The following is a 230,686-nucleotide window of genomic DNA, read 5'->3' as shown; positions in this document are numbered from 1 at the left end:
TAATAACTGGTATAATGATACTATACCAATTCGTTTTAGTAAAACTAATATCAATTATTATATCTCAGATTTAACTCCCTATTATGCCTGTGACTGCAAGCAAATTGCAGTTAAACAACATTGATTTTTTAGTGAGACTATTCACACAATATCAAGTACTTGTTCCGGCATTGATTGTCAGTGTTAGTTTCTTTTTCTCATGCACTAAGGAAAAGACACCAACACCAGTAATTTCGCAACCGACAAAATGGGAAAAGATTGCAGGACATTATAAGGCTTATGACACTACAGGAGTGTATTTGTATGATATGGATTTGGTTCATATCCACAATGACGCAACAAATAGAACAAGTTGTTTTCAAGTCATTTTTTTTGATTTAAATCGTGAAAAACAGTCAAAACTTGTCTGATTGTTCGCTTACACAATTATTTCCAGAATTTACATAATTCACAGATATGTTTGAGAAATCCTGCTGAAATTCTATCTTGCAACCGATTTAGGTGGTTAGGTTAGGTTGATTAGTGAATGGAGTAATGACGCCTGTCTTACTCCATTCGCATTTTATGGAGGTGATTTTTTGGATGAATGAGTCATAACCTATTTGATTTTTCGCCTAAAAAAACACTTGATTTTCAGTTGTTTCAAACGAACTTTTTTCTTAAATTAAATAAGAAAAGCACTGCTTTTGATTTAAAACAAGCTCAGTGCGGTTTTCAAATGATTTGAGTATGAATGAAAATTACCTCCATTTTCTTTGGAAGAACAAGCGGCTTCCATTAACAAACCTGCTTACTACGGACGGTGAAAAAGTGGAAATCCTGCACGTCGGAATACACAACCTGGATTCGGGGCCTGATTTTTTCAACGGGAAGATCGTTTTGAATGAAATCACGCATTCCGGGAATATTGAACTGCATGTGAAGTCTTCGGATTGGAACCTGCATGGCCACCAATTTGATAAAGCTTATTCCAATGTAATCCTTCACGTGGTTTATGAGCACGACCAATTGATTTTTGTGGAAGGAATTCCGCTTCCGACGGTGGAATTGAAATCCCTGATCGATTGGGATCATTTCAACTGGTTTACCAATTATTATAAAAGAACGGCTTCCATTCTGTGCGAACCGTTTTTAAAGGAAATCCCGGAAGTGGTTGTGATCAATCAACTCGAACGGGCGGTTTTTCAGCGGATGGACCGGAAAATGATGGAACTGGAACAATTGTATCAAACCACCACGATGTCTTTTAAAGAAGTGTTGTTCCATACGATTTCGAAAGCATTCGGAATGAAGGTCAACCAGCTCCCTTTCCAGGAACTGGCGGTGGGGATTCCCTTTGACAAGTTTCTGAAAGCCACGCAAAAGCAAAAAATGGCCATTGCATTCGGAGTCGGCGGATTTTTGGATGAAGAAAAACCAGTTGCTTATCACCGGGAGTTGAAGCAGGAATGGGATTTTCAGCGCTACCGGCTCAAATTGTCGGCCCGGAATGCCCACAGCTGGAAGTTCAAAGGCTGCAGGCCCGGCGGTTTTCCGACTCAACGCCTGGCGCAATTCGTAACTTTTGTGCATGAAATGAACTGGGATTCGGAGATCTGGTACCTTCCTGCAAACGGATTGCTTTCCATGCTGCAAACCCAATTGATGAAACCAGCCCATGAATACTGGTCGACGCATTTTGATTTCGGGAAGGAGAAAAAGACTGCTTCAACGTTGAGTATTGCTACTGCCAATACCATCATTACCAACAGCGTGGTTCCGTTTTTGTGGTGGTTGTCGCACCGCCTGGCTGATAATGCTTACAGGAATAAGGCCTTTGAAATCCTGGAATTGCTTCCTGCTGAAAAGAATGAGAAAATCACTACCTGGAAAAACCTGGGGATCAAACCTGCCAATGCATTGGAGTCGCAGGGCTTGATTGAGCTTACCAATGAGTTTTGTCTGAAAAAGAAATGTTTGGATTGTGTGATCGGAAACACGATACTTAAAAGGTCACATGTAAAGAATGTAAAATGGTAAAAGTAAAAAGGGGAATGGTTTAAATATTGGCTTTTTATCCATTTTACATCTGCCTTTTAACTTCCAAAAGAATTGTGTAATTTTGAGTAAGGAATAACAGATGAAAAGAACCCTTCAAAAAATAGCTTTTTTCTTTGAGATGCGCTCCTTCGGAGTGTGCTCCTGGTGGGCAACCAAATTGGGAATACAGACCAATAAAGTACGTTTGGGTTTCATCTATGCAACGTGCATCGGGTTGGGTTCTCCATTGATTCCTTATCTCATTATGGCCTGGATTTTAGAGCACAAACATTATTTCGGTTTCAGAAGATCGAAACGTGCGTCTATTTGGGAATTATAAGCTTTGACTTTCATGAAACTATTGATTACCGGCTCAAATGGTTTGTTGGGACAGAAAATTGTTAAACGCTGTGTGAAGCACGGTATTCCATTCGTTGCCACTTCGAAGGGCCCGAACCGGAACCCGGAATGCCCGGAAAGCAGTTATTTCAATATTGATCTGCTTCAAACCGATGCCGTAAACCAATTGGTAATCGATCAGAAACCTACGGCAATCATTCACACTGCGGCTTTAACCAATGTTGATTATTGCGAATTGCACCCCGAAGAATGCCACCAGGTGAACGTGGTTTCCACCAAGGTGCTCTTTGATGCAGCAAAAAATGTGCAGGCACATTTCCAACTATTGTCCACCGATTTTGTATTCGACGGAAAAAATGGTCCGTATAAAGAAGAAGATGCCGTAAATCCGTTGAGTATTTATGCACAATCAAAAGCAGATGCCGAGCATTTGCTGCTGGAAGACCCGGATAAATCTGACAACTGGTCGATTGTCCGAACAATTATTGTTTACGGAACCGGCTACGGATTGTCGCGCTCCAATATGATTTTATGGGCTTTGGAAGCGCTTCCGAAGGGAGAAGTGATGAAACTGGTCAACGATCAGTTCCGTGCCCCAACCTGGGCAGATGATCTGGCTTATGGCTGCGTGGAGATTGTGAGACGCAATCAGCGCGGAATATTCCATCTTTCAGGACCGGAAACCAGGGCAATTAACGAGATTGTGGAAGAAGTAGGCAAGGCTCTGGAACTGGAAAACCTGAATATCGAAACCATTTCCTCCGATACTTTGAACCAGGCTGCGAAGAGGCCCCCGAGAACCGGGTTTGACCTTTCAAAAGCCCGAAAATTACTGGATTACCACCCTATGGATATCCGGGAAACCATACCGCTCCTTCAGCAAGATTTAATCCACTACCGCTAAAAACAAAAAAATGACCCACTATTCAAAATCTACTAAACGCGGAATTATCATTTTCACGCTACTGCTGCTTACCATTTTTGTGGCCCCGGACCTGATCCAGTATTTCAGGCCAAAACCGGAAATCAGCATCGAACAATGGTCAAACACCGAAAAGCAGGTAACGGAGAAACTGAGCCGGGAAACGAATGCCGGCTACCGGAAAAGCTGGAAGAAAAAACATTTTTCGCGGCCTTTGGCGAAATTCAACCCGAATGACTATACCCTGGAGGATTGGATGGCATTGGGACTTTCCGAAAAGCAAAGCGCCGTTGTGCTCAAATTTACTGCCCAAAAGATCTATTCGAACGAGGAACTGAAGCGGGTATTCGTGATATCGGATGAACTCTATGAGTTGATCAAAGATTCTACTTTTTATCCCGAACGGCCTAAAAACCTGGACCGTCAAACAGAATATAAACTGGAGCAGAAACTGGTTTCAGTGGAGATTAACCGCGCTGACCTGGACGAGTTGCTGAAGGCAAGGGATATTTCCACTTTTGATGCGAAACAGATTATTAAGACACGGGACAATTTCGGTGGATTTTATTCATTGAGTCAACTGAGTGAAGTCTGGCAGGCAACGCCCGAGAAAATTGCGGTTTGGGAAAAGTACATCCGGATCGATCCCGAAAATATCCGGAAGATTAATATCAATACAGCAAGTGCGAAGGAATTATCCTTTCATCCTTATATCTCCTGGAATCTTGCAAATTCTCTGGTAAAAATGCGTGCTCAAAACGGGTTTTACAAAGAAATCCGCGAGATTAAGAAATCGGTTTTGATGACAGACGAATTGTATGAAAAACTGAAGTATTATTTGGTGGTTGATTGAAAGCAATTTAATTTTTTTCCACTGGCCGTTTCCAACTAAACCGAAAAAGGAGTATCTGATTCAACAGAATTGTCAGTTCTTCCGGATATTTCTTGGAATTTGGCAAATTCTCCGTAAAATTGCGGGCTCAAAACAATGGCATTAATTGATATTTGAATGATGATAGCAGAAAAAATCAAAGGTGTAATAAGGGATGTGGTGGATTTTCCAAAAGAGGGAATCGTATTTAAGGACATTACTCCGATTATGCTGGATCCGGCTTTGTCCAAAGAAATAGTCGCACATTTGGTATCAATGTACAAGGACCAGAAGCTGGATAAGATTGCCGGTATTGAAAGCCGCGGTTTTTTATTCGGATATCCGTTGGCCATGGAATTGGGAATTCCTTTTGTTTTGATCCGTAAAACCGGGAAATTGCCTTATCACAAAATCAGTCATTCCTACGATTTGGAATACGGTTCGGCTACCATTGAAATGCACGTGGATGCAGTGCAGGAAGGGGAGCGCGTACTGATCCACGATGATTTGCTTGCTACAGGTGGATCTGCTTCTGCAGCAGCAGAACTGATTCAGAAGTGCGGGGGGGAAGTTGCCGGATTTAATTTCCTTGTAGGTTTAAATTTTCTAAATGGTAACGAAAAATTGAAGGAGTACTCTGATAATATTACTACTTTAGTGGCCTATTAATTAATCGAAATAAAAAAAATTAACGGATACACCCCAAAAACTGTTAATCATGAACTTTGAACTAAACGAAAATCAACGAATGATCACGCAAATGGTGCGTGATTTTGCAGAAAGAGAAATCCGCCCGAACATGAACCAGTGGGATGCCGATGAGTATTTCCCGGTAGAGACCATGAAAAAAATGGGGGAACTTGGACTACTTGGGATTTACATCCCGGAACAATACGGCGGAAGCGGTTTTTCCTACCTGGAATATGCAACAGCATTGATGGAACTGGGAAAAGTTTGCGGCGGAATCGGATTGAGTGTTGCTGCGCATAACTCTTTGTGTACAGGACACATTTATTACCACGGAAACGAAGAACAAAAGAAAAAATACCTTCCGAAACTAACTTCAGGAGAATTTATCGGTGCATGGGGATTGACCGAACCCAATACAGGTTCTGATGCCATGCGCATGAAATGTACTGCGGTGAAAGACGGAGATCATTGGGTAATCAACGGTGCTAAAAACTGGATCACACATGGTTTATCCGGAGATTTGGCGGTTGTATTGATCCGTACGGGTGAATTATTGGATTCAAACGGAATTACCGCATTTATCATTGAAAAAGGTACTCCGGGATTCTCGGCTGTGAAGATCAAAGATAAATTGGGGGTTCGTGCTTCAGAAACTGCTGAATTGATCTTTGACAATGTTCGTGTACACGAATCACAGGTAATCGGTGAAGTTGGACAAGGATTCAAGCAAGCGATGCATATTTTGGACGGAGGCCGTATTTCAATCGCGGCACTTTCCTGCGGAATTGCGCGTGGGGCTTACGAAGCTTCCGTGAAATACGCGAAAGAACGTGAGCAGTTCGGGCAACCGATCGGTAAGTTCCAGGCAATCGGTTTCAAATTGGCTGATATGGCGACGGAAGTGGAAGCTGCTGAATTGTTGACATTCCAGGCTGCTGATTACAAGAACAGAAACCAGAAAATGACCACTCAGGGAGCCTTTGCAAAATACTTCGCTTCAGAAGTATCTGTTAAATGCGGAAACGAAGCGGTTCAGATCATGGGTGGTTACGGATTTACAAAGGAATATCCTGCTGAGAAATTCCTGCGTGATGCGAAATTGATGACCATCGGTGAAGGAACTTCCGAGATCCAGAAATTGGTGATTTCAAGAGAAATATTGAAATAGTTCAAAAGTTCAAATTGATCCATTTATCAGTTGAAACTTTTTGAACTTCTTTGGACCTTTTGAACGGTAAAATTGCTTTCAGGAGATAAATTGAAGTTTTCAACAATTATTTTTTGAAAGAAGGTTGTTTTAAAGGAAAAATTTATATCTTTGCGCTCCCTATCAGCGGATGGGTATTAAAAAAGCTAACAATAGAATTTAAATAGAATATGTTAATCATTCCAGTTAAAGAAGGCGAGAACATCGAAAGAGCGCTTAAGAAGTACAAGAAAAAATACGACAAAACGAACGTAATGAAAGAATTGCGTCGTCGTAAGGAGTTCGTTAAACCATCTGTTGTTGATCGCCAGGCGAACATCCGTGCAGCTTATGCTCAAAAAATGAAATCTCAGGAGGCTTAATTAAAAGTATCCTTTATGATATTGAACCCCGACAATTATCGTCGGGGTTTTTTTGTACCTTGTAGTTTCGATATGTCTTACAAAGATTCCTTTATTCATTACCTGCAGGTCGAGAAGCGTTACTCGAAACACACGATTGTGGCTTACGAAGAGGACCTGGATCAATTCACGGTATTTGCGGAGTTGTCGAAATCGTCGGATTGGAAGGAGGTGAATCACCAATTGGTCCGTGCCTGGATTGTGAATCTCCTGGAAAGCGGTCAAAGCAACCGCACGGTTTCGCGGAAGCTCTCCTGTCTGCGTTCGTTTTTCAAGTGGCTGATGGCGAACGGGAAGGTGGAACAGAATCCCATGCTGCGCATTCGCGGTCCCAAAGTGGAGAAACGGCTTCCTCAATTTGTGAAACAGACGGAGATTGAAGACGAGCGTATAGAACGGTTATTTTCTTCCGATTTCGAAGGTGTTCGCGACCGGTTGATGCTGGAGATGTTTTACCAGACCGGGATTCGTTTGAGCGAACTGATCGAACTGAAAAGTAAGGACGTTACGAGTTCCAGTATTAAGGTACTGGGAAAAAGAAATAAGGAGCGCATCATCCCGATAGGCAGTGATCTGTTTGAAATCATCCGGTCTTACGAGAAGCTCAAACCTGCCGGGCCTGATAGTTCTCTTTATTTATTCGTTAAGAAAGACGGACGGAAATTGTACTCTGAATTCGTTTATCGAAAGGTGAAAACTTATTTGAACAGCATCACTGTTTCGGAAAAGAAAAGTCCGCATATCCTGCGTCACACCTTTGCGACCCACATGCTGAATAACGGAGCTGGTTTGGAGACGTTGAAAGAATTGTTGGGGCATGCCGGTTTGGCGGCTACGCAGGTTTATACGCATAATTCATTTGCACAGATCAACACGATTTATACGCATGCACATCCGCGTGGAAAGAAGAAATAGGCCGGCGATTTACCGGGATGCCACCAAATAATGTTATTTCCGAATGAAAGATTGTCTAAAGTTTGGTTATCGGAAAATTAATACATATCTTGGAAGTGTAACGAATACACAAAAAGAGTCCTTACATCCTACGTCGCATATTTACCAGGCATGTTGAAAAACGGATCAGGACTTGAGGCTCTTAGAAAGGCTGAAGGCTGAATTTTGAGTTGAAGTGTTTTTGTTCGTGTAAATAAACTCGATATATTCACATGCCCATCCACGTGGGCGCAAAAAGTAAAAGTCATGGACGTTAAAGTGCATTCTATCCATTTTAAAGCGGATCAAAAACTCATTGATTTTATTAATGACAAAGTGGAAAAGCTTCAGGTTTTTTTCGACCACATCATTGTTGGGGAAGTTTTTTTACGGTTGGATAAGAATTCGGAACAGGAAAATAAGATAGCAGAAGTGAAAATATTGATGCCCGGAAAGGAATTATTTGCCAAGAAACAATGCAAATCTTTTGAAGAAGCGGCAGATTTGTGTGTAGATGCCTTGCGCACACAGGTAAAAAAATACAAAGGAAAATTAGCGAATTAGTAATTGGAAATGAAACATTTAGATAAGCGGCTCAAAAGGCCGCTTATTTTTTTTTAATTTTTTTTCATCGAAACGCTTGCAGTTGTTTATTTCTTTACTACATTTGCAAACCCAAACGGGAAAACACTTTAAGAATCGTTCTTTAAAATCGTAATAAAAAACCAAACTTTAATGCCGGTGTAGCTCAGCTGGCTAGAGCAGCTGATTTGTAATCAGCAGGTCGGGGGTTCGAGTCCCTCCACCGGCTCGCATTAAAGGATGGGAGTGTCGCATAGTGGCTATTGCAGCAGACTGTAAATCTGTCACCTCACGGTATCGCTGGTTCGAGTCCAGCCACTCCCACGACAAGGAAATAATAATTATAAGCGGGAGTAGCTCAGTTGGTAGAGCGTCAGCCTTCCAAGCTGAGGGTCGCGAGTTCGAATCTCGTCTCCCGCTCAAATTACGATTCAAGAGAATAGGCCGGTGTAGCTCAGGGGTAGAGCGCTTCCTTGGTAAGGAAGAGGCCACGAGTTCAAATCTCGTCATTGGCTCTGCAGGGATTCACTCATTTGGATTATGGGTGAAATTTTGTATTGTAAGAAAAAGGTTTATTAACTACGTAACAAATAAAAACAAATGGCTAAGGAAAGTTTTAATCGTTCCAAACCGCACGTAAACATTGGTACTATTGGTCACGTTGACCACGGTAAAACTACGTTGACTGCGGCTATTTCAAGCGTATTGGCTGCTAAAGGATTAGCTGCCGTTCGTGATTTCTCTTCAATTGATAACGCACCGGAAGAAAAAGAGCGTGGTATTACTATTAACACGTCACACATCGAGTACGAAACAGCTAACCGTCACTACGCACACGTTGACTGTCCAGGTCACGCGGATTACGTAAAGAACATGGTTACTGGAGCTGCGCAGATGGACGGAGCGATCCTTGTAGTTGCTGCTACTGACGGACCGATGCCACAAACTCGCGAGCACATCCTATTAGGAAAACAAGTTGGTGTTCCTCGTTTGGTTGTATTCATGAACAAAGTGGATATGGTTGACGATGCTGAGTTGTTAGAGCTAGTAGAAATGGAAGTTCGTGAATTGTTGTCTTTCTACGATTACGACGGTGACAATGCACCGGTTATCCAGGGATCTGCACTAGGTGCATTGAACGGTGAGCCAGAGTGGGTTGCTAAAGTTGATGAGTTGATGGATGCAGTTGATAGCTACATCGAACTACCTCCTCGTGATGTTGATAAGCCATTCTTGATGCCGGTTGAAGACGTATTTACGATTACAGGTCGTGGTACAGTAGCAACAGGACGTATCGAAACTGGAGTTATTAACTCCGGAGATCCGGTTGAGATCTTAGGTATGGGTGAAGAGAAATTGACTTCTACTGTAACTGGGGTTGAAATGTTCCGTAAGATCTTGGATCGCGGAGAAGCTGGTGACAACGTTGGTCTTTTATTACGTGGTATTGAGAAGTCTCAAATCAAGCGTGGAATGGTAATCTGTAAGCCAGGTTCTGTTAAGCCACATGCTGATTTCAAAGCTGAGATCTACGTATTGAAGAAAGAAGAAGGTGGTCGTCACACTCCATTCCATAACAAATACCGTCCTCAGTTCTACTTCCGTACAACTGACGTAACTGGAGAGATTTTCTTGACAGACGGACGTGAGATGGTTATGCCAGGTGATAACGTAACAATCAATGTTAAGTTGATCGTGCCTGTAGCAATGGACAAAGGTCTACGTTTCGCTATCCGTGAGGGTGGTCGTACAGTAGGTGCTGGTCAGGTTACTGAAATCATCGCTTAATTCGCGATAACATATGAATTGAAAGGGGAGGTCAACTCCCCTTTTTATACGGGCGTAGCTCAGCTGGTAGAGTAGTGGTCTCCAAAACCATTGGTCGTGGGTTCGAATCCTACCGCCCGTGCAAAACAAAATAAATTGACCATGTCAAAGTTTAGAAATTATTTTAGCGAAACCATTACTGAGATGACTCAGAATGTGACGTGGCCGACGTGGAAAGAATTGCAGAGCAATGCACTGATTGTAGTGGTTGCGTCTGTAATTTTTGCATTGTTGGTATTCGCCATGGACAACATCTTTGGTATTACCGGTACTCCTACTTCTACCTGGAAGGGAGTTGTTGGATTTATCTATTCTTTCTTTTAATTAGAAAAATGGGAGATATTAAAAAACGTTGGTACGTAGTGCGTGCAGTGAGTGGAAAAGAGAAAAAGGTAAAAGAATACCTGGATCTGGAGATTTCCCGTTTAAAGCTGGACGATTATGTATCTCAGGTATTGATTCCGACTGAGAAAGTTTTTCAGATCCGTAACGGAAAGAAAATCTCGAAGGAAAAAGCGTATTTACCAGGATATGTATTGATCGAAGCGGCATTGATCGGTGAGGTTCCTCACGTGATCAAGGGAATTCCGAATGTAATCGGGTTCCTGGGTGCTGAAAAAGGAGGTGATCCTCAACCGATGCGTTTGTCCGAAGTAAATCGAATTTTAGGTAAGGTAGACGAATTATCCGAAACAGAAGAGGAAGTAAAAATCCCATTCGTTATCGGAGAGTCTGTGAAAGTGATCGACGGACCATTCAACAATTTCTCCGGAGTTATTGACGAGATCAATGAAGAGAAGAAGAAATTGAAAGTAATGGTTAAGATCTTCGGTCGCAAGAACCTTCTTGAGCTTAGCTACATGCAAGTAGAAAAAGAAGGGTAAACATGTATTAACCGCAGCAGTGGGATTATTGATTAAAGCTTCCCTTTAACGCCCACGTTACGACTGCATAATTTAAATAAACAATGGCTAAAGAAGTAGCAGCATTGATCAAATTACAGATCAAAGGTGGTCAAGCCAATCCAGCTCCTCCGGTTGGTCCTGCACTAGGTGCGAAAGGGGTCAACATTATGGAATTCTGCAAGCAGTATAATGCTCGTACGCAGGATAAGCCAGGAAAGGTTTTACCATGTGTGATTACTGTGTACAGTGACAAATCATTTGATTTCGTCATCAAAACTCCTCCAGCAGCTGTGCAAATTATCGAAAGCGCTAAGTTGAAAAAAGGTTCTTCTGAGCCTAACAAGAGCAAAGTTGGTACCATGACATGGGATCAAATTCGCGTTATCGCTGAAGATAAAATGCCGGATATGAATTGTTTTACTGTTGATTCAGCTATGTCTATGGTAGCTGGTACAGCACGTAGTATGGGTGTAACTGTTAAAGGAGGTGAAGCTCCTGCAACTAAATAATCGCAAGCATCATGGGAAGAATTTCTAAAAAAAGAAAAGAGGTTTTAGCAAAGTATGATTTGACTAAAACTTACACCTTGGTAGAAGCGTGTGATTTAGTGAAGAACATTACAACTACTAAGTTCGATGCATCAGTAGATATTTCAGTACGCCTGGGAGTAGATCCACGTAAAGCGAACCAGATGGTTCGTGGTACTGTTGCATTGCCTCACGGAACTGGTAAGGACGTACGAGTATTGGTACTTTGTACTCCTGACAAGGAAGCTGAAGCAAAAGCAGCTGGTGCTGAATTCGTTGGATTGGATGAATTCATTGACAAAATCAAAGGTGGTTGGACAGACATCGACGTAATTATTACAATGCCTTCAGTAATGGGTAAAGTAGGTGCATTAGGACGTATCCTGGGACCTCGCGGTTTAATGCCGAACCCTAAAACAGGTACTGTAACAATGGAAGTTGGTAAAGCTGTTGAAGAAGTGAAAGCAGGTAAAATTGATTTCAAAGTTGACAAATTCGGTAACATTCATACATCTGTTGGGAAAGCAAGCTTCGAAGGAGCTAAGATCCGTGACAATGCACATGAATTGATCCAACAGTTGATCAAATTGAAACCATCTGCTGCAAAAGGTACTTACATTAAAAGTATCTACATCAGCTCTACAATGTCTCCAAGTATCCAGGTTGATGCTAAGTCTGTTGTAGCTTAAAATCTTGAAGTATGAATAAAGATCAAAAAGCACAGTACATTGAAGATCTTGCTCAAGATTTATCGAAAGCAAATATCTTCTATCTTGCAGATACAGCAGCTCTTACAGTAGAAACAATTAACCAGTTACGCCGTCGTTGTTTTCAGCAAGGTATCGAACTACGTGTAGTTAAGAACACTTTGTTGGCTAAGGCAATGGCTAAGGTTGAAGGTAGAAATTACGATAACTTGGCATCCGTGTTGAGTGGTCCGACATCTATCATGTTCTCTGAAGTAGGAAACGCTCCTGCAAAATTGATTAAAGATTTCCGCAAAAAGAATGATAAGCCAATCCTGAAAGGAGCTTATATTGAAGAAGCAGTATTTATTGGTGATAACCAATTGGATGCGCTGGAAGCAATCAAGTCTCGTGAAGAATTGATCGGTGATATCATCGGATTACTACAAAGCCCGGCGAAAAATGTTATTTCCGGTCTTACAGGTGGTGGTTCCAAAATTGCCGGAATCCTTAAAACGCTCGAAGAAAGAGCATAATGCTGAATAAGCAGAATTAAACAAAATTATTTAAGAACCTTTTTTAAAAATTAATAAAAATGGCTGATTTAAAACAAATCGCAGAAACGCTAGTAAACTTGACAGTTAAAGAAGTAAACGAACTAGCTACAATCTTGAAAGACGAATACGGTATTGAGCCTGCAGCTGCTGCTCCGGTTATGATGGCTGGTGGTGCTGCTGGTGGTGGTGAAGCTGCTGCTGAAAAAACTGAATTCGACGTAATCCTGAAATCAGGTGGTGCTAACAAACTTGCAGTAGTTAAGTTGGTTAAAGAACTTACTGGTAACGGATTGAAAGAATCTAAAGACATCGTTGACGGAGCTCCTGCTACTTTGAAAGAAGCAGTTTCTAAAGACGAGGCTGAAGGTCTTAAGAAAGCATTGGAAGAAGCTGGTGCTGAAGTAGAGATCAAGTAATTAGTTACAAAATTTTGCAGGAAAGGTGTCCCGACGAAATGTCGGGATGCCTTAACCTGTTTTCCGGCGTTTAGCCAAATTTTAAAGTCCTTTTCTCATTAAATTTATTTCGCCTTGGCAACAACAAGCAATACATCAACGAGAATTAATTTTGCTTCCAGCAAAAATCAGTTCGCTTATCCGGATTTTCTGGATATTCAGCTTAAATCCTTCCAGGAGTTCTTCCAATTGGAAACAACACCTGAGAATCGTGAAAGTGAAGGATTGTTCAAGGTATTTGCGGAGAATTTCCCAATTACTGACACACGAAATCAATTCGTGTTGGAGTTCCTTGATTATTTCATCGACCCACCCCGTTACACTATTGATGAGTGTATCGAAAGAGGTTTAACTTACAGCGTTCCGCTAAAGGCTAAACTAAAATTATATTGTACAGACCCTGAGCACGAAGATTTCGAAACAATCGTGCAGGATGTATACTTAGGTACAATTCCATACATGACTCCAAAAGGTTCTTTCGTAATCAATGGTGCCGAGCGTGTAATTGTTTCCCAGTTGCACCGTTCACCAGGGGTATTCTTCGGTCAGAGCCGTCACGCTAACGGTACTAAATTGTACTCTGCGCGTGTGATTCCTTTCAAGGGATCCTGGATCGAATTCGCAACGGATATCAACAGCGTAATGTATGCTTACATCGACCGTAAGAAGAAATTGCCTGTGACAACTCTTTTCCGTGCGATCGGATATGAAACAGATAAAGATATTCTAGAAATATTCGGATTAGCTGACGAAGTGAAAGCTAATAAGGCTAATTTGAAAAAATGCGTTGGTAGACGACTGGCTGCTCGTGTATTGAAGTCTTGGATTGAGGACTTTGGAGACGAAGATACAGGAGAAGTAGTATCTATCGAACGTAACGAGGTAATCCTTGACCGTGAAACCGTATTGGAAGATCACCACATTGATGAGATCATTGATGCAGGTGTGAAAACAGTTATTTTCCACAAAGAGGATGCTAACACAGCTGATTATACGATTATCTACAACACGCTTCAGAAAGATACTTCCAACTCGGAGAAAGAAGCAGTTGAGCACATCTACCGTCAGTTGCGTAATGCTGAACCACCTGATTATGAAACTGCAAAAGGAGTATTCGAGAAATTGTTCTTCTCCGATGCACGTTACGACTTAGGTGAAGTAGGTCGTTACAGAATGAATAAGAAGTTGAACATCGATAACTCGGAAGAGTCTCGTGTGTTGACTAAAAATGATATTCTTTCGATCATCAAGTACCTGATCGAATTGATCAACTCCAAGGCGGATGTGGATGATATTGACCACTTGTCAAATCGTCGCGTTCGTACGGTAGGTGAACAATTGTACGCTCAGTTTGGTGTTGGTTTGGCTCGTATGGCCCGTACAATTCGTGAACGTATGAACGTTCGTGATAACGAGGTCTTTACTCCGATCGACTTGATCAACGCGAAGACTTTGTCTTCCGTAATCAACTCGTTCTTCGGAACAAACCAGTTGTCTCAGTTTATGGATCAGACCAACCCGCTTTCCGAGGTAACTCACAAGCGTCGTTTGTCTGCACTAGGACCAGGTGGACTTTCCCGTGAAAGAGCAGGGTTCGAGGTTCGTGACGTTCACTATACGCACTACGGTCGTTTGTGTACGATTGAGACACCGGAAGGACCGAACATCGGTTTGATCTCTTCTTTGTGTGTATTCGCGAAGGTGAACAAACTTGGTTTCATCGAAACTCCTTACCGTTCGGTTGTAAACGGTAAAGTAGATATTTCTTCCGAGCCGATTTATTTATCAGCTGAAGAAGAAGATGCAAAAATGATCGCTCAGGCGAACGCGAAAGTGGACGAAAAAGGAAATTTCCTTTCAGAGGTTGTAAAAGCCCGTTACGAAGGAGACTTCCCGGTTGTTCCACCGACAGATTTGAACCTGATGGACGTTGGAGCTAACCAGATTGCATCGATTGCGGCATCATCCATTCCGTTCCTGGAGCATGATGATGCGAACCGTGCCTTGATGGGATCCAACATGCAGCGCCAGGCTGTTCCGTTGTTGAAACCACAGTCTCCGGTAGTTGGTACAGGAATCGAGCAATTAGTTGCTCGCGATTCCCGTGTATTGATCAACGCTGAGGGAACAGGAACAGTAGAGTACGTGGATGCAAACGAAATCGTGATCCGTTACGATTGGTCTGCTGATGACAAATTAGTAAGCTTTGATAGTGAAGTGACTCGTTACTCATTAACAAAATTCCAGAAAACAAACCAAAGTACAACAATCAACCTGAAGCCGATTGTTCGCAAAGGGGACCGCATTGAGAAAGGACAGGTTCTATGTGAAGGATACGCGACACAAGGAGGAGAGTTGGCATTGGGGCAAAACCTGAAAGTTGCATTCATGCCTTGGAAAGGGTATAACTTTGAGGATGCAATCGTTATTTCTGAGCGTGTTGTTCGTGACGATATCTTTACTTCAATCCATATTGACGAATACTCATTGGAGGTTCGTGATACAAAACGAGGAATGGAAGAATTAACTTCCGATATTCCGAACGTTTCTGAAGAAGCAACAAAAGATTTGGATGAGAACGGTTTGATCCGCATTGGTGCTGAGATCAAAGAAGGTGACATCCTGATCGGTAAGATTACTCCGAAAGGTGAAACGGATCCTTCTCCGGAAGAGAAGTTATTACGTGCAATCTTCGGTGATAAAGCGGGTGACGTGAAAGATGCTTCTTTGAAAGCTGGTCCGTCTCTTCGTGGTGTTGTTATTGAGAAAAAATTGTTCTCCCGTGCGATCAAAGATCGTAAGTCTAAAGCTCAGGACAAGCCGGTATTGGAAGTTCTGGATACAGAATACGACAAGGATTACGCAGAGTTGAAAGAAAAATTAGCTGATAAATTGATGACCGTTTTGGGTGAGAATAAATCAGCTGGTGTATTCAACAACTTCAAAGAAGAGATCATTAAGAAAGGAACGAAGTTCACTCACAAGAATTTGTTGATGATCGATTATACGATCGTGAATCCTACAAACTGGACAACTGATTCACACGTGAATGCATTGATTAGTCGTTTGTTGCACAACTTTACGATTAAAGCAAACGATTTGCTTGGAATCTACAAACGTAAGAAATTCCATATTTCAGTTGGAGATGAGCTACCTGCAGGTATCGTGAAAATGGCGAAAGTTTATGTTGCCCAGAAACGTAAGTTGAAAGTGGGTGATAAGATGGCTGGTCGTCACGGTAACAAAGGGATCGTTGCAAACATCGTTCGTGCTGAAGACATGCCGTTCTTAGAGGATGGAACACCGGTAGATATCGTATTGAATCCACTGGGGGTACCTTCCCGTATGAACCTGGGTCAGATTTACGAAACAGTACTTGGTTGGGCCGGAGAAAAATTGGGGGTGAAATTCGCTACTCCGATTTTCGATGGTGCTAAACCGGAAGAAATCAATGAATGGACAGATAAAGCGGGAGTTCCGCGTTCAGGTAAAACTTACCTGTACGACGGAGGTACCGGAGACCGTTTCCATCAGCCGGCAACAGTGGGTGTGATTTACATGTTGAAATTATCTCACATGGTTGACGACAAAATGCACGCGCGTTCAATCGGACCATACTCATTAATTACACAACAGCCATTGGGTGGTAAAGCCCAATTCGGAGGTCAGCGTTTTGGTGAGATGGAGGTTTGGGCTCTTGAAGCATTCGGAGCGGCTAATATCCTGCAGGAGATCCTGACAGTGAAATCCGATGACGTGATGGGTCGTGCGAAAGCGTACGAAGCGATCGTTAAAGGTGATAACATTCCGGAGCCGGGAATTCCAGAATCATTCAACGTATTGTTGCATGAATTGAGAGGTCTTGGATTGAATGTATCAATGGATTAAGATCTGGTTAGGAAACAAATTGTCAAATTGAATTAAAGAAAGTTATAACATGGCTTACAGAAAAGAAACACCGAAAAAACAAAGTAGCTTCAACAAGATTACGATCTCGTTGGCTTCTCCTGAGGTGATCCGCGATCAGTCAAGCGGTGAGGTACTCAAGCCTGAAACAATTAACTATCGTACCTATAAACCGGAAAGAGACGGATTGTTCTGTGAACGTATCTTCGGACCGGTAAAAGATTACGAATGTCATTGTGGTAAGTACAAGCGTATCCGATACAAAGGAATCGTTTGTGACCGTTGTGGTGTTGAGGTTACCGAGAAAAAGGTACGTCGTGAGCGTATGGGGCACATCTCTTTGGTGGTTCCTGTAGCACACATCTGGTATTTCCGTTCATTGCCGAACAAAATCGGTTATTTGTTAGGATTGCCAACAAAAAAATTGGATCAGATCATCTATTACGAGCGTTACGTAGTTATTCAGGCTGGTATCGCGAATAACCTGGATGGAACTTCCCTTTCCGAAAAAGATTTCTTAACGGAAGAAGAATACCTGGACATTTTGGATACACTTCCAAGAGAGAACCAGTATCTGGAAGATACAGATCCGAACAAATTCATCGCTAAGATGGGTGCTGAGGCATTGTATGACTTGTTGCGTAAATTGGATTTGGAAAGCCTTTCCTACCAGTTGCGTCACCAGGCAAATACAGAAACGTCTGTTCAACGTAAGCACGAAGCTCTGAAAAGACTTCAGGTTGTTGAAGCAATGCGTGAGTCTCAGACACGTATCGAGAACCGCCCGGAGTGGATGATCGTCAAAGTGGTTCCGGTTATTCCACCGGAATTGCGTCCGTTGGTTCCATTGGATGGTGGCCGTTTCGCAACATCGGATTTGAACGACCTTTACCGTCGTGTAATTATCCGTAACAACCGTTTGAAGCGTTTGATCGAGATCAAAGCTCCGGAAGTTATCTTGCGTAACGAGAAGCGTATGTTGCAGGAGGCTGTTGACTCTTTGTTCGACAACTCCCGTAAAGCTTCTGCGGTTAAAACAGAATCAAACCGTCCGTTGAAATCCCTTTCCGATTCCTTGAAAGGAAAACAAGGGCGTTTCCGTCAAAACTTATTGGGAAAACGTGTTGACTATTCTGCACGTTCCGTAATTGTTGTTGGGCCGGATTTGAAATTACACGAGTGTGGTTTGCCGAAAGACATGGCAGCGGAACTTTACAAACCGTTTATCATCCGCAAGATGATCGAGCGTGGTATCGTGAAGACGGTTAAATCTGCAAAGAAAATCGTTGACCGCAAAGAGCCTGTAGTTTGGGATATCTTAGAAAACGTATTGAAAGGACACCCGGTATTATTAAACCGTGCTCCTACGCTTCACCGTTTGGGTATCCAGGCATTCCAGCCGAAATTGATCGAAGGAAAAGCAATTCGTTTGCACCCGTTGGTAACTACGGCATTCAACGCCGATTTCGACGGTGACCAGATGGCAGTTCACTTACCATTGGGTAACGCTGCAATTTTGGAAGCACAATTGTTGATGCTTGCTTCTCACAACATTTTGAACCCTGCGAACGGAGCACCGATTGCGGTACCTTCCCAGGATATGGTCTTGGGTCTTTACTACATCACGAAAAAGCGTGTAAGTACAGAAGACCATAAGGTGAAAGGTGAGAATGGAATTTTCTACTCTCCGGAAGAAGTAATCATCGCGCACAACGAAGGAAAACTGGATCTTCACGCTCCGATCAAAGTAAAATCTTACGATTTGAACGAAGAAGGAATTCCAACACTTCAAATGATTGATACAACTTGCGGACGCGTATTGTTCAACGAGGTAGTTCCTCGCGAAGTAGGTTTCCTGAACGATGTATTGACGAAGAAAGCGCTTCGTGATATTATCGGTCACGTATTGAAAATCTGTGGAACGGCTAAAACAGCTAAGTTCCTGGATGATATCAAAGAATTGGGTTACGGTATGGCATTCCGCGGTGGATTGTCGTTCAACCTGGATCACATTATCATCCCGAAAGAAAAAGAAACACTGGTTGCGAAAGCTGAAACAGACGTGAAAGAGGTAATGGCCAACTATAACATGGGTCTTATCACGAATAACGAGCGTTACAACCAGATCATTGATATTTGGACGCATACCAACATCCGTTTGACGAATACGTTGATGGATCAGTTGAAGAATGACGATCAGGGATTCAACTCCATCTACATGATGTTTGACTCCGGAGCCCGTGGTTCGAAAGAACAGATCCGTCAGTTGTCCGGTATGCGTGGATTGATGGCGAAACCTCAAAAATCAGGAGCTTCTGCACAGGAAATTATCGAGAACCCGATCCTTTCCAACTTTAAAGAAGGTCTTTCGATTTTGGAGTACTTTATCTCTACTCACGGTGCGCGTAAAGGTTTGGCCGATACGGCATTGAAAACGGCGGATGCGGGTTACCTGACTCGTCGTTTGGTGGACGTTGCACAAGACGTTGTTATTAACGCAGTGGATTGTGGAACATTGAGAGGTTTGGTTGCGACTTCATTGAAGAAAAATGATGAGATCGTTGAGCCGTTGATCGATCGTATTTTAGGAAGAACATCTGTTCACGATATCTACAACCCTGAAACGGAGCAATTGATTGTTGCTGCAGGTGAGTTGATCTCTGAAACAGTTGCTGATGAAATCGAGAAAGCAGGTATTGAAGAGGTTGAGATCCGTTCGGTATTGACTTGTGAAATGCGTCGCGGAGTTTGTTCCAAGTGTTACGGACGTAACCTGGCAACTCACCGCCCTGCACAAGACGGAGATGCTGTTGGTGTAGTTGCTGCTCAGTCAATCGGTGAGCCGGGAACACAGTTAACACTACGTACATTCCACGTGGGGGGTACTGCATCCAACATTACGGATGAATCTGATTTGAAAGCAAAATCTGCAGGTAAGTTGGAAATCGACGAATTACGTACAATTACACGTAAAGGTTCCGATGGAACAACTAAGACGATCGTAGTTGGTCGTTCGGCAGAATTGAAAATTACTGATCCGAAAACCGGAGTTGCTTTGATGACTTCAAATATCCCTTACGGTGCCGAGTTATTGATTGACAATAACACGAACGTGAAAAAAGGGGATGTGATCTGTAAATGGGACCAGTATAACGCGGTGATCATTTCAGAGGTAGCAGGTAAAGTAGTATTTGAAAATATTATTGATGGGGTTACTTACCGTGAAGAAGTCGATGAGCAAACAGGATTTACTGAAAAAGTGATCATCGAATCCCGCGATAAGAAGAAAAACCCTGCGATCCACATTATCGATCCTAAGACGAAAGAAGTATTGCGTGAGTACAACATTCCGGTTGATTCCCATATTTCTGTAAACGAAGGAGATAAGATCGAAGAAGGTGTGATCCTTGTGAAGATTCCTCGTGTTGCTGGTAAGACAGGGGATATCACCGGAGGTCTTCCTCGTGTAACGGAATTATTCGAAGCACGTAACCCTTCCAACCCGGCTGTGGTTTCTGAAATCGACGGTATCGTTGAATTCGGTAAGATCAAGCGTGGTAACCGTGAGATCCAGGTGACTTCCAAGGCAGGTGACGTTCGTAAGTATTTGGTGCCGCTTTCCAAGCACATCTTAGTACAGGAGAACGATTTCACACGTGCAGGACAACCTTTATCAGACGGTGCAATTACACCGAACGATATCCTGAACATTCAGGGTCCGACGAAAGTACAAGAGTACATCGTAAATGAAATCCAGGAGGTTTACCGTCTACAAGGGGTAAAAATCAACGATAAGCATTTCGAAGTAATCGTTCGTCAGATGATGTTGAAAGTGGAGATCGTAGATGCAGGAGATACACGATTCCTGGAAGGACAATCTGTTCACAAGGCAGACTTCATGGAAGAGAATGACTCTATCTACGGAATGAAAGTAGTAGTTGACGCAGGTGATTCTACCACATTGAAAGCAGGTCAGATTGTTTCCGCACGTAAATTACGTGATGAGAACTCTCAGTTGAAGCGTGCTGACAAGCAGTTGGTTGAATCCCGTGATGCAGTTCCTGCAACTTCAACTCCATTGTTACAGGGTATTACACGTGCGTCATTGCAGACACAATCGTTCATCTCAGCTGCTTCCTTCCAGGAAACGACGAAAGTATTGAACGAGGCTGCAATCTCCGGAAAAGAAGATCACTTGTTAGGTTTGAAAGAAAACGTAATTGTTGGTCACTTGATCCCGGCTGGTACAGGTGTACGCCGCTTCCAGAAAGTACTTGTTGCAAACAAGGAAGAAATGGATGCAATCTCTTAAGATTTGATTATCTCATAAATAAAAATCCCCCTGACAGTATCTCAGGGGGATTTTTTTTCCAACCATTTGTACTTTTAGGTATTAGATGGTAAACATCTAAATCGATTTTGTATGAAGAAAATTTTATTTTTTGCATTCAGCATGTTATGTTGCTCATTCCTGGATGCTCAGACCATCAATTACCAGCCGCTGCACGGGGACTACACACAATATGTGTATCAGCATCAACATTGGGACGGAAGTCAAAATGTAGAAAACTTTCATAAGACAATCTGGTCCGGAGATACACTCATTGGAGGGCAGCATTATGTGCGCATTTTCCAGTTTGGCGTTTATGCCGGAGGAGTCAGAGAAGATATCCCTAATCAGAGACGTTTTTTTATTGACCTGAACAACCAGGAAAAGGAAATAACCATAAGCCCGTTTCTAACTACCGGGGCATTATTGACAGACAGTTCCGTTTTTTTGAATGCGTTTAGGAGTTATATACCTTTTATAGATGACTATTGTAATACCTGTGATACCTTGCAGGTAACGGCGGTAGACAGTATTCTTGAAGCAAACGGAACATACAGCGCAACCTATCATCTGGAAGTGCTGCCACAGCCAAATATTTCTTTTGATTACAATACGTACGAAGGATTAATAAACGTCAACGGATTTGAAGCCGGCGAACACCAGATTTGTTACCGTGAAGACGGAGAGCAAACTCCTCCGGGACAGGAAACCCCCTGGACAATTATGTGCGATTTGGGAATCAATGAGGCGCATTTGCTTCAGATTGAGTTGTTTCCGAATCCGGTGTCCGAATCGTTTAATCTTTCCGGAGATTTGGGGTTGATAACTGATCTGGCCATTTATAATATTAGCGGAATATTCATCAAACAAATTCCTTTGTCCGGGATAAATGCAGCGATCTCCATCAGTGATTTGAAAAGCGGAATCTATTTGCTTTCAGCGAATGGGAATCAAAAGGTGCTGAGATTCCAAAAAATGTAATTTAAATAAACAGAAATCCCGGATATTGAGTTCGGGATTTTTTATTTTTAGATACATGTAATCTCAAAATACATTGCGTTATGAATGATCTTTTGAAGAAAATAGCAGGTATTGCTTTCGTTGGTTTCCTTTTTTCGAATACGTGTTGTGCTCAAATCGAACAAGCCAGGCATTCCGGTTCTGGTGCAAAAACAGCAGTTGCCAAAGATGACATTACCTGTTTTTACATGATTGACCGGGTTTACACGGATCCACGAAATCCCGACAGGAGAACGGTAGTCGGTGGACTGAATTTTTTCCAGGTAGAAGAGGGGAAGATCAGTGTGGCAGCCCGAACTCCTAAGACTTCCTTCTTTTTCAATGGAACAGTGGATAGTTTGGAAACAGTGGTTGTTGATGGTGTGTCGACTATTCGTGTGCATGCTACGAACAGTTTCAACAGCCCGACGGTTTACCCTTATGTTTTTGAAATATCGCAACCGGAAGGCGGGCCGGTATCCATTTATGCCCGCCGGATGCGAAGTACAAGTTTCCAGTATTTCTTTGAAGTGCATAAAGCAAGCGCCAGGGAAATTGAAGAAACCCGTGCAAATGCTACGAAACAAAAATAAAAAAACCGATTCAGTGACCGGTTTCTTGCATATTATTCGGCAGACTTGCCTTTTTTAAAGGTGTAGTACAATCCGATTGAAAAACGACTGGCTAAAGTACTTGCATTAAATCCCAAATCCCGGAAAACAGAGCCACCATAATGCATTTCATTATATCCGAGAACATTCATAGATCCGAATACGGAGAATCGGGGAGACAAATCGTAGAAAAATCCGGCGGTTAAACTGGCATTCAACGTTTGCTGGTTGTAACTATCGTTCGGAAAAACAATGTACCCGTTTTCCGGACCCCAATAGGTAGCGGTACTTGATCTGCCGGCATTGTAGGAAACTCCGATCCCTAAAAACGGCTTGAAGTTATTTTTCCCGAATAAGTACCGTGAATGGATGCTTCCTCCCAAACCATACGATTTGGTTTTTGTCTGGTCTTTGTTGGAAACGGAGGAGCCAGCATAGCCAATTCCAAACCCCAATTGAATATGATCCGTTAAAAAAGTTCCAACTTCCGGGGAAACATTCCAGGTAGCTCTTTTTTGAGACAAACCTCCGTTTGTGGTATTTCCCATAGAAGCACCTGCACTTCCTCCCAGATACCAGGATCCTTTTTGTCCGTAAACGGTTGTGCCTAAGATCAAGGCACCGATTAAGGTGATTTTTTTCATAAAAATTGTTTGTCGATGTGGGCCAAAATTAGAAACATTCCGTTTGTTCGCTGAGAGATTAGCATTTATTGGGAAATAAAAAAGGAGCTCCGTAAAGAACTCCTTTCAAAATCAATAGATTGGATATTACTGAGAAATAATCGGTTTCAAACCTCTCAATCCCATATCTGTCGGATAATCTCCTGCTCCCGGTTCGTATTTCCCATCTGTGTTGGCATCGTACCACTCAAAACTTTTGTTGGTGGAAAGAGACATCGTACAAATGATATCCTGTGTTTCGTTTCCTGTAATGGTAAAAGGCGTATCAAAATTACCCGTTACTACGCATGAACCTGCCGGTACCGGAGATGTTGCCGATAATGGATTCGGAACTGTTGTTGCCGTTGCCTGGCCCTGAACTACGATTCCCAGGTTTTCAAATGCCCAGTAACCTTGTAATTTATTCCCGTTGATGTTCACAGTTGTGTTCCATACTTTGTAGTTGGTAATATATGTGTTGAAACCTACGAAAGAAGCCAGACGTCCGTTGTAATCAGCACCGTTGTAGCGGTAATCAAGCGAATAGTTCTGGTAAGTCAAAGACATACGCACCCAATTATAAGTATCCGGAGAAATGTTCTTCAAAGGAATTTTCATGAAAACTTCGTTGTCTCCTTTGATAATCGCTTTGCTGAAATCAACCGCGTTGGCTCCGCCTGCTGTTGTTTCCGCTCCGTGGTACAGGATTTCACCTGCTCCCAATTGGGTGTACATATTTTGAGCAAATTCAATGTAGTGTGCACTCATTCCGTAAAATACCGGCGACTGGGCAGCATGATCCGCAGGAATCGTTGCCGGGTTTCCGAAATTATCCAGGCGAGGTGCCAGGGAATCAAAATGCAATTTTACGATTAAGTAAGGACCTGTTTCAGTCTCTTCTTCAGGATACGTACAACTTCCGTCATCGGAATTTGCATTGGCGTTGTAGTTCGTTGCGTTGGCATCCGTACAGCCTTTTTTCTTACATCCTACTGAGATTGCTGCAAGCAGGACAAATAGAAGCGTTAGTTTTTTCATGTTTAGTGTTTTCGAGAGACAAAAATAGGCAAAATAAAAGACTTGTTTCGGAATATAACGCATCCGGGATCACCTGGTTACTTCCGGTTGATCATATAAACGGCCGCGATACCCAGCAACCCGCCGATAATCGTATGGATTTCCAGCTTTTCGCCCAGGATGGCAAAAGAAAACAGCGCAGCACTGAAAGGTACAATAAAGATAAAACTGCTGGCCTTTTCAGCCCCGATTTTAGAAGTCGCGAAAAAGTATGTGGTGGTAGCCAGCGTCACCGTAATGACACTTGAGAAAAGCACATTTCCCCAGAAACGCATATCCGTTTCCTGGATTAATTGACCGATTTCTGTAAAGTTTACGAAAGGAACCAGGCAAGCCAGTGTTACCACGTACATCCACCAGGTGAAAGCGAAGGGAGAACCGTATTTCGCAGATTTCGATGTAAATTTGCTCATAACTGCCCAAATCAGGGCACTTAGCAGGAAGTAAAGATTGCCGGGTGTGGCAAAGATATCGTCATTTCCCCAAACTTTTAAAAGGCTTAACCCGGCTGTTATCCCGAACAATAATCCGATGAATTCATTCCTGGTGGGCCTTTTCCAGTCGATGAGCATGCCCAGTCCGTAAGCCATTACCGGGTTCAAAGTAGTTACCAAAATTCCGCCTGCTCCCGGGCTACCGTTCTTTAATCCGGCCAGGAAGGTGTAATTGTAAGTTGCCATAAGAATTCCGGCACAAACCATAAAAGGAATTCCTTTCCGGGAAATGATAAATTTCGTTTTTAAGGGAATTAACAGAAGCAACAGGCTGACGATAACAAAAGCGTAACGAAAAACACCCAAGGCAACAGGACTTCCGAAGGAGGTTAATACCTTATTTGCCGGCCAGCTGATTCCCCAAATGATCATACTGCAAACCATCAGGATGGTCAGTAGCGATTGAGAACTCTGTTTTTCTTCCATGGCGCAAAATTAATCAATATTCAACGACTTCCGATTGATGAATCCGGGACTTTTTTGCAGGAACAGTGGATTCTTGGAACATCATCCTGCCACATGCTTCACAGTCTCATTTTGGTTCTCCCTGCGATTCTGGTTCTCATTCTCGCTCTGTTTCTCATTCTGTTTTCGTATTTTCGTCGCATGGAAAAGAACGACAATCAGATCAACATTGAGCTAAACGAAGAATTGGCAGAAGGTGTTTATTCCAATTTGGCAATTATCACGCATTCACAATCCGAATTTGTGGTGGATTTTATTCAAATGATGCCGGGAATGCCGAAAGCAAAAGTGCGCTCAAGAGTAGTGATGTCTCCGCAGAATGCAAAACGCTTGATGCGTGCATTGGCTGAGAATGTCCAAAAATATGAGCAGGTGAACGGAGTCATTAATGACATTGATACACCTCCGTTTCCACCCATGAATTTTGGCGGAACAACAAACCAGGCTTAAATTAAACGAGGAAACTTTGCGTTTACGAATACCCGGTAATACGAACTATATTGTCACTTTTGGAACGGAATTTCTGATTTTGTTCCTGGGGTTTATGGTTTTTCGCCTGGCAAATGCGAACCTGGAAGATACCGGATTCAGCGAGTATACGCTGATTCGCAGATCCATCTCTTTTTTGCAGCCGCTTTTAATGATCGGCCTGGGAGTAGCCATTCCACGTTACGTCAGCCTGGAACCGGGAAGAAGTTCCTTATTGCCCTCCGGTTTGATCTGGATGTTCCTGTCGATTTTACTTATTTGCACAGGCCTCTGGATTGGTAAATCTTACGTTTCCCGGTTGTTCTTCGGTTCGGAAAATTATACCCACTACATTCTTCCCATTGCCGTGATGCTTTCGCTTTACGGGCTACATGCCATTATTTATGGCTTTCTGAGGGGAATGTTCAAAGTATTCCAGGCTAATTTCGTCCAGTTGATCAACGTGGGGCTGATACCCGCATTTTCCGTTTATTTTACCGATAATGTCAACGACTTGCTGTTCTGGAACATCGTGCTACTGACGGGATCGCTGGTAATTTTTATTGCCTACCACATGATCCGGATGAAAATCCGCTTTACAAAAGAACAGTTCATTGCAGACAGCAAATTGCTGCTGGTTTATGGATTGCCGCGTGTTTTGGGAGATTTTGCGCTGTTAGGCTTGCTAACATTGCCCACTTTCCTGATTCTGAATATTGAGAAAAATGTATTGGTGGGTGGCGATGTGGCTTATTCGCTCACGCTGTTGAACCTTGCAGGAGCAGCTTTCGGACCTTTGGGACTGATCTTGCTTCCTGAAATCGTGAGTGCCATGCGGACACAAAACCTGAAACTGATTCGCAGGCGCTTTTTCGTATCTACGGCGCTGTGTTTGGGATTAACCCTGTTGGGAGTAGCGGTTTTTTACCTGTTTTCAGAAACGATCCTCTGGATCCTGCTCGGGAAAGACTACCGCCCTTCGATTATTCCGGTTTCTAAAATTGTGTTGCTTTCAGCATTCGGATATTGTTTGTACATCGTTTTGAGAAGCTTCCTGGACGCCATGAAAGTAAAAGCCAGCAATGCCATTAACCTGCTGATTTGCCTGGGAGTTTACGGAATCCTGATCGGGATCGGGAAATACATGGGCCTTGATTTTACCTATTATCTTTTTTCCTTTGCAGGAGTTATGACCTTGCTGGGATTGATCACCTTTATCGAAACATATCAATCAATCAAAAAATTATGACCGCCTTATTAATCTTACTTCTTGTCTCCGTGGCCATCGGCTTTGTCCAGGTTCGAATATGGAGAATTTATAAAAACCTCACTTTTCCCATCGTCACAGCAGTACTTTACTTCTGGTCATTGATGGGAGCCTGGTTGTTTGTCTTTGACCGTCTCACCGGATTCGGGAAAGATATCGGGTTTGCCTATTACTATTTGCTCGACAAAATGTTCATGGTAAACCTCGACGGCACTTACAACCTGGTAATCATCAGCTACGGAGCTTTTATTTTAATCTTCCAGGGTTTTGTATACCTCGGAATTAAACGATTGAAACGGAAATTTCCGGAAAGCCCGGATGCGGAAACCCATTCCGGAAAGCCATTTACAGCTTCCCAGGTTCCGTTTTTGCTGATCGCACTGGTATCCATGATGGGTTCCCTGTTTTTTGTAAAAGACGTGTTGATCAGTGCTATGCTGCTCCATGAATCGATCTATTCGAATGTGCGTGCGGGAGGCGTTCCGCTTTACAGCCTGCACCAGTATTTCAACTGGATCATGGTGTTCTCATTTGCCTGGTACCTGGCGCTTTATTACCGCAAAGACAAAGAAATTGCGGTAGTCAAAAAGCCGGGTGTAGTGTTTTGGTTCTGCTTTTTGCTGATGGTCAGTTACCTTTCAATCATCGGTACACGTCATGAATTGTTTTTGGGAGGATTATTTTTCATTTTGTATGTTTCCTACCCTTTCAAATCAATCCGCAAGAACAAATTGTTTTACGGCGTCTTTTTCGTCGTTTTCTTTTTTGTGCTTGCTTTGAACGACCCGATGCGCGGGATGGCTTCCAACCTGATGGAAAAAATAGGGGTTACTGCCATGGTGAATTCCCCCGAAAACCAAAAACTAGCAAATATTTATTCGAGTGACCGCACGTATTTCCTGCACCGAGATCCTGAAAAATCGAAACGGATTATTGAATCGTATAAATACCGCGATACCACCTTTGTTGCAAAAGGAGATACCATTGTGATGAAGCAGATGGAATTCATGGCCCAGACCAAAAAACACCCGGACAAGATTATCTATCACGGGAAGATTTACCGCATCAACAACCAGTTTGTGTCCTACGGATATAAAAAATTGGGGATGGGAGAGCGAATCCTGAAAGCGGGAACCAATATTTTGTTTTCCAATGAACTGTTTGCCGGCCATTTTTCCATGTACGGAATTTACAGTCACCACGTAAGCCCTTCTTATGGAATCGCATTGAGAAACCTGGTTGGAAGTGAAAAGCAGGATACGTATCATTATTATGCGAATCAGCTGCATCTTCCGGATGACCAGGGATTCACGATTAACCACATTTCGTCCTGGTACCTGAATTTCGGGTATTTCGGGTTTGTTTTGGGTGCATTCTTTTTGGCGATTTGTTACCTTGTACCTGTTTACCTGATGCATTCGTTTAAAAAGAAACGCAAACAGGTATTCTTTGTACTGACAGCCTTGTTGGGAATGGTGGCATATATGCCGTTGATTATTCGTTCGGACCTGTTGGTGTTTGAAGGAATGATCAAGCAGGTAATCATTGTTCCGGCTTTGATATGGCTGGCAGTAGTTATTTACGGACGTTTGTTCCAGCGAAAAAAACAACAGGATGCAGGGTAAGGAAAAAATACTGATCACCGGGGCAAGCGGGTTTATCGGGAAAAGTTTGTTGAAAAAGATAGATTTTGACCGGTATGATGTGGCCATTTTGACGCGAAATCCGCAAAAATTCGGACCCGGAGAACGATTTCGCGTAGTGGAAGGAGATCTTTCTGACCAGGAATCGCTGAATCGTGCACTTTCCGGTATAACAGTATTGATTAACCTGGCGGCAGAAGTCAGAAATCCCGACAAACTCGAAGAAACAAACATCGGAGGAACCGAACGGCTGATTGCAGCAATCCGCGAAGCCGGAACGGTAAAACAGGTGATTCACTTAAGCAGTGTTGGTGTGGTGGGAATGAACTACAGCCTGGATCCAACGGTTGTGAATGAACAATTCCCGGCGCATCCCAAAAATGAATACGAACGTACGAAGCTGATTTCCGAGAAACTATTTCTGTCTTTTTTCAAGGAAACTCCCGGTTTGCACTGGTCAGTATTAAGACCGACGAATGTGTTCGGAGCTTTCCATCCTTTTGATGCGCTTTTGAACCTCATGCAACATGTACGCAACGGAAAAAGAATCCTGTATACCCGCAGTGCGAAGGTGAATTACGTGTACGTGGAAGACTTGACAGCATTTATTTTAAACCGGCTTGAAGCAACCGGAAATGGTATTTACAACGTGGGGAATTCCATGGATTTGAAAGCTTTCCTGGATGATATCGCCCATGAATTGGGAACTTCTCTGAACGCAACCCGCTTACCGAAATGGGCCGTAAAACTGTTTGTTGGTCTAAAAATCCGTAAATTGGATTCCGTAAGTAATGAAGTTGTTTATTCGGATAAGGCTCTCCGGGCTCATTTTCAATATCCTTTCGGCGTGAAAGAAGGAATCCGCCAAACAATTGACTATTACAAACATTTAAATAAGCTTTGATGAGAATTTGCTACTTTGCAGATAGTGAAAGTATTCATACGGAACGATGGTGTAAACATTTCCAGTCGCTCGGTCATGACATACATTTGATTACCTACAAATCCAAACAGATTGAAGGAATCAAAACTTATTCTGTAAATATGGGTACACTGGATGTTTCCGGGGGAAACTGGCGGGTTTTGCTTCGTTTCCGACAAGTTCGCAAATTACTCAAAGAGATCAAACCGGATGTTTTTCACGCACTGTACGCTACCAGTTACGGAATTACCGGGGCACTGTGCGGTTTTCATCCTTACATTATTTCGTCATTAGGCTCTGACATCCTGATCAGTCCAAAAAACTCACGGATTTACAGAATACTCCTGAAGTTTGCATTTAAGCGGGCAGATCTCATCATGGTAATGGCAGATCACATGATTCCGCCGGCTAAGGAGCTTGGAGCGAAAGAAAGTAAGATTGTGGCACTTCCGTTCGGAATTGATCAGCAAATTTTTAATTCGGAGAACCGGAGCGTACCGGAAGATGAATTTGTAATTACCTGCACGCGCAATTTCGAACCGATCTATAACATGCCGCATTTGCTGAAAGCATTGCAAAAAGTAGTGGCTGAAATTCCCAATATCCGGGTAAACCTGATTGGTTCCGGAAGTCAGAAAGAAGAACTGATGCGCATGACCGAAGAATTTGGACTGGCATCACGGGTTCATTTCCTGGGGAAAATTCCACAACGTGAAATAGCAGATTATCTGAATAAGAGCCACGTATTCGTGAGTTTGTCGCTTTCCGACGGGAACAATATTTCACTCAACGAAGCCATGGCTTGCGGCACCTGGAACATAGTCACCGACATTCCTGCCAATCACCAGTGGATTAAAGACGGGGAGAACGGTTTCTTCGTCCAGATCGATGATGTGGATGGTTTGGCGAATCTGATTGTGAGAAGCAGGAACGAATATCACGAGTTGATGGAAAAAGCAGTTGTTTTGAACGATCAGTTACTTCGTGAAAAAGGAATCTGGCAGATCAACATGCAGAAAGCAGAAAAATGGTATCTTCAACTCATCAATGATTAAAGTTGCAATAATAGGTGGTGGCGGACATGCCCGTGTTTTGTCGGAGGTTATTTCACATAATCCCGAATTGCGTTTGGTGGGCTGTTTTGATGATTCACTGGAACGCGGTACTGAGTTGTGGGACGGTGTCAAAGTGTTGGGCGCTGTTAACGAACTTGGAAAAATTCCCGATCCGGTAGATGCATATATTATAGGAATAGGGAACAACGCGGTCCGGAAAAAGATTGTCGGTCAATACCCGGATCTGAACTGGATAAGTTTGGTGCATCCGCGTGCGATCATCAGTCCGAGTGCTGAGATCGGGAAAGGTTCGGTAGTTTTGGCCGGAGCAGTTGTCAGTACAAATGCGAAGATAGGAACCCAGGTCATTGTGAATGCAAACGTGACGGTGGATCACGATACCAAAATCGGTGATTACGTGCATTTATCCATCGGAAGCCTGGTTGGAAGCAACAGCATCATTGAAGAATCCTGCCTGATCGGGATCGGTCAGATCGTTCCATCATTTTCGACCATCACCGAATGAAAAAGCTCATTCCGACTCTCGAAAAAGCGCAGAACTGGTTTCCGGCACTGCTGATATTCATTTTTTGCTTTGCCCCGAAACCGTCTTCGATCGTCATCATCCTGTGGTTGATCAATAACCTGGTTTTATGGTCGCAAAAAGCCGTGAAGTTTCAATGGAACAAGATCTTTTCTGCTATCACCGGCTTGTACCTGATATTCGTTATCGGATCATTCTTCACACACGATCCGGGTATTGCAGGTGGAATTTTGAGTAAAAAACTATCCTTACTTGTTTTCCCGTTGATATTCGCCTTGCAGAATCCAAGGTCGTTTGACCTAAAACCGTTTGTAGTTGCATTTCTCGCCGGATTAATCGTCGTTATCACACTTGGCTTTGTACACAGTTATCAATTCTACCTCGAAACAGAGTACCTGAACGGAAGTTTTACCGGTTCGGTCTTTTCCTACATTCACCATCCGACTTATTTGGCGGTATTGCTGACCATGTCAATTTTCTTTTTCAGGATCGCCATCTGGGAACAATGGAAAGGATTCAATACCTGGACGCTGCTGGTTTGGATCGCATTTATCAGCTTCATCCAGTTCATCATTTTTTCATTTGCCGGCGTATTGTTCCATTTTGCGGTTTTGGCTTACCTGGTGGTGAGCTACCTGAAGAAAAAACTTCCCGCAATGGCGTTTTTGGTTGTTTTGGCCATCATTGCATCGCTTCCGTTTGTAGCTTATTTCGGGGTAACGCGCGTAAAGGATGAAGTGAATAACACCCTGACGGATTTGAAAATCTACTTGTCCGATCCCGACCATATTTACGAGCAAGCCAAGCTGGCACCTCACGGAAACAACATCCGCATTTTGATGTGGACGACTTCCTTTCAGCAGTTTTCCGAACACCCGATGGGAACCGGAACCGGGAATTTTGACGAAGTTATGGGTGCGCGTTTGCGGGCGAAAGGATTGGACGAAATAGCCAAAGTCGAATACAATTCACACAACCAGTTCCTTCAGCTTGCCGTAGAAGTAGGAATTTTCGGCTTGCTTTGTTTTGTGATGCTTTTGTTCCTGGTTTTCCGCATGGGAATCCGTTACCGGAACGAACTCCTCGTCTGGATAGGTTTGAACCTCGTTTTTAACGGCTTCTTTGAATCGATGCTTCAGCAGCAAAGTGGTATTGTTTTTTACGTACTCACGATTTGTATCGGGATACTTTTGGTCCGTAAAAAACACCCTTTAAGAACCGCGTCCTAAGCCGGAAATAATAATTTCTGCACACATCTTATCCTAAAAATGTTGTAGAATTGGTTTTACCTGCTATTTTTGTACAAACGCTTATTGGATGACGTCTGAGTTGAAATCTTTAATTGAACAAATTGGCGCGAAATCTCGTCAGTTACACCAATCATTGGTGACTGAAAGAGAACGCGTTCGTTCCATGACGGATGAAATCAATCGTTTGAATGCTGAGATTTCTGAGTATCAAAACCAGAAAAAAGCCATGGAGGATGAGCTCCAAAGCTTAAAATCAGAATTGGACCAAGCGCGTGAACAAGTTCAGGCACAACCTGTTTCAACCAATGGAGTTGAAATCGATGTGCTTGTGAAGGAGATTGATTTCTGCATTCAACAATTAAAAATAGCGAATGAGTAAGGTGTCTTTGAAAGTAGTGGTTGCCGGTCGTACGTACCCTTTAACTGTCCAGGAAACGGAAGTTGAAAAGGTGCAGCGTGCTGCTGACGATATCAATAAAGCGATCAAACAACTACAGGACAACTTTGCTGTGCGCGATATGCAAGACTTATTGGCGATGACCGCCTTACAATTGTCTACCAGAGGAAGTAAAGCACCGGCAGCCGCAGGTAGTGCTCCTCAAGCTGATTTCTCTGAAGCAACTGCTGCATTGAAAGCACTTTCTGATGATTTGGATGCATTGAATTAATTGTCCCATCCGCCCGGCGGATCAGGATACGCAAGTCTTTTTCTCACTTGTTTACGTGATGTCTCCGTAAGCAGTGGGATTTTTTTATTTAAGAACTATGGTAAATTTAATTATTGGAGCATTGATCGGGTTAATAGGAGGTGGTGTCGCTACCTTCATTATCCAGAATACGATGCTTAAAAAAAGAAAAGAACAAATCTTGAAAGAGGCTGATCTGGAAGGAGAAGCAATGAAAAAAGAGAAAATTCTTCAGGCAAAAGAGCGCTTTCTGAAATTGAAAGAAGAGCATGAAGAAAACGTGAAAGAACGTGAAAGACGTATGCAGTCTACTGAAGACAGAGTGAAAAGCAAAGAAAAATCGCTGACTCAGAAAATCGAAGAAGTTTCCCGCAAGGAAAAAGATACCGATCGCATGCAGGCAGAATTGGCAAGCAAGATCGAAGCAAACGAAATCCGTCACCAGGAATTGGACAAAATGCACCAGAAACGGGTGGCTGAGCTGACAAAGATCACCGGAATGTCGATCGAGGAAGCGAAGAACTTATTGATGGAATCCCTGAAAGACGAAGCGCGTACTTCCGCAATGGCGCACATCAAGGAAATCACCGAAGAAGCAAAATTGAATGCGAACCGTGAAGCAAAACGGATCGTGATTCAGACCATTCAGCGAGTAGCTTCCGAGCAGGCCGTTGAAAATGCCGTTTCGGTATTCAACATTGATTCGGATGAGGTAAAAGGACGTATCATCGGTCGCGAAGGTCGGAATATCCGCGCGTTGGAAGCAGCTACCGGAGTGGAGATCATTGTAGACGATACACCGGAAGCAATCATCCTTTCCTGTTTCGACCCGGTTCGAAGAGAGATCGCCCGTTTGGCATTGCACCAATTGGTTTCCGACGGACGTATTCACCCTGCACGTATCGAAGAAGTAGTGGCGAAGACCAAGAAATCGCTGGAAGAAGAAATCGCTGAAACAGGAAGAAGAACCTGCATCGATTTGGGAATCCACGGATTGCACCCGGAATTGATCCGCATGGTTGGGCGTATGAAATACCGTTCCTCTTACGGACAGAACTTGTTGCAGCACAGCCGTGAAGTAGCGAACTTGTGTGCGATCATGGCTTCCGAGCTGGGATTGAATGTAAAAGTGGCGAAACGCGCAGGATTGTTACACGATATCGGTAAAGTTCCGGATGAAGAACCGGAATTGCCGCACGCGATCCTGGGTATGAAGCTGGCAGAAAAATACGGCGAAAAACCGGATGTATTGAATGCTATCGGAGCTCACCACGACGAAATTGAAATGACATCTTTGATCTCACCGATTGTTCAGATTTGTGACTCCATTTCCGGAGCACGTCCGGGAGCACGTCGTGAGGTGGTTGAATCATACATCAAGCGAATCAAAGACCTGGAGAATCTGGCCTTGTCTTATGACGGAGTCAATTCCGCTTATGCAATCCAGGCAGGCCGCGAGTTGCGTGTATTGGTTGAAAGTGAAAAAGTAACCGATTTGCGTGCGGATGAATTATCCTTTGCGATTTCTCAGAAAATTCAAACGGAAATGACTTATCCGGGACAGGTAAAAGTGACCGTGATCCGTGAAAAACGTTCCGTGAACTACGCGAAGTAAGATGGATCAAGCTCAGTTGATATCTGATCGATTAAAAAATAAAACCATTTTGGTGACCGGCGGTGCCGGCTTCATCGGTTCAAATTTAACAGAGGCCCTATTGAAAATAGGAGCCTCTGTTATTGTTTTGGATAACCTGGAAACAGGCCTTCAATCAAATATTGACCGGTTGTCCCACTACGAAAATTACCGTTTCGTAAAGGGAGATATTTGCAATCCGGATGACTACCGCGATTTGCTGAAAGAAGTAGATGCAATCTCCAACCAGGCCGCTTTGGGTTCTGTGCCGAGATCCATCGAATTTCCTTTGAACACGCATCGCGTAAATGCCACGGGTTTTTTGACCATTTTGCACGAAGCGAAACAGGCAAACGTAAAACGCTTTGTCTACGCCAGTTCGTCTTCTGTTTATGGAGATTCCCTGGCTTCACCCAAACACGAAGGACAGGAGGGAAAAGTACTTTCGCCTTATGCAGCTACGAAGCAATTAAACGAAGAATACGGACAGGTTTACCACCAATTGCATGGAATGGAAACAATCGGGTTGCGTTATTTCAACGTATTCGGACCGTTCCAGAACCCGAATGGTGTTTATGCAGCAGCTATTCCCAGGTTTTTGGATAAAATGCTCAAGGGTGGAGAAATCGTGGTAAACGGAGACGGAGAGCAATCACGCGATTTTACCTACGTGAAAAACGCCATTCATGCAAACCTGCTTTCCCTGATCTCTGAAAACGAAGAAGCATTCGGGAAAGTTTACAACGTAGCCTGTGGCCGGAGTTTGACACTGAATACAGTTATCAACAGTTTGCAGGAAGGATTGAAAAGCCTGGGGACCACTCCGCAAAATACATTAACTTATGGTCCGCCGAGAAAAGGAGACATCAAAGATTCATTGGCATCAACTGCCCGGATGGAGCAATATTTGGATTATAAACCCGTATATACCTTTGAAGAAGGAATCAACGAATACCTTCGTCATGTATTGCAATGCCATTGAAAGCGCTCAAATCTGACTTTGTAAAATCAGTACTTACGTTGATGACAGGTACTGCAATTGCGCAGTTGATCGCTTACCTCATTTACCCGTTTCTGACACGTATTTATTCTACCGCCGATATGGGCGAATTGGGAGTATATACCCGTTTGGTGGCTTTTATTGCGGCCATTGCAACTGCCCGTTATGAAGCAACCTTACCGGTAGCCAAACAGGACAATCACGCATTTTCATTGTACAGGCTTTCCTTCCGGATTTCGCTGGTTGTTCTGACAGCGGTTTTTGCCATCGGTTTGATCTATTATTTCCTGAAACCCTACAACTTTTCGAACTATATTTTCCTGTTGGTTTCAGTTTTGAGCGCTTATGTAAGCGTTTGGATCAACCTGGGTACCAGTTGGTCGGTTCGTAAAAAGCTTTTCAAACAGATCTCGGTCCAGCGCATGGTGAATTCGGTTTCCGTAAACTCCTTCCGCCTGATTTTCGGGGTGTTGAACTGGGGAGCATTCGGGTTGATATTCGGAACGTTGCTCGGCTCGTTTTTGTCCACATTTGCTTTCATCAAAACATTTTTGACCAATAAGAAAAGTCACGCTTCTACTGCCGATTTGAGAAGAATGCGCGTATTGGCCAAAGAATACAAAACGTATCCGACTATTTACCTGCCGCACGTTTTGCTCGATTTGGCGGTTGACCTGGCATTGGCAACGCTTATCGTGGAGTTTTACGGCAAATCAACATTCGGTTCTTACAGTTATGCTTATTTGATGCTGAAACTGCCGTTGGGCTTGTTCGGACAATCACTTGGCCAGGTTTTCTTCAACAAGAGTTCCGAACTATTCCATAAAGGTCAGTCTTTGTATCCCTTAACACTTAAAACGCTTCGAACCCTGTTCTTTCTTTCGATTGTGCCGTTTACGGTGCTTTTCTTCTTCGGAAGCGAGTTATTCGGGTTTGTTTTCGGGGAAAGATGGATAGAAGCGGGAAGAATTGCTGAGATTTTATCCCCGGCTTTGATGCTGAATTTCCTGGTTTCGCCGATTTCCTCTTTGTCGCTTGTGTTATCGAAGCAAAAGCTCATGTTTGGTTTCGGATTGGCGGTGGCATTTTTCCAATTGTTCAATTTCGGGGTACTCCCGATCCTGTTGAACGTATTGGATAAACTCCGGTTTACGGATCGCGGTTTTGATTCATTCCACTGGATTTTGGGCTTCAATTCCGTATTGTTGTCGATCGTTTATGTGGTAATCATTTTGCTCTTTTTACGATTGACCAAAAGGAGTATCCGCAAACGGCATAAAATGTATATTTGACAGGAAAGTTCAAAGATGTTCAAATGTTTCAGCCAGGCTGATTCAAATGTTCAAATAGAACCCTTTAAACTTTTTGAACTCTTTGAACAATGATTAAACTTAGGGATGGTAGTAATTGTAGATTATGGTCTGGGAAATTTGGGTTCGATAAAGAACATGCTTCAGTTTATCGGGTTCGATGCAGTGATTTCAAGCGACCGGGAAACGATTTCCGGAGCTACGAAATTAATCCTTCCGGGAGTAGGGTCTTTTGATCAGGGAATGACCAATCTGCATGAAAAAGAATTGGTTTCCGTTTTGAATCAGCGGGTGTTGATAGACCGGGTTCCTATTCTTGGCATTTGTTTGGGAATGCAGCTGTTCGGACTGAAAAGCGAAGAAGGAAGTTTGCCCGGTTTGTCCTGGATTGGGCAGGAAAGCAAAAAGTTTCGCCCGGATAATCACCAGGCATTTCCGGTTCCGCACCTGGGTTGGGAATACGTTTCGGGCACAAATGTCCAAAGCAGGCTTCTAACCGGATTGGACGACGAAACGAAATTCTATTTTGCGCATTCTTATTACGTGAGCTGTGAAAACCGCGATGAAGTAATCCTGGAAGCAAACTACATTCATCCTTTTGATGCATCGGTGGAGAAAGGAAACATTGCGGGAGTTCAGTTTCATCCCGAAAAAAGCCACAAATACGGCATGCAGTTATTAACCAATTTTGTTACTCACTTCTGATGGCATTACCAAGATGTATCCCGGTACTTTTGCTTCAAAACGGAGCGCTGGTTAAAACCGTTCAGTTCCGCAACCCGAAATACATCGGCGATCCCCTGAATGCCATTCGCATTTTCAATGAAAAAGAAGTAGACGAACTGGTTTTCCTGGATTTGGATGCTTCCGTGAAAGGAACTCCGGTACAAATTCGCTTACTGGAAGAAATTTCCGGGGAATGTTTCATGCCTTTATCTTACGGAGGAGGAATAAAAACCATAGAAGATATCCGGCAGATCATACAGATTGGGATTGAAAAAGTGATTATAGGAACAGAGGCCGTGGAGAACCCGCAATTCGTGAAACAAGCCGTGACAGAATTCGGAAGTTCCAGCATTTGTGTTTCCCTGGACGTGCAGAAAAACAATTCGGGTGAATACCGTTTGTATACCCGTTCGGCTACCAAATTAATCGACCTGGACCCGCTTGAATATGCACAAAAGCTGGAGCAACTGGGAGTTGGTGAATTATTGATCCATTCCATTGACCGGGAAGGAACGCGAAGCGGCTATGATCTGGAATTGATAAAAGCGATTCGCCGGGCGGTTAAGATTCCGGTAGTTGTAAGTGGAGGTGCCGGAAACCTGGAAGATCTTTGCCGGGGAGTGGAAGCCGGAGCTTCTGCAGTAGCTGCCGGAACCATGTTCGTTTTTCATGGAAAACACGATGCGGTACTCATTTCTTACCCAGATCAGGCTGCTTTAAAAAGAATTTATTCCAGTATTCAACGGAAATAGCTTATTTTGTCACCGATGGGAAAATTAAAAATTGTCACGGTATTGGGAGCCCGGCCTCAATTCATTAAAGCTGCGGTCGTGTCTTCTGCATTTCGTGAACATTTTGAAGAAATTTTGGTACACACAGGTCAGCATTACGACCCCAACATGTCGGATGTTTTCTTTGAAGAACTCCATATTCCCAATCCGAAATACCATTTGAATATCGGTTCCGGTCCTCACGGAGAAATGACCGGTGCTATGCTTACAGCGATTGAAAAAGTACTGGAAACGGAAAAACCGGATTTTGTACTGGTTTACGGAGATACCAATTCTACACTGGCAGGTGCTTTGGCGGCTTCCAAGATGCTGATCCCGGTGATACATGTGGAAGCTGGCCTGAGAAGTTTCAATAAAGCCATGCCCGAAGAACAAAACCGCATCTTAACCGATCATCTTTCGGAACTGTTGTTTGCTCCTACGCAGACCGCGGTAAAAAACCTGCACCGCGAAGGAATCCATCAGGGAGTTCACCTGGTTGGTGATGTAATGTATGACGGAATCCTGCATTTCCGGGAAATTGCCCGGCAAAAAAGCAGTATCCTGGCTGATTTGGGACTTGCTGAAAAAGAATACATTCTTTGTACGATCCATCGTGCGGAAAATACCAACGATCCCGAACGCTTGAAATCCATTGTAAGCGGATTGAATGCCGTTCTTGAAAAGATCGTGCTTCCGCTTCACCCGCGGACACAAAAATACCTGCAATCTTACGGGATCCGGCTTGCAGACCATATTCAGGTCATTGATCCGCTCGGTTACCTGGATATCGTGATGCTGGAATCGGCTGCTAAAAAGATTGTAACAGATAGCGGCGGAATCCAGAAGGAAGCTTTTTTCCTCGGTATTCCCTGCATTACCCTGAGAGAAGAAACCGAATGGGTGGAAACCGTTGAAAATGGCTGGAATACGCTGGTTGGTGCCGATGAACAAAAAATAGTAGGAGCCATCACGGGCTTTAATCCGGCCGAAGAAAGAAGCGACTATTTCGGAACAGGAAATGCAGCGGCTGAAATGGTGGCTGTTATTCGTAATACACTAAAGAATTGAAATGAATAGGATCAAATTGTCTGTCATTATTCCGTGCAGGAATGAAAGTATCTATATCGAAGAATGTATCCATGCGATTTATGCATCACACATCTCCGAGCAGGTGCAAATTTCGGTTTTTATAGTCGATGGAATGTCTGACGACGGAACGCGTGAAAAGATCCGTTCGCTTCAGGCAACCTATGAAACCCTGCAATTGATCGATAACCAGAAACAATTGACTCCTTACGCGTTTAATCTGGGGATTTATGCAGACATGACAGCCGATTACATTCAAATTGTAGGAGCAAGGCATATTCTGAGCCCGAATTACCTGAGCGAGTGCCTGCACCAATTGCAGACAGACCCTGCAACGTGGTGTGTAGGCGGAAAAATCGTCAATCAATACATCAATAAAACCGGAGAACACATCGCGAAAGCCATGTCGACCAGTTTCGGAATGGGGCTTGGAAATTTCCGGACATTGAACGAATCCGGTTATACCGACACGGTTACCAGCCCGATGTACCCGATGTGGGTATTTGAGAAAATCGGGTATTTCGACGAAGAATTGGTTCGCAACCAGGACGATGATTTCAATTACCGGGTTTCAAAGAATGGCGGCAAGATTTTCTTCCATGCCGGGATTTACCTGAAATACTACGTGCGCGGAAACCTGCGTCAGTTGTGGAAACAGTTTATGCAATACGGCTACTGGAAAGTATATGTCAACAAGAAACACAAAGCAGTTACAACACTTCGTCAATTGGTTCCGCCTTTGTTTGTGTTGTTTTTGATCCTGCTGCCGTTTTCCTTTCTGATCCACACTATTCTCGGGTTGATCGGACTGGGATTCCTGGTGCTTTATGTGATACTTGATTTGCTGGTAACTTCACGCATCTCAGAGAATGTTTCGGAGTTCAATAAGATCCTGGTCATTTTTCCCATCCTGCATATCAGTTATGGTTGGGGCTATCTGAAAGGAATAGCAGCGTTTTTAATTGCCAATAAGAAGCCCGGCGACAAGTACAAAAAAATGTCCCGATAAAAACTATTTTTTACCTTTGAATTATAAATTTTCCAAATGATTCCATTTTCACCGCCCCGTATCGATCAACGAGTAATTGATGAGGTAACAAGTGCCCTGACTTCAGGCTGGATTACAACCGGTCCGAGAACGAAATTATTCGAGAAGCAACTGACCGAATATTGCGGAAACAAATGTACGGTTGCCGTTTCTTCCTGGACAGCAGGAATGGAAGTGGTATTGCGCTGGTGGGGGATCGGCCCGGGAGATGAAGTGATTATTCCGGCAATTACCTATTGTGCTTCGGCAAATGTGATTATACACACAGGAGCAAAACCGGTGATGGTGGATATCAACCCGGATGATTTCAATATTTCGGTAGAAGCTATCCGGAAAGCCATTACTCCGAGAACCAAAGCGATTATGCCGGTGGATATTGCAGGTTTCCCGTGTGATTACAACGCAATCTATGAAATCGTTAATGATCCGCAAATCAAAAGCATGTTCCAGCCGAATTCTGATTTTCAGAAGCAATTGGGAAGAATCCTGGTTGCAGCGGATGCCGCACATTCCTTCGGAGCGACTTATGGCGGGAAACGTTCGGGTGCAATAGCGGATGTAAGCTGTTTTTCCTTTCATGCCGTAAAGAATCTGACCACCGCAGAAGGAGGAAGCATGTCAATCAATTTACCGGATGGTTTTGATCACGATGCTATCTACAAAGATTTATGTGTAAAGATCCTTCACGGACAAAATAAAGATGCTTTGGCAAAAGCACAGAAGGGCAATTGGCGTTACGACGTGACAGAACCCGGTTTTAAATGCAATATGACGGATATCCAGGCGGCCATCGGTTTGGTGGAACTGGACCGTTTCCAGGAAAACCTGGATAGAAGAAAAGCAATTTGCCTGGCGTATAATGAAGGTTTGAAAAACGAATCCTGGGCACTTTTGCCGAAGATGAAAGACGAAAAGCGCGAAACATGCTATCACTTGTACCAGTTGCGTATCGGAGGTGCTTCGGAAGCACAGCGGGATGCAATCATGCAGGCGATCTTTGACCAGGATGTTTCCGTCAATGTCCATTTTCAGCCGCTGCCGGTTTTGACAGCCTATAAAAGCCGTGGGTATAAAATGGAAGATTACCCGGAAGCATGGGATAAATATTCAAATGAAATTACCTTGCCTGTTTACTTCGATTTGACAGACGAACAAGTACAGATCGTGATCCGGGCCGTTAAAAATGCCGTAAAACAGGTGATGGGATAATGAAACGTTTGTTCGACATACTCGTTTCGTTCATTGTTTTAATGATCTTTCTTCCGTTTGGCATCCTGATTTCCATCGCGATTATTTGTGAAAGCAGAGGAGGTGTGTTTTACAGGCAGCAGCGTGTCGGAAAGAATGGCGTTCCGTTTCGCTTGTGGAAATTCCGTACAATGCGCGTGAATGCCGATAAATTGGGAAAGTTGACGGTGGGTATGCGCGATCCGAGAATTACCCGCGTGGGTTATTTTATCCGTAAATCCAAACTGGACGAATTTCCGCAGTTCATCAATGTGCTGTCGGGAGAAATGAGTATCGTGGGCCCGCGCCCCGAAGTACAGGAGTACGTGGATCTGTATACACCCGAACAACGCGAAGTTCTTTCGGTAAAGCCCGGAATTACGGATTATGCCTCGTTGGAATATTTCAAAGAAAACGAATTGCTGGGGAAATCCGAAAACCCGAGAGAAACATATATCCACGAGATCATGCCAGCCAAAATCGCATTGAATAAAAAATACATTGCCAATCCGACCCTGAGCCAGGATATTAAAATCATGTGGCAGACGTTTTTGAAAATGGTAAAATAAATGTTCAAATGTTCAAATGCCGCTGCCGCGGCAGATTCAAATGTTCAAATGGAATTCTTTAAACTTTTTGAACTCCTTTGAACGTTACTTCTTAAACACCAGGTAAACCGCGATCAAAATCAATAGGAAAGCCACAGCATGGTTCCATTTCAGGGATTCGTCCTTGAAAAAGACCAATGAGAAAACCATGAAAATGACCAGAGAAGCTACTTCCTGGATTATTTTTAATTGAATGAGCGAAAAAGGTCCGCCGTTGCCCTGGTATCCCAGTTTATTGGCAGGAACCATAAAAATATACTCGAACAAGGCAATTCCCCAGCTGATCAAAATGGTTGTGGCAAATACCCAAAAACCGGTTTTCTTCGCATCCGGATTATCTCTCAAATGGCCATACCAGGCGTATGTCATGAAGGAATTGGAAATAAGCAGCAATACAATGGTAAGAAGTGCTCTCATGATTCTTTTTTCCTGCAAATGTAAAAAAAACAGTGGGCGTCCCGTACGTACGGGACGCCCACTGTGGAATATGTTTAATTCTTATAAACGTTTTTCTTTTCAATGCGTCCGTCAGCGCTTTCGATATACACAAATATCCAGCCTTGGGGAAGGTCGTGCAATGAAAAGCACCAATTCGGCATGGCGCGATTTTTCAATACCCGGCCGTTCAGGTCTATCAATGTAATGTCTTTGATTTCAAGGGAAGAAGTAACCATCAACAGATCACTGGTCGGATTCGGATAAACTTTCAGGTCCCACGCAGGTAATTGGTTTTCTTCCGGAGGATCACTTGTTTGTGCCGATAGGGAGCTGGAAAAAAGGAGAAGCCCGCCTAGTAAAACGAAGGTTTTCATGGTATTTTGGATTTAACCTTATAATCGGGCGGAATAGTAAACGTTACACCAATGGAAAATTTAATTCGGTGCCTTAGACTCCGCTCAGTCACCTGAATACTGACTTTCTATTGTGAAAAGGTTACTGGGCGTAGCTGAAGTAATCTTTTTCAATTACTTTTAAGTATGGTAAAACCAATCAAACTCTCGGAAGCAAATGCCGATTTTTTCGATCGCGTATATCAGGTCGTCAAATTAATCCCGAAAGGAAGAGCGACCTCTTACGGTGCGATTGCGAAGTATTTGGGAGCAAAAAGCGGGAGCCGGATGGTAGGTTGGGCCATGAATGCTGCTCATGGGAAAGATGTCCCTGCTCAGCGTGTGGTTAACCGAAACGGGCAATTAACAGGTAAAATGCATTTCGAAACACCAACAGCCATGGAGGAATTGCTCCTGAAAGATGGAATTGAAGTGAAGGACGACCAAATTGTCAATTGGAAAGAAGTCTTTTGGGACCCGATGACAGAATTACAAATCGATTAAGGGAATTTTGAAATGAGTTGCTGATCGTCGCTTACCTTGATTTCGCAATCGCTTCGGTAGTCGGCAATCTGTTCATTGAACAGTTCCTCGTTTCCGGAAAGGTGCGCGCGGAAAGAAAGTTCCTTTTGAATCGATTCCAGCGCATTGTAACTGTAAGACACAGTTTCCATTTCTCCCATTTGGTTTAATAAGCTCCGTTCCTTCTCAACTAATTTTTTCGCGTACTGAACCTGGCGCTCATATTCCGACTGACATGAACTCATTAACGCAAGAAGTGAAAGGACTTGTAGTAGATTTTTCCATTTCATAAATCAAAGGTACATACAAACCATTCATTAAAAAAATCTGTTGTTTTCCCGGAATCGTTAAATATTCATTTTTTCTGATAGAATATTCAAATTAATAACCTGGGTATTCTATTTTACACTCAAGAATCCTGATTACATTTGTAAGACATGATTTTGGTAACCGGTTCAACGGGACTTCTTGGATCACACGTAGTGGTCGAATTGCTTCATAAAGGATATGAGGTGAGAGCGCTGTTCCGGGAAGAAGCCCGGAAGGAAGTGGTTTATAAATTACTGGATTTCTATTATCCGCACGAAAAAGAAACCTTGCTTCAAAAGCTACATTGGTTTCAGGGCGATGTTCTGGATTTGGCTGATGTAGAAGATTCTCTGATCGGGATTTCCAAAGTTGTTCATTGTGCGGCCCTTGTTTCTTTTCATCGCAGGGATTTTAATTTGCTTTTCAAAGTGAACAGACGCGGAACGGCCAATATGGTCAATTTTGCCCTGGCTGCGGAAGTGAACCAATTCATTCATGTTTCTTCTACAGCAGCTGTGGGAAGTGATTCTCAGTTTGCCGACGGGTTAAAGCGCGAAAGTAACTTGTGGAATCCCAATGATGAGGTGAGCGGTTATTCACTTTCCAAATTCAGTGCGGAAAAAGAAGTCTGGAGGGCAAATGAAGAAGGATTGCGCGTTTCGATCGTAAATCCGAGTGTGATGTTTGGCCCGGGATCGTGGGAAGAAAGTTCGCTGAAGATTTTCCGCACGCTCCATAAAGGATTGAAATACTATACGAATGGTTCCAATGCGTTTGTAGATGTGCGCGATGTGACGAAACTCATCCTGAAACTGATCGAGACAGAAAAAACAGGAGAACGCTACCTGGTAACAGGTTTCAATCTGAAATTCAAAGAATTGTTCGACCGGATTTGCAAACAACTGGGAGTGAAAGCACCCTCCAAATTGGCGGGGCCCTTCTTGACAGGACTGGCCTGGCGTTTGTCGGTAATTCTCGGAAGAATCCGGGGAAAAAGGCCAACGATTACCCGTGAAAGTGCAAGAAGCTCACAAAACAATTCCAAATTCTCCAATGAGAAACTATTGCGGGATTTTCCGGATTTCGAATTCACAGACCTGGAAGATACCATCGCAACGACGATCAAAGGCAGAATGGACTGATATTTAGGTTAAAAAGGTAAATGTAAAAAGGATAAAATTGAATGCGAGTTTGACATTTACCTATACTTACTGTTGACTTTTTGCCAAATCCGTATTGATCTGCTCGATGTAATTCAGGAGTTTTTCACGTCCGAATTGAGATTCGCTGGAGGTTGTAAACACCGGCGGAAGCGCTTCCCAATATTTCAGCATTTCTTTTTTATACGCTGCGAGGTTCTTTTGAAGTGCAGAACTGGAAAGTTTGTCGATTTTGGTAAATACCATGGAGAAAGGAAGTTGTTCTTCGGCGCACCAGGTCATAAATTCCAGGTCAATTTTCTGAGGTTCCAGGCGCGAATCGATCAAAACGAAAATATTGATCAGCATTTCCCGCTTGGTCAGATATTCCGAAATGAATTTTTCCCACTGGTTCCGGCTCGACTTGGAAGCTTTTGCGTATCCGTATCCCGGAAGATCGACCAGGTACCATTCGTCGTTGATCAGAAAATGATTGATTAACTGTGTTTTTCCCGGTTTCCCGGAAGTCTTCGCCAAATCTTTTTTATCCACCAACATATTGATCAAAGAAGATTTCCCCACGTTCGACCGCCCGATGAATGCATATTCCGGTTTTCCGTCCGTCGGACACAATTTAATATCGGTATTACTGATAACGAATTTGGCTTCTTTGATAATCATTGTTTCTGAATTTGCTGCAAAGTTACGAGAATAATTCGGCTTGTCACGGAATCCTCGTGCTGTTTCTGTTTCTCATTCTGTAGTTAAAATACGGCAAATGAAGTATTGAATGATTCCGGCCACTGGAATAAGTTTGCAGGAACCAATAAATAATATCCTATGAAAAATTCAAAAACAACCTTCTTTGTTTTACTCTGTTCATTGAGCGTCTTCATGTCGTCCTGCAAAAAGGAAAATATCATCCCGGAAGAACCGACACCGGCTCCGGTGAGTACTCCGGCAGGAAACACAACACCTGTTCCTTCCAACGCAGACGGTGTGATGTGGGCAATCAAGTCTTCCACAACGATGCAGGGTTTTACCATCGAGATCGGGACCGCAGTCGGACTTTTTATGAATGGAACAACTGATTTGGTAGATGTGGGCGCTGTTTCCGTGAATTCTCAAAACCTGGCAAAAGCTTCCAATAACGCATATACATTCACTCCGGGACAAACCATGCCAACCGGATTGGATTTCTCTTCTTCCACAAATTGGTCTGTTGCAGGAGGAAGCGGGCATGCAGCATTTACGTATGACGCAAGTGCATTGGCGTTCCCTACAGGATCAGCCATTACAAGTGGCGCAACTGTTACAAAGGCAAATGGATACACGCTCACTTGTTCCACGGTTTCCGACGCAGATTCTACGCTGTTTGTAATCGGGAATGTGTCTAAAACGGTTGCTGGAAGCTCTAATTCCTGCACGTTTACTGCTTCGGAGTTGAGCGGATTGAGCGCAGGCACTTCCGTTGCAATGATTGTTCCTTATAAATTGATGCAGACAACAATTAACGGCAAGAATTACTATTTCGGTAAAGAGCGCGTGAACCAACTGGCTGTTACGATCGAATAATTAAAACCGAAAACCAACCTGGAACGTGGGAGATGTCTTCCACGTTTTTTTTGTTCCCGATTTTCGGAATACCTTTGCAGGTTCAAATAATACCTGTGAATACGGAAAGGATTAAAGTGCTTTATGAAGATGACTGGTGTTTGGTTGTTTACAAGCCGAATAATCTGATTGTGCATCATTCTTACTATGCGCGGAATATCGAAGAAATCTCTTTAACAGATCTGCTTCGCGAACAAGGCTGGCCAGAAGCTTGTCCGGTGCATCGCCTTGACAGGAAGACTTCCGGTTTGATTCTCTTTGCCAAAAAAGCTGAATGGGTAGCCGATTTCCAGGTTTTGTTCGAGAATGGCGGGATCGAAAAAAAGTACCTGGCATTGCTGCGTGGTCATCTGGAAACTGAAGGGGAAATAGATTCTCCGGTAAAGAATGATCGCGGAAATTACAAAGAAGCACAAACCCTGTTCCGGTGTTTGGAGCATTTTGAGCGCAATTATGTGATCCCGCCCTATGAAAAGCAGCGTTACAGTTTAGTTGAACTAATGCCGGTTACCGGAAGAATGCATCAGTTGCGTATCCATGCCAATAAAATTTCCCATCCGATCATCAACGACCCCAAATACGGGAACCGTCATCATAATCATTATTTCCAGGAAAAATTGGGCATTCATGAATTGTTCCTGCATGCTCATAGCTTGAAATTTGATCATCCGTTTAGGAAAGAACAGATTGAATTACAGGAGCCGTTACCGGATTTCTGGAAGGTTTTCCTGGATAATCACCAATAGAATCCCCAAAAAAGAACATCAAAAGAAAAAGCCCCAACATTGCTGCCGAGGCTTTTCTACTACAACTTAACCTAACTAACTCTTGCGTAAGAGTATCTTTAAGGCCTGCTATTTTGCGCTGTTTGAATAGCAGACACTTTTTATTTTTTCAATTAGTGCCTTCTTTGGTGAATCGACTGGAAAATTAATCGTTTCAATTGAAATTTCCCAGCCGGATTCAATTTTTTAAAAGTCATCTGATATTTCTGCCCAGACAACGCTCCTGTTTCCTTGACAAACGGTGTGCCTGATCAGCTTCTGACTCTCTTGCGAATAGTGTTGGAACAAAGGTAGGGACTTCCTGCAGTTTGTGCAACCGTATAAATACTGAAAATGAAAATGTGGTTTTCCGCAAGTAAATCGATTTTGTGGGGATTTCCGAAAGTTTTCGTGCTCATTTTCCGGGTGTTGCAAATTCTGCTCATGCGGTGAAAAAAATATTTTTTTTCTGAAATAGCTGAATTTTTCAGCTGTTTTTGATGTTTGGCCGGTTTTTCAACCGCTCAGACCGATTTAAACATCCCGGATTCTTTTCAATGACTAGGTGTAAAATACTGGATCCGGTTGGATGTCATCTGTTTTTCCAGGATGTGGTTTTTAACCGGTTCACAAACACTGTTATAGATGTCTTTTTGAAAGAAGAGGACTCCTGATTATTTCGCAATTCCTTCACTGATTTTTCCACAATTCAACATCTTCTACCACTTTTTACCACCAATTGTCAAAACCCTAAAAATTCAGTAAAAACAGCTATTTTGAACAAATTGTTGTAACCTTGTGTGGGTTGACTACGTTAGAAGTTATCAACAAAGTGTAATTTGGTGGTAAAAAGTGGGTGATTCTCCCTAATTTTACCCATTATTAATAGCTATGGCTGGACTTGTCGGAGAATTTGAGGTGAAGCTGGACGGAAAAGGGAGATTTCTCTTTCCTGCCGGTCTGCGCAAACAACTTTCTCCGGAAGCTCAGGAACAATTCATGTTGAATAAAGGTTTCGAGGAATGTTTGACGCTTTACCCCATGAACGAATGGGAGAAGTTGTCACTGAAATTGTCGAAGCTGAATTTGTTCAAACCACAGAACCGTATGTTCTACCGCTTGTTTCATCAGGGGGCAAAGCAGATTGCGCTGGATAATGCCGGTCGTATTCTGATCCCGGTGATGCACATGGAACGGGTTGGTTTGGATAAGGATGTGATGCTGATCGCATACAACGACCGAATTGAGATCTGGGACAAGTCCAAATACTTCGAGTTGATCGATGGAAACATGGCTGATTTTGCTGATTTGGCAGATGAAGTAATGGGTGATTTGGGGAATGATGACGAATAACGATGCGACATACCACGTGCCTGTCATGCTACAGGAGTGTCTGGATGGATTGAATATCAATCCGGATGGAGTTTATGTGGACGTTACCTTTGGTGGCGGCGGTCATTCCCGTGCAATCTTCGAAAAACTTTCTTCAAAAGGAAAACTGATCGTTTTTGATCAGGATCCGGATGCCCGTGCAAATGCATGGGAAGCTCCGAATTTCCATTTCGTGGCTGCCAATTTTGCTTTTCTGAAAAATCATTTACGTGTTTTGGGTATTCCGGCGGTTGACGGGATTTTAGCGGATCTGGGTGTTTCCTCTCATCAGTTTGATGATGCGAAGCGCGGGTTTTCCATCCGTTCCAATGAGGCTTTGGACATGCGCATGAACCAGGCTGGTGATTTTACGGCTGCAAAAATTGTTCAGACTTACGACGAAGAACAATTGGCTGCAATTTTCAGAAAATACGGCGAATTGGATCATCCGTTCAAGACAGCGGTAGAATTGGTAAAAGCGCGCAATAAATCGAAAATCAAAACTACGGGTGAATTAATGGAGGCTTTGATGCCGGTTGCCCCTAAGTTTAAAGATCATAAATTCTTTGCGCAGGTATTCCAGGCGCTTCGGATTGAGGTGAACCAGGAAATGGATGTGCTGGAGAAATTCTTGTTGCAAACTGCGGATGTGTTGAAGCCTGATGGTCGCCTGGTGGTGATGTCTTATCATTCCCTGGAAGATCGCCTGGTGAAAAACCTGATGAAGCGTGGTAACCTGGATGGTTCGATTGAAAAGGATTTCTTCGGGAAAGTGTTGAAGCCTTTTGAGGAGGTGAATCGCAAACCGATCCTTCCGACGGAAGAAGAGATTCAAAGAAATACGCGTGCGCGAAGTGCGAAGTTGAGAATTGCAAAAAGGGTAGCGGATGGAAAATGAGTACAGAGAACGGGAGGAAAATCCAATGGATGCTGTACGGGGTAAATCGTCCCGCACAACTTACTCCACGGAAATTCCGAATGAAAATCCGGGAAAGAAAAGCTCGAAAAAGACCGCTTCCGCGAAAGCCGGTCCGAAACCGAAAGCTGCTGCTGCAAGCAATGTGAAACCAAAACGTCAGAACCTGTTGATCCAGGTGTTGAACGGGGAGATTTTGACCAGGGATTTTGTTTTGAACAACCTGACTTTCATTTTCTTCATTCTGTTGCTGTTGATGCTGATGGTTGCAAAAGGATATTACGGGAAGCAGTTGCAGAAAGATATTACTGATTTGCAGGCGGATGTAGATGCACAAACTGCTGAATATATTGAGAACAAAGCGCGATTGGAAGAATCGACTTCCCGTTACCGCCTGGTTCAGGCATTGGAAAAACGAGGGTTGAAGGAAACGGTTAACCCGGTAAAAGTAATACGATTAAAGCGAAAAGAATGAGTGATAAAAAAGACTTGATGTGGCGGGCTTACCTGGTTTACATAGGTTTTTTCATTGCCTTGATAGTTGTGGTTGTGAAAACGATCATGATCCAGTCGGAAGGCAGTGCTTCATTGTTTACGGCAACTAAAGAGAAAATCCCGACAAGGGCGGTTAAGAAATACCCGCGTCGCGGAGAAGTATTGGATAGAAATTATACGCCGCTGATTACATCGGTGTCGTTCTTTGACATACACATGGATCCAACTGTTGTGGATCAGGATGTTTTCGATAAGGAAATAGGTGCTTTGTGTGCAGGTTTAAGCAAAATATTCCCGGAAACTTCGGCGCGTGATTTCGAAAATTACATCCGGAAAGGAAGGGCTAGGCAGAGAAGGTATATTACCATTAAGCTGAAAGCAACGAATGAACAAAGACACCGCGTGGAAGAACTCCCGATTTTCAACCTGGGAAGGAATAAAGGTGGTTTGATTGATACCGACGAAACGATTTTGAGAAAACGTCCGCACGGGGAAATCCTGAAGCGGACTTTGGGATATTACCAGAATAACGGGAATTCGAAAGAATTACGTGTAGGAATTGAAGGAGCTTACAACGAAATCCTGGCAGGTGAACCGGGAGAAGAAGTGGAACAGCGTATTTCTTCCGGCTGGAAAAAAACCGGGAAAATGATCCGCGAACCGATCGAGGGGGCTGACCTGATTACTTCCATTGACATGGAAATCCAGGAGGTGGCACATTCGGAATTGTACCGCCAGTTGAAAAATCAGGGCGCGAAAAGCGGTTGTGTGATCGTAATGGATGTAAAAACAGGCTTTGTTCGCGCAGTTTCGAATTTGCAGATGGCTTCGGACGGTGAATACTACGAATTGTACAACCATGCGATCGGTACAAAAGAGGTTCCGGGGTCGACATTCAAACTGGCATCTTTAATGGCTGCTCTGGAAGATCAGAAGATCAGCCTGGATGATACGGTAAATGCTGACGGGGAATACCAGTTCTACAATTTGAAACTGACCGATTCGAATCCTTACGGATATGGAAGAATCACGATCCGCAGGGCTTTTGAATTGTCGTCGAATGTGATAGCGCGTGTCATTAACAATGCCTATCGCAGAGAGCCGCAGGTGTTTATTGACCGTTTGCGTTCGTTTGGGATCGGAGATTCATTGGGAGTTGATTTGCAGGGTGAGCCAAGGCCAACGTTGTACGCGCCGGGAACCAAACAATGGTCGGGAATTTCACTTCCATGGATGTCGATCGGTTACGAGGTGCAGCAAACGCCTTTGCAGACTTTGGCTTTCTACAATGCAGTTGCAAATAACGGGACATTGGTTCGTCCGCAGTTTGTAGAGCACATTCGCCGCGGCCAGCGCATTGTGAAGTCTTTCAAGCCAATTGTTCTTCGCCCGAAAATCTGTTCTGACAAAACGCTTCGTCTGATGCAGGAATGTTTGAAAGGAGTTGTGAAGCGTGGAACGGGTAGTGCCCTGAAATCTGCATTGTTCGACATTGCCGGTAAAACAGGGACTGCGGTAGTGCAGAACGCCGACGGGCGTTACGGGGAAGATGGAAATAAAACCTATCAGGCATCTTTTGTCGGGTATTTCCCGGCAGATGAACCGCTTTACTCCTGTATTGTGGTGGTAGCGGCGCCTTCGAAAGACATTTACGGGGCAACCGTTTCGGGAACAGTGTTCTCTGCTATTGCGAATAAGGTGTATTCGAACTCTTTGAATTACCACAAGGCGATTAACGAAGAGAAAAAGCGTGCGGAAGAAGCGCCTTTGATTAAGGATGGAAATATCAATGACTTGCTGGTCGTTCTGAAACGCTTGCATTTGCCTTATCAAATGGATGCTTACAGCGAGTGGTCGCGGGTACGGGGTTCGGAATCGCATATTTCGATTGTACCACGGAAAATATCTTCTACAACAGTTCCGAGTGTTACGGGATTAACTGCCAAGGATGCGGTTTACCTGATCGAGCGCCTGGGAATGCATGTGTATATACGCGGAAGCGGAAAAGTAGTAAAACAAACGATTCCTGCCGGATCGCCAGCAGTGGCCGGGGGATTAATGGAATTAATATTGGAATGAAAACAGTCAGTGAATTAGCAAAAGCAACGAAAGTAACTCAGTGGATAGGACCTGCTGATGTGGAGATTTCTGCGCTTGTTTCAGACTCCCGGAAGGCGGCTCCAGGAACGCTTTTCGTTGCTGTGAAAGGTACGCAGGTGGATGCGCACGATTTCATTCCGCAGGTTGTTGAAAAAGGATGTAAGGTAATTGTTGCGGAACGCGTTGTTGACGTTCCTGCAACAGTTACTTTGCTGATTGTCCCGGATTCTTCTCTGGCTTTGGGAGAATTGGCACATGCTTTCTACGATTATCCTTCCCGGTCTTTGCTTTTGGTGGGAATAACGGGAACGAACGGGAAAACGACCACTACAACCTTGTTGCACGATTTGTACACTGGTTTGGGTTATAAAGTAGGTTTGCTTTCTACGGTCGTGAATCTGATCGGGAAAGAAGTAATTCCTGCTACACACACTACTCCGGACCAGATTGCTTTGAATGCCTTGCTGGCTGATATGGTGGCTCAGGGTTGTTCGCATTGTTTCATGGAAGTGAGTTCGCATGCAGTATCTCAAAACCGGATTGCCGGATTGGAATTCAAAGGCGGGGCGTTTACCAATATTACCCACGATCATTTGGATTACCACGGAACCTTCAAAGAGTACATCGCTGCAAAGAAGGCTTTCTTCGATGGGCTGAATAAAGAAGCTTTTGCCCTGGTGAATGCGGATGATAAGAACGGAATGGTGATGGTGCAGAACACCAAAGCAAAGATTTCCACTTTCGCGCTCAAGACCCATGCAGATTTCAAAGTGAAGGTGCTGGAAAACAGTTTCAGCGGATTGTTGCTGACTGTGAACGGAATTGAATTGTGGACGCGCCTGATCGGTGATTTCAACGCATATAATATTGCAACGGTATACGGCATCAGCCAGTTGCTGGGCTCCGATTCTACGGAAGTGTTGACGGTACTAAGCAGCCTGGAGGCAGTTGACGGACGTTTCCAGTTCACGAAAAGTACTACGGATATTACGGCGATTGTGGATTATGCACACACACCGGATGCATTGGAAAATGTATTGAAAACGATCGAGAATATCCGCACCAGAAATGAGCAGGTGATTACGGTTGTCGGTTGCGGAGGCGACCGCGATGCGCTGAAAAGACCCGAAATGGCCCGCATTGCTTGTGAAATGAGTGATAAAGTCATTCTGACTTCGGATAATCCGCGAACAGAAGATCCGGCTGAAATCCTGCGGCAAATGGAAGCGGGTGTGGGAGCGCATCAAACGATGAAAGTGCTTTCCATTTTGGATCGTGACCAGGCGATTAAAACAGCTGTTTCCCTGGCGCAGGCAAAAGATATTATCCTGATCGCAGGAAAAGGACATGAAAAATACCAGGAAATCAACGGCGTAAAACATCCTTTCGATGATTTCGACGTGGTTAAAAATTACTTCGATAAACTCAAAAAATAATGAATAAACAGGTGAAAAATAAGAATACCACATCATACGAGCAAAGCAAATATGCATGGAATTCAGCGAGCCTGTTAAGCGAGCAAAAAATTCGTGAATTCGTGGCAAAACCCGAGCAAAGCGAGCATAAATCAAATACTAAAAAGTTATGTTAACATACCTCTTTAATTATTTAGCAGAAATGGATTTCCCCGGAGCGGGGTTGTTCCATTATATTTCATTCAGAGCTGCAATGGCATTGATCACTTCATTGATCGTGTCCATTATTTTCGGAAAGCGCTTGATTAACCTGCTGCGTCGTCAGCAAATCGGTGAAACGGTGCGCGATTTGGGATTGGCGGGTCAGCTGGAAAAAGCAGGTACGCCGACTATGGGAGGAATTATCATCCTTTCCGCGATCCTGATCCCGACTTTGCTTTTCGCGAAACTGCACAATGTGTACGTTTTCACCATGCTTCTGGCAACTGTTTGGCTGGGAATGATCGGATTCCTGGATGATTACATCAAAGTTTTCAAAAAGAACAAAGAAGGTCTGAAAGGAAAATTCAAAGTAGTCGGTCAGATTGGTGTAGGTATCATTGTCGGATCGATTTTGTATTTCCACCCGGATGTGCAGGTGCACAAACGTGTTGCGGCTGATTACCAATTGCAGGCAGGAGAATCTTTTGTAACGCACCAGCATTCCAAAGATGTGATTTCGGACACGATTCCTTCCAAATGGATCGTAACGCGTGATATGACCACGACCATTCCTTTTGTAAAGAACAACGAGTTCAATTACAACTGGCTGATCGGAGATATCGATAAATCGTATGGCTGGGCTTTGTTCATTCCGTTTGTAATTATCATTGTGATAGCCGTTTCGAACGGGGCAAACATGACCGACGGGCTCGACGGACTTGCAACCGGAACGAGTGCCATTGCGGGAATTGCGCTGGCGGTGCTGGCGTATGTAACATCGAATGTGCACTTCGCGGATTACCTGAATGTGATGTACGTTCCGTATGCGGAGGAGCTTGTAATCTTTATCGCGGCATTCGTGGGAGCGTGTATCGGATTCCTGTGGTACAACAGTTACCCGGCGCAGGTTTTCATGGGAGATACCGGAAGTTTGGCCCTGGGTGGAATCATTGCGGTATTCGCTATTTCCATTCGCAAGGAATTATTGATCCCGGTTTTGTGCGGAATCTTCCTGGTCGAAAATTTATCCGTGATCATGCAGGTGGGGTATTTCAAATACACCAAGCGCAGATTCGGTGAAGGCCGCCGGATTTTCCGCATGGCGCCTTTGCATCACCATTACCAGAAAAAAGGACTGCACGAAGCGAAAATCGTATCCCGTTTCTGGATCGTTGCGATCCTGCTGGCTGTTGTATCCATTGTAACCCTGAAACTGCGTTAATGAACATTCAGAACAAAATAGTAGTTGTTTTGGGTGCCGGCGAAAGTGGAGTCGGTGCTGCAATCCTTGCGAAAGTGAAAGGGGCAAAAACCTTTATTTCCGATTTCGGCACGATCAAGGATTCTTTCCAGGCTGAACTGAATGAGTATCAGCTGGAATGGGAGCAGGGCGCGCATTCGATGGAGCGCATCCTGGAAGCGGATCTGGTGATCAAATCTCCGGGTATTCCGGAAAAAGCACCGGTCATGAAAGCCATTCGGGAGAAAGGGATCAAAGTGATTTCGGAGATCGAATTTGCGGGATACTTTACAACGGCGAAGAAAGTCTGCATCACCGGAAGTAACGGGAAAACGACCACGACTATGCTGATTCACCACATGCTGAAAAAAGCAGGGTTGAAAGTAGGATTAGCCGGAAATGTCGGGTACAGTTTTGCGAAGCAGGTGGCTCTGGAAGAGAATGAGATCTATGTGCTGGAGTTGAGTTCTTTCCAGCTGGACGACATGGAAGATTTCAAGGCGGAAATAGCCATCCTGACGAACATTACGCCGGATCATCTGGACCGTTACGAATACAACATGCAATTGTATGTGAATTCGAAATTCCGCATCCTGAACAACCAGACTGCAGCAGATTATTTCATCTACAATGCAGACGATAAAACAATACTGGCTGAGATAGAGAAACGGGCTATTCCGGCAAAAAAACTTCCTTTCTCATTGACGCAGGAATTTGAAGAAGGAGGATACGTAGCAAACAAACAACTCATCATAAACTTTAACAATCAATTCACTATGTCTATTCATGAACTAGCATTGAAGGGTAAGCACAATACCCAAAACTCCCTGGCTTCCGGGCTAGCGGGTCGAATCCTTGATATTCGCAAGGAGATTGTGCGCGAAAGTCTGTCCGACTTCGTAAATGTGGAACACCGCCTGGAATTTGTTGCCAAAGTATGCGGTATTGAATTTATCAACGATTCCAAAGCTACTAACGTAAACTCAACCTGGTTTGCATTGGAAAGCATGGAGCAGCCAACGGTTTGGATTGTTGGTGGTGTGGATAAAGGAAACGATTACACCGAATTGTTGGATTTGGTGAAAGAGAAAGTAAAAGCGATCATTTGCCTGGGGAAAGACAACCAAAAGATCATCGATACTTTTTCCGGCCATGTGGAAACAATTGTAGAGGCAGGTTCCGCTATGGAAGCAGTTGCTTACGGTTACCGTTTGGCTAAAAAAGACGAAACAGTTTTGTTATCTCCGGCTTGTGCAAGTTTCGATTTGTTCGAGAATTACGAAGACAGAGGAAATCAATTTAAAGAGGCTGTTCGTTCACTTTAAATCAATGCGTCATGGAAATTAAAAAAGTTGATCAGCAGGCTCAACTGCTCCAGGCCCGTAAAGAGTCACTGGATGCGGCGGAGCGCATGTCCCTGCGGCCCTTGGGTAAATTGTGGGGAATGGATGTATTTACCTGGTACAAACCGGCTGTTGTTGAACTTTCCGCAACCATTTCGACTTTCCCGTTTCCGGTATTCTGGTTGGCGAATGAGTATAATATCCAGGAAATGGCCCAGGTGGATCCTGAGACCTTGCGTTCCGTTCAGTGGTGCGCACAGTTCGATAATCCACAGCTTTCCATTCCATCCGATATCATTTCCCAAATGCCTTTGGTTACAGGAACTGATTCGCTGGAAGATGCATTGGAATTTTTAAAGAGGACGAAGCAGGCAAGACATATTCTGCTCTTCACCGTTCAGGGCAATGAGTGGAAAACAAAAATGGAGGTTTTCGAGAACTTTGTTAAGCTACATCAATAAGTAAAACATGGTACAGTTTCTAAGAAAGCATTTTAAAGGAGACTTGGTAATCTGGGTAATTACACTCATTTTGCTTGGCTTCTCATTGGTTTCTGTGTACAGTTTTGTCCCGATCCTTGTGAAGATCGAGGGTGGAACGCCATTTAAATACTTATTCAAGCATTTTATATACATTTTGTTGGCTGTTTTGGCCATGTACTGGGTGCATAAGCGCGACCCGATGTACATTTCCAAAATGTCTAAGATTATTTATTACGGCTCGATTGCCTTATTGATTTTCACGCTTTTCTTCGGTACGAAAGTAAACGAGGCGGGTCGATGGGTGAAGATCCCTTTTGTGGGGTTGACCTTCCAGTCTTCCGATTTTGCCAAGCTCGCTTTATTGATTTATGTTTCACGCATGCTGGTGAAGAAAAAGGACGAAATGAACGATTGGAAAAAAGGCTTTTTACCGGTAATGGCACCGATAGTTATTATTTGTGGGTTGATTGTTAAGGATAACTTTTCAACGGCTGCCATTCTGTTTATGATCAGCTTTACCTTGCTTTTCCTCGGAAGAGTTCCTTTTTCGAAATTGTTTTCGGTCATTTTTGCCGGAATCCTGTTGTTCGTCATGGCAGTTGGTTTGCACAAAGCCTTGCCGGAATTGAATATTCTTCCGCGATACGATACGTGGATGAACCGGATCTCAAACCGGTATGAAAACAGCGGGGACATTGATCAGGCAGGAAACTTGCAGGCGAATAACGCTGAACAGGCGATTTACCTAGGTGGTTTCTTCGGTCAGGGAATCGGGAAAGGAAAAGTAAAAGAGTTCATCCCGGAAGCTTATGCAGATTTTTTCTATGCATCGTTTGTGGAGGAATTCGGATCGTTTTTCGCCATCATACTCGTGTTGTTTTACCTCATTTTGCTCTATCGCATCATGCGGATAGCACTCCGGGCCGAAAACCTGTTTGAAACCTACGTCTGTTTAGGAATCGGGATTTTATTGCTTTCCCAGGCGGCTGTAAATATGATGGTGTGCACGGGAATTTTCCCGGTTACGGGTCAAAACATGCCATTCCTGGCAATGGGAGGATCTGCGATGATCATGGCTTGTGTGGGAATCGGGATTGTGCAGGGAGTTGCCCAGAAACAAGAAGAGAAAAATAGTGTGGAATCTGAACCTGTTTTTGCATGAAAGAATTGAAGAAAATAGTGATATCGGGCGGTGGAACGGGAGGACATATCTTTCCTGCACTAGCCATTGCAAACGAGATTAAGAAACGCAATCCGGATGCGGAAATCCTTTTCGTGGGAGCGGAAGGAAAAATGGAAATGGAAAAAGTTCCCGCAGCAGGATACAAAATTGTCGGTTTACCGATCGTTGGTTTACAGCGAAAACTGACGGTGAAAAACCTGGCGCTTCCGTTTAAATTGATGAAAAGTTTGTCGCAGGCGAAAAATATTTTAAAAGACTTCAAGCCGGAAGTGGTGATCGGTGTGGGCGGTTATGCCAGCGGCCCGACTTTAAAAATGGCGCAGCGCTTGGGAATTCCCACGCTGATCCAGGAGCAGAATTCCTATCCGGGAAAAACCAATCGTCTTCTTTCCAAAAAAGTGAAGGCGGTTTGTACGGCTTACGAAGGTTTGGAAGGTGTTTTTCCTCCGGCAACGATCCGTTTGACCGGAAACCCGGTTCGCGAAGAGTTGAATCGCGCATCGATCAGTAAAGAAGAAGCATTCAACGAATTTCCGGCATTGGACCCTTCCAAACGGACCATTTTGGTGATGGGGGGAAGTTTGGGCGCGCGGACTCTGAATGAAGGAGTTCTTCACGCACTGACTGATCTGGAAGCAGCAAATGTGCAAGTGTTGTGGCAATGCGGAAAATACTATTTCGAAGACATGAAAAAGGAATTGGAGATTCGGAAGAAAGCTCCGGTTTACCTTACGGATTTCATTGCACGAATGGATGCGGCTTACGGAGTGGCGGATGTGATCGTTTCACGTGCGGGTGCATTGTCCATTTCGGAATTGTGCATCGTAGGAAAACCAACGATTCTGGTTCCGTCTCCGAATGTGTCTGAAGATCATCAGACAAAAAATGCCATGGCATTGGTGAAGAACCGGGCAGCCATCCTGATCAAGGATGATGTGGCAAAAGAACAATTGATTTCAGGAGCAATCCAGGTCCTGAATGACGACAATAAAATGAATGAATTGCGTGTTGCAATCAAACGCATGGCAAAACCGAATGCCACCGCGGATATTGTGGATGTGATTGAAAATCTGGCGTAGGGACGCGACGTATCGTGTCCCTACAAAACGACAATAAAATGAAATTGGATAATATTAAACGCTTTTATTTCATAGGCATCGGCGGAATCGGGATGTCGGCACTGGCGCGTTATTTCAAAGCAAAGGGCTTTGATGTGGCCGGTTACGATAAAACGCCTTCACCTTTAACGGATGAATTGCAGGCGGAAGGCATTGCCATCCATTTCGAAGATTTGGGGGAGAACATTCCTGCTGAGTACCAAAACACGGATTCTACCCTAGTTGTTTACACTCCCGCCATTCCAAAAAATATGGGAGAGTTGGTATATGTTCAGAAAAATCATCCCGTTTTAAAACGCAGCGAGGTGCTCGGTTTGATCACGCAAACGAGTAAAGGATTGGGTGTTGCCGGTACACATGGCAAAACAACCACTTCGACTATGTTAGCTTATGTATTGAGTCAGTCGCATTTGAAATGTTCTGCATTTTTGGGAGGAATTTCTTCCAATTTCAATTCGAATGTTTTGGTGAATGCTTCTGCCGACTATTCGGTGATCGAAGCGGATGAATTTGACCGTTCTTTTCTGCGTTTGAAACCCTATGCAAGTATTATTACGGCAATGGACCCGGACCATCTGGATATTTACGGAACTACCGAATCGTTTATTGAAGGGTTCCAGGAATACGCCGATAAGCACAAAGAAAATCAGCTATTGATCTACAAATACGGGCTTCCGCTCAAACAAACCGGATTTCAGGGAATTTCCTATGGAATCGATCAGCCGGATGCGCAAGTATACGGAACCGGATTGCACTATGAAAATGGCCGTTTTTTGATGAATGTTCATTTTGAAAACGAGGTGTGGAAGGATGTGGTTTTAGGTTTGCCGGGAATTCACAATGCAGAAAATGCACTGGCTGTTGCAGCAATGTGCAAAGAATTGGGGCTTTCGGAAGCGGAAATCCGTTCCGGACTGCAGGATTTCAAAGGGGTCAAAAGACGTTTTGAATACCAAGTACGAACGGAGAAGTTGGTTTATATCGACGATTACGCGCATCATCCTACCGAAATTGCGGCACTTGTTTCTTCCATCCGGTTACTTTACCCGGATAAAAAAGTGGTTGGTATTTTTCAGCCGCATTTGTTTTCCCGCACACGGGATTTCGAAGAAGGATTTGTAGAAGAATTGGGGAAATTGGATGAAGCGATCATCATGCCGATCTATCCGGCGCGTGAAGAACCTATTCCGGGAGTTACGAGTGATGAATTGGTACGTAAGATCGGGAAAAATGCCAGTTTGAAAACTCCGGAGCAAGTTCTCGAATTTGCGAACTCTATTCGGGAAGGAGTTATTTTAACGATCGGGGCAGGCGATATTGATCGCATTGTTCCGCAATTGAAGCAACTATTGGAAAAGAATTAAATTGAAAGGGAAACTGAAAATAGTAGCTTGGGCCTTGTTTGCTGTTGCCATCATTGCGGTGCTGTTTTTGGCGCGTAAAAACCAGGATGAAGCAATTGTTCAGGAGCCCAATATTTCCATTTCCGTAGTAGATGAAAATGCATTTTTGACAGAAAGCGAATTGCTTGTCCGTCTCAAACGCCTCAATCTTTTCTACCCGAACCAGTTAATGAAAAACCTCAATACAAAGGCAATTGAAGAACACATCCGCAAAATGCACGAGGTGGAGGAAGTCAATGTCTTTAAGCAATTGGGAGGGAACTGGGGAATTAAATTGAAGGTAAGACAGCCGTATGCGCGTATTTTCAATCAATTCGGTGAAAGTTTTTATGTGGATGCCAAAGGAGCTACCATGGACCCGACTCCGAATTTTACCGCCCGAATTCTTGTTTTTACGGGAAATATCAAAGATAAATCCGATACATTACTTGTAAGCGATATCGAAGCTGATCCGAAATTAAAGAATGAGCGCAGTTTGGACGAAATCTTCCACATTGCAAAAGTAATTCACGAAAACCAGTTCTTGAGCGCGCAAATCAGCCAGGTGCACCGCGATCGTTGGGGAGATTTTATCCTGATTCCGAGGGTAGGTGCCCAGCGCATCGTTTTAGGTCCGGCTCCTTCCGAACGGGATGTGAGCGAAAAATTAAAAAAACTCGTCGTTTTCTACACGAATGGCCTTCCATATGTGGGATGGAATAAATACAAGACTATCAACCTCAAATACCGCAACCAAGTGGTATGCACCTATTTGCGTGACACGCTTTGATGTTTGTTTTTAAACAATATCACCTGATATTGTTGTAAATTAATCGTACTAAAATTTAGTAACTAATTTTTGAGGGGGCAGCCCTCTTAAATATATGCTTTTGTAAATCTAGATTTGCTAAGTAAACTTTAACTGAAAGGATATTTTTAAAAAGCATAGATGACACGTAATAATCTACTACTACTTTTTTTCTACGTTGTGTATTAGTTCTGTGACACAACAAGATGTTACGTTAAATCATCTGCAAACAGTTCATCCTGGTAGTGGACGCTTCTTTAAAGAGGTGAAAATGGAGAGATACCACATGAACTGTTGCAAAGCAACGATAAAGCTCCTACTGGTTATATTCACACTTAAGTGATTGATATTCCCAGTGGGAGCAGGTTGCGTATCAGAACCAGGCCCTTACGGCTGTATTCAGAAAAGATTAAACGATTATATACCACTGCTTGCTACTGCTCAAACTAAATTAGGTCACACAACTATGCCCCGAAACTAAGAGATTCTGCAGGAAACAGGATCTCTTGTTGTTTAGAGAAAGTTCAAGAAAGTTCAAAAAGAAAGTTCAAAAAGAAAGTTCAAAAAAAGTTTAAAGGAGTCAAAGAGGTCAAGTGCCAAAGAGATTTATTAGAATTTAAACATTTGAATCAGCCTTGGCTGAAACATTTGAACATTTTTTAATTTATTGAAGTTGGTCCGAATCCAATAGAAATTTATTTTCCATGCACCATAATATCAAACTGTTATTCCGGGCGTCCAGGTTCAGTTTTTTGCAGATCCGGGAGCGGTAATTCTCAACAGATTTCGGGGATACGAAAAGCAGGTTCGCGATTTCTTTGCTGGAGTATTTTTTGCTGACGAGCTTTAAAACTTTTAATTCGGTGGGTGTAAGTGAATTGATCTCGTCTGTAATGAGGTCCATACGCGGATCAATTTCGCGTTTGTCGTGCTGATTTCTCAGAACAAGCGGCAAATACGTTTTTCCTGCCAATACCCAGTTGATACATTCCACGATTTCTTCCGATGTATTGTCTTTGATTAAATATCCCCTCGCGCCGTTGTAAAAGGCAAGTTTGATAATGTCGGTGGTTTTGTGAATGGAAAGGATAATCACGGCAAGTTCCGGGTATTGTTGCTGAATGATGGAACAGGTTTCCAATCCGTTCTGAACAGGCATGTCGATATCCAGCAAAACAATATCCGGGTTGAACAAAGGAATATTTTCCATCACCTGGGCGCCATTTTCATAGGCCTGGATTTCCACGTGGTCGAATGAAGACTCCAGCAGGAATTTCAAGCCGCTTCTGAAAATAGGATGATCGTCTGCTAAAATTACTTTCATCTATACAGTTATTGTGAGAGAAATTCCCTTGTTAGTGCCCGTTTTTAAATCCAGCCTGCCGCCAATAATAGCTGTTCTTTCCCGGATCGTTAAAAGTCCCAGTCCCAATTTATCCTGGGAATCCGAAATGCCGATCCCATTGTCGCGGTATTGTACGACCAGTTCCCCATTTTTTCGTTCCACGCTTACTTTCAAGGCGCTTGCGCGGGCATGTTTGATGGTGTTGGAAATACATTCCTGAATAATGCGGTAAATCTGAGAACTGGTTTCCAGGTCAACCTCTTTTCCTTCAATATTGAAATCGAAATTACAAACCATGTCTGTTCCGGACTGAGTTTTCTCGATGATGGAATTCAGTGCACGTTCCAGGCCTATTTTTTCCAGGGCCGTCGGGTGAAGCTGGTGGCTCAATACACGCGTTTGTTCCAGGATGTCGCCGATCTCGCTGTCCACACCGTCTAATTGCGTAATTTTTCCGGTGGAAAACAGGTTTAGTTTGGATTTCACAACAGCCAGACTTTGACCGATATCGTCGTGCAGGTCTTTGGAGATGCGCGAACGTTCTTCATCGATCTGTTCAATTAATTTTTGCGAAAAAACGGATTTTATTTTCCGGGATTTCTGCACGTTGTAAATGTAGATCGCTGCCAGGACGAGCAAAAATAAGGAGAGAATGACCAGGAAAGTGAAACGGTAATTGGCCGATTTCAATTCGCTTTTGGTACGAAGAATTTTGTTACGCTGTTTGGAATCCGTGAGTGCATTTTCAAGACGTTCCTTCCCGTAGATAGTCTGTAAGCGCATCTGTTCGTTTTCATTCGAGACTTCGCGAATACTGTCGGATAAACTGCTGAATTTGCGTTCCAGTTCATAAGCCTGTTTGAAATTTCCTTGAGCAGATGCCAGTTTGGATTGCAATCCGATCAATTCCTTCCGGAAATTCGGGTCGTTGTATGATTTCAGGAATAAGTCTACCGAATCAATACAACGTTTGGCGGTGGCAAAATCTTTTTGCTCGGTGGAAACCAATCCCCTGATCAGGTAGGTATTAATCAGGAAAAGCGGGTCGCGGTAGGTTTTGACAATAGCAAGTGCGGAATCACTGCTTTTGGATGCTTCGGTCAATTGTTTGTTGTCCAGGTAAGAGGAAGACAGATTGATATAAGCTGCGACAATTCCTGCTGGGAAACCTATTTTCTTAGCGTCCGCAACGGTTTGCTGGTAGTGGACAATGGAGCCTTTGAAATCTTTTATTTCGCGTGTAACCAGTCCAAGATTGTTCAGAACATTCAGGCGCAGGCGCGATTGATTGGTTTCGGTTGCCAGGATCAGGGCTCGTTCCAGGTCTTTTTTGGCTTCCTTGTATTTTTTTGCCTTTAGTTTGAGTAATGCCAGGTTATTGAGCAGGTAACCGGTCGCGAATTTTTGGTGATGCTTTTCAGCGATGCGCAAACCCTGCAGGTAACTTTCGGTGGCTTTGTCGTACATGAGCCGGGCTTCGAACATGATCCCGAAACCATTGTAAATTTCAAGCTGGTTTTCAATGTAATTGCCTTTTTTGGCGTCTTTCAACAGTTCTTTAAAACCGTCTTCTGCTTCCAGAACGTCCTGGTCCAAAGTCAAAAAATTGAGCCTGATTTTGGTCGAATTGATCAGTTTGTAATCTTTGGTTTTTTCTCCGACAGAAATACTTTTGGCGTAATACTTTTTGGCTTGATCCAGGTTATTGGCGTAGTAATTAAAGCTTCCGTAATACTGGTAAACATAGCCGATCTCATTTTCTTTCCGGAGCTTTTTAGCCAGCTGAATGCATTGCTTACCGAGTGAAAACACTGTTGCGCTGTCGTAATAGGTTGCCTGCTTGATTCGGAGCTTTAAATCTTCAAGTTTTTGGAGGTCAGTTTTTTGAGCGTTCGCAGGCTTAAAAACCAACAATAGTAATAGTACGATCAAGTATCGTTTTGGCATGGTAATAATTTGGTTCGTGCGTAGTCATTAAAGTTAAATAAATTTTTTGTTTCCGGAATATGAAGGAACTGATAATTAACAACCTAGTTGAAAGGCATCGGTTTTACTGGGTTAAAGGTCGGTTTCAGGCCTAAAAATCAGCCTGCTTTTATTAACAATACTTGTTTAATAAGTATTCGAAATTCACGAAAAAGACGGCAAAATAAAATTTAAGTTTGTAGATACCGTATTATGGGTCAGGACTAAAGCATCGATATGTACCGGTTTTTACCCGATAAAAGCACTAATTAATTGGATAAACCATTTAAGGAAAGAGCGTTCGGATTGATTTGGCTCCTTGTTAAAAACTTGGAGTAGGTTGAAGAGAAAAAGAAGAGTTTATGTCAGCGGGAAAAAAGATTGTAGTTGGATTGGATATCGGAACAACCAAAATTGCATGTTTGGTCGGAACGAAAAATGATCATGGGAAGATTGAAATTATTTCCATGGGGAAAAGCGAGTCGTTAGGTGTTGCCAGAGGAATCGTGTCCAATATTGAGAAAACGGTGCAATCCATCAAAGCGGCTGTTGAAGAAGCTCAAAACCGTGTGGACGCAGATTTGATCATTCGCGTAGTGAATGTGGGAATTGCAGGTCAGCACATCAAAAGTTTGCAGCACAGAGGGATTTACACCCGGAACAATCCGGATACGGAAATTTCTCAAAAGGATATCAATGCATTGATCGACGATATGTACAAGCTGGTAATGCCGCCGGGTGAAGAAATCATCCATGTATTGCCGCAGGAATACATTGTTGACAACGAGCAGGGAATCATCGATCCGGTTGGTATGATGGGTGTTCGCCTGGAAGCGAATTTCCACATCATCACAGGTCAGATCAATGCAGCGAAGAATATTAAAGTGTGTGTGGACAAATCAGGTTTACAGGTGAAAGATATCATCCTGGAGCCGATTGCTTCTGCAGATGCTGTTTTGAACGATGAAGAAAAAGAGGCCGGAGTTGTTTTGGTGGATATCGGTGGTGGAACAACCGACGTGGCTATTTTCCACGAAGGAGTAATCCGTCATACAGCCGTAATTCCTTTCGGTGGTAATGTAATTACGGATGATATCAAGGAAGGATGTACCATTCTTCGCCGTCACGCAGAAGCGTTGAAAGTGAAGTTCGGATCTGCTTTGGCATCTGAAAGTCTGGAAACAGAAGTGGTTTGCATCCCGGGATTGCGCGGAAGAGATCCGAAAGAGATTACACTGCGTAATTTGGCAAGCATCATTCAGGCACGTATGGAAGAGATTATCGAACACGTTCATTACGAAATCGTAAACTCCGGATACGAGAAGAAAATGATTGCCGGTATCGTTGTAACAGGTGGTGGGTCGCAATTGAAGCACATCACGCAGTTGTTCGAATACATGACCGGAATGACTACACGCATCGGTCTTCCGACAGAGCATTTGGCATCTACAAATACAATCGAAGCGATTACATCCCCGATGTATGCAACAGGTATCGGTTTGGTGATGAAAGGTTTTGAAAATGACACGACTCAGAAACAGGTTGAATCGCCTGTAACCGGTCAGGTAAAAACGCATTCTACCAAAACACGAGGAAGTTTCTTCGATACTTTGTTAACAAAGAGTAAAAATTTCTTCGCGGAAGAAGAGTAATAGTAAATTAGCCGGAATCGAATCCGTTATGGACCGGTAACGGAGTGAAAAGCCTGATGGCTTAAGGATTAAAAAGACAACAATAACAACAACAATAAAAAGAAGCATATGGAATTCGATTTGCCAAAAGGAACAACTTCAATTATCAAGGTAATTGGTGTTGGTGGTGGTGGAAGTAATGCTGTAAACCACATGTTCGATCAGGAAATCAAAGGTGTTGATTTCATCGTTTGTAATACAGACCGTCAGGCTTTGGATATTTCTCCGGTGCCTTATAAAATTCAGTTGGGGCCGAGCCTTACTGAAGGACGTGGTGCGGGGGCTATTCCTGAAATTGGTAGAAATGCTGCTGTTGAGAATATCGAGGATATTCGCACGTTGCTTTCAAGCGGTACCAAAATGGTTTTCGTAACTGCCGGAATGGGTGGTGGAACCGGAACAGGTGCTGCGCCGGTAATTGCACAGGTTGCTAAAGAATTAAATATATTGACTGTTGGTATCGTAACGGTTCCTTTCGCTTTTGAAGGACGTCGTCGTCGCCAGCAGGCAGAAGAAGGATTGGACGTCATGCGCCAGTGCGTGGACACCTTATTGGTGATCAACAATGAGCGTTTGCGTGAAGTAGGTGGGAATATGTCATTGGCCCAGGCTTTTGCTATGGCTGATAACGTATTGGCAACTGCTGCGAAAGGAATTGCGGATGTAATTACTACGACCGGTGCGATTAACGTGGATTTCAACGACGTAAACACGGTCATGCGTGATTCCGGAGTTGCAATCATGGGATCGTCGGTTGCTGAAGGTGAAGGCCGTGCGATTACTGCCGTTCAGGAAGCATTGAACTCTCCGTTGTTGAATGATAACAACATCGAAGGTGCTAAATACATCTTGTTGAACATCACTTACGGTGATATCGAAGTAACGATGGACGAGATCGGAGAAATCACGGACTACATCCAGGACGAAGCAGGATCTACTGCAGATGTTATCTGGGGTCACGGGTACGATCCGAGCTTAGGAAACAAGTTGAGCGTTACGTTGGTAGCGACCGGGTTCCATTCTACTCCGTTCACGGGTTTTGAAAAGGCTCCGGAAAAAACAGTTTCTGTTTTGGAAGACGAACCGAAAAATGAGATCAAAACTCCTTTGACTTCTCCTACACACCAGGTTGTTCCTGAGAAGAAGGAAGAAGAGCCGTTTTTGAAATCGGAGCCGAAAGCAGAAGAAGTAAAAACGACCAATTCCGGTACCATTGAGTTTGATTGGGAAGTGAAATCAGAAGCTAAACCGATGGTTACACCAATGTCAACTCCTTCCGTTGAGGAAAAGGAAGAGCCTAAGCGTTACTTTTTAGAAGATGAAACTCAGGCAAAAGTTGAATTGGAGAATGTAGTTCAGAAAGCACCTGTAAGCGCGGAAGAATTGCAGCGCCGTAACATGGAGCGCATGGAACGCATCAAGAATTACAACAACAAGTTGAAGAAAGCAGAAGGGTTGAAAGAATTGGAAGATGAGCCTGCATTCGTAAGAAGAAACATTCATTTGGACCAGGTCGTGAAAAGCGAAGAGTCCCATGTGAGCCGTTTCGGATTGTCAGATGACGGGATCAAAACCAACAACTCATTCTTACACGATAACGTTGACTAATTAGATATTAGGACTTTAGGATGTTAAGGCCTAAGGACTTTGATTAAGTCTTAATGTCCTAAAATCTTACAGTCTTAAAATCCAAAAAGAAAAAATGGACTTTACAGAAAAAATTAACCAGGATATAAAGAACGCCATGCTTGCCAAGGAAAAAGAACGCCTTGCAGTTTTGCGCGATATTAAAAGTAAATTATTACTGGAAGCAACATCCGGTGGGTCCGGCGAACTGACGGAAGAAGTGGCAAACAAGATTGTTTTGAAACTTCACAAACAGCGCATGGAAACGTACCAGATTTATGTGGACCAGGGAAGAAACGATTTGGCAGATGAAGAATTGTTTCAGGCTAAAGTGTTAGAGGACTATTTACCAAAAATGATGTCCGACGACGAAGTGCGCCAGGTGATTGCAGCTAAGATTGCAGAAATCGGTGCTAGCGGACCCCAGGATATGGGGAAAGTGATGGGGCCGGTAAACGGACAGTTGGCTGGAAAGGCTGACGGGAAACGCGTTTCCGAGCTCGTAAAAGAAGCTTTGGCGAATTTGTAGTGTATTGTTAAACAAGAGTTTCCTTAGACTCTGTTTTTATTGTTGGAGAATCCTCCTGGCCTGGCCGGGAGGATTTTTTGTTGAATGCCTCGATCCCTTGCTACAACTGGGCAAATAGATGGATGTCTATCCGTATTTTGGTGTTTGAATGTCAAGAAGAGGACAGAATGTTTGCCCCTTTGGTGAATCCGAAGGGATTTTTTGTAACTTGTTCCATGTTTCGGGTAGTTTCAGTTTTAAGTTTGCTGGTGGTTTTAACGGCATGTACACATGACAAGGCGCCAGTGCTAAAGGAATATCAAACACAAAATGTCATTGTAGTAGTCATTGACGGTCCGCGCTATTCGGAAACCTGGGGCGATCCGTTACGGGCAAACATTCCGGTCAGAGATAGTTTATCCGATTATGGTGTCCTGCTTACCAATTTCAGAAACCAGGGAGTCACATTCACCATTCCCGGTCACACGGCAATTTGTACAGGAAACTATCAATCTATTACAAACGACGGAACACAATTGCCCTATTATCCATCCTTTTTCCAGGCCTACCTCAAAAGTACCGGCGATCTTTATACCCAATGCGCCATTGTGGGATCAAAAGATAAATTACGGGTACTTTCCAATTGCCTGGATCCAGACTGGCAGAACCAATACCGCCCGTTTTTCAATTGTGGTGTAAATGGAGATGGTACCGGCGGATACCGGGCAGATTCCGTTACCTTGCAACAAGCATTGAATACCTTGTCTTCCAATCAGCCGAAACTGATGCTGATCGCTTTTAAAGACCCGGATTATTTCGCGCATCAAAGTGATTCCCTAAGATACATCGACGCCATTCAAAAAACTGATCAATATGTGGGCGTAATCTGGAATTACATCCAAAACTCTGCTTTTTATAAAGATAAAACCACCTTGATCATCACCAACGATCACGGAAGGCATCTCGATTGGATTCCCGGAGGCTACACAACACATGGCGACGACTGTGAAGGATGCAGGCACATCGAGTTTTTGGCTTTGTCACCAGACTTTAAATCAAACGTGCAGTTCAGCAAAGAGTATGATCAGGTAGATATTCCTGCGACCATTAAAGAACTGCTCCATTTTCCGATGAACACCGGCCAGGGCGAGATCATGCTGGATTTGTTCCGGTGATAAAATACTACAACCGTTTCAATAAAAACTCCCGTTGTGCCTCTTTGGTGAAATACGGAAAAAACATTTCCACCAATAAATTGTGGTATTTGTCCACCGTGGTTTCTTCAGGTTCATTATACACTGCGGCAGAAGCAATCCAGTAATCACTGTAAACACGAATCCGTTCATTCAATCCCTCATATTCGCCTTTAAATGCCGGTGCACGCATCACTCCGGCATCAATAGCCAGGTTGAATGAGTGCAGGTAAGTCTGTTTGCGGATTTCTTCCAATTGGATAAAATGGGCATGAAGTTTCGGGTTCTCCCGCATATTCTGGTTGAAATCAATCATCAGGAACCGGTATTTGAACAAAGCTTCCATTCCGGCTCGCGTAGAATCCATGACGAACTGGAAAGTCATTTCTTCCGTGTCCAATTTCCCTTTTTCAGCATTGAAAACTTCCAGTAACTGATAATATAAGGCTTCAATGATGTCTTCCCGGTGCTTGAAATGGTAATTCAGGTTTCCCTGACTGATGAACATTTCTGCTGCAATTCTGCGCAATGTCACGTTTGGAACTCCATATTTGTTGAATAAGTTCAAGGCTGTTTGTAATATTTTATCTCTCGTTTTCATTTCTTTTTTAGTAATCTTGACCTAATTCAAATAATTTTAGTACCTTTGACCTAAAGATACAAAAAAATCTCTCATGAAACGTAAACAGCTATTCGAATTTGAAGATCAATCCTGGTTTCCCGCTTTCCTAAGAAATTATTTAACGGATTTTCTTCAGTTTATTTCCAATCAATTTGATATTTATAAAAATGTGACGCCGCTTTTATCCGAACTGGTAAAAGAAGAAGGAAACCAAACGATCGTAGATATGGCTTCCGGTGGTGGTGGCGGCTTGGTACGTTTATCGAAGCGTTTGCAGGAAGAACATCCGAATTTGAAGATCATTCTCACGGATTACTATCCGAATCACAAAGCCTTTGAATATGTATGCAAGCAATCTCCGGTGTTTTCATACGAAAAAGAATCTGTGGATGCGCGAAAAGTTCCGGCTCATTTGAAAGGTGTTCGCACCCAGTTTTTGTCTTTGCACCATTTCAGGGAAGAAGATGTGGTGCGTATCCTTCAGAATGCAGTTGACAGCAAAAGCCCGATTGCTCTGTTCGAATCCCAGGAACGAAATGTCCCAAGTGTTTTGGCCATGCTTTTTTCCCCGGTCAACGTTTTGCTCATGACTCCTTTCATCAAACCGTTTTCCATAGGACGTATTGTTTTTACTTACCTCATTCCGCTGGTTCCGTTATTTGTAATGCTCGACGGAGTTTTATCGGCCTTGCGGACATATACAGTTCCGGAAATGAACGAACTGATCTCACGCGTCGAAGGGCATGAAAATTACGAATGGAAAGTAGGGAAGCAGCAGTCACGTCCTGTCGGAATTTTGTATTTGATCGGCAGCCCGAAGTAATGAATGTCAAAATGATCAGTTATCAAGTTAAAAGACTTACAATCCTCCTAAAAAACTTGATAATTGTATCATTCATAATTGATAATTTTTAAATGACAAACCTATATCATATCTTTGCAGTCTTAAAATAAGAGCAAACAATCATTTATGAGCAATACAACTGAAAAATTAGCTTACAAAGTAAAAGACATTTCACTTGCTGAGTGGGGTCGTAAAGAGATCGTTTTGGCTGAAGCTGAAATGCCCGGGTTAATGTCTTTACGCGCTGAATACGGTGCTAAGAAACCTTTGAAAGGTGCACGTATCGCAGGATGTTTACACATGACTATTCAAACTGCTGTTTTAATTGAAACATTGGTTGAATTGGGAGCTGAAGTTACCTGGTCTTCTTGTAACATCTTCTCAACACAAGATCACGCCGCTGCTGCAATTGCTGCTGCAGGAATTCCTGTTTACGCTTGGAAAGGAATGAACGAAGAGGAGTTTGACTGGTGTATTGAGCAAACTTTGTTCGCATTCGAAGGTGGAAAACCATTGAACATGATTTTGGATGACGGAGGTGATTTGACGAATATGGTTTTTGACCGTTTCCCTGAATTGACTGCTGATATCCGCGGATTGTCGGAAGAAACTACAACAGGAGTTCACCGTTTGTACGAGCGTAAGAAAAACGGAACATTGGTAATGCCTGCAATCAACGTTAACGATTCAGTTACCAAATCCAAATTCGATAACAAATACGGATGTAAAGAGTCTTTGGTAGATTCTATTCGTCGCGCAACTGACGTAATGATGGCTGGTAAAGTAGCTGTTGTTTGTGGTTACGGAGACGTTGGTAAAGGTTCAGCAGCTTCTTTGCGTGGTGCAGGAGCTCGTGTAATCGTTACAGAAATCGACCCGATTTGTGCGTTGCAGGCTGCAATGGACGGATTCGAGGTTAAAAAATTGGATACTGTGGTTCACAATGTAGATATCGTTGTTACAACTACAGGGAACAAAGACATCGTAATGGGTCGTCATTTCGAGAAAATGAAAGATAAAACGATCGTTTGTAACATCGGTCACTTCGATAACGAAATCGATATGGCTTGGTTGAATGCAAACTACGGTGCTACAAAATCTACTGTGAAGCCGCAGGTTGATATTTACAACGTAAAAGGAAACGATATCATCATTTTGGCTGAAGGTCGTTTGGTAAACCTTGGTTGTGCAACAGGTCACCCTTCTTTCGTAATGTCTAACTCATTTACCAACCAAACATTGGCTCAATTGGAATTGTGGGAAAATTCTGCAAACTATGAGAACGATGTATACGTGTTGCCGAAACATTTGGATGAGAAAGTGGCTCGTTTGCATTTGGCTAAGATTGGTGTGGAATTGGAAACATTGACACAGGATCAGGCAGATTATATCGGAGTAACCGTAGAAGGTCCGTTTAAATCAGACGCTTACAGATACTAGGAAATAGTAAAAAATAGAAGAAAGGAATCTCGAAAGGGGTTCCTTTTTTTATTCCGCACTCGTGGTCAAGGGGATTAATCCCCTTGAACGTGCGTATGCGCCCGCGCACGCACGCTACACGAAGAAGTAACCCTAACTTAATTGCATAATTTACCAGATTCACTAATTTTGTTTCATGCAACTTTCTGAAAGAATTAAGACCATAGATTGGACAGCGCTTAAAACCATTTTATTCGTTGGATTGATCGTTCGATTGATAGCCGCAATTTTTGCAGAAGGTTACAGTATGCACGACGATCATTTCCTGGTGATCGAAGCGGCCGGTTCCTGGGCAGATGGTTTTGACTACAACGCATGGCTTCCATGGAATAAACCGGCGGGGTCAGCGCCGGAAGGCCATAGTTTCACATATGTCGGGCTGAATTACCTCTTTTTCTCAGGTTTAAAATCCATCGGGATTGCAGATCCGAAAACGCTGATGTTGCTAAATAGGCTTGTTCATGCGGTGTTCTCCTTGCTTGTTATCCGCTTTGGCTATTTAATCACGGAAAAACTCTCCAACAAGAAAACAGCAAGTTATGTAGGTTGGGTATTGGCTCTTTTGTGGGCAATGCCGTTCTTGTCGGTTAGGAACTTGGTGGAAGTAGTCAGCATTCCTTTCCTGATGTGGGCGGTTTGGCTGACACTGCAGGAAAACCGTAAATGGGCGTTGTTTTACGCAGGTTTGTTAATTGGTGTTGCGATTTCGTTTCGCTACCAGATTGCCATTTATGCAGTCGGTTTGGGGATTTACTACATCATCAGACTGGAATGGCGGAAACTGTTCCTGATGACAGCCGGTTCACTCGTTATGTTTGTGCTTACCCAGGGTGTTGTCGATTATTTCATCTGGGGCTATCCGTTTGCGGAGTTCAAAGGATATGTGGTCTATAACATGAATGAAGGAACGCGCTACATGAAAAACGCGAATTACTTCATGTATTTCTACGTCTTATTCGGATTTTTGCTTTTTCCGCTTGGAATTCTGGCTTTGATCGCCTATTTCAAATCTGCGAGAAAATACCTGGTTTTATTCATTCCGACTTTCGTTTTCCTGTTGTTCCATACGATCTTCCCGAACAGGCAGGAGCGTTTTATCCTAACGATTTTCCCGTTGGTAATTGTGCTGGTTTTCCTGGGTATTGAACAGCTGAGAACACGTAAATTCTGGAATGGATTCTGGAAGGTTTCCTGGATCGCATTCTGGATCCTGAACATCCCGTTATTTTGTATTGTAACGGTAATGCCTTCCAAAAAATCACGTGTGAATACGATGTATGCATTGTACGGAAAAACGCATGGAGACGAGCATATTTTAATCGAGGCGACAGGAGAAACAAACCCCGAAATGATGCCATTTTTCTATTCCGGGAAGTGGCAGTACAAAGTGTTGGAACGCTGGAGTACGGATACGATTAATCCGGCGAGTTTCTATACAGTGGAGCCACAGGATTATATTTTCTTCTTCGGACAGAAAAACCTGGATCAGCGCATCGATACTTTCAAAGTATTCTATCCGAAAATGCACCTGGAAGCTCAGATAGAGCCCGGATTTGTGGATAAATTTTTACATGGAATCAACCCGCGGAACTCAAATTCGTACGTAGAAATCTGGAAAACAGAAGCAAATGAAAGTTCAAAGAGTTCAAAAGAGTTCAAAAAAAATGAAGATCAATAGTACTTATCAATAATACTAGTTTTCATTTTGGAACTATTGAACTGTTCCACTAATTATAAATCCTCAGCAAGTTACTGCCGTTCCATTCCGTCTGATATTTGCGCAATCCCCACTCGGAGCCCGAGATTGGAGAGCCGTCGTACATAGAGAATTTGGCGCCGGAACAAGCATCGTTTAATTGAAGGAAATTGGTGCTGTCTGTCGTTAAAGGAGTAGCGCAAACATTATCGGGATCTTCCGGAGACATGCGTTCCCACGCAACAAAAACATCTGTGGATTGCCGGTAAACGACAATTCCTTTGATTCCGCCGTTTACGTAGGCCCAGCCGCCAACACTGTTCAATTCCTGGTAAGTGGGTAATGTGAGATCGATCTGGAAATCAAATGCAATACTTGGAATAGGGTGAGTCCTGTTTTTTTTACAAGAAACACCCGCTAAGAGCAAAATCAATAAAAAGATTCGTATTTTCACTTTACCTTATTGGAATGACAAAATTATGAAGTTAAGAACGTTTTTACAACTCTTTGTATTGTGCGGACTGTTTATTTTTGGTGCGGGATCTGTTACTTCATCATACAGTCAGGACGGATCTGTGGCCAAAGCAGAGAAAACAATTGCCAAACGCAGAAAAAAAGAAGCTAAAGCAGCGAAAAAAGAAGCCAAATTAGCTAAGAAAGCATTCTGGGCGAAACAATCCAAGTCAGCGAAGAAAAGCGTGAAACGAAACGCAAAACGCCAGAAAAGAGCGAAACGCCAATCGAATGGATGGTGATGGAAAGTTTAATGGTTCAAAAGGTTTAAAAAGTTCCAATTTTGAACTCATTTTGAACTCATTTTGAACTCATTTTGAACTCATTTTGAACTCATTTTGAACTCATTTTGAACTCATTGATCTTCCTATACAAACAATTTCTCTTCCCAGCCTTCCGCTTCTTCCTCGGAAAGCAAATTCAATTTTTTGAGGTAATGGGTGGTCTTCTCGAAAGCAAGCGGGTAATCAGTTCCTTCGTAATTCCAATCTGTTTCTGACAGCCATTTTTGAACCTGTTCCAACGGAAGGTTGTAACGCCACGAAATCATGTTTGCTGAATCCGGGTTCTCTTTCACCTCCTGTGCTTTTTGATTGACAACCGCACACATGCCGGCTAACATTTCCGGGTACTTTTCCGCAATTTCTTTTCGCGCTGCAATCACGAAACAAGGCCATGGAGTTACCACATCGCCCACATAGTCACATTTTCCCTGTTCTACGAAAGGAAAGGTCGTATACTTTTCCCAAAGGAATGCCTGTGCTTCGTTATTTTCCAATGCCCACAATCCACCATAAACGTCGCCGATCACATTGAATTTCAGGTTGTCCAGGTTCCAGTTGTGCTGATCAGCCATGACGTATGCCATCAAATGCGAGCCTGATCCATAACGCGAAATGGCGAAAGTTTGGTCTTCCACATCTTCCGGTTTTTTGATCGCACCTTTGTGCGGTACGTGAATTCCCCAACTTAGCGGAGAAACCACATAAACTTCCAGTATTTTGGCATCTAATCCTTGAAGAATAGACTTGGTAATCCCTTCTGTCAAAAGCACGGCAATATCGATTGAACCTGTTTCCAGTCCGCGGATCATTTGGCCGGTCCCGCCGCTCATGTCAGACCAATGAAGATTTAACCCGATTTCCTGGAACTTTCCTTCTTCGATTGCCAATCTCCAGGGTAAATTAAAATGTTCAGGAACACCGCCGATCTTTAAGCCTAATTCGTTTGTCATTTCTTTGTAAATTGCATGGAGTGCAGCTTTTTGTACATTCCATCTTTGCGTAATAATTCTTCGTGAGATCCCATTTCCTGGATTTCACCTTTGTCCAGGACAATGATTTTGTCTGCTGCCTGTATGGTAGATAATCGGTGTGCGATAACGATAGAAGTTCGCCCTTTCGTGAGTTGTTCGGTCGCTTGCTGAATCAATAATTCCGATTCATTATCGACACTTGAAGTCGCTTCATCCAGGATCAGAATATGCGGATTGTACACGTAAGCACGAATAAAAGCGAGCAATTGCCGTTGTCCTACGGAAAGCACTCCTCCGCGTTCTCCGACCTGGTAATCGTACCCGTTCGGTAATTTCTCAATGAAACTGTCGGCGCCCACAGCTTTTGCCGCAGCAATGACTTCTTCACGTGAAATAGCGTCATTCCCTAGAGTAATGTTGTTGTGAATCGTATCCGAAAACAGGAAAACATCCTGCAATACAATGGCAATATTCTTACGCAAAGTGTCCATTTGGATTTCACGCAATTCAACTTCACCGATGTGAATACTTCCTTTCTGGTACTCGTAAAAGCGGCTCAGCAGATTGACGATAGATGTTTTACCCGCTCCGGTAGCCCCGACAAAAGCAATGGTTTCTTTCGGCTGAATGGTCAGATTGATATCTTTCAACACCCAATCTTCTTCCTTGTAAGCAAAATAAACATGCTCGAATTTCAGTGGCTGTTCAAAATCCAGTTGGGTAACTGTTCCGGATTCCTGAACGTGCTCGTTGGTATCCAACAATTCAAAGACCTTATCGGCACGCACAATTCCGCGCTGCAGAATGTTGAATTTATCCGCAAGCATGCGTATCGGGCGGAACAACATCTGAACCCAAAGCGTAAAGCTGAAAACGGTCCCGAATAATTGCTTGTCCCCAATCGCGTTACCGGTCATGTAAAATGCGCACCAAACGATCAGCAAAGCCATGGAAAGCGAACTCAAAAATTCCACGACCGGGAAGAAAATTGAGAATGCCCAAACTGCATTTACGTGAGCTTGCCGGTGCGTTTTATTTACTTCCTGGAAAGCTGCATATTCCATTTTTTCGCGGCCGAAAATCTGTACGATGTTCATTCCTGTCAAACGTTCCTGTACAAACGAGTTCAACCGGTGAACAGCTGTTCCTTCCTGCTGGAAACTTTTACGCATGGCTTTGGCAAATACGCGTGTAGCAAAAATGAGGATCGGAATGGGAATAAGTACCAATAGCGAAAGCTGCCAGTTGGTAAAGAACATCAACGCCAAAACAACAACCAGCATCAATAAGTCTCCTAAAATATCGATCAGCCCGGAAGAGAAAACCTCCGAAATTGCTTCAATATCCGAAACAACGCGCGTTACCAATCCGCCGACAGGTGAACGGTCGAAGAACTGCATCCGGAAAGTAGACAAGTGATTGAATACCTTGATACGGATATCACGGATGACAGATTGCGCCATCAAATTCGAGAAGTAAGCCGTTAAGAATTGAAGCAGTGCTTCTAAAAGTAAAATTCCGGCTACAATCAGGGTCCATTTTAAGAACGAATCCGCATTCCGGGTTGTTTCGTCGACCACATATTTTTGCACCATATCCCCGATGATCATCGGGCGAAGCGGCCCTAGAACCGAGAGAGAAACCGTGCAGATAAATGCCAAAATTAAAAGCCCTCTGTAAGGTTTTGCAAATTTCAATAAACGTCTGAAGATTCGAAAATCAATTTTGCTCTGTTTGGCCATGTTACAAAATTACATCTAAGGATTGGGATTTGACTTATTTTTAACTGCTAAAATTCACTAACAAAACGCATTTTTATTTCCTTTGTTTGCTTTTATTCCTTTATTTTGCGAATAGGCAGAACGCCCGGTTAGAAAGCACAACATTTACCTCCAATTTTCAATACTATGGTTTACAATTTAGGTCAGTCAACATCCATCTTCAACACTTTTCTTGGAGAGCTTAGAGATTGTACGATCCAAACAGATCCGATGCGTTTCAGACGTAATTTGGAACGTGTTGCCGAAGTATTGGCTTATGAATTGAGTAAGCACATGGATTACCAGACAGAAATGGTAACAACGCCGTTGGGTGAAGCGGAAGTGGAAACCTTGAAACAACAGCCGGTTTTGGCAACAATCTTACGTGCAGGCTTACCGATGCACCAGGGATTGCTGAATTATTTTGACCGCGCGGAAAGTGCCTTTGTATCTGCTTACAGGAAGCACACGACTGCAGAAGATTTTGATATTCATGTGGAATACCTGGCTTCACCGTCCATTGACGGGAAAACACTGATTATTTCCGATCCGATGCTGGCAACCGGAAGTTCGATGGTAATGGTTTATAAGGCATTACTCAAACAGGGAAAACCTGCGAAAGTGCATATTGTGTCGGCTATTGCAGCACCGGAAGCTATTGAATTTGTGAAAAAACACCTTCCGGATACAATCAGTATTTGGGTGGGTGCTATTGATAAGGAATTGACCGCTCAGTCATACATCGTTCCGGGATTGGGTGATGCCGGAGATTTGGCTTACGGAGTAAAATGTTAAGAAGATAATTATGCACTGGCACCTCTATTTCTCGCTTTTTGGTTTATCCATGATTAAGTTCATGTTTGCGCCGTTTAGCGGACCAATTATGAAACTAAATTTCCTGGAGACTTATATTTCCTGTATTTCCGGGGCAATAATGGCAGCATTTATTTTCTATTTTTCAAGTGAGTTTTTCATGATCCGTGCACACAAGAAACGCAAAGCTTTGCTGCATGAATCGATTGCGAAAGGAATTCCTTTGAAACACAAACCGAAATTTACGCGTTTCAACAAACTCATCGTAAAACTGAAGCGCCGCTTCGGGATTTATGGAATTGCTTTTTATGCACCTCTTTTTCTGTCTGTTCCGATCGGATCAATTGTGACAGCTAAGTTTTACGGAAAAGAGAAACGCACATTCCCGCTTATTTTGGTTGGAATTTGCATGAACGGCGCCATTACAACCGGTTTGGCCTACGGAATAAAAGCCTTATTTTAATGAAAGTTCGTCAACTGTTTTTTGACCTCGACAGAACCCTTTGGGATTTTGAAACCAATTCGCGTTTCGCCCTGCAATACCTGTATGACGATTTGAAACTGGGAGATTCGATCGAGCATTTTCTGCATTTTCACCATACCTATATCCGGATCAATGCAGATCTGTGGAACCAATATGGGAACGGAAAGCTGACCAAAGAAGAATTGCGCGATAACCGGTTCAAAAAAGCGCTGGCCCATCATGGAATTCACGATGAAGTGCTTGCAAAACAAATGAGCGACGGGTACATTGCGCTTTCTCCGCACCAGACAGCCCTTTTTCCGGGAGCAGTTCAAATGCTGGAAACCCTGAAGCAGCAGGATTATGCACTGCATATCATAACGAATGGCTTCAAGGAAGTACAGCACATCAAACTGGAAAGAAGCGGGATCAGTCATTTTTTTGATACCGTTTTGTGTTCGGAAGAAATCGGTGTGACCAAGCCGCACCGGGAGATTTTCCAGGAAGCCCTTCGTCTCACCAATTGCAAAACCGAACATGCTATCATGATCGGAGATGATTTTAAAGCCGATATTATCGGTGCGTTGAATGCAGGCTGGACAGCCATTCACTTTGATCCGGAGCACAAATACAAGAAAGAACGAAACGTTCCGCGTATTCGCGAATTGTCTGAAATCCCGGAGTTGGTAAACCTCCTGCCGATCGTGGCGAACTAAAAACCAGATCATTTTTAAAAGTATTCAGGCAGAAAAAAACGACAAAGTGATGTTTTTTGCAAAACTAATTGTACTTTTTACAATAATTTGATTTCTTTATAACATCGAAACTCGCACCTCATATTTGTCTGCTATGAAAAAACGAATACTACTGGCATTTTCCGTGCTGCTTACACTGGTTTCTCAGGCTCAGAATTACGTAACTGTCGGAGATAGTTATGGAATACCGACGATTACTTCTGCCGTTTGCACTTCCGTAGACAGTTGTTTTACGCTTACGGACGATGTGACCAATCAGGCCGGAGCGGTCTGGGATTTGAATACCATTGACCTTTCCAATTCATTTGATGCCGTTTTTTGCCTGACACTTGGAACTCACGATGCGAACGGAGCGGATGGGTTTGCCTTTGTGATGAGAAGTCCGGCTACTGTGCAATTTGGAAGTGTGGGAGGAGGAATCGGATATGTAGGAATTATCCCTTCCATTGCAATTGAGTACGATACCTGGGATAACGGCGTAGGTGTGGATGATATCCCGGAAGACCATACCGGGCTTTATATGAACGGAAATCAGGCGGCGCCGCTGGTTTCTTCGGTTCCTTTGTCTGTCGGCGGACTGAATGTCGAAGACGGAACTTTTCATCAAACGCGTGTCGTATGGAATTCCACAGACCATCAGTTGGATATGTACTTTGACGGAGCTCTGAGACTTTCTTATACCGGTGATATTGTCACAGACATTTTTGGCGGAGATCCGAATGTGGTATGGGGATTTACAGCATCTACCGGAGGTTCTACAAACCTGCAGCAAATTTGTTTTCCGCAAACATCGCTTGAACTGGATGATGTTTCGTTTTGCGAGGGTGATACCACACATTTTTTAAGCTTTTATACTGATAATCTGACAAGTTACCGCTGGATTGCTCCGAACGGCGACACGCTGGTAAACTGGAATACCATTGATTTTCCCAATCCGCTGAATCTCGATGATACACTCATATGGATTGATCAGTCCGGAGTTTATACGCTGGAAGTATCGTTCAATAACCACGATTTAAGTGCTACTTCGACTGTAACAATCGTTCCGAATCCCGAAATAACTTATGGAGGACAAGTGATTCATTATTGTCCGGATACGGCTGATTTGGTCCTCACGGGATCACCGGATCCGTCTGTGACTAATTTTTGGTCGCCGCCCATGCTTACACAACCGACCTATCCTGTGCCGAACGATTTAAGTGCGCAGGGCTGGTATTTCATTGACATGACAGAGCCCCTTCTGGGTTGTGAATCCAGGGATTCCGTGGTGGTTGAAATGTATTGTGACCCGGTTGTGACCATACCCAACATATTTACTCCGAACAATGATTCAGGAAACAACAACGAACTATTCAACCTGATTATGCCTTCCAAACAGTGGGTAAAAGTGCAGCAGTTTACCATTTTCAACCGGTGGGGAAACCCGGTGTATTATGTAGACAATGATTACCCGAACTGGGATGGAAGAATCAACGGAAGCCAGGCTGCCGAAGGTGTATATTTTTACACCCTGATATATTCCAATGTTCTGGAAACGGAGCAATTCAGCAAACAGGGTTTTTTACATTTGGTCCGGTAAACGGAAGAAGTTACCTGTAAGAGCCTGATTGTGTTCACCAATAAAATTTCAGTACCTTTGCATCCTTAAATAAAACAGGATGTCATTTTCTTCTTTCGGCTTATCGCCATTTTTATTGAAAGCCTTAACCGAAATGAACTATGAAAAGCCGACACCGATTCAGGACCAGGCTATTCCGGCGATTCTTACAGGGAAAGATGTTCTGGGAATTGCACCGACAGGTTCCGGAAAAACGGCCAGTTATGCACTCCCGATTTTAACCATGCTTTCGAAGGCTGAAAAAGCAAAGAACCGTCACATTCAATCATTAATCCTGGTTCCGACTCGCGAATTAGCGATCCAGGTGGAAGAAGTGTTCAAAGAATTTGCCCGCTCCTTTCCGGAACCGCAAAAAGTAAAAGCCGTTTATGGTGGAGTTTCCATCAATCCGCAAATGAAAGCCATGATGGGCGTTTCCATTCTAATTGCAACTCCCGGCCGGTTAATCGAACTGGCAGAATCCAATGCCATCCAATTAGGTACTCTGAAATCGCTGGTGCTGGATGAGGCAGATAAATTGCTGAACCTGGATTTTCAGGAAGAGATGAAACGCATTTTGGGTTGGATACCGAAGAAACGTCAGAACTTATTGTTTTCGGCAACCTTAAATGATAAAGTATCTGAAATCACGCAACTGGTTTTACACAATCCGATTGTGCTGAAGATTGAAAAAGAAGCCGATTCCATTGACTTGATCCAACAAACGGCTTTTCGTGTTTCGGATGATCGAAAAGGACCTCTGCTTCGCTATTTGATTCGTTCGCGCAACATGAAACAAGTGCTGGTATTTACCAGTTCTACTTTCAAGGCAGATCAGGTTGTTGAGAAATTGCGTAAAAACAACATCGATGCCCAGGCCATTCACAGTAAGAAAAGTCAGGATGCGAGAACCCGCGTGATGCGTAATTTCAAAGCCGGACATTTAAAAGTAATGGTTGCTACGGATTTAATTGCCCGTGGAATTGATATTGAGTTTTTACCTTTTGTGATCAACTACGAATTACCGCGTTCGCCTAAAGATTTTGTGCACCGGATCGGTAGAACGGGAAGAGCTGAAGCAAGCGGTGAAGCCCTGACTTTCGTGTCTCCTGATGATGAACATCATTTTAAAATTATTCAAAAGAAAATGGGAAAACAGGTTCCGTTTGAAGAGACAGACCAATTGGATCTTCACGGATATTGATCCTGTCCCAAACCAATAAAGACAAATTAAAATACAATCAGACCGGAATTTCAGTTGTAACATCCTGGAATCTTGTTGTCTAAAAATCCACAAAAGATGAAACGCATTGCAGCATATAAAAAACTCTTCCAGGTAGAAGAGGAAGTTACTTTGGCTCAATTGAAAACCACTTACCGCAAACTGGTAAAAGAGTGGCACCCGGATAAATTCCTGGAAGATGATCCCTTGAGAGCGGAAGCTGAAAAAAGAAGTTTGGAGATCATCGATGCGTACCATTTTTTGGTCAGTATCGCACCTGAAACATTAGAGCAGAACTTCGAAGAATACCAGGAAACGATCAACACCTCCATGATTGCTGATTTTCACTACAAGGGCCTGACCTTAAAAGTAACTTTCCTCAACGGACAGGTGTTCGAGTATTTCGGTGTTCCGAATAACACTTACAAAAAATTAGCGCAATCACCGACTCCCGAGCGTTTTGCCCGCAGGCACATTTTTACTACGCACACTTACCGCATGGCGAGTAAGGGAACGGTAGAAGCTTAAAGGAACCACAATAGGTCACATAGAAACATAGGCAATAAGATTTTCTAAACTATATACCTATTCGGTTTTATAGCTATTCTTCTGTGTTCCTCTGTGTTCGTCTGCGGGAAATTACGGGAGTTTTAATCTGAATCGCGTAAGTTTTATGGTCTTTATTTCCTTATTTTTGAAAGACAGACCGATTACTTATGAAAAAGCTCTTATTCGTATGGCTGCTTGGTTTATCCGGCACCGCTTTTACACAAAATAAATTTCCGGATTTTCTTGTCGGAACCTGGTTGTCCGAAGATCAAACGACCTATGAGCATTGGGATAAATTGTCTTCCACTTCCCTGAAAGGATATTCTTACGAAGTAAAAAACGGCGAAATCAAGATGAACGAATACCTCGATCTGGTGCAGCGAAAAGATGGAACGTTCTATATTCCTACTGTGATAGGCCAGAATAACGGAAAGCCGGTGGAATTTAAGCTTGTAGCTTCGGATTCCGGGTTTGTGTTCGAAAACAAAGCCCATGATTTTCCGAAAAAGATCTCTTACCGCATGATTTCCTCCACGGAAATTTTTGTACAGGTTTCCGGCGAAAAAAATACCGGCTTCAGTTTTAAAATGAAGAAGACGAAGCCGGCACTTTTTACTGTGAAAGAAGAAAACACGACGGATAACCCGAATTACGACAAAACATTGGCTGAAAAACTAAAAGGCGACGATCACGGTATGAAAAGCTACCTGTTTGTTGTTTTGAAAACCGGATCGAATACCACCACGGATAAAAAATACATCGATAGCTGTTTCACAGGCCACATGGGAAATATCGGCCGCCTGGTAGATGAAGGGAAATTAATCGTTGCAGGTCCTTTCGGGAAAAATAGTCTGACTTATCGCGGCTTGTTCATTTTCAACGTTGCCACAACAGAAGAGGCGGAGGCTTTGCTGAAAACAGATCCTGCTGTTAACTCGGGGCTTCTTGCTTACGACATCATTCCCTGGTATGGTTCAGCGGCATTGCCTGAATATTTGGAAGCTTCCGATAAAATCTGGCGGAAGAAATTTTAATAATCCGTATTCTTATCTAAAATTTTCGGGATGAAAAAATGGTTTTTTTGTGCAATGATTGGTGTTTTGGCTGCGTGCCAGGAAGAAAAAGTGAACAAAGATGCTGAATTTGACCAATACAAAGAAGCATTTGTACTGCGTTTGTGGGAAATGAATCCCGGATGGGCGAGCAGTACGGGTTATCACAAATACGATTCTGTGCTGGTTATACCAGACAAAGCACGGGAGGAAAAAGAGCGGCGGTTTGTACAGAAAGAGTTGGAACAGCTCAATGAATTCCAGTCCGGAGAACTTTCCGAAGCAAACCAGATTGATTGGAAATTGATCCGCAATTACCTGGATGGAGCTAATTGGGAGCGTGAAGAGTTGAAATCCGGGGAATGGAATCCGTCTAATTACAATGTTTGCGGTGGTTTTGCCGAAATGCTGGGCAATAATTATGCTCCATTGGACGAGCGATTAACCAATTTCTCCATCCGCTTGAAAAATGTTCCGGCTTATTACGCTGCTGCAAAAAAGAATATCAAAAACCCGACAAAAGAACATACTCAACTTGCCATTGAACAAAATCGTGGCGGATTGTCGGTTTTCTCTGCGGATTTACCCGCTGCATTGGAAAAGAGTAAATTGACCTCCGCTGAAAAAGCCGAATTACTAAATCGCAGTGAAGCGGCCATTCAGGCAATCAATGACTACGCCAACTGGCTCGAAAAACTGCCGAATCCGAACCCGCGAAGTTTCCGCCTGGGAACGAAATTGTATGCGAAGAAATTTGAGTTTGATATCCAGTCGGATAAATCGGCGAAGGAAATCTACCAAAGTGCCCTGGCTCATAAGGAAGAACTGCATCAGAAAATGATGGACATTGCTATTCAGATTTGGGATAAGCACATGGGGGATAGGCCGATGCCGGCAAACGGGTATGAATTGGTCAGGCAACTGATCGACCAGATTTCCCTGCAGCATACAACGCCGGAAAATTTCCAGAAAGACATTGAAAAGCAGATTCCGCAGCTGGAGAAATTTGTAAAAGACAAAAACCTCATTTACCTGGACCCGAAGAAACCACTGGTTGTTCGCCGCGAACCGGATTACATGGCGGGAGTTGCAGGAGCTTCCATTTCTGCTCCCGGGCCGTATGACAAAGGCGGGAATACGTATTACAATGTTGGAAGTATGAACGGTTGGCCGGCAGAGAAATCGGAAAGTTATTTGCGCGAGTATAATCACTATGTGCTGCAGATCCTGAATATTCACGAAGCAGTTCCGGGGCATTACACGCAGTTGATTTACAGCAACAATTCACCGAGTATCATCAAATCCATTTTCGGCAATGGGGCAATGGTAGAAGGTTGGGCGGTCTATACGGAATTGATGATGCTTGAAAACGGGTATGGAGGAAATAGTCCGGAAATGTGGCTGATGTACTACAAATGGAATTTAAGAACAACCTGCAACACGATTTTGGATTATTCGGTGCATAACCTTCATTTCAGTAAAGAACAAGCGATGAATTTGCTGATCAATGAAGCTTATCAGCAACAAGCTGAAGCCGAAGGAAAATGGAAACGGGCAACTTTAAGCCAGGTGCAATTATGCAGTTACTTTACCGGTTTTACGGAAATCTGCAGTCTGCGCGAGGAATGGAAGAAAAAAGAAGGGAAAGCATTTAACCTGAAAGCCTTCCACGAAAAATTCCTGGGTTACGGAAGCGCCCCCGTGAGAGATATCCGCGCGATGATGCTGGCTAAATAGAATGATGAATGAGGTAATTATCAATTATCAAGAGTAAATCTTTCTGATAATTACAACATTTATAATTGATAATTAATCTCCGTATATTTGAATTTTGCAATTCACAGTTATGGAGTTCATCAGCCTGGAAGAGTTTTATCAATCGATCTGTAATATCAACGGTTCAGCTCTTGTTCCGGAAGGAATCAGTAAAGAGTTGGGGCAATTCAATGTGTTTGATACCAACGAATTGCTTGCACAGAATAATGGCAAGAAAGGCAAAATGCCTTACAACCGGCGTTTGTATTACAAGATCAGTTTGATTTCGGGGAAAAGTACGGCCGAATACGCAGATAAAGTCATTGATGTTGAGAAGTATGCCTTGCTTTTTGCTACACCGAAAGTTCCTTACAACTATACGTCTGAAGATGACAGTCACAGCGCGGTATTTTGTGTTTTCAGCCCGGATTTTATTACCAGAGCGAATACCGGCTTTATTCTGGATGAACTTCCGATCTTCAGCCCGGGAAGTGTTCCGGTATTTGAATTATCTGAAAGTGAGTATGAATACCTGCAAACACTTTTTTCAAAGATGCGGGCAGAGCAAACTTCGGATTATGCATTTAAATACGATCTGATCCGGAATTACGTGATGGAACTCATCCATCTGGGACAAAAATTGCAGCCGGCTTCTGTTTTGTACCCGAAACATTCTGCTTCCGAGCGTGTTACTTCGCTGTTTGTTGAATTACTGGAACGGCAATTTCCCATTGAATCCAATCAGCAGCGCATCGGTTTGAGAACGGCTAAGGATTATGCGGACCGCTTGTCTGTTCATGTCAATCACCTCAATAAAGTACTGAAAGAAAATACCGGAAGAACCACTACGGAGGTTATCGGGAACCGGATTACACAGGAAGCAAAGATCCTGCTGAAGCAAACCAACTGGACTGTTTCTGAAATTGCTTACTGCCTGGGATTTGAAGAAGTGGCTCATTTTTCCAATTTCTTCCGCAAGCACGCTCAAATTACACCGAATACGTTCCGGAATTAATGATCAATTATAAATGACTCAATTATCAAGCCGTACATGACTTGATAATTGCTAATTTTCTCATTGATAATTATGATTGATTTTCGCAACAGTTGGATTGCTTCATGCAAACACTTCCCCTGATTTGTGTTCTACCTTTGTTTTATCAAATTAAAACACATGAAAACAAACAAAATAGCACTTATTACAGGAGGAAGCCGTGGACTAGGCAGAAGTATGGCAAACAAATTGGCAGAAAAAGGAATCAATGTGGTCTTTACTTACCACACGAATAAAACAGAAGCAGATAAAGTAATCGCAGAAGTTCAGGCAAAAGGGGCGGAGGCAATTGCACTTCCTTTGGACGTGAGCAAAGCGGATACATTCGAAACATTTGTTGCTGAGTTGAGAAACCAGGTAAAAGAGAAATTCAATACGGAGAAAATTGACTTCCTGGTAAACAACGCCGGAATCGGTCTGCCTTCACCATTGGGTGCAACAGAAGTTTCGGTGGTGGACTCTTTGATGAATATCCATTTCAAAGCACCATTCTTATTAACACAATTGATCGTACCGTTTGTAAATGATGGAGGTGGGATCGTAAATATTTCCAGTGGTTTGGCGCGATTTACTGCACCGGGATATTCTGTTTATGGATCACTGAAAGCTGCGGTTGAACAACTGTCCAGATACCTGGCTCAGGAATTGGGGCCACGTCAGATCCGTGTAAACTGTGTGGCGCCCGGAGCAATTGAAACAGATTTCGGTGGCGGAGCAGTGCGCGATAATGCCGACTACAATAAAATGGTTGCGGATTCTACAGCCCTTGGAAGAGCAGGATTGCCGGACGATATCGGGGATGTGGTTGCTTTCCTGTGTACAAATGAATCCCGTTGGATTAACGGACAACGCATCGAGGTTTCCGGGGGAACACATTTGTAATCCGACTTTACAATATCGTGATATCATGATATGATAAAAAAACCTTCCGGAATGACCCGGAAGGTTTTTATGCTGAATATGCTCTATAGCTTTTAATCTAAAATATCCGCTTCTTTAGCCTCAAAAGAACCCATCAATTTTTGAAGTTCTGCCTTTTCGGATCTTTTAACCACATACGTTTTAGACAAGGTGTCGTGCCATCCGCGTTCTGCAAAGCAGGAAAAGGCTTCAAACGGAATGTACCTGCAAACGGTGCGCAACAAAGCTTTCGAAAAAGGAACTTTATTGGCATACTCATCAATTACGGTATAACCGCAGATCAACTTTCCTAAAGTTGTTCCTCCCAGCCCTTCGGAAATGGCATAATAGAGGAAGAAAATCAGGTATCCCATCTTATCCAGGAATTTGATAAGCCCCGAGTCAGGTCGCAATTCTTCTACATTTCCGGTTGCTACTACGATGATCCCGATAACAACTCCGATAATAAAAGTGATGATGTAAAAGAATACGACATCGATCATGAAGTATCCGAAACGCACTCCCTGGCTTACAACCTCAGGTGGCCTTCCGACCATTTTTGTTTCAGGAACCTGAATCACATTCCCGTTTTCGTCCCGTTGCTTCTTATAGACGGTTTTTTCAATTTTCAGGTGTTCGATTGTTTTCATAATTGGCGGTTTAAATAAAAGTCCTGCTAAATTAGGGATAATTTAAAAGACTGATTTCCCGGTCACACATTTTGAAGGCTTTCAAGGATCCGATTTCTTATATTTGTACCCGTATTATGTTTTTGCAATGAAAAAACTCCTTCTAATCCACCTGTTATGTTTGGTCTCTACCGGACTTCTCGCTCAATTATCTGTTCCCTATCAAAATGATTTTGATCAGTTGCCTGCGGATGCTGTGGGTTGGTCACATGCAGCAATCAGTGGAACTGATGACTGGGAAATTGGAGTGCCTTCCGGAGGGCAATATTTCAATGCTTCGTTTTCTCCTTCCAATGCCTGGGCTACCAACTTGTCCGGACCGTATGCAGCGAATTCCGAGAGAGTATTGATGACCCCGTACTTTAACCTTACCAATACATCGGTACATTATATTCTTTCTTTCCGTCATAAAATGAATGCAAGCGGTACGCCTTTTTCATTTAAGATGGAGTACAAAGTCGGCCAGGCGGGAATCTGGCAATTGCTGGATAATGCCTCTGCGCAAAAGGATTTGTGGCAAAATACATCGGGATTCTCTCCCTACTACTTCGCGTGGATAAAGTCTAAAATTGATTTGTTCTTTCTTCAGGGACAGGATAGTGTTCAATTCAGGTTCAAATTTTTATCAAGCACATCGAACGGTTACGGTTGGTTATTGGATGATTTCGAAATCAATGAACGGTATAATAATTTAGTCGCAACACAGGGAGATACTATTCGGGGAGTGAATCAGTATTTTACAAACTTTACAGTAAAGACGAATTATACCCTGAATCTGGAATGGAGCGGAATTTATTCATTCACGGATAAATTTTATTTCTCCACGGACAATGTCCTCGACGGATCAGATCTGTTATTGGGGAATGTAACACACAATGTGTCGTCAACCATTCCGAACTGGAGCAATACATTTCCTTTGCCAACAGGGCTTTCATCCGGTAATTATTATATTTTTTACCAATACGATACAGGGAATGTGCTCGTCGAAAACAATGAAACAGACAACCAGAATTTTACTGTCCTGATTCTCGATAGCGTTTATTCATCCGATTATGCAACGGATTTTGATACAACTGCCCTTATCTGGAATTCATTAGTAGGTGCTTCCGGATCAAGCTGGACCAAAGGCTCTGGCAATAATTGGCACCTGGAACGCCCGAGATCCGGATCTTTTGCCTGGATTTCAGGGGTTTCCGGAAGTAATAATAGATTGGAAAGCCCTTATTTGAACCTCACGAATTCCGTGAATACCTCAGTTTGTTTTTGGTACAGAGCATCTCAACCGTATCAAAACCCGAGTTTTAGTGTACTGTTGCCTACTTATAACCAGCCTACGGTTACGACTCCGTATTTGTTCTATTCGCAAAGCGTTCCGAAAACACGCTATTATGGATGGGATTGTCATTGTAAATCTGTTCCGCAATACGATGGTGAGGTTTCTGCCAAATTCGGATTTGCAGCTGCCGGTAACATTATTCCGACTACGCTGGACCAGGTTTTGATTGATGATGTATATATTGGAAGTGCAAAGCCGGACGCAGGAATGGGAGGTGAAACCGATAACCGGTTTATTTCCAGTGCTTCCGTGAGTGATACGTTAACGTACATGTTATTTAATTCCGGATTGGAGCTATTGCCTGCCACAACTACCAAATTCTACTGGTCGAATGACAGTTTGCCGGACGGTTCGGATATTCTGCTGGGAACCCAGCAGGAACCCGCGATTGGTGATACGACTTTTATCATGCGTGAATTCCAGTTTGTGAAACCGACTACGGTTCCCGGACAGTATTACATCATTTATCAATTGGACGCAGATGCGTTAGTGAGTGAAATGCGGGAATACGATAATGTCGGATATTTTAAGACGTATATTGTTCAAGCGGCTGCTCTTCCGTATTCCAATGATTTTGAAACGGAAATTAACGGTTGGAGGCATGGGGCTTCTCTTGGTACTGATGATTGGGCATGGAATATTCCTTCAGGTACTGTTTTGAATGCTGCTTTTTCCGGTCAAAAGGCCTGGATCACAAACGCCAACGGGGCAATATCTCCGCATTCCCGATCACATTTGTATACTCCGGTCTTTGATCTATCAACCTTACAAAACCCGGTAATGGAGTTTGATCTGTTTGCTGATTTCTTCGGGAATAACGGGTATAATGCATGGCCTTACAACATGGGGAATATTATGTACTCTGTAGATGGCGGGAATTCCTGGAAGGTGCTTAAGCCTCAAAACGAATCGTATAAAAGATGGTATTCGGGTATTCAGTTCAACAGTCAATCGGGGATCGATAACCGGGTAATTCCTACTCCTAATTCGGAAGTGCTTTACGGACGTTATATGCCTTATTTCAGTACGAATTGGTCTTACCAGGGAAGGGATTACGATGAAAATACGCATTATGTGATTGATTTATCTTTCTTGCAGGATGAACAGCAAGTCCAGTTCATGTTTGTCTACGGAAACCAGAATGCTCCGGTTGAGGGAATGCTGATGGATAATTTTGAGATCAAAGAAAAGGCTGTTGACCTGACTATCCAAAGCACCAAAAAATTAATGGTAGCGTCCGGAGACTATGAACTGAAAACATACTTTAACGTAAAAAATAACAACAACTTCATAAGCGACAGCACCAGTATCAAATTGTATTTAAGTGTGGATAGTGTCCTGGATGCGGGAGATTATTTAGTTCAAACACAAAGTTTAAGACAAATTTTGCCTTATCAGAACCAATTGGTGAATGTAAAAGTGCCTGCACCGCCCAATTATGGCCAATACCGGTATTTGGTTTATGAACTGGATCCGCAGAATGTGAATCCGGAATCCAATGAACTGAACAATACCGGGTATTTGGATTTGGCAATGGATTCTTCTTCCAATTATACTTATCCGGTACTTTTTGATTTTGATGAAAGTGAAATTGATGGTTGGACCTGGTGGCATGATTCAACGGGAACTTATAACGGGCATCGTTTCAGACATGAGTTGGTGATGAGGGATCCTGTTAATTTTCCGGAAGACGGTGTTTGGTTCCTGGATATTCAGGATCAGGGAGGATCTACCTATCCTTTGAACTATCCTATCCATCATTTAGAACCACCGGCTTATGATTTTTCGAACCTTTCAACCATTCAGATGGAATTTGATTACATCGCAGTTTCTACGACCGCAAATTTTGGAGTGACTCAGGGTGGCAATTTGTCTTATTCGATTGATGGTGGATTAACATGGATTGTTTTGGGTTATGATCAGGATCCTTATGCTGAAAACTGGTACCAATACAATCAAATAACAGCATTGAACAATGAATATGGATGGGCAAACAGGGAAGATTGGGTGCATGCAAAATACAATTTGTCTTTCCTTGGAGGTCAGCCGAACGTCCGTTTTCGATTCAATTGGCGCTCAAAATCCATGTCCAGTTCAACAGCAATGCATGGTTTTAGACTGGATAATTTCAAAATAGACGGGAAGTTTGTGGATTTGGTCGCGTCGAATGATCATCCGCTGATTGAGATCAATACAATCACGCAACCCGGATTCCAAATCGATTACGAAATTTCAAATATCGGTGATTCAAGTGTAATGGCTTCCAAAACCAATTTCTATTGGTCCACGGATACGATCCTGGATGCCAATGATGAATTACTATACCAGGTAGACGAAGCGATCTTTTTTCCAAACTCGGTGAATACGTTTACTCAGAATATTTATTATCCGGCTCCGTTGACATTAAATGAATATTATGTTTTGTATGTGACTGATGCAGACAGTGTAGTGAATGAAGTAAACGAAGACAACAACCTGGGATGGATCAAGATCGGGATTTTGGATACATTGTTTGTGGATTTGGTTTCCGTTCCTTTGATTTCACCGGTATATACAAGTGTGGTTTACAATTCGTTTTATTTCGAATTCGAGTACAGGAACAACGGTTCTCTGACAGCAGACTCTTCCACAATATTGGTGCACTGGTCACCGGATACTATTTTAGATGCTTCCGATGCATTGTTGTATACTATCCTGGAACCGGAATTGACCGGATTGAGCTACATTACCAATGCAGGGAATGTTTACTTTCCGCATCCTGTTGCGCAATCACCTTACTACCTGCTGATTTCTTCCGATGCATCCGGTGATGTTCCGGAATCCAATGAATCGAATAATTTTGTCTGGGTGCGGGTTAACCTGGATTCCACTGATTTGGGGTTGGAACAATTGGGAGAAGACCTCCGTTTTCTTTTAGTCTCCGGGGATGGTTACGTTCAATTGAACTATTTAGGGGAAGACGAGGGAATAACGGATGTTTTCCTTGCAAACTCAATCGGACAAATCGTATACCGCCGGTCAGAAACGATTTCCAAAAATTCCCCGATGAAAATCGATACATCCTCTCTAAGCAGTGGAATCTATTATATAACCGTTACAAAGGGAGATCACGTACAATCCATCAAATTCTTCAACCATGCGAATAGATAAACTAGTAACATTTCTGCTCCTTCTTATAGTATCCAATGCTTTCGGTCAGTGCGGTGAAACAGGCTATTTCCATTTGAACTATCATGGGATTATTGATGAATTTGAAACGGACAACAGCAATCATGTCATTGCTGCGGTGCGTATTCAGAACAGTACCACATTGGTGAAGACCGATGATGCACGGAACATCCTCCAGGAATTGGATATGGGAGATATTAATTCCTGGGCACAAGTGCGCGACATCACGATTGATTCGGAAGACAATATCTATATCTGCGGAACTTTTCAGGCCAACATTTATTTTGGTCCCGGATATTCGTATGCAGGTCCGGGTGGATTTGTTGCCAAGTTAAATACGGATTTCCAGGTGCAATGGGTGAAATTGAGCCAGAATGCTTATCCGAAGGCTATTACAATTGATTCCAATAACGGGCTGTATGTTGGATTTTCAGCCGGTCCAACCTTTATCTTCCAGGGACAAACCTATTCCGCTCCGGCTTCCGGTTATTATGTGTGTTTGTTTAAATTAAATGCATCAAATGGCGTTCCCCAGTGGAATAAAAAACAACGATACGACGGATCTGTTTTTGAAGCGGTGTACCGTTTGGAAACAAGCGATGAGTTTGGAGTATACGAAGTGGTTAATTTCGATGAATTTTTTTTGGATGAGTTCGGGGTTTACTACGAGGGCACAAACGAAGGAGGGTATCATGAATTGAATTCAATGATTTGTTATTACGATTCACAGGGAAACCGTGCATGGATTAAACAGATGTTCCATGGAGAGCCAATGGCAACCGGCAAAACATTCAATGGTAACGTAGCACTTTATTGTGATATGGACGAGTATCTGTCAGTAGGGACCGATTCTATTTATAGTTACTATAGAAAAAGTTCCGGATATGTGGAGTATAATCCCAGTGGAGACCTGATCCGAATGGAACGGATTGTTAGTTCTTTACTTCCAAACGACATGTCTTCTGATATATGTGGAATTGATTGTTTGCCGGATGGAGGATTTATTGTTTCCGGAAGAAGCCAAAGAAATGTGAATTTTAACGGGCTGGTAGATTCTGCCAATTATGCTAGCGGTTATCATCCTTATTTTATTGCACGATACGACTCTATATGTACTCCTGTTTGGGCACATACCTTCGGAGAAGGTGATTCTTTGTCGGGGATGACGGATGTCGGAATTCGCATTATGAATGACTGCAGTGTCTATTTTGCAGGAGATGCCTGGGAAAAATTTCGCTACGATGCGAATAATGGAGATACTATTCCAATGACAAGAATTCTTTTCTTACTGGAATTCGACCTGGAAACAGGGGTGCTTGCAACGGATTCAACACTGCATGGCGGTGGAAATTCTACGGATGATCCTTTTGGGCCGAACGGGGTAGGTCTGGATGAGTTATCACATGAGAACTTAGCGGTCTTTCCCAATCCCGTTTCAACGGTTTTAACTCTTAAAACAAAGGGTACGGACCTCTTTAAATGGGAAATACACAACGAAATGGGGCAAAAACTGATAGAAGGGGAAGCTTATGGAAGTTCAGAGATTGATATGAGTAACCTGCCTTCCGGTTTATATGTGATGAAGATAAGTAACGATCAGAACGCCCTTACGAAAAAGATCAGTAAATATTAAAGAAAGAAAGGCTGCTTATTTAGCAGCCTTTACTTGTTTCAAACGTTCGTATAAGATCATTCCGGTTGCTACTCCTACGTTCAGGGAAGCAATATCTCCCGCCATCGGGATAGATAAACGCGCATCCGACATTTTCAATAAGTCGTGTGAAATACCGTCCTCTTCGGATCCGAGGATAATCGCTGTCGGGCCAAAGAACGAATAGTTCTCAACGGAAACCTTCGATTTCTCGGTACAGGAAACGATCTGGAAACCGCTTTGCTGCAAATAGAATAAGCTGTTTTTCAACAGATCGGTCTTACAAACCGGAATTGTATGCAAAGCTCCCGCCGAAGTTTTAATCGCATCCGCAGAAACGAGCGCGCTTCCTTTGGAAGGAATCAAAATGGCATCTACGCCCATACAAGCTGCCGTACGTGCAATTCCACCGAAATTCCGGACATCCGTAATGCGGTCCAGTACCAGGATACATGGTTCTTTCCCTTCGGAAAGCCATTGATCGCATAAATCTTCGATATTCTTGTATTCAACCGGAGAAGTAAATGCAATCACTCCCTGGTGATTATTTGCCGTTAGTTTGTTCAATTTTTCAACGGGAACAAACTGCAATTGGTAATCCTTACCGGTCAGTACCGTTCTCAGTTCTTCAAACAGTTCTTTGTCAATTCCTTTTTGGATCAGGATTTTGTTGATCTCAACTTCGTTTTTGATCGCTTCGATCACTACGCGGATCCCGTAAATGATGTCCGACGGATCTTCTTTCGGTTTGCGCTCGAAATTGCGTTTGTCACGGTTAAATCCTCCGCGGCTTTCTTCCCGGTCGTTCTTCTTATTATACATTGAATGTGATTTCAAGTTCGATATCTTCACTAACTGATTTTGCAACCGGGCAAGCCAAAGCGGCGCGTTTTACCTTTTCAATCGTTGCTTCGTCCCAGCCGTTATTTCTCAAATCGATGTCAATCACCAATTTACCGATTCTTCTCGGGGAAGCAGCCATTACTTTCGTTACTGTGGCTGATCCGTTCTCATAATTGTGCCCGTGCTCATTGCAGTAAATACCAATGATGCTGATCATGCAGGAAGCATAAGCCGTTGCAACCAGGTCTGTCGGTGAGAATTTTTCTCCTTTTCCGTGATTGTCCGTCGGCGCATCCGTGTGAATGACAGTTCCCGATTGAAGGTGCGTACATTCCGTGCGCAGTCCTCCGAGATATTTTACTGTTGATGTTGGCATACTAATATATGTTTAATGGTTCCAAAGGTTCAAAGGGTTCAAATTCCATTCGCCGTGGCGGATTGGGTTAAAAGTTAAACTGTTGGTGCTGGAGTTCTCAATTCTGATTTAAATTGAACTCTTAACGCATTTGAACTTTTTGAACGATTTAAACTTTTTGAACTTCATTTGTTTGTTCTTTGTACTTTTGTAGAATCAAATTTCTCAGCAACAAAGGTACTGAATTTTTGAAAAGCGAAAGGCACGACTATGTCAGAGGAAATTACAACAGCAGAAAACAACGTTCGTATCAAAAAGCCAAACTGGCTGCGCGTAAAATTACCGATCGGTGAGAATTACAAGAAGGTACGTGCGCTGGTGGATGAGCATAAATTGCATACCATTTGTGAAAGCGGTTCTTGTCCGAATATGGGCGAGTGCTGGGGCGAAGGAACGGCAACGTTCATGATCCTTGGAAATATCTGTACGCGTTCGTGTGGTTTCTGTGCGGTTCAAACCGGCCGCCCGGATGCAGTTGATGAATTCGAGCCGGGAAAAGTGGCTCACTCCATCAAGACCATGCAGATCAAACACGCTGTAATTACTTCCGTAGACCGTGATGACCTGAAGGATGGCGGAGCCGGAATCTGGGTTCAGACCGTTCGCGCGGTTCGTCACCAAAGCCCGGGAACAACGATGGAAACATTAATTCCTGATTTTGCCGGGAAATGGGAAAATTTACAGCAGATCATTGATGTAGCTCCTGAAATCGTTTCACACAACCTTGAAACAGTGCGCCGTTTGACCAAACAAGTGCGTATCCAGGCAAAATACGACCGAAGCCTGGAAGTGCTTTTCCGTTTGAAAAAAGGCGGAATGCGTACAAAATCCGGAGTAATGCTTGGTTTGGGCGAAACAGACGAAGAAGTGATCGAAACGATGGAAGATTTGAGAGCAGTTGGAGTGGATATCCTGACTTTGGGCCAATACCTGCAGCCAACCCCAAAACATTTGCCGATTGTTGAATTCGTAACTCCGGAACGTTTCGATAAGTACCGCGAATTGGGTTTGAAAATGGGCTTCCGTTTCGTGGAAAGCGGTCCGCTGGTGCGTTCTTCCTACCACGCTGAAAAGCATATTTTTGATTTATAAGAAAATGACAATGAGTCAGCTGCGGCTGAGAGAATGAGGATTTAATTCTTTTATCTGCTTTCATTTCTCATTCGGTTTCCTTATTCTCTGCTAAGAGGAAATCCCTCTCTCATTCTCTTTCCGTTTCTCATTCTGATCCCGATTCTCACATTCTTACAGCTATTCCTATTTAGCACATTCTTTTGCATTTTGCATTTTGCATTTTCAATTAATACTTACCTTTATCCACACATTTTAGAAATTGAAACTATGAGTACGTTTGATGTTGCGATTATCGGTTCTGGTCCTGGTGGATATGTGGCCGCTCTTCGCTGTGCACAATTAGGATTGAATACTGCCCTGATCGAAAAATACCCGACTTTGGGAGGAACTTGCTTAAACGTAGGATGTATTCCTTCGAAAGCGTTATTGGACTCTTCAGAGCATTTTTTCAACGCGAAGCACAACTTTGCAACTCACGGAATCAAAGTAGATAATGTAGAAGCGGACATCACGCAAATGATCAAGCGTAAGGAAGATGTGGTGACACAAACCTGTAACGGGATCAAATTCCTGATGGACAAAAACAAAGTGACTGTGTACCAGGGAGTAGGTTCATTTGTAGATAAAACTACGATCGCAATCAAAGACGGTCAGGGAAACAGCACCAACATCACAGCGAAAAACACCATTATTGCAACGGGATCAAAGCCAAATTTCTTCCCGGGAATGGAACCGGATAAAAAACGCATCATTACTTCCACGGAAGCATTGAAAATGACTGAAATTCCGAAACGCATGATCGTGATCGGAGGTGGAGTAATTGGTTTGGAATTGGGATCTGTTTACGCACGTTTGGGAACGGAAGTAGAAGTGGTGGAATTTGCACCGGCTATCCTTCCTACAATGGACCTTTCATTGGGAAAAGAATTAACTAAAATCCTGAAAAAAGAAGGATTCAAGTTCCATTTGGAGCATAAAGTTCAGAAAGTTGAAAACACCGGAAACGGAGTTAAATTGACTGCTTTGAACAAAAAAGACGAAGAAGTAACCCTGGAAGCTGATTACTGTTTGGTAGCAGTTGGACGTAAGGCATATACGGAAGGTTTAGGCCTTGAAAATGTTGGTTTGGCGGCAAATAATCGCGGTCAGATCGATGTGAACGATCACTTGCAAACAGCAGTTCCGAATATCTACGCAATCGGTGATGTAGTTCGTGGGGCCATGTTGGCGCACAAAGCGGAAGAAGAAGGAGTGGTAGTTGCTGAGCAATTGGCCGGACAAAAACCGCATATCAATTACAACCTGATCCCGGGAGTAGTTTATACCTGGCCGGAAATCGCTTCCGTTGGTAAAACAGAAGAAGAATTGAAAGCTGCAGGAGTCGAGTATAAAGCAGGTTCATTCCCGATGAAAGCATTGGGAAGAGCGCGTGCGTCCATGGATATCACCGGGTTTGTCAAGATTTTGGCAGATGCTAAAACCGATGAGGTACTGGGAGTTCACATGATCGCGGCACGTGCTGCAGATATGATCATGGAAGCCGTTACAGCAATGGAATTCCGTGCTTCTGCAGAAGATATCTCACGCATTTGTCACGCACACCCGACTTTCTCAGAGGCAATCAAAGAAGCAGCTTTGGCAGCAACAGACAACAGAGCGTTGCATATTTAAGAAGATTTCAAAACAACATAGAAAAGCTCTTTCGGTTATCCGGGAGGGCTTTTGTTTTTGGTACAATCCTAAAATTAGTACAACCACATAGCTACACGGAAAATAGAGGCAGATTTAATAAAAACTATGTATGCTATGTTTCTGTGTGGTTTGCTTTTTGTGTTACTTTTGCACCACCTTTAAACGAGAATGATGAGTAAGAAAATTGGAGTGTTATTAATCCAGTTGGGAACACCTGACAGCCCGAATAATAGTGATGTACGACGTTATTTGAAGGAATTCTTAATGGATCCCAGAGTCATTGATATTCCTTACTTTTCGCGGTTGTTATTGGTGCGTGGGATCATCGTTCCGTTCAGAACTCCCAAGTCGGCTAAGATCTACAAGCAATTGTGGGAACTTGGAAACGGTAAATCACCGTTGCTAACCTATACGGAAGAAGTAAAACGCTTGCTTCAAAAGCGCTTCGAATCTGACAATGTAACGATAGAAATGGCGATGCGCTATCAGAATCCTTCCATGGAATCGGTTTTGGAACGCATGCGCAAGGCAAATTACGAACAAATCATCATTCTTCCGTTATTTCCCCAGTATGCAAGTGCCTCCACGGGTTCTGCAGTGGACAAAGCCATGGAGATTATCAAAAAATGGTGGGTAATCCCGGATATAAAGATCATTTCCCAATTCTACAACCACGAAGGGTACATTGATTCGATTGTGGAAAGAGCAAAACAATTCGACATAGCTTCTTATGACAAGATCATGTTTTCTTATCACGGACTTCCGGAAAGACAAGTAGATAAAGTTTATGACTCCGGGTTGTGCCAGGATCACGATTGTGAAAAGGAAATCACGGAAGAAAATAAGTTCTGTTACAAAGCAACAAGTTATGAAACAACCCGCCTGATCGCTGCCAAATTAGGTTTGACGGAAGATCAGTACATTGTGAGTTTTCAGTCGCGTTTGGATGAAAAATGGATCCAGCCTTTTTCCGATAAAGTGATTGAACAATGGGGGAAAGAAGGGAAGAAGCGCGTATTGGCTTTTAGTCCGGCTTTCGTAGCGGATTGTTTGGAAACATTGATCGAGATCGGTGGAGAGTACCAGGAAATTTTTGAAGAACACGGCGGCGAAAAAGTACAGTTGGTGCCAAGTTCCAATGATCACCCAAGGTTTATCGATTGCCTGGAAGATTTGATACGGAAAGTATAATAGTTCAAATGTTTCAGTCGAGGCTGATTCAAATGTTCAAATTGAATTCTTAAAACTTTTTGAACCTTTTGAACCTTTTGAACCTTTTGAACCTTTCTTTAGTCACTTAATTCCCGATTCAAATTCATCCATAGCGCCCGCTCCAAATTGATCATTCGACTATCTGTAAACCGGAATTCCCTTTTTCAGTTGCACAAATGTCGGGAAATGGCCTTCTGTCAGTTTAATCCTCTCTTAAACCTCAAATTACATTGATAAAATACGCATAGACATGTGTCTATTTGCCCAGTGGGGTAGCGGCTTCCGGATGCTGACGCGTTTTGGAATCCTAATCGTTGATCAGGATAGCAGAGCGGGGATTACTTAATTCCCGATTCAAATTCATCCATAGCGCCCGCTCCGAACTGATCATTCGACCATCTGTAAACAGGAATTCCCTTTTTCAGTTGCACGAATGTCGGGAAATGGCCTTCTGTCAGTTTAATCCTCTCTCAAACCTCAGATTACCTCGATAAAATACGCATCCCGCACGTGCGGGATTTGCCCAGTGGGGGAGCGGCTTCCGGATGCTGACGCGTTTTGGAAGCCTAATCGTTGATCAGGATAGCAGAGCGGGGATTACTTAATTCCCGATTCAAACTCATCCATAGCGCCCGCTCCGAACTGATCGTTCGACCATCTGTAAACAGGAATTCCCTTTTTCAGTTGCACAAATGTCGGGAAATGGCCTTCCGCCAATTTAACGGATGCATCCAGGTCTTTAGCCAAGGCGATATCGAAATCTCCGGCAATTAATTGCTTGTACAGGTTCAGTTTTTGCTTGTCGGAAGAACAAACCGAGAAAAGCATTTTTACGGATGGATTGCGTTTTTTGATTTGTTTCAGACGGAAAATGGACTCCAGGCAGAAAGGACAATCCGGAATGGTAACAATCAATAAATCGTATTTCGGATTTGTTTTTACGGTCGTTTCGCTTACTTCTGTTCCTTCCGAACTGAAATCACCTTCGTAAATCGGGTATTCGCGGAAACCTTCTGCAAATGGTGCGACTAAAAGAATGATTACGACCAGGATTTTGACAATTTTCGGTTTGAAGGTGAATCCTTTTCCAAAAGAATAAGCCAATAGAATTCCTTCTAGAAACAGCGTGATGTATGGCAACAATTTGGACATTGTCCATGAAAAGCCATTATTCAACAGGCCTAGTTCGAACGATTGAAAAGAAAAGATGGTGAAACCTGTAAGGATTAGTACGATAAAGAAAAGGATCTTCATGAGTTGATTTTTTAGTAAAATTAAAAAATATCCGGACTTGAAATGTTCAAATGTTCAAATGTTTCTGCCGTGGCAGATTCAATGTTCAAATTTCAGTTACTGACCTTTTCAATTGTCTTGAACTCCGGGAACTTTTGAAACTAGATCAAACCAACACTCAATCCCACTCCCAACAAGATCGCTGTGAGTTTCGCCAGGTTGAAGCGGTGATTTTCATTGGTCTCAAAAATGATTGTCGTTGAAATATGCAGGAACATTCCAACCACTAATGCCAGTAAGATATCCATAAACGGAATTGCGGAATCCATCGGAAGCAGTTTCCCGAAAATCAAACCGAGCGGAGTCATTAAACCGAAGAGAATCAATAAAATCCAGGAAGTCGTTGATTTGATCAAAGATTGTCTCAATAAAGTCATCAATGCAATGGCAACAGGAAGCTGGTGAAGGATAATTCCCAGTAATAACGAATTATGGTGTTGTCCGATCAAATGCTCGTGCGTGTGTTCGTGTACGGCATTGTTTGCCAGCGGAATTCCTTCTATAAAAGAGTGTATGCTCAAAGAAATCAACATTCCGTAAGGGATTTTCTTGTTTGCGTGTGCATGGATGTGGCCGTGTTCAATTCCCCCGGAGAAATATTCCAGGAATAATTGCACCAGGAAACCAACCAATACCCAGACACCGATGGAAGTGTGCTGTTCGGCATAAAGTTCCGGCAAAAAATGAATAAAGGCTATTGCCAGGAGGAATCCGCCGCTGAATGCCAGGGAAAGTTTAATAAAAGTGGCCTGGTTCTTTTTCTCCAGGAAAACAACCAGCACTCCGCCTACTATTACGGAGAGGATCAAAAAGAAAATGGTAGTTATGATTTCGCTCATTTCTTTTTGCAGATAAGAATTAAACGATCCGATTGTTCCAGGTCGAAAGCTTCCAGTTTATAGTTGCCGGCCAATTGAATAATCTCAAAATGAGCATCGGCCAATAGTTTTTCAAAATCACTTAATTCCAGTGCCTGAACCTTCTCCTGGAAAAAATAGGATTTTCCGTCGTGTTCGAAAGCAATGGTTTTAATGATGCGTCCGTTTATCACTTCTTTTTTAACATGGAAAATGATGTCACACTTTTGAATATCCTGGCGGAACCGCTGATTTTGGACAATCTGAACGACTTTATGGGCATTCATGAAATCGATTACCAGGATTCCCGGGTCAACCAGGGCATCGTGAACGCTTTTTAAAATCTTCGCATTTTCGCACACATCTTCAAAATACCCGAAACTGGTGAACAGGTTGAAAACGTACTGGTAGTTATCGTCCAGCTTTTCACGCATGTCGTGGACAAAGAATTTAAGGCTTGGGTCCGAATGTTTTTTAGCTTCTTCAATACTGTTCGGAGACAAGTCGCAGCCGGAAACTTTCAGGCCGTGAGAAGCCAAAGCGCGGGAATGTCTTCCGGCACCACAGGCCAAATCCAACGCGGTGGATCCCGGTTCGGGATCGAGTAACGCCACGAGGTTGTCCAGAAACTCGTTGGCCTCCTTGTCGTTTCTTTCGTCGTACAATACATGGTAGAACGGAGAATCAAACCAGGTAGAGAACCATTCCTTTTGCTTGTCTAAATGCATCATTGTTGCAAAAGTACAAAAACTTGCGGAAACACCTTCATTTTACGCCTGAAAGTTGGGGAAGTACTCAGTTAATGAATCCTCACGTGAAATTCTACCATCTGCTCATTTTTTTCGTCGAATACCACTATTAGTTCGATAGGATTATTATATTTGTTGCACTTCGAAAACTACAATGATAAAAAACGATATCTACGAACTTTACCAAACAATGGAGCGGGAAAACATCCTGTTATCGTTTAAAGGGGTAGTTACGTCGGATTTACTATCATCTGTTCTTTCAATTATGGAGTCGAAAATGGATTACATGGACGAATCGCCGAAATTGAAGAAGAAGGTTTTCAATGTGTTAGTGGAATGTCTTCAAAATTTGTATCACCATATCGATTCAAATGAGGAACAAGATCGTAATTTTACGCGGATTGAAGTCAAGTCGGCTTTATTCATGATCGCTAAAAAAGACGATCATTTCGTAATTAGAACAGGAAATTACATTGATAAAGAAAGCGCAATCGATTTGGAGAAGCGTTTGGATACGATCAATGGAATGGACAAGGATGAATTGAAAAAGTATTACCAGGAAGTGCTGAGCAACGGAACTTTATCCGATAAAGGAACAGCAGGTCTTGGTATGATTGATATTGCAAGAAAATCGGGAAACAAGTTAGAGTATCAGTTTTTGCCAATAAACGATACGAATAGCTTTTTCTGCTTGAATATAAAAATTGATTAAGTAAGAATATGGAAAATTTACACCTAGAAGGATCAGCAAAAACACCTTCGATCCATTTTGATGCCGCTACTGGAAAACTTGAGTTGAAAGGTCGTTCTATTCCTGAAAACTCAGTGGAATTTTACAAGCCCTTGAACGATTGGATCGACGCTTACGGAAAAGATCCGATCGGACAAACATCTGTAGATGTGAAGTTAGAATATTTTAATACCTCGTCTTCCAAATGTATTTTGGACTTGTTCAAAAAACTGGAAGCCATTTCAGGTTCCAAAACGAAAGTAGTTGTGAACTGGTTCTTTGAAGAGGATGATGAAGATATGGAAGAGGCCGGCCAGGATTACCAGGCGATTATCAGTTTGCCTTTCAATATCATTGAAGTAGAAGAAATTTAAATTCGAATCCCTCAGCTTAGCCGAGGGATTTTTTGTTTGATGTCAAAAACAATAGGAATAACAGGGGGAATCGGTTCCGGAAAATCACTGGTGTCAAAAATCCTGCAGTTGATGGGATATCCGGTCTATTCATCCGATCAGCGCGCAAAAGACATCATGCATGAGGATCAGGCATTAATTGCCGGACTGAAAGAATTGTTCGGTGAAGAAGCTTATGTTGGGCCGAACCTGAACCGCCCGTACATTGCAGCACAAATTTTCAAAGATGATTCGAAACGGACAGCTATGAACAATCTGGTTCATCCGGCTGTAAGAAAAGACTTCCGGCAATGGGTTGAAAGTCAGAAATCTCCCCTTCTTTTCCAGGAATCAGCACTGTTGTTCGAAACGGGAAACTATAAATCCTTTGATGCCGTTATTTTGGTAAGTGCCCCGGAAAAAATCCGCATGGAACGCGTGAAAGAACGCGATCAACTGACGGATGAACAGGTGCAGTCGCGCTTTAACGCCCAAATGCCCGAAGAAGAAAAAATGAAACTGACCGGCCTGGTTATTCACAACGATGGAAACCAGCTGCTGGTGCCACAGATCCTGGATCTCCTGAAAAGATTATAACGTTTTAATAAAACCGCAAAGAGAAGGAGGGCGCAAAGTTTTATATTTCCTCTTACCTCTTTTTCTTGTTTTCTTTGCGGTTAAATAGAAAAAAGGCTGTGCCGCAGGCGCAGATAGAATCCTGCAATTAACTTCGTGTTTCTGGTGTGTTCTTCGTGGTCATTTATGGCTATTCCACTTCCTCGTAATCATCAAAATGATTGTTGTCCTGGCGACCGTTATTCCTGTTCGTACGGTTGTTGTCGTTGTCTCTGTTGCCGAAAGCCCTTCCGGAGAAGATAATACTCAACGCATTGAACATGCGCAACAGCATTCCAATTGTGAAAAAGAATCCGACTACCTTGAAAATAAACCCGAAAATAGGCGTATTCTCAATGTCTACAATGTTCTTGTAAAACCAGCCGGAAATAGCATTTTCTGCAAATTCAGGTTTCCAGAGCAGGAAGCCGAAAACTGCCATGGCCAAAGCAACAATCCCAAATTCAATGCCCATTTTAGGGTTAACGGTATCTGTTAGATTTCTTCCCTGAATCTGGATGGACATCATGGTTTTGAACTGCATTTTCTGGACTTTCCCGATGAAGTACATCAATAAGATCAGGCCTGTGGTAATGGATGTTGCCAGGGTTTCGTTCGGGTTTGCCTGGCAAAAAATAATCGCCACATCTGCAATAAGCAGGTATTGTACCGTTTTAAAAGCAAGGCTTAGCGGGTACGACATCGGAACCCCGCCGCGAAGCAATACAACCCCGAATTTTAAAATTCCCCAAATAAAACTGAAAATCGCTAAAATGACTCCCAGTCGAAAAATCAAACTGATAAATTCCACAAAGCAAAAATGCGAAAAAGGGTTGAATTGAACAACTGGTTTTGGCAGGGTATTGGTATATTTGGGCAAAATTGTGAATATGAAAAATTGTTTGATCGCTTTTATCGTGTTTCTTGGTTTTGCAGTTCGTGCAGAAGAGGGAATGCTTATTCCTTCGTTGCTTCAGGCTTTTGAATCGGACATGAAAGCAAAGGGAATGAAACTTTCGGCTGCGGATATTTATTCGGTAAACAATGCTTCTCTGAAAGATGCGATTATGCACTTCGGAGGTGGTTGTACGGCAGAATTGGTTTCGGATAAAGGATTGTTACTGACGAACCACCACTGCGGGTTGGACGCCGTTCAAAAACATTCGTCAACGGAGCACGATTACCTGAAAAATGGTTTTTGGGCCAAACAATTCAGCGATGAACTTCCGAATGCAGGCTTGACAGCAACACGTATCGTTCGTATTGAAGACGTAACCGAAGCAATGATGTTCGGGATCCAGGGATTGGAAGACGGAGATAAGATCGGGGAAGTGCTGAAGCGCAACATGAAAAAACTGATCGAAGATGCAACAAGAGGGACGCATTACCAGGGAGATGTTCAGGCTTTTGATTACGGGAACAGTTTCTACCTGATGGTGAAAGAAGTGTTTACAGATGTGCGTTTGGTTGGAGCTCCTCCAAGTTCGATCGGGAAATTCGGTGGTGATACGGACAACTGGGTGTGGCCGAGACATACGGGAGATTTCTCGGTTTTCCGCGTATATGCAGGAAAAGACAACAAGCCGGCAGCTTACAATACTGAAAATGTTCCTTACACGCCGATCAAGCATTTGAAAATCGCTTTCAATGACCGTAAAAAAGGAGATTTCACAATGGTTTACGGATTTCCGGGACAAACCGAACAGCATTTGACCTCCGGGAACCTGAAATACTACATCGAGAAACAACGCCCGATGGAAATCGATATGCGTACAAAAAGTTTGGCGGTGATCAACGAAGCCATGACCAAATCTGATTTGACACGCATCCAATACATGGCTAAACAGGCGCGTATTGCAAATGCATGGAAGAAATACATCGGTCAGATCGACGGATTGAAGCAATTGGATGCCGTTTCCCTGAAAAAGAAATTTGAAGCGGAATACATTGCGAAAGCGAACTCCAAAGACGAATGGAACCAGTATGCACCGCTAATCGACCGGATGAATAAGCTGGTGGACGAAAAAGGAGTATACGAATACAATTACACCTTGTTTGTGGAGTATTTGTTTGTCGGGCCGGAGTTTTTCCGTTTGGCCAGAAACCTGGAAGATTTGGAACGCAATTACGGCAAATACCTCACAAATAATGAATTGGAAGCGAAAATTCAGAACCTGATCAAAGGTGCTGAAGGCTTCTTTAAGAACTACGATATGAATGTGGACAAAGGAATTTTCGATGTGCAGACTCCTGCCTTCAAAAATTACCTGGATAAACGTTTCGTGATTCCTTCTTTGAACAACCCGAAATTATCGGCAGACATTTATTCGAAGTCGATTTTAGTGAATAAAGAAAAGTACGTAGCATTCCTTAGCAAATTAACCGAGAAATCCTTTGCGAAACTGGCAAAAGACCCGGGATACAAATTATTCCTGGAAAGTTTCACCCTGATGCGTAATGAAATTGCCGCAGGATCGAATGATTACAATGTCGAAATGGATGCTTTGCTGAAAGATTTCGTAGAAGGAAAGCTGCTTATGTTCCCCGACGGAAAAAACTGGCCGGATGCCAATTCGACTTTGCGCGTGACTTACGGACAGCTCGAAGGTTCTGCACCGGTAGACGGAATGGCTTACACCGAGCACACCACTTTGAAAGGAATGATCGATAAGTACAATACCGGAAACCCTGATTTCGACCTGGATCAGCGCATGATCGATCTGTACCGTGAAAAGAACTATGGGAATTATTCCCAAAATGGAGAACTTTGGGTGTGTTTTACAGGGTCAAATCATACAACCGGTGGGAATTCCGGATCACCTGTATTGGATGCAAACGGAAATTTAATGGGACTGAACTTCGACAGAAGCTGGGAAAGCACCATGAGCGATTTCTACTTCGATCCGAACCGCTGCCGCAACATTGTGGTGGATATCCGCTACGTGATGTGGGTCATGGATGTTTACTGCGGCGCGAAGCATTTGGTGGATGAAATGGTGTTGGTGAAATAAAATAAAAACAGGTAGGGACGCAATGCATTGCGTCCCTACAATATAAAATATGATCAAACAAAAAGGCCCGGATATCCGGGCCTTTTTGTTTCTTTCAAATTTTTATTTTTCCGGCATGATCTCCATCTTCTCTGCGAAGTGGTAACAATAATCCCGCAAATCTTCAGAAATATTGATTTCTCCTGTTGCCTTCTCAAAAGTATCGGCCATCGTCAGTAAAGTCTGGTGAAAGAATTGTTTCATTTCTTCTACTGACAAATCTTTTGTCCAAAGATCGATTTTCATCGTGTTTTTTTCTTCCGCATTCCACAGGGAAAGCATCATGGCTTTTGCCGGAGCGTTTGTGATTCCGCCGTCTTCGGCAGACCAATGCATTTCTAAAGGTAAGTTGTTTGCGTTAAGCCCAATTTGTACGTTTATTGAAGATCGTTTGCTTACTATTTCTTCCATGTTTAATCGTTTATTTCGTATTCTGACAAAATTTCATTGTATGGTTTGTCCAACAATTGCTGCAAAGTTACATCATATTGTTCCATATAACTAGCAACAATGCGATAACCTAAAAATTGTCCCAGGCGATCCGGCCCTTTTTGCGGAAGTCCGGAAGTGAAGGGTGCTTCCTGCAAGAATGCCGCCTGGTCGGTTTCACTTTTGGCAAACAGCATGTTTTGTTTCACCAGGTATTCCCAGAAATTGCGTTCGTTTTTAAGCGCCCATTCGTAATCCGCGGTGTTGTAGCGCAACAAAATATGCTCTTCCTGTTCCGGTAAAGCTGCTTTGGTCACATACAAAATTTTTCCCCACTGAATGATCGCTTCGATGTTGTTCACATCTTTTCCGGGCTCACAAATATGTGTCAGCACCCATGCGCAAATGGCATCGCGCTCCAGGTATTGCGGTTCCATGGCTTCCTTGATCCATTCGTAAAAGACATCACCGGGAAGTTCCTTAATTACATCTGTTTTAGCACCTAAATACCGCTCCAGCCCAACTCCGATCTCATTCTTCGTACAATACATACTCGATGAAAAGAACGAATTCATGAAAACGATCGTTTCAGGAAGTTTGGCTTTCGGTAAATGTACCTGGATGCGTTTGAACCCGTCCTCAATGATTTTTTTGGAAGCGGCTGTGTTCGGGAATTTTTCGCTGATCCGTTTGGATAAACGCTTGTAATAAGGATTGTGTGTGAACTCGAACCAGTTTGCCTGGAAAGCAGTATCCTTCGGAAGCCCGGTCTTATAGCAGTAGTAGAATTGATAATCGATAAGCTCCGGGAATTTCTGAGATAATTCAAAAATTTCAGTTCCTAATTGCTGCTCCGGAGTATGTGTAAGAATGCTGTCAAGGTGCACACTTTCCAATTGGTACTTGCTGGCCGAGATATCGGTATCCAGCAAATTGTCCGAACAGGATTGGATTGTAAACAGGGCAAAAGCCGCTAAAAAGAGGGTTCCGGTTTTCCGCGTAAATTTCATATTGATCAAAAATAATCATTCTAGTCTCAACGAAAGAAACTATATTTGGTTCACTTTTAAGATAACTTATGAAAAGACTAATAGTAACATGTTTGGCAGTAACTTTTTCCGCTGCCGTTTTTGGACAAGCTGAAGATTCCGGAAAGAAAGTGAACATGGGAATTGCTTACCAGTTGGGTTTAAATTTCACGAAGCCTGGAACCAAACGAATTGATAAAGACGGTGTTGGAGTTCAGAATGCTTTTGGTTTAAATATCAATGTAAACTTCAATGAGAACATTGGGTTTGCTACCGGATTGGAATTCGATTTCGAATCTTATAAAGTTTCAATGAATACCCTGAACGGAACCAATTATTACTTGTATAGCGACAGTAAGATTATTCAGGAAGAAGACCTGGGAGATAACTATGAGAATATTGATAAATACAAAGTATTTGAGTTGACAGGAAGAAAGTACAAAAATATTTATGCAACGATTCCTACGATGCTGACATTCCGCACAAACGCGTTGGGGGATTTCCGCTATTATGGAAAGTTCGGTGCAAGAACGAGTTTCCTGGTGAAATCTACTAAAAATGACGTTGGAAATATGTTTGAAAGTACTGTTAATGGTTCAGACATCGATGATATTATTGCGAATCCGTCTTCTTATCCTAAATCAAGTACAGAAATGGAAGGAATGAAAACTCCATACGGGAATGACGTAAGCTTTATTCGTTGTTCGCTTGGTTTGGCAGGTGGAGCGCAGTGGAATTTTACAGGAAACACCATGTTGTTTGCTGAATTAGGTTTCTATTACGGATTAACACCGATCAATATCGAAGGAGGAGGAAAAAACAGAACCTTATTTAACCGTGCAGGTGGAGGAAATGATTATTTCGGTTTGAAGACGACACAAACACAGTTTTGTTTGAAAATCGGTATTTTGTTCTAACCAATACGGAATTAGTTTAATAGAAATCCCGTCACGGCTCAGCCAAGACGGGATTTTTTTTTATTTTTACTAACAAGATTTATGGAAAAAGAACTAGAAGTAATCGATTATATATCCGATTGGTTGAAGCAATACGCTTTGAACGCGGGAATGAATGGATTTGTTATCGGAATATCAGGTGGAGTAGACAGTGCGGTTACTTCAACGCTCTGTGCCAAGACCGGAATGAACGTCCTTGTTTTAAACATGCCTATCCGCCAGACGAAAGCAGAATTCGCAAGAGCGGCAGAGCACATTGACTGGCTTCAAACGAATTTCCCGCATGTGGAAGCCCAAACCATCGATTTAACGGATACTTTCCATCAATTGGAGAAGACTTTCCCGGCAAGTACGGTAGAAAATCACCTGGCAATGGCAAATTCCAGGGCAAGACTGCGAATGACCACGCTTTATGCATTGGGACAAACTCATGGGTTGCTAGTAGCAGGAACCGGGAATAAAATCGAAGATTTCGGAGTAGGTTTCTATACCAAATACGGAGACGGTGGTGTTGATTTGAGCCCGATCGCTGATTTGACCAAGACAGAAGTTTTTGAATTAGCAGGAGCTTTGAACATTGTTGACTCTATCCTGACGGCAAAACCAACCGATGGTTTGTGGGAAGACGGCCGCTCGGATGAAGATCAGATGGGAGCTACTTACCCCGAACTGGAATGGGCAATGGATTTCCACGGAAATGAAGAATCCCTGGATCCGCGTCAAAAAGAAGTCCTGGCAATTTATCGCAGGCTGAACAAGGCTAATAAGCACAAAATGGATCCTATTCCGGTTTGCATCCTTCCCAAAAACATCAAATGACGGGGAAGGGAACAAATCTGCTTTTGTGTGCATTGATGGTGTTTTTCCAATCAGCAGGACAAGCCGATTTTGATCATTACCAACCGCTTCGCAGCAAAGGACGCGTTCCCAAAGACTTTTCCACTTCCACGCTCACCAAGATCAGGCAGGATAACCGGGAAGACCTCAAATCATTAAACGGTCAAAAAAGAGAGTTTTTTGTAGAGCAAATCAACTATTCCATTGATGAGATTCTGCATTCCGGAAATGTGACTTTCGGCGATACAATCAGCAACTACCTCCAGGAATTGGGTGACCGCTTAATTGCGGGTGAAACAGACCTGCGGGGAAAACTGCGTTTTTACGTCTACAATTCTACCGAGGCAAACGCTTTTTCGACCCGCCAGGGAATTGTATTTGTAACCACCGGGCTCATTGCTCAATTGACTTCGGAGGCCCAACTGGCTTTCGTTTTATCGCATGAGATTATCCATTACCAGGAACATCACGTACTCGATCTGTTCGAATACGCGACCAAAGAGAAATTCTATTCTTACAACGAAAGAGCCCGCTTTTTAAGCAATTATTCCAGGGAAAATGAACTGGAAGCTGACCGCAAAGCGGTTAAAATGGTTCACGATGCCGGTTATAAACCGGGAGAAATCAACAAAACATTTGACGTTTTACTGTATTCTTACTTGCCGTTTGAAGAACTGAAACTGGATAGAACGTATTTCAATACAACTGAAATGTATGTTCCGGAGATCTATTTCGATTTTAAACGGAATGAGATCTCGGCTAAGTTTAAGTACAACGATTACCTGATGTCGCACCCGAACCTGGCAAAACGGAAAGAACAGGTTACGGATCAGATCGGGAAGTTCAAAGAATGGGAAACCGGAATGCTGTACAAAGACAGTCTGCAGTTTTTCCATATCCGCGATGTGGCCCGGTTTGAGTATGTGCTTAATAAAGTGTACGCGGATGAACCGGTCGAAGCACTTTATGCCATTTACATTTTAGAAAAGAAATACCCGGAATCTACTTTCCTGAAAAATTATAAGTCGCAGGCCTGGCTCGATATCATGAAACTGACCGTTAAAAAGGAAACCTTCTCTTATTCCGTATTTTCTACGTTAAACCGTAAAAAGCAGCGTTATTATGAAGGGCAAATATCGATCCTGAACCAATTCATTACGGTACTTCCGAAAACGGGAAAACTGGCTATGGGATTGCGGGTGATTTACGATGTTTATCATTCGGATACTACCAATGCAGTTGCCAAAAAGTGCTACGAAACAGCGATCCAGTTATTGGTAAAAAGCGATGATTTTGAACCTGAAAAGTTTTCGTCTAGAAATTTTAAGGAAACCCTGACTTACCTGAAGAACCTGAAGCAGGATACTTCGTCCAAATCGAAATTGCATACGGTAGAATGGGATAAGTATACAGTGATTGAAAACCAGTCGAAAGGGGTGACGGAAGATTTCGGAATTGATTCCACGAAATTTTACATGTATGGAATTTCAGATATCATTCGCGACAGCAGTTTCCTGAAAAAGTTCAAACAAACGCTTCTCAAAAAAGGCATGCTGGATAAGGACAAAGACGATTTCAACCTCATGACCGATGCCGAACAGGAAGACGTGGAATATTTCAAATACGACAATGAAGCCCATTTGAAAATGGATTCCATGCTGATCTTCCAGCCGGCTATTTTTGAAACAACGAGGTCTGAAATAGATGTTTTTAAAACATTTCGAACAAGAGAATTGGTTTCCCGGGAAATCGCTGCCAATGCGGAAGATCTGAATATTCACGTAAAAAGTCTGAGCTTGAATCAACTGGAAAGCCTGAGTGCAGACGACTGGAACAATTATTCCCTGATTCAGCGCAGTTTGACACGGGCAATCAATGATCACGAGAATGATTATTTCGTATTGGATGTTCCGGACCTCAACCGGATCAATTCGACGTTTAAAACCGGGAAATTAGTGTTTATGGAATACCAGCACACCTATGCTCCGGACCTGAATTTCGGTAATGTGGCATTGTTTACGGTATTGCTTCCGGTGGGCCTGGTTTACTTCCCGATAGCCATTCTTTCCGGGCATTATTCCGACTGGCAATTCTATGTACTGGACCTGAAAACCGGGGAATTGGTACTCGACAGATCGTATTATGTCAATGAGCCGGCTTCCAAACACAGTATCGGTTCGCGCCTGAACGGCATGTTTCACCAATTAAAACAGGCAAAGAATGAGTATTAAAAAAGCGCTTCTTTGTTGTTTGTTGCTGTGTGCGTTCCTTTCGAGAGCACAGGAAGTGGGTTATTATGGCCGCCGGATCTTCCTGGAACTGGATGGCCAGGGACAAATTCCATTACTTCAAAACATTTTCGGAGAACGAAAGGGATATGTTTCCAAAAACGGAACCTTGAACAGTTCTTACAACCTGCTTGACGTTGGATACCGGGCCAGTTTGAATGTGGCCATTACCGAACCGGTTGGTTTCGGGATTGAGTTCTCTCAGCGTTTTTACCGGGTGAACCTGCAGTCAATCGATGAGATTACCCGGAACTACAAAGATTCCAGCGGAAATATGATTACGGAATATTTGCCGGCGAAAGTAGCTTATCTTCCCATCCGCGAAACGGTGTTTATGCCGAAAGTATTGGTGGCGCTGAATGACAGCCGCATTCCCTGTGGTTTCGCCAGTGAAATCGGGATCGGGTATTCGTTGATCCAATTGCCGGACAGGAATCCGGACATTCAATTACTCAATGCACAACAACCGGATCAGACTGATCAGGTCAAGGAAAAATTACTGGATTCCCGGGCGGAAGAATTCCGCGGGCTCGTTTTTATGTACGGCTTCCGGATGAACTACCCGATCAGCAAGCGCGTTTTGTTCCACATTGGTTTCCGCTATCAATATGCTTTTCAATTCAATAAAAAGAAATTCCGCCGCATGGATGAATCGGAATACTGGTTCTCCGGAAGGGAAGTGTGGTCGAAAGTAAATCTTAGAAGACAGCTGGGAATTTTCAGTTTCGGAACCGGGTTGACAATTACCATTTAATTATGAATTCCAAATTCCGAATGCCCAATTTTAATTCGTAATTCGGCATTCATAATTAGGAATTATCAAAGATTATTCTGTCTCCGGCGCTAACCGCAATACAATCCCGTCGATTTCTTCCGAAATAGGAATCTGGCATCCCAAACGGCTGTTCGGTTTCACGTAAAACGCCTGGTCCAGCATGTCCAGTTCGGCATCGCTTTGTTCTTCCAGTGCAGTATCGGATTCCAGGTAACATTGACAAGTCGCACACATCGCCATTCCACCGCATTCGCCTTTCACGGGAAGTTCGTAAGCTTTACAAAGTTCCATGATGTTCATGTTCATGTCTGTAGGAGCTTCCAACACATGTTCAACTCCCTCGCGGTCAATAATCGTTACTTTGATATCTGCCATGGCAATTTTTTTGCAAAGGTACTAACTAATTTCACGATGGAAAGCATTCGGAATTCTCAAAATGATCGGATGAAGATTTCCAGGAAGAAATTGCGGAAGCAAACAAACTTCTGCTGCAAGACGCTCGTTAACTCTTTTAATGATGATTTCGAAACAGTATATTTGATAAACTAAATTCCCATTCATGCGACTCTCCTTTTTCTTCCTGGTTTTTTGTTCGATGCTGCACGCACAATCCGATAATTGGGTAGAGCAGACCCAGCTTTTCCGCGACATCAATCCTTACGAAACGGGCGGGTATATTTTTGAGGACGGATCTTTCCAGCTGACCAAAGGGAATTATCGTTTTAAGTTCGATAAGCAGGGAGTAGTACAAAACTTGCTGACACAGGAAATCATTGAGCAGGAAGTTCCCTTGGAACAGCGGTCAAGTGGCTGCAGCGCATTCGACCTGGTAAACAATGTGCGGTATACACTTGCAGACAATATCATTCACGTGGAGCGCATGTTCCCGGACCGGAAAAACGAATACAGAGCCATTCCGCTGGAAAAACAAGAACACGTAGTGAAAAGCGTTTGGGATCAGTATTCCAATAATTCGAACCACGTGGATGCTGGAATTATTACTTCAGTTAAAGGGAAAATAATCCTGTACCAAACCTATTTTGCGATTTCCGTCAATACACATCCGGGGAAATTCAAGCCGAAAGGAATTAACACCTATATGAGATTAAGTATTGTAAACCTGGAAGATTATTCGGTTTCTTACGAGTACCTGCTGATCGATGTGTTTAATCCGGCTTACGGGAAAAAAAAGGAGGTCCTGGATTTCTTCGATTTTAAATGTATCGGGACGAACGCAAAACAGGAATTGCTTTTCAGTATCAGCAAGACTTCGTTTAAAGACAGGGATGCTCCGCCGCTTTCGTTGAGTGATTACAAAGGAGTTGATTATTGTAAATCCGGAATAGATATCTGGACAGTTAACCTGAATGATTATTCCCAGAAGAAGGTCTATTCAACGATCATTGAGTCGAATAAAAATGCGGCGTCCGTGAGTTTGAATTTCGGAAATGACGGCTGGCTGCTAAGCTGGACTGAACACCGGGAGGATTATTACACCTTTCACACGCGTAGCTTTCAAATCGACACCGATTATGATGTCCAGGAAACGGTGATCCATTTTCCCTCCAAAGAATTCAGACTGGAAAAGTTCCAAACACCCAATTTGCGTGTTTATAAAGATTTAAACGGAAAAGAATGGTTTTGTTCGGCAATTCCGGGTTCTCCGGCAATTTATATGCTGGATCAAAATTCGCAGCTGAAAGTGTTCGGGAACGAGTTGCTGAAATGGGACCTGAACAAGCATTTTGTGTTGTCGAATGCTGAAATGCTTTGCCTTCCCTGCCTGAAAGAACTTTCGGCAGAAGATATCCACCTTTTAAGCGATTTACCGGAAGCAATTTCTCCGGGTACGCCGCATACACGCATTCTGAAGCTGAGAAAAGCGGGAAATTCCGTTCTGGTGCTACATTTGGAAAGCCTGGATCATACAACGGAAACCGGAGTTGCGAGAATCAGGCAATTATTCCTGAAAACCGGGAAAATCAATTTATAAGCGGTACGTAGTGATCGCAAGATCTACTACGTACCTTATATATAGTCGTTCCTGTCTATCCCCGGCTGTAATGTCGGGGGAAGGAGGATCGGAAAGCCCTCTCCGCCGTGGCGGAGAGAACTGTAATTGCAACAAATGTAATGGTTTTGTATGAAACAAGTAGGGACGCGATGCATCGCGTCCCTACATATTATTTTATTTTAAAAGGTAACCGAGCGAAGTCGAGGTTACATCATTCCCGGCATTCCGCCTGGCATTCCGTGTGAGTGCGGAGCTTCCACTTCCGGTTCGTCTGCAATGACACATTCTGTAGTCAATAACATAGAAGCGATAGAAGCAGCGTTCTCAATAGCGATACGCGTTACTTTAGTCGGATCGATTACACCTGCTTCGTACAAGTTTTGGTATTGGTCTGTGCGGGCATTGTATCCGAAATCAGCCTGTCCTTCACGTACTTTCTGAACAACCACTGCACCTTCACCACCTGCGTTCGCGATGATTTGGCGTAAAGGTTCTTCAATAGCGCGTTTCACGATTGCGATACCTGTTGTTTCGTCGTCATTTGTTCCTGTCAATGCATCCAAAGCATCCATTGCGCGGATCAAAGCCACACCTCCACCAGGTACGATTCCTTCTTCCACTGCAGCTCTTGTTGCAGCCAAAGCATCATCTACGCGGTCTTTTTTCTCTTTCATCTCCACTTCTGTAGGAGCTCCGATGTAAAGAACAGCAACACCACCTGCCAGTTTCGCCAAACGTTCCTGTAATTTCTCACGATCGTAATCGGAAGTAGTGGATTCCATTTGTGCTTTGATCTGACCGATACGGGCCTGGATAGCATCTTTCTCACCCGCTCCGTTGATGATGGTCGTATTGTCTTTGTCGATCTCTACTTTTTCAGCAGTTCCCAACATATCTAAAGTTGCGTTTTCCAATGTCAAACCGCGCTCTTCTGTGATCACTTGTCCGCCTGTAAGGATAGCGATATCTTCCAGCATTGCTTTTCTGCGGTCACCGAATCCCGGAGCTTTCACAGCAGCGATTTTCAAAGATCCGCGCAAACGGTTAACAACCAATGTGGTCAATGCTTCACCGTCTACATCTTCAGCGATGATGATCAATGATTTCCCGTTTTGAACAACCGGTTCCAAAATAGGAAGCAATTCCTTCATGTTGCTGATCTTTTTGTCGTAGATCAGGATCAAAGGATGTTCCATTTCAGCGATCATTTTATCGGTATTCGTAACGAAGTACGGAGACAAATAACCACGGTCGAATTGCATTCCTTCTACTGTTTTTACGTCAGTTTCGGTTCCTTTTGCTTCTTCTACCGTAATTACACCGTCGTTACCAACCACTTTCATCGCTTCAGCGATCAATGAACCGATCGTTTCGTCATTGTTTGCAGAGATTGTAGCAATTTGTTTGATTTTATCGTTGTCAGAACCAACTTCTCTGGAGATTTTTTTCAAATCCGAAACAACAGAAAGAACTGCTTTGTCGATTCCGCGTTTCAAGTCCATAGGGTTCGCACCTGCAGCTACGTTTTTCAATCCTGCTGTGATGATAGCCTGAGCCAAAACTGTTGCAGTAGTTGTTCCGTCACCCGCGATATCTGCTGTTTTTGAAGCTACTTCTTTTACCATCTGAGCTCCCATGTTTTCGATAGGATCAGCCAGTTCGATCTCTTTAGCAACAGAAACACCATCTTTGGTTACTTGCGGTGCACCGAATTTCTTTCCGATTACAACGTTTCTTCCTTTTGGTCCAAGAGTTACTTTCACTGCATTTGCCAATGAATCGACTCCTTTTTTAAGCTTCTCACGAGCTTCAACATCAAAATAAATTTGCTTTGCCATTTTTTATGTCTGAATGATTTTTAAATAATTTTTATTGAGCGTTTCAATAGTTCAATGTCTAATACTTTAAAGGTATTCCAACGTATCAATTTTTTGAACTCTTTGAACGTTAAAACTTTTTGAACTTGTTCTATCCAATGATCCCGTAGATATCGCCCTGTTTCATGATCAGGTAATCTTTCCCGTCAATTTTGATCTCTGTACCCGAGTACTGACCGTAAATAACGATGTTGTCTACTTTCACTTCCATCGGTTCGTCTTTTTTACCAGGTCCAACTGCGATAACTGTTCCTTTTAATGGTTTCTCTTTTGCTGTGTCGGGAATAATAATACCACTTGCTGTTACTTGCTCTGCCGCTGCAGGCTCAATTAGCACTCTGTCTGCTAAAGGTTTGAATGTTGTTGACATATTGTTATTCGTTTTAGATAAAATTTGACGGATTTTTTTTGACGAAGATTGTGCCATTCCTTCGAATGGTGTCAATTTTTCATTTTATGAAGGTACATAAAATAAAAAATGTCAGTATGTGTGACATACTGACATTTCAATATCGTTTATAATCGATTGATTATTGCTGCTGCTGACCGCCTTGAGCTCCACCTTGCTGACCTCCAGCCGGACCACCTTGTTGTCCTCCGGTTTGCTCTTTTTTCTCCGGTTGTTTTACTTTCGCAGGTTTCATCAAACTTGTCAAACCAATACTTGCTACTAAGATTACAGCTGCAAGTGTCCAAGTTGCTTTTTCGATAAAATCATTTGTGCGTTGTACACCACCCAATTGCTGAGCAGCACCGAAATCAGAAGATAAACCTCCTCCTTTAGGGTTCTGAACAAACACCACTACGATTAATAAAACACTTGCTAATACTAGTAAAATTGAAATTAATGCTATCATTTTATGAGGTAATTTTTTTCTTTAATTCTTCAATTTGGAGTGCAAATAAACTCTTTTTTTCTGGAAATGCCAAACTTAATTGATGATAAACATGAATTGCTTTTGGAAAATTCCCTTGTGCGGCATATATTTTGGCTAAAGTCTCGGAAACCGGGATGCGCTCATCGTCCAGACTTTCTTTTGCTTTTTTCGAAGGAGAATAAAATTCAGCTTTCGGTTTGGGCATGGTCGGATTGGTTTCTATGAACTTATCGATGATTTCCTGCTGAGAGCTTTTTGCCTCTGTTTTTGGTTGTTCTGTTTTTTCCGGAAGTTTTTCTTCTTTGCCAGGTGAAAGTTCAATCTTCGAGAGCGGTATTTTCTCTGCTTCCGAATGATCGCCCGCCTTTAACCAGCTTGTAAACGAACGCTTTTCTTCCGTGTGAGTTTGAGCGTGAGTGTGAAGGGAATGCTCCTCATTCTCATTCTGATTCTCGCTCTGTATATGCGGTTCTATATAAGGTTCTTCTATAACTTCCTCTTGTAAACTTATTGCGGATTCATTTTCGTTCTCATTCTGTTTCCCATTCTCCGTAGTGTGAGTTTGAGTGTGAGTGTGAAGGGAGTTCTCCTTATTCTCGTTCTCGCTTTCATTCTGACCCAGATAATCCTGTGACAAGGTAGCTGCAACGGTTTCAAAATCAAAGATGTCTTTTTCGACCCTTGGTGACTCTAAATCTGACTCCGGATTTTCTTCCGGTTCGTTGATCGGTTCCGGAATTTGCTCTTCGAATTCAGTAGTCTCAGTTTCCGGCGCAAGCTCTGAAACAGGAGTTGTTTCCTCGACAGGTTCCCCGATTACTTCATCATTTTCAACAGTGTGAGTTTGAGTGTGAGTGTGGAGAGAAGTATCCTCATTCTCATTCTGTTTCTCATTCTCAACAGTGTGAGTTTGAGTGTGAGTGTGGAGGGAAGTATCCTCGTTCTCGCTCTGATTCTCATTCTGTATCAAAGCTTCTCCTTCAAAGGCCGCATGCAGTAAATGGAACAACCGGGCGCGATCGGATAATTTATAGGCTTGTTTCGGAAGGATCTCATCCAAATGAACGGACTGGAAACGCGAAACTCCCTGCAGGTACAATAAAGAATAAACAGACGAATACGGATGTTTTTCAGATAGTTCACGCAACACGTCTACGTCTTCGGATCGCATGAGCTCCGGGCGCAGGATGAATTCGGCTATTTGTTCTGTATTCAGCATTACCAATTGGATAACAGTTTGTTCACAACATCTTGTACGACCTGCTGGTTGATGGATTCCAATAAACGTGTTTCAACGTCGACCAATTGCTCACTGGATTCGTAATCGGCGAAACGGGAACTTGTAAACTCCATTTTTTCCAACCCTTTGGTTGGTGTAAGTATAGTGAAATTAACTGAAACCGTTAAACGGTTTTTAGCTGCCAGGTCTCCCTGCTGGATCGCAATAGGCGAGGTGTTGTACCCGGAAATAATACCGCTGATTTTAATTTGGGCATCTTCCAGGGTGGAAGCTAATTTCAAACGGGTATTGTTTTGAATTCCGCTTCGCATGGCTTCCGACAAATTTGCCGGGTAATTGGACGGAGCGGTTGCCGCATTCAATTCCAAAGGAGTAATGTAGAATTTTTTCCACTCTTCGGGCATTGAATTATCAATCGGATTCATAAAGGCTTTCGGCCAGCAGCTGGTCAGACCGATCATTAAAAGGAGTATAAGGCTTAGTTGTTTCATCCCTGGATATCGTATTCTTTGATCTTGCGATACAAAGTTCGTTCCGAAATTCCCAATTCTTCCGCCGCATACTTTCTTCTTCCGCGGTGTTTGTCCAGCGCTTTTTGGATCAGTTCCTTTTCACGGTCCTCCAGTGACAGGGATTCCTGTACTTCTTCGTGGATTTCGTAGTCTTCCGTATCCGGATCGTCGAAAACAACCGGTTTTACAGTTTCTGTTTTGATAGGAGCAGGCGGTAAAATGCGCTGTTCCCCGTGATGGTTCAAATCGTGGTACAAACGATTGACAACTGCTGCCTGGTCGTTCGACAAACTGAAATCACCCTGGTTATTCAACAATTCGACTACCAGTTTTTTCAATTCGTTCAGGTCGTTCTTCATATCGAAGAGGAACTTGTACATCAGTTCGCGTTCGTCGATTTTAGTTTCCTGTGCACCGACTACAGCAGGGAAAAACTCTTCTGCCTGCGGTAAATAGGATTGTAAACGCGGACCGTCAATATCGCGTTCCTGCTCGATCACCGAAATTTGTTCCACCAGGTTTTTCAACTGGCGGATATTTCCCGGCCAATGGTAAGCATTCAGTATTTCAACGGCGTCCGCAGTGAGTTTCACAGCCGGCATGCGATACTTTTCAGCAAAATCACTGGCAAATTTGCGGAAAAGCAAATAAATATCTTCTTGTCGCTGGCGCAATGGCGGAAGTGGGATCGGAACGGTGCTTAGCCTGTAAAGTAAATCTTCCCGGAACTTCCCGGATTGGATTGCGCGCTGCATGTTTTCATTCGTAGCCGCAACTACGCGCACATTCGTTTTAATCACTTTTGAAGAACCTACGCGAATGAACTCGCCGGTTTCCAGTACGCGAAGCAAGCGAACCTGTGTCTGCATCGGTAATTCGGCTACTTCATCCAGGAAAATTGTTCCGCCGTCTGCTACTTCAAAATAACCCTGGCGGCTTCCGGTTGCGCCGGTAAAAGATCCCTTTTCGTGCCCGAATAATTCGGAATCGATCGTTCCTTCCGGGATCGCACCGCAGTTTACAGCAATGTATTCGTTATGTTTACGGGCGCTCAGCTGATGAATAACCTGCGGAATGATCTCTTTACCTGTTCCGCTTTCTCCGGTCACCAAAACCGAAATATCTGTAGGAGCCACTTGCATAGCAACTTCTAAGGCGCGATTCAGTTGCGGAGCATTTCCGATGATCCCGAATCGCTGCTTGATTTGTTGAAGTGATAAGCTGCTCATCTGTTTCTTAGTTAGCGTGGTTCACCAATTCCCCGATCAATGTTGCAGAAGTGCAGTCGGTAATTTTAACCAGTACGTATTCGCCTTTTTTGGCATTTCCTTTCGGGAACACTACCATGGAGTTTCTTCCGTCTCTTCCGCAGAAATGTTCTTCCGAACGCTTGGAAGGTCCTTCTACCAATACTTTGGCGATTTTACCAACCTGTTTTTTATGGGAAGCAGCTGAACTTTCCAACTGCAAAGCGATGATCTCTTCCAGGCGTTTTCCTTTTACTTCATCCGGAACATCGTCTGCGAATTTACGTTCAGCCAATGTTTTTGGTCTTTCGGAGTACTTGAACATGTAAGCAAAGTCGTAAGCAACTTCTTTCATCAAAGAAACCGTTTCGTTGTGTTCTTCGTCAGTTTCTCCGCAGAAACCGGTAATAATATCTGTTGAAATGGCACAATCCGGAATAATGCGTTTGATAGCAGCGATACGGTCCAGGTACCACTCACGGGAATATCCGCGGTTCATACGCTCCAGTACATTAGAGTTCCCGGATTGAACCGGTAAATGGATGTACGGACAAATATTCTCGTATTTCGCCATGATCTCCAACACATCATCCGTCATGTCTTTCGGATGGGAAGTAGAGAAACGGATGCGTAGGTCCGGGTGGATCAATGCCACCATTTCCATCAATTGCGCAAAGTTGGTCGTCGGGATGGATTCATCCTTGATCACTCCTTTGCTGCTCATATTCCAGCGGTAACTGTCTACGTTCTGACCTAATAAAGTTACTTCCCGGTAACCGTTGGCGAATAAATCCTTGCATTCCTGTACGATTGTTTGCGGATCTCTCGAACGCTCCCGTCCGCGTGTAAACGGTACCACACAGAAAGAGCACATGTTGTCGCAACCGCGTGTAATGGTTACGAACGCACTAACACCTCCCTGGTCCATTCTCACAGGAGAAATATCCGCGTAAGTTTCTTCACGGGAAAGCAAAACGTTCACCGCGCGCTGTCCGGTTCCTACTTCATCGATCAGGTTCGGTAAGTCACGGTAAGCATCCGGTCCTGCAACCAGGTCCACTAATTGTTCTTCTTCCAGCAAAGATTGTTTCAAACGCTCGGCCATACATCCTAAGATCCCGACCACCAGGTTCGGCTGGTCTGCTTTGCGCTTTTTAAATTCGGTCAAACGGTTGCGAACGCGTGTTTCAGCATTCTCCCGGATGGAGCATGTATTAATAAGGACTACATCTGCCTCATCAATGTTTCGAGTGGTTGTGTATCCTTCTTTTGTCATGATCGAAGCAACAACTTCACTGTCGCTGAAATTCATTTGACAACCGTAACTTTCCACATAAAGTTTTTTGGAGCCGGTTCCACCTTCTAAAATGATAGCTTCTCCTTGTCTGCTCTCGTCAATAACTTTATTTAAACCGTGATTCTCTAACATGCTTGAATTTTAAGAGTGCAAAAATAGGTTTTAAGACAGACATGTCAAAATGTCATGGATGTTAATTTTTTAGAAAAGCCCTGTGATTTTAAGTTGAAATTTTGGTTTTCAAAAAAATGTAAACTATCGTTTAAATAAGGGCGTACATTTTTTTCGAACCGCAATCGCTTGTTTTTTGATTTGAATTCCATTTATATTTGTGACCGCTTCGAGTCGTTTCGGGCCAAAAATTAGTTAGCATGAGTAAGAATTTAGTAATAGTTGAGTCACCTGCAAAGGCAAAAACCATTGAAGGATATTTAGGAAAAGACTTTACTGTAAAATCAAGTTTCGGACACGTGCGTGATTTGGCTTCGAAAGGATTGGCAATCGATGTAGAGAATAATTTCGCCCCTGAATACGAGGTTAGTTCAGACAAGAAAGCACTTGTTGCAGAACTGAAGAAATTAGCGAAAGAATCCGATGTGGTATGGCTCGCTACCGATGAGGACCGCGAAGGAGAAGCGATTTCCTGGCACTTGTATGAGACGCTCGGATTGGCTAAAAAAGACACGAAGCGAATCACATTCAACGAGATTACAAAAGGTGCGATCTTAAAAGCCATTGAGAATCCGCGCCAAATCAACAAACCTTTAGTGGATGCACAACAGGCCAGACGTGTACTGGACCGTTTGGTAGGTTTTGAGCTTTCTCCCGTTTTGTGGAAAAAAGTTCGGCCAAGCTTGTCTGCCGGACGTGTGCAATCGGTTGCAGTGCGTTTGATCGTGGAGCGTGAAAAAGAAATCCAGAACTTCCATGCAGAGAGCTATTTCCGCGTTACGGGCGAGTTTCTGAAAGGAAAAGAGCGCATCAAGGCAGAAGTTTCAAAGCATTTCGGAACGGATACAGAAGTGAACTCTTTCCTGGAGAAGTGTGCGGACATTGATTTCAAAGTATTGGACGTTCAGCAGAAACCGGCTAAGAAAACTCCGGCTTCCCCGTTTACAACTTCTACCCTTCAGCAGGAAGCATCCCTGAAATTGGGATTCTCTGTTTCAAGGACCATGCAGGTTGCACAGAAACTATACGAAGCAGGACACATTACTTACATGCGTACCGACTCCGTGAATTTATCGGAAACGGCTATGCAAGGAGCGAAGAACGAAATTCTTTCGGCTTACGGAGCACAGTATTCGCATCCGACCAAATACACCAACAAAAGTTCCAATGCACAGGAAGCTCACGAAGCTATCCGCCCGACGAACTTTGCCATGCATGCTTTGAGCTACGGAGAAAGAGACGAAGTGCGTTTGTACGACCTGATCTGGAAACGTGCCATCGCTTCTCAAATGAGCCATGCGGAACTGGAACGAACAACCATTTCCATCGGAGATCAGAAACTTCCGGAAGTTTTCCAGGCAAAAGGAGAAGTTATCAAATTTGACGGGTTCCTGAAAGTATATCTGGAAACAAACCTGGATGAAGAAGAAAACGACAGCGAAACGGAAGGATTATTGCCGGCTGTTCAGGTCGGAGAGCTTTTGAATCGCGATTTCATCCGGGCTACTCAGCGATTTACCAGACCAGCTGCACGTTACGTAGAAGCTTCTTTGGTGAAAAAACTGGAAGAACTGGGAATTGGCCGTCCTTCTACTTATGCGCCTACCATTTCAACGATCCAGAAACGAGGATACGTGGAGAAGCAGGAGAGAGAAGGAGAGGAGCGCGCATACCAGGTGTTGGAATTGAAAGGCACCACGATCAATAAGCAGACGAAAAAAGAAATTACCGGTAAGGAAAAGAATAAATTATTCCCGACAGATATCGGAATGGTTGTAACAGACTTCCTGATTGATCATTTCGGCGGAATCATGGATTATCACTTTACTGCGGAAGTAGAAGAGCAATTCGATGAGATTGCACGCGGTAAAATGGAATGGACCAAAATGCTGGATTCATTCTACAAACCGTTCCACGACAACGTAGAAGATACACTGGAACATTCGGATCGTGCTACCGGTGAGCGCGAACTGGGAATCGACCCGGAATCCGGGAAAAAGGTTATTGCACGCATCGGCCGTTTCGGACCAATGATCCAGATCGGTGACGAAAAAGAAGACGGAGACAAACCGCGTTTTGCCTCTTTGCTGAGCACACAAAGTATCCATACCATCACCCTGAACGAAGCATTGGATCTGTTCCAGTTGCCGAAAAGCCTGGGAGAATACAAAGGTCAGGCTGTAGAAGTAAATGTGGGCCGTTTCGGGCCTTACGTGAAGTTCGGAGACCAATTCATTTCGCTGGCAAAAGGAGATGATCCGATGGATTTTACCATGGATCAGGCAATCGTGTTGATCGACTCCAAATTGCAGGCGGATGCACCGATCGGAACTTACGAAGGTTTACCGGTACAGAAAGGAGTTGGCCGTTTCGGTCCGTTTATCAAATGGAACGGGATCTTTATCAATGTCAGCAAAAAATACGATTTCGACAACCTCACTCAAAACGACATCAATACCCTGGTTGCTGAAAAGATCCAGAAGGATATCGACAAAGTGGTTCACGATTGGAAAGAAGAAGGAATCCGTGTTGAGAAAGCGCGTTGGGGAAAATCTGTTATCCTGAAAGGCAAATTAAAGATCGAACTTCCGAGTAGTGTGGATGCTGCGGCTTTAACGCTGGATAAGGTAAAGGAAATGATCGAGAAGAAGGCACCGGCTAAAAAAGCACCTGCGAAAAAGAAAGCGGCCCCGAAAAAGAAGTGATTGGATGTAAAAAGTAAAAAGTTAAAAGGTAGAAGTTTTGATTTCTTGCCTTGATAACTCTTTCCACTTTTGACCTTTATACATTTTTCCTTTTCACTTTCTCTGAGTTATTAACTTTCGACTCTTTATTCTTAATTGAGAAACGCAATTCTTCAAAGTTTCATTCGGTTATTTTTGCCAAAAGACATCTCGAATGAAGGACATATCTATTTATTTCAGTTCCGTTGAAACACCTGAGAACCCTGTTTCCGAATCGTTGGGCGAGTTCATCGTGCGCAATGACGAATCTGGTTTCCCTGAAATAGATCGTGCAGGTCTTGCTTTAATTTATGTTCCTGAATTCAGAAATGGTGAACCGTCCTTACACGGACAAACAGATGATCGTTTTAGAAGTCACTTGAACACATATTTTCCCGGAAGCAACTGGAAATTTAAAATCTATGACCTGGGAAATCTCATGCCGGGCGAACGGGTAGAAGATACCTACTTTGCATTGAGACAGGTAGTGGCCGAATTGGTGAAGAAATCCGTTATTCCGGTGGTGATCGGAGGTTCCCAGGATTTGACCTATGCCATGTACCAGGGATATGAAGAACTGGAACAGCTGATCAACGTGTTAAATGTAGATTCCAGGCTGGATTTGGGAGATCCTGAACTCCCGATAGGCAAAGATGCGTATGTCAGTAAATTGCTCATGCACCGGCCGTGTTACCTGTTCAATTTGTCGGTAATCGGCTACCAGACTCCGCTGGTAAAAGCTTCGGAAATTGATCTTTTTGAAAAACTGTTCTTCGATGCGATCCGTTTGGGAGAGTTCAAAGCTGATTTCCGGACAGCAGAACCGCTGCTTCGCAATACAGACCTGTTAAGCATCGATTTGCAGTCGATCAAAGCTTCGGATTTCAAAGGGAAGTATTTTTCCCAACCGAATGGTCTTGATAATATGGATATCTGCCAGATTGCCAAATACGCAGGGATTTCGGATAAATTGACGTCGGTTGGATTATTCAATCTGTTGCCTGGAGATATTGCCGACAGCGCCCATGCAGAAATTGCGCAGATTATCTGGTATTTTATCGACGGTTATTCACAGCGTGTAGGCGACTTTCCGATCGGTTCCAAAAAGGATTACACTAAATTTACCGTTTTCCTGGATGAAATAAATCACGACATTATTTTCTACCGCAGCAACCGCTCCGAACGCTGGTGGATGGAGGTTCCTTACCCTCCGAAAGAAGGAATTAAGTACGAAAGGCATCACATGGTTCCGTGCGATAAAGCGCAGTATAACAATGCGTTGAATGGCGATATCCCTAACCTGTGGTGGAAAACATATCAAAAACTAGGGTAACCTTTTCTCCTTTGTTCCGTAATAAGAGTTTGTGTTAAATATTTATCTCTTCAACATTTCATTGTGGAAAAGATGAATTGATTGCACTAAAAAATTTTGTTTGTTCTAAAAAATACTTATTTTAGTCGCCAATTGGCTAAAATTTGTTAAAGTCAAGCACGTTAAAACCATAATTAGGACCCTTATAATATGAATAAAACGTTACGTATTTTATCAGCGTTTGTGTTGTGTTCTTTTGGAGCTTCTGCTCAGCAAGATATCGCATTGACACATTTTATTTACAATAAGTTCGCCATCAACCCGGGCGCTACTGGTATTGAGGAAGGGTTGTGTGGAAATTTAATTTATCGCAATCAGTGGGATAAAGTAAACGGAGCACCGAATTCCGTAGTTTTCAACGCTGAGGCAAACATGGAGAGTTTCGGTAAATGGACCGGAGGGTTTGGTTTGAACTTCACGCATGATGCCATTGGTTTTCAGAGACAAAATAACGTGATGTTGAATTATTCGCATCATATCCAGTTGGGTAACGGTCGATTAGGTATCGGTTTGGGTGTAGGAATGGTGAATTTCGGTATGAACCCGACATGGATCGGTCCTCAGACTCAGATTGACCCTACTTTTCCCGGTTCAAGTTCAGCAATCACGTTTGACTTGAATTTTGGATTGTATTACCGTGCTGAGAATTGGTTCGCAGGATTGTCATCCAGTCACTTGCAGGCTTCTGCTTTGAATCTGACAACCCAGCTTCCGTCTTCAAGCGGTACAGGTACGGTTCCTTACGATTTAGCTCGTCACTACTACGCAATGGGAGGTTATACTTTCAGAGGTATCGGTGCAAAAGGAGAAATTGATGTGCAGGGAACTTTGCAAACAGATTTAGTGAAGTATTCAGGAAACCTGAATGCCCGATATATTTACAATGGATTCCTTTACGGAGGTTTAGGGTTTAGAAATAGTGATGCGGTTTCTGTTTTATTAGGGTACAGACCGTTCGATATCAAGAAACCAAAAAGCAGAATGTTTATGTGGGTAGGATACTCTTATGATATCACAATCGGTAGATTATCAAAGATTTCCAACGGTACACATGAGATCGCGCTTAAGTTTTGTTATATCCCTGTGATACCAATTACGAAAGCACATCACCCTAAATGGTTGTAAAATCAAAAAAAAATTACGAATCTTTGTAACCATTTTTTATTCGATTCCGTTATATCGCAAAATTGATCCTGTAGAATGTTAACGATAAATCCGGAACTGTAAAATTGAACTAGAATGAAAAAACTGTTGTTTATCGGTTTAATTGGGGCCTTCATTGCCTCTTGTAGCTCACGTAGTGGCCACTTGACGGGGACATTAGGTCGTAGAGTTTATCAGCCTGAGATTCCTCTTGGGATGGTTTATATTCCGTCAGGTTCCTACATCATGGGAGAAAATGACCAGGACGTACCTTTCCTGCACCAAACACGTGCAAAGACGGTGTCTGTTCAGGCATTTTACATTGATCAGACTGAGATCACGAATAACGAGTACCGTCAGTTCGTGGATTGGGTGAGAGATTCCATGGCTCGTGAACGGATTTATTCCGGATTGGAAGAAGATGATGAGGCTTCTCGTTACATCAACTACAACGACATGTACTTTGATGAAGGTGCGTTGGAGATGGTTGAATTCGAGCCTTCCGATCGTGATGTCAATCGTGCACAATTTAACCTGAACTGGGATCGTAAGTTTTCCTACGATGATCCGGATCTGATGCCGTTGCTTGCAGATATGTACTATCCGCAGCCTGAGCGTTTCTACAAGCGCAGAGAGTTTGATACACGTAAATTGAATTTCAAGTACTATTGGATCGACTTAAGAGAGGCAGCTGTTAGAGGTCGCATTGAAATCGTTCACAATGGTGTTGATAAGGATGGTAACGAGATTGCTCCGGAACACCGTGACTTGAATACACCTCCGCATCCGTTTACGGAAGAGCCTCAAGGTTTGGACAAAGATTTAAGTTACTTCAACAAAAAAGGACAAAGTACAGGTCTTCGTGGTCACGAGAACCGTCAGCGATTCATCATTGATGAAGAAATTAACGTATATCCGGATACATTGGTTTGGGTTCGTGACTTTACTTATTCCTTCCACGATCCGATGACAAACATGTACTTCTGGCACCCGGCTTATGATAACTATCCCGTTATCGGTATTACCTGGGTACAGGCTAAGGCATTCTCAATCTGGAGAACTCAATTATTGAACAGCTGGTTGCTTTCAATGGGTGATTTGTTTGTGAATGATTTCCGTTTGCCAACTGAGGCTGAATGGGAAAGAGCTGCCCGCGGAGATTTGAATAACTCTCCTTATCCTTGGGGAGGTCCTTATATCCGTAACCAAAGCGGATGTTTCCTTGGAAACTTCAAGCCGATGAGAGGCCGTTATTTTGAAGACGGTGGTTTCCACACGGTAAAAGCTTACTCTTATAACCCGAACGGGTGGGGTCTGTACTGTATGGCAGGAAACGTTTCGGAATGGTGTGAGACAGCTTACGACGAGTCTATGTATGAGTTCTCTCATGACTTGAATACTGAATACAGATATGATGCAATGGACTGGGATCCGCCGGCAATGAAGCGTAAAGTAATTCGCGGTGGTTCCTGGAAAGATGTAGGTTACTATTTGCAAACTTCAACTCGTACATACGAGTATCAGGATACTGCCAAATCGTACGTCGGATTCCGAAATGTGGCAACACACTTAGGTCGCGGTGGACGAGAATTCTCTAAAGAGGGTGGCGAGGAAATTCGTAGCGATATCCAACTTCGCTAAGAATAACAAACAATTACAAAACAATAAATTTGGTTAAACCTAAAAAACAAAGAAAACTATGAAACCAGGAAGTAAAGGATGGAAAAAGTTTATGGCGAAATTATACGGTTTCGGTGCGGCAGTCGTAATCGTTGGAGCCTTATTTAAAATTATGCACTGGCCTGGAGCTGGTCCGATGCTTGTAATCGGTCTGTCTACGGAGGCTATTATCTTCATCTTCTCGGCATTTGAACCGATTCATGAGGATCCAAACTGGGAGCTTGTTTATCCTGAACTGGCATTCGCACACAGCGATGATTTAGATCACGATGCATTACCGGCAGCAGGAGGAAGAGGAGGAAGAAATTCCGGAGGTACTGGAATTACTGAGCACTTGGATAAAATGTTGGAAGAAGCTAAAATCGACGGTCAATTATTGGAGCGTTTAGGTGATGGGATGCGCCAATTGGGTGAAAATGCTTCTCAATTGAAAGGTGTAACATCTGCAGCAGCGGCAACTGACTCTTATGTTTCTTCATTACAAGCAGCATCTGATAAAGTATCTTCTTTGTCTGAGGCATACGAAAGAGCTTCTGTTTCTATTTCAGGAATGACTTCAAACACACAAGAGGGTGAATCATTCGGTGAGCAAATGCAGAAAGTATCTAAAAACCTTGCAGCGTTGAACAACGTTTATGAATTACAATTGAAAGGTTCTTCTGCTCATTTGGAAGCTACTGAGAAATTCCAGGGTCAGGTAACTGAAATGATGAAGAACTTGTCTGATTCAGCTGAGGATACAAAACGTTACAAAGAGAATATGGCAATGTTGTCTAAAAACTTGACTGATTTGAACGCAGTTTACGGCAACATGTTGAAAGCTATGACAATTTCCAGAGACTAATTTAGTCCTTGGAGCTTTATTAACATTGAATATTACTAACAAGTAAACCAATAAAATTTAGAAGTCATGGCAGGTGGAAAAGAAACCCCAAGACAGAAGATGATCGGTATGATGTATTTGGTATTGACGGCGCTATTGGCGTTGAACGTATCAAAGCAGATTCTCGACGCTTTTGTCGCAATTGAAGAAAACATACAAAAAGCAAACATCGCTCAGATCGAACGAGGTGATAAATTTAAATCGGATGTTGATGAAGAGTTGAGTACAACTCCTAAAAATGCCGAAAATGCTGCTAAGAGAGAAAAATTGCAGAAAATCTTAGGTCAAATGGATCAGGTAAACAAAATGTCTGACAAATTACTTAAGAGTATCGATGCAATTAAATTGGAAATCTTAGAAAAGTCTGGTGAAGCAGTAAAAGAATACAAAAAGGATGATGAAAATACGATCCTTTGGGAAAAGGCAGCAGAATGTAAGCCTATCCGTATGAACTTGATGGCTGTCCAGGCGAAAGACCAATACGATATTCCAATGCATGAGATCGTAGGTGAAGATATCAAAACTCCAACTGGTAAAGGAAAACAGTTGTGGGCTGATTTCATCAAGTTCCGTGAGGATATCGTTAGTACAGTTGGTTCTTACAAGGAAGGAGGAAAAACTTACTCTTTCAAACCAAAAGCAATCAATACATACAAAAGCAATGCTGATTTGGTGAAGCAGGTAACTGATATGGTTAAGAAAAGCAATGTGAATCACATGGAGGATGACCAGGCTTTGAGTGACTTGTATATCAACTTGACAAAACCTGAGAGAGTAAAAGTGCACGACATGGAAGGTATCCACTGGATCGGTGCTACATTTGACCACTCTCCATTGGTAGCTGCAGTTGCATCTTTAACTTCTATGCAACAGGATGTATTGGCTGCACGCGCTTATGCACTTGCTCACTTGAAATCTAAAGTTTCTACTGGTGAGTACTCATTCAACAAAATCATGCCTTTGGCTTACGGTCCGGTGATCGCTAACACAGGAGATGAAGTTGAATTGAAAGTAATGATGGCTGCGTTTGACTCTGATAACCAACCTGAAGTAACTGGTCCTGGAGCAATCACTGTTGGTGGTGGTCAGGGTACTTTGAAAACAAAAGTTTCAGGAGGTGCAGAAATGGTATTGAATGGTACTGTATCTATCAAAAACAAATCAGGAGTTAAGAAAACAGAGAACTGGACACATACAATCAAGATTATGAAGCCACAGGGAACGGTTTCTCTTCCTGAATTGAATGTATTGTACAAAGGATACAACAACATCGTTGAAGGAGTTGCTTCAGGTTACGATCAGACAATTTTGAACGGTAACGGAGTTACTTTATCCAAATCTGGGAACCAATACATCGGACGTGTGAGCGGTGCGGGAAGAACTGCTACCATCTCTATCTCCGGTAAGAACTCAGTAACAAACAAAACAGTTTCTTTGGGAACATTTACATTCCGCGTAATGAACTTGCCTCCTCCAACATTGTTCTTCGGAGCAGTTGAAGATGGTGGTAAAGCTTCTAAAGCAGAAACACGTTTGTTTGCACGCTATGCTGATAGCCCGTTGAAAGCAGAATTCTCTGTACAAACATGGGAATTGAACGTTGCCGGTGCTCCACGTCCTGCAAAAGGATCAGGAAACACTTTGAACGCAGACGGTATCAGTTTGATGAAACAAGCAAAACCAGGATCAACTATCAGCTTCATGACGCAAGTGAAAGGGCCGGATGGAATCCTACGTAAGAAAAGTGGTGTATTTACCATTTAATGAATAAAATAAATAATAGAGTGTCAATCATGAAACGTTTAGTTCTATTAAGTACCTTGTTTGCTGGTTCGTTATTAACGAACGCGCAGGAAATCAATGGTGGACCAGTGAATGTTCCTCAGGCGGATGTAATTGATGGGGTGTATATGACAGAACATATACCGACCAAAAAAATGATTCCTTATGAGTTTGTTCGTGAAGCTGATGTAGTCTGGAGTCATCGTGTTTGGCGTATGATCGATATGCGTGAGAAAATGAATCACCCGATTTATTTACCGTTTGATAAACACACTCCATCTGGTCAGTATGTAAGAAATACGAGCCGTTGGTCTTTGTGGACAATCTTGCGTCACCATATTGTCAACGGAGATTTGAAAGTGTTTTCACCTTACAACCCATATCAGTTTGATATGTTGGATGGAGATCAGTTCAAGTATCCGGTAGTACCTGAAGCAGGGAAGAATTACTATACGGATTCTTTATTCCGCGACAAGGTCTTCTATTATTTAGGAAAATTAGGTGCTCAAAGTGATGTTCCATTGACAAATGAGTTCGGAGATCCGATTGAAATTACACTTCCTGACGGAACGATTACTTTCAAATACCCTCCGGCTGACACGATGTGGATCGATTCTGAGAACATTGTACAATACCGCATTAAAGAAGATTGGTTCTTTGATAAAGAAAGATCAGTATTGGATGTGCGTATTTTGGGAATTGCTCCTGTAACTTACAGAGAAGAAGAATCTCCTACAGGCGGTAAAACAATTACCGGAATGGATGAGAAATTCTGGTTATATTTCCCGCACTGCCGTTATATTCTTGCAAACTACTTCGTGTACAATGACAAGAACGACGCACAGTGGCAAAGTTTCGATGATTTGTTCTGGCAACGTCGCTTTACAAGTACAATCTATCGTGAAACTAACGTGTTCGATCGTGAGATTGACAGTTACAAAACAGGTGTAGATGCACTGATGGAATCTGAGAAGATTACTGAAGAGATCAGAAATTTCGAACACGACGTTTGGAACTTCTGATTGAATCAGAGAAATAAGAAAGACCCCGGTCCCGTATATACGGGATCGGGGTTTTTGTTTATAACTAATTGACTAACAACTGTAACCAAGGGCCGGTTTTTACGCTATCAGAAAAACCCAAGCCATGAAAAGAGTTACATTCTTTAGTCATCCCGTCTCAAGACGGGGCCTCAGTCTTCGTCAGCTACAGCTGACTCTTATCTTGTTTTTTGCGGCGATTTACGAAGTAAATGCCCAATGTGAATCCACGGATTTTGTTTCCATGACACCTACCCTGGATTATCCCTATGTGAAAGAACACATTCTAACCAAGCGAACGATTCCCTACGAATACGTTCGTGAAGCAGATGTGGTATGGAGCAAACGCGTTTGGAGGGAAATTGATCTGAGAGAGAAAATCAATCATCCGCTGTATTATCCGTTCGATCACCATACACCATCCGGACAATATGTGAGAAATACCAATTGCTGGTCTTTGTGGACCATTATGAGGCATCACATTATCCAGGGTGACCTGAAAATCTTTTCGTCTTACAATCCTTATCAATTTGATATGTTGGACGGAGACCAGTTTAAGTACCCGATTGCTCCGAAACCCGGTGGGAATTATTGCAACGATTCGGTGTTCAGAAACGAAGTGTTCTACTATTTAGGCAAGTTGGGGCCAGGTTCGGATGTCATTTTATCAACCTGGGACGGAAGAGATTCTACCCGGTGGGTAAATGGCGTGGAGGAGTTTGTTTACGCAGAAAGAGACACATTTTGGATCGATTCCAAAGACATTGTCAAATACCGGATCAAGGAGGACTGGTTTTTCGATAAGGAACGTTCTGTGATGGATGTCCGTATCCTGGGAATTGCACCCGTAGTTCTGAAAGAAGAAACTGCACCGAACGGACAAACAATGATTGCCGGTTTGGAAACCAAATTCTGGGTGTATTTCCCGCATTTAAGGTATCTGTTGACTAACTATTACGTGTATAATGAGAAAAATGATGCGCAATGGATGAGTTTTGACGATTTGTTCTGGAAGCGCAGGTTTTCAAGCACGGTCTACAAGGAAAACAATGTTTTTGACAGGTCAATAGATAGTTATCGAACCGGGGTCGACGCGCTGCAGGAATCCGCAGACATAATAGAAAGTATCCGGACTTTTGAACAGGACGTCTGGAATTTTTAACTGAAAACAGAATCCCGGCATCGTAAGCGATCGCCGGGATTTTTTTATGCTGCCTGTTACTAATCGAAGAAATGACATTCGATGAGTATAACCTTAAAATTTAAGTCATGGCAGGAGGAAAAGAAACCCCCAGACAAAAGATGATCGGGATGATGTATTTAGTACTGACCGCGCTTTTGGCATTGAATGTATCGAAAACCATTTTGGATGCTTTCGTTGCAATTGAAGAAAACACCCAGAAATCGAATGGGATGCAGGTAGATCGCGGATCTGAATTTATTTCCGATGTATCCAGTGAGATCAGTTCGACCGATGCAAAGGAGAATGCTGAGAAATTGCGTAAGCTGAAAAAAGTGATGAAGCAGATGCAGGAAGTGGACCGGCTTTCAGCAAGTATGATCCGGGAAATAGACCAGGTAAAGATAGAAATATTGAAAGAATCGGGAGAAGAGGTTTCTACGGTCAAGCCACAAGACAACGAAACCATTATTTGGCAAAAAGGAGAAGGATGCCGGCCGATACGGATGAACCTGAAGGCTGTTCAGGCCCAGGACGAATACGATGTTCCCATGTACATTTTAATTGGAGACGATATTAAGAATCCGACGGGAAAAGGAAAGAAAATCTGGGAAGACTATAACGGTTTCCGTTCAAAATTAATTCGGACCATGGGAACATACAACGAAGGCAAAAAATCCTATTCGATCCATCCGAAGGCTATCAATACGTATAAAAACAACCAGGATCTGAAAAAGCAGGTGGATCAGATGATTAAATCTTCCAAAGCCAATCTGAGAGACGACGAGGAAATCCTTTCGACTATTTACATGAACCTGACAAAACCGGAACGCGTTACCCAAAATGATGTGGAAGGTGTTCATTGGATCGGGCAAACATTTGATCATGCGCCGCTGGTTGCTGCTTTGGCATCTTTGTCTTCACTGCAGCAGGATATTCTTTCTTCGCGCTCGCTGGCTCTGTCTCACTTGAAAACCAAGGTTGCGGTCGGGGAATATTCCTTCAACAGGATCGTAGGATTGGTTTACGGGCCGGAAATTGCAAATGCGGGCGATGAAGTTGCATTGAACGTCATGATGGCAGCTTTTGATTCGGATAATCAACCAACGGTAACTTATAACGGAACCTCTTTCCGCGGAACGGAAGGAAAAGGCCTGATCAAAACAAAAGTAGGCTCGGGAACCGAAATGACCCTGAATGGAACCGTTTCCATTAAGAATAAATCCGGGCAAACAAAAACGGAGAACTGGTCGCACACCATTAAAATTATGAGGCCGCAGGGAACGGTTTCACTTCCACAATTGAATGTGCTTTACAAAGGATACGGCAATATCGTGGAAGGTGTAGCTTCCGGTTATGATCAAACAATCCTGGTTGGAAACGGCGTTTCTTTGTCCAAATCCGGGAGTCAGCACATTGCGAAAGTAACTACCAGCGGAAGAACTGCAACGATTGATATCTATGGAGTAAACTCGGTTTCAAAAAAACGGGTAAAACTGGGATCTTTCCCGTTCCGGATCATGACACTTCCGAATCCGGAGTTCTTCTTCGGAGCAGTGGAAGAAGGCGGGAAAATTTCTCCGGCAGAAAAGAATTTATTTACACGGTATAAAAACAGTCCACTGGATGCCAAATTCACAATCCTGAACTGGGAATTGAGCCTGAACACGGCGCCAAGACCTGAAAAAGGAAAAGGAAACCACATTTCCGATGAAGCAACGAAGTTGTTACGACAGGGAAGACCCGGGACGATCGTAAATGTTAAAATGGATTACGTAGGACCGGATCAGGTGGTGCGAAAAAAAATAGCATCTTTTGTGCTTTAAAATTCAAAAAAATGTAGGGGCGAAAAATTTTTCGCCCCTACATTTCATACCTTTGCACATGCTTGTTTTGGAAAAATTGGGAGTGCATTTCCCGCAAGGTTATTTATTTGAAGATTGTTCAGCCCAGGTTACTCAGGGTGACCGGATTGGTTTGGTGGGGAAAAACGGGGCCGGAAAGTCCACGCTGTTACGCCTTATCGCTCAGACAGAAAAACCGACCGATGGCCAGATCCACCGTCAGAAAGGGCTGGAAGTAGGTTTCCTGACACAGGATATTGTCATTGATACCACACAAAGCGTCTTCGATTACCTGTTTTTTTCCAATGAACAGTTGAATTACCTCCGAAAACACATCGAGGAGATCAACAAACAGCTTACAACGCGTGAAGATTACGAATCCGAATCTTACCTGGAATTATTGAACGACCTGAATGCAACCAATGATCTGTTCAATATTCACGATGGATTTCAATGGGAAGAAAAAATCGCTTCCGTACTGGATGGATTGGGATTTCAAAAGGAAGATTTTGATAAATCGCTGAATTCCTTTTCAGGCGGATGGAAAATGAGAGCCGAACTGGCGAAAATTTTGGTGAACAGGCCCAATTTGCTATTGCTGGATGAGCCGACAAACCACCTGGATATCGTTTCGATCCAGTGGCTGGAAAATTACCTGACGAAATTTGAAGGTGCTGTGATCGTAATTTCTCACGACCGCTTGTTCCTGGATAATGTCACAAACCGTACCTGGGAAATTTCTTTCGGGAAGATACTGGATTTTCCTTATGCCTACTCAAAGTATAAAGAATTGCGCTCTGAGGAACTGGAACGCCTGGCGGAAGCAAAAAAACAGCAGGATAAAGAAATTAAGCACACGCAGGAACTGATCGATAAATTCCGCGCGAAGAAAAATAAAGCGGCATTTGCGCAGTCGTTGATCAAGAAGCTGGATCGTACGGAACGCATTGAGGTGGAAAGTGACCTGGTAGCGAAAATGAATATTTTCTTTCCGCTGAATGTACAGCCCGGAAAATGGGTCCTTGAAATGGAACATTTGGGGAAAAGCTACGGATCCAAAACTTTGTTTAAAGACATTTCCATTACAGTTGGAAGAGGAGAGAAGATTGCTTTGCTCGGACCGAACGGAGTGGGTAAATCCACGCTGTTTAAATGCCTGACCAAAGAAATTGACTTCGAAGGAAAAGTTGAGTACGGTCACAATGTAAAGATCACATACTTTGCGCAGGACCAGGCAGAACGCTTGAATAAGAACTTAAGCGTTTACGAAACAGTAGACTTGGTAGCGTCCGGTGAAGTCCGGAAAGACCTGCGTTCCATTTTGGGGGCATTTTTATTTTCCGGAGAAGATATCGACAAAAAAGTGGGGGTTTTATCCGGAGGAGAACGTACACGTTTGGCCTTGTGCCAATTGCTGCTGAGTCCTTCCAACGTGTTGATCCTCGATGAGCCGACAAACCATTTGGACATTCAAAGCAAGCAGGTTTTGAAAAAAGCATTGCTGCAATACGAAGGAACTTTCCTGATCGTTTCTCACGACCGGGAATTCCTCGACGGATTGACAAACCGGATTTGGGACATTGAGCACCAAACCCTGAAAATCCATCATTTCGGCGTATACGAATACCTGCAGCGCAAATTATCCATGGAAGCGGCTCCGGCTTCTGTTAAAGCAGAAAACAAACCGGCGCAGAAAGCGGTAGAAGAACCGAATGGAAAAGCGCAGTCGAACGAGGAACGCAAAGAATTAAAACGCAAAAAGAACCAGCTTCAGAATAAAGTAAAACAGCACGAAGAACGCGTTCAGGAACTGGAAAAAGAAGTGAAAGCCCTGGAAGACCAGCTGGCGACTATGGATTTTTCAGATTCTGCAAAAACAACACCTGTTCTGAAAGCATTTGAGGAAGTAAAATCCAAACTGGATTACTATTCCGATTTATGGATGGAAGCAGCAGAAGAATTGGAAAGCATACAAGATTAAGACATTAAGACATTAAGACATTAAGACATTAAGACATTAAGACATTAAGACATTAAGACATTAAGACATTAAGACATTAAGACATTAAGACATTAAGACATTAAGACATTAAGACATTAAGACATTACCTAAGTCCTGAAATCTTAAAATCCTGATGTCCTAAAATCCAAAAAGATGAAAGGATTACTAGATAAAATGCGGGTTTCTTTTGAGGAGCCTATTCAATACCAGCTTGTTTTGAACAATGAGCCTCTGATCGGCATGAATGCATTGATCGGGAAAGAGATCGAATTGAACTGGACCGGGAAGATTATTTGTTCCAATTGCGGAAAACAGACGAAAAACTCCTTCGGTCAAGGTTTTTGTTTCAACTGCTTTCAGTCGGCACCGCAGGCATCGCCTTGCATCATTAACCCAGAACTGTGCAAAGCGCATTTGGGCGAAGGAAGAGACATCGATTGGGAACACAAGCATCACAATCAGCCGCATGTGGTTTACCTGGCGGTTTCCAACAGCATCAAAGTAGGCGTAACACGTGCCGAACAAACATTTACACGCTGGATCGATCAGGGAGCTTCTCATGCAATCATTCTGGCAGAAACCAATAACCGTTATGAAGCCGGGATCATTGAAGTTGCTTTGAAATCCTATATGGCCGATAAAACCAACTGGCAGCGGATGCTTAAGAACGAGATCGCCCACGAATTGGACCTGCTGGAAGAAAAGGGAAGGGTGGAAGATTTATTGCCTTTCGACATGCGTGACTTTGTAAGCGTGAATGACACGATTATTTCACTGAATTACCCGGTTGAAAAATACCCGGTAAAGGTAAAAAGTGTAAGCTTTGATAAATCACCTGTTATTCGTGGAAAATTGGCCGGAATCAAAGGCCAGTACTTGATTTTTGACGATGAACGCGTGCTGAATATCCGCAAGCATACGAGCTACGAAATCGAATTTTCGCACGAATAAGTTTTGAACGCGAGATTGTTGTAATTATTCTCGTTAATTTCTGCCAAAAAAAGAATCAATTCACCTGATTCGTATTAATTTTAATACTCTTAAAAAATCTATCAACATGTTCGACAAAAACGAATTTAATAAGTACGCAACAAAGCATGTCGGAATTTCAAGCATGCACTTAGAAAGCTACATCGAATCTTCTTTAACACCGTATATTATCGAAGAACGTCATTTGAATATGACACAAATGGACGTGTTCTCACGTTTAATGATGGACCGTATCATTTTCCTGGGAACGGGGATCAATGACCAGGTTGCAAACATCATCAATGCTCAATTGTTATTCCTGGAATCAGTTGACGCAAAGAAAGATATCCAAATCTATTTGAATTCACCGGGAGGATCTGTTTACGCAGGTTTGGGAATTTACGACACGATGCAATACATCAAGCCGGACGTTGCAACGATCTGTACAGGAATGGCAGCTTCCATGGGAGCAGTTTTAATGTGTGCAGGAGCTGAAGGAAAACGTTCTGCTTTGAAACACGCTCGTGTAATGATTCACCAACCACTTGGAGGTGCTCAGGGACAAGCTTCTGATATCGAAATCACGGCTCGTGAGATTCAAAAATTGAAAAAAGAATTGTACGATATCATCGCCACACACTCCAAACAATCGTACGAAAAAGTATGGGCTGATTCGGACCGTGATTACTGGATGACGGCTGAAGAAGCAAAAGAATACGGAATGGTAGACGAAATCTTGCTTCGCAATCCGAAATAGTCTAACTTTGCACAGTATTATCTAAGTCATTCCGGTTAGCCGGGATGACTTTTTTGTCGATTAAAATTTGAATATGTCAAAAAAGGAAACTTCCTGCTCGTTTTGTGGAAGACCACGAAGTCAGGTAGGGTTACTTATAGCGGGGTTGTCAGGTCATATTTGTGATCATTGTATTGCGCAGGCAAGAATGATTGTAGATGAAGATCAGTCGACCAAAACATCTACGCAAGGAGCTCCGGTAAATGTGTTGAAACCACAGGATATCAAAGAGCGTTTGGACGAATATGTAATCGGGCAGGAGGATGCGAAGAAAACGCTTTCCGTTGCCGTTTACAATCATTACAAACGTTTGCACCAAACGAAGATCGAAGAAGTGGAGATTGAAAAATCGAACGTGATCTTAGTGGGACGCACCGGAACAGGAAAAACGTTGCTTGCAAAAACCATTGCCAAAATGCTGAACGTTCCATTCTGTATAGCAGATGCAACCGTACTAACGGAAGCAGGTTATGTGGGAGAAGACGTAGAAAGCATTCTGTCCCGTTTGCTGCAGGCTGCCGATTACAATGTACAGGCCGCACAGCATGGAATCGTTTTCATTGATGAGATTGATAAAATTGCACGTAAGAGCGATAATCCGTCCATTACACGTGACGTTTCCGGGGAAGGAGTTCAGCAGGCTTTGTTGAAATTATTGGAAGGTTCTACGGTGAATGTTCCGCCGCAGGGAGGAAGAAAACACCCGGAGCAAAAGATGATCTCTATCGATACGAAGAACATTTTGTTCATTTGTGGAGGAGCTTTTGACGGAATCGAACGCATTATTGCAAGCCGTGTAAACAGGCAAACAATCGGGTTCGGATCACAGGTGTCGGAAAAAGTAGATGAGGATAATTTTCTGAAATACATTACACCGACAGACGTGAAATCCTACGGTTTGATCCCGGAATTGATCGGGCGTTTCCCGGTATTGACTTACCTGGAGCCATTGGATGCAAAAAGCCTGAAACGTATTATTACAGAGCCGAAAAACGCAATTATCAAGCAATATATTCGATTATTTGAAATTGACGGAATCCGCCTGACGTTCGATGCGAACGTACTGGATTTCATCGTGGAGAAAGCCATCGAATTTAAATTGGGGGCACGCGGACTGAGATCTATTTGTGAAGCGATTCTGACAGATGCGATGTATGAATTGCCATCGAAAGATGAAAAAGAATTCAGAGTTGATCTGGAATATGCCAAAGCACAATTCTCAAAAAGCAAGGTTGCCCGATTGAAAGTAGCATAGCGAAATTATCAATTATAGATAAAAAACACGTAGGCACGCGATTAATCGCGTGCCTACGTGTTTTATGGTCGTATTATTTCAATGAATTTTAAACGAACAATACTTAATCACTGAACCTTTCGCAGTGAACAGCTGTTCGTAATGCGTTTTGATATGCAGAATTTCACGGATAGTCGGATCGAGGTCTTCCGGCATGGATTGGTATAGGTCCCAGGTCAATTCGATCAGATCATAATTGTGTTCTTTGATTTGTTCCTCCGTTGATTCAAACAAGAGCGTGGAATCTGTTTTCAAATGCACAATTCCTCCCGGTTTCAAAATACGTCTGTAACGCGCTATAAATTGCTCGGAAGTCAATCTTTTTCTTGGTTTCAGGGGCTGAGGGTCTGAGAAAGTCAGCCAGATTTCATCCACTTCATTCGGTTCAAAGTACGAATCGATGAAATCAATTTTGGTACGAAGGAAAGCTACATTTTCCAGGTTTTCATCCAGCGCCTCTTTGGCACCCACGAACATGCGCGAACCTTTGATATCCACACCGATAAAGTTCTTGTTCGGATAGTGTTTGGCCAGCCCCACAGAATATTCTCCCTTTCCGCAGCCCAATTCAAGCACGATCGGATTGGAGTTCTTAAAGTAATCTTGATGCCATTTTCCTTTCAACGGAAAGGCGTCTTGCGGGTTTGGTTCCAATGTCGGTTCGAAGACATTGTTCCACGATTTCATTTCCGCAAAGCGTCTCAGTTTATTCTTTCCCATAAATCGGTGCAAAAGTACACAATCTCTAAAAGTTTTTTGCGGATTTTTCACCAAATCGTAGCAAGTGATTTTCCCAATATGTACCTTTACGTTTTAATTTATAAGCCTTATGTCAAAAAGTCATCATCACGCGCTTTCGTTCGCGGGATTGATCATCACAGTGGGAATTATTTTCGGGGATATCGGAACCTCACCGCTTTATGTATTGAAAGCAATTACAAACGCTGAACCAATCCGTGATGCACATGGACATTTGATTGAAAGAGGAAAAGAAATCACCGATCAGTTAATTCTTGGGGCTTTGTCCTGTATTTTCTGGACTTTGACATTACAAACCACCATCAAGTATGTTATCATTACGCTTCGGGCTGATAATAAAGGGGAGGGAGGGATCTTCTCCTTGTATACATTGGTGCGCAGACAACGCAAATGGTTGGTGATCCCGGCAATGATCGGTGGCGCTGCATTATTGGCTGATGGTATCATCACACCTCCGATTTCCGTTTCTTCCGCAATAGAGGGACTATCGTATATTCCATCCATGAAACACATTCCGATAACTCCTATAGTGGTTGGAATTATCATCCTGATCTTTGTTATCCAGCAATTCGGTACTAAGTTTATCGGTCGTTTCTTCGGACCGGTAATGATGATCTGGTTCCTGATGCTTGGTGTGATCGGTTTTATGTTTTTCATGAAAGATCCATCTATCATCAAAGCAGTAAATCCCTATTATGCTTATGATTTGTTGGTTCATTATCCGAAAGGATTCTGGTTGTTGGGAGCCGTTTTCCTTTGTACCACGGGAGCAGAGGCTTTGTATTCCGATTTGGGACATTGTGGAAAGCAGAATATTCGCGTAAGCTGGGTTTTTGTAAAAAGTATGTTGATCCTGAATTATTTTGGCCAGGGAGCTTATTTGTTGATCGAACGTGCTAAAATGGCTCCGGGTGAAAAGTATTTTATTTTTGAAGAGAATCCGTTCTATATGATCGTTCCGGAAGGGTTTAAGCTTCCTGCAATTATTATCGCAACAGCAGCAGCAATTGTGGCTTCACAAGCATTAATTTCCGGTTCTTTTACCTTGATCAACGAGGCAATCCGATTGAACCTTTGGCCACGGGTAAAAGTCAATTTCCCATCCGATATCAAAGGACAATTGTATATTCCTTCGATCAACTGGTTCCTGATGTTCGGTTGTTTGGGCGTAGTCTGGATTTTCCGTAAATCGGAAAACATGGAAGCTGCTTACGGTTTATCCATCGTATTGGCAATGATCAGCACTTCAATATTGTTGATCTTTTACATGGCCCGGAAACATTGGAATCCGATTTTCAGGTATGCCATGATCGCTATTTTCCTGTTCATTGAAGGTGGGTTTGCGGTTGCACAAGTGGAAAAATTCCCGGAAGGAGGTTACATTACGTTGATGATTGCTTCGTTACTGATTGCGGTAATGTACGTCATTTTCAAAAGTAAGATCATTCGAAACAGCATCATTGACTTTGTGAAAATCAAGAGTTATCTGCCGATACTGAGAAAATTATCTGTGGACGACCAAATACCGACATACGCCACGCATTTGGTTTACCTGACCAGCGCGGAACGCATCGATGAAGTGGAATCGAAAGTGTTTTATTCGATTTTGGAACAACAGCCAAAACGTGCGGAGCGCTACTGGTTTGTTCACGTGATTACATCGGATGAACCGTATACGAAAGAGTATAAAGTGACCAAACACGATGAAAACGACCTAATCCGCATCGATTTCAAATTAGGATTCCGTATTCAGCCGAAGCTGGATGTGATGTTCAAACAGGTAGTGGAAGAACTGGTCCAAAACGGAGAAATTGAGATCAAGTCGCGTTATGCTTGTGAGTACCATCACAGCGATCACATCGGTGATTTCCGGTTCATTGTGATCCGTAAGTTCCTGTCGAATGACAATGAGCTTCCGTGGTTCCACAAGTTAATCATGAACATGTATTTCTTCATCAAAGGAAGGGCTTTGTCTGAAAAGAACGAGTTTGGTTTGGACCCGAGTTCTTATGTTGAAGAGAATTTCCCGTATGTACTTTCCAAATCTGCTCCGATCAACCTGAAACGAAGCCAATAGCAAATGATCCCGGCCGAATTGTCGCAAGAGCGCATTTTATTTGCCTGCCTCGACTGGGGAAGCGGACATGTGGCCAGATCCGTTTCATTATTGAAACAATTGGCTGATCAGGGAAATGAACTGGTAATTTGTTGTTCTGAAAAGCAGCGAAGCATTTTCGAAGTTTATGCAATTCCCGCAATTTATTTACCTGTTTCCGGTTTTCAATTCCGTTTTAAGGGAGATGGAAATTTTACCTCTGAAATGCGGCGGAATGCCTGGAGTTTTTCCCGCTGGATCAAACAGGAACAAAAACAAACGGAGCAATTGGTTGCCAAGCACCACATTTCCCTTGTTCTTTCGGATCATTGCTATGGATTCCGGTCTTCTGAAGTCCGGTCGGTTTTTATAACGCACCAGGTTTCTCTCCCTCCGAAAGCAGGCTGGATTGCTCAACGCATTCACCGGAAATGGATGAACCGGTTTTCGGGGATCTGGATCATGGATGACGAACAAAAACGGCTTGCCGGAACATTAAGCAATCCCGTTCCGAAATCGAATTACATCGGGTTTTATTCGCGTTTTCAGGAACAGGAAATTTCTGTCATTCCCCATAAGATCGTAGGAATTGTAAGTGGTCCGGAACCATATTCGGAGCAGTTTTTTGAGTGGATCGTTGAGCATTATGGAACGGAAGACCTTACATTGATTTCTCCGAAAATCTATTCGCAAGTCCCTGGAAATATACGGGTGATTACCGACTGGAAACTGGCCGATGCGGAAATTGCTTCAGCAGAGATGATTATTTCCCGGAACGGCTATTCGACCCTGATGGATATGGAGTTTCTGAAGAAGAAATCAGTGCTGGTTCCTACACCCGGTCAATTGGAGCAGGAATACCTCAATTCCTTATCACAACTGGTCAAATAGACACATGTCTATCCATATTTTTTAGTCAGGAGTGAAAAATGTTTTTGAAGCTTCACTTTCTTCGCGAATTCTAATTCGTAATCAGGCATTCGAAACTCGCAATTATTTAATTGTAATCCCTCTCGAAGTAACCAAAGTCGAAGATGTTCCTTCAAATTTATCCAGTGAGAATGTAAACGTACTTCCCACCCCGATCGTACTGCGAACGGAAATTGTTTGATTGTGAGAATCCAGGATGTGTTTCACAATGGAAAGGCCAAGTCCCGAACCGCCTTCATTCCTGTTACGGCTTTTTTCCACGCGGTAAAAACGCTCAAATAAGCGCGGCAGTTCATGTGGTTCTATTCCCGGTCCGTTGTCGGAGATTTCTACGGAAACCAACTCATCCACTTCGTAAAAGCGGATCTGTGTTTCCCCGTTCTCATTTCCATAGGAAATGGAATTACTGATCAGGTTTGTTAAGACCTGTGCAATTTTTCCGCGGTCGGCACGCACCATGATTTCCTTGTGATAATCTTTCGCAAATCGCAGTTTAATATGCTTTTCCTGGGCACGAAGCTCCAAACTGTCCATGACTTCTTTGGCCAGTTCTTTCAGGTCAAATGGACGCTGGTCCATCTTCAGGTCGTTGACTTCCAGTTTGGTTAGTTCGTCGAGATCATTCAGGATGTTGGTCATCCGGTCGATTGCTTTGGAAGCACGTTCCAGGAACATACGGTTCACTTTTTCGTCTTCCAGTCCGCCTTCCAACAGCGTTAAAACATATCCCTGGATGGAGAAAACAGGTGTTTTCAATTCGTGGGCAAGATTGCCGATAAATTCCCGCCGGAATTTGTCCTGCTCCTGGAGTTGGGTAATCTCTGATTTTCGCTGGTCACTCCATTGTTGTGAATCCGTTTCTGCTTTCCCGATAATGTCTTTCGACATGTTGATGTACAGCTTTTCTTCCGGTACCAGTTTTCCTTTGCGGATGGACCGGTAAAGAATACGCAGGCGATTGTAGATAAATCCTCTGAAGAGGTAATAAAAAGCTGTGAAGGTAGCCAGGGAACCAAACAGAACGATGGAAATAAAGGCCACTGCCGGAATCGGGTAGAAGAAATGAACGGTCAGCAGGATAAGTACTAAAGCTGATGCAACAATACTGCTTCCTATCAGAACAATGGTAAACGGATTTAATTTTTTCACTTTTCAGAAAATGTATAACCAACACCTTTAATGGTACGAATATACGATTCTCCTAGTTTCTCTCTCAATTTTCTGATGTGAACATCAATGGTACGCTCACCTACGATTGTTTCGTCACCCCAGACAGTTGTCAGGATTTGTTCGCGTGTAAAAACCTTTCCCGGTCTGGAAGCCAATAATTCGATCAGTTCGAACTCTTTTTTCGGAAGCTGGATTTCTTCGTCATTCATAAATACCAGGAACTTCTCGCGGTTCACCGTAATGGAAGATGTTTTGATCTCTGCCTCAGTACCGTTGATGCGCCCGGCTCTTCGAAGCAATGCTTCTACTTTTGAAACCAGTAAACGCGGCCTGATCGGTTTGGTAATATAATCGTCAGCACCGGCCTCGAAACCTGCAACTTGCGAGTAATCTTCTGCCCTGGAAGTCAGGAAAGCAATCAAAGGTGAATTCAGCTGAAGATCCTGTCGAATGGTCTGGCATGCTTCAATTCCATCCATTCTCGGCATCATCACATCCATCAGGATCAGATCCGGTGAAACTTTTTGAGCCATTTCGACTCCTTCGAGCCCGTCGTTGGCAACAAATACTTTATATCCTTCCCGCTCCAGGTTATACTGCAAAAACTCCAGAATATCCTTTTCGTCATCCACTAAAAGTATGGTTTGTCCCTTACTCACTTGCATTGTGCTCCTTGTTAATGTTCGAGGCAAAAGTATCCTTGTAACTTTCCTTAATAATTACTGCTGTGTTACGAAATAATTAATTAATACCGGCCGGATTATTTTAATGTTAAGGATGCTAAGCCTGACGCGGGATATCTGTGAAGCAAACGAATTGATTAACTTTGCGGAATGACATTTCGATATGCTTTGGAACTCGCTTACCGCGGAACGAACTATCACGGTTGGCAAATCCAGCCGAATGCTTCTTCTGTGCAGGAAGAACTGGAAAAGCGTTTGTCTCAGCTGATGGGAAATAATCCGGTCTCGGTGGTTGGTTGCGGCCGCACGGATACTGGCGTGCATGCATCTTATTACGTGTTGCATGCTGATCTGCATAAAGAAGTGGATACGGCTCAATTGGTCTATAAGTTAAACAAAATGCTCCCGGATGATATTGCGATTTTTTCCGCTCAAAAAGTATCCGAAGCGTTTCATGCGCGATTTTCAGCGACATCCCGCACTTATCGTTATTTCATTCACCGGAAAAAAAATGCATTCCTGCTGGATAGCTATCACCTGGTAAGCGCAATTGACTTCGAAGCCATGAACAGGGCAGCAACCCGTTTACTGGGAAACCAGGATTTTACTTCCTTCTCTAAATTGCACACGGATGTGAAAACCAATAGGTGTACCGTCACCGCTGCAAAATGGCATCAGTTGACGGAAGATTCCTGGTACTTTGAAATAAGCGCAGACCGCTTTCTGAGAAACATGGTGCGCGCAGTGGTGGGAACCTTACTGGAAGTTGGATACGGCAACCTGGAAGAAGAAGATCTGACACACATTATCGCGTTGAAAGACCGGGGGGAAGCAAAATTGTCTGTTCCGGCAAAAGGACTATTTTTGGTCGATATTCAATACCCAAAAGAATTGTTCGCGAAAACAGCTGAGTGAAATGAGTTTTAGGAGACATATCGCAGGATTGATGACTTTCCTTTTTGTTAGTTTCTCAGGCGCTCAAATCAATTGGGAACCGGCATACAGGACGTTTTCGATCAAGGAAGGATTGCCGAGTTCCGAAACTTACTTTGTTTACCAGGGCCGACAAGGATATATGTGGTTTTGTACGGATCGCGGAGTGGTAAAATACGATGGTTTCCACATGGAAGTATTGACCACGAAAAGCGGACTTCCGGACAATGTGATTTTTTGGATCTACGAGGATTATAAAGGCCGGATTTGGTTTGTCAGCTACAACGGGCTTTTAAGTTATTACGACGTTGAACGCCACAAAGTAGTTAAATACAAATACAACCGGTTAATATCCGATTATATTGGAAATAACCTGTATCCATACAAATCCTTCACGATCGATGACAAAGACAATGTCTATTTCTGTTCCGGCAATAATGGTATTCTGAAGATCGATTCGAAAGGAAAAACATACTTATCGACATTTAAGCAGGATCCTTTGACCTTCAACCTGATTAACGGTACTTACCTCGTAACTTTCGATGTGTTGTTATCGAGATTCCAGAATAATGTGTTCACAGCTAACATCCGCAAAAACGGGAAGCTGGAACGGAAAACTTATAACCTGGATGCCTATAAGAACATGATGCAAAGCTACCTGTGTGAATTGAAGGTGGTAAATGGTGTACGAATCATTCGCATCCAGGATAGTTTTTACGACGTGGATCATCCGGATAAAACACTTTATTTCCCGGGTACAACCGGCTTTTTTCCTATAGGGAATGATCTGTGGATTGCTACGGTAAACGGAGCTCACAGACTGAAAAATGTGAGGAAATACGGATTGGCAAAAGCTCCCCGGAAGCATTTGATGCAAGGGTTCCAGGTATCTGCAGTTTTTAAAGACCGGGAAAAAGGATGGTGGTTTTCAACCCTCGACAAAGGGATTGTCTATATGCCGAATTCGATTGTGAAGAACCTGTCGGTTTTTGAGAATCAGAAAGAGGTTGATGTCACTCACATAGCGGTGGACGTAAATAAAGATATTTTTTATTCGAATCATTGGGGGATATTCCGCCTGAAAGATCATAAGCCGCTGATAACTTCCAACCACATTTCACGAAATATCATTTCACGTTTCGACAACCTCCTGGTTTTACCCAGGCCGAACAGAGAACTACCGGTTGATGTAAGCAATAAAAAATACTGGCAGGTTCCGAATTATTACGATAGTTTCAATGAGAACGATACGAGTATGCTGATTTGCTCCTCGTTGGTTGTACGGATCAAACGTTCGGGTGAACTTGATACGCTTTATGATTACTTTGCTTCGAGGAAATACAACAAGAACATGCACCATTTTTTTGAAACGGTTTGTTCTTCCGATAAAGGGGCTATTTTTCTAGGAAATGCCAAAGGCTTGTTCTGCCTGAAAAACGGTTTGCTGGACAATTCCATGTTTCCGCAAGTAATCAGGAATAACCGCGTTTCCTGTGTCAGGTATTCGAAACAACTGGGGCTGGTAATCGGTACCAGGGGAGAAGGGATTTATATTTTCAAGGATGGAAAGATTGCGTATCACATCACGAATGAAAATGGATTGGTGAGCGATCAGATCAACAAGATAGAGATCGATAAAAATGGGAATACCTGCTGGGTTGCCACTAACAGCGGTGTGTCCAAATTGTTTTTTGCAGGAAACAGGTATGTCCGTATCCACAATATTCTGAATGTAAACGGTTTGGCAACCAATGAGGTGAATTATGTTTACCTGGATGGAGAAACCGTGTATCTGGCTACCAAGAAAGGAATTTCGAAATTTCCGGAAGACCTGAGTTTTTTGATTAATCCCTTGAAAAGACAAGTTTCCGTAAAAGAATTGAATATCGACGGGAAAGTGATTTATCCGAAATCGACTTACCTGGAAGTTTCCAGCAGTGCTAAAATGATTCACATCGAATTGCGGTCAACGAATTACAAGAGCTTGGGAAGCCAGAAATACAAATACCGCCTTTCTTCCGGCGATAAATGGACGTACGGAAATACCGGAAGTATTGATTTCTACGATTTGACTTCCGGGGATTACCATTTGGAATTGTCTTATTTGAGCGATAACGGAATCTGGCAAAAACCCTATGGGATATTAACGCTCCATAAACAACCCAAATTTGTGGAGACCGTATGGTTTTACCTGTTCCTGGTTTTGAGCAGTTTCCTGGTGGCGTTTGTCCTGTTCCGGATAAGGGTAGTTCAGATCAATCGCCAGCGAAAGTATAAGCGGCAAATTGAAAAACTGGAACAGAAAGCGCTCCTGGCTCAAATGAATCCACATTTTATATTCAATTCCCTGAATTCTATTCAAAGTTTCCTGGTTTATAATGAAAACGACCTGGCTGAAAAATACCTCCAAATGCTTTCGCAGTTGATACGTATGACCTTGAATAATTCGCGTGAAAGCGAGGTAACGATCCAGCAGGAAATCGACGTTTTGTCCAAATACATTCAGCTGGAAAAAATGCGTTTTAAAGACCGCTTTGATTTTGAGTTTACGGTTTCACTCACTCATACGGAACTGCAAAAACACATTCCTCCGATGTTGATACAACCTTTCGTAGAAAATGCCATCATTCATGGTTTCAAAGGATTGGAGGTTGCCGGTAAACTGGAGATCAATTTTAAAGAACTGGTTGAGAACAGGCTGGTGGTAGTGGTGACGGATAATGGAATCGGGTATGATTCCAAGAATAAGAACGCATTGAATTCGGAGCATAAGTCTTATGGCATGCAGATTACTTCCGAAAGGCTAAGCTTGTTCAAGGAGAAATACAATACAGAATTTGATTTTGAGATAGAAAACCTGACGGATGAAAGCGGTAAGCCGTGTGGTACAAAAATCATTATTTTGATCCCGGTTTTTAATAAAGATTAAAAGAATTGCGATGAACGAGCCTTCTTCGATAAGAAAGATAAGTATCCTGATAATGTTCCTGTTTGCCGGGATGCAGTGTTCGTTTGCGCAAAACAAAGTGTGGGAACCTTCTTACATGAATATTTCCATAACTGACGGATTACCGAGTTCTGAAACCTATTATGTGTACCAGGACAGGAGTGGGAATGTTTGGTTTTGCACGGATCATGGCGTGGTGAGATACAATGGCTTCAAGCTTCATGTATACAATAAATCAAACGGTCTGCCGGATGAAGTAGTTTTTAAAATCCAGGAAGATGATCGGGGACGTGTATGGTTTTACCTGTATAATGGCAGACTGGCGTACTACGATCCGCAAAAAAAGAGAGTCTTCCCGTATAAATACAATCATTTGCTGGTTAAATTGAACCACGGGGATTTTAATCACCGGAAGTCATTTAGTATTGACAAAGATGATAATGTCTACTATTCCGGTATTTATGCAACCGCACGCATTGATAAGACAGGTAAGTTATTTCCTTACAAAGCAAAATTAGTAAGGGAATTGCACGAAGTTGGGAATGACTGGCTCCTAACTGCACTTCAGGATTCCGCCGGCTACTTATTAAAAGAAATTGATATAGTTCCCCAGAAGGGAAAACCCATCCGTTTTAAGTACCATTCAGGATTAACGCAATTTGACATGATCCGGATCAACAATAAACGGTTTATGTGTATAGACGGAAATGTATATGACATTTCGAATCCGTCCAATAAAGGTGTTTTCAGCGGATTTACCGGATTTCATCTGATAAAAGGAGAGTTTTGGATTACGACTTTAACAGGTGCTTATCAGTTCAAAAATCCGGAAAAAGCAACTCTCAACAAACCGGATGGAATTTATCTCAAAGATCAGAAAGTAACAGGGGTTGCGAAAGATTTGGAAGGTGGGTACTGGTTTTCTACCCTTGACAAAGGAATTTATTACACACCTTGTTTAGAAATTGTCAATTGGATTCCGGAGGATAAAGAAAGCAAGGGGCATATTCATAACATTAATGGTATCGGGAATCAGGTTTATTATTCATCTGCTTTTGGTTATTATAACCTGAAAACGGGGGAGGAGCTTTTTGCTGTAAAAGGAGCCTGGAACGTAATCGGGATTTGGAAGAATCAGTTAGTCTTGTCGAATAACATTCCCTATTTTTTATCCAACACGGTCGTAAAAAGAAAATGGGGTTATGAAATGAGTCAGTTCCAGGCCTGGACAAATGACCGGGAAGGAAATTTCTATGCAGCATATGTAATGCCCGTAAAGATTCATGAAAAAACGGAATTACCGGAAGAATTATTGACACGGGCACAGGTATACAATGCCAAAAAGTATGTAGCTCACCATTTTAAATCTTTAGCTTATGATGCGGAAGAGGGAGAAGTATATGCCGGATCTTTGATCGGATTATTCCGGATCAGAAAAGGAGAGGTTAAGAAATGTAAACTTCCGGGAGACCTGGACCATATCCGGATAACCGATCTGAAATATCATCCGAAATGCGGCCTGATAGCAGCAACCAGGGGAAAAGGAATCCTTCTTCTCAAAAACGGTAAATTCGTGGCGAGTATCGGTGAGAAAGACGGGTTGCTTTCCAATCAATTAAATGCATTGTTTGTCGATAAATCAGGGATCATTTACGCGGCCTCTAATGAAGGGATTTCTAAAATCGTTTTACTTAAAAATCATCACGTCCGGGTTTTTAATCTCACGCAACTCAACGGATTGGTTTCTTCTGAAATAAGTACGGTCTATGCCAATAAAGAGGGCGTCTATTTAGGTACGAGAAAAGGAATAGCATTAATTCCCTCTTCCTACAACTGGATGAAGTCTTCCCGCGAAAAACAAATCAGCGTTCAGGCGGTATTTGCAAATGGAAAGAAAGTAACGGATTTCAAAAAAGGGATGGAATTTAACTCATCCCACAAAGTAATTCGCCTCCTGCTGAAAACAACGAATTTCAAATCACAGCACAGACAGCCCTATAAATACCGGTTCCGGAAAACAGATCCTTGGTCGGTCGGATATAACGGCGAATTGATTATGATTAATCCGGCTTTTGAAACGTATGATTTGGAAATAAAATACCAGAATGAATACGGAAGCTGGAGTAACTCATATAGTTTGACAAGATTCTCTGTACTTCCTCCTTTTTATTCCACCTGGTGGTTCACTGCATTAATCGTTTTGGCCGTTTTGATAATTAGTTTTCTTGTCTTCAGGTATCGTTTGAAAGTCATCCAGCGCAGGAATGAGATCCAACGCAATATGGAAATCCTGGAACAAAAAGCATTGCTGGCGCAAATGAATCCGCATTTTATTTTCAACGCATTGAATTCTATCCAAAGTTTCCTGCTGTACAATGAAAACGAATTGGCCGAACGCTATTTATTGAAGCTCTCGAAACTGATCCGGTTAACGTTAACGAATTCGCGGGAAACCGAGATTTCCATCCAAAAGGAGATCGATTCCCTGCAAATGTACCTGGAACTGGAGCAAATGCGTTTCAAGAACAGGTTTGAGTTCCGGGTGGAAATTTCCTTGTCGAAAGAGGAACTGAATAAGTTTGTTCCCCCGATGCTGATCCAGCCGTTTGCGGAAAATGCAATTATCCATGGGTTCAAAGGATTGGAACAGGGTGGTTTGATTAACCTGAATTTTAAAAACGTAGAAAATAACCGGTTGATCGTTGAGATTATCGATAATGGAGTAGGCTATAACAAGCATAAACCGAATACCCAGAATCCGGAGCATAAATCCTATGCCACCCAAATTACTTCCGAACGATTGAAATTATTCCAGGAAAGGTACCAGTCGGAATTTGATTTCACCATTGAAGGACTAAAGGATGAGCATGGAAATCCGAAAGGAACGAAAGTGGTTATTTCCATCCCGATTTTTAATAAAGACTAATACAAACAGGCAGGCACACTGTTAATTGTATCTGTTCAGAGTTAGAAGACAATCCAGGTTTCAAATTGAATATTCACTATGTGTAGCTGGTAATCAGGCACGCGATTAATCGCGTGCCCACCTTATTTAAAAGTTTATTCTACAATGACTATGTAATTATTCTTCTTTCCTTTTCCTAAAAGGATGAATTTTTCATTGATCAGGTCGCTCGGGCCAACCAATGTTCCTTCACTTACTTTGTCTTTGTTCAAAGAAATTGCATTCGCTTTTAATTCGCGTTTTGCCTCACCGTTTGATGGTAAAAAGCCTGTCTTAGCTGATAATAGGTCAACAATACTAACTCCTTCGTTCAATTCCGAGCGCTTGATAGTCGCCATCGGAACTCCGTCAAAAATGCTCAGGAACGTATCGTTCGACAATTTTTTCAAATCTTCCGAAGTGGATTTACCGAACAGGATATTGGAAGCCGCGATGGCCATTTCCAACGCTTCTTTTCCATGGACACGGATGGTTACTTCTTCCGCGATAGCTTTTTGAAGTGCGCGCAGATGAGGTGCTTCATTGTGTTCTTTTTCAATGGCTTCAATTTCTTCTTTGGTTTTCAGGGTGTAGAAACGGATCAGTTTAACCGCATCTGCATCCGAAGCATTCAGCCAGAATTGGTAGAAAGCATAAGGACTTGTTTTTTCCGGGTCCAACCAAACGGTTCCGGATTCTGTTTTTCCGAATTTTCCTCCGTCTGCTTTTGTTAGCAAAGGACAAGTAAATGCATATGCTTCTCCTCCGGCTATTCTGCGTACCAATTCCGTTCCGGTGGTGATATTTCCCCACTGATCGGATCCGCCGAATTGTACTTTCACATTATTGGTGCGGTATAAATGCAGGAAGTCGTATCCCTGAATCAACTGGTAAGAGAATTCAGTAAATGAAATTCCTGTTTCGATGCGTTTTTTCACCGAATCTTTGGCGCTCATGTAATTCACTGTGATGTGTTTCCCCACGTCGCGAATGAACTCCAGGAACGAAAAATGTCTCATCCAGTCGAAATTGTTCACCAATTCCGCTTTGTTTTCACCTTCTTCAAACTCCAGGAACTTGCGCAGCTGATTTTGCACCGAAGCCACATTGTGGTTCAGCGTTTCTTCATCCAGCAAATTGCGTTCTGCAGATTTCCCGGAAGGATCCCCGACCATTCCTGTTGCACCACCGACCAATGCATATGGTTTGTGTCCTGCCAGCTGGAAATGTTTCAATAACATGATCGGAAGTAAATTTCCTACATGCAGGGAGTCGGATGTCGGGTCAAAGCCCACATAACCGGATGTCATTTCCTTAAGCAATTGTTCTTCCAAACCAGGCATGATATCTTGCACCATTCCTCTCCATCTTAATTCTTCAATGACATTCTTTTCCATGTGTCTTTTTTATTTATTGCGCAAAAATAGAAGAAAAAACGCAGCTTTTGATAACTGAATCCGCCCCGGCGGATTAGTGCAGTTCAGCGAAGAGGATTAATTTTAAAAAAAACGTAGCTTTTGGAGTGAAGTTTCAGAGATTGGGAATCAGGAAGTATCAAAATATAGTATCTTCGAACATGCTTCAGACACGAAAAGAAATAGCGTTTATGGTGATGGCGGGAATTTTCATCACCAGTGCGATTGTTGCGGAATTGATTTCAGCCAAATTGGTTTACATGGGCCCTTACCTGGCGCCGATGATTGCCGGAATTGTTCCCTGGCCGGTTGTTTTCCTGCTCACGGATGTCATGAATGAATACTTCGGAAAGCAGGCTGTTCGTCGTTTAAGCTGGATCACTACCGGGTTGATCGCTTTTTGCTTCATCGTTGTTTATTGTGCGGTACAGCTTCCCACGGCAAAAGGGTCCTGGCTTTCTGACGAGGAATTTGCCAAAGCATTCGGTGGCTCTTTGTGGATCATGGTCGGAAGTATCACGGCCTTTATTGTTTCGCAGTTACTGGATGTGCAGCTTTTTCATTTCTTCCATAAGCTCACTAAAGGAAAGATGATCTGGTTGAGAAGTACGGGGTCAACGGTTGTTTCGCAATTGGTGGATTCGTTTATTGTCGCAATCATCGGGTTGTACCTTTCCGGTGCTTATCCGTTGAAAATGGTCCTTGTTTTAGCTATTACCGGCTATCTGACGAAATTACTGATCGCCGTTTGCCTGACGCCGTTGATTTATGTGATGCATTACCTGGCAAAACGTATTCTGGGAGAGAAGCATGAGCATGTTATTCCCGGTGAAGCTTTAGAACCAGCTGACGGGCATTGATTTCTAGAATGTCGTAGACCCTGTTTGCCGGTTTATCTATAAAGATCAGTTGCTTTTTTGCAATGTCAATCCGGTAATTATAATTGTGCGAAACATCGTAGAACATTCTCCCTTTTACTTCCGGTGAAACAAAATAACGTCCGGTGCAAATGAGCTGATCGAATCTTCGTTCGAATGTATAAAAGTAAAGATCGTAGGTTTCTTTCTGTATGGCGGATTTTTTTAATACGATGGTATCAGAAGGCAGTTCGTCATAAAAAATACTTGCAGCTGATTCCGATTTCCACGTACCGAATAGTTGGGTGGTCAATTGGAGCGTATCTTTTTGGAGAGAGAAAATGAGGGTTTCCGTATGTGCGATATCCGGGAAAAATTCACTCTCCGGGTAGGTAAACAGCATGAGTTCGGAAGGCGTCAGTTTGTATTCGTACCAGGCAAAAGGCATTTTCTTTTTCTTTTCTTTCGCAGTGCGATACAGGGAAATTTGACCCGTATGGTCAGCACCTTGAATCATCCGGTATTCCAAAAAAGTACTTTTCGCTCGCTGGTTTTCAGAGGAATCCATACCGATCTCCAGTTGACTGCTTGTAAAGCGAATGTAATTTAAAGACGGAATGTGGGAATGGATACTACTGCTGTCGTTCCATGCAAAAGAACTGATTTGTGCAGAGTTCAAATACCATTTCGTACCCAAAAGTAAAGGTGTTTCCTGTGCTGTTGAATAGCCTGTAACAACCAGGAATAAAAGAAGTAGTTGTAAAAATCGCATAGTATAAAGCAATAACGAATTACTTCGTTAAAGACTTGAAGACTTCTTCCAGCGATTTTTCTTCCGTTCTCAGCGTCAGAACAAGCAGGTTGTTTTTCTGGGCAAATTGAGCGACGGTCTTACGTAAATCCTCCAAAGACTGGCTTTCGATCAGGTATTTGGAATCAGAAACGCGTTCGATCTTGGAAACGCCCGGGATTTTTTGAAGCAAGCTTTTTGCCACAGCTCCGTCGAATTCGGCGTAAACTACCTGTGTATCTGTTTCGACCTGCAGGTTGGAAGCCAGGTTATCCGCAACCAGTTTCCCCTGGCGAATAATGACAACGCGGTCACAAATGGCTTCTACTTCCTGTAAGATATGCGTGGAAAGCATCACGGTTTTTTCCTTCCCGATTCTCCGGATCAGTTCACGGATTTCTACCAATTGGTTCGGGTCCAGACCGGAAGTCGGCTCATCCAGGATCAATACATCCGGGTTGTGGATAATTGCCTGAGCAAGTCCCACACGCTGGCGGTAACCTTTGGAAAGCATCCCGATCTTTTTGTTTTGCTCTACTTCGAGACCAACCAGTTTGATCATTTCTTTCACGCGTTCCTTCAGGTTCCTGATCTTGTAAATCTTTCCTACAAATTCCAGGTATTCCTTCACGTACATGTCCAGATACAAAGGATTGTTCTCCGGAAGATATCCGATACGTTTTCTGGTTTCAATAGAGTCTACCGAAACCGGGATTCCGCAAACGCTGATTTCTCCCTGTGACGCAGGAATGAAACCGGTAATCATTTTCATGGTCGTTGATTTACCCGCTCCGTTTGGTCCTAAGAAACCAATGATCTCACCTTTTCCCACGGAAAAAGTAATGTCATTTACTGCTGCTTGTTCCCCGTAATATTTGGAAAGGTTTTTTACTTCAATCGACATACTAAAAACTTTGTTGCGAAGATAACGATTGGGAATGGAATAACGTTGGTTTGGTTAAAAAACGAAATGAAAAGAAGGTTTGATAGTTCACCGCAAAGAGAAGAAGAGCGCAAAGATGGAATTTTTAAACTTTGCGTTCTTCCATTTACAATCTCTTTCGGTAATTTTGTATCATGAGTGAAGATCTTCGCGGAAGGGTTTTAAAATCGACAGGAAAGTGGTACCAGGTATTGATGCCGAATGGAGATGTTGTGGAATGCCGGGTACGCGGAAGATTGAAACTGGAAGGACTGAAAACCACCAATCCAATTGCTGTAGGAGATGTGGTGATCCTCGATCCCAAAAGCGACGAGGAAGGAAAGCGGGTAATTGTGGATTACGAATTGCGCGAAAATTACATCGTCAGAAAGAGCACGAATTTGAGCAAGCAGATGCATATTCTGGCGGCAAATATCGACCGGGCTTATTTGATGGTCACACTGAAATATCCCGTGACACATTTCGTGTTTATTGATCGTTTTCTGGTTTCCGCGGAATCTTTCCGCATCCCGACAACGTTGATTTTCAATAAGGTCGATTTGCTTGACGACGAAGGTTTGCTTGACCTGAAAGCAATCATGTTCATGTACGAATCGGTAGGTTATCCCTGTCATGCGATCTCGGCAACGAACGAAAAAGACATTGAGTTCCTCCGGGAAGAAATTAAAGACAAACAGGTAATGATTGCCGGGCATTCCGGAACAGGGAAGAGTACCTTGGTAAATGCGCTGGACCCCAGTCTGGATCTGCGGGTCGGAGAAATCTCATCTGCTCACCATCAGGGACAGCATACTACGACTTTCGCTGAGATGCATCCTTTGCAATCCGGAGGATTTATCATTGATACACCGGGAATCCGGGCATTCGGGATCGTAGACCTGGATAAAGAAGTTATTTCGCATTATTTCCCGGAAATGCGCGAGTTGATCGGGCAGTGCAAGTTTCATAATTGTCAGCACCTGAATGAACCGGCCTGTGCAGTGAAGGAAGCGGTGAAAGCCGGTGAGATCTATGAAAGCCGTTATTTCACATACCTGCAGCTGATGACCGGCGATGATGAAGACGTACACCGCAGGAATAAACGGGGAATCGAATAAATAAGAAGTTTCAACATCGGAATATTTCAACATGGCTATATTGCAATGTTGCCAATTTTCTACATTGCTAAATTCCAAATTTTCCAACAATCCCTATATTTGACTATGCGACTAGTCATTCAACGGGTTTCCGGAGCAAGTGTAAGGGTAGACAATCAAATTATCGGTCAAATCGAAAAAGGTTTGTTAATCCTTTTAGGCATTGAACAAGCAGATTCGGAAGAAGATGTGGATTGGCTCATCCAGAAAACCATACAAATGCGCATTTTTCCGGATGAAGAGGGGAAAATGAATTGTTCCTTACAAGATATAGGAGGCGATTTATTGGTTGTAAGTCAATTTACATTGCATGCATCGACCAAAAAAGGGAACAGGCCGAGTTTTATTGCAGCAGCGAGGCCCGAACATGCCATTCCATTGTATGAATCATTCATCCGGAAAGCGGAAATGGCTTTAGGGAAACATGTGCAGGCAGGATCTTTCGGTGCGGATATGAAAGTGGAATTGCTCAACGACGGACCGGTCACCATACTCATCGATTCAAAAAACAGGGAATAATGGAAATTTCAGAAGCACAGCAAAGAGTAGATCAATGGATTAAAGAAGTCGGGGTTCGTTACTTCAATGAATTAACCAATATGGCGATGCTTACCGAGGAAGTAGGTGAAGTTGCCCGTATTATTGCCCGCAGGTATGGTGAACAAAGCGAAAAAGAAAGTGATAAAGACAAGGATTTGGGAGATGAATTGGCGGATGTACTTTTTGTATTGATTTGCCTGGCTAACCAAACCGGTGTGGATTTGGAGGAGGCTTTGGAGAAAAACCTGGCGAAGAAAACGGGACGAGATGCCGACCGGCATAAGAATAATGAGAAATTGAAATGATACGCGTGCGTGCGCGTGCGCACGTCCAAGGGGATTAATCCCCTTGACGCGCGAGTTTTTTCGCTACGATCTGATCTATTGGCAAAGACACGGAAGCTTCTGTGAGTTTCGAAAGATTGACCCAATGCAATTTTTCTGCACCCAAATGGTTTGCGATTAAATAATCGAGCTGATCCGTATCGGCTTTGATCCGGTAATAAATGGAAATAACCTGGTCGTCTTCGGAGAATGCAGAAACCTGGAAGAAATCCGTAAGGTAGAACAAAGGACCAACTTCGATTTCCAGATTGAACTCTTCCATGAATTCGCGTTTCAGGCAATCGATCGTTCCTTCTCCGAATTCCAGTCCGCCGCCGGGAAATTTGGTGAAATTCAAGTCACGGTATGTTTCATCCGAAAGCAATACCTCGTTGCGCTCGTTGATGCAAACTCCGTAAATACGGATGTTGAAACGCTTCATTTATTTTTCTAAAACAGCAAGAATGTCCGGTTTGAAATACAGGTCGGATTTCAGGACTTTTCCATCTTCCCGGTAAATAGGGTTTCCGTCGGCATCCAGTTTACTCATATTGGAACGCTGGATTTCAGCGAAAACCTCCGCGATTTTATCCTGCAAACCGTGTTTTAGAATGGTTCCGCACAAAATATACAACTGGTCACCCAATGCGTCCGCAATTTCTACGATATCACCATTCTTTGCAGCTTCCAGGTACTCTTCGTTTTCCTCCTTCATCAAATTATAACGAAGCGTAATATCTGCTTCGGACAATTGTGCGGTGGGCTGGTAATTGTTCGGAATGTTGAATGCATCGTGAAAAGCTTCAACTGCTGAAAGGGTTTCTTTGAGTGTCATTTTTTGTGTTTTGACAAATATACTTCAAATTGAAAATGGAGAATTGTAAAAGTGAAAGTTTCCGCCACGGGATCTAAAAGGTGATAGAGAAAATTTCAAGGTAATCCTTACTTTTCAATTGTTCCATTATCCATTTTCAATTCCACGAAGGTCATCACCGGCCTGAAACCAACTGTAGGAGTTGCTTCTGTGAATTTTTTCGTGCTTTGATTGCGGATATCGTAACCGGGAGAATTCCAGTCTCCTCCGACAGCAATATTCGTTTCTGCCACCATTTCTGAAACATTCCCGTTTAAGTTATAGAGATCGTATTCATTTGGCCAGAAGGAACGAACGGGTGCTGTTAAATCTGCATATTCTGCGCCTTGAGCCAGGTAATCCATCGGGAAGTTTTTTACGACCAGTTTCCCGGTTGAATCTCTTGAAATAGCTCCGGCACCGATTGTCATGAAATTGCATTGGAATTTTCCGTCGTTTCTTCGCAGATAAGGCGAATTCCAGGCGTAGGGACGGTCCATTTTACTTCCGTTTGCTGCGCGAAGGAATTCTGCTCTGGTTGGCAGGCGGAAAACGATAAACTGATTTCCGGTGTTTTTGCGCCAAACCTGTGTTAGCCACTCGCAATATTTTTGAGCTTGCTGTTTCGAAACATTCACAACGGGGTAATTGCGATAAGCCGGATGCCTGAAATAATAATTGATATACTTTTCCAGGTGAAAATTGCCCGGATTGTGCCATTTTAAGGTGTCGGGAAGTGCTTGCAGGTATTCTTCCGGGCGATTGTTTTTCTTCAGGTCAGACACATATTCCAGGTAGGAAAAATTGCTCACTTCTTCCTTCATCATAAAGAATCCCTGGCAACTTACGGTATCTCCGTCTACAAGTGTTTTTCCGGATGGAATGTAGGAATATCCAAGCTTTAGAGCTTTTTTCATCCCTTCCAGATCTGTAATCGGTTTTTTGGGTTTCGAAAAAGAAAAAAGGAGTACAAAGGCAATGAATGAGATGGATAGAAGTGTTGTTTTCATACATGTAGATTTGCTTCCGTAAACGATAGAACGGAAAGTTGGTTACAAAAAAAACTCCCACCCGGAGGATGAGAGTTTTCTATCGTAAATTATCTGAAGTTTAATGAAACAACTTCGTGATGTAATAAATTCCGGCTGCCAACAACCCTGAAACCGGGATCGTTAAAATCCATGCCCATAGTAAGTTGATGGTTACACCCCAGCGAACAGCACTTAAGCGTTTCGTTGCACCGACACCGATAATTGATCCGGTAATGGTGTGCGTGGTAGAAACCGGGATTCCCAAGTTGGAAACGGTAAACAAAGTCAGGGCTCCTGCAGTTTCAGCACAAACACCTTCCAGCGGAGTTACCTTTGTGATCTTCGTTCCCATGGTTTTCACGATTTTCCAACCTCCCATCATGGTTCCCAAACCAATCATCAGGTAACAGGAAAATGCGATCCAGCCCGGCATAGTTTCGGAATTTACTTTCGCTTTGATTTTGTGACCGCTCAGGATTTCTCCGTCTTTGTCTACATAATCATTGAAAATAGCTGCTTCCATGTAATCCTGGTTCAGGTGCTTTCCTTTGAAAATGACATCGTGTGTTTTTGCATCGTAGATATCTTCACCTTTCGTATAGATCAAAATGTGGTCTTCTTTTTCAATTTTTAAAGAATCGATATTTTGGGTGTATTCAGGTTTGAATTTGGCCTTTCTTCCGTCAGCGTCTTCAAATTCAATTTGGAAAACTTCCGAGATCTGGAACATTTTTGGAATATCTCCTACGATTTGTCCCTGGTCATTCCGTTGTGAATTGGCAAATACCATCAACGCCGCACAAATGATACCCATTACTTTCTGAGAATCCGCACCACCGTGTCCCAAAGAGAACGCCGCGGAAGAAAGCAACTGCAGTTTTTTGTACATATTGGATTCCTTCAGTGCAGTCTGACGTTTTCCATGTACCAGCTGGTACCAAGTGTAAGTAAGGATGAACAAAACGATCATTCCCATCACAATCCACATCATCACCGGCTTCACGTCCAGGTATTCCACCATGTAATCCATAATAAAATAAGTTGCTGTGGACAGTACTAAAATGGCAATCATTTTCTTGGCAAAGCTTCGGCTTACGGTGATCAAAGCAATCACGAAGGCGATAATCCCCCCGATGAATGGTGCCAGGAAAATGAATAAGGTAACTTTGATAATCTCTGCGGAGGCAATTACATCGAATCCGGCGTGAGCAACTGCTGCTCCTGCGAATCCTCCGATCAGCGTATGAGAAGAGGAAGATGGAATTCCCAACCACCAGGTTAACAAGTTCCAGATCATCGCAGCGATCAATCCAGAAAGGATAACATATAAGTCGATGGCGCTGTTGTCTACTGTTTTTGCAACGGTATTTCCAACGCTCATATCGAATACCCAGAAGGCAACAACGTTGAAAACCGCCGCCCATACAACTGCCTGGAAAGGTGTCAGTACTTTGGTGGAAACAACTGTAGCAATCGAGTTTGCAGCATCATGGAAACCGTTTACCAAATCAAATAATAAGGCAAGGATGATGATGGCAATTAATAGTGAAAACATATCTTATTGGTTTACCAATGAATATTAAGCATATTTTACAACGATGGATTCGATCACATTTCCTGCGTCTTCACACTTGTCTGTTGCAACCTCCATAATCTGGTAGATCTCACGTTTTTTGATCAGGCTCTTTGCGTCGATATCCGAATCAAATAACTTTTCAATGCTCAGGTCAAAAATATCATCTGCCTGGTTTTCAACGTAATTGATTTTGATCACACACTCCACGATCTTTTGGGTGTTTTTCAGGTTACGAAGCTCTTTTACGGCTGCATTTACAGCTAAAACTGCGTCGTGAATCGCATCAGCCATTTTCAAAATCCCCGAATCATTCGGATCGACTTTATAGAAGTTGATCTTTTTCGCAGAAGCATAAATGTAGTCTGCAATATCATCCAGAGATGTAGCCAATGAGTGAATATCTTCACGGTCAAAAGGAGTGATGAAATTTCTTCCCAATTCAACAAAGATTTTATGGGTTAAATCGTCGTTTTGGTGCTCAAGATCTTCCATTTCTTTGATAATGGCCGCTCTCTTATTGTAATCGGATTCGTTGACACATAATACCAATTTACCTGCGATTGCTTCCAGGTTCTGAGAAGCCTCTTCAAATAGAGAGTAAAACACTTTGTCTTTTGGTAAGAAAAACTTTAAAATTCCTGATGCCATTTGTTTAAACTTAATATTGATGGCGCAAATGTAGTTCGAGTTTACGGAGGATGTTTCGCGGAATGTAAATGTTAACGAAATGGTAAAGTTGCGGAGTTTTAGAGCCTGAAAGAGGTCAATTCAGGTAAAGTGCCAGTGTTTGAGGTATTTAACAGAATTGCAATGTTAACTCAATGTTAAGAGATGCGTTTTTATCCGGAAGGAAATAGTAAATAAACACCGAATTCAGAGCTTAAAAATCTCCGAAATGAGGTTTAATGTTACCCGAATATTAAAAATGTTATCAAAAAATTAAACTAACATTTGGTGTGGATTAATTCAATGTGAAGCCATTAGTTTTGCCAAAAAAAAATCGAAATGAAACAAATTGCTGCACTGGTATTATTGGTACTTCCATTTACACTGAAAGCTCAGGGTTGGGCAAATGATACCCGTTTTACGACCGGATCCTGGAATGTGGTGAATGTACGTTATGAAGCATTCCCGAAATTGCATTTTATTGCGGAAGGGCAAATGCGTAGTCAAAAATTTTACGACGATTTAAATTATTGGGAGTTGAAGACCTTCTTTCATTACTTATTTACCGAACAGCTTTCCGGAGGATTGGGAGTGGGGACTTATCACCAATACGTGGATTATGAGAATTTCAGAACTCCACAGAAACAAACGGAGAACCGTGTCTGGGCAGAGTTTTTATTGAAAACAAACGGAAAGAGGATTCAGTTTGATCACCGTTACCGGTTCGAGTACCGCTTTATTCAAAAATGGAACAGTGCCCTGGATGGATTTACTTCCAATTACGATGGAACTACGGATGAAGACCGTTACCGTTTCCGTTACAGGCTTCAGGCATTCGTTCCGATCAACCATAAAACGATGCAGGCCAAAACCTTCTACGCGAATGTTTCCAATGAAATCATGTTTACACATAAACTCCCGTATTTCAATCAGAACCGTTTCTTTGTTGGCTTAGGCTACAAAATGCAGCATAGTTCCATTCAAATCGGATTGATGCATCAGTTTTTGAAGCTTACAGGAACAGAGCGCAGAAAAGATTACCTGCAAATTACCTATGCACATGTGTTCAAAAGAACACCGCATCCCAAAAAGGAAAAGATTTAACCGAGTGCTTTGAATTTATACCCGATTCCTTTAACAGTCTGGATATAGTCGTCGCCTATTTTCTCCCGTAGTTTTCGTACATGAACGTCAATCGTGCGGTCACCGACAACGATATCCGTTCCCCAAACGCGCTCCAGGATTACATCACGTTCGAAAACGACCTCGGGACGTGAGGCCAGAAGTGCCAGCAATTCGAATTCTTTTTTTGGTAAATGAAGGGTTTCGCCGTTCTTAATTACGAGGTATTTTTCACGGTTAATCACCAGATCGGGAGTTCCAGCGGGTTTTGCCTGAACCGTTTCTTTTCTTCTTAATAAGGCATGAACCCTGCTGATAAGTACGCGCGGTTTGATCGGTTTGGAAATATAATCATCCGCACCGGCATCCAATCCTGCAATCTGGCTGTAATCTTCATTACGGGCCGTCAGAAAGCAGATCAGTACGTTTTCCAATCCGGGTGTATTCCGGATTTGTTCGCACACTTCAATACCATCCATTCCAGGCATCATCACATCCAGGATTACCAGGTCGGGTTTTTCTTCCTTACATAAACTGATTCCCGTTTGCCCGTTTTCTGCCAGGAAAACTTTGAAGCCTTCTTTCTTCAGATTGTATCCGAGAATTTCGCGGATATCTTCTTCGTCATCAACTATTAAAATTTTGTCCATTCTTAATGAGTTCCGGATCCATTCAAAGGTAAGAAAGTATTTTAAGTAGGCTGGTTATTCGTCGATTATATTCTGGAAAACTAAAACGGGATAGTTGAAATGAGGCTTGTAGAAGTTTTTGGATGAAGAAATTGCTAAAAATCCGTTCATCAATCATTTCATCCATTCAACCCTAAAAACAAATCTTTTTTTCGTCAAAAAAAACGACTTTCTTGGAATCTTAAAATGATAACATACCCGGGTAATAATTGGTTCGTCGATGGTATTTGTTGATTAATCTGTTCAATTTTAGATTTAATTGACTGATCAGTGAATTATTTAACGGATGATAGTTACATCCGTTTGGAACATTCTTTAAATCCTTTATTTGTTCTTTTTTGTAAGTCTCTCAAAAAAGTGAAAAAGCAACGAGATAATGGCTTATCTTTGTTGCAGTAGTAGTAGGTTAGGTTGATTAGTGTGATAAGAGCTTGGGACGCCCGTCCTGAGCTCTTATCTTTTTCAGGTAATCCGGATTCTATTTTCCGGAGATCATTTATCCGAAACGTTTTCTTAGTATCTTCACAAAAACAATCATTTTAGAATGAAATCAAAGGCTAAAATATTATTGGTTGAAGATGACACCAATCTTGGATTTGTTATTTCGGACCAATTGAAGTCGGAAGGATATCATGTATCACTTTGCACCAATGGAATGGATGGTCACATGCGCTTTTCCGAAGACGAATTCCACTTATGCATTTTTGATGTGATGATGCCGAAAAAAGACGGGTTTACACTTGCCCGGGAAATCCGGACAATGAACCAGGAGATTCCGATTCTTTTTTTGACTGCCAAGGCAATGACGGAAGATAAGATTGCCGGTTTCAATGCAGGCGGAGACGATTACCTGACAAAACCTTTTTCCTTTGATGAGCTCTCGGTTCGTGTGAAAGCACTGTTGAAACGTGTAAATATCCAGGACGAACCCGAACAAAAAGTGGTTCAGATCGGTACCTATACTTTTGATACGGAGAATTTCACCTTAAAGCACCCGGAGTTTGAAAAAACACTGACTAAAAAGGAAGCGATGGTCCTGAAAATCCTGTGCAAATTCAAAAATGCCGTAGTACCGCGTGAGAATATTTTAACTGCCGTTTGGGGACAAGACGATTATTTTGCCGGAAGAAGTATGGACGTTTTTATTACCAAACTCAGAAAATACTTTTCGATGGATCCTAAAATCGCCATTTCCAATATTCATGGCATCGGTTTTAAACTGGAAGTTTTGGCTTAAACACAATGACTTACATTTTACATATTGAAACGGCAACAAAAGTTTGCTCGGTTGCTTTATCCCTGAACGGAGAGTTGGCCCGTATCCGGGAATTCAAAGACGAAGGATATTCTCACGGAGAACAATTAACGCTGTTGATCCAGGAAGTGTTGCAACTCCAGGGAATAACAGCGGAAGATTTGTCGGCGGTTTCTGTTTCTGCCGGTCCGGGTTCTTACACCGGCTTGCGGATCGGTGTTTCTACCGCAAAAGGTTTGTGCTATGCATTGAACATTCCGCTGATAGCAATAGACACGCTTGAATCAATGGCTGAAGTGGCGCGGATTGTGTACCCGGATTCCAACCTGTGCCCGATGATCGATGCACGGAGAATGGAAGTTTTTTCACTGATCACCAATTTTGAATCGGATGTTCTGAAACCCGTCAGCGCAGATGTGCTGGATGAGCAGTCATACACCGATTTTGAGCCTTTTGTTTGTTTCGGTGATGGGGCATCAAAGATGGCAGAAATCTGGAGTGGACGGAATATCCTGTTCGATTTGGAATTGGAGCCTTCCGCAAAAGGACAAATCCATGCGGCCTATCAAAAGTTTTTGAACCGGCAATTTGAAGATGTGGCTTATTTTGAACCTGCTTATCTGAAGGAATTTTACCAGGCACCTGCTAAGAAGTAATTGTCAAATGGTGAATTCAATAAGTATCAAGTGCTTGATAATTCAATACTTGATCATTGATAATTAGAAAAAAACGTTAGTTTTTTTGTCTTCGTTTCTTAATATTCGGCAGGAAAACCGTCACCATTCCGATCAAGGGCAGATAGGAACATAAATGATAAACGTATGTTACGCTCGTTTTATCAATGATTCCGCCCAAAATTGCAGAGCCCAATCCACCCATTCCGAAAGCAAATCCGTAAAACAGGCCGGAAACCATCCCGATTCTTCCGGGCAATAATTCCTGTGCATAAACCAAAATGGAGGAGAAGGCGGAGGCTAAAATTGCTCCGGCGCAAACAATACAGACGCTCGTCCAGAACAAACTGTCGATATACGGCAGGGCCAGGGAGAAAGGTGCGGCTCCCAGAATGGAAAACCAGATAATCTTTTTACGTCCGAATTTATCGCCCAATGGTCCGCCGAATAAGGTGCCCAATGTAAATGCAAGCAGGTACAGGAACAAATGCATCTGGCTGGCTGTTTCTGATAATCCGAATTTTTCTTCCAGGTAGAATACGTAATAATTGGAAATACTTGCCGTAAAGAAATACTTCGAGAAGATCAGCACCAGGAGGATTACGATGGAAAGGATAATCCTTCCGCGGGATAACCCCAAAGGTTCTTCGTTATAAGCGTTTTTCCTGAAAGAACTGTGACTTAAATAGCCTTTGTACCAGTTGCTGACTTTAAACAGGATAAAACCTCCCAGGATCGCAAAAAATGCAAAAAAGGCAATGGTGTATTGACCGAATGGAATGGCAATAAATGCAATCAGTAACGGCCCGATGGCACTTCCACCGTTTCCGCCCAGCTGGAAAATAGATTGGGCAAATCCTCTTCTTCCTCCTGAAGCATAATACGCAACGCGTGAAGCTTCCGGGTGGAAAATAGAAGAACCCATTCCGATGAGGCAAGCTGCCAGGAGAATGGTGATAAAATTGGATGCGAAGGAAAGGGTAATCAAACCTGAAAAAGCAAATAACATTCCTACGGTAAAGGAATAAGGCTGTGGTTTTTTGTCCGTAAATGTTCCAACAACCGGTTGCAACAACGAAGAAGTGATCTGGAAAGCAAAAGTGATAAAACCGATTTGGGTATAGCTCAGGCTGTAAGCGTCTTTTAAAATCGGGTAAGAGGCCGGGAGCACCGCTTGCATCAAATCATTCAGGAAATGACCACAACAAACAGCAAATAGAATAGGGTAAACTGTTTTTTTAGCATCAAATGCCACTGATTCTGCTTTCATGCCTGCAAATTTAAGCCATCCTTCGTTAAGGAGTTGTTAACTCACCGGCTTATTTTGAAAATAATAAACGTTTCACTTGGAAGATAAGATATCCCGGATAAGCCATTTTTTGGAGTTGTTTAATTCGCAATTCTGCATTGGCAATTCGCAATTAATAGGTAATTTGGTACGTCATGAGCAGCATCATTCAAAAAGGAGGGAAAAGGCCGATTATCATTGCCGGACCCTGCAGTGCAGAAACGGAGGAACAAATGATGGAAACAGCGCTTCAAATCAAGGAGTTCTGTCAGATCGATATGCTCCGGGCCGGAATCTGGAAACCGCGTACCCGTCCTGATTCCTTTGAGGGAGTAGGAGAGGTAGGTTTGGAATGGCTGGTGAATGCCGGAAAAGAATTGGGTGTTCCCGTTACCACGGAGGTTGCGAATACTAAACATGTTGAACAGGCATTAAAAGCCGGTGTGGACGTTCTTTGGATCGGTGCACGGACAACCGTGAATCCTTTTGCTGTGCAGGAAATTGCCGATGCATTGAAAGGAGTGAAAATCCCTGTTTTGGTCAAGAACCCGGTAAACCCGGACCTGGAATTGTGGATCGGGGCTTTCGAGCGTTTGGAGAAATCAGGAATAACAGAATTAGGAGCAATTCACCGCGGATTTTCGGTGTATAAACACGCGAAATACCGTAATGTACCGAATTGGGAAATTCCCATAGCGTTGCACGAAAGGCTTCCGGATTTGCCTATTATCAACGATCCGAGCCATATTACCGGAAACCGGAATTTGTTGCTGGAAGTTTCGCAGAAAGCGATGGATTTGAATTTTGACGGACTGATCATTGAAACGCACCGCAACCCGGATGCTGCGTGGTCGGATGCTGCACAGCAGTTAACGCCTCAAAACCTGGGAATTCTCCTGGATTCATTGGTGCTGAGATCGCAAAATTCCGAAAAACTCGATAGTGAACACATTTCGGTCATTCGTGAGAAGATCGGCGACCTGGATGATCGTTTATTTGATATTCTTACCGCCCGCATGCAGTTGAGCGAAGAACTGGGAATTTTCAAAAAAGAGCACAATATCACCATTTTGCAGCCTGAACACTGGAAGAAGATCATTTCTGCCAGGTTGAGCCGGGCAAATGAGTACAAACTGAGCGATCGTTTTGTGCGCCAGGTCATGGATGCGATTCACCAGGAATCCATTCGTCACCAGGTGCGTGTGATGAACAACGGTTCGGGTAAAGAGGAATGATGAAACAGGTAATTCGCCCACGACTGATCTCAGGTACCGTTGTAATCCCTGCCTCCAAAAGCGATGCGCAACGGGCCATTCTCTGTGCTGCTTTGTCGGACGGAACTTCACACGTAACCGGAATCGGGACAAGTGATGATGAACAGGCCATGCTGGAAGCTGTTCATCAAATGGGAGCAGTTATTCGGTATAGGAGAGGGAATGAGGATTTGCCTCCTCATGAACTTGAAATTCATTCTCATTCTGTTTCAATTACCGGAATAAAAAGCCTTGCTGAGAATGTGCAATTGTCTGCCGGTGAATCCGGTTTGGGACTGCGCTTGCTGACTTGTGTTGCTGCTTCTTTTGAGCAGAAAGTATTGCTAAACGGAAGAGGAAGCTTGCTATCACGACCGATGGATTTCTTTGATGAGGTGCTTCCTCAGTTCGGAGCAATTGTTTCAACAATGGATGGTAAGCTGCCGATAGAGGTTCAGGGGCCGCTTCATGGGAAAGAACTGGAAGTGGACGGTTCGCTGAGTTCTCAATTCATTTCGGGGTTATTGATGGCATTGCCGACAAGCCGTGAATCAAGTACTTTGACCGTTAAGAACATGAAGTCCGGACCTTATATTCAAATGACGATCAATACGCTGAAGCGATTCGGAATAGTGGTTGAGCAGGAAAATAACCTGTTCTGTATTCCGGGAAATCAGCAGTATCAATGCACGGATTATTCCGTGGAATCGGATTGGAGCTCGGCAAGTTATTGGCTCGTTGCTGCTGCGATCGGCCATTCGATTGAAATTTCAGGGTTGAGCATGCGCAGTTTGCAAGCGGATAAAGCATTGTTGCAGGGATTGATGAGTGCAGGTTGCAAATTGTCATTCGGTGAGAATACGATCCATGTGGATGGTTCGGGCCTTCGTGCTTTTGAATTTGATGCAACGGATTGCCCGGATTTGTTTCCTGCATTGGCGGTTCTGGCAGCCAAATGTGAAGGCGTTACGCGAATAAAAGGAGTTCACAGATTACGCCACAAGGAAAGTGACCGTGGAATGGCTCTTCAAAGCGAATTGGGGAAAATGGGATTGAAAATCGACCTGGAAGCTGATTGGATGCTTATTCACGGAACCGGAAAGTTGAACGGAGCAGAAGTCGATTCGCATCACGATCACCGGATCGCCATGTGTTTGGGCATTGCCGGAACGTTTGCAACGGGTGAAACAATCATTACGAATGCTGACTCAGTTTCAAAGAGTTACCCGGATTTCTGGAAGCAATTTGACTCTTTATAATTAAAATCAGCCGTTTAGATTGAAAATTAACCACTTATCATAAATTCACGCAATTTAGCGGGGTCATCTTGAAAATTAACATTTCCTTTTCTAAATTCGTAGAGCTGAAACACTAATAGACAACATCTATAACTTACTACTAAGTTCCAGAATTTTTATTTAAGTAACAGCAATATTTATTGCCACATTTACTGTGTTTGACTAAACTCAAAACGCTGTAAGGTTTTTTGGTTTCTATAAAGAAAGTTTGGTTGAATGCGGTTGTGAAGCAATAGTAATTTTTCTTCATAATCAGGTAAAAGCATCAGCCACGGCTGATGCTTTTGAAGTTTTATACAGTCTGATTATTCCAGGTAAACCGGTTGCGTTTTCCCGTAATCTACCTGGTAGTCAAATTTGAATTGTTTCGTTTCCCCTTTATTGGTGATGAATTTCCAGGTCAGGATTCCCGTTTTCTCGTCGAGAGTTGCTCCTTCATGAGTTCCCTGTTTGACTTTGATATCATCATTGATGGAAATCGGGAAGTGATCTTTTACAATGATAGGAATAGAAGCACCACCGTTGTTGCGAATGGTGAAATCCCAGGTTACTTCGTATTTGTAGCGGTTTCCAAGCAGACGTGTTTTACTCATTTCCTCGCTGCGTTTTCGCGAAGCGATAATTTTCTTGTCTTTTCCTAAAGAGAAGCTCAATGTGTCTTTGGAAGAATTCACATCAATGAAGCTTTTCCCGATATACGTTCCGTCAAAGTACAAATTCGATTCTCCGTTCAACAAGTTCAGTTTTTCCCAGCCGGAAATCTGTGCCACCAGATACACCGATTCGTCCAGTTTCGGAACCGCGTGGTATTCGTAATCTGCTTTCATTTGGTAAGTAGCAATGGCTACGCGGTGATCCGCATCATCCGAAGGAACGGAAAACGGAGTTTCGATCTGGAATTCCATGCGCAAATCTTTTTCTACCTGCTCTGCAATGGAAGCATCGTAAATTCCGGGAGTGAATGTTTCTCCTGAAACCTTGTATAATTCGTCGTCTTTTCTTCCTTTTGCGCGCGTTTTGCGGGTAGATGCAATGCCTGCGGTCAATTCAACTTCACTCAATTCTCTTGATCCTGCAGCATCGGTCAGGTAGATATCGCTTCCTGTAAATACCTGGTTGATCTTACCATTTATCACATCACCGTTTCCAATGGTTTCCATAGCAACAGCTTCCGGATATAATTGTGTTTTGATGTATGGGGCATTGATATTCACATATTGCGAACGATAGCCCAAATAGGAAATGGTATAGCTTCTTTCGCCCCTCGGAACGGAGAATGTAAAACGTCCGGTTGCATCTGTGGTGAAGCTGTTTAAGGGATTGTTGTTCATGGAAATCTTCGCAAAAGCCAGCGGTTCGCCGGAAGTGGCGTCGGTTACTTCTCCGTGAATGGTTTCTCCGTCGAAGTTGTACTCGGGAATGTAGCGGTCAACGATTTGCTTTCTCGGAGCAGGTGTGTAATAATTCACGTACCATGGATCAATCACCGGTTCCTGCGTATTGTCGTACGGATCGTTTGTGGAAAGGATCAGTTTGATGTTTTTCCAGTCGATTCCTGTGTTTTGGGAAACCAGCCCTTTTGCTTCCAGTAAAACCGGCGCGCCAACTCCGTTGCTTCGCATGTCGTAATAAGGCTTCCAGGAAGCTTTGTGAGTGATGTAGGTAAAGTCGAAATCAATAGTTCCGGCTTTTTCTACGTCCAGTTCTACTTCCACTTCTGTGTAGTTCACAACCGGTAATCCTTTGCGGGTATTGATTTCCTGTTCGATGGTGTTGATCTTGCGAACTACCGCTTCTATTTCAGAATCCAATTGCGATTTACGGGTATTGATTTCCGACAATTTTGCATGGAAGAAGGTCGAAGCTTCTTTCAGTTCGGCAATTTTCATAGCCTGCTGCTGACTGCTGAGGCTGTTGTTTTTGAGCAAAAGCTGTTCGTCCAGGAGCAATACTTTGTATTCGTCGCGCAGTGTGCGTGCCTGTTTTTCCAGGACTTTTTTGCGGTCATTCTTTTCGTTCAGTTCCGTTTCTGCAATGGTTTTGTCGTCGAAATTCTTGCGGGTGCGCACACTCAGGATGGTTGCCCCTTGTGAGCATTTCAGCTGAATGGAACTCGGGTCGAGGAAATCCGTCAGTTTCTGGAAAACCACCACTTGTTTCCCGGTACCGAGGTTTAATTCTTTGGAATGTTCTACCTGTGCACCTTCTTTGAAGACGGTTACTTTTTGGATCATCGCTTCCGATTTGGTTTCTTTCTGGTTCCACCCGAGAACAGGAATGAGCAGTAAGATCAATGTTAATTTGTTCATAGTATAATGTAAAAAAAAACGTACCCAGCAAGGTACGTTTATGTGTTCAATTCGTTCAACGGATGATTAAAGTTTTACCGGTAAAATCAATTTGTTTAAATCGATTTCGTAGATATCGATACTACTTTTCTTATCATTTACGGTCAATCCGCTTAAGTAAGCTTTTCCTAATTCTTTGTAGATCACGAAATGCGTGTCGTCGTTTACCGAGTTTACCAATGGGCCTAAGTTCTTAGCTTTTGTCCAGCCGGAACCCGTGTTTTCAGAAACAAATACATCCAATCCGCCCATTCCGACGTGGCCTTCGGAACTGAAGAAAAGGAATCTTCCGTCCGGAGAAATATAAGGAGTGGTTTCGCGCATAACCGTGTTTACACTGTCGCTTAAGATTTTTGCTTCTCCCCAAGTTTTCCCGGTGCGCTGTACAACGTAAATATCCGTAGAGCGCTTATCTCCTTTGCGGTCGGAAACAAAATACATGGTATTTCCGTCGGCAGTCACAGTTGCCGAACCTTCAAAGAAACTGGTGTTGATCGTCTTGTTGGCAATTACTTTCGGAACATTCCATTTTCCTTTCTTGGTAAATTCCACTTCTGCAATATCGGATGATCCGGTTACTTTTTTCGCATTGGTAGCCGTGTTGTTCATCGTTACAGTTGCATGCAAACCGTCTTTGGAAAGCCAGGACATGGATTCGAATCCCGGGCCGTTGATGCGTTCAACGTTGTTGGAAATACTGTCGTACTTCAGCATTTTTTCGTTCCAAACTCCGGTATACACGTCTTCAAAGTATTCCTGGTCATCGGGGTTCATCATTCCTCCGGTTGTGTTCGCTCTTCTGGAAGTGAAGTAAATGCGTTTTCCATCAGCTGTGAAAACAGGCGCATAATCGTTGTATCCGGAATTGACATCTCCCATTAGCGGCATGCGCAGGTTTGCAGTTCCTTTGTTTGCTTTTGCAAATTGAACGGAAGCCAGTTTGTTTTCCGTATTCAATTCTTTTGCACGTGATTTGGAAAGCAATTTCAATGCGGTCTGGAAATAGTTTTCAGCTTCGTCCAATTCATTCATGTTATGACAAGCAGTTCCCAGGATATCGTAAACTTCCGCGTCCACATCATCCGGTCCTTTTGCAATAGCATCCAACCCGTATTGTTTGGCATATCCGTAGTTTTTCAACCGGTAGTGACAGAAGGCGATCCAGAAAGAAGCTTTCCAGGAGTTCGGATCTTTAATTGCAGCTTCGCGGAATACCAGTAAGGCTTCACGGATTTTATTCTCGGCAACCAATTGTTTTCCCTGGTCGATTTTAATCAAAGCAGCGGATTTGTCAATAATTCCCGTAACGCTATCCTTCGAAATAGAAGTAAAAGCGAATGATTTGCTGGCACATAGTAGTAATAACAAAGTTCCGAATAGGATTTTCATATAGAGATGTTGTATAATTCGAAGACAAAATAAGATAAAAAAATGGAAAAACAACCTATGAATTGCTAGTTCAAATGTTTAAAAGATTTAATTGTTCAATGGTTTCAATATTTTGAACTTTTTGAACGCTTTGAACCTTTTCTACCTTAAAGTGTTTTCTGCAAACTCGTCTTTGCGGTGTGTTTTCAAATCCAGCAGGTCGTGCATGGCAATCGTCGCTGCCACAATGGCCCAGATCGGAGCGAAGGAAGCGCAAAACCAAAGTCCGAGGTTGGTGATGAAGGTAAGGATGAATTGTCCGGGATCAGCGCTGAAGCCCGACCAGTCGAAAAGCGTATTCAGATCAATGAAGTTCCAGATCAAAATGGAATAGACCGACCCGATCGAAAGCGCTATTCCGCGGTTTTCCCGTGCAAGTTGCGTGCTTTCCTGCACATTCATCTGAAGGCGCTCGTGGATGTAGTCCATGAATGAAAAACCGTAGTAATAGAAACTGATGAAGAAAAGGACGTGGCGAACCGGACTGATGCTGAAATCTCCCCAGCCGATTACCCCAATGAGGAAAATAACGGTGAAAAAGAATACTTCCCACATGATGTTGCGTACCCCGATCTTCAATCCGCGTTTGATGTCGTTAACCAGTTGCGTGAAATTGAACCGATAGCGGTTTCCGGTAAGAATGAATTCGACTTTCTGGGAAATTTTTGAAAATAAGGGCGCGAGCAGGATTACCACGAGGTATTTGGCGAAGCGCATGAGGGTTGTTGCGACCAGGATTTCGAACAATAATTTGATCAGGTACCAGATGATGCCGTTCATACTAGTGGCAGTTGCTTTCGGTTCGTGCAAATGGATCATGAAACCTACCTGGTAAATTCCCAGCATCAGAATGGCCGGAAAAATGATGTAGAAATACAACTTGTAATCGATGATTAAGCGAAATGCTTTGACGTAAGCCTTGTAACCGATGAAAAGGTTCTTGATGAATCGCATGTTTCAAAATTACGAAATATGAATTACGAATTTCGAATTAAAAGATGACTGAGCGAAGTCGAAGTACCTTTTATGAATTATCATGTGAGATTTCGTTATCCATAACTAAATCGATCAATTCGGCATTCGTAATTCGCAATTAAGCATTAACTTTGCACCTTTCAAAAATGATCCTATGAGTAATTCCATGTCTCTTACATCGTTAACAGCAATTAGTCCCGTTGATGGACGTTACCGCTCAAAAGTTAGCGAACTGGCTCCTTATTTTTCCGAGTTCGGATTGATTAAATACCGGGTACATGTAGAGGTTGAATACTTTATTGCATTGGTGGAAGCGGGAGTTGGCCCGTTAAAGGCGGTTTCTTCTTCGATTTTCCCGAAGCTGAGAGAAATCGTTACGGCTTTTTCGGAAGCGGATGCTTTGGAGATCAAAAATATTGAGAAAACGACCAATCACGATGTGAAGGCGGTGGAGTATTTCCTGAAGGATAAAATGCAAAACCTCGGATTGGAAGATTACCTGGAGTTTATTCATTTCGGGTTGACTTCCCAGGATATCAACAACACTTCCATTCCGTTGAGCCTGAAAGAGGCGGTGAACGAAGTATACATTCCTTCATTGAATGAACTGATCACTGTTTTAAAAGGATATACGAAGGACTGGTCCGGGATTGCTTTATTGGCAAGAACACACGGGCAACCGGCTTCTCCGACAGTTTTAGGGAAAGAAGTAGGGGTTTTTGTATACCGTTTGGAAACACAACTGGAAATTCTGAAAATGATTCCTTATGCCGCTAAATTCGGTGGTGCAACGGGGAATTTCAACGCACACCAGGTAGCTTTCCCGGAAACGGATTGGGTGGCTTTCTCCAATAAGTTTGTGAATGAGCAATTGGGATTGACCAGAAGCCAGCTGACCACCCAAATTGAGAATTACGACCAGCTGGCGAATTTATTCGACTGCCTGAAGCGTATCAATACGATTATTCTTGACCTGGACCGCGATATGTGGACTTACATTTCGATGGAATATTTCAAACAGAAATTGAAAGAAGGCGAAGTAGGTTCATCCGCAATGCCGCACAAAGTAAACCCGATCGATTTCGAGAACTCGGAAGGGAATATCGGGATTGCAAATGCGTTGTATGAACACCTGGCTGCGAAATTACCGGTTTCCAGGTTGCAGCGCGATTTAACGGATTCAACGGTTTTGAGAGCGATCGGAATGCCGCTTGCCCATTCTTTGATCTCGTTTAAAGCAACTATTGCCGGATTGAACAAATTATTGCTGAACGAAGCAGCGATTCAGCAGGATTTGGAAGATAACTGGGCGGTTGTAGCTGAAGCGATCCAAACGATTTTAAGAAGTATCGGTTTCCCGAAACCTTACGAGGCTTTGAAAGGATTGACACGTAAAAACGAGAAAGTGACACAACAAACAGTTCACGATTTTATTGATACATTGGATGTCGAGGATTCGATGAAAGCGCGTTTGAAAGAAATCACTCCTTCTAATTACACCGGGGTAAAACTGGTGTAAGAAATCTTTTAAGGTTTATTGGGCAATTAATTTTGCCCGGAATGGATTGTGAACACAGGTTTTTCTTATATTACAGAAAAAAAGCCTTGCGATTTATCCAACTTACTTTTTTTCTGGTATTGAATCATTTCCTTTGGGGGCAGGTTCCTCCTCAAATTGATTGGGGACCTGAGAATTTGGCCCGGCCCAATACGCTTGCTATTTTACCCAAGGACAACGGTGTTTTTTTTACATTCCATTACGGCAATGGTTCCCTGATGCCTTCTGCCAAAATTTCGCGCTTTGAGAACGGGAAAGAAATCATTTCCAAACGGATAGAACCGCGGATTGACCAGAAAATGGTGACGCTGGAAGATATGTTCCTTTTTTCCAATCGTCTGTTCGGCCTGTTTTCGGATAAAGTAGGAGCATCCGTGACTTTATACATGCAGGAATACGACGACGATGTGGATCCTTTCGGGCCGCCGCTGGTTGTTGCTTCTTATGTGATTCCGAAAGGCTGGAGTAGAAATGTATTGGTAACAACCAAAGTTTCCCCGGAGAACAATTTTTTAGTGGTGGATTACCTCATTCCGGCTAAAAAAGAAACTTATGACCGCTTCGGCTACAACATCCTGAACAAGCAAATGGTTTCGGTGCGTGAAGGAGAATATGAAATTCCATACGATTCGAAACTTTCGGCTGTGGAGGCCCGGCATTTGACCGATAAAGGAGATTATTTCCTGGGAGTATCCGTTTTTTCCAAAGCATATTACAGTCTCTGGAAGGATTTCGGACAGGTAGACAAATCGGTGCTGATACATATGAGTCCGCAGGATTCCATGAGGATGTATGAACTGGATCTCGAACAACGGAAAGTCTATAATTTCGTGATTACTTCAAACGATTCTACGGCAATCCTCACCGGAACCTGGGGAGACGAAGATTCAAGAGGTGCGAAAGGAGTTTTTTATTCGACCTTTTCGCTTCAGTCCAACCAAATGGAGTCGCCGAAGTTCCTCGAATTTCCTCTGGAAGTGCTGGAACAGGAAAATCCGCGGTCGGATGATATTTACAGTTATCAGAATATCAATAACGAATTGCTGAATTATGCCTTCAGGAATGTGATCTTGCTGCCCGACGGATCGCTCAGCGTGCTGGCGGAGCAGTATTACATCTATGAAGTAAATACAACCGATTCCAGGGGAATGAACCAGGTGACGAATTACTACAATTACAACGATTGCATAGTTTATTCGATTTCCAATAAGGGGGAACTCAACTGGTTCCGGAAAATTCCGAAGAAACAGGAATCAGTCAATGATTTCGGGCAGTTTTCTTCCCTGATCAGTTATACCAGCAAGGGAAACCTGGTGATATTTTTCAATGATCACGTCCAGAATTACGACCAGATCGGGGCATACCTGGGAACACGGATTCCTTTCTCCAATTCTTTGCGGTACAAAGAGTATTGTCTGGCAAAAACGAGTGTTAACCTGGAAAACGGGGAAACACAGCGAAACCTGTTCTCACCTTATGATGCGATAGGGGCATTTGTGTGCCTGAAACTTTCCACAGTGAATTACAAAACGCACCAGGTGATCTTCGCAGCGTCGAATAAAAAAGATAAATACGGCTTTCTGTCTTTCGAATAAACAGACCGGATTAACTACCGCGGATAAAGCAGAGAAAGACTGGTCGGGCCTATGAGTAGAATCTAAAATTCGAAATTCGGCATTCGCAATTTGCCATTATTTTGTGCTGCGTTGAAAAATGCGAATGATGCGAAGTATGAAGAACATCCCGAGTCCCACCAATGCGAAGTAGCCGATAAAGTCTCCCAGTGCCTGGTAAAGTGTTCGTTTGGAATTCAGCTGAATGGTGTAATTGAACTGATCTTTGACCCACCATTTTGTTTCTTTCAAAACATCCCCGCGATTGGAAATAACCCCGGATTTACCCGTGTTTGCTGATCGGACAACGTATTTGTTGTTTTCAATGGCTCTTAAGCGTGCGAATTGAAAGTGCTGTTTGTAGCCCGGTGTGTCTTTCCACCAGCCATCGTTCGTGATAATAGCGATGAACTGGGAGCCGTTTTTAGCCTGTTTGGCCAGGAATCCGCCGTATATGGATTCGTAACAAACTACTGGTGAGAATTTTACGCGGTTCTTCTCAAAAATTTTTGGTTCTTTTTCTACTCCAAGACTTCCGGAACCACCTTCCATTTCGACGGCCAGTTCTTCCAGGAAGGGGAACATTCCCACAAACGGAATTTTTTCCACTCCCAATACCAGCTTGGATTTATGGATGATCTTCGGGTTTGGTGTATTGTCGAAAAGAACGGATGAGTTGTAATCCTCTACATATTCATTCAATTGCGGAATAAACTTGCTCGCCGGTGAATTTTTTTGCTCGAATGCCTGGAAAGTCGTTGCACCGATCAATAAACCTGCATTGGCCCATTTGGCGCGGTGCTCATTGATGACGTAAAAGAAAATTTCCTTGCGCAGGCCGGATTCGTAAATTTTAGCAGTCGGGTAGAGAGAGGTTTCCGGTGCAATAACTAATTGTGTTTCTTTAGAAACTGCTTTATCGCCCTGTTCCAGGATTGCTTCCAACTGAGCGGCGTTGTCCAGTACGAATTTTTCCCCGTACGGATCAATATTGGGTTGAATGATCGCTACGTTGTAAGGAGTTCCGCCGGTGTCTTTCGAAAAATACAGAATGGCCGAAAGGCAAAGTGGAAGGAACAGGATAATAACTGATAGAATGAAATAGCTGTTTTTGAGCAGATTTTTGGGTTGAAGAACCAATTTGTAAAATAAGAGGTTCATGACCAGGATCCAAAGCGATCCTCCCAAAACACCGGTAATGGAATACCATTGTACCCAGGAAGCTCTCGGAGCAAATACATTCCCGAGTGTTAGCCACGGCCAGGAAAGTTCCCAATGAAAATGCAGGAATTCGAAGCTTAGCCAGACACAGATCAGGATCGGCCCGTTCCATTTGGAGCCAAGTTTGCGCTTTAGTAAATGGTAAATCAAAAATGCAATTGCCATCAATAAACTGTTCGCGAAAAATGCCAGGTAAGCACCATCCGCGCTGGCGTAGTAAACCCACCAGGTTGTCCCGACATTGTAGATGAAGAATGCCAGGTAAGCCTGGATAAAAAGACTGAACGCCTTGCGTTTGGTATGAAAATAAGACTCCACAAGTAGCAATGGAATCCACGCAATGAATGTTAAAGGCGTTAAACTACCTGTTTCAGGAAATGAAACGGTTAAAAGGATTCCGGATAAGATACTTAGTAACCAGCGATTTAGTCTTTTTTGAATGATTTTTTCTATCATATTCCAAAATTACAATTTGTTTGCAGATGCCGATCTGATTTCGGCGAATGACTTGAAAATAAATCCTTCGGGTCGGTAATGATTGGAAAGTACCCGGAACACTTGAATCTATTGAAAAAGAGGTTGGTAATAGTTGAAGGCGTAAGGCTGAAATTATTCACATTTTGCCGTTTTTATCCCGTATTAAAATGTTAAAAAAGGATTAATTTCAGAAAAAAAGACAACCCAAAAAGGTTTTTTTCGTCAACTTTGCACTGAACTAAATTAATCATTTAATGAAACAAAATTTCATTAACTGTTGTTACTTTACTGCTGCGTTTTTCCTTTTTTCCGTCTTCGCAGCTTATGGCCAACAGTTTGAAAAACATGACGATATCGTTTATGCCAATCCTAATATCACTGGTGTAGGATCTGATGTTGTTGTTTACCACCTAAAATCACCGTTGGAAACTGCAACTCTAAACGAACTGGAAAATTACATGGAATCCCTGAATGCAATCACTCAGGTTGATATCAATGGATCTGATATTTCTATCCGGTTCAAAGGAGCTACTACTCATCAAATGATCTACCCGTTTATTCAACGGATGGAGTTATTATACATTTACAGAAATCCTAAATCAAAATAGTCTATTAGTACCACCCTCTCCTTATTATGAAAAAAATTACTTTTTGGAGTTATATCCTACTGCCTTTATGCATGCTCCTGAGCTCTTCGGTTTTTTCCCAGGGCGGCGATGACGATCTGTCAGCAAGTTTTTCTCCGATTTCATTGCCGTTTAATGCTTTGGGTTCAACGGTCTTCGCAAACAATGATTTCGATGATATTGCGTCCGCAATGGATGACGGCCCGGACTGGTTCTATTACTATTGTGCGACTTCAAGTGCAACTATCTGGACAACTATCAGCTTTAATCCGGGCGGTTTGGCAAGCCCGGTATACCCGCAGCTTACTATTTACAATGCATCAACCCTTGATGTAGTTGCGATTGCACAAGTGGCCGGAGATAATTCCGGAACGATGGGAGCTCCTTTTGATCCGGTTCCCGGAGAATGCTATGTTTTTTGGATCGATAACGGACAGTTCACGGGATTTGATTACGCCATTCAGATTACAAATGTAGTTCCCCCGAATCCGCCTGCCCCAACGCAACCGGCTTGTACAAATATTGGTTTTGATTCCGGATCAACTTCCGGATGGCAGGGGTCCTGGGGACATTCCATGAAAATTGGTGCGGCAGGAGATTTAACTCCAATCTATACACCGATGTTCTTCACGATGAACTCCGGTCAGCATGATATAACAACAGGAGGAGTAGACATGATGGCGCCGATTGACCAGGTGTGTCCGCTTGTTCCGGGAAATACCAACTCCATTCGTTTGGGAGACGGTGCTAACGGTGCATTCGGCGGATCACGGATTGAGCAGAAATTTCAGGTAACGTCATCCAATGCCTTGTTTACCTATTATTATGCAGCGGTATTACAAAATGCCTATATAATTGATGACCTTGATGGGGATGGAATAGCAACGGATACCATACCGCATTTAGCCCAGGAGCAGCCTTACTTCCAGATTGATGCCCAGGATTGTTTCGGTAACCCGATTGCCTGCGGTAATTTATTGGTTACGGGAGGCCCGGGAATACCAGGTTTTACCCAGATTGGTAATTCGGGTGTTTTCTGGAAAGACTGGACACCGGTTATGCTGGATTTAACGCCCTACATCGGTTCCTGTATTACTATCCGGTTTACGGTAGGTGATTGTTCGCAGGGTGCGCATTACGCTTATGCTTACCTGGATGCAACGTGTGCACCGATGACGATCGTTTCTCCGCCGGATGTTTGCCAGTACCAAACGTCAACGCTTACAGCACCGGTTGGAGCGGCAAGTTATTCGTGGGTGGAAACATCTAATCCGGGAACAGTCCTGGGAACTTCGAATACTTTGTCCATTACTCCGACTACTACGGGAACGTTTACTTATCAATGTACATTGACCTCCCTGGTAGGGTGTAATTCTACGGTAACAGCTTCTGTAACGGTGGTTCCTGGTCCGGATATTTCCGTAACAAATCCAGCCGCAGTTTGTTCTCCGGCAACCGTTGACCTGACGGCTCCCGGTGTTACTACCATCAATGCAGGTTCAGGAACACTGGAATATTTTTCGAATGCAGCTTGTACGGTTCCGCTGGCAAATCCGGGTGCAGTTACAACTGCCGGAACTTATTACATCCGGCTTTCCAGTCCGGGAGGTTGCTCCGATGTGGAACCGGTTGTCGTAACTTATACGCAATTGCCGGTCCAATTCACCAGTGACGTCACGAGCGGATGTGCTCCTCTTACCGTTACCTTCACCAATAGCAGTTCGTCTTCTGCGAATTGTGTCTGGACGTTTGAAGGTGGTGGAACGCAGGTTGGCTGCGGATCAGTTACCCAGCAATACAGTGCATCCGGAACTTATGATGTGACCCTGACGGTGACAGATCCAAGCGGATGTACCGGTTCTGTGACTCATACCGACATGATTACTATTGCTCCGCAAGTAAATGCTTCTTTTGGAGTCAATACGATTGAACAGCCTGTTGTATACCCGGTGTTCCATTTTACGAATACTTCCACCAACGCTACATCCTATTTCTGGGAGTTTGGTGACGGGAATACATCCATGCAAACAAGCCCTTCACATACCTATCCGAATTCTCCGGCAGTTTACCACGTGGTTCTGCATGCTTCGAATGAAGCGGGATGTAATGATAGTGCGGTGGTAGTGGTTTCAGTGGTAGATGATGTGATTATTTATGTACCGAATACCTTCACACCGGATGGTGATGAGCACAATAATGTTTTCTTCCCGGTGCTTAATTCCGCATTCGACGGACAAAACTATACGTTGCTGATCTTTAACCGTTGGGGAGAGGTGTTGTTCGAATCCCACGATATATCTTACGGTTGGGATGGAACGTATATGGGAGACTTGTGTAAGGAAGGGGTTTATACCTGGAAGATCGTTGTTAAAGAACGCAATAAAGACAAGCGCCGCGAATACGTGGGGCACGTAAACCTTTTGAAATAATTACGAATATCAGGTTATAAATGATTTTAGGGACGCGATGCTTCGCGTCCCTATTGGTTTTATTTCGATGGTATCGGTGCCAGTTTGAATCTGCCGTAAGCTACAAATGCTGCAATTGCTCCGAATACAATATTGAATCCGATTTGGGAAGCTTCTCCGCGGCAGATGTGGAAAATACTTGCGCTGATCATCAATAGTACGATACCGATTGCTGCAATGGGTGTCAGAACCGGTTTGAACCGGAGTAAAGCGGGCAGAAGTACTCCCAAAGCCCCCAAAAGATCAATGACTCCCGTAAATTTGACAAAGGCAGGTGAAACTTCACCCGTCCACGGCCACATGGTTTCCAATTGATCGATTGGCTGAAACAATTTAGCATAAGCGGCCCATAATAAACTCGTTGCAATCAGGATTTGTGCGATCCACAGGAAAATGTTACTTGTTCTTTTCATTGGTTATTCGTTTTTAATTATTGAATAAAAGTATGTACGTTTGCTATCCAAATGAAAGCACTTTCCATCCGGATAGCACTATCCAAACGGGAAGTAATGGATTAAATCAAGGAGTATGTTGTCAACAGGAGGATGCCCGAAGAATATTTTGTCGATCAAAGATGCCCTGGAAGCAGTAGAGGGAAGGTGGAAGTTGCTGATCTTATTTGCGCTGTCGACCGGCTCGAAAAGATTTAAGGAACTGGGAAGAGAGGTTTCCGGGATTACGGATAAAACCTTGTCGCGGGAGTTAAAATTACTGGAGTCCAATAAACTGATTACGCGTGAGGTATTCGATACCTTTCCGCCAACGGTGCAGTATACCATTACCGAACATGGAAAATCCCTGGAGAAGGTAATCGAGGAATTGCATTATTGGGGCCTGGCCCACAGGAAAGAAGTTTTGGGGAAATAAATAAAACAGGCAAGCACGCGATTAATTGCGTACCTACCTGGTTGGATTGAAAATATAAAGGGCGCCCGTCAATTTGACGGGCGCCCTTCCTGTTATTATTCCATGATTTCCTATTGGAAAATCACATTCATTTCTACACGTCTGTTTTTCTGACGTCCTTCAGGTGTTGCATTCGTTGCGATCGGTTTGGTTTGACCATACCATTCCGGTTTCAATCGTGTTGCATCCACACCTTTGCTAGCTAAGTATTTCTTAACTGATTCAGCACGGTTTTTGGAAAGCGTCATGTTTTTCTTAGCATCACCTTTGTTATCCGTGTGACCAGCGATTTGAAGTTTCCACTCCGGTTTCTTGATCAACAATGCTGCTAAGTCATCCAATGATTTGAACGAAGATGCAAGGATTACTGCCTTACCTGATTCGAACTCTAAGTTTTCGAATGCTGTGTTCAGGATTTCCTGTTCTTCTTTCGCAATCTTAGGACATCCGCGGTTTTCAATTACACCTGGTATTGTCGGACAATCATCATCTTTATCGTACAATCCGTCACCATCTGTATCCGGCCAAGGACAACCATCGTTTTCTTTCGAACCGTAAATAGTAGGACACTTATCTACATTGTCGAACAATCCGTCGTTATCTGTATCCGGACAACCCTGGTAAGCCAACGGACCAGGAAGATCCGGACAAGCATCTTCAGAATCCTGGATTCCGTCACCGTCGCGGTCAGGACAACCGTTGAATGCCGGTAAACCTTTCACGGTAGGACAGCTGTCATTCGGATCAATGATTCCGTCTTCATCCGTATCAGGACATCCTCTGTAAGCTGCTAAACCAGCCAAATCCGGACATGCGTCGTCTTTATCAGGAATTTTATCACCGTCACGGTCAGGACATCCCTGGAATTCTGCCAATCCCGGAATTTCAGGACATAAATCCTCCACATCCTTGATTCCGTCGCCATCCGTATCCGGACAACCTTTGAATGCCCAAACTCCCGGAGTTTCCACACACTCATCTTTCTTATCGGAAACTTTATCGCCGTCTCTGTCATCCGGTTTCGTGTAAAGGATCGGTAAACGAAGTCCAACGAAGAACTCTGTTCCGCGTACTTTTCCTCTTGCAAAAAGCGAGTTGAAATCGACTACTCCGACCGTAATAGGTCCTAATCGGGAAGCAATACCTGCTTTCCATCCCGAATAGTTATTTACGGAGATCGGAACATATAGTCCGAACCATGCATAATCGAAGCTTGGTGTAATTGCGAACTGGTTCGGAGTTTTTACGCGTGAAGGGTTCTTTTTACCGATCATATTGATATTACCCGTTGCGTTGATGTAGAACCATTTCCAGATGTGGTAATCCAATTGGATATTCAATGCAGTTGGAGTGTTCATGTAATAAGATCCTCCAACTCCCTGGTTTGCTGTCCACCCTGGATCATTGGTGATCAAACTGTCAACAATAGAATCGAAAGAAGCAAAAGAGTTTGCGTCTTTGAAAATGCGCAGATCAAGTGTAGTCGTATTTACAGAGAAATCGCGGCTTTTTCCGCCTTTTGTAAATTTCATTCCACCGATATCTAAAACGGAAACCCCGGCACGCAACTCGTATTTGTTTTCGTTACGCATCCAAAGATCTGTTTCTCCATCCATTTCATATTTGAATTGTTTGTATTTCGGACGCCATTCGTAAACAACTCCCAGATCCAATCCAAAACCTAATTTGGATGCAGATTTAAAGAAGCTGCTGGCGTTGAAATCCTTCAACTCGTCATCCAGGTTATCTGAATAACCGTATTTGAAGTTTCCTTTTAAAGTCGTTGCCGTATCCTTATTCAATAATTCGTAATCCAACTCATCCGTGTAAGCATAAGCGGAAGCAACTCCCTGCAATAACTTCACACGACCACCGACTTTCAGGAAATGTTCTCCTTTGTCCATTACAACCTGACCGTAATTGATACCATATTCGTTCCATGCCATCATGTTGGTGGTAACCAATTTGTCTTTCAGCTGCAGGTTCCAAAGAGACATGAAATCCAATCCTTCCTGTGCCAATTTTGCCAGTTTCGGGTCGATATCATCTACGTTGGTGATCATTCTGCTTTTAGCAGCAAACCCGATAGCAATCTTCGGATTGATATGGAATGCAAAATTCAGGACATCGATTTGATAGTTCAAATAAACACCTCTCGTTTTAATCCCGGTTTTGTTGTAATCGTACAGATCGAAGATGGAACGTTCGTACAACGTACTGTCAGGCTTCATCCACATGGTGTCTTTCTTGAAAGATTTCAGCCACCATTTCGGCATCACATCTGTTTTAAAATACTTGGCATTTTGCCAGGCCCCCACATTTGCACTCGCCAGGTTGATATCGACAATGAATCTTCCGTCGACAAAACTGGCAGGTTGCACGTCCAATCCCATAACTCCTGCATAGTTACTGCTGTGCACGCCCAAATAGTTTTGGGAAAACGCGGTCATAGTAGTAACGCATGAAAAAGCTAAGAAAGTTAATTTACGTAACTGTTTCTTCATAAGTAGCGTCTTTTTAATAGTTCAATGGATAACGAATCAAATAACCATTCGCCTGCGAAACTAACAAAATCGTTCCATCTGCCTGTTTTTGGAACACAATTTTATTAGAGCCTTCGTAGCTTTCTTTATTCAATTCACTTCCACGTATTGTATAAATATAACAATTATTGGCAATCCCATCAATTATTCCAACAACAGTTTTACCATTTGGTAATTTTACCAGGGAAGCATCATCGATATTGGTAATGGTAGAATTGAACTGGCCGAGAATGGTTCCCGTTCCGTTGATGACGTAAATCGTATTTTGCTGATTGAGGAAGAAAAGCTGTTCATCCCCGAAGGACTGGGTGTTCAGGATAGAAGAAACATTTCCTACCAGCATCGCTTTGGTACCGTTTTCCGTTAAGCGGACAAATTGTTTTCTGGTCAATCCCAACAGGCTGATCGTATTGTTAGCTTTTACCAAATGCCATTCACCTTCACTTAAATTTTGCGATTTAATAACACGTTTTCGTTTGATAGAAACACTCGACCAATTGGAATTCGTGCAGATATGTGCAATTAATTCGCCCTTTTTACCCTGGATGGCCAGTTGTGCATCTTTTTGCAAAGTTCCGTTCACTCCTACCCTGAAGCTTTGTTTTCCATTCGTTCCGTAACCCTGAACTTGTCCGTCTGCTACGAAAGAAACATAGTCTTTTCCGTTCCAGTAATAGGAGAAAAGATTACTGGAAACGTTATTGCAAACTATAGGGAAGCCTGCCAGGTTGTTTCCGGCCCTGTCGAAGCCCTGGATTCCTGTTCTGGTACTCAGGAAGATTCCGTTGCCGATGAAAACAGGATTTCCAACCGGTTCGGATTCCAGGTTCTTGTTCCACAGGATTTGTTTGTTCCCAACTAAATAAAGTGTGTTGGATTTTGTAATTGCCAGCAAGTTGTTCGAGCCCGGAATCGGGTTTAAACTTCGCAGGTTGTCATCCAGGCGCAGCGGATTGAGTTTCGGAACTTCTTTCGACCCGGATTCGGTATCAGAAGTTTCTTCGTTCAATAGTTGAACCGTACTGTGATTAGCACCGGTAAGCCTGCTCATTGTTATTTGCCGGTTTCGGTCAAACTGGCGGTAAGATACTTTTTGAGGACTGTTACTGAATAATTTGAATTTCAGTGTGGTGGATTGCTCCAGCGTTGCACCTGTTTCATACTTACCGATAATGCGGTTGATACTCTGCTGGGAATTGGAAAGAAGTACGCTGTTATTGAAAATTTCCAGGTAAATCTTTTTGCTGCGATCCAGGAATGGGAAATAGTATCCTTTCAGAGTAGCCTGTTTTTGTTTGTCGGAAATATCCACGTGATCCAATTCGCTCAAAATTGCCAGCGGGTCCTGACCGGGTTTATAATCGGTGATCAAACACGTGTCTTTTTGGTCAACTATCACTGCCAACCCGAAGTCGATCCATTCCGATAGGATCGATTTCATAGGGAATTTGGTGAACAGGTAGTTCTTTTCGTAGAACGTGTAGGAATTGAAATCGGCAGGAATCAATTCCTGGAATAACTCCTGGTCGTTGACAAGTGGTAAAGCCCTGCCTCCTGTGTGCGTGATGTATTTGGCATTGTGGCTGGAAATGAAATACGAATCTTCTATTTCATAACTCTGGTCGGTGGTTTTGTAAATGAGCGACAAGCTGCTCTTCCGGTCTAAATATTTCCAGGAAGCAACACTTTTGAGTGAAGGCTCCCAATTTCCCTGGTAAAGCACCAGGAATTTCCCGTGGAATTCACCTTTCCAGTTATTGGACAATGACAGGTGCTTTTGGGTCGAAATCGTAGAAGATAAAGAAAGTCTTTCGGCGTAGCTTTTTACGATCTCGCTGGTCCATGGTTTGCTTCGTTCGAGCAATACCAGGTCGCGATTGGTAGAAAAATAAAAATGCTGAATACGTTCGGGTTCGTTGAGCAGCATTGCAAAGAAGCTGTTCTTTTGCAGGGAAGAAACAATAGCACTGTTGTAGTCGATTTCCAGGGGTTTGTGAACCACGATAATGGTGTCATCCTGGTTGGAGAACGTGTTTTCAGGAGTCGGAGGAGCACTTGAGCCTTCCACCAATGTGAAACCTACATAGCTGATCCATCCCAGAGAGCAGATTACCAGAAAAATAATGATTGAACGATTGAGCATATTTTCAGACTATAGCTCAAAAATACTGCTTCGTTTACCACGCTTCGCATCTTTCTTGCGAAGTAGTTAACAGTGGACTGTTTACTCCATAAACAGCGATAATTGTCCTTTCCCCAGCAAATTGAACCCGGGGCGATGGTGAATACAGGCTCCGTGCAGTTCAATGGCTTCCCGGTGGACTTTGGTCGGATACCCTTTATTGACATGCCATTGGTAGTGCGGAAATTCTTCATGAAGACGTTCCATGTATTCGTCGCGATACGTTTTGGCAAGAATGGATGCTGCAGCAATGTTTTTGTATTTCCCGTCGCCCTGAATAATCGGCACAGAAGGAATTTCTTTCGAGAGCAGGGCTTTATTTCCATCGATGAGCAACAATTCCGGTCTAATTGTCAATGCCATAGCCGCGCGATGCATTCCGGTCAAGGATGCTTTCAAAATATTCAGTTCGGCAATTTCATCCGGCTGCAGGAACTGAACGGAAAATGCAAGTGCTTCTCTTTCAATGATCGGACGTAATAAATTCCTGCTTTTTTCAGAAATCTGTTTAGAATCGTTCAGCAAATCGTGCGAAAAACCTTTCGGAAGAATGACGGCAGCACAAACCACAGGCCCGGCCAGACAGCCTCTTCCGGCCTCATCGCACCCTGCTTCCAGCTTTGTTTCGTCGAAATGGTCTAATAATTGCATGCATGCAAATGTTATAAAAATAATTGTATATTTATCACGAAACAACCTTTAGGTTTTTTTCTACGTCTACTTATAAACTGTTATGGAATTATGAAAAAGTTAATAATGCTATTCGTTTTGTCTCTGGCAACTTCTTTTGCTTTCAGCCAAAACTCTGCTTCAATTAGTGAATCTCAATTGAAAACAGGAAAATCAAATGGAGTATTTGAGTTCTCGGTTCCGGAATCAATCACTGCTGAAAAAGTGGAAGCTGTGAAAGGTTACTACAAGGATTATTTCACAGTTGCATTCAACGAATCATCGGATATCTTAAAAGTAACTTTGTTGAAGAATGAAGATATGAATGTGAATGTCATGAATCGTTTGCTGGTTGCTTTGGATCTTCGCACAATTACTGTCGGAAGCGAGAGCATGACTTTCCAGGATATGAAAGACAAGTATTTGAAGTAGTAAAAGCTGCTTTCAAAAAAATATCAAGTCCCGATTTGCTTTGCAGGTCGGGATTTTTTTGTGTAAAGAGTTCAAAGAGTTTCAGCCGCGGCTGATTCAAAAGAGTTCAAAGAGTTCAAAGAGTTCAAAGAGTTCAAAGTTTTACCTTTAAACATCTTTGAACATTTGAACAAAAAAAAGCCATTCGATTCGAATGGCTTTTTTAGATTATAAAGTATATGCGTTCTTGTCAATCAGGTATTGAGCAATCGCTTGTCTTTCGTTTTTCGGGTTGATCGGATCGAGCTTGGTAAAACGTTTCACACCTGTAACCATCATACGTGCTTCATCACCTTCTGCGAAACTGTAGATAGCATCTTTAGCCGCTTTGTCGATCAGTTCCGCCACATCGTAGAAATATGTTTTAACAATGGAAACCGGAATTGCAGCTGCTGCCTCTCCTTGTTTTTCGATCAGTTTCTCTACGCGAAGCAATGCAGACTCAGCCTGGTAAACCCAGATCGCTATATCAGCAATGTTCATCAGAACTTCCTGTTCTTTCGACATCGTCTGCATCAATTTTTGAACGGCCGAACCGGCAACCATCAGAATAGTCTTTTTAAATCCGGAAAGCGCCTGACGTTGAGCAGCTAATGGGTGAGAACCCAATTCCGTCATTTCAGGAATGCTCATTAATTCGGAAGCAACTTTCATAGCCGGTCCCATCAAATCCAATTCACCTTTCATCGCACGGCGCAATACCATGTCAACAATCAATAAACGGTTGATTTCATTGGTTCCTTCGAAAATGCGGTTGATACGGGAATCTCGGTAAGCCTTTTCAACGGAAGATTCCGCCGAATAACCCATTCCACCGAAAATCTGAACACCTTCGTCAGCCACATAATCCAGGCATTCGGAGCCGGCAACTTTCAGGATGGCACATTCCGGCGCAAATTGTTCGATACCTTTTAATGTAGCCGGGCCTTTTTCCATTCCGCTTGCTACATAGGCCTGGATGGCATCGTCGATGTTCTGTCCTGCACGGTAAATCGCAGATTCGGCAACATACGTTCTGATAGCCTGTTCCGCAATTTTGAAGCGGATCGCCCCGTATTTGGAAATATTTCTTCCGAATTGTTCGCGCTCATTGGCATAGCGGATGGAATCGGTAATGGTTTGTTTCGCTCCTCCCAAAACTCCGGCAGCCAATTTGATACGACCAATGTTCAGGATATTCAACGCGATCTTGAATCCGTTTTCGCGTTCCGAAAGCATGTTCTCAACAGGTACTTTCACATTATTAAAGAATACCTGGCGCGTAGAGGAACCTTTGATTCCCATTTTCTTTTCTTCCGGGTTCAGACTGATTCCTTCCGAATCAGCTTCCACTAAAAAAGCCGACAGGTTCTTATCGTCATCGATCTTTGCAAAAACGGTGAACAGGTTTGCAAATCCACCGTTGGTAATCCACATTTTTTGTCCGTTCAATACGTAATGTTTTCCATCAGGCGTAAGTACAGCTTTCGTTTTACCGGAATTTGCATCCGATCCGGCGCTTGGTTCTGTCAAACAATAGGCAGCTTTCCATTCTCCGCTTGCCAGTTTCGGGATGTATTTTTCTTTTTGTTCCGCATTTCCGTAATACAACAGCGGTAAAGTACCAATTCCCGTGTGAGCACCATAAGCAACGGAGAAAGAGTGGCCTTTTCCGAGGCGTTCCGTTGCCAAAAGAGAAGTTTTGAAATCAACACCCATTCCTCCCAGGTCTTCGGGAACAGATAAACCAAGCATTCCCAATTCACCGGCTTTCTGAAGCAGGGAAGGCATTAATCCTTCTTCCATCTTGTCAATACGCTCCAAAATCGGGGTAATTTCCTGTTCGATAAAATCATCACACGTCTGAGCGATCATGTGCTGCTCTTCCGACCATTCTTCCGGGGTGAATATTTCTTGAGGGGTAACATCGCGGATGATGAATTCTCCGCCTTTGATAGCTTGTGACATATTTTTATGTTGTTTTAAATTCGTTTCTGGCTCCAAGATAAGTAATAAAATATTGTTATGCAAGCATAGTAATATTTTTCTGAAGGAAAAATTCAAAAAGTCAAAGGTTCAGGAGATTTGAAGTTTAAACTTTTTGAACGGTTAAACTATTTAAATTTGCTTAATTGATATGTCTGTTAATTTACAAGAATTTCCTGATAAAACAGCAGTTTGCTCATTGTAATACGACGTACGATAAATTTACTAAAAACGTAGTATTTACAGTCACCCGGGTAAGAAAAATTCGACTACATTTGACCAATGTAAACTGCTATGGCACAACAAGATATTCTATCTACTTTGCGTAAGCTCATTTCGGGAATGGATGAGAGCCTGGTTATCTTTGATCAGGAAGGAAAGATCCTGCATGCTTCTTTCGACCTGGAAAAATTGCTGGACCGTCAATTCCTGACCGGAACAACGATTTTCGATCATTTGAACTACGAACATGAGCGCATTGAAAATTTCCTGAGGGATTTGAATACCTCGCGCTATGTAGATTTGCAGGTTATCCTCAAACGTGGAACGGGAGTTTTTAACGCACGTATGAGATTGGCGGCCTGGAAAGTAGATGAAAAGGAGTATGTGGTGCTTGGAAGCCTGGTAGACGCCACACAAATTGAGCGAAAAAGAAGGGATTTACTTCGCAAGACCCTGACCATCGAATTACTTTCGAAATCCAAAAAGATCCGCAGCGGAAAATTGCACGATGCGATCTATGAAATTTTGGAGATGTCTTCCAAAGCAGTTGGAGTGACCCGTGTAAATGCCTGGTTGTTTGATGATGCGCATGAGCACATTGAATGTATAGGGAATTACGATACGCGGGTAGGTAAAATGATCCCGCAGGAATCGCTTCCTGTTATTGAAATGCCGACTTATTTTATGCTTTTCGAAACGGAGAAAATTATCCTGGCAGCGAGTGCACAGACTTCGCCGTATACTTCCGAACTGAATGACACATACCTGGTCCCGAACGGAATTGTTTCCGTGATGGATATTCCGTTGCGTTCCGAAGGGGCAATTATCGGGGTGATTTGCTTCGAACAGGTGAAACAGACCCGGAATTGGTCTTTGAATGACCAGAAATTCGGACTGATTGCCGCACAAATGGTTTCCCTGGCAGTGGAAACCCACAAGCGAAAAGTCGCTCAACAGGAATTGGAAGCCGCATTACGCCAGCAAAAACGCTTGTTAACGGAAACGAATCACCGCATTGTCAATAACCTGAACATCACCACAAGTTTGCTGAATATTCAAGTGGGTAAAGCAAGAGACGCTTACCATAAGAACCTCATGCTGGATTCCGTGAACCGGGTGCAAAGTATTTTGAGCCTGCATGAATTGCTGGCTGACAATTCCAAAAACCTGCGCATTTCCCTCGGGCAATATATCAACCGGTTGGTACAGAGTTTGCGCGAAAGTCTTTCCTTTCCGCAGAAGCAATTGCAATTGTTGACCAGTATTGACAGTTGTGAAGTGAAAAGTTCGCTGGCTATCGCAATGGGTATCATTATTAATGAAGCCGTTTTGAATTCTTACAAGCATGCCTTCGGAGAAAATGAGATCGGAGTGATCCGTATTGATTTTCAGATGCTGGGCCCAAAAGGTGTACTGGAAATCTCCGACAACGGGAGAGGGATTAAGGAAAACCGTGAACTTTCAGGAAGCGGGATTGAAATTATCCGCGGAATGGTAGAGCACCTGAACGGAAACCTGGATATTGACGGCACGAACGGAATGAAAATTTGTGTTTCTTTCTCTCTACGCTAAGACTTTGAACATCTCGAAGTGTTGGAGTACATCAAACAATTTGTAAGAAGGTCCCACCAGTGTATATCCTAATTTTTCGTAGAAGGGAAGTGCGTAATCACGTGCATGTAGAATCAACTTTTCATAACCCAAAGCAAGAGCCTCGTTTTCCAGCGCTGTCATGATTTTTCTTCCGTAACCTTTGCCTTGTAAATGAGATTCCACGGCTACAAAACGCGCCTGGCAAACCGTTTCATCCACACGGTCCAGACGTGCCACAGCTATTAGAGTATTGTTTTCATATAATGCAAAATGAACTCCTGTTTCATCTCCTTCATTGCGTTCTGAACCGCGTTCTTTTCCCAAAGGTTCTCTTAAAATCCGGTAACGAAGGTCGTAATAGAGCTCCCAATCTTTTTCGGATTCCGGTTTTTTAACTTCTATCATGGTTTTAGTTGAAAAGCAATTTGTGATACACGTTTTGTTTGGAGGTTTTCGATTGTTTCTGTTAGAACAAGGCTCTGTGCGCCGGAATCTTCAAATACCTGTTTCAAATCTTTGATAAGGCCTGCCGGAACGAAATGGGTGTGCATGAATTGAAGGATGTCGTCGGCGTTAAAGCGTGAACTGATTTTTGCGATAATTTCCTGCAACTCGGTTCTGTTCTTTACGCGTTCCACATTTTCGGAAAAACGCGGGTCGGATGGCAGTTCGGAAAGCCCAAAGAAGTCGCAAAGCAAGCGGAAGTGTTTGTTGCTTCCGATGGCGAAAGTGATCAGTTTTCCGTCGTTCGTTGTAAAAATCTCTCCATATGGCGCGATATTCGGGTGCAGGCTTCCTATCCTTTTGGGAATGTGTCCTTCCATCAAATAATTGGAGGCTTGGTTTGCAAGTGACGCAATTGCAGCATCGTACAGGGAAACGGAAACGACCGCTCCTTTCCGGGTTTTTGTCCGGTTCAGTAAAGCTGTGAGAATTCCTTCTTTCAATTGGTGCGCAGCGAGGACATCGATCAGTGCTACCGGCATTTTTACGGGGCCTGATTCAGGAGTTCCGTTCATCGACATAAAGCCTGTTTCGGCCTGCAGGATCAAATCATAAGCAACACGGTCACTTTCAGTACCAAAACCGGAAATTTTCCCGATGATTAATTTCGGATTGATGGATTGTAAATACGCATCACTGATCCCGAATTTTTCCGCATCTCCTTTTTTGAAATTGCTCAATAAAATATCTGCTGTTTTAACGAGGTCGATGAATTGTTCAAGTTGGGATTGCTCTTTGAAATCGATTTTTTGGTACTGTTTGCGGTAATTGACCGAGGAGAAATAAGCTGAAACGGGGGAGTCCTTTCCTTCTGATGCCAATTTCCAGGATCTGGTAACATCCGGAATTGCCGGATTTTCGATTTTCGTTACGTCAGCACCCAATTCTGCAAAAAAAGTTCCTACAGAGGGCCCGGCCAGAACAGTAGAGCAATCAATGACGATTAAATCTTCAAACATGCTCTAAAAGTAAGAAGAAAAAGCGCTTAATCTGCTTTCGCTACCGGAGTGGGAACGACCTCTTCTACTTTTACTTTGGCGATGCCGTTTCTTACAAAATTCAGTTTTTGTGCACCTGCCATGCTCAAATCGATGATGTGAGGAGAAGATTTCCCCATGCGGTCAACCACTTTCACGATGATGATGGAATCATTCTTCAGATTCGTTACTTTGAGCAGGGTTCCGTATTTCAGGGATTTGTGTGCACAATACATACTGTCTTTGTGGTATGTGGCACCTGAAGCTGTTCTTCTGCCTTGAAATTTGTTCGAGTAATAACTGGCATTACCTGTCTGAGCGAACGGTGTTTGAAGCTGAAAACTCACCAAAAAACTCACCGCAATTATTCCTAAAATCCAATATTTCAAACCGTTTAAAATTAAAAGTTGGGTAGCTAAGATAGGGAAACTGAAAAGTTCTAACACCATATTTTACAATTCGTTAACACACCAAAGCCCGGTTCCGGGTAAGAAATCGGGCTTAAAAACGGCTGTTTTTCGTTATTTTTTGATCGCTAATTTTTGCGTTGAAACGGAGTTTTCTGTTTTCAAAACAACCTGGTAGATACCTGTTTGCAGGTCTTCAACCGAAATTTCATTGGTTGAACAGTTGGTGATTTCCAGGACTAATTTTCCGGCCAGATCGTAAATGGAAACTTCTTTCACTAAAGCGCCTGAGAATTGAACCCTGTTTTCCGCCGGATTCGGATACATCACGATATTTTCAGAAGTCGTTTCGTTCAGTCCAAGTGCGGAATCATTGATATGGTGCGTGGTGTTCGTAACGATTGCCGGATTGAAATCGAAATAAATGTAAGCAGTATTCTCAATTACCGATCCAACCGGAAGATCGGCATTTTCGGAAATTTGATAACTGAAGATTCCCTGTGAACCCAAAGAATCCAATTCACTGGAAGCAAGCATGATATTCGGGAAATTGAAAATAACTTCTCTGGTATTTTCATCAACAGTTACTTCACAAGCGTGTGATGCACCTAAAAACTCGAATGTGGATAAATCCAGGTTTGGCGAAAGCGTGTCACGAACTACGATGTTGTAAGCCTCCAGGTTTCCGTCGTTTTGAAAATGAATGGTGTAGGTGATTTTTTCCTGCAAATCCGGATCCAATGCCGATGGCAGGTCCGCATGTTTCTCATTCGGATCGTATGAATTAAGAACGGTTCCGTTGAAGATATACTCATTGTTTGTCGAATCGACATCGTTATCACCTATAATCTTTGCGGTAATGGTATAAGGTGTTCCGCTCGGAATGGTGCCCGGGATATCAAAGGAAAGCATGAAATAATCGTGTTGATTGGACCAGTCGACAAATAAATGGAAGGTTGAATCGGTGTATGTGCCCAATGTTAACGTAGTTGAATCCATGACTACATAAGAAGGGAATGTAATCAGAATTTCTGCACTGTCAGCTAGGTAACATTGAGAGATTATTAGAGGACTTACGTTGTATGTTCCTTTCTGTAAAGGTGCGACCATGATTGCTGAAACAGCAGCGAAAGTGAAATCGACCGAATCACAAGCTATAAATGAGAGGGTGTCTCCGATCAAATTGTCGGTAAGATCTGAATCCTGAATATCGATCTCGTAATTTACGTAAACAGATCCTGGAGGTATTGCATCTAAAATAAAAGGGATGCCGAGATATTGACTTGCAGCATACTGCTGAATGGATACGAAACCGTGTACGGTACTGTCGTTGATTTGAGTAAATTGAAAATTACTGTTTGGAGCATCGATTTCCATAATCGGAGAGTAATGAACGGTTAGTCCGATACTGTCAACCTGTTCACACATATTTTTTGCAAGAGTTAAATAGGAAATCGGTTGTGCATTTCCGTATTGTGTTAATACAGAGCTTAAGGAAATATTGAGGACGGAATCTGTCATTCCTGCACAGGGATCTACCGATTCAAAATAAAGAGTGGTGGTGTCATCCTGGGCATTTTGATCTGAATTGTTCAGGTAAAAGCACCGGAAATAGATACTGTCTAAAGAAACAACACTGCTTGCCGTTAATGCAAAGTGAATTGGGTCATAGAAATTTAATAGTTCCACGTCGAATTCAATATACCCGGTTCCTTCGGTCATATTTAATAATGTGTCGTGACTAACTTGTAAAAACGGATCATATTCCACCCGGATGCGATTGGCGCTGTCCGGAATTGCATCCGTAGTATTGTTCAGTTTTAAATAGTAATCCGTGGGATATTGGTCGGATACAACCGTGCTATTACTTGATGAAAACATGAAATTGTTTTGATTGGGAATATCCGTTCTCGAAATAATGAAGGCAGGCCAGCCAAGTCCGTAGTACAAATCATCGGGTGAGATCATACCAGGGCCCGAAAAATGCATCGGAGGGTTCAGCTGAACACGGTTATGAGTTGCTAGCCAACTGGCACTAGCACTGATTTGAGCTGGATAAAGTAGCGGATTCGTATGGTATGAATTCGGATTCATAGAGGTAATAGTATGTGTTATTCCATCGTTTCCTGTAAAATCGATAGGAATAGTATCAGTAATCAAATAGGGGCCCGAAAAATCATTTCTTATTTTATAGATCGTTTCCTGCGAACAGTTTTCACCGCCTTGAATAGCAAAACTGTAGGTTTTTTGGTCAAGAAATGTTCCTGAAGGAGTCTCAGCTGTGATCACGACCGTATAATTTCCGGAATAAGTATAATTGGATGAAACAAAATTCCCTGAATAGAAATTAGTCTCCATCAAGTACGTCGAATCGGTATTATTGCCAAAATCGATATGAAAATTTATGGAGTCTTCATTTTCAAAATAATAAAGAATGCCAAATTGAGCTTCGCCGCAACTACTCATATTGAGACTGAGAGCCATGGTGTCGGAGAGTTGACCGAATGACAGATTGAAACAACTAAGGAGTGTTAAAGTGATGATTAGATTTTTCATAACGCTGTTTTTTTATAGATTGAATTTCTTCTGATAGGTTGGAAAATGACAAAAAAAAGCCCGGTTTCTTTCTTAAGAACCAGGCTTGAAAACGGGTGTTTTCCGTTATTTTTTGATCACTAATTTTTGAGTTGAAATGCGGTAATTTGTTTTCACAACTGCCTGGTAAAAACCTGATTGCAGACCATTCAGCGAAATTTCATCATCGAGTATATTGGATTGCTCCAGGACCAATTTTCCGGACGCATCATATAGACGGATTTCATTGATGTCCTGACTGAAGTAAAGTTTGTCCTGTGCCGGATTGGGGAATATGGAAATTTCTTTTAGAAGTAACTCGTCCAATAATAGTGGAGCTTCGTTCATATTGTGGGTAGTGTTGGTAATAATGGCCGGTTTGTAGTTTGCGTAGATATAGGCCATATTGTCAATGACTGTACCTCCTTTTAATCCCGCCTTTTCTGAAACGGAATAAATGATTTCCAATTGTGACCAGCCCAGTCCATAGATGTCCGGAACAATGTCCGGATCATGAAAAGTAAAGGTGACTACTCTTGCAGATTCATCCAGGTAAGTAGAAACGCCGTGTGAAGATGAAATGACTTTGAAAGTACTCAAATCCAGGTTTTCAGAAAGTGAATCCAGGATTTTTAAATGCTTTACATTCACGATGTCACTGTTTTGAAAATTGATTTTATAAGTAAATGTTTCTACGTTTTGTGAATCAATAATCGGATTTAGATTAACCAATTTATTGACAGGGTTGTAACCGTTTGAAAGAAAGGTACATACGTTTGCGGAATTATCAGATAAATTGCTCTCATTTGGCGTGCTGATATGGATGTCAAAGCAAAACTGTGTCCCCGGAGGAGTACTTGCAGGAAATGCAAACGGGACCGTTCTTGAAGCAGAATCCAAATAGGAGCGTACGTTCTTTACTTTGAAAGAAAGCGTGTTCCCGTTTATAACAGGATTTGTTAAGTCGGTAATTACAGGCAAACAACCGTTAGGGAAATCAATAGAAACAGTTGCGTTCAAAGTATCAGAGCAACTTAAATTCCGGATGTCAAAATGTACGTATCCTTTTTGCCCGGTTGTCGTGAACTGATAAGCCATCGGATTCTCCAGTTTAATATCAGGAATGGTAGTTGTGTTCACTGCACAGGTTGTTAGAAATTGATAGGTCGACGGGTTCGCAACGCCCGACCAGTTGAAGCTGGTAATGGTTAATGGCGCACTGGTTTGTGTTAAATGATGTTCCTGCAACCATTTTGGGTTTAAGGTTACTGAATAAGGAGCTTGATAGAGATCTAACCCCTCATAGTTATAATAGCTTGGGTATCCAGTGCGGTGTGGACTAATCGTAGTGGTTTTTCCGGTTACATCTGTAAAATCAACGAGGGCATCGCGGTAAGTATAATTTGGATAATCAGCCTTTTTAGTGATTATGCGAATCGTTCCACAAGCAGAGGGATCCATTGTCAGTTGATAGTAAACAGTTGTATCCATCCAGATGTCATGTACTGCATTGTAAACACGGGTCATGGTTGTATAGATTCCTGCGTCAGTATAAGTATGTGTTGCTGTTATTTTGAAAGGTGAATGAGCATCTGCTGAAAAAGTATATAAACTGTTCGTTCCGTCTCCCCAGTCAACTGAAACTACAGACTCGATCTCACTGTAATTCCCGGTTTGCCCGGTAATGATTAAATTGTTGTGACAGGCAGCAGCAGTGTCATTAACCATAATGTAATTCGGTTGAGCATTGGCATATTGGATCCATCCGAAGAATGTGATGACCAGTAGGGTGATTATTTCTCTCATGTTTTGTAGTTTTTGCATTCAACGTTTAAGTGACAGGAATGTTGTTGGTTTTTGAATTTTTCCGCTGAGATTCCGAATGAAACGTTCTTTTTTCAACAGGTGCGGGTCTGTGTTTTCGGAACTTTTATATTTGCATCTATGCAAAAAAACGAATTCGTACTAAGTGCCTCAGGATTAAAAGAGAAGGCCATTCAGAACACACTTAAGTTATTGGAAGAAGGAGCTACCGTTCCTTTTATTTCGAGGTACCGGAAGGAAATGACCGGTGGTTTGGATGAGGTTCAAATTGCTCAGATCCGCGATTTGGCTAAAAAGTACGATGAAATTATTGCGCGTCAGCAAACCATGATTGCTTCCATTGAAGAGCAGGGGAAGTTGACAGACGAATTGAAGAATAAGGTACTTACCTGTTTTGATTCGGTAGTACTGGAAGATATTTATTTACCCTACAAACAAAAACGTCAGACGAAAGGAGACAAGGCGAAGAAATTGGGCCTTGAGCCCCTGGCACGAATGATCATGTCGCAGCGCGGTGGTGATCCGGAGCAAATGGCAGAGCGCTTCCTGAAAGGCGAAGTGGTTGATGAAGACATGGCGATCCAGGGAGCTGTGGACATCATGGCGGAATGGATCAATGAGAATGCCGTTGCCCGCGGCCGTGTGCGCACTTTGTTCCAGCGCAAAGCAACTCTTACTTCCAAATTGGTGAAAGGGAAAGAGGAGGAAGGCGCAAAATACCGCGATTACTTCGATTTTTCCGAACCGCTTTATAAAACTGCTTCACACCGTTTCCTGGCAATTATACGTGCAGAAAGAGAAGGTATTTTATCCCTGAAAGCACAACCGGATAAAGACGATGCTTTGGAATCCCTGGAGCGATTTTTCGTGAAAACGGATGATGAGTGCGGGGATTTGGTGGCTCGTGCCTGCAAAGAATCCTATTCCCGGTTGATGTGCTCTTCCCTGGAAAATGAATTATTGGCCCAGGCTAAAGAAAAGGCGGATAAAGAAGCGATTTCCGTGTTTTCAACGAATTTGAAGCAGTTGTTATTGGCTCCGCCGGTTGGAAATAAACGTACTTTGGCGATCGATCCGGGATACCGGACAGGTTGTAAAGTCGTTTGTTTGGATGAACACGGAAATTTACTCACGAATGTGACGATTTATCCGCATGCTCCTCAAAACGAAAAAGATAAAGCTTCGGCAAAAATTGCGCAACTGGTGCAGGCCTACAAAATGGAAGCAATTGCTATCGGTGACGGAACTGCCGGAAGAGAAACGGAATCTTTCATCAAGCATATCCGTTTTGATCGCGACCTGGATGTTTACGTGGTTCGTGAGGACGGTGCTTCGATTTATTCCGCAAGTCCGATTGCGCGCAAAGAATTCCCGGATTACGATGTAACGGTTCGTGGGGCGGTTTCGATTGGCCGTCGATTGATGGACCCTTTGGCGGAATTGGTGAAGATCGATCCGAAATCAGTCGGAGTTGGGCAATATCAACATGAAGTGAACCAAACACAATTGAAAGACGCACTGGATGATGTGGTGGTTTCAGCAGTAAATGCAGTTGGCGTAGATTTGAATACGGCTTCTCCTTATTTATTGAGTTATGTTTCCGGACTTGGAATGGGGCTGGCTGAAAATATTGTGGCTTATCGTACGGAAAACGGAGGCATTAAGTCGCGCGAAGAATTGAAAAAAGTAAAGCGCCTGGGAGACAAAGCTTACGAACAAGCCGCAGGGTTCCTGCGTGTGCGTGATGGCGAGAATCCGTTGGACAACTCTTCCGTGCACCCTGAAAGTTACCGGTTTGTCAACCAAATGGCTAAAAAACTGGGAATCGACCTGAAAGACCTGATTGGGAACGAAAGCAAATTGAATGAGGTGAAACAAGCTGATTTTTCAGAAATCGATTCGTTTACGTTTGCAGATATTATCAAAGAATTGAAAAAGCCGGGCCGTGACCCAAGAAAGCAGGCTAAAGTATTGGAGTTCGACAGCCGTATCAAAACCATTTCAGACCTGAAAGAAGGAATGATCTTAAACGGGATTGTAACCAACGTGACAAATTTCGGAGCTTTCGTGAATATCGGGATTAAGGAAAACGGGTTGATCCATAAATCACAACTGGCTGACCATTATGTGGAAGATCCTACAAAAGTGATTTCCCTGCATGAGCATGTGGAAGTGCGTGTGGTAGAAATTGATGAAATGCGCAAGCGAATTGGCTTGCAACGATTGAATTAATTTGGTATAAAAAGTGTATACTTACAAACTGTTCAAAAAAACAACTTTTATGAAGAAGACCATTTTTTTAGTGTTGATGCTGGTTTCAGGCATCGCTTTAGGACAAGATTACAGATCGGGAGACACTGAACTGGATGCAAGTTTGAAAATCGTCAATACGGATGCAAACAGAGACTTGCCGGCTTTCAAATTGAATTTGACTAAAACCTTCAATGTGACAATGCCTCAGGTAGAAACCTGTTTCAAAATCGGGATGAATGCAGGAGATGCGTTTATGGCTTTCCAGGTTGCTAATATTGCTAGAAGACCGATTGAACAAGTTATTACGGTTTACAGATCCAGTAAGTCAAAAGGGTGGGGCGCAATGGCCAAAGAATTGGGAATTAAACCCGGATCGGCTGAATTCCATGCTTTGAAAGGAAAAGTGAAAGATAAATCGAAAGGGAATTCCAAAGGTTCCGGAGGCGGTAACGGCAAAGGTTCTGGAAACGGAAATGGAAATGGAAACGGGAAGTCCAATGGAAAAGGGAATGGAAACGGAAAAGGAAAGAAATAAGAGATCGATGGTGCTGACTGATTAGTCGGTTAGTACTTTAAATGATTATTAAATAGGGGCCCTGGTTCGCAGAAGTGGATCGGGGCTTTTTTTGAGCCTTAAGGTTTGAAAACACGGGGCAAATAGATGGATGTCTATCCGTCTTTCTGAGTGATCGGGGTCGAAGCGCAAATTTGCCAATTTGCCAAATGGCAAACCGGGATTTTAGGGGCGTCCAGACGATTGGCCCGGGTATTTGGAAAAAATAGCACCTTTAAACGGTGTCCAAACACAAGCTTTCTGTCCGCCGCGCTTCAATGCATTATTCGTCCAGGTATTGCACGTATACGTCATATTATACTCAATACCCGAATCAAAAAAGAAATCATATGTACCGTAAGGGTGATTTTCAATCGCTTTAGCCTTTCCGTTCTCAAATTCAAAACTGCTGTGAATAAAAGCACACAAACGCTGGTATTGCTTTTTCGTCAAATGTAATTCCACCAGGTCAGCCGGATCCAAGTCTTTCGGAGTGCAGAGAATCAAATGCATGGCTCCCGGTCCACGGCCAAAAACCGTGTTAAGAACTGTTCCAACCTCCATATCGCTCCATTCTTTGGTTTTGAGGAAAAAGTTCTTATCTCCCCAACCGAATTTCAAATGTGTTTGAAAGGTATCAACCGCCAATCCTTTTTCCAGGTTTAAAGTCTTTTCCCAATCTTTCAGCGGATGATGTATCGGAAGCATGATGTCCGAATGGATTCCATTGGTGGTGATGTAGATCGTTTCCGTTTTTGGCTCACCGGTTTTTTCGGCAGGAACAGTAAAAGGAGAAACGGCCAGGAAAATGAGCATATAGATGCAGATGAAAGCAAAAAGCAATTCGAAGAAGATCCGGATGCTTTTGGAAAAGATGCGCACTATTTTTTTCATAAGCTCATTTCATTCAAAATTAGTGAAAATGACGGTTTTCCAACCTTGATAAATTGGCCTGTTTTAGTAACTTTGCAACTTAATAAAAAAAATAACATGGAAATTCCAAAAACGTACGAACCCCGTTCAGCAGAAGAACGATGGTACAGCCATTGGATGGCTAAGGGTTACTTTCATTCAGAACCAGATGATCGTGAGCCGTTTACCGTCGTCATTCCTCCGCCGAATGTAACGGGTGTCTTACACATGGGACACATGTTGAATAACACCATTCAGGATGTATTGGTTCGTAAAGCACGAATGGAAGGTAAGAATGCATGCTGGGTTCCGGGAACGGACCATGCGTCCATCGCTACCGAAGCGAAGGTTGTTCAGAAACTGCGCCAGGAAGGAATCAAGAAATCGGATCTTTCCCGCGACGAATTTTTGAAACACGCTTTTGACTGGAAAGAAAAATATGGAGGTGTAATCTTGCAGCAATTGAAGAAGCTGGGGGCTTCCTGTGATTGGGAAAGAACTGCTTTTACCATGGATCCGGAATATTCCGATTCGGTAATTGATGTGTTCATCGACCTGTTCAATAAAGGAAAAATTTACCGCGGTGTTCGCATGATCAACTGGGATCCGGAAGCACGTACGGCACTTTCCGATGAAGAAGTAATTCACAAAGAGGTAAACTCGAAATTGTTTCACGTTCGCTATAAAGTAGCGGGAACAGAAGATCAGTGGCTGACCATTGCAACCACTCGTCCGGAAACCATTTTGGGGGATTCCGCGATTTGTATTCATCCGGATGATGAGCGCTACAAGCATTTGCACGGAAAGCATGCGATTGTTCCGATTGCTAATCGCACCGTTCCTATCATTTGTGACGAATACGTAGAAATGGATTTCGGTACCGGATGTTTGAAAGTAACACCTGCACACGATGTAAATGACTACGAACTGGGTAAGAAATACGACCTGGAGACGATTGATATCTTCAATGACAATGGAATTGTAAATGAAAACGGATTGCATTACGCAGGTATGGACCGTTTTGACGTTCGCAAGGAAATTGCCAAAGAACTGGACGACAAAGGCTATTTGGTAAAAGTAGAAGATCACATCAATAAGATCGGTTATTCCGAAAGAACGAATTGTGTGATCGAGCCGCGCTTGTCTCTGCAGTGGTTCGTATCGATGAAAGAATTGGCGCAACCGGCCTTGGAAAACGTAATGAACGGAAATATTTCTTTCCACCCGGATAAGTTCAAGAATACTTACCGTCACTGGATGGAAAACGTAAAGGATTGGTGTATTTCCCGTCAGTTGTGGTGGGGACATCGCATTCCTGCATGGTATTTCGGTGAAGGGCCGGAAGATTTCGTCATTGCAAAAACCGGTGATGAGGCGGCTGTTTTAGCTTCCCACAAAGCCGGAAGAGCTATTTCACCGGCAGATTTGAAGCAAGACGAAGATGTATTGGATACCTGGTTCTCTTCCTGGTTGTGGCCGATCTCCGTATTTAACGGATTGACGCAACCTGGTAATAAAGAGATCAAGTACTACTATCCGACCAATGACCTGGTAACTGCTCCGGAGATTATGTTCTTCTGGGTAGCACGTATGATCATTGCAGGATACGAATACATGGGAGAATTACCTTTCAGAAATGTATATTACACGGGAATCGTTCGCGATAAACTGGGACGTAAAATGTCCAAGTCATTGGGGAATTCCCCGGATCCGATTGAATTGATCGAGAAATACGGGGCGGACGGTGTTCGCCTGGGAATTTTGATCTCTTCTCCGGCAGGAAACGATTTGCCATTTGATTCCAGTCAATGTGAACAGGGACGGAACTTTACAAATAAGATCTGGAATGCAGCGCGCTTGGTAAAAGGATGGGAAGTAAAACCGATCGAACAGCCGAAAGCTTCACAAAAAGCAATTGAATGGTTCCATGCACGTTTCAACCAGGAATTGGAAAACATCAATGATTTGATGGCGAAGTTCAAAATTTCCGAGGCGTTAATGGCGATCTACAAATTGGTTTGGGATGATTTCTGTGCCTGGTACCTGGAAATGATCAAACCTGGCTACGAACAGCCGATTGATGAAGCGACTATGGAACAAACCATTGTTTTCTTTGAAAAATTGTTGTGTTTGTTGCAGCCGTTTACTCCGTTTGTTGCCGAAGAATTGTGGCACTTGCTGAGAGAACGCAAAGAAGGTGAAGATATCATCATCGCTAAGTGGCCGACTGTAGAATCTTACGATGCTTCCGTATTGAAGCAATTCGTTATTGCCGAAGACGTAGTTACTAATATCCGTAACATCCGTAAGAAGAATAACATTGCCAACAAAGTACGCATTGAATTGTTCGTTAAGAAAAACAACGAGATTGATCCGGCTTTTGACCCGGTAATCCTGAAAATGGGAAATCTTTCCCTAATGGAGTACACAACGGATAAAGTGGCAAATGCGAATTCGTTCCTGGTTCAGTCCAATGAATATTTCATTCCTTTCGGTGATGCGATTGATGTATCAGCGGAAAAAGAAAAAATGGAAGAAGAATTGAACTATACGAAAGGCTTCCTGAAAAGTGTTCAGGGGAAACTGGGTAACGAGAAATTCGTGAACGGAGCTCCGGAACAAGTCTTGGCGAACGAGCGCAAAAAAGAAGCAGATGCGTTACAAAAGATTGCTGTTTTGGAAGAAAAACTGGCAAGTTTGAATTAATTCAAAAAGAAAATCAATAGTGGAAAAGGTGCTTTCGGGCACCTTTTTTTGTTGTTTCAAACGAACTTTTTTCTTAGCTTGAATAGGAAAGTAAAGTTTGATATGAATTCACACGCTTATTTTCATTTGACCACTAACCTGCATGATAGCAGAACTTCCCGACGTATGATCATCTACAGAGCACGGGAAAGGCGGTTTCACGGAACACTTCCATATCCAGATATTTATTACATGAGTGCCGAAGAAGAGGTTTGATTGCGAATGAAGTCTTTTTCTTGTCGGAAGAAATGGATTTTGTGATTGTGGCTCTCAATCTGTGCAGAGACCACATGCATTTGCTGGTTTACTGCAAAATGGATGTGGTGCCGAAAATTATGCATCGGGTAAAAGGTCGGACAGCCCGGGCGTGTAACGCGCACCGCGCCGTCAAGGGGATTAATCCCCTTGACGCGACGGGCGGAAGATACGAGCCGAGAACATTAAAGGATAAATCGATTCCTTTCTGGACGCAGAAGTACCATTGCAAAGTGATTCGTAATGCGGATCAATTACTAAACACCATTTATTATATTCGAAATAACCGGAAGAAGCATGGTTTACCTATCAACCCTGCGCTACAAAACCTGATAGATAAAAACCAGTTAGTTGCTTCTCCGAATGCGATTGTAAACCTGGTAGATTTCGCTGTTCTTCTGCTTTAAATAATCAAAGTAGCGATCAAAATACAAATTCAGGATCTGCTCGATTTCCTTGATCAAATACTCCAAACGCGGATTGAGGAAAGGACTGTCGTTTTCCGACAATAAATCCAATTGTGCAACCTTTAAAGCAAACCGCGAAAAAGCCCCGCGAAATTCTTTGACATGTGTCCAGCTGGAATGGTTGCTCACACAAACAGCTTCAATAGCCTTGTATGTTTCCAATTGAGAGATTGTTTTGCTGTTCATGATTGACAAAGTTTAGCGTTGTTTCTTTTTCAATTAACGCAGGAATAATCCGATAGTTGTAATTAAAATCCTTAAAAAACCTTAACTGTACCTTTTACATATTAAACAGTTGTTTTGAAAGGATAATCATTAAAGGACTTCAAACGATTCTGTCAATAGTACTCCTGTTTCATCGACGACAGTAACCTTGTGTTTGCCTCGTTCAGGCTGAACCGAAATCTGATGGATATCCGAAGTCGTACCGATAAACTCTTCGTCAATGTGCCAGTAAAGAATGCTATTTTGACGGGTGTGTGCGACTTCAAAAAAGACTTTTCCCCTTAATCCGTTCAATTCGCGTGGAATATAAATCCGGGTTTGCTTTTTCGGATAGATGAAACTCATGATGTTTTCCGGCTTATTTGAAGTGCATTTCGGGTCGAAAGGAGGAACGGAATGATAGTTCGGGTTTTGTTGCACATAGTATTTTTCCATACTGGGTGGTAAAATGAACCAGGATTTATGAATGATATTTCCGCTTGCTTCACAATCCGCATTCACCCGGAATGTTCCTTCCTTGTTCAAATGTACCAATTGATGGTAACTGCAGTTTTTGCTGATCAAACAACTGGAAGGAATGTATTCAACATGCGTATGCTCGCAGTCGCGATTCGAAATCTGACCGCTTTCATTGCAGATTTCAGTTCGTGTCATGTTAGCCATAGGTTTTGAAAACCACTTGCGGGGAGATTCCAGGTTTCTGAAAATGGCAAATAATAAAGGCGCCGCGGCTTTGACACCCGTTAAACCGGGCCTTCCTTCTCCGTCTGCATTTCCCACCCAAACCGAAACCACATATTTGGGAGTAACACCAACCGCCCAGGCATCCCGGAAACCGAAACTGGTTCCTGTTTTCCAGGAAATTTTCTGCGAAGATTCAAAAGCCCGCCAGTTGTTTTCTTCATCCGGGCGGTTCACATCAATTAAAGCATCGAAAGTGGAATAAATACAGGCTTTATCCAGGCTAAGCTTCTGTGAATTTTCAGGTTTGCCAACGAAATGGATTTTTGAAGGTGTTTCATGCTGAAGATGCTGTGCCATCGAATTGTAACATGCATTGATCTCCCAAACAGATGCTTCTGCACCTCCAAGTATCAGTGATAAGCCATAGTGTCCGGAATGTTTGTTCATGTTCCGGAAACCAAAATGTTTCAAATCGTTGTGGAATTTCGCCTGGCCGTATTCGCGGAGCAGAAACACCATGGGGATATTTAAACTCTTGGATAAAGCCTTGTTGGCAGGCAAAGCACCCGAAAATTGCCGGTTGAAATTATTCGGTGCAAAAGTTCCGAAACGGGAAGGAAAATCGCAAAGCAATTGTTTCGGAGTAATTAAACCGGACTCCAGGGATTTGGCATAAAGCAATGGCTTTAAAATACTTCCGGTACTTCGCGGAGCCTGGATACAATCCACATCAAAAGCGTGATTATCGTCGGTGTGGTTCAGGTTTCCCTTGTAAGCAACCACTTCTCCCGTCTCTACGGAGGTAACCAAAACAGCAGCATTGAAAATCCCGTATTCATTCATGCGCAGAGCATACTGTTCGGTTTCGTTGTTCACCATGGCCTGGATATCTTCTTGAATGGTAGACCGGATCAACTGTTCTTTTTGTCCGTGAAGGATGCAACGCTGTAATAAATGCGGAGCTTCCTGCGGAAGGGGAAGTGGTTTGTCGGGAAGCGGTTCTTCCAGGGCTAAATGATAATTCAGCTTGTCGATTTCCCCTTGTTCGTAAAGCATTTTGAGCAAACGGTTCCGTTTTTTGAGCAGGCTCCGGTGGTTTTTCCCCGGGTAAATTAGTCCGGGAGCATTTGGAAGCACGGCTAAAGTGGCGCTTTCCGCCCAACTCAGGTTTTCGGGGGCACGGCCAAAATAACGCCAGGATGCGGCATCAATTCCAACAACGTTGTTCCCGAAAGGAGCATTTGCCGTATACAAATTGAGAATCTCTTCTTTCGAATAGCTGAATTCCAAACGCGTTGCCAACAGTATTTCAACTATTTTTTCGGAATAGGTTCGAGAAGGGTTTTTGCGCATCAAACGAACTACTTGCTGCGTAATGGTACTTCCACCACTGACAATTTTCCCGCGGGTGATATTCTGGTAAAACGCCCGGCAAATTCCCTTGATGCTGGCACCGGGGTGATAATAAAAGTTTTTGTCTTCGAAAGTAATCAGGCAAACAGCAATTTTATGCGGAGTTTTATTACCCGGAGGAAAACGCCATTGACCGTCTTTTGCAATGTGAGCTCCCAGCAATTTGCCGTTTTTTCCAACCAGAACCGTCGAGTATGGATCGTTGAACAACTGAGCGGGCAAGGCCTGGATGTACCAAATCAGGAAACCGTAAAATAAAACACGTTTGATGGCCCGTTTTTTCCAACGGTATTGTTCCTTCCACCAAAAAAGTCTTTCTCGCATCGTTTTTTTACTGAAAGTAACCGCTTGAAACGAATGGATTCCGGTCGCTTTATTATTCGTTGGACGAAGAGCGAAAAGTGCACGCTCTTTTTGATTATTTAAAAAGCAACTATTTGCCGGGATTTAGTAATTTCAGCAGATACAAGATACTTACAGTTCCATGCGAAAAAACAGATTTCTGATATGCTTTTTCCTGTTGATTTCGATCAATTTCGGATTCGGTCAATTGGCCAGTTTCCGGAATTTTTCGGTGGAAAATGGGTTGGGACAATCACAGGTGTATTGTTCACTCCAGGATCATAAGGGGTATTTGTGGTTTGGAACAAGAGGTGGTGGTTTGTCGCGATTCGACGGTCAGAATTTTCAATCCTATACGGACAAGCAGGGATTAATCAATAATTACATTTATTCGCTGCACCAGGGACGTGACAAAACACTTTGGGTAGGAACAAACGACGGCTTGTCGAAGTACAACGGAAAGGAATTTGAAACCCTCAAAGTACCGGTATTTGAGAATCATTTTGCCGTTTTTCACCTGGCAGAAGATCCAGCCGGGCATATCTGGTTAGCGACCAATCACGGAATTTTTGTCGTTTACGGAGACTCGATCCGTTCATTGAACAATACCTTGGGAATCGGTGAGCGAACGGTCAATACCCTGTTCTTTGATAAATCGGGTGAGTTGTGGTTTGGAACCGGGAACGGACTTTTTTCAGCGAAACAGCAAAACGGAAGCTGGTATGTGACCGATCACGGGAAACGCAACCGCGTGATGAAAAATGCGATCACGTGTATTACGGAAGATCAGCAGGGAGCTATCTGGATCGGAACTTATGGTGATGGTGTCTACGTTTACAACCGGAAGAATTATTTCAGGATCGATCTGAAGCGCGAATTATACAAGCAAACGGTTTTCGACATTTTAATCGACGAACATCAGACGATTTGGCTGGCAACACTAAACCTCGGACTGGTACAGGTCGACAGGAATACCAAAGAATTCACGATGTATACCGAACGGAACGGACTTGGAAACAATCACGTGCGATCGGTCATAAAAGATAATTGGGGCGACTTGTGGATCGGGACATCGGGAGGTGGAGTTTCGCAATTTGCAGGGAAACTATTTACGCATTATTCCACGAATTCCGGTTTGGGAGGAAATTTTATCTATTCGATATTCAGGGATCATTCGGGGAAATTGTGGTTTGGAACGGCACAAAACGGAGTAAGTGTTTTGGACCAGGGAACTTTTTCACAGCACAACCTCCAAAATGGGTTCGAAGCAATCAAAGTGAAGGCAATTGCGGAAGACCAGGATGGTTTGATGTATTTCGGAACAGAAGGCCAGGGAATCGGGATGCTCTCAGCAGGCGGATTCAGCTGGATTGATCCGACGCGTAAATATTACGTACGTCAAATGGTTTGTGATAATAAGAACCGTTTGTGGGCTGCAACTTCCGGTTCAGGGTTGGTTTGCATTACCGACCAGGGAAAAACGGTCAAATTGTTGTCTATCCGGGAAGGATTGATCCACATGCGCCTGACATCCGTGTATGTGGACAGGCGAGGGTTGGTGTGGTACGGATCAGAATCCGCCGGGTTGGCTTGTTACGATCCGGAAACGGGAAAGAGCCGGGTGTTGACGAAAATGAACGGGCTGAGTTCGGATGCGATCCGTTCCATCGTGGAAGATTCCAAAGGCCGTATTTGGGTCGGAACAGCGGGGGCGGGAGTGAATTGTATTTCGGTCGGTACCAAATTGAAAGTCATTAAGAAGATCAGCATTCAGGAAGGCTTGCATTCATCGAATGTTTACCTGATGGTGTTTGATCTGCGCGGAAACCTGATTTTAGGTTCTGAATCCGGGCTGGATGTGATTGATCTCACTGAAAACCTGGAGATCAAAAACAAGCGGCATTATGGCAAAAGTGATGGTTTTTTAGGAGTGGAAACGTGCCAGAACAGTGTTTGGAAAGATAAAGACGGGAAAATTTGGTTCGGGACCATTAACGGTGCCAGCTGTTACAACCGTTCGAATTTGCAATTGAACAAAACAGCGCCGATCCTGAGTATCCTGGATGTGCAATTGTTTTATGAGTCTTTGGGTGCGAAAGGCTTTGCAAAAGATATTCTTCCCTGGAACAGCTATCGCGCTATTGATCTGGACTACGATCAGAATCACCTCAGTTTTATCTTTAAGGGAATCAACCTTAAGAATCCGGAAGGTGTGGAATATTCCTGGAAAATGGCTGGTTTTGAAAGCAAGTGGTCGCCATGGACAAAAGATCAGCGGATTACGTACTCGAATATGTCGCCCGGGAAATATGTGTTTTTACTGCGTTCCCGAAACGAAGACGGCTTCGTGAATCAAACACCTGAACGTATTGTATTTACGATTGCAGCTCCGTTTTGGAAAACTACCTGGTTTATTTTGCTGGAAATCCTGGCGGGAGTTTTCGTTCTTTTGGGAACTGTTCAATTTCTGACCAAACGGATCCGTACCAAAGCAAAAGCTGCACAAAAAGAGGCAGAATTTGCCCGGAATTTGCTGGAGTTGGAACAAAAGGCCCTGCGTTTGCAGATGAATCCGCATTTTATTTTCAATGCACTGAATTCCATTCAGGGATTGATCGGTACGGAGAATGAAACGAAAGCACGCTATTACCTGGCGAAATTCTCCCGGTTGATGCGCCAGATTTTGGACAATTCTCGGAATGCCACCATTTCATTGGAAGAGGAGATTTCGACACTTGAAAATTACCTGTTAATTGAACAGTTCTGCAATGGAAACCGCTTTGAATACGAAATCATTGTGGATCTGGAAACAGAATCGAGCTTCATTCAAATTCCCCCGATGCTCATTCAGCCCTTTGTTGAAAATGCCATCAAACATGGCTTTAAATTCGATGCTGCAGATTCCCGAAAAGGAAAAATTACGTGTTCGTTCCGGGAAGAAAGTGATGGAATTACCTGCGTAATCCGGGATAATGGGATCGGCCGGGAAGCAGCCGGAAAAAATCAGCAGGCCAGTAATGAACCGCAACATGTTTCGCGCGGTTTCAATGTGACGAAAGAAAGATTAGATTTGTTGAGTACCAATTCGGGCGGACATGAAGTCAAAATTGTAGATTTGTACGACGACAACGGACAGGTTATCGGAACGGAAGTTCAACTTTTTATACCCTTGTAAATGATCAGAGCTGTAATTATTGATGATATTGAGCAGGCACGCATTACCTTCAGAAAGGATCTGGAAGTGTACGCACCGGACATTGAAGTGGTGGGCGAAGCTTCCGGAGTGGTGGAGGGCGCAAAGTTGTTGAAGAAAACTCCCATTGATATTTTGTTCCTGGATATCCAGATGCAGGACGGATCGGGATTTGACCTCCTGGATATTTTGCCCGAAATTCCTTTCAAGATCATTTTTATAACGGCCAGCGATGCGCATGCTATCAAGGCTTTTCGCTATGCGGCCATTGATTATTTGCTGAAGCCCGTGGACCCGGATGAACTGACCGAAGCATTGAAGAAATTCCGGAGCCACAATCACAACGAGCAGGACAATTACCGCTTGCTAAACGAGTCTCTGAAACAAAGTCATAAAGTACAGGAACGCCTGGCTTTACATGCACAGGACAAAATCCACATCGTACAAATTGCAGATATTATTCGTTGCGAAAGCAATGTAAACTACACGGAATTCTTTTTTACCAATTCGAAGCGCATTGTAGTTTCAAGAACCTTGAAGGATTTTGAAGATATTTTAGGCGAATTGGGCTTTTTCCGGGTGCATCAGTCGCACCTGGTAAATACGAAAATGATCCAGGAATTTGTAAAAGTAGAAGGCGGACATTTGATTATGTCGGATGGAAAAATGATCCCCGTTTCTACCCGTAAGCGTGCGGATGTGGTGAAGATGCTGGAACAGCTTTGACAAGTTCAAAGGTTTAATGTTTAAAAAGTTCAAAATTGATCAGTTGTTTTATTGAACCATTTGAACCATTTGAACCATTTGAACCATTTGAACTATTTTACTTAGGCGTACCGAACCACTTTTGCAAAATCCAGGCAGGACCGATTAATAAAAATTGAATGTCTTTGAGAAAAGACGGTTTTTTCCCTTCAATTTGATGTCCGTAAAATTGCCCGACCCACGCAACCGCAAAAATGATCAGGGAACTTAGCCACAAAGGTCCTATTTGTGCCAGGAAATAATTACCGATTACGCAAATTGCCGAGAAGATCAAAATGTAGAACGCCATTTTCCAGGATAAGCGTAAATAGAAATACAATACTGGAATTAAAGCAACGACCGCCCAATTCACGTAAAGGAAATTATCCGAATGAACCAAACTGATCAATCCGCGATTGGGAATGCTCATTAACAATCCCACAACCGAAAAGAAAATTGCCGGAACACAGATGTAGTGAATTTTCTTGTTTGTCGCGTTTTGGTGACTGACGGAATATTCTGCAAACCATTCTTCGAGCGTTTTCATATGCTTTTTAATACAAGTTACGAAATAGGAGGTCTATTTGCAATAAAGTTTGCAAACCCCTTCAAAAGCTTTTCTGAATTTCAGAATTTATAAGTTCACTTGTTTATAAATTTATGAACAGAATTTCGTTTAAGCTATTGATAAACAGTTTTTTGATTGTGTGGATTCAGGTTGAGAATGATCATTTGTATCGGTTTTCAAACGATCCCAATAGTGGGAATTCAGTAATTCGGGTGTTCCCAAAGATACGAACAAGTTCTATTTAATTGTTTGTATTTTAATTACTTATATTTTTTGATGAGTAAAAAAGGCTGCCCGGTTTAACGAGCAGCCTTGAATTAATTATTAGGATGATTTAGGTTGTTTTATGATTTTGGTTACTTCCACCCAGCGACCCTTTTCCTGGGCATTGACGGCATGATCATACATGGCTTCCGAGAATACAGCTGGCAGATAGAATCTTCCCAAATACGAAGCATTCAACTGGATTTTGAAAATTTTCGTTTCATTCGGTGCGAGTTTAAAGTAACTATAAACGCGGTCGTCCCTGTAATCCTGGTAATCAATGTTCGGGGTGCTTTCATCATCATACAAGCGTGCATTGTGAATTTCCCAGCCGCTCGGCATAATTTGGTTTAAAGCCATTTCGCGATAGAATTGGTCTTTTGTGGGGTTTTTCAGTTTGACTTCCATGATAAAATCTGTTCCTTGTGTGATTTTGGAAGGATCAATAGAAACACCATTCAAATTGGTGTAACTGATCGTCATTTCCAGGTTGCTCCGGATCTTCTTCTCTTTACCGATCTGTGGTACTTTCTTCGTGCAAAAAGTCACATAGATTTTTTTGGAAGAAGTGTTTCGCACGGACAGACGTTTCAGTTTGGTTCCGTCAGCTTCCGTGTAGTTTTTAGTAATCATGCATTTGCCGGCAGTTACTTTTTCAGAATTGATTTCAAATTGCAGCGTTCCGTTATTCTTGATTTTCCCGCTTGTCAATGCAAGGATACAGTAACCCGCTTCCTGCGTACTCAACCATTGGTTCGATTTCAAAATGTCTGTAATTTCTTTTTCCGTCTGATCGGTTGGTTTGGAATCGATCATCAATCCTGCTTCCAGGTTCATGGCCTTATCGCGCAGCGTTGAACCGTAAGAATAAGCATACTCGCGGTAGTTAGCCGGAGCAAAACTCAGGTTGCGGGTCATTTGTTTCGCCAGATCTTTCTGACCTGCCAGATAGTACGCCGCTGCCAATCTCCATTTCGCTGTGACTCCGAGTTTGCTGTTTTCTTTCAGACGGTTCATAGCACCCAATTCGGGTTTTCCGGCCAAAGCCAATGTGTACAAGCGGTAAGCCTGTATCAGTTGATGCGATTCTTCTGCATGACTGTCATATCCCTGGTAGGAATCCGCCGTCCATTTATTGGCTTCGTTTTTTTGGTATTCCATCCAGCGCGACTTCAGGTTTGCAGGAAGGGTAAATCCATGCTGCTCGGCTTCGATCATGAAATGACCGGCGTAATTGGATCCCCAATCGCTTGCTTCGCGGTTTCCGGGCCAGTAGGCGAAACCACCTTCGTATTGCTGGAAACTTTGGTATTTGATCAAAGCCGCTTTGATATTTGCCGACATTTCTTTCTTTTCTTTTTCGCTGAATTGCATCACGTCCATGGCGAATAGCTGCGGGAATACGGCTGAAGTCGTTTGTTCGATACATCCGTGCGGATAATTAATCAGTTCATCCATGCGGCCGCTCAAGTTAATCGAACTGAATTGACTGGTCTCTAACGAATAGGAGTGAGAGCCGCTGATTCCGTCCTGCTCCATGGTGAAACCGGCTGTTGCTCCGGGTTCAATCACCTTGGTTTCGCTTTCCAGTACCTGCGGATTCGGGCTTCGTACGTCGACCTCAAATTCCTGCGTGGCAGTTTCAGCACCGGATTTCGCAAAAATCCTGATTTTGGCAATGCCCAGTTTATTGGCGACTTTTAATTCAAAGTTTACGATCTGATCTCCTTCTGCTGCAAATTTGATTCCCTGGTTTTTAGTTCCGTTTACAGCCAGCAGATCGTTACAGCTTACTTGAACATCAACGTTTTTAATGTTTTCTTTCATGGCGAAAACGTCTACCGGAAGCTGGATTGTCTCACTCGGACCAATGACGCGGGGCAATGTTCCAAGAACCATCAGCGGTTTTTTGATCGTTACCGTTTCTTCGGCGTTTCCGAATGCTGTTGCGGAATGAGCTACCACCATCACGCGAACCGACCCGATGTAAGTCGGTAATTCAACCTGGTGTGTTTTGGAAGAACCGGCCGGTAAAACAAACGGGCCTAAGAAATGCACCATCGGTTTGAAACGGTTCGCTTTTGGGCCTGCACCGTCGTCTGCAGAACCATCACCACCGATACTCAACAGCCGGTTCAGTTTTCCGGAATAAGCACCGATGACATAGTCATACATGTCCCAGGTTTTGATGCCCAATGCTTCTTTGGCATAAAAGGTATTCCACGGATTCGGTGTTTTGAAGCGCGTCAGGTCCAATAATCCTTCATCAACGATGGCAAGCGTGTAAGTCATTCCTTTTCCGCTTTTTTCCGAAACGGTCACTTTAGCTGTCGATTCCGGCCGCCATTCTTTTGCAACGGCAATTTCCGGGTGAAGATGTGTTGCAGGATCATCGACAATAATCGGAACAATTCCATACATGCGAATAGGCAAGTCATTGGTAGTGGCGCTGTGCGGCTGTATCAAACTCACATGCACATAAGCGTTCGGAGCCATATCTTCGGTTGTTTCAAAAGAACACGTAGTTTCGCCTTTGGTAGTGTTTACCCAGAATTTCTTCACGATTTTGGTACGTGTTTCAACGGATATCAATGCTTTACCCGAAGCCGGTGATGGAATACTCAATTTCACGATTTCGCCTTTGACATAACTTTTCTTATCGGTGGAAAAGTTGAGCATGGAAGCATATTCATTGTTCTTTTGGTTCCCGCGGCTCCAGTAAGGAACATCAATCGAAATGATTTTACCTGCCTGGTGAAAACCTTCTTCGTCTGTTACTGTTACCAGGAAGCGCCCGTAATCTGTCTCGTTCAGCCCGAATTTGAAAGCGGTTTTGCCATTCGAAGCATTCAGCAGGGAATCGTAAACGAGCATGTTCCCGTTGCGCGCCATGAAATTGCCCAAATCGTCATCGCCGCTTTCGTACCACCATCTCCATTCCATGCGGTAGATTTTTACACGGATTTTGGACGGTTTTTTCAAAATGGTCCCGGCAGCATTCACCATCACCACATCGAAAGTGTGTTTTTTGCCGGAGATCAGTGAATTGTCTGCTTCCAGGTCGGGAGTTCTGAATCCGACATATTGCTTGTAAGGAGAATAGATTTGAGAAAAACGGTCGATGGAGAAATTCCCGCCTTGTTCAAATACCCGCATCGTATAAATCGCATTCATCATTCCGGATGCCTGTGACAGGGATGATATTTCCTGCTTAAAGGAAGCTTTTCCATTGGCGTCCAGATCGTCATCAAACAAAGTATTGTTGTCGGAATTGATCTTACGGATCGGCGAATCGAATTCAAATTTCGGGAATCCCGGGATTACGGTTTTGGTTGATTGGTACTCGACATCGACTGTTGCACGCAGGTTTTTTGCCGGAGCACCATGCAGCCAGTAAGATTCCAGGTGAAGCAGGCTGTCGGAACTGAGCGGAACATCCAATTTGATTTTTAAGCGGTTTGGTTTGACGGTTTCAACTTTCAGATACTTGGTAAATTCACGTGATCCGACCATCACGCTTGCAGTGTAGATTCCTGTTTTTGCATCGTGACGTGTAGCCGTGCGGAAGTCGTAATGTCCGTTTATGCCCTGGGATTTGGTTATTTTGCTTGTTTCATAACCGGAAGGATCTGTTAAAGTGAACGTAACCGGGTGATTCAACGGAAGTTTTTTCTCGTAATCGCGCAAAACAAAGTTCACGTAAATAGAATCTCCCGGACGCCAGACTCCGCGTTCTGCATAAATGTATCCTTTCAGGCCGTTTTGAACTTCTTCTCCTTCCACATCGAATTCGGAAAGGGTATTGGAATGCCCATCACTGACTTTCAGGTAACCGCGCTGCTTTCCGTTTTTCGCGATGAGTAAAAAGGGTTTTTCAGAAAGGGTTTTGGTATACATTCCTTCGGAATTTGTGGTTCCGGAAGCAATGACTTGTTTCGCGTAATCGTAAAAAGTGACAGAAGCATTTGGAATCGGCTGTGTGGTGATCATATCCGTTAGGAAAACGTGTGCTTCTTTCTTGGCGTCCAGTTTGTAGATTACACCGATGTTAGAAGCAAGGATGTTCCGGGAAACAGCTTTTCCATAGTAATAATCGGAACTACAAGGCGATTCGTTCGAACCGTAACCGCCCCAATCTTCGTATCCGTCATCCCAATCGTCCAAATGCCACGGGCGTTCAGACCATTCTTCTTCCACTCTTGCTTCGCTTTCCGAAGGCTGATCTGCTGTTTCTTCTTCGGGATTTGCCGGACAATCACAATAAGCGTCTTTCTGCCCGAATTTAATGGAGATACGGTAAATGGCGCCGGGTTCTGGCCTGATCCATTTTTCCAGGTCCAATACGTGTGATGCCCAGTCGCTTTTGTCTTCTTTTTTAACTCCCAAAGAGATGTTCTTTTCAGCAATTTTCTTCCCGAAACGGAAAATGGATTCGGATTCGTTGAGTTCATTCACCTGCAGGAAATGATGCACGTTTTCTTCGTAAATCCTGATAATGCGCACGGTTACGGATTTCAATCCGATTGTTTCAAAAGGGAAAATCAATCCTTTGGAATCGGGCAGGATGGAGCCGCTCCCCACAATGCGTACTTTGGGTTTGGAAGCTGTAAATAACAAGCTGTATTCACTGCCTTTCAGCATTTGGTAATTCTTGATATTCCGGATCCCGGAATTGACTTTTAAGCGGTAAGTTCCTTCAATGCGACTTGGAATGAACACCGTAACTTCGTTGTAATAGATGGAAAAAGTTTCACCGGAAACTCCCACCAGGTCAATTAATCCGTTCAGATCCTGGTTGGTGGATAAAGGCTCTGAGAAAGTCAGCCGGATACTTTGATCGTCTTCATCACTGACATTGTAAGAGCTCACGTTGAAATCTCCCAATGCGGGAACATCAATGCCGGTTGATCCGTTTGAAAAAGAGGAAATCGGGTCGCCATTCCACTCAACGGTTATTTTTTGTTCTTTTTCTGAACGTTTGATGCTGTCTACGATATAATAATATTCGTTTTCGCCGTAGCTTTCTTCAAAGTGTACTTTTTGTTTCCGGTTCCCGAGGTTGATGGTAATCAGATCTTTCAGTTTGGTGGTGTCGAAATGATCGGTCATGGAAATCGTTCCGCGCAGGGAATACCATTCCAGGTTGTAGGAATCGTATTCGATCAGGCTTGGATCACCGACCTCCATCTTTTGCGGTTTGGTGGCAAACTGAAAGTTGAATTCTTCGTATCCGTCTTCCACTTCCATGATTTCATCCAAATCCAAACTCACGGTATAAATCTGGTTGGAGGCCAGGGCTTTTTTCGGAACGATTTGAATGGTCCTGAAATCCACCCATTGAATATCGGCATCAATTTCCGGACTAATCTCCACGATTTCTTTCAGCACTTTTTCATCCATGCGGGATTTCATTCCAAGCTCTATAAGTTTGGAGGAATCCAGCTGATTTTTGAGTTCAATCTCGATGTTGTCGGTATTGGAGATGATTCCCGAGGTATAACCGGAAACCCACTTCCTGAATTTGGGATCCACGGAAAGGATCTTGTTGCCCGAGCAGGCAAAGATGGTTGCCAGTAAGCTCGTTGCAAGCGATAGAAGAATAATGAAGCGTGACATAACTGTTGTATTTGTTATGTCAAAGATGAATGCATCTGAAAGAAGAATTCAGGTTGTTTTAGGAGTCGAAAGCACCTTTTGATTATCCGCGGTTGAAATGGTATTATTTGATTTACATAAACAGTGGGCGCGTCCCGTACGTACGGACGCGCCCACTGTTTATGGTTACGGTTTGTATTTCAATAAATCATCCATGGTTGCAATAGAAACCGGATGGTAATTTTGTCGGTATTTTTGATAAATTTCCAATCCCCATTGTTTGCTTTCCGGATTTTCATTCAGTGCGGTGTAGATCGGTAACAAGAATTTTCTACGGCCCACTTTTGAAATGAATCTTTCAATATCCGGACGGATTTCCGTGTAATTGGAATTGATTCCAAGCACGTACCATTCGGTTGCAACTTCGGCATTTCCCCAAGTATTGAAATGTAGTTTCTCATCGATCAATGCCAAACGTTCCGGATCCATTTTCTTAGGTAAAGCACGGATAAATGCCTGCCATTCCTGTGGAACATATTGGTCGCGGCTTAACGCAGGAAGTTGTTTTTTGCCTTTTTTCTTAGCCGGTTTTTTGAAGATGTCTTTTCCTTTTGCGAATTCACGTGCCATTTGCTGGATCTTCTCGAATCGCGGAGAGCTTACTGCATAACAGTTTTTCGGCAATCCCGGTTTGTACAGCCACTCATCAATATTGAATTTGATATCTGTCTGGCTGATCAGGTTTTCTTCCAGGTATGCTTTGAATTGCTCGGTTGTAAGTGTTTGGAAAGCGTGGTCTTTGAAGTATTTTTTCAGGAAGATATCAAAGCGCTGTCTTCCGAAATCACGTTCCAGGGTTTTCAGTAAGAAAGCTCCTTTTACGTAGGCAATCGAAGTCATCCCGTCATCCGGATTACGTTTCCCCAATTTCAACTTTAAATGCGTGTCTTCTTCATCCAAATCCTGCATTTCGGTTTGAAGTTCCTGGAATTCGATCAGAGCTAACATGTCTGCTACTTCTTTTCCGTATAGCTCTTCCATGATACGGTTTTCGAAATACACGGTAAACCCTTCATTCAGCCAGAAATCATTCCAGCTTGCATTGGTAACGAGGTTTCCGGACCAGGAGTGAGCCAACTCATGTGCAATAACGGAAACGGCACTTCTGTCGCCGGCAATCAAAGTCGGATTTGCAAATGTCAGGCGCGGATTCTCCATTCCTCCGAAAGGGAAGGAGTAAGGTAAAACGATTACATCGTATTGTTCCCACTGATAAGGGCCGTACAAATTTTCAGCTGCATGGATCATTTTCGGAAGGTCTGCAAATTCCCAGATTGCCTTGTCGATCATTTCAGGTTCCGTGTAGATTCCACAGTTTTTACCAAGTGATTTGTATTCAAGGTTACCTACTGCCAATGCAATGAGGTAAACAGGAATGGGTTGTTTCATCTCGAAATGGTATTTTCCTTCCGGGTTTTTCTCCTTCGGATTGGAAGCACTCATCAACGCCAAAAGTTCGGAAGGAACGGTAACGTCTGCACTGTAAGTAATCCGGTTGGCCGGAGTTCCCTGAACGGGAATCCAGGTGCGTGTGAGAATTGCCTGACCCTGGGTGTATAAATACGGATGTTCTTTTCCTTCAGTTAATTCAGGTTCCATCCAATCCAAAGCGCCGGCATTTTCAGTCGTTTTGTAATAAATATTGATGTATTCGGTATTCTTGTCGATCTTGATACTCAATGGCTGGCCGATGAATTCCTGCATGGACCCGATGATGAAATCAGTTTCTTTCTCCTGCCCCTTTTTTCCCAAAGTTACTTTCTGAATTTCAGGTCCGTTGATGTCGAAAATAGCGGTATCTGTATCTTTCAGGCGCTCCATGCGGTGGCGCGCTATTCCGTAAATGGTTTTTTTCTCAAAATTCACATCGATTTCAAGATCCAAATGTTTGGTTCGGATTTCATCTGTGTTGGAGTAGGAATGGGCGTCATGTCCCGCTACTACTCCGTTGATCGATTGATCTTTATTTAATGGCTCTGCATCGTTTCCACAACTAGTAATAAGGAGAGCTAGTGCAGCAATGCCGAACAGGGATTTTAGTTTCATTTTTTCAGTTTGAGGTACGCGAATATACTTTTTTCTTTGAATTTCAACTTAGTTTGACTTTTCATCTTTTTTGGTCAGATAACGAATCACTTCTGCCGCCCCCATTAATCCGAACAGTGCCGGCATGTAGCTGACTGTTCCGTAAAATGAACGCTTGAAGTTGGATCCATCGGTCATTTTCAGGGAATCTTTCTGTTGCAATTCAGACGAATAAACACACTTGATTTTTTCGAAGGCGACTCCTTTTTTCTTGAGTCGTTTTTTGATGTGTGCACCCAGCTTACAGTTGTGACTGTTTGGGAGTTTTGTTACATGCACACGGTTAGGATCTGTTTTTCCGCCCGCTCCCAGGTGCGTGATCACTTTGATTTTCTTGCTTTTACAGGCAATGATCCATTCTAGTTTCGGAGTAACGCTGTCGATGCAGTCCATCACATAATCCGGTTTGTATTGGTCCAGCAATTCCCAGACACGTTCCGGAATTACAAATTCTTCCACAATATTCAGGTTAATATCCGGATTGATGTCCTTAATGCGTTCACCTAAAACAACGGCCTTGTTCTTTCCGATGGTGGAATCCAAGGCGGTCAACTGGCGATTTTTATTCGTGATATCGAAAGCATCACCATCTACAATGGTCATCGTTCCAACTCCTGCACGTGCAATGAATTCACCTGCAAAAGATCCGATTCCTCCGAGTCCAACAATAAGTACATGAGCAGATTTCAAACGGTCCATTTCTTTTGGTCCGAGGATCAACTCCGTACGCTCCAACCACTTACTCATAGTTAAAAATTCGTTTTGCGTTTTGATCTAATAGTTCGGTCAGGGCGTGCAAAGATAGCTTTTTTATTTCAGCGACCGTTCGATAAGTGTCAATGAGTGCTCCATTACCCGTGTCGGTCTCAAGGATTAAGCGCTCCGAAGGAATTAGTTTTACGGCGTTTTGAAGTTTTTCATTGGATAGAACAGATTCTCCGATACTGATGATGCTTTTGGGATAATTCAAAACGGAATCGGTAATCGATGCTTTGTTGAATCCGTGGTACATCAGGGTTGTTCCGGGAGCATATTTTTCGTGAAGAAACCGGCATCTGTCCCAGGAATTGACGCAGTGCAGAATGACCGGTTTATTTAGTTTTGCTGCGAGTTTCAGCTGGAATATGTACGATTCTTCCTGGGTTTCAGCTGTGTTATACCGATTGTCGAGGCCAATTTCGCCGATTGCCAGAAACCCTTTTTTCTCATTCAAAGCCAGGCAAATCTCTTCTGTCTGCTTGAAATCAATCCCGTTTTCCTGAGGATGGATACCAAAGGAGAAAAAAGGAGGAAGTTTTTCCGGGAATGAGCCCGTAAGCTGCACAATTGCCCGGTTTTTCGAGTCAAAATGATGTGTGTGCGAATCGAAAAGGTACTCTAAATCAGTCATTAAACAGGAATCGATGCGTTAAATTTAAGACAATCTGAACCAATCAACCATTTTTTACCTATTTTCACCGCTGCTAAAAATTAAATCGAAATATGGAAAATTCGACTCCGAAAGGACATCCAAAAGGATTATATCTATTGTTTACCACTGAAATGTGGGAGCGTTTCTCCTATTATGGAATGCGTGCCTTATTCACCCTGTTCCTGATCAATGCCCTGATGTTTGATAAGGAAACAGCTTCCGGAATCTATGGTTCTTACACCAGTTTGGTTTACCTGACTCCAATTATAGGAGGTTATTTCGCGGATAATATCTGGGGAAACAGAAAATCCATTTTTGTAGGAGGTGTGATGATGGCTATCGGACAATTGTTTATGTTCTTTTCGGCATCATTTTATTCCAATCACAACCTGGCTTTGATTTTGATGATCGTCGGACTAACATTCCTGATCTTCGGAAACGGATTTTTCAAGCCGAATATCTCTACATTGGTAGGTCAGTTATATGCTGAAACAGACAAGCGTAAAGATGCTGCATACACCATTTTCTACATGGGAATCAATCTTGGAGCCTTCATCGCACCGTTGATCTGTGGTTATTTGGGAGAGCGTTACGACGCTGCAAACAATATTATGCCGGGAGCATTTAAATGGGGATTCTTGTGTGCTTGTATCGGTATGATCATTTCTGTGATCACTTTCGAAATGAGAAAAAACAAAGTGCTGGTTACTCCTACAGGTGAAGCGATCGGGAAAATTCCGAACAAACAACGCCTTTTAGCTGAGGAAATGGGAGAAGCTCCTTCCGGGAAAAAATCGAACAGCAACGTATACATCGGTGTTCTGGTAGGAATGGTGGTGTTGGTGTTGTTGCGTTTCTTTGTCTTTATGGCAGAAGATGAAACAATGATCGATACCGTAAACAACTACATTTCAGCAGCCATTTTTGCAATTTCCATCAGTATTCCGTTCATTATTATAACGGATAAATCATTAAACAAAATCGAGAAGCAGCGTATTTGGGTAATCTACATTGTTGCGTTCTTCGTAATCTTCTTCTGGGCTGCATTCGAACAGGCCGGGGCTTCTTTAACATTCTTCGCGGCTGAGCAAACAAACAGGGATATTCTCGGATTCTCAATGCCTGCAAGCTGGTTCAACAGTTTTAACGCAGTTTTCATCGTAATTTTAGCACCGCTTATTTCCATTATGTGGACGAAATTGGCGAAAAGAAACATGGAACCGGCTTCCCCTTACAAACAAGCTTTCGGTCTATTGTTCCTTGCTTTGGGATATGTATTCATCGCAATCGGTGTTGACGGAGTTGAGCCGGGAGTGAAAGTGAGCATCATCTGGCTGACCGGATTGTACTTCATTCACACGGTGGGTGAGTTGTTCTTGTCTCCGATCGGACTTTCCATGGTGAACAAACTGGCGCCTGTACGATTCGCGTCCTTATTAATGGGAGTTTGGTTCTTGAGTACAGCTGCAGCAAATAACTTCGCCGGATTCTTAAGTTCATTCTACCCGGATCCGGTTTTGACAGGAACAGAAGTTCGTGCGTTGGAAAAAGAATTTACTACGAAAACGCACAAGGTTTACTTGTTGGCTGATGAAGTAAAAACGGCAACGGAAGCAGATACAGTGAAAGTGATCGATGAGAAAGGAAAACCGGTGGAAGTAAAATTCTCTGATGTCAAATTTGATCGCCTGTTCGCTGAAGTAAAAGACAAGAATGACGAAAAAACAATCAGTGCAAATGCGAAGATCATCCAGGAAAAGAAGATCGAATTTGCAAGAAAAGCAGTGAACAAAGAAAAGTCGTTTATCGGTATTAAGATTACCGACTTGAAATCATTCTTCTGGTTGTTTGTGTACCTGGCCGGAGGATCAGCAATCATCTTATTTATCTTAAGTAAGTTCTTAGTGAAAATGATGAATGGTGTAAAATAACACCCACAAACAATATACATTTAAAGTCCTCCGCTATGACGGGGGACTTTTTTAGTTAAAAGACTATGGAAAAACAACGCAAACACCCTCAGGCATTACCTTATTTATTCCTCACAGAAATGTGGGAGCGCTTCGGCTATTATTTAATGATCGGAATTTTCACCTTTTATTTAAAGGATGTAAATCACGGTTTCCAAATGACCGAAGCTGAATCGGCAAGTTTATATGGGACCTTCATTGCGCTGGTGTTTTTCACGCCATTTATCGGCGGGCTTCTTGCCGACAGAATTTTAGGGTACCGTCTTCCGATTATCCTGGGAGGATTGATGATGGGAGTTGGTTACTGCATGATGGGTGTTCACACCTTTACGATGCTTTACACCGGAATGGTACTGGTGATTGCCGGGAACGGATTGTTTAAGCCGAACATCTCAACACTTCTTGGAAACCTTTACAATACGGACCAATACAGGAATCAGAAAGATGAAGGGTACAACATCTTCTACATGGGAATTAATGTGGGAGCATTTGTCTGTAACATCGTTTCTGCATTTTTGATGAACAAATACGGATATTCCATGGCATTCGTGGGTGCCGGAATCGGGATGTTTATCGGAGTGGCGGTTTTCCTGGTCGGGAATAAACACTATGTCTCGGGTGATGTGAAGAAAGTGGCCGCTCCGGGAGAAAAGCCCTGGTGGATCGATTTGTTGATCGTTGTAGTGCCGGCGGTATTGTTTGCAATTATCGGCTACTTCATCAACGGAGTTCCTTCTGAAACCAACGAACATTCTTACTTAGTTAAAGATGACGTGACGGATGCATTCCTGTTTGCATGTATTCCGGTAATCTTCTTTTTCGGGTATGTCCTGTTCACTTCGCCGAAACACGAGCGAAGAGTAGTTAGTGCAATTTTAGTAGTGTGCCTGGCGGTTATTCCTTTCTGGGCCATTTTCAAACAGAATGGAACGGTCTTGAATACCTGGGCAGATAATTATACGAACCGCGATGTGCCGAAATCGGTTAGCAACGGGTTGAAGGGGATGTACCTTGCCGGAACAATCAAATACGAAATGTCGGAAGATTCAACACAGGTCCTGGATAATCAATTCCGCAAAGTTGGAGATGAAAAAGCGATTCAGTACCCGAGCTATTTTAAAAATTACGAGAAAGTATCGGAATTGAAACCCGGCCAGGAAGTGGTTGTCTTCAATTCGAATATTTTTCAGTCCGTAAACCCGTTTTGGGTAATAGTTCTGACGCCGCTGGTCGTGGCAATATTCCGTTTCTTGCGAAAACGCAAAATGGAACCGTCCATCCCGATCAAGTTCGTATTGGGATTATTCATTACCGGCTTATCTTGTCTGGTAATGGTTGCGGCGGCAAAAGCATCCATGAACGGGGAAATTAAATCGAGTCTTTGGTGGTTCTTCGGGACATATGGTGTAATCACCGTTGGAGAGTTGTGTTTGTCACCGATCGGATTATCGATGGTTTCAAAATTGGCACCTGCGAGATTGACTGCCTTACTGATGGGGGCTTGGTTCATTTCAACCTCAATCGGGAATAAATTAAGTGGAGTAATTGCATCTCTTTGGGATCAGTACGATAATAAGTCGTCTTTCTTCATGCTGAACTTCTACTTAATGATGGGAGCAACATTGATATTAATAGTACTGCTTCCGTGGTTACTGAAAGTGTTTAGAGAACAGAATAAATAAATCGGGTATACCTATATATAGTATGAAACGTTTTTTGGCACTTTTAATACCGATCATTGTCTTATTAATCGCGATCCCTTTTCTGTTGGATAAAGGATTGATCGTGCCCGCGAAGATTGTCGGGGTTGTTTTGATTCTTTTAACCACTATCTCATTACGGATATGGTTGAGAAGAGCTTTGAAAGAAAAACTCTCCCGGGATGCAGTAAAGTTTAATGTGAATCATCGGTATTATCTGAACGAGGTGAGCGCGATCTATCGAAACATGACGAATGCAGAGAAGAAAGCAGTGGAGAAAAGAATGGGAAAATTACTTTCCGACTTACAATTTGACGATACAACCCGTGAAGAATTGGACGTAGAGGAGATGCTGGCTTATGCTTTATTGCAGATATTGACTGTATATAATGAACCGTATCATTCATTAAAAGGGATGATGATTGTATTTGATCAGACAAATAATACGGGTAAATTGAAAGTTTCTGAAGGAAAATATGTGCTATTGAACCCTATTTTGGTGCAAAGCTTGTTAAAAGAGAGTCAAAACCTGGAATCGTTCAATCATTCAAATGCACCGATTATAGGGCAATTGAGGGAGCTTTACCTCAAATCCTGAAAAAAAAGCAATATTTTTTCAGGCTATAACCAGACTATTATCAGTGTGTTAAGGATTGATTTCCGAAAAGCGAAAAAAATAATCTTAAAAAAGGCTTGTTAAAGTGGAATAAGTGAGTACCTTTGCCACCGCTTAGAACGATAGGCGCTTCGGAAACGGAGAGATTGAAAAGGAGGGAAAAGAGGAAATCAAAAAAAAGTTTTTAAAAAGCTTTGCAGAATAAAAAAGATGATTACCTTTGCACCCCGCAAACGAGCAAAGGGCTGACAAGTGAGAGTTTAAAA

195 protein-coding genes and 5 tRNA genes (1 of these 200 cut by a window edge) are annotated in these 230,686 nt (G+C 43.0%); 135 read left to right on the top strand and 65 right to left on the bottom strand.

The window, feature by feature from the left end; translation table 11 throughout:
- The 27 genes from ABDW02_RS10155 to ABDW02_RS10025 all read left to right on the top strand — a co-directional run.
- Positions 1-124 carry the end of a hypothetical protein gene (locus ABDW02_RS10155; protein ID WP_343634441.1) on the top strand. 380 nt of this gene lie to the left of the window's left edge, so only the last 124 of its 504 coding nucleotides appear in the window; its start codon lies off the left edge, out of view; the stop codon is at positions 122-124.
- Complete coding sequence (locus ABDW02_RS10150; RefSeq protein ID WP_343634440.1) at positions 84-410, top strand: hypothetical protein; 327 nt, start codon at positions 84-86, stop codon at positions 408-410. The genes ABDW02_RS10155 and ABDW02_RS10150 overlap by 41 nt, the downstream gene beginning before the upstream one ends.
- 319 nt (positions 411-729) lie before the next feature.
- Entirely contained in the window at positions 730-2,019 is a 1,290-nt protein-coding gene (locus ABDW02_RS10145) for a DUF2851 family protein (protein ID WP_343634439.1), read from the top strand.
- A gap of 100 nt (positions 2,020-2,119) precedes the next feature.
- Complete coding sequence (locus tag ABDW02_RS10140) at positions 2,120-2,359, top strand: PspC domain-containing protein (RefSeq protein ID WP_144332601.1); 240 nt, start codon at positions 2,120-2,122, stop codon at positions 2,357-2,359.
- Positions 2,360-2,371: 12 nt separating this feature from the next.
- Positions 2,372-3,283, top strand: a complete 912-nt coding sequence (locus ABDW02_RS10135) for an SDR family oxidoreductase (RefSeq protein ID WP_343634438.1) — start codon at positions 2,372-2,374, stop codon at positions 3,281-3,283.
- Positions 3,284-3,293: 10 nt separating this feature from the next.
- The gene (locus ABDW02_RS10130) at positions 3,294-4,154 is read left to right on the top strand and encodes a helix-hairpin-helix domain-containing protein (RefSeq protein WP_343634437.1); all 861 of its coding nucleotides are present in this window, start codon (positions 3,294-3,296) and stop codon (positions 4,152-4,154) included.
- A 156-nt stretch (positions 4,155-4,310) separates the two neighbouring features.
- Complete coding sequence (locus ABDW02_RS10125) at positions 4,311-4,841, top strand: adenine phosphoribosyltransferase (RefSeq protein ID WP_343634436.1); 531 nt, start codon at positions 4,311-4,313, stop codon at positions 4,839-4,841.
- 49 nt (positions 4,842-4,890) lie between these two features.
- Positions 4,891-6,030 carry an acyl-CoA dehydrogenase family protein gene (locus ABDW02_RS10120; RefSeq protein ID WP_343634435.1) on the top strand — a complete coding sequence of 380 codons (1,140 nt, stop codon included), beginning with the start codon at positions 4,891-4,893 and terminating at the stop codon, positions 6,028-6,030.
- A 209-nt stretch (positions 6,031-6,239) separates the two neighbouring features.
- On the top strand, positions 6,240-6,431 hold the full coding sequence (gene rpsU / locus ABDW02_RS10115) for a 30S ribosomal protein S21 (protein WP_309281496.1): 192 nt from the start codon (positions 6,240-6,242) through the stop codon (positions 6,429-6,431).
- Between the two features lie 72 nt (positions 6,432-6,503).
- A complete protein-coding gene (locus ABDW02_RS10110) occupies positions 6,504-7,385 on the top strand; it encodes a tyrosine-type recombinase/integrase (protein ID WP_343634434.1) in 882 nt (293 codons plus the stop codon).
- A gap of 285 nt (positions 7,386-7,670) precedes the next feature.
- The gene (locus ABDW02_RS10105) at positions 7,671-7,967 is read left to right on the top strand and encodes an HPF/RaiA family ribosome-associated protein (protein ID WP_343634433.1); all 297 of its coding nucleotides are present in this window, start codon (positions 7,671-7,673) and stop codon (positions 7,965-7,967) included.
- A 173-nt stretch (positions 7,968-8,140) separates the two neighbouring features.
- Positions 8,141-8,214, top strand: a tRNA-Thr gene (locus ABDW02_RS10100).
- Positions 8,215-8,227: 13 nt separating this feature from the next.
- Positions 8,228-8,309, top strand: a tRNA-Tyr gene (locus ABDW02_RS10095).
- Between the two features lie 23 nt (positions 8,310-8,332).
- Positions 8,333-8,405: transfer RNA gene (locus ABDW02_RS10090), tRNA-Gly, on the top strand.
- A 23-nt stretch (positions 8,406-8,428) separates the two neighbouring features.
- Positions 8,429-8,500, top strand: a tRNA-Thr gene (locus ABDW02_RS10085).
- 85 nt (positions 8,501-8,585) lie between these two features.
- Positions 8,586-9,773 carry an elongation factor Tu gene (gene tuf, locus ABDW02_RS10080; RefSeq protein ID WP_294677626.1) on the top strand — a complete coding sequence of 396 codons (1,188 nt, stop codon included), beginning with the start codon at positions 8,586-8,588 and terminating at the stop codon, positions 9,771-9,773.
- Between the two features lie 48 nt (positions 9,774-9,821).
- Positions 9,822-9,894 (top strand) — tRNA-Trp (locus ABDW02_RS10075).
- Positions 9,895-9,914: 20 nt separating this feature from the next.
- Positions 9,915-10,136 carry a preprotein translocase subunit SecE gene (gene secE / locus ABDW02_RS10070; protein ID WP_343634432.1) on the top strand — a complete coding sequence of 74 codons (222 nt, stop codon included), beginning with the start codon at positions 9,915-9,917 and terminating at the stop codon, positions 10,134-10,136.
- 8 nt (positions 10,137-10,144) lie between these two features.
- Positions 10,145-10,696, top strand: a complete 552-nt coding sequence (nusG, locus tag ABDW02_RS10065; RefSeq protein ID WP_124746866.1) for a transcription termination/antitermination protein NusG — start codon at positions 10,145-10,147, stop codon at positions 10,694-10,696.
- A gap of 83 nt (positions 10,697-10,779) precedes the next feature.
- Positions 10,780-11,226: a 50S ribosomal protein L11 gene (gene rplK, locus ABDW02_RS10060; protein WP_343634431.1), complete on the top strand. Its 447-nt coding sequence runs from the start codon at positions 10,780-10,782 to the stop codon at positions 11,224-11,226.
- Between the two features lie 11 nt (positions 11,227-11,237).
- Positions 11,238-11,933, top strand: coding sequence for a 50S ribosomal protein L1 (gene rplA / locus ABDW02_RS10055; RefSeq protein WP_343634430.1), 696 nt, complete (start codon positions 11,238-11,240; stop codon positions 11,931-11,933).
- 11 nt (positions 11,934-11,944) lie between these two features.
- Complete coding sequence (gene rplJ, locus ABDW02_RS10050) at positions 11,945-12,466, top strand: 50S ribosomal protein L10 (RefSeq protein ID WP_343634429.1); 522 nt, start codon at positions 11,945-11,947, stop codon at positions 12,464-12,466.
- Between the two features lie 59 nt (positions 12,467-12,525).
- Complete coding sequence (gene rplL, locus ABDW02_RS10045) at positions 12,526-12,903, top strand: 50S ribosomal protein L7/L12 (protein WP_343634428.1); 378 nt, start codon at positions 12,526-12,528, stop codon at positions 12,901-12,903.
- Between the two features lie 114 nt (positions 12,904-13,017).
- Positions 13,018-16,830, top strand: a complete 3,813-nt coding sequence (gene rpoB / locus ABDW02_RS10040) for a DNA-directed RNA polymerase subunit beta (RefSeq protein WP_343634427.1) — start codon at positions 13,018-13,020, stop codon at positions 16,828-16,830.
- A 49-nt stretch (positions 16,831-16,879) separates the two neighbouring features.
- The gene (gene rpoC, locus ABDW02_RS10035; RefSeq protein WP_343634426.1) at positions 16,880-21,160 is read left to right on the top strand and encodes a DNA-directed RNA polymerase subunit beta'; all 4,281 of its coding nucleotides are present in this window, start codon (positions 16,880-16,882) and stop codon (positions 21,158-21,160) included.
- 111 nt (positions 21,161-21,271) lie between these two features.
- Positions 21,272-22,159, top strand: coding sequence for a T9SS type A sorting domain-containing protein (locus tag ABDW02_RS10030; protein ID WP_343634425.1), 888 nt, complete (start codon positions 21,272-21,274; stop codon positions 22,157-22,159).
- Between the two features lie 80 nt (positions 22,160-22,239).
- A complete protein-coding gene (locus tag ABDW02_RS10025; protein ID WP_343634424.1) occupies positions 22,240-22,770 on the top strand; it encodes a hypothetical protein in 531 nt (176 codons plus the stop codon).
- A 32-nt stretch (positions 22,771-22,802) separates the two neighbouring features.
- Here ABDW02_RS10025 and ABDW02_RS10020 read toward each other — a convergent pair whose 3' ends face one another.
- The 3 genes from ABDW02_RS10020 to ABDW02_RS10010 form a co-directional block, all read right to left on the bottom strand.
- Positions 22,803-23,432: an outer membrane beta-barrel protein gene (locus tag ABDW02_RS10020; RefSeq protein WP_343634423.1), complete on the bottom strand. Its 630-nt coding sequence runs from the start codon at positions 23,430-23,432 to the stop codon at positions 22,803-22,805.
- 126 nt (positions 23,433-23,558) lie between these two features.
- Complete coding sequence (locus ABDW02_RS10015; RefSeq protein ID WP_343634422.1) at positions 23,559-24,488, bottom strand: hypothetical protein; 930 nt, start codon at positions 24,486-24,488, stop codon at positions 23,559-23,561.
- Between the two features lie 77 nt (positions 24,489-24,565).
- A complete protein-coding gene (locus ABDW02_RS10010) occupies positions 24,566-25,447 on the bottom strand; it encodes a DMT family transporter (RefSeq protein ID WP_343634421.1) in 882 nt (293 codons plus the stop codon).
- 180 nt (positions 25,448-25,627) lie between these two features.
- Here ABDW02_RS10010 and ABDW02_RS10005 point away from each other — a divergent pair, with 180 nt between their 5' ends.
- The 18 genes from ABDW02_RS10005 (at position 25,628) to ABDW02_RS09920 (ending at position 42,693) form a co-directional block, all read left to right on the top strand.
- Positions 25,628-25,936 carry a DUF3467 domain-containing protein gene (locus tag ABDW02_RS10005; RefSeq protein ID WP_343634420.1) on the top strand — a complete coding sequence of 103 codons (309 nt, stop codon included), beginning with the start codon at positions 25,628-25,630 and terminating at the stop codon, positions 25,934-25,936.
- Positions 25,937-25,952: 16 nt separating this feature from the next.
- Positions 25,953-27,203, top strand: a complete 1,251-nt coding sequence (locus ABDW02_RS10000) for a hypothetical protein (RefSeq protein WP_343634419.1) — start codon at positions 25,953-25,955, stop codon at positions 27,201-27,203.
- A complete protein-coding gene (locus tag ABDW02_RS09995; protein WP_343634418.1) occupies positions 27,200-28,846 on the top strand; it encodes a hypothetical protein in 1,647 nt (548 codons plus the stop codon). The genes ABDW02_RS10000 and ABDW02_RS09995 overlap by 4 nt, the downstream gene beginning before the upstream one ends.
- Complete coding sequence (locus ABDW02_RS09990) at positions 28,836-29,768, top strand: NAD(P)-dependent oxidoreductase (RefSeq protein ID WP_343634417.1); 933 nt, start codon at positions 28,836-28,838, stop codon at positions 29,766-29,768. Before ABDW02_RS09995 ends, ABDW02_RS09990 begins: the two co-directional genes overlap by 11 nt.
- A complete protein-coding gene (locus tag ABDW02_RS09985; RefSeq protein ID WP_343634416.1) occupies positions 29,768-30,841 on the top strand; it encodes a glycosyltransferase in 1,074 nt (357 codons plus the stop codon). Before ABDW02_RS09990 ends, ABDW02_RS09985 begins: the two co-directional genes overlap by 1 nt.
- Positions 30,834-31,367 (top strand): transferase, encoded by a 534-nt coding sequence (locus ABDW02_RS09980; protein WP_343634415.1) that lies wholly within the window; start codon positions 30,834-30,836, stop codon positions 31,365-31,367. Before ABDW02_RS09985 ends, ABDW02_RS09980 begins: the two co-directional genes overlap by 8 nt.
- Positions 31,364-32,614, top strand: a complete 1,251-nt coding sequence (locus tag ABDW02_RS09975) for an O-antigen ligase family protein (RefSeq protein WP_343634414.1) — start codon at positions 31,364-31,366, stop codon at positions 32,612-32,614. The genes ABDW02_RS09980 and ABDW02_RS09975 overlap by 4 nt, the downstream gene beginning before the upstream one ends.
- Positions 32,615-32,702: 88 nt before the next feature.
- Entirely contained in the window at positions 32,703-33,014 is a 312-nt protein-coding gene (locus tag ABDW02_RS09970) for a hypothetical protein (RefSeq protein ID WP_343634413.1), read from the top strand.
- Entirely contained in the window at positions 33,007-33,303 is a 297-nt protein-coding gene (locus ABDW02_RS09965) for a cell division protein ZapA (RefSeq protein WP_294677467.1), read from the top strand. The genes ABDW02_RS09970 and ABDW02_RS09965 overlap by 8 nt, the downstream gene beginning before the upstream one ends.
- A 97-nt stretch (positions 33,304-33,400) precedes the next feature.
- A complete protein-coding gene (gene rny / locus ABDW02_RS09960; RefSeq protein WP_343634412.1) occupies positions 33,401-34,936 on the top strand; it encodes a ribonuclease Y in 1,536 nt (511 codons plus the stop codon).
- Between the two features lies 1 nt (position 34,937).
- A complete protein-coding gene (locus tag ABDW02_RS09955) occupies positions 34,938-35,936 on the top strand; it encodes an SDR family NAD(P)-dependent oxidoreductase (protein ID WP_343634411.1) in 999 nt (332 codons plus the stop codon).
- A gap of 41 nt (positions 35,937-35,977) precedes the next feature.
- Positions 35,978-37,246: an oligosaccharide flippase family protein gene (locus ABDW02_RS09950; protein WP_343634410.1), complete on the top strand. Its 1,269-nt coding sequence runs from the start codon at positions 35,978-35,980 to the stop codon at positions 37,244-37,246.
- Positions 37,247-37,351: 105 nt separating this feature from the next.
- Positions 37,352-37,969 (top strand): imidazole glycerol phosphate synthase subunit HisH, encoded by a 618-nt coding sequence (hisH, locus tag ABDW02_RS09945; RefSeq protein WP_343634409.1) that lies wholly within the window; start codon positions 37,352-37,354, stop codon positions 37,967-37,969.
- The gene (locus tag ABDW02_RS09940; protein ID WP_343634408.1) at positions 37,969-38,742 is read left to right on the top strand and encodes an AglZ/HisF2 family acetamidino modification protein; all 774 of its coding nucleotides are present in this window, start codon (positions 37,969-37,971) and stop codon (positions 38,740-38,742) included. The genes hisH and ABDW02_RS09940 overlap by 1 nt, the downstream gene beginning before the upstream one ends.
- A gap of 15 nt (positions 38,743-38,757) precedes the next feature.
- The gene (gene wecB / locus ABDW02_RS09935) at positions 38,758-39,831 is read left to right on the top strand and encodes a UDP-N-acetylglucosamine 2-epimerase (non-hydrolyzing) (RefSeq protein WP_343634407.1); all 1,074 of its coding nucleotides are present in this window, start codon (positions 38,758-38,760) and stop codon (positions 39,829-39,831) included.
- Position 39,832: 1 nt separating this feature from the next.
- Positions 39,833-40,858, top strand: coding sequence for a glycosyltransferase family 2 protein (locus ABDW02_RS09930; RefSeq protein ID WP_343634406.1), 1,026 nt, complete (start codon positions 39,833-39,835; stop codon positions 40,856-40,858).
- A gap of 36 nt (positions 40,859-40,894) precedes the next feature.
- On the top strand, positions 40,895-42,106 hold the full coding sequence (locus tag ABDW02_RS09925) for a DegT/DnrJ/EryC1/StrS aminotransferase family protein (RefSeq protein WP_343634405.1): 1,212 nt from the start codon (positions 40,895-40,897) through the stop codon (positions 42,104-42,106).
- Positions 42,106-42,693, top strand: coding sequence for a sugar transferase (locus ABDW02_RS09920; protein WP_343634404.1), 588 nt, complete (start codon positions 42,106-42,108; stop codon positions 42,691-42,693). The genes ABDW02_RS09925 and ABDW02_RS09920 overlap by 1 nt, the downstream gene beginning before the upstream one ends.
- A gap of 84 nt (positions 42,694-42,777) precedes the next feature.
- On the opposite strand, the gene ABDW02_RS09915 is transcribed toward ABDW02_RS09920, so the two are convergent.
- Both ABDW02_RS09915 and ABDW02_RS09910 read right to left on the bottom strand, forming a co-directional pair.
- Entirely contained in the window at positions 42,778-43,149 is a 372-nt protein-coding gene (locus ABDW02_RS09915; protein WP_343634403.1) for a DMT family protein, read from the bottom strand.
- A 74-nt stretch (positions 43,150-43,223) separates the two neighbouring features.
- Positions 43,224-43,544, bottom strand: a complete 321-nt coding sequence (locus ABDW02_RS09910; RefSeq protein WP_343634402.1) for a T9SS type A sorting domain-containing protein — start codon at positions 43,542-43,544, stop codon at positions 43,224-43,226.
- A 165-nt stretch (positions 43,545-43,709) separates the two neighbouring features.
- Between ABDW02_RS09910 and ABDW02_RS09905 the strand changes: the two genes are divergently transcribed.
- Positions 43,710-44,066, top strand: coding sequence for an MGMT family protein (locus tag ABDW02_RS09905; RefSeq protein WP_343634401.1), 357 nt, complete (start codon positions 43,710-43,712; stop codon positions 44,064-44,066).
- Here ABDW02_RS09905 and ABDW02_RS09900 read toward each other — a convergent pair.
- Positions 44,063-44,329 (bottom strand): hypothetical protein, encoded by a 267-nt coding sequence (locus tag ABDW02_RS09900; protein WP_343634400.1) that lies wholly within the window; start codon positions 44,327-44,329, stop codon positions 44,063-44,065. The genes ABDW02_RS09905 and ABDW02_RS09900 overlap by 4 nt on opposite strands.
- Positions 44,330-44,521: 192 nt before the next feature.
- Here ABDW02_RS09900 and ABDW02_RS09895 point away from each other — a divergent pair, with 192 nt between their 5' ends.
- A complete protein-coding gene (locus ABDW02_RS09895; protein WP_343634399.1) occupies positions 44,522-45,535 on the top strand; it encodes an NAD-dependent epimerase/dehydratase family protein in 1,014 nt (337 codons plus the stop codon).
- Between the two features lie 66 nt (positions 45,536-45,601).
- Here ABDW02_RS09895 and yihA read toward each other — a convergent pair whose 3' ends face one another.
- On the bottom strand, positions 45,602-46,213 hold the full coding sequence (yihA, locus tag ABDW02_RS09890) for a ribosome biogenesis GTP-binding protein YihA/YsxC (RefSeq protein WP_343634398.1): 612 nt from the start codon (positions 46,211-46,213) through the stop codon (positions 45,602-45,604).
- Positions 46,214-46,372: 159 nt separating this feature from the next.
- Here yihA and ABDW02_RS09885 point away from each other — a divergent pair, with 159 nt between their 5' ends.
- The 14 genes from ABDW02_RS09885 (at position 46,373) to ABDW02_RS09820 (ending at position 61,946) form a co-directional block, all read left to right on the top strand.
- Positions 46,373-47,107 carry a hypothetical protein gene (locus ABDW02_RS09885; protein WP_343634397.1) on the top strand — a complete coding sequence of 245 codons (735 nt, stop codon included), beginning with the start codon at positions 46,373-46,375 and terminating at the stop codon, positions 47,105-47,107.
- A 95-nt stretch (positions 47,108-47,202) separates the two neighbouring features.
- On the top strand, positions 47,203-47,892 hold the full coding sequence (locus ABDW02_RS09880; protein ID WP_343634396.1) for an RluA family pseudouridine synthase: 690 nt from the start codon (positions 47,203-47,205) through the stop codon (positions 47,890-47,892).
- 909 nt (positions 47,893-48,801) lie between these two features.
- Positions 48,802-49,263, top strand: coding sequence for a division/cell wall cluster transcriptional repressor MraZ (gene mraZ / locus ABDW02_RS09875; RefSeq protein WP_343634395.1), 462 nt, complete (start codon positions 48,802-48,804; stop codon positions 49,261-49,263).
- Complete coding sequence (gene rsmH, locus ABDW02_RS09870; RefSeq protein WP_343634394.1) at positions 49,253-50,179, top strand: 16S rRNA (cytosine(1402)-N(4))-methyltransferase RsmH; 927 nt, start codon at positions 49,253-49,255, stop codon at positions 50,177-50,179. Before mraZ ends, rsmH begins: the two co-directional genes overlap by 11 nt.
- Complete coding sequence (locus ABDW02_RS09865) at positions 50,169-50,672, top strand: FtsL-like putative cell division protein (RefSeq protein WP_343634393.1); 504 nt, start codon at positions 50,169-50,171, stop codon at positions 50,670-50,672. Before rsmH ends, ABDW02_RS09865 begins: the two co-directional genes overlap by 11 nt.
- Entirely contained in the window at positions 50,669-52,771 is a 2,103-nt protein-coding gene (locus ABDW02_RS09860; RefSeq protein WP_343634392.1) for a penicillin-binding protein, read from the top strand. The genes ABDW02_RS09865 and ABDW02_RS09860 overlap by 4 nt, the downstream gene beginning before the upstream one ends.
- Positions 52,768-54,228: a UDP-N-acetylmuramoyl-L-alanyl-D-glutamate--2,6-diaminopimelate ligase gene (locus ABDW02_RS09855; protein ID WP_343634391.1), complete on the top strand. Its 1,461-nt coding sequence runs from the start codon at positions 52,768-52,770 to the stop codon at positions 54,226-54,228. The genes ABDW02_RS09860 and ABDW02_RS09855 overlap by 4 nt, the downstream gene beginning before the upstream one ends.
- A gap of 148 nt (positions 54,229-54,376) precedes the next feature.
- Positions 54,377-55,630: a phospho-N-acetylmuramoyl-pentapeptide-transferase gene (mraY, locus tag ABDW02_RS09850; protein WP_343634390.1), complete on the top strand. Its 1,254-nt coding sequence runs from the start codon at positions 54,377-54,379 to the stop codon at positions 55,628-55,630.
- Positions 55,630-56,973 (top strand): UDP-N-acetylmuramoyl-L-alanine--D-glutamate ligase, encoded by a 1,344-nt coding sequence (gene murD, locus ABDW02_RS09845; RefSeq protein WP_343634389.1) that lies wholly within the window; start codon positions 55,630-55,632, stop codon positions 56,971-56,973. The genes mraY and murD overlap by 1 nt, the downstream gene beginning before the upstream one ends.
- Before the next feature lie 11 nt (positions 56,974-56,984).
- Entirely contained in the window at positions 56,985-57,452 is a 468-nt protein-coding gene (locus tag ABDW02_RS09840) for a hypothetical protein (protein WP_343634388.1), read from the top strand.
- Between the two features lie 7 nt (positions 57,453-57,459).
- On the top strand, positions 57,460-58,635 hold the full coding sequence (locus ABDW02_RS09835) for an FtsW/RodA/SpoVE family cell cycle protein (RefSeq protein WP_343634387.1): 1,176 nt from the start codon (positions 57,460-57,462) through the stop codon (positions 58,633-58,635).
- Positions 58,632-59,735, top strand: coding sequence for an undecaprenyldiphospho-muramoylpentapeptide beta-N-acetylglucosaminyltransferase (gene murG / locus ABDW02_RS09830; protein WP_343634386.1), 1,104 nt, complete (start codon positions 58,632-58,634; stop codon positions 59,733-59,735). The genes ABDW02_RS09835 and murG overlap by 4 nt, the downstream gene beginning before the upstream one ends.
- A gap of 38 nt (positions 59,736-59,773) precedes the next feature.
- Positions 59,774-61,138 (top strand): UDP-N-acetylmuramate--L-alanine ligase, encoded by a 1,365-nt coding sequence (murC, locus tag ABDW02_RS09825; RefSeq protein ID WP_343634385.1) that lies wholly within the window; start codon positions 59,774-59,776, stop codon positions 61,136-61,138.
- A 1-nt stretch (position 61,139) separates the two neighbouring features.
- Positions 61,140-61,946, top strand: coding sequence for a hypothetical protein (locus ABDW02_RS09820; protein ID WP_343634384.1), 807 nt, complete (start codon positions 61,140-61,142; stop codon positions 61,944-61,946).
- A 682-nt stretch (positions 61,947-62,628) separates the two neighbouring features.
- On the opposite strand, the gene ABDW02_RS09815 is transcribed toward ABDW02_RS09820, so the two are convergent.
- Together ABDW02_RS09815 and ABDW02_RS09810 are read right to left on the bottom strand one after the other, a co-directional pair.
- Positions 62,629-63,288 carry a response regulator transcription factor gene (locus ABDW02_RS09815; RefSeq protein ID WP_343634383.1) on the bottom strand — a complete coding sequence of 220 codons (660 nt, stop codon included), beginning with the start codon at positions 63,286-63,288 and terminating at the stop codon, positions 62,629-62,631.
- Positions 63,289-65,256, bottom strand: coding sequence for a sensor histidine kinase (locus ABDW02_RS09810; protein WP_343634382.1), 1,968 nt, complete (start codon positions 65,254-65,256; stop codon positions 63,289-63,291).
- A 380-nt stretch (positions 65,257-65,636) separates the two neighbouring features.
- Here ABDW02_RS09810 and ftsA point away from each other — a divergent pair, with 380 nt between their 5' ends.
- From ftsA to ABDW02_RS09790, 4 genes are all read left to right on the top strand, one after another.
- A complete protein-coding gene (ftsA, locus tag ABDW02_RS09805) occupies positions 65,637-66,926 on the top strand; it encodes a cell division protein FtsA (RefSeq protein WP_343634381.1) in 1,290 nt (429 codons plus the stop codon).
- Between the two features lie 108 nt (positions 66,927-67,034).
- A complete protein-coding gene (gene ftsZ / locus ABDW02_RS09800) occupies positions 67,035-68,573 on the top strand; it encodes a cell division protein FtsZ (RefSeq protein ID WP_343634380.1) in 1,539 nt (512 codons plus the stop codon).
- A 94-nt stretch (positions 68,574-68,667) separates the two neighbouring features.
- The gene (locus tag ABDW02_RS09795) at positions 68,668-69,120 is read left to right on the top strand and encodes a GatB/YqeY domain-containing protein (RefSeq protein ID WP_343634379.1); all 453 of its coding nucleotides are present in this window, start codon (positions 68,668-68,670) and stop codon (positions 69,118-69,120) included.
- Between the two features lie 215 nt (positions 69,121-69,335).
- A complete protein-coding gene (locus tag ABDW02_RS09790; protein WP_343634378.1) occupies positions 69,336-70,274 on the top strand; it encodes an alkaline phosphatase family protein in 939 nt (312 codons plus the stop codon).
- A gap of 7 nt (positions 70,275-70,281) precedes the next feature.
- Here ABDW02_RS09790 and ABDW02_RS09785 read toward each other — a convergent pair whose 3' ends face one another.
- A complete protein-coding gene (locus tag ABDW02_RS09785) occupies positions 70,282-70,893 on the bottom strand; it encodes a TetR/AcrR family transcriptional regulator (RefSeq protein WP_343634377.1) in 612 nt (203 codons plus the stop codon).
- Between the two features lie 73 nt (positions 70,894-70,966).
- Here ABDW02_RS09785 and ABDW02_RS09780 point away from each other — a divergent pair, with 73 nt between their 5' ends.
- The 3 genes from ABDW02_RS09780 (at position 70,967) to ABDW02_RS09770 (ending at position 74,915) form a co-directional block, all read left to right on the top strand.
- Positions 70,967-71,737: a hypothetical protein gene (locus ABDW02_RS09780; RefSeq protein ID WP_343634376.1), complete on the top strand. Its 771-nt coding sequence runs from the start codon at positions 70,967-70,969 to the stop codon at positions 71,735-71,737.
- 147 nt (positions 71,738-71,884) lie between these two features.
- A complete protein-coding gene (ahcY, locus tag ABDW02_RS09775; protein ID WP_343634375.1) occupies positions 71,885-73,198 on the top strand; it encodes an adenosylhomocysteinase in 1,314 nt (437 codons plus the stop codon).
- A 175-nt stretch (positions 73,199-73,373) separates the two neighbouring features.
- Positions 73,374-74,915: a glycosyltransferase family 39 protein gene (locus tag ABDW02_RS09770; protein WP_343634374.1), complete on the top strand. Its 1,542-nt coding sequence runs from the start codon at positions 73,374-73,376 to the stop codon at positions 74,913-74,915.
- A gap of 49 nt (positions 74,916-74,964) precedes the next feature.
- Here ABDW02_RS09770 and ABDW02_RS09765 read toward each other — a convergent pair whose 3' ends face one another.
- On the bottom strand, positions 74,965-75,387 hold the full coding sequence (locus tag ABDW02_RS09765; RefSeq protein WP_343634373.1) for a hypothetical protein: 423 nt from the start codon (positions 75,385-75,387) through the stop codon (positions 74,965-74,967).
- A gap of 25 nt (positions 75,388-75,412) precedes the next feature.
- Here ABDW02_RS09765 and ABDW02_RS09760 point away from each other — a divergent pair, with 25 nt between their 5' ends.
- The gene (locus ABDW02_RS09760) at positions 75,413-75,688 is read left to right on the top strand and encodes a hypothetical protein (RefSeq protein WP_343634372.1); all 276 of its coding nucleotides are present in this window, start codon (positions 75,413-75,415) and stop codon (positions 75,686-75,688) included.
- A gap of 125 nt (positions 75,689-75,813) precedes the next feature.
- Here the strand turns inward: ABDW02_RS09760 and ABDW02_RS09755 are convergent, their stop codons facing one another.
- Together ABDW02_RS09755 and ABDW02_RS09750 are read right to left on the bottom strand one after the other, a co-directional pair.
- Positions 75,814-76,680, bottom strand: a complete 867-nt coding sequence (locus ABDW02_RS09755; RefSeq protein WP_343634371.1) for a substrate-binding domain-containing protein — start codon at positions 76,678-76,680, stop codon at positions 75,814-75,816.
- Positions 76,677-78,443: an ABC transporter ATP-binding protein gene (locus tag ABDW02_RS09750; protein ID WP_343634370.1), complete on the bottom strand. Its 1,767-nt coding sequence runs from the start codon at positions 78,441-78,443 to the stop codon at positions 76,677-76,679. Before ABDW02_RS09750 ends, ABDW02_RS09755 begins: the two co-directional genes overlap by 4 nt.
- 165 nt (positions 78,444-78,608) lie before the next feature.
- On the opposite strand from ABDW02_RS09750, the gene upp reads away from it, so the two are divergent.
- The 10 genes from upp (at position 78,609) to ABDW02_RS09700 (ending at position 88,603) form a co-directional block, all read left to right on the top strand.
- Positions 78,609-79,256: a uracil phosphoribosyltransferase gene (gene upp, locus ABDW02_RS09745; protein ID WP_343634369.1), complete on the top strand. Its 648-nt coding sequence runs from the start codon at positions 78,609-78,611 to the stop codon at positions 79,254-79,256.
- A gap of 10 nt (positions 79,257-79,266) precedes the next feature.
- A complete protein-coding gene (locus tag ABDW02_RS09740) occupies positions 79,267-79,737 on the top strand; it encodes a hypothetical protein (RefSeq protein ID WP_343634368.1) in 471 nt (156 codons plus the stop codon).
- A complete protein-coding gene (locus tag ABDW02_RS09735; protein WP_343634367.1) occupies positions 79,737-80,453 on the top strand; it encodes a YjjG family noncanonical pyrimidine nucleotidase in 717 nt (238 codons plus the stop codon). The genes ABDW02_RS09740 and ABDW02_RS09735 overlap by 1 nt, the downstream gene beginning before the upstream one ends.
- A gap of 133 nt (positions 80,454-80,586) precedes the next feature.
- On the top strand, positions 80,587-82,071 hold the full coding sequence (locus tag ABDW02_RS09730) for a gliding motility-associated C-terminal domain-containing protein (RefSeq protein WP_343634366.1): 1,485 nt from the start codon (positions 80,587-80,589) through the stop codon (positions 82,069-82,071).
- Between the two features lie 79 nt (positions 82,072-82,150).
- Positions 82,151-83,293, top strand: a complete 1,143-nt coding sequence (locus ABDW02_RS09725; protein WP_343634365.1) for a DEAD/DEAH box helicase — start codon at positions 82,151-82,153, stop codon at positions 83,291-83,293.
- Between the two features lie 96 nt (positions 83,294-83,389).
- Positions 83,390-83,839, top strand: a complete 450-nt coding sequence (locus ABDW02_RS09720) for a KTSC domain-containing protein (protein ID WP_343634364.1) — start codon at positions 83,390-83,392, stop codon at positions 83,837-83,839.
- Positions 83,840-84,027: 188 nt separating this feature from the next.
- Positions 84,028-84,894, top strand: coding sequence for a DUF6265 family protein (locus ABDW02_RS09715; protein ID WP_343634363.1), 867 nt, complete (start codon positions 84,028-84,030; stop codon positions 84,892-84,894).
- Positions 84,895-84,924: 30 nt separating this feature from the next.
- Positions 84,925-86,649, top strand: coding sequence for a DUF885 domain-containing protein (locus ABDW02_RS09710; RefSeq protein WP_343634362.1), 1,725 nt, complete (start codon positions 84,925-84,927; stop codon positions 86,647-86,649).
- Positions 86,650-86,758: 109 nt separating this feature from the next.
- Positions 86,759-87,682 carry a helix-turn-helix transcriptional regulator gene (locus ABDW02_RS09705; RefSeq protein ID WP_343634361.1) on the top strand — a complete coding sequence of 308 codons (924 nt, stop codon included), beginning with the start codon at positions 86,759-86,761 and terminating at the stop codon, positions 87,680-87,682.
- Between the two features lie 159 nt (positions 87,683-87,841).
- Entirely contained in the window at positions 87,842-88,603 is a 762-nt protein-coding gene (locus ABDW02_RS09700; RefSeq protein ID WP_343634360.1) for an SDR family oxidoreductase, read from the top strand.
- Positions 88,604-88,695: 92 nt separating this feature from the next.
- On the opposite strand, the gene ABDW02_RS09695 is transcribed toward ABDW02_RS09700, so the two are convergent.
- Positions 88,696-89,271, bottom strand: a complete 576-nt coding sequence (locus tag ABDW02_RS09695; protein WP_343634359.1) for an RDD family protein — start codon at positions 89,269-89,271, stop codon at positions 88,696-88,698.
- Positions 89,272-89,398: 127 nt separating this feature from the next.
- Here ABDW02_RS09695 and ABDW02_RS09690 point away from each other — a divergent pair, with 127 nt between their 5' ends.
- The gene (locus ABDW02_RS09690; RefSeq protein ID WP_343634358.1) at positions 89,399-93,796 is read left to right on the top strand and encodes a CARDB domain-containing protein; all 4,398 of its coding nucleotides are present in this window, start codon (positions 89,399-89,401) and stop codon (positions 93,794-93,796) included.
- Complete coding sequence (locus ABDW02_RS09685; RefSeq protein ID WP_343634357.1) at positions 93,783-95,447, top strand: T9SS type A sorting domain-containing protein; 1,665 nt, start codon at positions 93,783-93,785, stop codon at positions 95,445-95,447. The genes ABDW02_RS09690 and ABDW02_RS09685 overlap by 14 nt, the downstream gene beginning before the upstream one ends.
- Positions 95,448-95,462: 15 nt before the next feature.
- Here the strand turns inward: ABDW02_RS09685 and rlmB are convergent, their stop codons facing one another.
- Positions 95,463-96,287: a 23S rRNA (guanosine(2251)-2'-O)-methyltransferase RlmB gene (rlmB, locus tag ABDW02_RS09680; RefSeq protein ID WP_343634356.1), complete on the bottom strand. Its 825-nt coding sequence runs from the start codon at positions 96,285-96,287 to the stop codon at positions 95,463-95,465.
- Positions 96,280-96,684, bottom strand: a complete 405-nt coding sequence (locus ABDW02_RS09675) for an OsmC family protein (RefSeq protein ID WP_343634355.1) — start codon at positions 96,682-96,684, stop codon at positions 96,280-96,282. Before ABDW02_RS09675 ends, rlmB begins: the two co-directional genes overlap by 8 nt.
- A 249-nt stretch (positions 96,685-96,933) precedes the next feature.
- Between ABDW02_RS09675 and lipA the strand changes: the two genes are divergently transcribed.
- From lipA to hemH, 3 genes are all read left to right on the top strand, one after another.
- Entirely contained in the window at positions 96,934-97,815 is an 882-nt protein-coding gene (gene lipA / locus ABDW02_RS09670; RefSeq protein ID WP_343634354.1) for a lipoyl synthase, read from the top strand.
- A 249-nt stretch (positions 97,816-98,064) separates the two neighbouring features.
- Complete coding sequence (gene lpdA, locus ABDW02_RS09665) at positions 98,065-99,468, top strand: dihydrolipoyl dehydrogenase (protein WP_343634353.1); 1,404 nt, start codon at positions 98,065-98,067, stop codon at positions 99,466-99,468.
- A gap of 192 nt (positions 99,469-99,660) precedes the next feature.
- The gene (hemH, locus tag ABDW02_RS09660) at positions 99,661-100,680 is read left to right on the top strand and encodes a ferrochelatase (protein WP_343634352.1); all 1,020 of its coding nucleotides are present in this window, start codon (positions 99,661-99,663) and stop codon (positions 100,678-100,680) included.
- Positions 100,681-101,298: 618 nt separating this feature from the next.
- On the opposite strand, the gene ABDW02_RS09655 is transcribed toward hemH, so the two are convergent.
- From ABDW02_RS09655 to ABDW02_RS09645, 3 genes are all read right to left on the bottom strand, one after another.
- Positions 101,299-101,955, bottom strand: a complete 657-nt coding sequence (locus ABDW02_RS09655; protein ID WP_343634351.1) for a hypothetical protein — start codon at positions 101,953-101,955, stop codon at positions 101,299-101,301.
- Positions 101,956-102,095: 140 nt separating this feature from the next.
- On the bottom strand, positions 102,096-102,833 hold the full coding sequence (locus tag ABDW02_RS09650; protein ID WP_343634350.1) for a ZIP family metal transporter: 738 nt from the start codon (positions 102,831-102,833) through the stop codon (positions 102,096-102,098).
- Positions 102,830-103,582: a methyltransferase domain-containing protein gene (locus ABDW02_RS09645; RefSeq protein ID WP_343634349.1), complete on the bottom strand. Its 753-nt coding sequence runs from the start codon at positions 103,580-103,582 to the stop codon at positions 102,830-102,832. The genes ABDW02_RS09650 and ABDW02_RS09645 overlap by 4 nt, the downstream gene beginning before the upstream one ends.
- Positions 103,583-103,754: 172 nt before the next feature.
- Between ABDW02_RS09645 and ABDW02_RS09640 the strand changes: the two genes are divergently transcribed.
- Genes ABDW02_RS09640 through coaE form a run of 3 tightly spaced genes read left to right on the top strand, consistent with a single transcriptional unit; the run spans position 103,755 to position 105,319 of the window.
- Complete coding sequence (locus ABDW02_RS09640; protein WP_343634348.1) at positions 103,755-104,312, top strand: SiaB family protein kinase; 558 nt, start codon at positions 103,755-103,757, stop codon at positions 104,310-104,312.
- A gap of 8 nt (positions 104,313-104,320) precedes the next feature.
- Entirely contained in the window at positions 104,321-104,704 is a 384-nt protein-coding gene (locus ABDW02_RS09635) for a DUF1987 domain-containing protein (RefSeq protein WP_343634347.1), read from the top strand.
- Between the two features lie 39 nt (positions 104,705-104,743).
- On the top strand, positions 104,744-105,319 hold the full coding sequence (gene coaE / locus ABDW02_RS09630; protein ID WP_343634346.1) for a dephospho-CoA kinase: 576 nt from the start codon (positions 104,744-104,746) through the stop codon (positions 105,317-105,319).
- A gap of 169 nt (positions 105,320-105,488) precedes the next feature.
- Here the strand turns inward: coaE and ABDW02_RS09625 are convergent, their stop codons facing one another.
- Entirely contained in the window at positions 105,489-106,133 is a 645-nt protein-coding gene (locus ABDW02_RS09625; RefSeq protein ID WP_343634345.1) for a hypothetical protein, read from the bottom strand.
- 94 nt (positions 106,134-106,227) lie between these two features.
- Here ABDW02_RS09625 and ABDW02_RS09620 point away from each other — a divergent pair, with 94 nt between their 5' ends.
- Positions 106,228-108,348 carry a S46 family peptidase gene (locus tag ABDW02_RS09620; RefSeq protein WP_343634344.1) on the top strand — a complete coding sequence of 707 codons (2,121 nt, stop codon included), beginning with the start codon at positions 106,228-106,230 and terminating at the stop codon, positions 108,346-108,348.
- A gap of 102 nt (positions 108,349-108,450) precedes the next feature.
- On the opposite strand, the gene gldC is transcribed toward ABDW02_RS09620, so the two are convergent.
- Together gldC and ABDW02_RS09610 are read right to left on the bottom strand one after the other, a co-directional pair.
- A complete protein-coding gene (gldC, locus tag ABDW02_RS09615) occupies positions 108,451-108,798 on the bottom strand; it encodes a gliding motility protein GldC (RefSeq protein WP_343634343.1) in 348 nt (115 codons plus the stop codon).
- A gap of 2 nt (positions 108,799-108,800) precedes the next feature.
- Positions 108,801-109,826 carry a hypothetical protein gene (locus ABDW02_RS09610; protein WP_343634342.1) on the bottom strand — a complete coding sequence of 342 codons (1,026 nt, stop codon included), beginning with the start codon at positions 109,824-109,826 and terminating at the stop codon, positions 108,801-108,803.
- A 68-nt stretch (positions 109,827-109,894) separates the two neighbouring features.
- On the opposite strand from ABDW02_RS09610, the gene ABDW02_RS09605 reads away from it, so the two are divergent.
- From ABDW02_RS09605 to ABDW02_RS09590, 4 genes are all read left to right on the top strand, one after another.
- The gene (locus ABDW02_RS09605; protein WP_343634341.1) at positions 109,895-110,761 is read left to right on the top strand and encodes an outer membrane beta-barrel protein; all 867 of its coding nucleotides are present in this window, start codon (positions 109,895-109,897) and stop codon (positions 110,759-110,761) included.
- An 81-nt stretch (positions 110,762-110,842) separates the two neighbouring features.
- Positions 110,843-111,619 carry an NAD(+) synthase gene (nadE, locus tag ABDW02_RS09600; protein ID WP_343634340.1) on the top strand — a complete coding sequence of 259 codons (777 nt, stop codon included), beginning with the start codon at positions 110,843-110,845 and terminating at the stop codon, positions 111,617-111,619.
- Positions 111,616-113,868, top strand: coding sequence for a M48 family metalloprotease (locus ABDW02_RS09595; protein WP_343634339.1), 2,253 nt, complete (start codon positions 111,616-111,618; stop codon positions 113,866-113,868). Before nadE ends, ABDW02_RS09595 begins: the two co-directional genes overlap by 4 nt.
- Positions 113,858-114,679: a hypothetical protein gene (locus ABDW02_RS09590; RefSeq protein WP_343634338.1), complete on the top strand. Its 822-nt coding sequence runs from the start codon at positions 113,858-113,860 to the stop codon at positions 114,677-114,679. Before ABDW02_RS09595 ends, ABDW02_RS09590 begins: the two co-directional genes overlap by 11 nt.
- A 72-nt stretch (positions 114,680-114,751) precedes the next feature.
- Here ABDW02_RS09590 and ABDW02_RS09585 read toward each other — a convergent pair whose 3' ends face one another.
- A complete protein-coding gene (locus ABDW02_RS09585; protein ID WP_343634337.1) occupies positions 114,752-115,075 on the bottom strand; it encodes a 2Fe-2S iron-sulfur cluster-binding protein in 324 nt (107 codons plus the stop codon).
- A 184-nt stretch (positions 115,076-115,259) separates the two neighbouring features.
- Between ABDW02_RS09585 and ABDW02_RS09580 the strand changes: the two genes are divergently transcribed.
- Complete coding sequence (locus ABDW02_RS09580) at positions 115,260-116,693, top strand: hypothetical protein (RefSeq protein ID WP_343634336.1); 1,434 nt, start codon at positions 115,260-115,262, stop codon at positions 116,691-116,693.
- Positions 116,694-116,920: 227 nt separating this feature from the next.
- Here the strand turns inward: ABDW02_RS09580 and groL are convergent, their stop codons facing one another.
- The 7 genes from groL to miaB form a co-directional block, all read right to left on the bottom strand.
- Positions 116,921-118,552, bottom strand: coding sequence for a chaperonin GroEL (groL, locus tag ABDW02_RS09575; protein ID WP_343634335.1), 1,632 nt, complete (start codon positions 118,550-118,552; stop codon positions 116,921-116,923).
- 130 nt (positions 118,553-118,682) lie between these two features.
- Complete coding sequence (locus ABDW02_RS09570; protein WP_343634334.1) at positions 118,683-118,961, bottom strand: co-chaperone GroES; 279 nt, start codon at positions 118,959-118,961, stop codon at positions 118,683-118,685.
- A 160-nt stretch (positions 118,962-119,121) separates the two neighbouring features.
- Positions 119,122-119,448 (bottom strand): preprotein translocase subunit SecG, encoded by a 327-nt coding sequence (gene secG / locus ABDW02_RS09565; protein WP_343634333.1) that lies wholly within the window; start codon positions 119,446-119,448, stop codon positions 119,122-119,124.
- Between the two features lies 1 nt (position 119,449).
- Entirely contained in the window at positions 119,450-120,529 is a 1,080-nt protein-coding gene (locus ABDW02_RS09560) for a hypothetical protein (RefSeq protein WP_343634332.1), read from the bottom strand.
- Between the two features lie 158 nt (positions 120,530-120,687).
- The gene (lptE, locus tag ABDW02_RS09555) at positions 120,688-121,200 is read right to left on the bottom strand and encodes an LPS assembly lipoprotein LptE (protein ID WP_343634331.1); all 513 of its coding nucleotides are present in this window, start codon (positions 121,198-121,200) and stop codon (positions 120,688-120,690) included.
- Positions 121,197-122,450, bottom strand: coding sequence for a sigma-54 dependent transcriptional regulator (locus tag ABDW02_RS09550; protein ID WP_343634330.1), 1,254 nt, complete (start codon positions 122,448-122,450; stop codon positions 121,197-121,199). Before ABDW02_RS09550 ends, lptE begins: the two co-directional genes overlap by 4 nt.
- 7 nt (positions 122,451-122,457) lie before the next feature.
- Positions 122,458-123,897, bottom strand: a complete 1,440-nt coding sequence (miaB, locus tag ABDW02_RS09545; protein ID WP_343634329.1) for a tRNA (N6-isopentenyl adenosine(37)-C2)-methylthiotransferase MiaB — start codon at positions 123,895-123,897, stop codon at positions 122,458-122,460.
- Between the two features lie 239 nt (positions 123,898-124,136).
- Between miaB and topA the strand changes: the two genes are divergently transcribed.
- The 13 genes from topA (at position 124,137) to clpX (ending at position 142,605) form a co-directional block, all read left to right on the top strand.
- Entirely contained in the window at positions 124,137-126,641 is a 2,505-nt protein-coding gene (gene topA, locus ABDW02_RS09540) for a type I DNA topoisomerase (protein WP_343634328.1), read from the top strand.
- A 193-nt stretch (positions 126,642-126,834) separates the two neighbouring features.
- Entirely contained in the window at positions 126,835-127,992 is a 1,158-nt protein-coding gene (locus ABDW02_RS09535; protein WP_343634327.1) for a formimidoylglutamase, read from the top strand.
- Positions 127,993-128,181: 189 nt separating this feature from the next.
- Positions 128,182-129,156 carry a type IX secretion system membrane protein PorP/SprF gene (locus ABDW02_RS09530; protein WP_343634326.1) on the top strand — a complete coding sequence of 325 codons (975 nt, stop codon included), beginning with the start codon at positions 128,182-128,184 and terminating at the stop codon, positions 129,154-129,156.
- A gap of 114 nt (positions 129,157-129,270) precedes the next feature.
- Positions 129,271-130,815, top strand: a complete 1,545-nt coding sequence (locus tag ABDW02_RS09525) for an SUMF1/EgtB/PvdO family nonheme iron enzyme (protein ID WP_343634325.1) — start codon at positions 129,271-129,273, stop codon at positions 130,813-130,815.
- 58 nt (positions 130,816-130,873) lie between these two features.
- Positions 130,874-131,698, top strand: coding sequence for a gliding motility protein GldL (gene gldL, locus ABDW02_RS09520; protein WP_343634324.1), 825 nt, complete (start codon positions 130,874-130,876; stop codon positions 131,696-131,698).
- 66 nt (positions 131,699-131,764) lie between these two features.
- Complete coding sequence (locus ABDW02_RS09515; protein WP_343634323.1) at positions 131,765-133,501, top strand: GldM family protein; 1,737 nt, start codon at positions 131,765-131,767, stop codon at positions 133,499-133,501.
- A 29-nt stretch (positions 133,502-133,530) separates the two neighbouring features.
- The gene (gldN, locus tag ABDW02_RS09510; RefSeq protein ID WP_343634322.1) at positions 133,531-134,541 is read left to right on the top strand and encodes a gliding motility protein GldN; all 1,011 of its coding nucleotides are present in this window, start codon (positions 133,531-133,533) and stop codon (positions 134,539-134,541) included.
- Positions 134,542-134,665: 124 nt separating this feature from the next.
- The gene (gene gldN, locus ABDW02_RS09505; protein WP_343634321.1) at positions 134,666-135,721 is read left to right on the top strand and encodes a gliding motility protein GldN; all 1,056 of its coding nucleotides are present in this window, start codon (positions 134,666-134,668) and stop codon (positions 135,719-135,721) included.
- A 107-nt stretch (positions 135,722-135,828) separates the two neighbouring features.
- Positions 135,829-137,565: a hypothetical protein gene (locus ABDW02_RS09500; protein ID WP_343634320.1), complete on the top strand. Its 1,737-nt coding sequence runs from the start codon at positions 135,829-135,831 to the stop codon at positions 137,563-137,565.
- Between the two features lie 58 nt (positions 137,566-137,623).
- A complete protein-coding gene (locus ABDW02_RS09495) occupies positions 137,624-139,564 on the top strand; it encodes an ABC-F family ATP-binding cassette domain-containing protein (RefSeq protein WP_343634319.1) in 1,941 nt (646 codons plus the stop codon).
- A gap of 174 nt (positions 139,565-139,738) precedes the next feature.
- Positions 139,739-140,536, top strand: a complete 798-nt coding sequence (locus ABDW02_RS09490) for a DUF2797 domain-containing protein (protein WP_343634318.1) — start codon at positions 139,739-139,741, stop codon at positions 140,534-140,536.
- A gap of 106 nt (positions 140,537-140,642) precedes the next feature.
- Complete coding sequence (gene clpP / locus ABDW02_RS09485; RefSeq protein WP_144332731.1) at positions 140,643-141,311, top strand: ATP-dependent Clp endopeptidase proteolytic subunit ClpP; 669 nt, start codon at positions 140,643-140,645, stop codon at positions 141,309-141,311.
- 73 nt (positions 141,312-141,384) lie between these two features.
- Positions 141,385-142,605, top strand: coding sequence for an ATP-dependent Clp protease ATP-binding subunit ClpX (clpX, locus tag ABDW02_RS09480; RefSeq protein WP_343634317.1), 1,221 nt, complete (start codon positions 141,385-141,387; stop codon positions 142,603-142,605).
- Between the two features lie 78 nt (positions 142,606-142,683).
- Here the strand turns inward: clpX and trmB are convergent, their stop codons facing one another.
- Positions 142,684-143,364, bottom strand: coding sequence for a tRNA (guanosine(46)-N7)-methyltransferase TrmB (trmB, locus tag ABDW02_RS09475; protein ID WP_343634316.1), 681 nt, complete (start codon positions 143,362-143,364; stop codon positions 142,684-142,686).
- Between the two features lie 109 nt (positions 143,365-143,473).
- On the opposite strand from trmB, the gene ABDW02_RS09470 reads away from it, so the two are divergent.
- Both ABDW02_RS09470 and ABDW02_RS09465 read left to right on the top strand, forming a co-directional pair.
- Complete coding sequence (locus ABDW02_RS09470) at positions 143,474-145,480, top strand: KUP/HAK/KT family potassium transporter (protein ID WP_343634315.1); 2,007 nt, start codon at positions 143,474-143,476, stop codon at positions 145,478-145,480.
- 3 nt (positions 145,481-145,483) lie between these two features.
- Positions 145,484-146,389 (top strand): glycosyltransferase, encoded by a 906-nt coding sequence (locus ABDW02_RS09465; RefSeq protein WP_343634314.1) that lies wholly within the window; start codon positions 145,484-145,486, stop codon positions 146,387-146,389.
- 102 nt (positions 146,390-146,491) lie between these two features.
- On the opposite strand, the gene ABDW02_RS09460 is transcribed toward ABDW02_RS09465, so the two are convergent.
- The gene (locus tag ABDW02_RS09460) at positions 146,492-147,577 is read right to left on the bottom strand and encodes an ATP-binding protein (RefSeq protein ID WP_343634313.1); all 1,086 of its coding nucleotides are present in this window, start codon (positions 147,575-147,577) and stop codon (positions 146,492-146,494) included.
- The gene (locus ABDW02_RS09455; protein WP_343634312.1) at positions 147,574-148,263 is read right to left on the bottom strand and encodes a response regulator transcription factor; all 690 of its coding nucleotides are present in this window, start codon (positions 148,261-148,263) and stop codon (positions 147,574-147,576) included. The genes ABDW02_RS09460 and ABDW02_RS09455 overlap by 4 nt, the downstream gene beginning before the upstream one ends.
- A gap of 168 nt (positions 148,264-148,431) precedes the next feature.
- Between ABDW02_RS09455 and truA the strand changes: the two genes are divergently transcribed.
- The 3 genes from truA to ABDW02_RS09440 all read left to right on the top strand — a co-directional run bounded on the left by truA (position 148,432) and on the right by ABDW02_RS09440 (position 155,087).
- A complete protein-coding gene (truA, locus tag ABDW02_RS09450; RefSeq protein ID WP_343634311.1) occupies positions 148,432-149,196 on the top strand; it encodes a tRNA pseudouridine(38-40) synthase TruA in 765 nt (254 codons plus the stop codon).
- A 1-nt stretch (position 149,197) separates the two neighbouring features.
- Complete coding sequence (locus ABDW02_RS09445) at positions 149,198-152,143, top strand: histidine kinase (RefSeq protein WP_343634310.1); 2,946 nt, start codon at positions 149,198-149,200, stop codon at positions 152,141-152,143.
- Between the two features lie 115 nt (positions 152,144-152,258).
- Positions 152,259-155,087: a histidine kinase gene (locus ABDW02_RS09440; RefSeq protein WP_343634309.1), complete on the top strand. Its 2,829-nt coding sequence runs from the start codon at positions 152,259-152,261 to the stop codon at positions 155,085-155,087.
- Between the two features lie 134 nt (positions 155,088-155,221).
- Here the strand turns inward: ABDW02_RS09440 and tyrS are convergent, their stop codons facing one another.
- On the bottom strand, positions 155,222-156,502 hold the full coding sequence (tyrS, locus tag ABDW02_RS09435; protein WP_343634308.1) for a tyrosine--tRNA ligase: 1,281 nt from the start codon (positions 156,500-156,502) through the stop codon (positions 155,222-155,224).
- A gap of 179 nt (positions 156,503-156,681) precedes the next feature.
- On the opposite strand from tyrS, the gene ABDW02_RS09430 reads away from it, so the two are divergent.
- Positions 156,682-157,380 (top strand): queuosine precursor transporter, encoded by a 699-nt coding sequence (locus ABDW02_RS09430; protein WP_343634307.1) that lies wholly within the window; start codon positions 156,682-156,684, stop codon positions 157,378-157,380.
- Here ABDW02_RS09430 and ABDW02_RS09425 read toward each other — a convergent pair.
- Together ABDW02_RS09425 and gldA are read right to left on the bottom strand one after the other, a co-directional pair.
- The gene (locus ABDW02_RS09425; protein ID WP_343634306.1) at positions 157,340-158,149 is read right to left on the bottom strand and encodes a hypothetical protein; all 810 of its coding nucleotides are present in this window, start codon (positions 158,147-158,149) and stop codon (positions 157,340-157,342) included. The two genes, ABDW02_RS09430 and ABDW02_RS09425, sit on opposite strands and share 41 nt — an antisense overlap.
- A gap of 19 nt (positions 158,150-158,168) precedes the next feature.
- On the bottom strand, positions 158,169-159,071 hold the full coding sequence (gldA, locus tag ABDW02_RS09420) for a gliding motility-associated ABC transporter ATP-binding subunit GldA (RefSeq protein ID WP_343634305.1): 903 nt from the start codon (positions 159,069-159,071) through the stop codon (positions 158,169-158,171).
- Between the two features lie 173 nt (positions 159,072-159,244).
- On the opposite strand from gldA, the gene rsgA reads away from it, so the two are divergent.
- The 3 genes from rsgA (at position 159,245) to ABDW02_RS09405 (ending at position 161,091) form a co-directional block, all read left to right on the top strand.
- Entirely contained in the window at positions 159,245-160,207 is a 963-nt protein-coding gene (rsgA, locus tag ABDW02_RS09415; protein WP_343634304.1) for a ribosome small subunit-dependent GTPase A, read from the top strand.
- 105 nt (positions 160,208-160,312) lie between these two features.
- The gene (gene dtd, locus ABDW02_RS09410) at positions 160,313-160,765 is read left to right on the top strand and encodes a D-aminoacyl-tRNA deacylase (protein WP_343634303.1); all 453 of its coding nucleotides are present in this window, start codon (positions 160,313-160,315) and stop codon (positions 160,763-160,765) included.
- Positions 160,765-161,091 carry a nucleotide pyrophosphohydrolase gene (locus tag ABDW02_RS09405; protein ID WP_343634302.1) on the top strand — a complete coding sequence of 109 codons (327 nt, stop codon included), beginning with the start codon at positions 160,765-160,767 and terminating at the stop codon, positions 161,089-161,091. Before dtd ends, ABDW02_RS09405 begins: the two co-directional genes overlap by 1 nt.
- Before the next feature lie 34 nt (positions 161,092-161,125).
- On the opposite strand, the gene ABDW02_RS09400 is transcribed toward ABDW02_RS09405, so the two are convergent.
- The 5 genes from ABDW02_RS09400 to ABDW02_RS09380 form a co-directional block, all read right to left on the bottom strand.
- Positions 161,126-161,551 carry an NUDIX hydrolase gene (locus ABDW02_RS09400; protein ID WP_343634301.1) on the bottom strand — a complete coding sequence of 142 codons (426 nt, stop codon included), beginning with the start codon at positions 161,549-161,551 and terminating at the stop codon, positions 161,126-161,128.
- On the bottom strand, positions 161,552-161,944 hold the full coding sequence (locus ABDW02_RS09395) for a nucleoside triphosphate pyrophosphohydrolase family protein (protein ID WP_343634300.1): 393 nt from the start codon (positions 161,942-161,944) through the stop codon (positions 161,552-161,554).
- A 107-nt stretch (positions 161,945-162,051) separates the two neighbouring features.
- A complete protein-coding gene (locus ABDW02_RS09390; RefSeq protein ID WP_343634299.1) occupies positions 162,052-162,972 on the bottom strand; it encodes an SUMF1/EgtB/PvdO family nonheme iron enzyme in 921 nt (306 codons plus the stop codon).
- A gap of 100 nt (positions 162,973-163,072) precedes the next feature.
- Positions 163,073-164,548, bottom strand: coding sequence for an inorganic phosphate transporter (locus tag ABDW02_RS09385; RefSeq protein ID WP_343634298.1), 1,476 nt, complete (start codon positions 164,546-164,548; stop codon positions 163,073-163,075).
- A 24-nt stretch (positions 164,549-164,572) separates the two neighbouring features.
- Positions 164,573-165,217 (bottom strand): DUF47 family protein, encoded by a 645-nt coding sequence (locus ABDW02_RS09380; RefSeq protein WP_343634297.1) that lies wholly within the window; start codon positions 165,215-165,217, stop codon positions 164,573-164,575.
- Between the two features lie 357 nt (positions 165,218-165,574).
- Between ABDW02_RS09380 and ABDW02_RS09375 the strand changes: the two genes are divergently transcribed.
- Positions 165,575-166,339, top strand: a complete 765-nt coding sequence (locus ABDW02_RS09375; RefSeq protein ID WP_343634296.1) for a DUF2490 domain-containing protein — start codon at positions 165,575-165,577, stop codon at positions 166,337-166,339.
- Here the strand turns inward: ABDW02_RS09375 and ABDW02_RS09370 are convergent.
- Positions 166,336-167,007, bottom strand: a complete 672-nt coding sequence (locus ABDW02_RS09370) for a response regulator transcription factor (protein WP_343634295.1) — start codon at positions 167,005-167,007, stop codon at positions 166,336-166,338. The genes ABDW02_RS09375 and ABDW02_RS09370 overlap by 4 nt on opposite strands.
- Positions 167,008-167,590: 583 nt before the next feature.
- Between ABDW02_RS09370 and ABDW02_RS09365 the strand changes: the two genes are divergently transcribed.
- Complete coding sequence (locus ABDW02_RS09365) at positions 167,591-168,283, top strand: response regulator transcription factor (protein ID WP_343634294.1); 693 nt, start codon at positions 167,591-167,593, stop codon at positions 168,281-168,283.
- A gap of 5 nt (positions 168,284-168,288) precedes the next feature.
- The gene (gene tsaB, locus ABDW02_RS09360) at positions 168,289-168,957 is read left to right on the top strand and encodes a tRNA (adenosine(37)-N6)-threonylcarbamoyltransferase complex dimerization subunit type 1 TsaB (RefSeq protein WP_343634293.1); all 669 of its coding nucleotides are present in this window, start codon (positions 168,289-168,291) and stop codon (positions 168,955-168,957) included.
- A 76-nt stretch (positions 168,958-169,033) separates the two neighbouring features.
- On the opposite strand, the gene ABDW02_RS09355 is transcribed toward tsaB, so the two are convergent.
- Positions 169,034-170,245 carry an MFS transporter gene (locus ABDW02_RS09355; protein ID WP_343634292.1) on the bottom strand — a complete coding sequence of 404 codons (1,212 nt, stop codon included), beginning with the start codon at positions 170,243-170,245 and terminating at the stop codon, positions 169,034-169,036.
- Between the two features lie 173 nt (positions 170,246-170,418).
- Between ABDW02_RS09355 and ABDW02_RS09350 the strand changes: the two genes are divergently transcribed.
- A complete protein-coding gene (locus tag ABDW02_RS09350) occupies positions 170,419-171,498 on the top strand; it encodes a chorismate mutase (RefSeq protein WP_343634291.1) in 1,080 nt (359 codons plus the stop codon).
- A complete protein-coding gene (gene aroA, locus ABDW02_RS09345; protein WP_343634290.1) occupies positions 171,498-172,775 on the top strand; it encodes a 3-phosphoshikimate 1-carboxyvinyltransferase in 1,278 nt (425 codons plus the stop codon). Before ABDW02_RS09350 ends, aroA begins: the two co-directional genes overlap by 1 nt.
- A gap of 344 nt (positions 172,776-173,119) precedes the next feature.
- Here aroA and ABDW02_RS09340 read toward each other — a convergent pair whose 3' ends face one another.
- The 3 genes from ABDW02_RS09340 to ABDW02_RS09330 all read right to left on the bottom strand — a co-directional run bounded on the left by ABDW02_RS09340 (position 173,120) and on the right by ABDW02_RS09330 (position 177,544).
- Complete coding sequence (locus ABDW02_RS09340) at positions 173,120-175,123, bottom strand: mucoidy inhibitor MuiA family protein (RefSeq protein WP_343634289.1); 2,004 nt, start codon at positions 175,121-175,123, stop codon at positions 173,120-173,122.
- Positions 175,124-175,189: 66 nt separating this feature from the next.
- The gene (locus ABDW02_RS09335) at positions 175,190-176,551 is read right to left on the bottom strand and encodes a hypothetical protein (protein WP_343634288.1); all 1,362 of its coding nucleotides are present in this window, start codon (positions 176,549-176,551) and stop codon (positions 175,190-175,192) included.
- A 141-nt stretch (positions 176,552-176,692) separates the two neighbouring features.
- Positions 176,693-177,544: an EI24 domain-containing protein gene (locus ABDW02_RS09330; protein ID WP_343634287.1), complete on the bottom strand. Its 852-nt coding sequence runs from the start codon at positions 177,542-177,544 to the stop codon at positions 176,693-176,695.
- A gap of 187 nt (positions 177,545-177,731) precedes the next feature.
- Between ABDW02_RS09330 and purB the strand changes: the two genes are divergently transcribed.
- On the top strand, positions 177,732-179,084 hold the full coding sequence (purB, locus tag ABDW02_RS09325; protein ID WP_343635937.1) for an adenylosuccinate lyase: 1,353 nt from the start codon (positions 177,732-177,734) through the stop codon (positions 179,082-179,084).
- A gap of 119 nt (positions 179,085-179,203) precedes the next feature.
- On the top strand, positions 179,204-180,718 hold the full coding sequence (locus ABDW02_RS09320; RefSeq protein ID WP_343634286.1) for a hypothetical protein: 1,515 nt from the start codon (positions 179,204-179,206) through the stop codon (positions 180,716-180,718).
- A gap of 96 nt (positions 180,719-180,814) precedes the next feature.
- Here ABDW02_RS09320 and lnt read toward each other — a convergent pair whose 3' ends face one another.
- On the bottom strand, positions 180,815-182,413 hold the full coding sequence (gene lnt, locus ABDW02_RS09315; protein WP_343634285.1) for an apolipoprotein N-acyltransferase: 1,599 nt from the start codon (positions 182,411-182,413) through the stop codon (positions 180,815-180,817).
- Positions 182,414-182,688: 275 nt separating this feature from the next.
- Between lnt and ABDW02_RS09310 the strand changes: the two genes are divergently transcribed.
- Both ABDW02_RS09310 and ABDW02_RS09305 read left to right on the top strand, forming a co-directional pair.
- Positions 182,689-183,042 (top strand): hypothetical protein, encoded by a 354-nt coding sequence (locus tag ABDW02_RS09310; protein ID WP_343634284.1) that lies wholly within the window; start codon positions 182,689-182,691, stop codon positions 183,040-183,042.
- Between the two features lie 26 nt (positions 183,043-183,068).
- On the top strand, positions 183,069-185,489 hold the full coding sequence (locus ABDW02_RS09305) for a PKD domain-containing protein (RefSeq protein WP_343634283.1): 2,421 nt from the start codon (positions 183,069-183,071) through the stop codon (positions 185,487-185,489).
- 59 nt (positions 185,490-185,548) lie between these two features.
- Here the strand turns inward: ABDW02_RS09305 and ABDW02_RS09300 are convergent, their stop codons facing one another.
- Positions 185,549-185,941, bottom strand: a complete 393-nt coding sequence (locus ABDW02_RS09300; RefSeq protein WP_343634282.1) for a DoxX family protein — start codon at positions 185,939-185,941, stop codon at positions 185,549-185,551.
- Between the two features lie 115 nt (positions 185,942-186,056).
- On the opposite strand from ABDW02_RS09300, the gene ABDW02_RS09295 reads away from it, so the two are divergent.
- Positions 186,057-186,395: a helix-turn-helix domain-containing protein gene (locus tag ABDW02_RS09295; RefSeq protein WP_294679274.1), complete on the top strand. Its 339-nt coding sequence runs from the start codon at positions 186,057-186,059 to the stop codon at positions 186,393-186,395.
- Between the two features lie 110 nt (positions 186,396-186,505).
- Here the strand turns inward: ABDW02_RS09295 and ABDW02_RS09290 are convergent, their stop codons facing one another.
- From ABDW02_RS09290 to ABDW02_RS09280, 3 genes are all read right to left on the bottom strand, one after another.
- Positions 186,506-188,938, bottom strand: coding sequence for a DUF5723 family protein (locus ABDW02_RS09290; RefSeq protein WP_343634281.1), 2,433 nt, complete (start codon positions 188,936-188,938; stop codon positions 186,506-186,508).
- 13 nt (positions 188,939-188,951) lie between these two features.
- Positions 188,952-191,120, bottom strand: coding sequence for a hypothetical protein (locus ABDW02_RS09285; RefSeq protein WP_343634280.1), 2,169 nt, complete (start codon positions 191,118-191,120; stop codon positions 188,952-188,954).
- Between the two features lie 81 nt (positions 191,121-191,201).
- Positions 191,202-191,810: a ribonuclease HII gene (locus ABDW02_RS09280; protein ID WP_343634279.1), complete on the bottom strand. Its 609-nt coding sequence runs from the start codon at positions 191,808-191,810 to the stop codon at positions 191,202-191,204.
- Positions 191,811-191,900: 90 nt separating this feature from the next.
- Here ABDW02_RS09280 and ABDW02_RS09275 point away from each other — a divergent pair, with 90 nt between their 5' ends.
- Positions 191,901-192,260 carry a hypothetical protein gene (locus tag ABDW02_RS09275; protein WP_343634278.1) on the top strand — a complete coding sequence of 120 codons (360 nt, stop codon included), beginning with the start codon at positions 191,901-191,903 and terminating at the stop codon, positions 192,258-192,260.
- 207 nt (positions 192,261-192,467) lie between these two features.
- Here the strand turns inward: ABDW02_RS09275 and ABDW02_RS09270 are convergent, their stop codons facing one another.
- Positions 192,468-194,246 (bottom strand): acyl-CoA dehydrogenase family protein, encoded by a 1,779-nt coding sequence (locus ABDW02_RS09270; RefSeq protein WP_343634277.1) that lies wholly within the window; start codon positions 194,244-194,246, stop codon positions 192,468-192,470.
- A gap of 312 nt (positions 194,247-194,558) precedes the next feature.
- Here ABDW02_RS09270 and ABDW02_RS09265 point away from each other — a divergent pair, with 312 nt between their 5' ends.
- Entirely contained in the window at positions 194,559-196,058 is a 1,500-nt protein-coding gene (locus ABDW02_RS09265; protein WP_343634276.1) for a histidine kinase dimerization/phosphoacceptor domain -containing protein, read from the top strand.
- Here ABDW02_RS09265 and ABDW02_RS09260 read toward each other — a convergent pair.
- From ABDW02_RS09260 to ABDW02_RS09240, 5 genes are all read right to left on the bottom strand, one after another.
- Positions 196,050-196,484 carry a GNAT family N-acetyltransferase gene (locus ABDW02_RS09260; RefSeq protein ID WP_343634275.1) on the bottom strand — a complete coding sequence of 145 codons (435 nt, stop codon included), beginning with the start codon at positions 196,482-196,484 and terminating at the stop codon, positions 196,050-196,052. The two genes, ABDW02_RS09265 and ABDW02_RS09260, sit on opposite strands and share 9 nt — an antisense overlap.
- Positions 196,481-197,542, bottom strand: coding sequence for a CaiB/BaiF CoA-transferase family protein (locus tag ABDW02_RS09255; protein WP_343634274.1), 1,062 nt, complete (start codon positions 197,540-197,542; stop codon positions 196,481-196,483). The genes ABDW02_RS09260 and ABDW02_RS09255 overlap by 4 nt, the downstream gene beginning before the upstream one ends.
- Positions 197,543-197,568: 26 nt before the next feature.
- Entirely contained in the window at positions 197,569-197,949 is a 381-nt protein-coding gene (locus ABDW02_RS09250) for a septal ring lytic transglycosylase RlpA family protein (protein WP_343634273.1), read from the bottom strand.
- Between the two features lie 132 nt (positions 197,950-198,081).
- Positions 198,082-200,523 (bottom strand): T9SS type A sorting domain-containing protein, encoded by a 2,442-nt coding sequence (locus tag ABDW02_RS09245; RefSeq protein ID WP_343634272.1) that lies wholly within the window; start codon positions 200,521-200,523, stop codon positions 198,082-198,084.
- A 105-nt stretch (positions 200,524-200,628) separates the two neighbouring features.
- Entirely contained in the window at positions 200,629-202,347 is a 1,719-nt protein-coding gene (locus ABDW02_RS09240) for a T9SS type A sorting domain-containing protein (RefSeq protein ID WP_343634271.1), read from the bottom strand.
- 138 nt (positions 202,348-202,485) lie between these two features.
- On the opposite strand from ABDW02_RS09240, the gene ABDW02_RS09235 reads away from it, so the two are divergent.
- Both ABDW02_RS09235 and ABDW02_RS09230 read left to right on the top strand, forming a co-directional pair.
- Entirely contained in the window at positions 202,486-204,597 is a 2,112-nt protein-coding gene (locus ABDW02_RS09235) for a Tex family protein (protein ID WP_343634270.1), read from the top strand.
- 49 nt (positions 204,598-204,646) lie between these two features.
- Complete coding sequence (locus ABDW02_RS09230; RefSeq protein ID WP_343634269.1) at positions 204,647-205,153, top strand: hypothetical protein; 507 nt, start codon at positions 204,647-204,649, stop codon at positions 205,151-205,153.
- 204 nt (positions 205,154-205,357) lie between these two features.
- Here the strand turns inward: ABDW02_RS09230 and ABDW02_RS09225 are convergent, their stop codons facing one another.
- The gene (locus ABDW02_RS09225; protein ID WP_343634268.1) at positions 205,358-206,065 is read right to left on the bottom strand and encodes a DUF2459 domain-containing protein; all 708 of its coding nucleotides are present in this window, start codon (positions 206,063-206,065) and stop codon (positions 205,358-205,360) included.
- 96 nt (positions 206,066-206,161) lie between these two features.
- Here ABDW02_RS09225 and ABDW02_RS09220 point away from each other — a divergent pair, with 96 nt between their 5' ends.
- Positions 206,162-208,789 carry a valine--tRNA ligase gene (locus ABDW02_RS09220; RefSeq protein WP_343634267.1) on the top strand — a complete coding sequence of 876 codons (2,628 nt, stop codon included), beginning with the start codon at positions 206,162-206,164 and terminating at the stop codon, positions 208,787-208,789.
- 641 nt (positions 208,790-209,430) lie between these two features.
- Here the strand turns inward: ABDW02_RS09220 and ABDW02_RS09215 are convergent.
- Together ABDW02_RS09215 and pbpC are read right to left on the bottom strand one after the other, a co-directional pair.
- Positions 209,431-209,736 carry a hypothetical protein gene (locus ABDW02_RS09215; protein WP_343634266.1) on the bottom strand — a complete coding sequence of 102 codons (306 nt, stop codon included), beginning with the start codon at positions 209,734-209,736 and terminating at the stop codon, positions 209,431-209,433.
- Between the two features lie 129 nt (positions 209,737-209,865).
- Positions 209,866-212,196: a penicillin-binding protein 1C gene (gene pbpC / locus ABDW02_RS09210; RefSeq protein ID WP_343634265.1), complete on the bottom strand. Its 2,331-nt coding sequence runs from the start codon at positions 212,194-212,196 to the stop codon at positions 209,866-209,868.
- A gap of 160 nt (positions 212,197-212,356) precedes the next feature.
- Between pbpC and ABDW02_RS09205 the strand changes: the two genes are divergently transcribed.
- Both ABDW02_RS09205 and ABDW02_RS09200 read left to right on the top strand, forming a co-directional pair.
- Positions 212,357-215,389: a two-component regulator propeller domain-containing protein gene (locus tag ABDW02_RS09205; protein ID WP_343634264.1), complete on the top strand. Its 3,033-nt coding sequence runs from the start codon at positions 212,357-212,359 to the stop codon at positions 215,387-215,389.
- Complete coding sequence (locus ABDW02_RS09200) at positions 215,390-216,133, top strand: LytTR family DNA-binding domain-containing protein (protein ID WP_343634263.1); 744 nt, start codon at positions 215,390-215,392, stop codon at positions 216,131-216,133.
- Between the two features lie 97 nt (positions 216,134-216,230).
- Here ABDW02_RS09200 and ABDW02_RS09195 read toward each other — a convergent pair whose 3' ends face one another.
- The 5 genes from ABDW02_RS09195 to ABDW02_RS09175 all read right to left on the bottom strand — a co-directional run bounded on the left by ABDW02_RS09195 (position 216,231) and on the right by ABDW02_RS09175 (position 226,113).
- Positions 216,231-216,698, bottom strand: a complete 468-nt coding sequence (locus ABDW02_RS09195; RefSeq protein WP_343634262.1) for an Mpo1-like protein — start codon at positions 216,696-216,698, stop codon at positions 216,231-216,233.
- A gap of 345 nt (positions 216,699-217,043) precedes the next feature.
- Complete coding sequence (locus tag ABDW02_RS09190; protein WP_343634261.1) at positions 217,044-222,599, bottom strand: MG2 domain-containing protein; 5,556 nt, start codon at positions 222,597-222,599, stop codon at positions 217,044-217,046.
- A gap of 165 nt (positions 222,600-222,764) precedes the next feature.
- Positions 222,765-224,684: a M1 family metallopeptidase gene (locus ABDW02_RS09185; RefSeq protein ID WP_343634260.1), complete on the bottom strand. Its 1,920-nt coding sequence runs from the start codon at positions 224,682-224,684 to the stop codon at positions 222,765-222,767.
- Positions 224,685-224,732: 48 nt separating this feature from the next.
- Complete coding sequence (locus ABDW02_RS09180) at positions 224,733-225,470, bottom strand: tRNA threonylcarbamoyladenosine dehydratase (protein WP_343634259.1); 738 nt, start codon at positions 225,468-225,470, stop codon at positions 224,733-224,735.
- The gene (locus tag ABDW02_RS09175; protein ID WP_343634258.1) at positions 225,463-226,113 is read right to left on the bottom strand and encodes a TatD family hydrolase; all 651 of its coding nucleotides are present in this window, start codon (positions 226,111-226,113) and stop codon (positions 225,463-225,465) included. The genes ABDW02_RS09180 and ABDW02_RS09175 overlap by 8 nt, the downstream gene beginning before the upstream one ends.
- Before the next feature lie 92 nt (positions 226,114-226,205).
- Between ABDW02_RS09175 and ABDW02_RS09170 the strand changes: the two genes are divergently transcribed.
- The 3 genes from ABDW02_RS09170 (at position 226,206) to ABDW02_RS09160 (ending at position 230,402) form a co-directional block, all read left to right on the top strand.
- On the top strand, positions 226,206-228,065 hold the full coding sequence (locus ABDW02_RS09170; RefSeq protein ID WP_343634257.1) for a peptide MFS transporter: 1,860 nt from the start codon (positions 226,206-226,208) through the stop codon (positions 228,063-228,065).
- A gap of 65 nt (positions 228,066-228,130) precedes the next feature.
- Positions 228,131-229,786, top strand: coding sequence for a peptide MFS transporter (locus ABDW02_RS09165; RefSeq protein ID WP_343634256.1), 1,656 nt, complete (start codon positions 228,131-228,133; stop codon positions 229,784-229,786).
- Between the two features lie 22 nt (positions 229,787-229,808).
- On the top strand, positions 229,809-230,402 hold the full coding sequence (locus ABDW02_RS09160) for a hypothetical protein (protein WP_343634255.1): 594 nt from the start codon (positions 229,809-229,811) through the stop codon (positions 230,400-230,402).
- Positions 230,403-230,686 lie beyond the last annotated feature (284 nt).

This window comes from Fluviicola sp. (assembly GCF_039596395.1).
Taxonomy (GTDB): Bacteria; Bacteroidota; Bacteroidia; order Flavobacteriales_D; family Crocinitomicaceae; genus Fluviicola.
The sequence above is the reverse complement of the archived record's forward strand: the minus strand, read 5'-3'. Positions and strand labels throughout refer to the sequence as shown.

What these genes read in the sequence shown, in the direction of transcription:
- ABDW02_RS10150 (WP_343634440.1), top strand. Translation starts at nt 84, where the DNA reads ATGCCTGTGACTGCAAGCAAATTGCAGTTAAACAACATTGATTTTTTA.
- ABDW02_RS10145 (WP_343634439.1), top strand. Translation starts at nt 730, where the DNA reads ATGAATGAAAATTACCTCCATTTTCTTTGGAAGAACAAGCGGCTTCCA.
- ABDW02_RS10140 (WP_144332601.1), top strand. Translation starts at nt 2,120, where the DNA reads ATGAAAAGAACCCTTCAAAAAATAGCTTTTTTCTTTGAGATGCGCTCC.
- ABDW02_RS10135 (WP_343634438.1), top strand. Translation starts at nt 2,372, where the DNA reads ATGAAACTATTGATTACCGGCTCAAATGGTTTGTTGGGACAGAAAATT.
- ABDW02_RS10130 (WP_343634437.1), top strand. Translation starts at nt 3,294, where the DNA reads ATGACCCACTATTCAAAATCTACTAAACGCGGAATTATCATTTTCACG.
- ABDW02_RS10125 (WP_343634436.1), top strand. Translation starts at nt 4,311, where the DNA reads ATGATGATAGCAGAAAAAATCAAAGGTGTAATAAGGGATGTGGTGGAT.
- ABDW02_RS10120 (WP_343634435.1), top strand. Translation starts at nt 4,891, where the DNA reads ATGAACTTTGAACTAAACGAAAATCAACGAATGATCACGCAAATGGTG.
- rpsU (WP_309281496.1), top strand. Translation starts at nt 6,240, where the DNA reads ATGTTAATCATTCCAGTTAAAGAAGGCGAGAACATCGAAAGAGCGCTT.
- ABDW02_RS10110 (WP_343634434.1), top strand. Translation starts at nt 6,504, where the DNA reads ATGTCTTACAAAGATTCCTTTATTCATTACCTGCAGGTCGAGAAGCGT.
- ABDW02_RS10105 (WP_343634433.1), top strand. Translation starts at nt 7,671, where the DNA reads ATGGACGTTAAAGTGCATTCTATCCATTTTAAAGCGGATCAAAAACTC.
- tuf (WP_294677626.1), top strand. Translation starts at nt 8,586, where the DNA reads ATGGCTAAGGAAAGTTTTAATCGTTCCAAACCGCACGTAAACATTGGT.
- secE (WP_343634432.1), top strand. Translation starts at nt 9,915, where the DNA reads ATGTCAAAGTTTAGAAATTATTTTAGCGAAACCATTACTGAGATGACT.
- nusG (WP_124746866.1), top strand. Translation starts at nt 10,145, where the DNA reads ATGGGAGATATTAAAAAACGTTGGTACGTAGTGCGTGCAGTGAGTGGA.
- rplK (WP_343634431.1), top strand. Translation starts at nt 10,780, where the DNA reads ATGGCTAAAGAAGTAGCAGCATTGATCAAATTACAGATCAAAGGTGGT.
- rplA (WP_343634430.1), top strand. Translation starts at nt 11,238, where the DNA reads ATGGGAAGAATTTCTAAAAAAAGAAAAGAGGTTTTAGCAAAGTATGAT.
- rplJ (WP_343634429.1), top strand. Translation starts at nt 11,945, where the DNA reads ATGAATAAAGATCAAAAAGCACAGTACATTGAAGATCTTGCTCAAGAT.
- rplL (WP_343634428.1), top strand. Translation starts at nt 12,526, where the DNA reads ATGGCTGATTTAAAACAAATCGCAGAAACGCTAGTAAACTTGACAGTT.
- rpoC (WP_343634426.1), top strand. Translation starts at nt 16,880, where the DNA reads ATGGCTTACAGAAAAGAAACACCGAAAAAACAAAGTAGCTTCAACAAG.
- ABDW02_RS10030 (WP_343634425.1), top strand. Translation starts at nt 21,272, where the DNA reads ATGAAGAAAATTTTATTTTTTGCATTCAGCATGTTATGTTGCTCATTC.
- ABDW02_RS10025 (WP_343634424.1), top strand. Translation starts at nt 22,240, where the DNA reads ATGAATGATCTTTTGAAGAAAATAGCAGGTATTGCTTTCGTTGGTTTC.
- ABDW02_RS10020 (WP_343634423.1), bottom strand. Translation starts at nt 23,432, where the DNA reads ATGAAAAAAATCACCTTAATCGGTGCCTTGATCTTAGGCACAACCGTT.
- ABDW02_RS10015 (WP_343634422.1), bottom strand. Translation starts at nt 24,488, where the DNA reads ATGAAAAAACTAACGCTTCTATTTGTCCTGCTTGCAGCAATCTCAGTA.
- ABDW02_RS10010 (WP_343634421.1), bottom strand. Translation starts at nt 25,447, where the DNA reads ATGGAAGAAAAACAGAGTTCTCAATCGCTACTGACCATCCTGATGGTT.
- ABDW02_RS10005 (WP_343634420.1), top strand. Translation starts at nt 25,628, where the DNA reads ATGGAAAAGAACGACAATCAGATCAACATTGAGCTAAACGAAGAATTG.
- ABDW02_RS09995 (WP_343634418.1), top strand. Translation starts at nt 27,200, where the DNA reads ATGACCGCCTTATTAATCTTACTTCTTGTCTCCGTGGCCATCGGCTTT.
- ABDW02_RS09990 (WP_343634417.1), top strand. Translation starts at nt 28,836, where the DNA reads ATGCAGGGTAAGGAAAAAATACTGATCACCGGGGCAAGCGGGTTTATC.
- ABDW02_RS09985 (WP_343634416.1), top strand. Translation starts at nt 29,768, where the DNA reads ATGAGAATTTGCTACTTTGCAGATAGTGAAAGTATTCATACGGAACGA.
- ABDW02_RS09980 (WP_343634415.1), top strand. Translation starts at nt 30,834, where the DNA reads ATGATTAAAGTTGCAATAATAGGTGGTGGCGGACATGCCCGTGTTTTG.
- ABDW02_RS09975 (WP_343634414.1), top strand. Translation starts at nt 31,364, where the DNA reads ATGAAAAAGCTCATTCCGACTCTCGAAAAAGCGCAGAACTGGTTTCCG.
- ABDW02_RS09970 (WP_343634413.1), top strand. Translation starts at nt 32,703, where the DNA reads ATGACGTCTGAGTTGAAATCTTTAATTGAACAAATTGGCGCGAAATCT.
- ABDW02_RS09965 (WP_294677467.1), top strand. Translation starts at nt 33,007, where the DNA reads ATGAGTAAGGTGTCTTTGAAAGTAGTGGTTGCCGGTCGTACGTACCCT.
- rny (WP_343634412.1), top strand. Translation starts at nt 33,401, where the DNA reads ATGGTAAATTTAATTATTGGAGCATTGATCGGGTTAATAGGAGGTGGT.
- ABDW02_RS09955 (WP_343634411.1), top strand. Translation starts at nt 34,938, where the DNA reads ATGGATCAAGCTCAGTTGATATCTGATCGATTAAAAAATAAAACCATT.
- ABDW02_RS09950 (WP_343634410.1), top strand. Translation starts at nt 35,978, where the DNA reads ATGACAGGTACTGCAATTGCGCAGTTGATCGCTTACCTCATTTACCCG.
- hisH (WP_343634409.1), top strand. Translation starts at nt 37,352, where the DNA reads ATGGTAGTAATTGTAGATTATGGTCTGGGAAATTTGGGTTCGATAAAG.
- ABDW02_RS09940 (WP_343634408.1), top strand. Translation starts at nt 37,969, where the DNA reads ATGGCATTACCAAGATGTATCCCGGTACTTTTGCTTCAAAACGGAGCG.
- wecB (WP_343634407.1), top strand. Translation starts at nt 38,758, where the DNA reads ATGGGAAAATTAAAAATTGTCACGGTATTGGGAGCCCGGCCTCAATTC.
- ABDW02_RS09930 (WP_343634406.1), top strand. Translation starts at nt 39,833, where the DNA reads ATGAATAGGATCAAATTGTCTGTCATTATTCCGTGCAGGAATGAAAGT.
- ABDW02_RS09925 (WP_343634405.1), top strand. Translation starts at nt 40,895, where the DNA reads ATGATTCCATTTTCACCGCCCCGTATCGATCAACGAGTAATTGATGAG.
- ABDW02_RS09920 (WP_343634404.1), top strand. Translation starts at nt 42,106, where the DNA reads ATGAAACGTTTGTTCGACATACTCGTTTCGTTCATTGTTTTAATGATC.
- ABDW02_RS09915 (WP_343634403.1), bottom strand. Translation starts at nt 43,149, where the DNA reads ATGAGAGCACTTCTTACCATTGTATTGCTGCTTATTTCCAATTCCTTC.
- ABDW02_RS09910 (WP_343634402.1), bottom strand. Translation starts at nt 43,544, where the DNA reads ATGAAAACCTTCGTTTTACTAGGCGGGCTTCTCCTTTTTTCCAGCTCC.
- ABDW02_RS09905 (WP_343634401.1), top strand. Translation starts at nt 43,710, where the DNA reads ATGGTAAAACCAATCAAACTCTCGGAAGCAAATGCCGATTTTTTCGAT.
- ABDW02_RS09900 (WP_343634400.1), bottom strand. Translation starts at nt 44,329, where the DNA reads ATGAGTTCATGTCAGTCGGAATATGAGCGCCAGGTTCAGTACGCGAAA.
- ABDW02_RS09895 (WP_343634399.1), top strand. Translation starts at nt 44,522, where the DNA reads ATGATTTTGGTAACCGGTTCAACGGGACTTCTTGGATCACACGTAGTG.
- yihA (WP_343634398.1), bottom strand. Translation starts at nt 46,213, where the DNA reads ATGATTATCAAAGAAGCCAAATTCGTTATCAGTAATACCGATATTAAA.
- ABDW02_RS09885 (WP_343634397.1), top strand. Translation starts at nt 46,373, where the DNA reads ATGAAAAATTCAAAAACAACCTTCTTTGTTTTACTCTGTTCATTGAGC.
- mraZ (WP_343634395.1), top strand. Translation starts at nt 48,802, where the DNA reads ATGGCTGGACTTGTCGGAGAATTTGAGGTGAAGCTGGACGGAAAAGGG.
- rsmH (WP_343634394.1), top strand. Translation starts at nt 49,253, where the DNA reads ATGACGAATAACGATGCGACATACCACGTGCCTGTCATGCTACAGGAG.
- ABDW02_RS09865 (WP_343634393.1), top strand. Translation starts at nt 50,169, where the DNA reads ATGGAAAATGAGTACAGAGAACGGGAGGAAAATCCAATGGATGCTGTA.
- ABDW02_RS09860 (WP_343634392.1), top strand. Translation starts at nt 50,669, where the DNA reads ATGAGTGATAAAAAAGACTTGATGTGGCGGGCTTACCTGGTTTACATA.
- ABDW02_RS09855 (WP_343634391.1), top strand. Translation starts at nt 52,768, where the DNA reads ATGAAAACAGTCAGTGAATTAGCAAAAGCAACGAAAGTAACTCAGTGG.
- mraY (WP_343634390.1), top strand. Translation starts at nt 54,377, where the DNA reads ATGTTAACATACCTCTTTAATTATTTAGCAGAAATGGATTTCCCCGGA.
- murD (WP_343634389.1), top strand. Translation starts at nt 55,630, where the DNA reads ATGAACATTCAGAACAAAATAGTAGTTGTTTTGGGTGCCGGCGAAAGT.
- ABDW02_RS09840 (WP_343634388.1), top strand. Translation starts at nt 56,985, where the DNA reads ATGGAAATTAAAAAAGTTGATCAGCAGGCTCAACTGCTCCAGGCCCGT.
- ABDW02_RS09835 (WP_343634387.1), top strand. Translation starts at nt 57,460, where the DNA reads ATGGTACAGTTTCTAAGAAAGCATTTTAAAGGAGACTTGGTAATCTGG.
- murG (WP_343634386.1), top strand. Translation starts at nt 58,632, where the DNA reads ATGAAAGAATTGAAGAAAATAGTGATATCGGGCGGTGGAACGGGAGGA.
- murC (WP_343634385.1), top strand. Translation starts at nt 59,774, where the DNA reads ATGAAATTGGATAATATTAAACGCTTTTATTTCATAGGCATCGGCGGA.
- ABDW02_RS09815 (WP_343634383.1), bottom strand. Translation starts at nt 63,288, where the DNA reads ATGAAAGTAATTTTAGCAGACGATCATCCTATTTTCAGAAGCGGCTTG.
- ABDW02_RS09810 (WP_343634382.1), bottom strand. Translation starts at nt 65,256, where the DNA reads ATGCCAAAACGATACTTGATCGTACTATTACTATTGTTGGTTTTTAAG.
- ftsA (WP_343634381.1), top strand. Translation starts at nt 65,637, where the DNA reads ATGTCAGCGGGAAAAAAGATTGTAGTTGGATTGGATATCGGAACAACC.
- ftsZ (WP_343634380.1), top strand. Translation starts at nt 67,035, where the DNA reads ATGGAATTCGATTTGCCAAAAGGAACAACTTCAATTATCAAGGTAATT.
- ABDW02_RS09795 (WP_343634379.1), top strand. Translation starts at nt 68,668, where the DNA reads ATGGACTTTACAGAAAAAATTAACCAGGATATAAAGAACGCCATGCTT.
- ABDW02_RS09790 (WP_343634378.1), top strand. Translation starts at nt 69,336, where the DNA reads ATGTTTCGGGTAGTTTCAGTTTTAAGTTTGCTGGTGGTTTTAACGGCA.
- ABDW02_RS09785 (WP_343634377.1), bottom strand. Translation starts at nt 70,893, where the DNA reads ATGAAAACGAGAGATAAAATATTACAAACAGCCTTGAACTTATTCAAC.
- ABDW02_RS09780 (WP_343634376.1), top strand. Translation starts at nt 70,967, where the DNA reads ATGAAACGTAAACAGCTATTCGAATTTGAAGATCAATCCTGGTTTCCC.
- ahcY (WP_343634375.1), top strand. Translation starts at nt 71,885, where the DNA reads ATGAGCAATACAACTGAAAAATTAGCTTACAAAGTAAAAGACATTTCA.
- ABDW02_RS09770 (WP_343634374.1), top strand. Translation starts at nt 73,374, where the DNA reads ATGCAACTTTCTGAAAGAATTAAGACCATAGATTGGACAGCGCTTAAA.
- ABDW02_RS09760 (WP_343634372.1), top strand. Translation starts at nt 75,413, where the DNA reads ATGAAGTTAAGAACGTTTTTACAACTCTTTGTATTGTGCGGACTGTTT.
- ABDW02_RS09755 (WP_343634371.1), bottom strand. Translation starts at nt 76,680, where the DNA reads ATGACAAACGAATTAGGCTTAAAGATCGGCGGTGTTCCTGAACATTTT.
- ABDW02_RS09750 (WP_343634370.1), bottom strand. Translation starts at nt 78,443, where the DNA reads ATGGCCAAACAGAGCAAAATTGATTTTCGAATCTTCAGACGTTTATTG.
- upp (WP_343634369.1), top strand. Translation starts at nt 78,609, where the DNA reads ATGGTTTACAATTTAGGTCAGTCAACATCCATCTTCAACACTTTTCTT.
- ABDW02_RS09740 (WP_343634368.1), top strand. Translation starts at nt 79,267, where the DNA reads ATGCACTGGCACCTCTATTTCTCGCTTTTTGGTTTATCCATGATTAAG.
- ABDW02_RS09735 (WP_343634367.1), top strand. Translation starts at nt 79,737, where the DNA reads ATGAAAGTTCGTCAACTGTTTTTTGACCTCGACAGAACCCTTTGGGAT.
- ABDW02_RS09730 (WP_343634366.1), top strand. Translation starts at nt 80,587, where the DNA reads ATGAAAAAACGAATACTACTGGCATTTTCCGTGCTGCTTACACTGGTT.
- ABDW02_RS09725 (WP_343634365.1), top strand. Translation starts at nt 82,151, where the DNA reads ATGTCATTTTCTTCTTTCGGCTTATCGCCATTTTTATTGAAAGCCTTA.
- ABDW02_RS09720 (WP_343634364.1), top strand. Translation starts at nt 83,390, where the DNA reads ATGAAACGCATTGCAGCATATAAAAAACTCTTCCAGGTAGAAGAGGAA.
- ABDW02_RS09715 (WP_343634363.1), top strand. Translation starts at nt 84,028, where the DNA reads ATGAAAAAGCTCTTATTCGTATGGCTGCTTGGTTTATCCGGCACCGCT.
- ABDW02_RS09710 (WP_343634362.1), top strand. Translation starts at nt 84,925, where the DNA reads ATGAAAAAATGGTTTTTTTGTGCAATGATTGGTGTTTTGGCTGCGTGC.
- ABDW02_RS09705 (WP_343634361.1), top strand. Translation starts at nt 86,759, where the DNA reads ATGGAGTTCATCAGCCTGGAAGAGTTTTATCAATCGATCTGTAATATC.
- ABDW02_RS09700 (WP_343634360.1), top strand. Translation starts at nt 87,842, where the DNA reads ATGAAAACAAACAAAATAGCACTTATTACAGGAGGAAGCCGTGGACTA.
- ABDW02_RS09695 (WP_343634359.1), bottom strand. Translation starts at nt 89,271, where the DNA reads ATGAAAACAATCGAACACCTGAAAATTGAAAAAACCGTCTATAAGAAG.
- ABDW02_RS09690 (WP_343634358.1), top strand. Translation starts at nt 89,399, where the DNA reads ATGAAAAAACTCCTTCTAATCCACCTGTTATGTTTGGTCTCTACCGGA.
- ABDW02_RS09685 (WP_343634357.1), top strand. Translation starts at nt 93,783, where the DNA reads ATGCGAATAGATAAACTAGTAACATTTCTGCTCCTTCTTATAGTATCC.
- rlmB (WP_343634356.1), bottom strand. Translation starts at nt 96,287, where the DNA reads ATGTATAATAAGAAGAACGACCGGGAAGAAAGCCGCGGAGGATTTAAC.
- ABDW02_RS09675 (WP_343634355.1), bottom strand. Translation starts at nt 96,684, where the DNA reads ATGCCAACATCAACAGTAAAATATCTCGGAGGACTGCGCACGGAATGT.
- lipA (WP_343634354.1), top strand. Translation starts at nt 96,934, where the DNA reads ATGTCAGAGGAAATTACAACAGCAGAAAACAACGTTCGTATCAAAAAG.
- lpdA (WP_343634353.1), top strand. Translation starts at nt 98,065, where the DNA reads ATGAGTACGTTTGATGTTGCGATTATCGGTTCTGGTCCTGGTGGATAT.
- hemH (WP_343634352.1), top strand. Translation starts at nt 99,661, where the DNA reads ATGAGTAAGAAAATTGGAGTGTTATTAATCCAGTTGGGAACACCTGAC.
- ABDW02_RS09655 (WP_343634351.1), bottom strand. Translation starts at nt 101,955, where the DNA reads ATGAAGATCCTTTTCTTTATCGTACTAATCCTTACAGGTTTCACCATC.
- ABDW02_RS09650 (WP_343634350.1), bottom strand. Translation starts at nt 102,833, where the DNA reads ATGAGCGAAATCATAACTACCATTTTCTTTTTGATCCTCTCCGTAATA.
- ABDW02_RS09645 (WP_343634349.1), bottom strand. Translation starts at nt 103,582, where the DNA reads ATGATGCATTTAGACAAGCAAAAGGAATGGTTCTCTACCTGGTTTGAT.
- ABDW02_RS09640 (WP_343634348.1), top strand. Translation starts at nt 103,755, where the DNA reads ATGATAAAAAACGATATCTACGAACTTTACCAAACAATGGAGCGGGAA.
- ABDW02_RS09635 (WP_343634347.1), top strand. Translation starts at nt 104,321, where the DNA reads ATGGAAAATTTACACCTAGAAGGATCAGCAAAAACACCTTCGATCCAT.
- coaE (WP_343634346.1), top strand. Translation starts at nt 104,744, where the DNA reads ATGTCAAAAACAATAGGAATAACAGGGGGAATCGGTTCCGGAAAATCA.
- ABDW02_RS09620 (WP_343634344.1), top strand. Translation starts at nt 106,228, where the DNA reads ATGAAAAATTGTTTGATCGCTTTTATCGTGTTTCTTGGTTTTGCAGTT.
- gldC (WP_343634343.1), bottom strand. Translation starts at nt 108,798, where the DNA reads ATGGAAGAAATAGTAAGCAAACGATCTTCAATAAACGTACAAATTGGG.
- ABDW02_RS09610 (WP_343634342.1), bottom strand. Translation starts at nt 109,826, where the DNA reads ATGAAATTTACGCGGAAAACCGGAACCCTCTTTTTAGCGGCTTTTGCC.
- ABDW02_RS09605 (WP_343634341.1), top strand. Translation starts at nt 109,895, where the DNA reads ATGAAAAGACTAATAGTAACATGTTTGGCAGTAACTTTTTCCGCTGCC.
- nadE (WP_343634340.1), top strand. Translation starts at nt 110,843, where the DNA reads ATGGAAAAAGAACTAGAAGTAATCGATTATATATCCGATTGGTTGAAG.
- ABDW02_RS09595 (WP_343634339.1), top strand. Translation starts at nt 111,616, where the DNA reads ATGACGGGGAAGGGAACAAATCTGCTTTTGTGTGCATTGATGGTGTTT.
- ABDW02_RS09590 (WP_343634338.1), top strand. Translation starts at nt 113,858, where the DNA reads ATGAGTATTAAAAAAGCGCTTCTTTGTTGTTTGTTGCTGTGTGCGTTC.
- ABDW02_RS09585 (WP_343634337.1), bottom strand. Translation starts at nt 115,075, where the DNA reads ATGGCAGATATCAAAGTAACGATTATTGACCGCGAGGGAGTTGAACAT.
- ABDW02_RS09580 (WP_343634336.1), top strand. Translation starts at nt 115,260, where the DNA reads ATGCGACTCTCCTTTTTCTTCCTGGTTTTTTGTTCGATGCTGCACGCA.
- groL (WP_343634335.1), bottom strand. Translation starts at nt 118,552, where the DNA reads ATGGCAAAGCAAATTTATTTTGATGTTGAAGCTCGTGAGAAGCTTAAA.
- ABDW02_RS09570 (WP_343634334.1), bottom strand. Translation starts at nt 118,961, where the DNA reads ATGTCAACAACATTCAAACCTTTAGCAGACAGAGTGCTAATTGAGCCT.
- secG (WP_343634333.1), bottom strand. Translation starts at nt 119,448, where the DNA reads ATGATAGCATTAATTTCAATTTTACTAGTATTAGCAAGTGTTTTATTA.
- lptE (WP_343634331.1), bottom strand. Translation starts at nt 121,200, where the DNA reads ATGAAACAACTAAGCCTTATACTCCTTTTAATGATCGGTCTGACCAGC.
- ABDW02_RS09550 (WP_343634330.1), bottom strand. Translation starts at nt 122,450, where the DNA reads ATGAGCAGCTTATCACTTCAACAAATCAAGCAGCGATTCGGGATCATC.
- miaB (WP_343634329.1), bottom strand. Translation starts at nt 123,897, where the DNA reads ATGTTAGAGAATCACGGTTTAAATAAAGTTATTGACGAGAGCAGACAA.
- topA (WP_343634328.1), top strand. Translation starts at nt 124,137, where the DNA reads ATGAGTAAGAATTTAGTAATAGTTGAGTCACCTGCAAAGGCAAAAACC.
- ABDW02_RS09535 (WP_343634327.1), top strand. Translation starts at nt 126,835, where the DNA reads ATGAAGGACATATCTATTTATTTCAGTTCCGTTGAAACACCTGAGAAC.
- ABDW02_RS09530 (WP_343634326.1), top strand. Translation starts at nt 128,182, where the DNA reads ATGAATAAAACGTTACGTATTTTATCAGCGTTTGTGTTGTGTTCTTTT.
- ABDW02_RS09525 (WP_343634325.1), top strand. Translation starts at nt 129,271, where the DNA reads ATGAAAAAACTGTTGTTTATCGGTTTAATTGGGGCCTTCATTGCCTCT.
- gldL (WP_343634324.1), top strand. Translation starts at nt 130,874, where the DNA reads ATGAAACCAGGAAGTAAAGGATGGAAAAAGTTTATGGCGAAATTATAC.
- ABDW02_RS09515 (WP_343634323.1), top strand. Translation starts at nt 131,765, where the DNA reads ATGGCAGGTGGAAAAGAAACCCCAAGACAGAAGATGATCGGTATGATG.
- gldN (WP_343634322.1), top strand. Translation starts at nt 133,531, where the DNA reads ATGAAACGTTTAGTTCTATTAAGTACCTTGTTTGCTGGTTCGTTATTA.
- gldN (WP_343634321.1), top strand. Translation starts at nt 134,666, where the DNA reads ATGAAAAGAGTTACATTCTTTAGTCATCCCGTCTCAAGACGGGGCCTC.
- ABDW02_RS09500 (WP_343634320.1), top strand. Translation starts at nt 135,829, where the DNA reads ATGGCAGGAGGAAAAGAAACCCCCAGACAAAAGATGATCGGGATGATG.
- ABDW02_RS09495 (WP_343634319.1), top strand. Translation starts at nt 137,624, where the DNA reads ATGCTTGTTTTGGAAAAATTGGGAGTGCATTTCCCGCAAGGTTATTTA.
- ABDW02_RS09490 (WP_343634318.1), top strand. Translation starts at nt 139,739, where the DNA reads ATGAAAGGATTACTAGATAAAATGCGGGTTTCTTTTGAGGAGCCTATT.
- clpP (WP_144332731.1), top strand. Translation starts at nt 140,643, where the DNA reads ATGTTCGACAAAAACGAATTTAATAAGTACGCAACAAAGCATGTCGGA.
- clpX (WP_343634317.1), top strand. Translation starts at nt 141,385, where the DNA reads ATGTCAAAAAAGGAAACTTCCTGCTCGTTTTGTGGAAGACCACGAAGT.
- trmB (WP_343634316.1), bottom strand. Translation starts at nt 143,364, where the DNA reads ATGGGAAAGAATAAACTGAGACGCTTTGCGGAAATGAAATCGTGGAAC.
- ABDW02_RS09470 (WP_343634315.1), top strand. Translation starts at nt 143,474, where the DNA reads ATGTCAAAAAGTCATCATCACGCGCTTTCGTTCGCGGGATTGATCATC.
- ABDW02_RS09465 (WP_343634314.1), top strand. Translation starts at nt 145,484, where the DNA reads ATGATCCCGGCCGAATTGTCGCAAGAGCGCATTTTATTTGCCTGCCTC.
- ABDW02_RS09455 (WP_343634312.1), bottom strand. Translation starts at nt 148,263, where the DNA reads ATGCAAGTGAGTAAGGGACAAACCATACTTTTAGTGGATGACGAAAAG.
- truA (WP_343634311.1), top strand. Translation starts at nt 148,432, where the DNA reads ATGACATTTCGATATGCTTTGGAACTCGCTTACCGCGGAACGAACTAT.
- ABDW02_RS09445 (WP_343634310.1), top strand. Translation starts at nt 149,198, where the DNA reads ATGAGTTTTAGGAGACATATCGCAGGATTGATGACTTTCCTTTTTGTT.
- ABDW02_RS09440 (WP_343634309.1), top strand. Translation starts at nt 152,259, where the DNA reads ATGAATATTTCCATAACTGACGGATTACCGAGTTCTGAAACCTATTAT.
- tyrS (WP_343634308.1), bottom strand. Translation starts at nt 156,502, where the DNA reads ATGGAAAAGAATGTCATTGAAGAATTAAGATGGAGAGGAATGGTGCAA.
- ABDW02_RS09430 (WP_343634307.1), top strand. Translation starts at nt 156,682, where the DNA reads ATGCTTCAGACACGAAAAGAAATAGCGTTTATGGTGATGGCGGGAATT.
- ABDW02_RS09425 (WP_343634306.1), bottom strand. Translation starts at nt 158,149, where the DNA reads ATGCGATTTTTACAACTACTTCTTTTATTCCTGGTTGTTACAGGCTAT.
- gldA (WP_343634305.1), bottom strand. Translation starts at nt 159,071, where the DNA reads ATGTCGATTGAAGTAAAAAACCTTTCCAAATATTACGGGGAACAAGCA.
- rsgA (WP_343634304.1), top strand. Translation starts at nt 159,245, where the DNA reads ATGAGTGAAGATCTTCGCGGAAGGGTTTTAAAATCGACAGGAAAGTGG.
- dtd (WP_343634303.1), top strand. Translation starts at nt 160,313, where the DNA reads ATGCGACTAGTCATTCAACGGGTTTCCGGAGCAAGTGTAAGGGTAGAC.
- ABDW02_RS09405 (WP_343634302.1), top strand. Translation starts at nt 160,765, where the DNA reads ATGGAAATTTCAGAAGCACAGCAAAGAGTAGATCAATGGATTAAAGAA.
- ABDW02_RS09400 (WP_343634301.1), bottom strand. Translation starts at nt 161,551, where the DNA reads ATGAAGCGTTTCAACATCCGTATTTACGGAGTTTGCATCAACGAGCGC.
- ABDW02_RS09395 (WP_343634300.1), bottom strand. Translation starts at nt 161,944, where the DNA reads ATGACACTCAAAGAAACCCTTTCAGCAGTTGAAGCTTTTCACGATGCA.
- ABDW02_RS09390 (WP_343634299.1), bottom strand. Translation starts at nt 162,972, where the DNA reads ATGAAAACAACACTTCTATCCATCTCATTCATTGCCTTTGTACTCCTT.
- ABDW02_RS09385 (WP_343634298.1), bottom strand. Translation starts at nt 164,548, where the DNA reads ATGTTTTCACTATTAATTGCCATCATCATCCTTGCCTTATTATTTGAT.
- ABDW02_RS09380 (WP_343634297.1), bottom strand. Translation starts at nt 165,217, where the DNA reads ATGGCATCAGGAATTTTAAAGTTTTTCTTACCAAAAGACAAAGTGTTT.
- ABDW02_RS09375 (WP_343634296.1), top strand. Translation starts at nt 165,575, where the DNA reads ATGAAACAAATTGCTGCACTGGTATTATTGGTACTTCCATTTACACTG.
- ABDW02_RS09370 (WP_343634295.1), bottom strand. Translation starts at nt 167,007, where the DNA reads ATGGACAAAATTTTAATAGTTGATGACGAAGAAGATATCCGCGAAATT.
- ABDW02_RS09365 (WP_343634294.1), top strand. Translation starts at nt 167,591, where the DNA reads ATGAAATCAAAGGCTAAAATATTATTGGTTGAAGATGACACCAATCTT.
- tsaB (WP_343634293.1), top strand. Translation starts at nt 168,289, where the DNA reads ATGACTTACATTTTACATATTGAAACGGCAACAAAAGTTTGCTCGGTT.
- ABDW02_RS09355 (WP_343634292.1), bottom strand. Translation starts at nt 170,245, where the DNA reads ATGAAAGCAGAATCAGTGGCATTTGATGCTAAAAAAACAGTTTACCCT.
- ABDW02_RS09350 (WP_343634291.1), top strand. Translation starts at nt 170,419, where the DNA reads ATGAGCAGCATCATTCAAAAAGGAGGGAAAAGGCCGATTATCATTGCC.
- aroA (WP_343634290.1), top strand. Translation starts at nt 171,498, where the DNA reads ATGAAACAGGTAATTCGCCCACGACTGATCTCAGGTACCGTTGTAATC.
- ABDW02_RS09340 (WP_343634289.1), bottom strand. Translation starts at nt 175,123, where the DNA reads ATGAACAAATTAACATTGATCTTACTGCTCATTCCTGTTCTCGGGTGG.
- ABDW02_RS09335 (WP_343634288.1), bottom strand. Translation starts at nt 176,551, where the DNA reads ATGAAAATCCTATTCGGAACTTTGTTATTACTACTATGTGCCAGCAAA.
- ABDW02_RS09330 (WP_343634287.1), bottom strand. Translation starts at nt 177,544, where the DNA reads ATGCGATTCATCAAGAACCTTTTCATCGGTTACAAGGCTTACGTCAAA.
- purB (WP_343635937.1), top strand. Translation starts at nt 177,732, where the DNA reads ATGTCTCTTACATCGTTAACAGCAATTAGTCCCGTTGATGGACGTTAC.
- lnt (WP_343634285.1), bottom strand. Translation starts at nt 182,413, where the DNA reads ATGATAGAAAAAATCATTCAAAAAAGACTAAATCGCTGGTTACTAAGT.
- ABDW02_RS09310 (WP_343634284.1), top strand. Translation starts at nt 182,689, where the DNA reads ATGAAACAAAATTTCATTAACTGTTGTTACTTTACTGCTGCGTTTTTC.
- ABDW02_RS09305 (WP_343634283.1), top strand. Translation starts at nt 183,069, where the DNA reads ATGAAAAAAATTACTTTTTGGAGTTATATCCTACTGCCTTTATGCATG.
- ABDW02_RS09300 (WP_343634282.1), bottom strand. Translation starts at nt 185,941, where the DNA reads ATGAAAAGAACAAGTAACATTTTCCTGTGGATCGCACAAATCCTGATT.
- ABDW02_RS09295 (WP_294679274.1), top strand. Translation starts at nt 186,057, where the DNA reads ATGTTGTCAACAGGAGGATGCCCGAAGAATATTTTGTCGATCAAAGAT.
- ABDW02_RS09290 (WP_343634281.1), bottom strand. Translation starts at nt 188,938, where the DNA reads ATGAAGAAACAGTTACGTAAATTAACTTTCTTAGCTTTTTCATGCGTT.
- ABDW02_RS09285 (WP_343634280.1), bottom strand. Translation starts at nt 191,120, where the DNA reads ATGCTCAATCGTTCAATCATTATTTTTCTGGTAATCTGCTCTCTGGGA.
- ABDW02_RS09280 (WP_343634279.1), bottom strand. Translation starts at nt 191,810, where the DNA reads ATGCAATTATTAGACCATTTCGACGAAACAAAGCTGGAAGCAGGGTGC.
- ABDW02_RS09275 (WP_343634278.1), top strand. Translation starts at nt 191,901, where the DNA reads ATGAAAAAGTTAATAATGCTATTCGTTTTGTCTCTGGCAACTTCTTTT.
- ABDW02_RS09270 (WP_343634277.1), bottom strand. Translation starts at nt 194,246, where the DNA reads ATGTCACAAGCTATCAAAGGCGGAGAATTCATCATCCGCGATGTTACC.
- ABDW02_RS09265 (WP_343634276.1), top strand. Translation starts at nt 194,559, where the DNA reads ATGGCACAACAAGATATTCTATCTACTTTGCGTAAGCTCATTTCGGGA.
- ABDW02_RS09260 (WP_343634275.1), bottom strand. Translation starts at nt 196,484, where the DNA reads ATGATAGAAGTTAAAAAACCGGAATCCGAAAAAGATTGGGAGCTCTAT.
- ABDW02_RS09255 (WP_343634274.1), bottom strand. Translation starts at nt 197,542, where the DNA reads ATGTTTGAAGATTTAATCGTCATTGATTGCTCTACTGTTCTGGCCGGG.
- ABDW02_RS09245 (WP_343634272.1), bottom strand. Translation starts at nt 200,523, where the DNA reads ATGAAAAATCTAATCATCACTTTAACACTCCTTAGTTGTTTCAATCTG.
- ABDW02_RS09240 (WP_343634271.1), bottom strand. Translation starts at nt 202,347, where the DNA reads ATGAGAGAAATAATCACCCTACTGGTCATCACATTCTTCGGATGGATC.
- ABDW02_RS09235 (WP_343634270.1), top strand. Translation starts at nt 202,486, where the DNA reads ATGCAAAAAAACGAATTCGTACTAAGTGCCTCAGGATTAAAAGAGAAG.
- ABDW02_RS09230 (WP_343634269.1), top strand. Translation starts at nt 204,647, where the DNA reads ATGAAGAAGACCATTTTTTTAGTGTTGATGCTGGTTTCAGGCATCGCT.
- ABDW02_RS09225 (WP_343634268.1), bottom strand. Translation starts at nt 206,065, where the DNA reads ATGAAAAAAATAGTGCGCATCTTTTCCAAAAGCATCCGGATCTTCTTC.
- ABDW02_RS09220 (WP_343634267.1), top strand. Translation starts at nt 206,162, where the DNA reads ATGGAAATTCCAAAAACGTACGAACCCCGTTCAGCAGAAGAACGATGG.
- ABDW02_RS09215 (WP_343634266.1), bottom strand. Translation starts at nt 209,736, where the DNA reads ATGAACAGCAAAACAATCTCTCAATTGGAAACATACAAGGCTATTGAA.
- pbpC (WP_343634265.1), bottom strand. Translation starts at nt 212,196, where the DNA reads ATGCGAGAAAGACTTTTTTGGTGGAAGGAACAATACCGTTGGAAAAAA.
- ABDW02_RS09205 (WP_343634264.1), top strand. Translation starts at nt 212,357, where the DNA reads ATGCGAAAAAACAGATTTCTGATATGCTTTTTCCTGTTGATTTCGATC.
- ABDW02_RS09200 (WP_343634263.1), top strand. Translation starts at nt 215,390, where the DNA reads ATGATCAGAGCTGTAATTATTGATGATATTGAGCAGGCACGCATTACC.
- ABDW02_RS09195 (WP_343634262.1), bottom strand. Translation starts at nt 216,698, where the DNA reads ATGAAAACGCTCGAAGAATGGTTTGCAGAATATTCCGTCAGTCACCAA.
- ABDW02_RS09190 (WP_343634261.1), bottom strand. Translation starts at nt 222,599, where the DNA reads ATGTCACGCTTCATTATTCTTCTATCGCTTGCAACGAGCTTACTGGCA.
- ABDW02_RS09185 (WP_343634260.1), bottom strand. Translation starts at nt 224,684, where the DNA reads ATGAAACTAAAATCCCTGTTCGGCATTGCTGCACTAGCTCTCCTTATT.
- ABDW02_RS09180 (WP_343634259.1), bottom strand. Translation starts at nt 225,470, where the DNA reads ATGAGTAAGTGGTTGGAGCGTACGGAGTTGATCCTCGGACCAAAAGAA.
- ABDW02_RS09175 (WP_343634258.1), bottom strand. Translation starts at nt 226,113, where the DNA reads ATGACTGATTTAGAGTACCTTTTCGATTCGCACACACATCATTTTGAC.
- ABDW02_RS09170 (WP_343634257.1), top strand. Translation starts at nt 226,206, where the DNA reads ATGGAAAATTCGACTCCGAAAGGACATCCAAAAGGATTATATCTATTG.
- ABDW02_RS09165 (WP_343634256.1), top strand. Translation starts at nt 228,131, where the DNA reads ATGGAAAAACAACGCAAACACCCTCAGGCATTACCTTATTTATTCCTC.
- ABDW02_RS09160 (WP_343634255.1), top strand. Translation starts at nt 229,809, where the DNA reads ATGAAACGTTTTTTGGCACTTTTAATACCGATCATTGTCTTATTAATC.